Annotated in this window: 210 protein-coding genes, 5 tRNA genes, 1 pseudogene and 1 riboswitch (1 of these 217 only partly in view); of the genes and pseudogenes, 136 read left to right on the top strand and 80 right to left on the bottom strand. The window is 66.4% G+C overall.

The features are described 5' to 3' along the window. Positions 1 to 51: 51 nt before the first annotated feature. A complete protein-coding gene (locus tag SMAL_RS03025) occupies positions 52 to 804 on the bottom strand; it encodes an NRDE family protein (protein WP_012510045.1) in 753 nt (250 codons plus the stop codon). A 323-nt stretch (positions 805 to 1,127) separates the two neighbouring features. On the opposite strand from SMAL_RS03025, the gene mraZ reads away from it, so the two are divergent. From mraZ to lpxC, 15 genes and pseudogenes are all read left to right on the top strand, one after another. Further along, positions 1,128 to 1,574 (top strand): division/cell wall cluster transcriptional repressor MraZ, encoded by a 447-nt coding sequence (gene mraZ, locus SMAL_RS03030; RefSeq protein WP_004143635.1) that lies wholly within the window; start codon positions 1,128 to 1,130, stop codon positions 1,572 to 1,574. A 14-nt stretch (positions 1,575 to 1,588) separates the two neighbouring features. Continuing rightward, positions 1,589 to 2,557, top strand: coding sequence for a 16S rRNA (cytosine(1402)-N(4))-methyltransferase RsmH (rsmH, locus tag SMAL_RS03035; protein WP_012510046.1), 969 nt, complete (start codon positions 1,589 to 1,591; stop codon positions 2,555 to 2,557). After that, the gene (gene ftsL, locus SMAL_RS03040; RefSeq protein WP_005412242.1) at positions 2,554 to 2,817 is read left to right on the top strand and encodes a cell division protein FtsL; all 264 of its coding nucleotides are present in this window, start codon (positions 2,554 to 2,556) and stop codon (positions 2,815 to 2,817) included. The genes rsmH and ftsL overlap by 4 nt, the downstream gene beginning before the upstream one ends. Then, entirely contained in the window at positions 2,814 to 4,658 is a 1,845-nt protein-coding gene (locus SMAL_RS03045; RefSeq protein WP_004143647.1) for a peptidoglycan D,D-transpeptidase FtsI family protein, read from the top strand. The genes ftsL and SMAL_RS03045 overlap by 4 nt, the downstream gene beginning before the upstream one ends. Continuing rightward, complete coding sequence (locus SMAL_RS03050; protein ID WP_012510047.1) at positions 4,655 to 6,163, top strand: UDP-N-acetylmuramoyl-L-alanyl-D-glutamate--2,6-diaminopimelate ligase; 1,509 nt, start codon at positions 4,655 to 4,657, stop codon at positions 6,161 to 6,163. Before SMAL_RS03045 ends, SMAL_RS03050 begins: the two co-directional genes overlap by 4 nt. Beyond that, positions 6,160 to 7,554: a UDP-N-acetylmuramoyl-tripeptide--D-alanyl-D-alanine ligase gene (locus tag SMAL_RS03055; RefSeq protein ID WP_004143653.1), complete on the top strand. Its 1,395-nt coding sequence runs from the start codon at positions 6,160 to 6,162 to the stop codon at positions 7,552 to 7,554. The genes SMAL_RS03050 and SMAL_RS03055 overlap by 4 nt, the downstream gene beginning before the upstream one ends. After that, a complete protein-coding gene (gene mraY, locus SMAL_RS03060) occupies positions 7,544 to 8,629 on the top strand; it encodes a phospho-N-acetylmuramoyl-pentapeptide-transferase (RefSeq protein ID WP_004143659.1) in 1,086 nt (361 codons plus the stop codon). The genes SMAL_RS03055 and mraY overlap by 11 nt, the downstream gene beginning before the upstream one ends. 1 nt (position 8,630) lies before the next feature. Then, positions 8,631 to 9,956, top strand: coding sequence for a putative lipid II flippase FtsW (gene ftsW / locus SMAL_RS03065; RefSeq protein ID WP_004143661.1), 1,326 nt, complete (start codon positions 8,631 to 8,633; stop codon positions 9,954 to 9,956). Continuing rightward, positions 9,953 to 11,041, top strand: coding sequence for an undecaprenyldiphospho-muramoylpentapeptide beta-N-acetylglucosaminyltransferase (gene murG, locus SMAL_RS03070; RefSeq protein WP_004143663.1), 1,089 nt, complete (start codon positions 9,953 to 9,955; stop codon positions 11,039 to 11,041). The genes ftsW and murG overlap by 4 nt, the downstream gene beginning before the upstream one ends. A gap of 40 nt (positions 11,042 to 11,081) precedes the next feature. Beyond that, on the top strand, positions 11,082 to 12,518 hold the full coding sequence (gene murC, locus SMAL_RS03075; protein WP_012510048.1) for a UDP-N-acetylmuramate--L-alanine ligase: 1,437 nt from the start codon (positions 11,082 to 11,084) through the stop codon (positions 12,516 to 12,518). Next, complete coding sequence (locus SMAL_RS03080) at positions 12,515 to 13,477, top strand: D-alanine--D-alanine ligase (protein ID WP_012510049.1); 963 nt, start codon at positions 12,515 to 12,517, stop codon at positions 13,475 to 13,477. The genes murC and SMAL_RS03080 overlap by 4 nt, the downstream gene beginning before the upstream one ends. After that, positions 13,474 to 14,151 (top strand): annotated as a pseudogene (locus SMAL_RS03085) (cell division protein FtsQ/DivIB); the annotation flags it as partial. The gene SMAL_RS03080 and the pseudogene SMAL_RS03085, both read left to right, overlap by 4 nt. Before the next feature lie 68 nt (positions 14,152 to 14,219). Continuing rightward, positions 14,220 to 15,455, top strand: coding sequence for a cell division protein FtsA (ftsA, locus tag SMAL_RS03090; protein ID WP_005408083.1), 1,236 nt, complete (start codon positions 14,220 to 14,222; stop codon positions 15,453 to 15,455). A 170-nt stretch (positions 15,456 to 15,625) separates the two neighbouring features. After that, the gene (gene ftsZ, locus SMAL_RS03095) at positions 15,626 to 16,861 is read left to right on the top strand and encodes a cell division protein FtsZ (RefSeq protein ID WP_004143720.1); all 1,236 of its coding nucleotides are present in this window, start codon (positions 15,626 to 15,628) and stop codon (positions 16,859 to 16,861) included. 193 nt (positions 16,862 to 17,054) lie between these two features. Further along, entirely contained in the window at positions 17,055 to 17,966 is a 912-nt protein-coding gene (lpxC, locus tag SMAL_RS03100; protein WP_004143722.1) for a UDP-3-O-acyl-N-acetylglucosamine deacetylase, read from the top strand. A gap of 282 nt (positions 17,967 to 18,248) precedes the next feature. Here the strand turns inward: lpxC and SMAL_RS03105 are convergent, their stop codons facing one another. Continuing rightward, positions 18,249 to 18,698: a DciA family protein gene (locus SMAL_RS03105; protein WP_012510050.1), complete on the bottom strand. Its 450-nt coding sequence runs from the start codon at positions 18,696 to 18,698 to the stop codon at positions 18,249 to 18,251. A gap of 12 nt (positions 18,699 to 18,710) precedes the next feature. Here SMAL_RS03105 and SMAL_RS03110 point away from each other — a divergent pair, with 12 nt between their 5' ends. From SMAL_RS03110 to SMAL_RS03120, 3 genes are all read left to right on the top strand, one after another. After that, on the top strand, positions 18,711 to 19,667 hold the full coding sequence (locus SMAL_RS03110) for a M23 family metallopeptidase (RefSeq protein ID WP_012510051.1): 957 nt from the start codon (positions 18,711 to 18,713) through the stop codon (positions 19,665 to 19,667). Positions 19,668 to 19,965: 298 nt separating this feature from the next. Continuing rightward, complete coding sequence (gene secA, locus SMAL_RS03115) at positions 19,966 to 22,698, top strand: preprotein translocase subunit SecA (protein ID WP_012510052.1); 2,733 nt, start codon at positions 19,966 to 19,968, stop codon at positions 22,696 to 22,698. Positions 22,699 to 22,810: 112 nt separating this feature from the next. Continuing rightward, positions 22,811 to 23,767 (top strand): Nudix family hydrolase, encoded by a 957-nt coding sequence (locus SMAL_RS03120; protein WP_012510053.1) that lies wholly within the window; start codon positions 22,811 to 22,813, stop codon positions 23,765 to 23,767. A gap of 94 nt (positions 23,768 to 23,861) precedes the next feature. Here the strand turns inward: SMAL_RS03120 and SMAL_RS03125 are convergent, their stop codons facing one another. Next, the gene (locus SMAL_RS03125; RefSeq protein WP_012510054.1) at positions 23,862 to 24,443 is read right to left on the bottom strand and encodes a DUF4124 domain-containing protein; all 582 of its coding nucleotides are present in this window, start codon (positions 24,441 to 24,443) and stop codon (positions 23,862 to 23,864) included. A 40-nt stretch (positions 24,444 to 24,483) separates the two neighbouring features. Next, a complete protein-coding gene (gene metF, locus SMAL_RS03130) occupies positions 24,484 to 25,311 on the bottom strand; it encodes a methylenetetrahydrofolate reductase [NAD(P)H] (RefSeq protein WP_012510055.1) in 828 nt (275 codons plus the stop codon). 204 nt (positions 25,312 to 25,515) lie between these two features. Here metF and SMAL_RS03135 point away from each other — a divergent pair, with 204 nt between their 5' ends. The 3 genes from SMAL_RS03135 to SMAL_RS03145 are packed head-to-tail and all read left to right on the top strand — an operon-like array spanning position 25,516 to position 28,256. Continuing rightward, positions 25,516 to 26,442 (top strand): alpha/beta fold hydrolase, encoded by a 927-nt coding sequence (locus SMAL_RS03135; protein WP_012510056.1) that lies wholly within the window; start codon positions 25,516 to 25,518, stop codon positions 26,440 to 26,442. Positions 26,443 to 26,478: 36 nt separating this feature from the next. Further along, a complete protein-coding gene (locus SMAL_RS03140) occupies positions 26,479 to 27,528 on the top strand; it encodes a sensor histidine kinase (RefSeq protein ID WP_012510057.1) in 1,050 nt (349 codons plus the stop codon). Beyond that, positions 27,525 to 28,256, top strand: coding sequence for a LytR/AlgR family response regulator transcription factor (locus SMAL_RS03145; RefSeq protein WP_012510058.1), 732 nt, complete (start codon positions 27,525 to 27,527; stop codon positions 28,254 to 28,256). Before SMAL_RS03140 ends, SMAL_RS03145 begins: the two co-directional genes overlap by 4 nt. A 6-nt stretch (positions 28,257 to 28,262) precedes the next feature. Here SMAL_RS03145 and SMAL_RS03150 read toward each other — a convergent pair whose 3' ends face one another. Genes SMAL_RS03150 through SMAL_RS03165 form a run of 4 tightly spaced genes read right to left on the bottom strand, consistent with a single transcriptional unit; the run spans position 28,263 to position 32,852 of the window. Further along, entirely contained in the window at positions 28,263 to 29,753 is a 1,491-nt protein-coding gene (locus SMAL_RS03150) for an amidohydrolase family protein (RefSeq protein WP_012510059.1), read from the bottom strand. Then, the gene (locus SMAL_RS03155) at positions 29,741 to 31,033 is read right to left on the bottom strand and encodes a sensor histidine kinase (RefSeq protein WP_012510060.1); all 1,293 of its coding nucleotides are present in this window, start codon (positions 31,031 to 31,033) and stop codon (positions 29,741 to 29,743) included. Before SMAL_RS03155 ends, SMAL_RS03150 begins: the two co-directional genes overlap by 13 nt. Beyond that, on the bottom strand, positions 31,030 to 31,719 hold the full coding sequence (locus SMAL_RS03160; RefSeq protein ID WP_012510061.1) for a response regulator transcription factor: 690 nt from the start codon (positions 31,717 to 31,719) through the stop codon (positions 31,030 to 31,032). Before SMAL_RS03160 ends, SMAL_RS03155 begins: the two co-directional genes overlap by 4 nt. A 2-nt stretch (positions 31,720 to 31,721) precedes the next feature. Continuing rightward, complete coding sequence (locus SMAL_RS03165) at positions 31,722 to 32,852, bottom strand: type 1 glutamine amidotransferase domain-containing protein (protein ID WP_012510062.1); 1,131 nt, start codon at positions 32,850 to 32,852, stop codon at positions 31,722 to 31,724. Positions 32,853 to 32,957: 105 nt separating this feature from the next. On the opposite strand from SMAL_RS03165, the gene SMAL_RS03170 reads away from it, so the two are divergent. After that, positions 32,958 to 33,515 carry a DUF3228 family protein gene (locus tag SMAL_RS03170; RefSeq protein WP_012510063.1) on the top strand — a complete coding sequence of 186 codons (558 nt, stop codon included), beginning with the start codon at positions 32,958 to 32,960 and terminating at the stop codon, positions 33,513 to 33,515. A 127-nt stretch (positions 33,516 to 33,642) separates the two neighbouring features. Then, positions 33,643 to 34,260: an energy transducer TonB gene (locus SMAL_RS03175; RefSeq protein ID WP_232274008.1), complete on the top strand. Its 618-nt coding sequence runs from the start codon at positions 33,643 to 33,645 to the stop codon at positions 34,258 to 34,260. Positions 34,261 to 34,330: 70 nt separating this feature from the next. Here the strand turns inward: SMAL_RS03175 and SMAL_RS03180 are convergent, their stop codons facing one another. From SMAL_RS03180 to ahcY, 3 genes are all read right to left on the bottom strand, one after another. Then, on the bottom strand, positions 34,331 to 34,816 hold the full coding sequence (locus tag SMAL_RS03180) for a hypothetical protein (RefSeq protein WP_012510065.1): 486 nt from the start codon (positions 34,814 to 34,816) through the stop codon (positions 34,331 to 34,333). Further along, entirely contained in the window at positions 34,816 to 35,289 is a 474-nt protein-coding gene (ybaK, locus tag SMAL_RS03185) for a Cys-tRNA(Pro) deacylase (RefSeq protein WP_012510066.1), read from the bottom strand. The genes SMAL_RS03180 and ybaK overlap by 1 nt, the downstream gene beginning before the upstream one ends. A 249-nt stretch (positions 35,290 to 35,538) precedes the next feature. Further along, positions 35,539 to 36,984, bottom strand: coding sequence for an adenosylhomocysteinase (gene ahcY, locus SMAL_RS03190; RefSeq protein ID WP_012510067.1), 1,446 nt, complete (start codon positions 36,982 to 36,984; stop codon positions 35,539 to 35,541). A 36-nt stretch (positions 36,985 to 37,020) separates the two neighbouring features. After that, a riboswitch (S-adenosyl-L-homocysteine riboswitch) is annotated at positions 37,021 to 37,103 on the bottom strand. A 120-nt stretch (positions 37,104 to 37,223) separates the two neighbouring features. On the opposite strand from ahcY, the gene SMAL_RS03195 reads away from it, so the two are divergent. After that, the gene (locus SMAL_RS03195; RefSeq protein ID WP_004144050.1) at positions 37,224 to 39,746 is read left to right on the top strand and encodes a S9 family peptidase; all 2,523 of its coding nucleotides are present in this window, start codon (positions 37,224 to 37,226) and stop codon (positions 39,744 to 39,746) included. 172 nt (positions 39,747 to 39,918) lie between these two features. After that, positions 39,919 to 42,630, top strand: coding sequence for a phosphoenolpyruvate carboxylase (ppc, locus tag SMAL_RS03200; RefSeq protein WP_012510068.1), 2,712 nt, complete (start codon positions 39,919 to 39,921; stop codon positions 42,628 to 42,630). Positions 42,631 to 42,746: 116 nt separating this feature from the next. On the opposite strand, the gene SMAL_RS03205 is transcribed toward ppc, so the two are convergent. Together SMAL_RS03205 and metK are read right to left on the bottom strand one after the other, a co-directional pair. Further along, the gene (locus SMAL_RS03205) at positions 42,747 to 43,253 is read right to left on the bottom strand and encodes an acyl-CoA thioesterase (RefSeq protein WP_012510069.1); all 507 of its coding nucleotides are present in this window, start codon (positions 43,251 to 43,253) and stop codon (positions 42,747 to 42,749) included. Positions 43,254 to 43,436: 183 nt separating this feature from the next. Continuing rightward, on the bottom strand, positions 43,437 to 44,648 hold the full coding sequence (gene metK / locus SMAL_RS03210) for a methionine adenosyltransferase (protein ID WP_012510070.1): 1,212 nt from the start codon (positions 44,646 to 44,648) through the stop codon (positions 43,437 to 43,439). Between the two features lie 333 nt (positions 44,649 to 44,981). On the opposite strand from metK, the gene olsF reads away from it, so the two are divergent. The 3 genes from olsF (at position 44,982) to SMAL_RS03225 (ending at position 48,761) form a co-directional block, all read left to right on the top strand. Next, positions 44,982 to 46,697, top strand: coding sequence for a bifunctional ornithine lipid synthase OlsF (gene olsF / locus SMAL_RS03215; RefSeq protein ID WP_012510071.1), 1,716 nt, complete (start codon positions 44,982 to 44,984; stop codon positions 46,695 to 46,697). Beyond that, positions 46,694 to 47,494 (top strand): UDP-2,3-diacylglucosamine diphosphatase, encoded by an 801-nt coding sequence (locus SMAL_RS03220; protein ID WP_012510072.1) that lies wholly within the window; start codon positions 46,694 to 46,696, stop codon positions 47,492 to 47,494. The genes olsF and SMAL_RS03220 overlap by 4 nt, the downstream gene beginning before the upstream one ends. Positions 47,495 to 47,705: 211 nt before the next feature. Then, positions 47,706 to 48,761, top strand: coding sequence for a metal-dependent hydrolase (locus tag SMAL_RS03225; RefSeq protein ID WP_012510073.1), 1,056 nt, complete (start codon positions 47,706 to 47,708; stop codon positions 48,759 to 48,761). 58 nt (positions 48,762 to 48,819) lie between these two features. Here SMAL_RS03225 and SMAL_RS03230 read toward each other — a convergent pair whose 3' ends face one another. From SMAL_RS03230 to SMAL_RS03255, 6 genes are all read right to left on the bottom strand, one after another. Further along, on the bottom strand, positions 48,820 to 49,818 hold the full coding sequence (locus SMAL_RS03230) for a glycosyltransferase family 2 protein (RefSeq protein ID WP_012510074.1): 999 nt from the start codon (positions 49,816 to 49,818) through the stop codon (positions 48,820 to 48,822). Positions 49,819 to 49,826: 8 nt separating this feature from the next. Further along, on the bottom strand, positions 49,827 to 51,695 hold the full coding sequence (locus SMAL_RS03235) for a DUF7657 domain-containing protein (protein ID WP_229298178.1): 1,869 nt from the start codon (positions 51,693 to 51,695) through the stop codon (positions 49,827 to 49,829). A 294-nt stretch (positions 51,696 to 51,989) separates the two neighbouring features. After that, positions 51,990 to 52,817: a class I SAM-dependent methyltransferase gene (locus tag SMAL_RS03240; protein ID WP_012510076.1), complete on the bottom strand. Its 828-nt coding sequence runs from the start codon at positions 52,815 to 52,817 to the stop codon at positions 51,990 to 51,992. A gap of 114 nt (positions 52,818 to 52,931) precedes the next feature. Further along, positions 52,932 to 53,927, bottom strand: a complete 996-nt coding sequence (gene dusB, locus SMAL_RS03245) for a tRNA dihydrouridine synthase DusB (protein WP_004144283.1) — start codon at positions 53,925 to 53,927, stop codon at positions 52,932 to 52,934. Positions 53,928 to 54,085: 158 nt separating this feature from the next. Further along, positions 54,086 to 54,517: a hypothetical protein gene (locus SMAL_RS03250; protein WP_012510077.1), complete on the bottom strand. Its 432-nt coding sequence runs from the start codon at positions 54,515 to 54,517 to the stop codon at positions 54,086 to 54,088. 81 nt (positions 54,518 to 54,598) lie between these two features. After that, entirely contained in the window at positions 54,599 to 55,516 is a 918-nt protein-coding gene (locus SMAL_RS03255) for a LysR family transcriptional regulator (RefSeq protein ID WP_012510078.1), read from the bottom strand. 95 nt (positions 55,517 to 55,611) lie between these two features. On the opposite strand from SMAL_RS03255, the gene SMAL_RS03260 reads away from it, so the two are divergent. Further along, the gene (locus SMAL_RS03260) at positions 55,612 to 56,799 is read left to right on the top strand and encodes an MFS transporter (protein WP_012510079.1); all 1,188 of its coding nucleotides are present in this window, start codon (positions 55,612 to 55,614) and stop codon (positions 56,797 to 56,799) included. 53 nt (positions 56,800 to 56,852) lie between these two features. Here the strand turns inward: SMAL_RS03260 and SMAL_RS03265 are convergent, their stop codons facing one another. Together SMAL_RS03265 and SMAL_RS03270 are read right to left on the bottom strand one after the other, a co-directional pair. Continuing rightward, positions 56,853 to 57,818, bottom strand: coding sequence for a ribokinase (locus SMAL_RS03265; RefSeq protein WP_012510080.1), 966 nt, complete (start codon positions 57,816 to 57,818; stop codon positions 56,853 to 56,855). Positions 57,819 to 57,843: 25 nt separating this feature from the next. Beyond that, the gene (locus SMAL_RS03270) at positions 57,844 to 59,142 is read right to left on the bottom strand and encodes a NupC/NupG family nucleoside CNT transporter (protein ID WP_004144334.1); all 1,299 of its coding nucleotides are present in this window, start codon (positions 59,140 to 59,142) and stop codon (positions 57,844 to 57,846) included. A gap of 194 nt (positions 59,143 to 59,336) precedes the next feature. On the opposite strand from SMAL_RS03270, the gene SMAL_RS03275 reads away from it, so the two are divergent. From SMAL_RS03275 to SMAL_RS03295, 5 genes are all read left to right on the top strand, one after another. Continuing rightward, on the top strand, positions 59,337 to 60,308 hold the full coding sequence (locus SMAL_RS03275) for an aldo/keto reductase (protein ID WP_012510081.1): 972 nt from the start codon (positions 59,337 to 59,339) through the stop codon (positions 60,306 to 60,308). 246 nt (positions 60,309 to 60,554) lie between these two features. Beyond that, complete coding sequence (gene hemP / locus SMAL_RS03280; RefSeq protein WP_005412278.1) at positions 60,555 to 60,749, top strand: hemin uptake protein HemP; 195 nt, start codon at positions 60,555 to 60,557, stop codon at positions 60,747 to 60,749. A gap of 153 nt (positions 60,750 to 60,902) precedes the next feature. Then, positions 60,903 to 63,146: a TonB-dependent hemoglobin/transferrin/lactoferrin family receptor gene (locus SMAL_RS03285; RefSeq protein WP_428999158.1), complete on the top strand. Its 2,244-nt coding sequence runs from the start codon at positions 60,903 to 60,905 to the stop codon at positions 63,144 to 63,146. 4 nt (positions 63,147 to 63,150) lie between these two features. Then, entirely contained in the window at positions 63,151 to 63,750 is a 600-nt protein-coding gene (locus tag SMAL_RS03290) for a ChuX/HutX family heme-like substrate-binding protein (protein WP_012510083.1), read from the top strand. 73 nt (positions 63,751 to 63,823) lie between these two features. Continuing rightward, entirely contained in the window at positions 63,824 to 64,750 is a 927-nt protein-coding gene (locus SMAL_RS03295) for a DUF6607 family protein (RefSeq protein ID WP_012510084.1), read from the top strand. Between the two features lie 150 nt (positions 64,751 to 64,900). Here SMAL_RS03295 and SMAL_RS03300 read toward each other — a convergent pair whose 3' ends face one another. From SMAL_RS03300 to SMAL_RS03310, 3 genes are all read right to left on the bottom strand, one after another. Continuing rightward, positions 64,901 to 65,386, bottom strand: coding sequence for a hypothetical protein (locus tag SMAL_RS03300; protein ID WP_141650935.1), 486 nt, complete (start codon positions 65,384 to 65,386; stop codon positions 64,901 to 64,903). Positions 65,387 to 65,494: 108 nt separating this feature from the next. Further along, positions 65,495 to 68,011: an ABC transporter permease gene (locus SMAL_RS03305; RefSeq protein ID WP_012510086.1), complete on the bottom strand. Its 2,517-nt coding sequence runs from the start codon at positions 68,009 to 68,011 to the stop codon at positions 65,495 to 65,497. Then, positions 68,008 to 68,655, bottom strand: coding sequence for an ABC transporter ATP-binding protein (locus SMAL_RS03310; protein WP_012510087.1), 648 nt, complete (start codon positions 68,653 to 68,655; stop codon positions 68,008 to 68,010). Before SMAL_RS03310 ends, SMAL_RS03305 begins: the two co-directional genes overlap by 4 nt. Positions 68,656 to 68,730: 75 nt before the next feature. Here SMAL_RS03310 and SMAL_RS03315 point away from each other — a divergent pair, with 75 nt between their 5' ends. The 3 genes from SMAL_RS03315 (at position 68,731) to SMAL_RS03325 (ending at position 71,604) form a co-directional block, all read left to right on the top strand. Beyond that, positions 68,731 to 69,375 (top strand): arylesterase, encoded by a 645-nt coding sequence (locus SMAL_RS03315; protein ID WP_012510088.1) that lies wholly within the window; start codon positions 68,731 to 68,733, stop codon positions 69,373 to 69,375. A gap of 87 nt (positions 69,376 to 69,462) precedes the next feature. Beyond that, entirely contained in the window at positions 69,463 to 70,176 is a 714-nt protein-coding gene (locus SMAL_RS03320; RefSeq protein ID WP_002811889.1) for a response regulator transcription factor, read from the top strand. 156 nt (positions 70,177 to 70,332) lie between these two features. Beyond that, the gene (locus SMAL_RS03325) at positions 70,333 to 71,604 is read left to right on the top strand and encodes a sensor histidine kinase (protein WP_012510089.1); all 1,272 of its coding nucleotides are present in this window, start codon (positions 70,333 to 70,335) and stop codon (positions 71,602 to 71,604) included. Between the two features lie 159 nt (positions 71,605 to 71,763). Here SMAL_RS03325 and SMAL_RS03330 read toward each other — a convergent pair whose 3' ends face one another. Continuing rightward, positions 71,764 to 72,465 carry an SGNH/GDSL hydrolase family protein gene (locus SMAL_RS03330; RefSeq protein WP_012510090.1) on the bottom strand — a complete coding sequence of 234 codons (702 nt, stop codon included), beginning with the start codon at positions 72,463 to 72,465 and terminating at the stop codon, positions 71,764 to 71,766. A gap of 212 nt (positions 72,466 to 72,677) precedes the next feature. On the opposite strand from SMAL_RS03330, the gene SMAL_RS03335 reads away from it, so the two are divergent. From SMAL_RS03335 to SMAL_RS03380, 10 genes are all read left to right on the top strand, one after another. Continuing rightward, positions 72,678 to 73,073: a diacylglycerol kinase gene (locus SMAL_RS03335; protein ID WP_012510091.1), complete on the top strand. Its 396-nt coding sequence runs from the start codon at positions 72,678 to 72,680 to the stop codon at positions 73,071 to 73,073. A gap of 32 nt (positions 73,074 to 73,105) precedes the next feature. Then, positions 73,106 to 73,855 carry a TerC family protein gene (locus SMAL_RS03340; protein ID WP_012510092.1) on the top strand — a complete coding sequence of 250 codons (750 nt, stop codon included), beginning with the start codon at positions 73,106 to 73,108 and terminating at the stop codon, positions 73,853 to 73,855. Positions 73,856 to 74,119: 264 nt separating this feature from the next. Continuing rightward, the gene (locus SMAL_RS03345; protein ID WP_012510093.1) at positions 74,120 to 75,280 is read left to right on the top strand and encodes an MFS transporter; all 1,161 of its coding nucleotides are present in this window, start codon (positions 74,120 to 74,122) and stop codon (positions 75,278 to 75,280) included. Positions 75,281 to 75,828: 548 nt separating this feature from the next. Further along, entirely contained in the window at positions 75,829 to 76,449 is a 621-nt protein-coding gene (locus tag SMAL_RS03350) for a LemA family protein (protein ID WP_012510094.1), read from the top strand. A gap of 3 nt (positions 76,450 to 76,452) precedes the next feature. Continuing rightward, complete coding sequence (locus SMAL_RS03355; protein WP_012510095.1) at positions 76,453 to 77,340, top strand: TPM domain-containing protein; 888 nt, start codon at positions 76,453 to 76,455, stop codon at positions 77,338 to 77,340. After that, positions 77,340 to 77,834: a TPM domain-containing protein gene (locus tag SMAL_RS03360; protein ID WP_004144481.1), complete on the top strand. Its 495-nt coding sequence runs from the start codon at positions 77,340 to 77,342 to the stop codon at positions 77,832 to 77,834. Before SMAL_RS03355 ends, SMAL_RS03360 begins: the two co-directional genes overlap by 1 nt. 51 nt (positions 77,835 to 77,885) lie before the next feature. Then, positions 77,886 to 78,773: a prolipoprotein diacylglyceryl transferase gene (gene lgt, locus SMAL_RS03365; RefSeq protein ID WP_004144483.1), complete on the top strand. Its 888-nt coding sequence runs from the start codon at positions 77,886 to 77,888 to the stop codon at positions 78,771 to 78,773. Next, entirely contained in the window at positions 78,770 to 79,564 is a 795-nt protein-coding gene (locus SMAL_RS03370; RefSeq protein WP_012510096.1) for a thymidylate synthase, read from the top strand. Before lgt ends, SMAL_RS03370 begins: the two co-directional genes overlap by 4 nt. An 8-nt stretch (positions 79,565 to 79,572) precedes the next feature. Further along, entirely contained in the window at positions 79,573 to 80,124 is a 552-nt protein-coding gene (locus SMAL_RS03375) for a hypothetical protein (protein ID WP_012510097.1), read from the top strand. A 13-nt stretch (positions 80,125 to 80,137) separates the two neighbouring features. Then, positions 80,138 to 80,629, top strand: a complete 492-nt coding sequence (locus tag SMAL_RS03380; protein ID WP_012510098.1) for a dihydrofolate reductase — start codon at positions 80,138 to 80,140, stop codon at positions 80,627 to 80,629. A gap of 89 nt (positions 80,630 to 80,718) precedes the next feature. Here the strand turns inward: SMAL_RS03380 and SMAL_RS03385 are convergent, their stop codons facing one another. From SMAL_RS03385 to SMAL_RS03430, 10 genes are all read right to left on the bottom strand, one after another. Then, complete coding sequence (locus tag SMAL_RS03385; RefSeq protein WP_012510099.1) at positions 80,719 to 81,366, bottom strand: DUF1287 domain-containing protein; 648 nt, start codon at positions 81,364 to 81,366, stop codon at positions 80,719 to 80,721. Beyond that, positions 81,363 to 82,397: a symmetrical bis(5'-nucleosyl)-tetraphosphatase gene (locus SMAL_RS03390; RefSeq protein ID WP_012510100.1), complete on the bottom strand. Its 1,035-nt coding sequence runs from the start codon at positions 82,395 to 82,397 to the stop codon at positions 81,363 to 81,365. Before SMAL_RS03390 ends, SMAL_RS03385 begins: the two co-directional genes overlap by 4 nt. A 15-nt stretch (positions 82,398 to 82,412) precedes the next feature. Next, entirely contained in the window at positions 82,413 to 82,796 is a 384-nt protein-coding gene (gene apaG / locus SMAL_RS03395) for a Co2+/Mg2+ efflux protein ApaG (protein WP_032968744.1), read from the bottom strand. A gap of 13 nt (positions 82,797 to 82,809) precedes the next feature. After that, entirely contained in the window at positions 82,810 to 83,613 is an 804-nt protein-coding gene (gene rsmA, locus SMAL_RS03400) for a 16S rRNA (adenine(1518)-N(6)/adenine(1519)-N(6))-dimethyltransferase RsmA (RefSeq protein ID WP_012510102.1), read from the bottom strand. Beyond that, the gene (gene pdxA, locus SMAL_RS03405) at positions 83,610 to 84,590 is read right to left on the bottom strand and encodes a 4-hydroxythreonine-4-phosphate dehydrogenase PdxA (protein WP_012510103.1); all 981 of its coding nucleotides are present in this window, start codon (positions 84,588 to 84,590) and stop codon (positions 83,610 to 83,612) included. Before pdxA ends, rsmA begins: the two co-directional genes overlap by 4 nt. Before the next feature lie 3 nt (positions 84,591 to 84,593). After that, complete coding sequence (locus SMAL_RS03410; RefSeq protein WP_004144556.1) at positions 84,594 to 85,937, bottom strand: peptidylprolyl isomerase; 1,344 nt, start codon at positions 85,935 to 85,937, stop codon at positions 84,594 to 84,596. After that, a complete protein-coding gene (gene lptD / locus SMAL_RS03415) occupies positions 85,934 to 88,414 on the bottom strand; it encodes an LPS-assembly protein LptD (protein ID WP_012510104.1) in 2,481 nt (826 codons plus the stop codon). Before lptD ends, SMAL_RS03410 begins: the two co-directional genes overlap by 4 nt. An 89-nt stretch (positions 88,415 to 88,503) precedes the next feature. Then, entirely contained in the window at positions 88,504 to 89,442 is a 939-nt protein-coding gene (locus tag SMAL_RS03420; RefSeq protein WP_004144562.1) for a histone deacetylase family protein, read from the bottom strand. Positions 89,443 to 89,451: 9 nt separating this feature from the next. Then, a complete protein-coding gene (locus SMAL_RS03425) occupies positions 89,452 to 90,006 on the bottom strand; it encodes a cob(I)yrinic acid a,c-diamide adenosyltransferase (protein WP_004144563.1) in 555 nt (184 codons plus the stop codon). Positions 90,007 to 90,014: 8 nt separating this feature from the next. After that, positions 90,015 to 90,599, bottom strand: coding sequence for a hypothetical protein (locus SMAL_RS03430; protein ID WP_004144564.1), 585 nt, complete (start codon positions 90,597 to 90,599; stop codon positions 90,015 to 90,017). Between the two features lie 107 nt (positions 90,600 to 90,706). On the opposite strand from SMAL_RS03430, the gene ubiH reads away from it, so the two are divergent. Both ubiH and SMAL_RS03440 read left to right on the top strand, forming a co-directional pair. Continuing rightward, positions 90,707 to 91,915, top strand: coding sequence for a 2-octaprenyl-6-methoxyphenyl hydroxylase (gene ubiH / locus SMAL_RS03435; protein WP_012510105.1), 1,209 nt, complete (start codon positions 90,707 to 90,709; stop codon positions 91,913 to 91,915). Beyond that, positions 91,912 to 93,093, top strand: coding sequence for a UbiH/UbiF family hydroxylase (locus SMAL_RS03440; RefSeq protein ID WP_012510106.1), 1,182 nt, complete (start codon positions 91,912 to 91,914; stop codon positions 93,091 to 93,093). The genes ubiH and SMAL_RS03440 overlap by 4 nt, the downstream gene beginning before the upstream one ends. 68 nt (positions 93,094 to 93,161) lie before the next feature. Here the strand turns inward: SMAL_RS03440 and SMAL_RS03445 are convergent, their stop codons facing one another. The 6 genes from SMAL_RS03445 to SMAL_RS03470 all read right to left on the bottom strand — a co-directional run bounded on the left by SMAL_RS03445 (position 93,162) and on the right by SMAL_RS03470 (position 98,532). Beyond that, positions 93,162 to 93,557 (bottom strand): EF-hand domain-containing protein, encoded by a 396-nt coding sequence (locus SMAL_RS03445; RefSeq protein WP_012510107.1) that lies wholly within the window; start codon positions 93,555 to 93,557, stop codon positions 93,162 to 93,164. 49 nt (positions 93,558 to 93,606) lie between these two features. Then, positions 93,607 to 94,674: a 23S rRNA (cytidine(2498)-2'-O)-methyltransferase RlmM gene (gene rlmM / locus SMAL_RS03450; RefSeq protein WP_012510108.1), complete on the bottom strand. Its 1,068-nt coding sequence runs from the start codon at positions 94,672 to 94,674 to the stop codon at positions 93,607 to 93,609. Continuing rightward, positions 94,658 to 95,218, bottom strand: coding sequence for a nucleoside deaminase (locus SMAL_RS03455; RefSeq protein ID WP_012510109.1), 561 nt, complete (start codon positions 95,216 to 95,218; stop codon positions 94,658 to 94,660). Before SMAL_RS03455 ends, rlmM begins: the two co-directional genes overlap by 17 nt. Positions 95,219 to 95,315: 97 nt before the next feature. Next, the gene (locus tag SMAL_RS03460; RefSeq protein WP_012510110.1) at positions 95,316 to 96,038 is read right to left on the bottom strand and encodes a DUF6348 family protein; all 723 of its coding nucleotides are present in this window, start codon (positions 96,036 to 96,038) and stop codon (positions 95,316 to 95,318) included. Between the two features lie 48 nt (positions 96,039 to 96,086). Further along, on the bottom strand, positions 96,087 to 96,740 hold the full coding sequence (locus SMAL_RS03465; protein WP_012510111.1) for a membrane protein: 654 nt from the start codon (positions 96,738 to 96,740) through the stop codon (positions 96,087 to 96,089). Between the two features lie 43 nt (positions 96,741 to 96,783). Then, on the bottom strand, positions 96,784 to 98,532 hold the full coding sequence (locus tag SMAL_RS03470) for a glutamine--tRNA ligase/YqeY domain fusion protein (RefSeq protein WP_012510112.1): 1,749 nt from the start codon (positions 98,530 to 98,532) through the stop codon (positions 96,784 to 96,786). Between the two features lie 181 nt (positions 98,533 to 98,713). Between SMAL_RS03470 and SMAL_RS03475 the strand changes: the two genes are divergently transcribed. Continuing rightward, positions 98,714 to 98,977 carry a putative signal transducing protein gene (locus SMAL_RS03475; protein WP_012510113.1) on the top strand — a complete coding sequence of 88 codons (264 nt, stop codon included), beginning with the start codon at positions 98,714 to 98,716 and terminating at the stop codon, positions 98,975 to 98,977. A 30-nt stretch (positions 98,978 to 99,007) separates the two neighbouring features. Further along, positions 99,008 to 99,673 carry a peptide-methionine (S)-S-oxide reductase MsrA gene (gene msrA, locus SMAL_RS03480; RefSeq protein WP_041864627.1) on the top strand — a complete coding sequence of 222 codons (666 nt, stop codon included), beginning with the start codon at positions 99,008 to 99,010 and terminating at the stop codon, positions 99,671 to 99,673. 669 nt (positions 99,674 to 100,342) lie between these two features. Here the strand turns inward: msrA and SMAL_RS03485 are convergent. The 5 genes from SMAL_RS03485 to ahpC all read right to left on the bottom strand — a co-directional run bounded on the left by SMAL_RS03485 (position 100,343) and on the right by ahpC (position 105,308). Beyond that, on the bottom strand, positions 100,343 to 101,299 hold the full coding sequence (locus tag SMAL_RS03485) for a transaldolase (RefSeq protein ID WP_012510115.1): 957 nt from the start codon (positions 101,297 to 101,299) through the stop codon (positions 100,343 to 100,345). Between the two features lie 50 nt (positions 101,300 to 101,349). Beyond that, positions 101,350 to 101,754: a nucleoside diphosphate kinase regulator gene (gene rnk, locus SMAL_RS03490; RefSeq protein ID WP_004144805.1), complete on the bottom strand. Its 405-nt coding sequence runs from the start codon at positions 101,752 to 101,754 to the stop codon at positions 101,350 to 101,352. A gap of 123 nt (positions 101,755 to 101,877) precedes the next feature. Further along, on the bottom strand, positions 101,878 to 102,840 hold the full coding sequence (locus SMAL_RS03495; protein ID WP_012510116.1) for a LysR substrate-binding domain-containing protein: 963 nt from the start codon (positions 102,838 to 102,840) through the stop codon (positions 101,878 to 101,880). A gap of 85 nt (positions 102,841 to 102,925) precedes the next feature. Then, positions 102,926 to 104,518, bottom strand: a complete 1,593-nt coding sequence (gene ahpF, locus SMAL_RS03500) for an alkyl hydroperoxide reductase subunit F (protein ID WP_004144809.1) — start codon at positions 104,516 to 104,518, stop codon at positions 102,926 to 102,928. 226 nt (positions 104,519 to 104,744) lie between these two features. Beyond that, on the bottom strand, positions 104,745 to 105,308 hold the full coding sequence (gene ahpC / locus SMAL_RS03505; protein WP_004144811.1) for an alkyl hydroperoxide reductase subunit C: 564 nt from the start codon (positions 105,306 to 105,308) through the stop codon (positions 104,745 to 104,747). 350 nt (positions 105,309 to 105,658) lie between these two features. Between ahpC and prmC the strand changes: the two genes are divergently transcribed. Both prmC and pip read left to right on the top strand, forming a co-directional pair. Continuing rightward, positions 105,659 to 106,516, top strand: a complete 858-nt coding sequence (prmC, locus tag SMAL_RS03510; protein ID WP_012510117.1) for a peptide chain release factor N(5)-glutamine methyltransferase — start codon at positions 105,659 to 105,661, stop codon at positions 106,514 to 106,516. A gap of 48 nt (positions 106,517 to 106,564) precedes the next feature. Next, positions 106,565 to 107,506: a prolyl aminopeptidase gene (pip, locus tag SMAL_RS03515; protein WP_012510118.1), complete on the top strand. Its 942-nt coding sequence runs from the start codon at positions 106,565 to 106,567 to the stop codon at positions 107,504 to 107,506. Between the two features lie 167 nt (positions 107,507 to 107,673). Here pip and SMAL_RS03520 read toward each other — a convergent pair whose 3' ends face one another. Beyond that, positions 107,674 to 108,558, bottom strand: a complete 885-nt coding sequence (locus SMAL_RS03520) for a LysR family transcriptional regulator (protein ID WP_032968778.1) — start codon at positions 108,556 to 108,558, stop codon at positions 107,674 to 107,676. 105 nt (positions 108,559 to 108,663) lie between these two features. Here SMAL_RS03520 and SMAL_RS03525 point away from each other — a divergent pair, with 105 nt between their 5' ends. Beyond that, positions 108,664 to 110,082 carry an MFS transporter gene (locus SMAL_RS03525; protein ID WP_012510120.1) on the top strand — a complete coding sequence of 473 codons (1,419 nt, stop codon included), beginning with the start codon at positions 108,664 to 108,666 and terminating at the stop codon, positions 110,080 to 110,082. After that, entirely contained in the window at positions 110,079 to 110,750 is a 672-nt protein-coding gene (locus SMAL_RS03530; protein WP_012510121.1) for a DUF7716 domain-containing protein, read from the top strand. Before SMAL_RS03525 ends, SMAL_RS03530 begins: the two co-directional genes overlap by 4 nt. A gap of 314 nt (positions 110,751 to 111,064) precedes the next feature. On the opposite strand, the gene SMAL_RS03535 is transcribed toward SMAL_RS03530, so the two are convergent. From SMAL_RS03535 to SMAL_RS03550, 4 genes are read right to left on the bottom strand one after another with little or no spacing between them, the layout of a single operon-like run. Further along, positions 111,065 to 111,862, bottom strand: a complete 798-nt coding sequence (locus tag SMAL_RS03535; protein ID WP_012510122.1) for an N-formylglutamate amidohydrolase — start codon at positions 111,860 to 111,862, stop codon at positions 111,065 to 111,067. Continuing rightward, positions 111,855 to 112,409, bottom strand: a complete 555-nt coding sequence (locus SMAL_RS03540) for an NUDIX hydrolase (RefSeq protein WP_004144854.1) — start codon at positions 112,407 to 112,409, stop codon at positions 111,855 to 111,857. The genes SMAL_RS03535 and SMAL_RS03540 overlap by 8 nt, the downstream gene beginning before the upstream one ends. Then, entirely contained in the window at positions 112,406 to 113,356 is a 951-nt protein-coding gene (locus SMAL_RS03545; protein WP_012510123.1) for a 5'-3' exonuclease, read from the bottom strand. Before SMAL_RS03545 ends, SMAL_RS03540 begins: the two co-directional genes overlap by 4 nt. Further along, positions 113,353 to 113,934, bottom strand: a complete 582-nt coding sequence (locus SMAL_RS03550) for a nitroreductase family protein (protein ID WP_012510124.1) — start codon at positions 113,932 to 113,934, stop codon at positions 113,353 to 113,355. Before SMAL_RS03550 ends, SMAL_RS03545 begins: the two co-directional genes overlap by 4 nt. 331 nt (positions 113,935 to 114,265) lie before the next feature. Between SMAL_RS03550 and SMAL_RS03555 the strand changes: the two genes are divergently transcribed. Both SMAL_RS03555 and SMAL_RS03560 read left to right on the top strand, forming a co-directional pair. Then, a complete protein-coding gene (locus SMAL_RS03555; protein WP_012510125.1) occupies positions 114,266 to 116,587 on the top strand; it encodes a PacR family protein in 2,322 nt (773 codons plus the stop codon). Positions 116,588 to 116,639: 52 nt separating this feature from the next. Next, positions 116,640 to 117,719, top strand: coding sequence for an NAD(P) transhydrogenase subunit alpha (locus tag SMAL_RS03560; protein WP_012510126.1), 1,080 nt, complete (start codon positions 116,640 to 116,642; stop codon positions 117,717 to 117,719). Positions 117,720 to 117,796: 77 nt separating this feature from the next. Here the strand turns inward: SMAL_RS03560 and SMAL_RS03565 are convergent, their stop codons facing one another. The 3 genes from SMAL_RS03565 to SMAL_RS03575 are packed head-to-tail and all read right to left on the bottom strand — an operon-like array spanning position 117,797 to position 119,170. Continuing rightward, positions 117,797 to 118,258 (bottom strand): DUF3106 domain-containing protein, encoded by a 462-nt coding sequence (locus tag SMAL_RS03565; protein ID WP_012510127.1) that lies wholly within the window; start codon positions 118,256 to 118,258, stop codon positions 117,797 to 117,799. Positions 118,259 to 118,262: 4 nt separating this feature from the next. After that, positions 118,263 to 118,589, bottom strand: coding sequence for a membrane protein (locus SMAL_RS03570; RefSeq protein WP_012510128.1), 327 nt, complete (start codon positions 118,587 to 118,589; stop codon positions 118,263 to 118,265). Next, on the bottom strand, positions 118,586 to 119,170 hold the full coding sequence (locus SMAL_RS03575; RefSeq protein ID WP_012510129.1) for an RNA polymerase sigma factor: 585 nt from the start codon (positions 119,168 to 119,170) through the stop codon (positions 118,586 to 118,588). Before SMAL_RS03575 ends, SMAL_RS03570 begins: the two co-directional genes overlap by 4 nt. 98 nt (positions 119,171 to 119,268) lie before the next feature. On the opposite strand from SMAL_RS03575, the gene SMAL_RS03580 reads away from it, so the two are divergent. After that, on the top strand, positions 119,269 to 119,589 hold the full coding sequence (locus SMAL_RS03580; protein ID WP_004144903.1) for an NAD(P) transhydrogenase subunit alpha part 2: 321 nt from the start codon (positions 119,269 to 119,271) through the stop codon (positions 119,587 to 119,589). Continuing rightward, positions 119,586 to 121,046, top strand: a complete 1,461-nt coding sequence (locus tag SMAL_RS03585) for an NAD(P)(+) transhydrogenase (Re/Si-specific) subunit beta (protein WP_004144904.1) — start codon at positions 119,586 to 119,588, stop codon at positions 121,044 to 121,046. Before SMAL_RS03580 ends, SMAL_RS03585 begins: the two co-directional genes overlap by 4 nt. Positions 121,047 to 121,145: 99 nt before the next feature. Here the strand turns inward: SMAL_RS03585 and SMAL_RS03590 are convergent, their stop codons facing one another. After that, complete coding sequence (locus SMAL_RS03590) at positions 121,146 to 121,565, bottom strand: hypothetical protein (protein ID WP_004144909.1); 420 nt, start codon at positions 121,563 to 121,565, stop codon at positions 121,146 to 121,148. 122 nt (positions 121,566 to 121,687) lie between these two features. Here SMAL_RS03590 and sufT point away from each other — a divergent pair, with 122 nt between their 5' ends. From sufT to SMAL_RS03620, 6 genes are all read left to right on the top strand, one after another. Further along, positions 121,688 to 122,239: a putative Fe-S cluster assembly protein SufT gene (sufT, locus tag SMAL_RS03595; RefSeq protein WP_004144911.1), complete on the top strand. Its 552-nt coding sequence runs from the start codon at positions 121,688 to 121,690 to the stop codon at positions 122,237 to 122,239. 59 nt (positions 122,240 to 122,298) lie between these two features. Continuing rightward, entirely contained in the window at positions 122,299 to 123,393 is a 1,095-nt protein-coding gene (locus SMAL_RS03600; protein ID WP_012510130.1) for a branched-chain amino acid aminotransferase, read from the top strand. A 174-nt stretch (positions 123,394 to 123,567) separates the two neighbouring features. Then, on the top strand, positions 123,568 to 124,224 hold the full coding sequence (locus tag SMAL_RS03605; protein WP_004144915.1) for a hypothetical protein: 657 nt from the start codon (positions 123,568 to 123,570) through the stop codon (positions 124,222 to 124,224). Further along, positions 124,221 to 124,556 carry a transcriptional regulator gene (locus SMAL_RS03610; protein WP_012510131.1) on the top strand — a complete coding sequence of 112 codons (336 nt, stop codon included), beginning with the start codon at positions 124,221 to 124,223 and terminating at the stop codon, positions 124,554 to 124,556. Before SMAL_RS03605 ends, SMAL_RS03610 begins: the two co-directional genes overlap by 4 nt. A 1-nt stretch (position 124,557) precedes the next feature. Further along, positions 124,558 to 125,580 carry a M23 family metallopeptidase gene (locus SMAL_RS03615; protein WP_012510132.1) on the top strand — a complete coding sequence of 341 codons (1,023 nt, stop codon included), beginning with the start codon at positions 124,558 to 124,560 and terminating at the stop codon, positions 125,578 to 125,580. A 367-nt stretch (positions 125,581 to 125,947) separates the two neighbouring features. After that, positions 125,948 to 127,687, top strand: coding sequence for a S8 family peptidase (locus SMAL_RS03620; RefSeq protein WP_012510133.1), 1,740 nt, complete (start codon positions 125,948 to 125,950; stop codon positions 127,685 to 127,687). 88 nt (positions 127,688 to 127,775) lie between these two features. Here SMAL_RS03620 and SMAL_RS03625 read toward each other — a convergent pair whose 3' ends face one another. The 3 genes from SMAL_RS03625 to wrbA form a co-directional block, all read right to left on the bottom strand. Continuing rightward, positions 127,776 to 128,261: an asparaginase domain-containing protein gene (locus tag SMAL_RS03625; protein WP_041864473.1), complete on the bottom strand. Its 486-nt coding sequence runs from the start codon at positions 128,259 to 128,261 to the stop codon at positions 127,776 to 127,778. A 79-nt stretch (positions 128,262 to 128,340) separates the two neighbouring features. Beyond that, positions 128,341 to 128,676 carry a DUF2069 domain-containing protein gene (locus tag SMAL_RS03630; RefSeq protein WP_004144935.1) on the bottom strand — a complete coding sequence of 112 codons (336 nt, stop codon included), beginning with the start codon at positions 128,674 to 128,676 and terminating at the stop codon, positions 128,341 to 128,343. After that, a complete protein-coding gene (gene wrbA, locus SMAL_RS03635; protein WP_012510135.1) occupies positions 128,673 to 129,266 on the bottom strand; it encodes an NAD(P)H:quinone oxidoreductase in 594 nt (197 codons plus the stop codon). The genes SMAL_RS03630 and wrbA overlap by 4 nt, the downstream gene beginning before the upstream one ends. A gap of 77 nt (positions 129,267 to 129,343) precedes the next feature. Between wrbA and SMAL_RS03640 the strand changes: the two genes are divergently transcribed. Both SMAL_RS03640 and SMAL_RS03645 read left to right on the top strand, forming a co-directional pair. Next, entirely contained in the window at positions 129,344 to 130,618 is a 1,275-nt protein-coding gene (locus SMAL_RS03640; RefSeq protein ID WP_012510136.1) for a YihY family inner membrane protein, read from the top strand. Continuing rightward, the gene (locus SMAL_RS03645) at positions 130,615 to 131,190 is read left to right on the top strand and encodes a TlpA family protein disulfide reductase (protein WP_012510137.1); all 576 of its coding nucleotides are present in this window, start codon (positions 130,615 to 130,617) and stop codon (positions 131,188 to 131,190) included. The genes SMAL_RS03640 and SMAL_RS03645 overlap by 4 nt, the downstream gene beginning before the upstream one ends. A gap of 520 nt (positions 131,191 to 131,710) precedes the next feature. Here the strand turns inward: SMAL_RS03645 and ppk2 are convergent. Next, entirely contained in the window at positions 131,711 to 132,493 is a 783-nt protein-coding gene (gene ppk2, locus SMAL_RS03650; protein ID WP_004144943.1) for a polyphosphate kinase 2, read from the bottom strand. 227 nt (positions 132,494 to 132,720) lie between these two features. On the opposite strand from ppk2, the gene SMAL_RS03655 reads away from it, so the two are divergent. After that, positions 132,721 to 133,665 carry an IS481-like element ISStma3 family transposase gene (locus SMAL_RS03655; protein ID WP_012509873.1) on the top strand — a complete coding sequence of 315 codons (945 nt, stop codon included), beginning with the start codon at positions 132,721 to 132,723 and terminating at the stop codon, positions 133,663 to 133,665. Between the two features lie 9 nt (positions 133,666 to 133,674). On the opposite strand, the gene SMAL_RS03660 is transcribed toward SMAL_RS03655, so the two are convergent. Genes SMAL_RS03660 through hemA form a run of 3 tightly spaced genes read right to left on the bottom strand, consistent with a single transcriptional unit; the run spans position 133,675 to position 137,736 of the window. Further along, positions 133,675 to 135,387: an O-linked N-acetylglucosamine transferase, SPINDLY family protein gene (locus SMAL_RS03660; RefSeq protein ID WP_012510138.1), complete on the bottom strand. Its 1,713-nt coding sequence runs from the start codon at positions 135,385 to 135,387 to the stop codon at positions 133,675 to 133,677. A 5-nt stretch (positions 135,388 to 135,392) separates the two neighbouring features. Continuing rightward, the gene (gene prfA, locus SMAL_RS03665) at positions 135,393 to 136,475 is read right to left on the bottom strand and encodes a peptide chain release factor 1 (protein ID WP_012510139.1); all 1,083 of its coding nucleotides are present in this window, start codon (positions 136,473 to 136,475) and stop codon (positions 135,393 to 135,395) included. Next, positions 136,453 to 137,736, bottom strand: coding sequence for a glutamyl-tRNA reductase (gene hemA / locus SMAL_RS03670; RefSeq protein ID WP_012510140.1), 1,284 nt, complete (start codon positions 137,734 to 137,736; stop codon positions 136,453 to 136,455). The genes prfA and hemA overlap by 23 nt, the downstream gene beginning before the upstream one ends. A 63-nt stretch (positions 137,737 to 137,799) precedes the next feature. On the opposite strand from hemA, the gene SMAL_RS03675 reads away from it, so the two are divergent. The 8 genes from SMAL_RS03675 (at position 137,800) to ychF (ending at position 144,755) form a co-directional block, all read left to right on the top strand. After that, positions 137,800 to 139,485 (top strand): tetratricopeptide repeat protein, encoded by a 1,686-nt coding sequence (locus SMAL_RS03675; protein ID WP_198283151.1) that lies wholly within the window; start codon positions 137,800 to 137,802, stop codon positions 139,483 to 139,485. Continuing rightward, positions 139,482 to 140,141, top strand: a complete 660-nt coding sequence (gene lolB / locus SMAL_RS03680; protein ID WP_012510142.1) for a lipoprotein insertase outer membrane protein LolB — start codon at positions 139,482 to 139,484, stop codon at positions 140,139 to 140,141. Before SMAL_RS03675 ends, lolB begins: the two co-directional genes overlap by 4 nt. After that, complete coding sequence (gene ispE, locus SMAL_RS03685) at positions 140,138 to 141,007, top strand: 4-(cytidine 5'-diphospho)-2-C-methyl-D-erythritol kinase (RefSeq protein WP_004144966.1); 870 nt, start codon at positions 140,138 to 140,140, stop codon at positions 141,005 to 141,007. Before lolB ends, ispE begins: the two co-directional genes overlap by 4 nt. A gap of 11 nt (positions 141,008 to 141,018) precedes the next feature. Continuing rightward, positions 141,019 to 141,095, top strand: a tRNA-Gln gene (locus SMAL_RS03690). Between the two features lie 138 nt (positions 141,096 to 141,233). Next, on the top strand, positions 141,234 to 142,193 hold the full coding sequence (locus SMAL_RS03695) for a ribose-phosphate diphosphokinase (protein WP_005415400.1): 960 nt from the start codon (positions 141,234 to 141,236) through the stop codon (positions 142,191 to 142,193). Positions 142,194 to 142,299: 106 nt separating this feature from the next. Then, positions 142,300 to 142,920, top strand: a complete 621-nt coding sequence (locus SMAL_RS03700) for a 50S ribosomal protein L25/general stress protein Ctc (protein ID WP_012510143.1) — start codon at positions 142,300 to 142,302, stop codon at positions 142,918 to 142,920. Positions 142,921 to 142,979: 59 nt separating this feature from the next. Continuing rightward, positions 142,980 to 143,558, top strand: a complete 579-nt coding sequence (gene pth, locus SMAL_RS03705) for an aminoacyl-tRNA hydrolase (RefSeq protein WP_004144977.1) — start codon at positions 142,980 to 142,982, stop codon at positions 143,556 to 143,558. Between the two features lie 105 nt (positions 143,559 to 143,663). Then, the gene (ychF, locus tag SMAL_RS03710) at positions 143,664 to 144,755 is read left to right on the top strand and encodes a redox-regulated ATPase YchF (RefSeq protein WP_004144978.1); all 1,092 of its coding nucleotides are present in this window, start codon (positions 143,664 to 143,666) and stop codon (positions 144,753 to 144,755) included. Between the two features lie 489 nt (positions 144,756 to 145,244). Here ychF and SMAL_RS03715 read toward each other — a convergent pair whose 3' ends face one another. Beyond that, positions 145,245 to 145,427, bottom strand: coding sequence for a hypothetical protein (locus tag SMAL_RS03715; protein WP_012510144.1), 183 nt, complete (start codon positions 145,425 to 145,427; stop codon positions 145,245 to 145,247). A gap of 187 nt (positions 145,428 to 145,614) precedes the next feature. Between SMAL_RS03715 and SMAL_RS03720 the strand changes: the two genes are divergently transcribed. Next, complete coding sequence (locus SMAL_RS03720) at positions 145,615 to 146,016, top strand: VOC family protein (RefSeq protein ID WP_012510145.1); 402 nt, start codon at positions 145,615 to 145,617, stop codon at positions 146,014 to 146,016. Between the two features lie 59 nt (positions 146,017 to 146,075). Here SMAL_RS03720 and SMAL_RS03725 read toward each other — a convergent pair whose 3' ends face one another. From SMAL_RS03725 to SMAL_RS03755, 7 genes are all read right to left on the bottom strand, one after another. Beyond that, positions 146,076 to 146,603 carry a hypothetical protein gene (locus SMAL_RS03725; protein WP_004145014.1) on the bottom strand — a complete coding sequence of 176 codons (528 nt, stop codon included), beginning with the start codon at positions 146,601 to 146,603 and terminating at the stop codon, positions 146,076 to 146,078. 506 nt (positions 146,604 to 147,109) lie between these two features. Further along, a complete protein-coding gene (locus SMAL_RS03730; RefSeq protein WP_012510147.1) occupies positions 147,110 to 150,370 on the bottom strand; it encodes an autotransporter family protein in 3,261 nt (1,086 codons plus the stop codon). Positions 150,371 to 150,633: 263 nt separating this feature from the next. Beyond that, entirely contained in the window at positions 150,634 to 151,275 is a 642-nt protein-coding gene (locus tag SMAL_RS03735; RefSeq protein ID WP_004145080.1) for a response regulator, read from the bottom strand. After that, positions 151,272 to 154,496, bottom strand: coding sequence for a hybrid sensor histidine kinase/response regulator (locus tag SMAL_RS03740; protein WP_012510148.1), 3,225 nt, complete (start codon positions 154,494 to 154,496; stop codon positions 151,272 to 151,274). The genes SMAL_RS03735 and SMAL_RS03740 overlap by 4 nt, the downstream gene beginning before the upstream one ends. Before the next feature lie 125 nt (positions 154,497 to 154,621). Next, positions 154,622 to 155,842: an EAL domain-containing response regulator gene (locus SMAL_RS03745; protein WP_012510149.1), complete on the bottom strand. Its 1,221-nt coding sequence runs from the start codon at positions 155,840 to 155,842 to the stop codon at positions 154,622 to 154,624. Continuing rightward, positions 155,839 to 158,616, bottom strand: coding sequence for a response regulator (locus tag SMAL_RS03750; RefSeq protein ID WP_012510150.1), 2,778 nt, complete (start codon positions 158,614 to 158,616; stop codon positions 155,839 to 155,841). Before SMAL_RS03750 ends, SMAL_RS03745 begins: the two co-directional genes overlap by 4 nt. Positions 158,617 to 158,777: 161 nt before the next feature. Beyond that, positions 158,778 to 161,516: a TonB-dependent receptor plug domain-containing protein gene (locus SMAL_RS03755; protein ID WP_012510151.1), complete on the bottom strand. Its 2,739-nt coding sequence runs from the start codon at positions 161,514 to 161,516 to the stop codon at positions 158,778 to 158,780. Between the two features lie 170 nt (positions 161,517 to 161,686). Here SMAL_RS03755 and SMAL_RS03760 point away from each other — a divergent pair, with 170 nt between their 5' ends. The 47 genes from SMAL_RS03760 (at position 161,687) to SMAL_RS03990 (ending at position 198,391) form a co-directional block, all read left to right on the top strand. Further along, positions 161,687 to 162,706: a cyanophycinase gene (locus tag SMAL_RS03760; RefSeq protein WP_012510152.1), complete on the top strand. Its 1,020-nt coding sequence runs from the start codon at positions 161,687 to 161,689 to the stop codon at positions 162,704 to 162,706. A gap of 104 nt (positions 162,707 to 162,810) precedes the next feature. Beyond that, positions 162,811 to 163,827 (top strand): isoaspartyl peptidase/L-asparaginase family protein, encoded by a 1,017-nt coding sequence (locus SMAL_RS03765; protein WP_012510153.1) that lies wholly within the window; start codon positions 162,811 to 162,813, stop codon positions 163,825 to 163,827. 136 nt (positions 163,828 to 163,963) lie between these two features. After that, positions 163,964 to 164,049, top strand: a tRNA-Tyr gene (locus SMAL_RS03770). Positions 164,050 to 164,073: 24 nt separating this feature from the next. After that, a tRNA-Gly gene (locus SMAL_RS03775) sits at positions 164,074 to 164,147 on the top strand. Positions 164,148 to 164,196: 49 nt separating this feature from the next. Beyond that, a tRNA-Thr gene (locus SMAL_RS03780) sits at positions 164,197 to 164,272 on the top strand. Positions 164,273 to 164,313: 41 nt separating this feature from the next. After that, the gene (tuf, locus tag SMAL_RS03785; protein ID WP_012510154.1) at positions 164,314 to 165,504 is read left to right on the top strand and encodes an elongation factor Tu; all 1,191 of its coding nucleotides are present in this window, start codon (positions 164,314 to 164,316) and stop codon (positions 165,502 to 165,504) included. Between the two features lie 103 nt (positions 165,505 to 165,607). Beyond that, a tRNA-Trp gene (locus tag SMAL_RS03790) sits at positions 165,608 to 165,683 on the top strand. A gap of 49 nt (positions 165,684 to 165,732) precedes the next feature. After that, positions 165,733 to 166,146, top strand: a complete 414-nt coding sequence (secE, locus tag SMAL_RS03795) for a preprotein translocase subunit SecE (RefSeq protein ID WP_004145202.1) — start codon at positions 165,733 to 165,735, stop codon at positions 166,144 to 166,146. 10 nt (positions 166,147 to 166,156) lie between these two features. Continuing rightward, positions 166,157 to 166,717 (top strand): transcription termination/antitermination protein NusG, encoded by a 561-nt coding sequence (gene nusG, locus SMAL_RS03800; RefSeq protein WP_004145203.1) that lies wholly within the window; start codon positions 166,157 to 166,159, stop codon positions 166,715 to 166,717. Positions 166,718 to 167,014: 297 nt separating this feature from the next. Further along, positions 167,015 to 167,443 (top strand): 50S ribosomal protein L11, encoded by a 429-nt coding sequence (gene rplK / locus SMAL_RS03805; protein WP_004145248.1) that lies wholly within the window; start codon positions 167,015 to 167,017, stop codon positions 167,441 to 167,443. Between the two features lie 4 nt (positions 167,444 to 167,447). Further along, on the top strand, positions 167,448 to 168,146 hold the full coding sequence (gene rplA / locus SMAL_RS03810; RefSeq protein WP_004145250.1) for a 50S ribosomal protein L1: 699 nt from the start codon (positions 167,448 to 167,450) through the stop codon (positions 168,144 to 168,146). 383 nt (positions 168,147 to 168,529) lie between these two features. Further along, entirely contained in the window at positions 168,530 to 169,066 is a 537-nt protein-coding gene (gene rplJ / locus SMAL_RS03815; protein ID WP_004145252.1) for a 50S ribosomal protein L10, read from the top strand. A gap of 63 nt (positions 169,067 to 169,129) precedes the next feature. Continuing rightward, positions 169,130 to 169,498 (top strand): 50S ribosomal protein L7/L12, encoded by a 369-nt coding sequence (rplL, locus tag SMAL_RS03820; protein WP_004145253.1) that lies wholly within the window; start codon positions 169,130 to 169,132, stop codon positions 169,496 to 169,498. A gap of 364 nt (positions 169,499 to 169,862) precedes the next feature. Further along, positions 169,863 to 174,017, top strand: coding sequence for a DNA-directed RNA polymerase subunit beta (gene rpoB, locus SMAL_RS03825; protein WP_004145255.1), 4,155 nt, complete (start codon positions 169,863 to 169,865; stop codon positions 174,015 to 174,017). Between the two features lie 87 nt (positions 174,018 to 174,104). Beyond that, the gene (rpoC, locus tag SMAL_RS03830; protein ID WP_004145274.1) at positions 174,105 to 178,328 is read left to right on the top strand and encodes a DNA-directed RNA polymerase subunit beta'; all 4,224 of its coding nucleotides are present in this window, start codon (positions 174,105 to 174,107) and stop codon (positions 178,326 to 178,328) included. A 283-nt stretch (positions 178,329 to 178,611) separates the two neighbouring features. Further along, positions 178,612 to 178,986, top strand: a complete 375-nt coding sequence (gene rpsL, locus SMAL_RS03835; protein WP_004145320.1) for a 30S ribosomal protein S12 — start codon at positions 178,612 to 178,614, stop codon at positions 178,984 to 178,986. 12 nt (positions 178,987 to 178,998) lie between these two features. Continuing rightward, the gene (gene rpsG, locus SMAL_RS03840) at positions 178,999 to 179,472 is read left to right on the top strand and encodes a 30S ribosomal protein S7 (RefSeq protein ID WP_004145321.1); all 474 of its coding nucleotides are present in this window, start codon (positions 178,999 to 179,001) and stop codon (positions 179,470 to 179,472) included. Between the two features lie 138 nt (positions 179,473 to 179,610). Continuing rightward, positions 179,611 to 181,752 carry an elongation factor G gene (gene fusA, locus SMAL_RS03845; protein ID WP_012510155.1) on the top strand — a complete coding sequence of 714 codons (2,142 nt, stop codon included), beginning with the start codon at positions 179,611 to 179,613 and terminating at the stop codon, positions 181,750 to 181,752. Positions 181,753 to 181,803: 51 nt separating this feature from the next. Next, a complete protein-coding gene (gene tuf, locus SMAL_RS03850; protein WP_012510154.1) occupies positions 181,804 to 182,994 on the top strand; it encodes an elongation factor Tu in 1,191 nt (396 codons plus the stop codon). 333 nt (positions 182,995 to 183,327) lie between these two features. Continuing rightward, positions 183,328 to 183,639, top strand: coding sequence for a 30S ribosomal protein S10 (rpsJ, locus tag SMAL_RS03855; protein ID WP_005408208.1), 312 nt, complete (start codon positions 183,328 to 183,330; stop codon positions 183,637 to 183,639). Between the two features lie 11 nt (positions 183,640 to 183,650). Then, positions 183,651 to 184,301 carry a 50S ribosomal protein L3 gene (rplC, locus tag SMAL_RS03860; RefSeq protein ID WP_004145336.1) on the top strand — a complete coding sequence of 217 codons (651 nt, stop codon included), beginning with the start codon at positions 183,651 to 183,653 and terminating at the stop codon, positions 184,299 to 184,301. Between the two features lie 12 nt (positions 184,302 to 184,313). Next, positions 184,314 to 184,919 (top strand): 50S ribosomal protein L4, encoded by a 606-nt coding sequence (rplD, locus tag SMAL_RS03865; RefSeq protein ID WP_004145337.1) that lies wholly within the window; start codon positions 184,314 to 184,316, stop codon positions 184,917 to 184,919. After that, a complete protein-coding gene (rplW, locus tag SMAL_RS03870) occupies positions 184,916 to 185,215 on the top strand; it encodes a 50S ribosomal protein L23 (protein WP_004145338.1) in 300 nt (99 codons plus the stop codon). Before rplD ends, rplW begins: the two co-directional genes overlap by 4 nt. Positions 185,216 to 185,225: 10 nt before the next feature. Next, positions 185,226 to 186,053 carry a 50S ribosomal protein L2 gene (gene rplB / locus SMAL_RS03875; RefSeq protein ID WP_004145339.1) on the top strand — a complete coding sequence of 276 codons (828 nt, stop codon included), beginning with the start codon at positions 185,226 to 185,228 and terminating at the stop codon, positions 186,051 to 186,053. A gap of 6 nt (positions 186,054 to 186,059) precedes the next feature. Continuing rightward, positions 186,060 to 186,329: a 30S ribosomal protein S19 gene (gene rpsS, locus SMAL_RS03880; protein WP_004145340.1), complete on the top strand. Its 270-nt coding sequence runs from the start codon at positions 186,060 to 186,062 to the stop codon at positions 186,327 to 186,329. A gap of 12 nt (positions 186,330 to 186,341) precedes the next feature. Beyond that, positions 186,342 to 186,677: a 50S ribosomal protein L22 gene (rplV, locus tag SMAL_RS03885; RefSeq protein ID WP_004145348.1), complete on the top strand. Its 336-nt coding sequence runs from the start codon at positions 186,342 to 186,344 to the stop codon at positions 186,675 to 186,677. Positions 186,678 to 186,695: 18 nt separating this feature from the next. Beyond that, positions 186,696 to 187,430 (top strand): 30S ribosomal protein S3, encoded by a 735-nt coding sequence (gene rpsC, locus SMAL_RS03890; RefSeq protein WP_004145350.1) that lies wholly within the window; start codon positions 186,696 to 186,698, stop codon positions 187,428 to 187,430. 5 nt (positions 187,431 to 187,435) lie between these two features. Beyond that, the gene (gene rplP / locus SMAL_RS03895; protein WP_004145352.1) at positions 187,436 to 187,849 is read left to right on the top strand and encodes a 50S ribosomal protein L16; all 414 of its coding nucleotides are present in this window, start codon (positions 187,436 to 187,438) and stop codon (positions 187,847 to 187,849) included. Next, positions 187,849 to 188,034 (top strand): 50S ribosomal protein L29, encoded by a 186-nt coding sequence (gene rpmC / locus SMAL_RS03900; RefSeq protein WP_004145353.1) that lies wholly within the window; start codon positions 187,849 to 187,851, stop codon positions 188,032 to 188,034. Before rplP ends, rpmC begins: the two co-directional genes overlap by 1 nt. Positions 188,035 to 188,045: 11 nt before the next feature. After that, on the top strand, positions 188,046 to 188,315 hold the full coding sequence (gene rpsQ / locus SMAL_RS03905) for a 30S ribosomal protein S17 (RefSeq protein WP_004145355.1): 270 nt from the start codon (positions 188,046 to 188,048) through the stop codon (positions 188,313 to 188,315). A gap of 12 nt (positions 188,316 to 188,327) precedes the next feature. After that, entirely contained in the window at positions 188,328 to 188,696 is a 369-nt protein-coding gene (rplN, locus tag SMAL_RS03910; RefSeq protein WP_004145357.1) for a 50S ribosomal protein L14, read from the top strand. 16 nt (positions 188,697 to 188,712) lie between these two features. Further along, positions 188,713 to 189,030 carry a 50S ribosomal protein L24 gene (gene rplX / locus SMAL_RS03915; RefSeq protein WP_004145359.1) on the top strand — a complete coding sequence of 106 codons (318 nt, stop codon included), beginning with the start codon at positions 188,713 to 188,715 and terminating at the stop codon, positions 189,028 to 189,030. A gap of 11 nt (positions 189,031 to 189,041) precedes the next feature. Beyond that, positions 189,042 to 189,584 carry a 50S ribosomal protein L5 gene (gene rplE, locus SMAL_RS03920; RefSeq protein WP_004145361.1) on the top strand — a complete coding sequence of 181 codons (543 nt, stop codon included), beginning with the start codon at positions 189,042 to 189,044 and terminating at the stop codon, positions 189,582 to 189,584. 18 nt (positions 189,585 to 189,602) lie between these two features. Next, on the top strand, positions 189,603 to 189,908 hold the full coding sequence (rpsN, locus tag SMAL_RS03925) for a 30S ribosomal protein S14 (protein ID WP_004145363.1): 306 nt from the start codon (positions 189,603 to 189,605) through the stop codon (positions 189,906 to 189,908). A gap of 259 nt (positions 189,909 to 190,167) precedes the next feature. Further along, complete coding sequence (rpsH, locus tag SMAL_RS03930) at positions 190,168 to 190,566, top strand: 30S ribosomal protein S8 (protein ID WP_004145387.1); 399 nt, start codon at positions 190,168 to 190,170, stop codon at positions 190,564 to 190,566. An 18-nt stretch (positions 190,567 to 190,584) separates the two neighbouring features. After that, positions 190,585 to 191,109, top strand: a complete 525-nt coding sequence (rplF, locus tag SMAL_RS03935) for a 50S ribosomal protein L6 (RefSeq protein WP_004145389.1) — start codon at positions 190,585 to 190,587, stop codon at positions 191,107 to 191,109. Positions 191,110 to 191,189: 80 nt separating this feature from the next. Continuing rightward, positions 191,190 to 191,549, top strand: a complete 360-nt coding sequence (gene rplR / locus SMAL_RS03940; RefSeq protein WP_174238316.1) for a 50S ribosomal protein L18 — start codon at positions 191,190 to 191,192, stop codon at positions 191,547 to 191,549. Positions 191,550 to 191,710: 161 nt separating this feature from the next. Further along, positions 191,711 to 192,253, top strand: a complete 543-nt coding sequence (rpsE, locus tag SMAL_RS03945) for a 30S ribosomal protein S5 (protein ID WP_004145411.1) — start codon at positions 191,711 to 191,713, stop codon at positions 192,251 to 192,253. Further along, positions 192,246 to 192,437, top strand: a complete 192-nt coding sequence (gene rpmD, locus SMAL_RS03950) for a 50S ribosomal protein L30 (RefSeq protein ID WP_004145412.1) — start codon at positions 192,246 to 192,248, stop codon at positions 192,435 to 192,437. The genes rpsE and rpmD overlap by 8 nt, the downstream gene beginning before the upstream one ends. 6 nt (positions 192,438 to 192,443) lie before the next feature. Further along, entirely contained in the window at positions 192,444 to 192,887 is a 444-nt protein-coding gene (gene rplO / locus SMAL_RS03955) for a 50S ribosomal protein L15 (RefSeq protein ID WP_004154498.1), read from the top strand. A gap of 7 nt (positions 192,888 to 192,894) precedes the next feature. Further along, positions 192,895 to 194,262, top strand: coding sequence for a preprotein translocase subunit SecY (gene secY, locus SMAL_RS03960; protein ID WP_004145436.1), 1,368 nt, complete (start codon positions 192,895 to 192,897; stop codon positions 194,260 to 194,262). Between the two features lie 347 nt (positions 194,263 to 194,609). Then, positions 194,610 to 194,966 (top strand): 30S ribosomal protein S13, encoded by a 357-nt coding sequence (gene rpsM, locus SMAL_RS03965; RefSeq protein ID WP_004145437.1) that lies wholly within the window; start codon positions 194,610 to 194,612, stop codon positions 194,964 to 194,966. Between the two features lie 11 nt (positions 194,967 to 194,977). After that, positions 194,978 to 195,367, top strand: a complete 390-nt coding sequence (gene rpsK, locus SMAL_RS03970; protein WP_004145443.1) for a 30S ribosomal protein S11 — start codon at positions 194,978 to 194,980, stop codon at positions 195,365 to 195,367. Positions 195,368 to 195,382: 15 nt separating this feature from the next. Then, positions 195,383 to 196,012 carry a 30S ribosomal protein S4 gene (gene rpsD, locus SMAL_RS03975; RefSeq protein ID WP_004145446.1) on the top strand — a complete coding sequence of 210 codons (630 nt, stop codon included), beginning with the start codon at positions 195,383 to 195,385 and terminating at the stop codon, positions 196,010 to 196,012. Positions 196,013 to 196,067: 55 nt separating this feature from the next. After that, positions 196,068 to 197,066 (top strand): DNA-directed RNA polymerase subunit alpha, encoded by a 999-nt coding sequence (locus SMAL_RS03980; RefSeq protein WP_004145453.1) that lies wholly within the window; start codon positions 196,068 to 196,070, stop codon positions 197,064 to 197,066. A 197-nt stretch (positions 197,067 to 197,263) separates the two neighbouring features. Continuing rightward, the gene (gene rplQ, locus SMAL_RS03985) at positions 197,264 to 197,647 is read left to right on the top strand and encodes a 50S ribosomal protein L17 (RefSeq protein WP_004145464.1); all 384 of its coding nucleotides are present in this window, start codon (positions 197,264 to 197,266) and stop codon (positions 197,645 to 197,647) included. A 237-nt stretch (positions 197,648 to 197,884) separates the two neighbouring features. Next, entirely contained in the window at positions 197,885 to 198,391 is a 507-nt protein-coding gene (locus SMAL_RS03990; protein WP_004145477.1) for a disulfide bond formation protein B, read from the top strand. A gap of 105 nt (positions 198,392 to 198,496) precedes the next feature. On the opposite strand, the gene SMAL_RS03995 is transcribed toward SMAL_RS03990, so the two are convergent. Then, positions 198,497 to 200,623: a TonB-dependent receptor gene (locus SMAL_RS03995; RefSeq protein WP_012510157.1), complete on the bottom strand. Its 2,127-nt coding sequence runs from the start codon at positions 200,621 to 200,623 to the stop codon at positions 198,497 to 198,499. Positions 200,624 to 200,844: 221 nt separating this feature from the next. Between SMAL_RS03995 and SMAL_RS04000 the strand changes: the two genes are divergently transcribed. Both SMAL_RS04000 and SMAL_RS04005 read left to right on the top strand, forming a co-directional pair. After that, a complete protein-coding gene (locus SMAL_RS04000) occupies positions 200,845 to 202,236 on the top strand; it encodes a class II 3-deoxy-7-phosphoheptulonate synthase (protein WP_012510158.1) in 1,392 nt (463 codons plus the stop codon). Between the two features lie 772 nt (positions 202,237 to 203,008). Further along, entirely contained in the window at positions 203,009 to 204,196 is a 1,188-nt protein-coding gene (locus tag SMAL_RS04005; protein ID WP_012510159.1) for a mechanosensitive ion channel family protein, read from the top strand. Positions 204,197 to 204,272: 76 nt separating this feature from the next. Here SMAL_RS04005 and SMAL_RS04010 read toward each other — a convergent pair whose 3' ends face one another. From SMAL_RS04010 to typA, 3 genes are read right to left on the bottom strand one after another with little or no spacing between them, the layout of a single operon-like run. Then, on the bottom strand, positions 204,273 to 205,895 hold the full coding sequence (locus tag SMAL_RS04010) for an amidase (RefSeq protein WP_012510160.1): 1,623 nt from the start codon (positions 205,893 to 205,895) through the stop codon (positions 204,273 to 204,275). A 41-nt stretch (positions 205,896 to 205,936) separates the two neighbouring features. Further along, positions 205,937 to 206,404, bottom strand: a complete 468-nt coding sequence (locus SMAL_RS04015; RefSeq protein WP_012510161.1) for a DUF2127 domain-containing protein — start codon at positions 206,402 to 206,404, stop codon at positions 205,937 to 205,939. Positions 206,405 to 206,415: 11 nt separating this feature from the next. Then, positions 206,416 to 208,263: a translational GTPase TypA gene (gene typA, locus SMAL_RS04020; protein WP_012510162.1), complete on the bottom strand. Its 1,848-nt coding sequence runs from the start codon at positions 208,261 to 208,263 to the stop codon at positions 206,416 to 206,418. 239 nt (positions 208,264 to 208,502) lie between these two features. Here typA and SMAL_RS04025 point away from each other — a divergent pair, with 239 nt between their 5' ends. The 6 genes from SMAL_RS04025 to SMAL_RS04050 all read left to right on the top strand — a co-directional run bounded on the left by SMAL_RS04025 (position 208,503) and on the right by SMAL_RS04050 (position 215,224). Continuing rightward, entirely contained in the window at positions 208,503 to 208,994 is a 492-nt protein-coding gene (locus SMAL_RS04025) for a peptidylprolyl isomerase (protein WP_004145509.1), read from the top strand. Between the two features lie 118 nt (positions 208,995 to 209,112). Next, positions 209,113 to 210,099: a malate dehydrogenase gene (locus SMAL_RS04030; RefSeq protein ID WP_004145527.1), complete on the top strand. Its 987-nt coding sequence runs from the start codon at positions 209,113 to 209,115 to the stop codon at positions 210,097 to 210,099. Between the two features lie 122 nt (positions 210,100 to 210,221). Continuing rightward, positions 210,222 to 210,836 (top strand): RluA family pseudouridine synthase, encoded by a 615-nt coding sequence (locus tag SMAL_RS04035; RefSeq protein WP_012510163.1) that lies wholly within the window; start codon positions 210,222 to 210,224, stop codon positions 210,834 to 210,836. A 680-nt stretch (positions 210,837 to 211,516) separates the two neighbouring features. Continuing rightward, the gene (gene prpE / locus SMAL_RS04040; protein ID WP_012510164.1) at positions 211,517 to 213,397 is read left to right on the top strand and encodes a propionate--CoA ligase; all 1,881 of its coding nucleotides are present in this window, start codon (positions 211,517 to 211,519) and stop codon (positions 213,395 to 213,397) included. A gap of 222 nt (positions 213,398 to 213,619) precedes the next feature. Beyond that, positions 213,620 to 214,135 carry a hypothetical protein gene (locus tag SMAL_RS04045; protein ID WP_004145636.1) on the top strand — a complete coding sequence of 172 codons (516 nt, stop codon included), beginning with the start codon at positions 213,620 to 213,622 and terminating at the stop codon, positions 214,133 to 214,135. 33 nt (positions 214,136 to 214,168) lie between these two features. Then, on the top strand, positions 214,169 to 215,224 hold the full coding sequence (locus tag SMAL_RS04050; protein WP_012510165.1) for a suppressor of fused domain protein: 1,056 nt from the start codon (positions 214,169 to 214,171) through the stop codon (positions 215,222 to 215,224). Between the two features lie 78 nt (positions 215,225 to 215,302). On the opposite strand, the gene SMAL_RS04055 is transcribed toward SMAL_RS04050, so the two are convergent. The 5 genes from SMAL_RS04055 to SMAL_RS04075 all read right to left on the bottom strand — a co-directional run bounded on the left by SMAL_RS04055 (position 215,303) and on the right by SMAL_RS04075 (position 220,757). After that, positions 215,303 to 215,914: a glutathione S-transferase N-terminal domain-containing protein gene (locus SMAL_RS04055; protein ID WP_004145642.1), complete on the bottom strand. Its 612-nt coding sequence runs from the start codon at positions 215,912 to 215,914 to the stop codon at positions 215,303 to 215,305. A gap of 84 nt (positions 215,915 to 215,998) precedes the next feature. Next, positions 215,999 to 216,457, bottom strand: a complete 459-nt coding sequence (locus tag SMAL_RS04060) for a cell wall hydrolase (protein ID WP_004145661.1) — start codon at positions 216,455 to 216,457, stop codon at positions 215,999 to 216,001. 297 nt (positions 216,458 to 216,754) lie between these two features. Then, a complete protein-coding gene (locus SMAL_RS04065) occupies positions 216,755 to 218,785 on the bottom strand; it encodes an NADPH-dependent 2,4-dienoyl-CoA reductase (RefSeq protein ID WP_012510166.1) in 2,031 nt (676 codons plus the stop codon). 73 nt (positions 218,786 to 218,858) lie between these two features. Continuing rightward, positions 218,859 to 219,500 carry a membrane protein YczE gene (yczE, locus tag SMAL_RS04070; protein WP_012510167.1) on the bottom strand — a complete coding sequence of 214 codons (642 nt, stop codon included), beginning with the start codon at positions 219,498 to 219,500 and terminating at the stop codon, positions 218,859 to 218,861. A 237-nt stretch (positions 219,501 to 219,737) separates the two neighbouring features. Continuing rightward, the gene (locus tag SMAL_RS04075; RefSeq protein WP_004145718.1) at positions 219,738 to 220,757 is read right to left on the bottom strand and encodes a zinc-binding alcohol dehydrogenase family protein; all 1,020 of its coding nucleotides are present in this window, start codon (positions 220,755 to 220,757) and stop codon (positions 219,738 to 219,740) included. A 357-nt stretch (positions 220,758 to 221,114) separates the two neighbouring features. Between SMAL_RS04075 and SMAL_RS04080 the strand changes: the two genes are divergently transcribed. The 4 genes from SMAL_RS04080 to SMAL_RS04095 all read left to right on the top strand — a co-directional run bounded on the left by SMAL_RS04080 (position 221,115) and on the right by SMAL_RS04095 (position 224,186). Then, positions 221,115 to 222,203 (top strand): OmpA family protein, encoded by a 1,089-nt coding sequence (locus SMAL_RS04080; RefSeq protein ID WP_004145719.1) that lies wholly within the window; start codon positions 221,115 to 221,117, stop codon positions 222,201 to 222,203. 229 nt (positions 222,204 to 222,432) lie between these two features. Further along, on the top strand, positions 222,433 to 222,939 hold the full coding sequence (locus SMAL_RS04085) for a hypothetical protein (protein ID WP_012510168.1): 507 nt from the start codon (positions 222,433 to 222,435) through the stop codon (positions 222,937 to 222,939). A 20-nt stretch (positions 222,940 to 222,959) separates the two neighbouring features. Then, entirely contained in the window at positions 222,960 to 223,766 is an 807-nt protein-coding gene (locus tag SMAL_RS04090; protein ID WP_012510169.1) for a pseudouridine synthase, read from the top strand. Positions 223,767 to 223,850: 84 nt separating this feature from the next. Further along, a complete protein-coding gene (locus SMAL_RS04095; protein ID WP_012510170.1) occupies positions 223,851 to 224,186 on the top strand; it encodes a hypothetical protein in 336 nt (111 codons plus the stop codon). A 99-nt stretch (positions 224,187 to 224,285) separates the two neighbouring features. On the opposite strand, the gene kbl is transcribed toward SMAL_RS04095, so the two are convergent. Then, positions 224,286 to 225,304 carry the 3' portion of a glycine C-acetyltransferase gene (gene kbl, locus SMAL_RS04100; RefSeq protein WP_012510171.1) on the bottom strand. The gene runs 190 nt beyond the window's last position, so only the last 1,019 of its 1,209 coding nucleotides appear in the window; its start codon lies beyond the right edge, outside the window; it ends in the stop codon at positions 224,286 to 224,288.

Genomic DNA, 225,304 nt, shown 5'->3' on the forward strand with positions numbered 1-225,304 from the left:
CGGCACTACCCTGCTGGAAAGGAATTCCCGCCAGCGGCCGGCACGACCCGGTCAGAAAATGACGTGACTCTGTCCGTTGGCTGCGCCCTGTGGGCCGAAGCGGCGCTCGTGGATCTCGCCATGGCCGTCGGCGTCGATCAGCAGTACGGTGCTGGCACGGGTGCCGTAGTCGTCGCCGCGGATGAAGGCCGGGCTCAGCCAGCGCTCGCGTTCCAGGCCGATGCCGGTGTCGGGCAGGTCGCTGTCGGCAGGGCGGTGTTCGTCGGCCAGCGCGGCCCAGAGCGGGGCCAGCTCGTCGTCGCCGGACTGCAGCCACGCCGACAGCGCGGCCATCAGCCGCCGGGTCTTCGGCCAGGGCGCGTCCAGCGCACCGTTGGACATGCCATGCACGCCCGGGCCCAGGCTCTGCCGCTCGGCGGGGTGGTTGCCCAGGAACTCCAGGCTGTGGCCGTCGGCCAGCAACAGGTTGAACGGCGCGTAGGCGCCGGCCACCGTTCCCAATCGGTCGATATGCACGGCGGCCGGGTCGCGGCCGCGCAGGAAGTCGGCCACCAGCGCGCCCCGTGAAGGACCGGTCTGGGCGGCCAGCGGATCACGCACATTGGTGACCACCGCCATCCGGCCCGAGGCGCCGACGCCGGCCCAGCCGCCGCCGGAGCGCAGGTCGCGTCCGCCGATGACGGAGGTCTCATCTTGCCAGGCGGCCAGCGCCGCCGTGGGACGGGCGTGGAACTCATCACGGTTGCCGGTCATCACCAGCCGCCAGCGCGGGTGGTGCATCCAGCCGAGAGCGAGCAGGCACATGGCCTCATTGTGCACGGTTTGCGCAGTCTGGCGCCGCTTCCGACCCGTTTTGGATGAATGCGCGGCCGATGTTTCACGCGCCGTCCACAGCCCTGAACTTCCGTTCAATCTCAAAAAATGAGACGGATCAGCAACTTGTGGATAAGCCTTGAACAATTCTCTAAAGGTTGTTGCAAGCCATTGATGCGGCTGGCGATTTCCCCGCTGAAAAGTTGTTGACAACCTTCGGCCCGCTGCTAAGGTGGGCATCAGAGGGAAATCCGGGTGTTTTGTGGGTTTTCGTGGTTCAATGTTTCACCGGGCGAAGGATAGGTGCACGCGTCGTGTTCCAGGGCGAGACGGCCATCACAGTTGACGATAAAGGGCGCATGGCGGTTCCCACCGCTTACCGCGACCTCGTCGCGCGCGCCAGCAACAACCGTCTCGTGCTGACCTACAACCCGTTCGAAGCCGGCTGCCTGTGGCTGTACGCAGAGTCGGAATGGGAGCGGGTCCGCGACGATGTGATGTCCAAGCCCAACACCCAGCGCGTCGTGCGCCTGTTGCAGCAGAAGCTGGTCGGTTCGGCCGCCCATCTCGAGCTGGACGGCAACGGTCGCATCAGCATCCCCGCCAGCCACCGCGGTGCGGTGGGCATTGAGAAGAAGGCGGTATTGCTCGGTATGGGCGACAAGTTCGAATTGTGGAGCGAGCAGGCGCATCGGGCCCTGATCCAGCAGACGTTGTCTGACGAGGATCTGGGTGATGGGTTGCTCGACCTGAAGTTGTGAGCCGGGGTGCCCGGATGCGCCCAGAAGCGCAGGCCGGTCACCTTCCGGTGTCGCAGTCGCCGGCGGTGCATCTGCCGGTCCTGTACACCCAGGTCCTTGAAGGCCTGAGGGTGATCGAAAACGGACGTTATCTGGATGGCACGTTCGGTCGTGGCGGTCATGCACGTGGCGTGCTCACCCAGCTCGGTCCCGAGGGGCGCCTGCTGGTCATGGACAAGGATCCGGAAGCCATCGCCGTTGCCGAGCGCGATTTCGCGCCGGACCCGCGCGTGTCCATCTTCCGTGGCAGCTTCGCACAGCTGCTGCAGTGGGATGCGACGGCCGAAGGCCTGGACGGCGTGCTGTTCGACCTGGGCGTGTCGTCGCCGCAGCTGGACGTGGCCGAACGTGGCTTCAGCTTCGGCAAGGACGGCCCGCTGGACATGCGCATGGACCCGGACAGCGGTGAAAGTGCAGCGCAGTGGATCAACCGCGTCGAAGACCGCGAGATTGCCGACGTGCTGTGGACCTACGGCGAAGAGCGCCAGAGCCGCCGTATCGCCCGTGCCATCGTCGCCCGCCGCGAGAAGCAGCCGTTCTCCCGTACCGCCGAACTGGCCGAGTTGATCGCCTCGGTGATGCCGCGCGGAAAAGACAAGATCCACCCGGCCACGCGCAGCTTCCAGGCCATCCGCATCCACATCAACCGCGAGCTGGCCGACCTGGAAGCCGGGCTTGATGCGGCCGTGGAACGGCTCAAGCCCGGCGGCCGCCTGGCGATCATCAGCTTCCACTCGCTGGAAGACCGCATCGTCAAGCAGTACATGAACCGCCTGGCCAAGGCGCCGCCGGCCAACCGCCGCCTGCCCGAGGCGGAGGTGTTCGTACCGACGCTGGATCTGATCGGCGGTGCCATCAAGGCCACCGACGAAGAACTGGCGGCCAACCCGCGTGCCCGCAGCGCCGTGCTGCGCGTGGCCCAGAAGCGGGAGGCCGATGCATGAGCCGGCTGCTGCTGATCATCCTGTTGGCCTCGACCGTGGCCTCGGCGATCGGCGTCGTGTTCGTGCGTCACCGTCACCGGCAGACGTTCATCGAGCTGTCGCGCGCCGAGCGCAAGCGCGATGACATCAATCTGGAATTCGGTCGTCTGCAGCTGGAACAGGCAACGCTGGCCGAAGCCAACCGTGTGGATCGCATCGCCCGCGAGAAGCTCGGCATGAAGTTCCCCGAGGCCGCCGACATCGTGGTGGTGCGCCCATGAGCAAGACCGGCCGCAACCGCCCGCGCAACGCCTTCAACCTGCGCCAGCGCCTGCGCTGGGTGGCGTTGGCGCTCGGCCTGTGTTCGGTGTCGCTGGTGGGCCGTGCGGCCTACGTGCAGATCATCAACAGCGATTTCTACCAGCGCCAGGGCGAGGCCCGCTACCTGCGCGAGCTGCCGATCAAGACCTCGCGCGGCATGATCACCGACCGCAACGGCGAGCCGTTGGCGGTATCGACCCCGGTCGCCTCGATCTGGGTCAATCCGCAGGACCTGCTGCGTTCGCCCGAGCGCATCCCTGAGCTGGCCCAGGCAGTCGGCATGTCGGTGGACGAGCTGAGCAGCCGCCTGTCGCAGAAGTCGGACAAGGAATTCATGTACCTGCGTCGCCGGATCAATCCGGACGAGGCAGAGAAGGTGGTCGCGCTGAAGATTCCAGGCGTGGCCGCGCAGCGCGAGTTCCGTCGCTTCTACCCGCAGGGTGAGGCGATGGCGCACGTGCTGGGTTTCACCAACATCGACGACCGCGGCCAGGAAGGCCTGGAGTTGGCATTCGACGAATGGCTGCGTGGCAAGGCCGGCGCCAAGCGGGTGATCCGCAACCGCAAGGGCGAGACCGTCGAGAGCGATCTGCTGCGCGCCGCCGAACCGGGCAAGGACCTGACCCTCAGCATCGACCGCCGCATCCAGTACCTGGCGTTCAAGGAACTGCGCAACGCGCTGGTGGCCAACAAGGCGGCCGGCGGTTCGATGGTGATCATGGACGTGACCACCGGCGAGATCCTGGCCATGGTCAACCTGCCGACCTACAACCCGAATTCGGTGGGTGGCGCGGCCCCGGATACCCGCCGCAACCGCGCGGTGACCGACCTGGTCGAGCCGGGTTCGACGATGAAGCCGCTGACCATCGCCACCGCGCTGCAGGCCGGTGCGGTGACCAAGGACACCGTCATCGACACCAATCCGGGCTACATGCAGGTGGCCCGCTTCACCATCCGCGACGTGCCGCGCAACAACGGCGTGCTGAACGTGACCGGTGTGATCACCCGCAGTTCCAACATCGGTGCGGCCAAGGTGGCGGCGAAGATGCCGGACCAGGTGTTCTACGACGGCGTGCGCCGCTTCGGCTACGGCTCGGTGCCGCACAGCGGTTTCCCGGGTGAATCCGGTGGTGTGGTGCGACGCCCTGCGAACTGGGACGGTGCCACCAAGACCACCATGTCCTACGGCTATGGCCTGAACGTGACGCCGCTGCAGATCGCCACCGCCTATTCGGCGTTGGCCAACGGCGGCAAGCTGATCGCGCCGACCTTCGTCAAAGGCCAGCGCAACGAGGCGCATCAGATCATCGATGAGAGCGTCGCCAGGCAGGTTGTGGCGATGATGGAAACGGTGGTCACCCAGGGTGGTGCCAAGCAGGCAGCGGTGCTGGGCTACCGCGTGGCCGGCAAGACCGGTACCGCGCGCAAGACCGGTCCTGGCGGTTACGAGCGCGGCCACTACAACGCGCTGTTTGCCGGCGTGGTGCCGGCCACCAACCCGCGTTTTGCCACCGTCATCGTCATCAACGACCCGCAGGCCGGCAAGTTCTACGGTGGCCTGGTATCGGCGCCGGTCTACCACAACGTGATGGAAGGCACCCTGCGCCTGATGGACGTGCCGCTGGACGACCTGCAGTCGTGGCTGGCCGCACAGCAGTCCGGCAAGGTCGGCCATTCGGCCTCGATCCTGCCGGCGCCACCGGCCGAGGCCGCGCTGCCGGTCGATGCCGCCGCTGAATTCGATGCTGCGCTGCCCAGCGCGCATGCCCAGACGCCGCCCGCTACGGGAGGCACGCAATGAGTCCTTCGATGTTGCTTTCGCAGTTGCTTCCGGACGTTGCTCTTGCAGGGCACGACCCCGTTCTGACCGGCCTGGTGCTGGACAGCCGCGCCGTGCGCCCCGGCAATGCCTTCGTCGCCATCGCCGGTTTCGGCGCGCATGGCCTGGGCTTTGTCGAGCAGGCCCGTGCGGCGGGCGCCGGCGCCATCCTGTTCGAACCGCCGGCACCGGCCGAGCTGCCGGCACCGGTTGATGCAATCGCCGTGCCGGGCCTGCGCGCGCGCATGGGTGCGATGGCCGACCAGTTCCATGGCGCACCGTCGCGGGCGATGGCGATGGTCGGCGTGACCGGCACCAACGGCAAGACCTCCACCGTGCAGCTGCTGGCCCAGGCCTGGCACCTGCTCGGAACGCCCAGTGGCAGTATCGGCACGTTGGGCGCCGGACTTTATGGTGCGGTTGAACCGACCGGTTTCACCACGCCGCTGGTGCTGCAGATGCATGCGCTGCTGGCGCAGCTGCGTGACGCCGGCGCGCGCGCGGTGGCGATGGAAGTCAGCTCGCATGCGCTGGACCAGGGCCGCGTGGATGCGGTGCACTACGACGTGGCGGTGTTCACCAACCTCACCCGCGATCACCTGGACTACCACGGCGACATGGCCAGCTACGGCGCGGCCAAGGCGCGGTTGTTCCATCGTCCGGGCCTGAAGGCCGCTGTGATCAATCTTGACGACGCATTCGGTCGCCAGCTGTTCGCCGGCCTGCCGGCGGGCGTGCAGCCGATCGGCCTGAGCTCGCGCGGTGCCACCGATGCCATCGTGCGCGCCGAGGCGCTGCAACTGGACGGCCGTGGCATTGCCTTCGAACTGGCCATCGACGGCCAGCGCGCGGCGGTGCAGTCGCCTTTGCTGGGCCGCTTCAATGTGGACAACCTGCTGGCCGTGGCCGGTACCCTGCATGCGCAGGGCCAGCCGCTGGCGCGCATTGCCGAGGTGCTGTCGGCGCTGCAGCCGATCCGCGGCCGCATGAACCGCCTCGGTGGCGAGGATGGCCTGCCGACCGTGGTGGTGGATTACGCCCACACCCCGGACGCACTGGAACAGGCGCTGGACAGCCTGCATGGCCACCTGCAGGGCACGCTGTTCTGCGTGTTCGGCTGCGGTGGCGAGCGTGATACCGGCAAGCGCCCGCAGATGGCCGCGATCGCCGAGCGCCTGGCCAACCAGGTCATCGTTACCGACGACAATCCGCGTGGCGAAGATGGCGACGTGATCGTGGCCGACATCCTGGCCGGATTTACCGATGCCTCCGCCGTGACCGTGCAGCGCAGCCGCGCGCGTGCGATCGGCCTGGCGGTGAAGCGCGCCAATGCAGGCGACATCATCCTGATTGCCGGCAAGGGCCACGAGCCGTACCAGGAAGTGAATGGCGTGCGCCATGACTTCGATGACACCGAAGTGGCTGCGGCTGCACTGGCGGCCAAGGCCGGTGTGCTGGCGGCCCAGGCCGGGGAGGGCATCGCATGAAGCGCACCCTGCTTTCGCTGATCGCACACTGGGCCGGCGGCGAGATCCACGGCGATGACGTCGCCATCGATGCGGTCAGCAATGACACCCGCAATCTCGGCCCGGGCAGCCTGTATGTGGCGCTGCGCGGCGAGCGTTTCGATGGCCATGACTTTGCCGCCGACGCGCAGGCGCGCGGTGCCAGCGCGCTGCTGGTCGAGCGCCTGCTGCCGATCGAACTGCCGCAGGTGCTGGTGGCCGACAGCGAACTGGCGCTGGCGAAGATCGCCACCGGCATGCAGCGTGACCGTGATACCGAGGTGTTCGCGATCACCGGCAGCAACGGCAAGACCAGCGTGAAGAGCCTGCTGCTGTCGATCCTGCAGCAGGTGGCCCGTCATGCGCACAAGGTGGTCTACGCCAACCCGGGCAACCGCAACAACGAGATCGGCCTGCCGCTGGCGGTGATCGATGCCCCGGAAGATGCCGACTACGCTGTCTACGAGATGGGCGCGGGCAAGCCGGGTGACATCGCCTACCTGACCGATATCGCCCGCCCGCGTTATGCGCTGGTCAACAACATCGCCCCGGCACACCTGGAGCGGATGGGCAGCCTGCTCGGCGTCGCCGTCACCAAGGGCGCGATCTATGCCGCGCTGCCCGCCGATGGTGTAGCCGTGATCAACGTCGACGATGCCTACGGCCGCTGGTTCGAACAGCATTTCGTCGGCACCCCGGCGCGCTGCCGCGTACTGCGCTATGGGCTGGAGCACACCGCCGATGTCACCGCGCGTGATATCCGCGCCGGTGCGCAGGGCAGCCAGTTCACCCTGGTGTCGCCGATGGGCGAAGCCCGCGTGGTGCTGGGTCTGCCGGGCCGCCACAACGTCAGCAACGCGCTGGCCGCGGCCAGCCTGGCACTGGCCGCCGGTATCGAGCTGGCGCTGGTCGCAGCCGGCCTGGCCGATGCGCAGCCGGTGCCGGGCCGTCAGATCGCGCATCAGCTGCACAACGGTGCGGTGCTGGTGGACGACAGCTACAACGCCAACCCGGGTTCGCTGGCTGCGGCCATCGATGCCCTGGCGGCGGCTCCGGAAGAAGGCTGGCTGGTGCTTGGCGACATGCGCGAGCTGGGCCCGGATGCCGAAGCGCTGCATGCGCAGGCCGGCCTGCGCGCCCGCGCGGCTGGCCTGAAGCGCCTGTATGCGCTGGGTCCGCTCAGCGCCGCTGCCGCCACCGCCTTCGGCGAAGGCGGCCGTCATTTCGCCACCCATGACGCGCTGTCGCAGGCGCTGAAGGACGAGCTGCACGCTGGCGTGCGCTGCCTGGTCAAGGGTTCCCGTGGCAGCGCCATGGACACGATTGTCAAAGCGCTGCTGGCGCAAGGAGAGGAATCCCCGCATGTTGTATGAACTGGCTCGATGGTTGCAGCAGTTGGAGAGCCTGTTCGGGCTGTTCAACTACCAGACGTTCCGCGCCATCCTTGCCGCGTTGACGGCCCTGTTCCTGTCGCTGTGGCTCGGCCCGGCGATGATCCGCAAGCTTGCCCAGTTCAAGGGCGGCCAGCCGATCCGCAAGGACGGTCCGCAGACCCATTTCTCCAAGGCCGGTACGCCGACCATGGGCGGTTCGCTGATCCTGCTCACCATCACCCTGTCGGTGCTGATGTGGGCCGACCTGCGTAACCGCTACGTGTGGCTGGTGCTGGCGGTCATGCTGTGCTTCGGCGCCATCGGCTGGTACGACGACTGGATCAAGATCGTCCGCCGCGACCCGAACGGCCTGAAGTCGCGCTGGAAGTACCTGCTGCAGTCGATCTTCGGCCTGGCCGCTGGTCTGTTCCTGTTCTATACGGCCGATGTGCCGGCGGCGCTGACCTTCTATATCCCGATGTTCAAGTCGGTGGCGCTGCCGCTGGCCGGCATCGGCTTCGTGACCATCGCCTACTTCTGGATCGTCGGCTTCTCCAACGCGGTGAACCTGACCGACGGCCTGGACGGCCTGGCGATCATGCCGACGGTGCTGGTGGCCTGCGCGCTGGGCGTGTTCGCCTATGCCTCGGGCAACGTGGTGTTCGCCAACTACCTGCAGATCCCGCAGATCCCGGGCGCCGGTGAGCTGGTCATCATCTGCGCGGCCATCGCTGGCGCAGGCCTGGGCTTCCTGTGGTTCAACACCTATCCGGCGATGGTGTTCATGGGCGACATCGGCGCACTGGCGCTGGGTGCGGTGCTGGGCACGATCGCGGTGATCACCCGCCAGGAGCTGGTGCTGGTGATCATGGGCGGCGTGTTCGTCATCGAAACGCTGTCGGTGATGATCCAGGTCGCCTCGTTCAAGCTGACCGGCAAGCGCGTGTTCCGCATGGCGCCGATCCATCACCACTTCGAACTGAAGGGCTGGCCCGAGCCGCGCGTGATCGTGCGCTTCTGGATCATCTCCGTCGTGCTCGTGCTGATCGGCCTGGCCACGTTGAAGGTGCGCTGAGATGAACGACCTGTCCCGCCAGGCAACACGCCTTGAAGCCATCGAAGGCAGCTACGACAAGTGGCTGCTGGGCGCGATCATCGCGCTCACGGGCATCGGCGTGGTGATGGTGGCGTCCAGCTCGATCGCCCTGATGAGCAGCCCGTTCTACTACCTCAACCGCCACCTGATCTTCCTGGCGGTAGGCATCGTGCTGGCGGTCGTTGCCGCCCGCACCGAGCTGAAGTCCATCGAGCAGTACAACCAGATGCTGCTGCTGGGCTGCTTCGTGCTGCTGCTGGCGGTGTTCGCGCCGGGCCTGGGCAGCACCGTCAACGGCGCGCGCCGCTGGATCAACCTGGGCATCTCCAAGTTCCAGACGGTCGAAGCGGTGAAGGTGCTCTACATCGTCTGGCTGTCCAGCTACCTGGTGCGCTTCCGCGACGAGGTCAACGCGACCTGGCCGGCGATGCTCAAGCCGCTGGGCGTGGCCGGTGCGCTGGTGCTGTTGCTGCTGCTGCAGCCGGACTTCGGTTCGTCCACCCTGCTGCTGGCGATCACCGCCGGCATGCTGGTGCTGGGCGGGGTGAACATGCCGCGCATGTCGATGCCGGTGATCATCGGCCTGGTCGGCATGAGCGCGCTGGCGATCATCGAGCCGTACCGCATGCGCCGCATCACCTCCTTCCTCGACCCGTGGGCCGACCAGCAGGGCGACGGCTACCAGCTGTCCAACGCGCTGATGGCCGTGGGCCGCGGCGAGTGGACCGGCGTTGGCCTGGGCAACTCGGTGCAGAAGCTGTACTACCTGCCGGAAGCACATACCGACTTCATCTTCTCGGTCACCGCCGAGGAGTTCGGCTTCCTTGGCACCTGCGTGATCGTGGCCCTGTACGCGCTGCTGGTCGGCCGCACCTTCTGGCTGGGCATGCGCTGCGTGGAAATGAAGCGTCACTTCTCCGGCTACATTGCCTTCGGCATCGGCCTGTGGATCAGCATGCAGACCTTCGTCTCGATCGGCGTGAACCTGGGCATCCTGCCGACCAAGGGCCTGACCCTGCCGCTGATCTCCTCCGGCGGTTCGTCGGTGCTGATGACCTGCGTGGCGATGGGCCTGCTGCTGCGCGTGTCCTATGAACTCAAGCGTGCCGAGCGTCGCCAGGCCGTGCGTATCGGTGGTGGCGACGAGGCCGTGGCCGATGCGCCCGTGGACGCGCCGGCCGCACCGGCTGCGGCCAGCGTGCCGATGAGCGCCGAACCGGTGGCCGCCGCTGCCGGGCCGGCCGCCGCACGTGGCACCAGCCGCCTGCAGTCGCGCATCGAACCGACCTTCGGGAGGCTGTCATGAGCGCAGCCACCCATAGCGTGCGCCCGGTGATGATCCTGGCCGGTGGCACCGGCGGTCACATCTTCCCCGGCCTGGCCGTGGCCCGCGTGCTGCGCGAGCGTGGCGTGCCGGTCACCTGGATGGGCGCCGATGGTGCGATGGAAACCCGTCTGGTGCCGCAGCACGACATTCCGATCGACACCCTGGCCATCACCGGCCTGCGCGGCAAGGGCAAGCTGGCCCTGCTCGGTGCACCGTGGCGGTTGATGCGCGCGCTGCGCGCCGCCGGCATGATCATCCGCAAGCGCCAGCCGCGCGCGGTGATTGCCTTCGGTGGCTTTGCCTCCGGTCCGGGCGGCATGGCCACGCGCCTGCACGGGCTGCCGTTGATCGTGCATGAGCAGAACCGTGCGCCGGGCCTGACCAACCGCATCCTGTCGCGTTATGCGCGCCGCCTGTTGACCGGTTTCCCGGGCACCTTCGCCAAGCGCGAGGAGTTCATCGGCAACCCGGTGCGTGCCGAAATCGCCGCCATCGCACCGCCGGAACAGCGCTTCGCCGACCGCCAGGGTCCGCTGCGCGTGCTGGTGGTCGGTGGCAGCCAGGGCGCGCGTGCGCTCAACACCGGCGTGCCGCAGGCCATCGCTGCGCTGGGTGCCACGGTGCCGGTGCAGGTACGCCACCAGAGTGGCGAAAAAATGCATGCCGAAGCGGTCGAGGCATATGCCAAGGCCGGCGTGCAGGCTGAAATCACGCCGTTCATCGCCGACATGGCCGAGGCCTTTGCCTGGGCCGATCTGGTGGTGTGCCGTGCCGGCGCTTCCACTCTGGCCGAGCTGTGCGCGGTCGGTGTCGGCAGCGTGCTGGTGCCATTCCCGGCCGCCGTCGACGATCACCAGACCCGCAACGCGGAGTACCTGGTCGAGCGCGGCGCGGCGGTTTTGCTGAAGCAGGACGGAACGCTGGCTGACGGCATTGCCGCACTGCTGCGCGATCTGTCCGAAAATCCCGCCCGCCGCATGCAGATGGCGCAAGCCGCGCGTGCCCTGGCCAAGGTCGATGCCGCCGAGCGCATCGCCGATATCATTCTCGAGGAAGCTGTATGAAGAAGGCATGCCACCGCGCCTGCCCTGCGCGAGGCCGCGCATGATCCGTCGCCTGCACGACACCAACGACCTGGTGCGCGCGTTCCCGCGCGTGCATTTCGTCGGCATCGGCGGCACCGGCATGAGCGGTATCGCTGAAGTGATGCTGACGCTGGGCTATGAAGTGTCCGGCTCGGACAACGCCGACAACGTGGCGACCCGCCGCCTGGCCAGCCTGGGTGCGCGCATCATGCGCGGCCATTCCGCTGCCAACGTGCTGGGCACCGACTGCGTGGTGGTCTCCAGTGCCATCCGCGAAGACAACCCGGAACTGATGGAAGCGCGCAGCCAGCGCATTCCGATCATGCCGCGTGCGGCGATGCTGGCCGAGCTGATGCGCTTCCGCCGCGGCATCGCGGTGGCCGGTACCCATGGCAAGACCACCACCACCAGCCTCACCGCTGCGGTGCTGAGCGAAGGTGGGCTGGACCCGACCTTCGTGATCGGTGGCCAGCTGCTGGCCGCCGGTGCCAACGCCAAGCTGGGTGGTGGCCAGTGGCTGGTGGCCGAGGCCGACGAAAGCGATGGCAGCTTCCTGCGCCTGAATCCGCTGATGTCGATCATCACCAACATTGATGCGGATCATCTGGAAAACTACGGCAACGACTTCGCCCGCGTGCAGGCGGCGTTCGCCGAGTTCCTGCAGCGCCTGCCGTTCTACGGCCTGGCGGTGCTGTGCATCGATGATCCGGAAGTGGCGGCACTGGCCGCCAAGACCCCGCGCCACGTGATGAGCTACGGCATGAGCCCGCAGGCCGACGTACGCGCCGAGAACGTGGTGCAGGAAGGTTCGCGCATGCGCTTCACCCTGCGCCTGCCGCAGGGCACCAGCCAGGAAGTGGTGCTGGCGCTGCCGGGCAAGCACAACGTACTCAACGCGCTGGCCGCCGCTGCGGTGGGCTGGCAGCTGGGCGTGGCGCCGGACGCGATCGCGCGTGCGCTGGAAGGTTTCGCCGGTGTTGGCCGTCGCTTCAACGATCTGGGCGAAGTGACCACCGCCAGCGGTGCCAAGGTCCGCATCATCGACGACTACGGTCATCACCCGAGCGAGCTGGAGGCGGTGTTCGCCGCCGCCCGTGGTGGCTGGGCTGACAAGCGTCTGGTGGTGGCCTTCCAGCCGCACCGCTACAGCCGTACCCGCGACCAGTTCGACAAGTTCGCCGCGGTGCTGTCCAGCGTCGATGCACTGGTGCTGAGCGAGGTCTACCCGGCCGGCGAGGAACCGATTGCCGGTGCCGATTCGCATGCGCTGGCCCGCGCCATCCGCGCGCGCGGCCGCAGCGAACCGGTGGTGGTGGGCAAGGCCGCCGAGCTGGCCAGCGTGCTGCCGGACGTGCTGCAGGACGGTGACCTGCTGCTGATGATGGGCGCCGGCGACATCGGTGCCGTAGCCACCCATATCGCGGTGGAAGGCTTCAAGGGGGAGGGCGAGGCGTGAGCGCGCTGACCTTCCCGCCGCTGCGAGTGACCGACCCGGCCGTGTTCGGCCGCGTCGCCGTGCTGCTGGGCGGCAGCTCCAGCGAACGCGAGGTGTCGCTGGACTCCGGCCGCAACGTGCTCGAAGCCCTGCAGTCGCGTGGCGTCGATGCGTTCGCCGTGGACGGCATCCCGGCGCTGGCCAAGGCGCTCGCCGCCGGTGGCATCGATCGCGTGTTCAACATCCTGCACGGCCACAACGGTGGCGGTGAGGACGGCATCGTGCAGGGCCTGATGGACGCCTTCGGCGTGCCGTATACCGGCTCGAACGTGCTGGGTTCGGCGCTGAGCATGGACAAGATCCGCACCAAGCAGGTGTGGCTGTCGCTGGGCCTGCCGACCCCGCAGTACCGCAAGGTCACTGCCGAGGACGTGCACGCCAATGCCGCCGCGCTGGGCTTGCCGGTGGTGGTGAAGCCGGCCAACGAAGGCTCCAGCGTGGGCATCAGCCGGGTCACCGATGACGCCGGCCTGGACGAAGCGGTGGCCCTGGCCGCGCGCTACGACGGCCAGCTGCTGATGGAACAGATGGTGATCGGCGACGAACTGACCGTGGCCATCCTCGGCGATGTCGCGCTGCCGTCGATCCGCATCGTGCCCAAGGGCCAGTGGTACGACTACAACGCCAAGTACATCGCCGAAGACACCCAGTACCTGTGCCCGGGCCTGGACGGGGATGCCGAAGATGAAATCCGCCGCATTGCGCTGGCTGCATTCCGTGCTGCCGGCTGCCGTGGCTGGGGCCGCGTGGACGTGATGCGCGACCGCGACAGCGGCCGCTTCTTCCTGCTGGAAGTGAACACCGCGCCGGGCATGACCAGCCATTCGCTGGTGCCCAAGGCCGCACGCCAGGCCGGCATCGGTTTCGAGGAACTGGTGTGGCGCGTGCTGGAACAGACCCTGGAGGCATCGCACGCATGAACGCGCTGCTGCGCATCTTCGTCTGGCTGTTGGCCTTGTCGGTGGTTGCTCTGCCGGTGGTGGCCGTGGTCAATGGCTGGGTCGGCGCAGAGCGCTGGCCGCTGGCGAAGCTGCGCGTGCACGGTGAGTTCAAGCGGGTGCCGGCCGAGCAGTTGCAGCAGGTGCTGATGCCTTATGCGCGATCTGGTTTCTTCGCAGTCAAGCTGCAGGACGCGCAGGACGCGCTGGAAAAGCTGCCGTGGGTGGAAAGCGCGCGGGTGCGCAAGCAGTGGCCGGATGTGCTGGAAGTGACTCTGGTCGAGCACAAGCCGTTCGCGCGCTGGGGCAACGATCGCCTGGTTTCCGAGCAGGGCAAGCTGTTCCCCACGCCGAAGAAACTGGCCGACCTGGCGCTGCCCGAACTGGACGGCCCGGACAGCCAGACCGAAGAAGTGATGAAGCTGTACAGCGACTCGCGTGCATTGTTCGCACCGGCCGGCGTCGACGTGCGCCGGGTGACGATGGATGCGCGCGGCAGCTGGTCGCTGGTGCTCAGCAATGGCACCGAAGTGGTGGTCGGCCGCGATGACGCGCGCTCGCGCATGCAGCGCTTCGTCAAGGTGCTGCCGCAGCTCAATCGTCAGGACGCGCCGATCGAGCGCGCCGACCTCCGTTACACCAATGGTTTCACGCTGAGCTGGGGTACCCCGGCCACGTCGGCGAAAACGCCGGCGACCCCGGCCAGAAGCACGCAGGAAAGAACATGAATCGCAAGGGTGACAAATCGCTGATCGTTGGCCTGGACATCGGCACCTCCAAGGTGGTGGCGCTGGTGGGTGAGTATTCGCCGGGCAATCCGATCGAAGTGATCGGTATCGGCTCGCATGAATCGCGTGGGCTCAAGCGCGGCGTGGTGGTGGACATCGAATCGACCGTGCAGTCGATCCAGCGCGCGGTGGAAGAAGCCGAGCTGATGGCCGGCTGCGAGATCCGCTCGGTGTATGCCTCGATCTCCGGCAACCACGTGCAGTGCAAGAACTCGCCCGGCATCGTGCCGATCCGCGACGGCGAAGTGACCTGGGGCGACCTGGATCGCGTGCTCGATGCGGCCAAGGCGGTGGCGATCCCGGCCGACCAGAAGATCCTGCACGCGATTCCGCGCGAGTACGTGCTGGACGATTCGCAGGAAGGCATCCGCAACCCGGTCGGCATGACCGGCGTGCGCCTGGAAGTGCATGCACACCTGGTGGTGTGCGCGCAGTCGGCCGCGGCCAACATCAGCAAGTGCGTGCAGCGCTGCGGCCTGCAGGTGGACGACCTGGTGCTGTCCTCGCTGGCCTCCAGCGTGGCGGTGCTGACCGCCGACGAGCGCGAGCTGGGCGTGGTGCTGGTCGACATGGGCGCCGGCACCACCGACATCGCGGTGTTCGTGCAGGGTGCGATCTGCCATACCGCCTCGCTGCCGATCGCCGGCGACCACGTCACCAACGACATCGCGCACATGCTGCGCACGCCGACCCCGGAAGCCGAGCAGATCAAGGTGCGCTACGCCTGCGCCCTGGCCCAGCTGGCCACCGCCGAGGAAAGCATCCAGGTGCCGTCGGTGGGCGATCGTCCGCCGCGCCGCATGCCGCGCCACTCGCTGGCGCAGGCCGTGCAGGGCCGCTACGAGGAAATCTTCGAGATGGTGCAGGCCGAACTGCGCCGCTCCGGCTTCGAGGAACTGGTGCGCGCCGGCATGGTGCTGACCGGTGGTGCGTCGAAGATGGAAGGCGTGGTCGAGCTGGCCGAGGAAATGCTGCAGATGCCGGTGCGCGTGGGCATCCCGCAGCACGTCACCGGCCTCGGTGAAGTGGTCGGCAACCCGGTGCATGCCACCGGCGTGGGCCTGCTGCTGATGGGGAGCCAGATCGAGCACCCGCGCCGGCCGTCGCTGCCGACCGGGCGCGCGGGAAGCATGTTCAAGAAACTCAAGACGTGGTTCCGCGGCGAGTTCTGACGCGGAACCGGTAAACCCCGGCATCGCCCGGGCGCAACACCTGCAGTACCCGCAACACAACGCAGCACCTGCAACACACAACCCACACAGCCGCAACGCCGGCATGCAGCAGGAAGGCAGGACGCCCGAATGCCCATGCCAGCCGAAGCGGATACAACGAGGACACGGACATGGCGCATTTTGAACTGATCGAAAAGATGGCACCCAATGCGGTGATCAAGGTGGTTGGCGTGGGCGGCGGCGGCGGCAATGCCGTGGCGCACATGGTCAACTCGGCGGTGGATGGCGTGGAATTCATCACGGCCAACACCGACTCGCAGGCCATCAAGAATTGCGGTGCCAAGCTGCAGCTGCAGCTGGGTACCAACGTGACCAAGGGCCTGGGCGCAGGCGCGAACCCGGAAGTCGGCCGCCAGGCTGCTCTGGAAGATCGTGAGCGCATCATGGACGCGCTGCAGGGTGCGGACATGGTGTTCATCACCGCCGGCATGGGCGGCGGCACCGGCACCGGTGCGGCGCCGGTGGTGGCACAGCTGGCCAAGGAAATGGGCATCCTGACCGTGGCCGTGGTCACCAAGCCGTTCCCGTTCGAAGGCCGTCGCCGCATGCAGGTCGCGCTGAAGGGCATCGAAGAACTGAGCCAGCACTGCGACTCGCTGATCACCATCCCGAACGAGAAGCTGATCACCGTGCTGGGTCGCAACGCGACCATGATCCAGGCCTTCCGTGCCGCCAACGACGTGCTGCAGGGCGCCGTGCAGGGCATCGCCGACCTGATCGTGCGTCCGGGCCTGATCAACGTCGACTTTGCCGACGTGCGCACCGTCATGTCCGAAATGGGCCTGGCAATGATGGGTACCGGTACCGCCCGCGGCGATGACCGCGCGCAGGCCGCTGCCGAATCGGCGATCCAGAACCCGCTGCTGGACGACGTGAACCTGGCCGGTGCCAACGGCATCCTGGTCAACATCACCGCCGGCGCCGACTTCACCATGGCCGAGTTCGACGAGATCGGCCGCACCATCGACGGCTTCGCTTCCGAAGACGCCACCGTGGTGGTCGGTACCGTGCTCGACCCGGACATGCAGGATGAAGTGCGCGTGACCGTGGTCGCCACCGGCCTGAACCGCGTCTCGGCCAGCAAGTCCCAGCGTCCGGGCGAACGTGCGCCGATCAAGCTGGTCCGCAACGCCACCACCGGCCAGCCGGAGTTCGGCGAGTTCGACAATGGCGGCGACGCCGTGTCGAAGGCGGTGGGTGGCATGGGCCTGGGCCTGCGTCGCGCCAGCAGCGATACCGCGGCAGCCTCCGCTCCGTCGGCCCCGGCCGCTTCGGCCCCGGCTGCGGCGGAACTGCCGAACGATTACCTGGACATCCCGGCCTTCCTGCGCCGCCAGGCGGACTAAGCGGGGCGGCCCGGGGCTTGTCCTCCCCGGGTTGCGCCACCATGTCCTGAAAACGCGGGCGCCGGGCCAGGATGGGCCCGGCCGCCCTGCTTCACGCGCGTCCTACCGGCGCGCCGGTGTGTCCTGCCGGCGTTTCAGTCGGGGTAGGGGACCCTGCGTGTTAATCTAATGTGTCACTTCCGGTCCACCCCCCATGATCCAGCAACGCACCCTCAAGAACACGATCCGCGCCACCGGCGTTGGCCTGCACAGCGGTGACAAGGTCTACATGACCCTGCGCCCGGCACCGGTCAACCATGGAATCGTGTTCCGCCGCGTGGACCTGGACCCGGTGGTGGAAGTGCCGGCCAAGGCCGAACTGGTCACCGAAGTGACCCTGTGCACCGGCCTGACCTGCAACGACGCCAAGATCCAGACCGTCGAACACCTGATGTCGGCGTTGGCCGGCCTGGGTGTGGACAACATCATCGTCGAACTGTCTTCGGCCGAGCTGCCGATCATGGACGGTTCGGCCGGTCCCTTCGTGTTCCTGCTGCAGTCGGCAGGCATCGTGGAACAGGATGCGCCCAAGCGCTTCATCCGCGTGCTGAAGACCGTGGAAGTGACCGAAGGCGACAAGGTGGCCCGCTTCACCCCGTATGAGGGCTACAAGCTGGGCTTCACCATCCAGTTCGACCACCCGATGATCCCGGCCAAGCAGTCGCGCCAGGAAATCGAGTTCTCGACGCTGGCCTACACCAAGGAAATCTCCCGCGCGCGCACCTTCGGCTTCATGCGCGACCTGGAGTACATGCGCGAGCGCAACCTGGGCCTGGGCGGTTCGATGGACAACGCCATCGTGCTGGATGAGTTCCGCGTGCTCAACGAAGACGGCCTGCGCTATGCCGACGAATTCGTGCGCCACAAGATCCTCGATGCGATCGGCGACCTCTATCTGGCCGGTGGCCAGGTGCTGGGCGCCTACGAGGGCTTCAAGTCCGGCCACGCGCTCAACAACAAGCTGGTGCGGGCGCTGATGGCCGATGCCACCGCCTGGGAGTGGGTCAGCTTCGACTCGCCGGCCACCCCGGACCCGGTCGAGTATGCGACGCCGGCTTACGCCTGATTCGCATAAGTTTTTGAATTAAAAGAAAAAAGCGCCGCCTTCAAGGGCGGCGTTGTCGTTTCAGACGCATGCCGCGCATTCAGCGCGCTTGAGGCGCGTCAAGGCCGGTTCGAGGTCACGGTTTTGTGAACCTGTTGGATCGGAAGCCTGAATTTAACGCAGTTTTAACAACAATCTAACGACAGGGCTCCGGATGGCAGCTAGGATGCGACCCGGCCCCCGAAATGTTTCACGCCGTGGTGACACGCGCGACGGGGAGTGGAGCCGGATGCTCCGCTGTCATCAGGACCGCTTCTTCGGCTTCGAAGGAACGTCCTGCAGGCAAGCCAAGGCGTCGCGTAGCCCTTTGTGCGTGGCGGCTGAAACTGCGTGGGGTCCATTCCGGTTGTCGAGCGCTGGGGAGCGCGTGGGAGTGGAGGACGCAGTCTTGATGGTCACCTTGGTGGCCTTCAGCCCGATGGACCGGGCCGCGTCGAGCAACTGGGCTTCGGCAAGCCGCAACTTGGCATGCCAGACCGGGGATTCGACGAGAAAAACGAGGTGTTCCCCGTCCACATTGGCCAGCCGGCAACGGCTGCGCAGAGGTGGCGGCAACTGGGGGCGCAACTGACGGTCCAGCGCGTCGAGCCACAAGGCACGCCGCAGCGGGTTCCCGCTTTTGTCAGCCATCACCGCATCCAGCGCCGGTTTCGGCTTGGAGGCGGGGCGAACGCTGGATTTCGGCTCAGACATGAAAACTCACTGATGGCATTCAAAAAGATCGTAATCAAAACGCGTGAAGGACAGGCCAAATCGTCGCCCATCGCGCGTTTGCGGTTCTATTTCGAGGACCGCCCCCGTGCCCTGCTGGGCAGCGTGCTCGGGGTAGGCTGCATTATCGGCCTTGCTGGCGGCATTGGCGCCAGCGCGCTGAATGATTCCCGGCTGCAGGCCAAGGTCGAGCGCCAGGACGCGGAGCTGGCCAAGGTCCGGCGCGACGCGCAGACCCAGGTCAACGCGCTGGCAGCCCGCCTCGGCGAGCTGCAGGCCCAGGCCACCCGCCTCAACGCCCTCGGCGAACGGCTGACCCAGATGGGCAAGCTGGAAGACGGCGAGTTCGACTTCAACGAGACCCCCGGCCTCGGTGACGGCGATGCTGGTGGCCCGACCACCGACATCCCGGTCAAGGACGTCAACGCCGACTTACAGGTGCTGGAGCAGCGCTTCGCTGCTTCAGGCCGCCAGCTGTCGGTGATGGAATCGCTGATGTTCGACCACCAGCTGCAGCAGAACGCCGTGCCGTCGCGCATGCCGATCCGCAACAGCTACGTGACCTCCGGCTTCGGCACCCGTGCCGACCCGTTCGGCCGCGGTGCCGCCACCCACAAGGGCATGGACTTCCACGCCAGGGTCGGTGACCCGGTGATGGCCGTGGCCGAAGGCGTGGTCAGCTTCTCCGGTGTGAAGGGCGGCTACGGCAACGTCGTCGACGTCGACCACGGCAATGGCTATGTCACCCGCTACGCGCACAATTCGCGCCTGGTGGTGAAGGTCGGCGACCTGGTCCGTGCCGGCCAGGAAGTGGCCAAGGCCGGTTCCACCGGCCGTTCGACCGGTGCCCACGTGCACTTCGAGGTGTGGGAGAACGGCAACGTGGTCAACCCGCGCAAGTTCCTCGGCGACGGCGGCAACACGCCGGTCGGCCGCATCAGCCGCGGCTGATGCCCGGGTCGGATCCCTTCCGCGCCGCGGGAGGGCTCTGACCCGATGTGGTTGATCTGGTAGTGCCGGCCGCTGGCCGGCAATTCCTTGAGGTGGCCGAGCGAGGCTGCCGGCCAGCAGCCGGCACTACCGGGAACGTTCGGATGCCATTGCCGCCAAAGGGTTGAAACCCCTTGCGGCCGTCCCAAGCTACAATGGGTGTTGCCATCGACAGGGCGCCAGGCGCCCTGTTTCGTTTGCGACGGACGGATCCCAAGGGGGAGGCCGGGCGTCGTGTCCATCCAACCCGGTTCCTTCAATGATCAACAGCCTGCTTACCCGCGTATTTGGCAGTCGTAACGAACGACAGCTGCGCCAGCTCAACCGCATCGTCGCCAAGATCAATGCGCTGGAGCCGGAGATCGAGAAGCTTTCCGACGAGCAGCTTCAGGCCAAGACGCCGGAGTTCAAGCAGCGCATCGCCGATGGTGAAGCCCTGGACAAGGTGCTGCCGGAAGCGTTCGCGGTCTGCCGCGAAGCCGGTCGCCGCGTGCTGGGCATGCGCCACTACGACGTGCAGCTGATCGGCGGCATGGTGCTTCACCTGGGCAAGATCGCAGAAATGCGCACCGGTGAAGGCAAGACCCTGGTGGCGACCCTGCCGGTGTACCTCAACGCACTGGAAGGCAAGGGCGTGCACGTGGTCACCGTGAACGACTACCTGGCCCGCCGCGACGCCGCGCAGATGGGCAAGCTGTACAACTGGCTGGGCCTGAGCGTGGGCGTGGTGTACCCGGGCATGCCGCACAGCGACAAGCGCGAAGCCTACGCCTCGGACATCACCTACGGCACCAACAACGAATTCGGTTTCGACTACCTGCGCGACAACATGGCGCTGTCCAAGGCCGACCGCTACCAGCGCGGCCTGCACTACGCCATCGTCGACGAAGTCGACTCCATCCTGATCGACGAAGCGCGTACCCCGCTGATCATCTCCGGCCCGGCCGACGACTCCCCGGAGCTGTACATCCGGGTCAACCGCGTCGTGCCGAACCTGGTCAAGCAGGAAGCGGAAGACGGCGAAGGCGACTTCTGGGTCGACGAGAAGGGCAAGCAGGTGCACCTGTCCGAAGCGGGCATGGAGCACGCCGAGCAGCTGCTGGTCGAGGCCGGCATCCTCGACGGCGAGACCGAGGGCCTGTACGCGCCGCAGAACCTGACGGTGGTCCACCACCTCAACGCCGCGCTGCGCGCGCACGCGATCTACCAGCGTGACGTGGACTACATCGTGCGCGATGGCGAAGTGGTCATCGTCGATGAGTTCACCGGCCGCACCCTGTCCGGCCGTCGCTGGTCCGATGGCCTGCACCAGGCGGTGGAAGCGAAGGAAGGCGTGCCGGTCCAGCGCGAGAACCAGACGCTGGCCAGCATCACCTTCCAGAACCTGTTCCGCATGTACAAGAAGCTGTCCGGCATGACCGGTACGGCCGATACCGAAGCCTTCGAATTCCAGAGCATCTATGGCCTGGAAGTGGTGGTGATCCCGACCAACCGCCCGACCATCCGCAAGGACAGCCCGGACCAGGTGTTCCTCAACCGCAAGGGCAAGTTCAACGCGGTGCTGGCCGACATCGAAGAGTGCGCCAAGCGCGGCCAGCCGGTGCTGGTGGGTACCACCTCGATCGAAACCTCGGAAATGCTGTCCGAGCATCTGGCCAAGGCCGGCGTGAAGCACGAAGTGCTGAACGCCAAGCAGCATGACCGCGAAGCGACCATCGTCGCCAATGCCGGCCGTCCGGCCGCGGTCACCATCGCTACCAACATGGCCGGCCGTGGTACCGACATCGTGCTGGGCGGTTCACTGGAAGCGGAAATCCACGAACTGGGCGAGGATGCAACCGACGCGCAGAAGGCGGCGGTCAAGGCCGAATGGCAGCAGCGCCATGACGCAGTGAAGGCTGCCGGCGGCCTGCACATCGTCGGCACCGAGCGCCACGAATCGCGCCGTATCGACAACCAGCTGCGTGGCCGTTCGGGCCGCCAGGGTGACCCGGGTTCGTCCCGCTTCTACCTGTCGCTGGAAGACAACCTGATGCGCATCTTCGCCTCCGACTGGGTGCAGAAGGCCATGCGCATGATGGGCATGAAGGAAGATGACGTCATCGAGGACCGCCTGGTCAGCCGCCAGATCGAGAAGGCGCAGCGCAAGGTCGAGGCCCACAACTTCGACATCCGCAAGAACCTGCTGGACTTCGACGACGTCAACAACGACCAGCGCAAGGTGATCTACGCCCAGCGCGACGAGCTGCTGGACGCCGAGTCGGTGAAGGACAACGTCGATGGCATCCGCGACGACGTGATCTTCGACATCGTCGCCCGCTTCGTGCCGCCGAACTCCATCGACGAGCAGTGGGACCTGCGTGGCCTGGAAGCGACCCTGGAGTCGGACTTCGGCCTGCAGATGTCGCTGACCGGTCTGGTCAAGGAACACGAGGAGCTGGACGCCGAAGCCATCGCCGCCAAGGTGCAGGAGCGCGTCAACCAGCACTTCGCCGAGAAGGAAGCTGGTGTTGGCGAAGAGACCATGCGCGCGCTGGAGAAGCACGTGATGTTGACCGTGCTGGACCAGAGCTGGAAGGAGCACCTGGCCCGCATGGATTACCTGCGCCAGGGCATCTACCTGCGTGGTTATGCGCAGAAGCAGCCGAAGCAGGAGTACAAGAAGGAAGCCTTCGAGCTGTTCTCGGACATGCTGGAGAACGTCAAGCGCGAAGTGGTGACCCTGCTGTCGCGCGTGCGCATCCGCAGCGACGAGGAAGTGCAGGCCCTGGAAGCAGCCGAGCGCCAGCAGGTCGAAGCCCGCCTGAGCCAGTCGCAGTTCCAGCACCAGGACGTTGGCAGCTACAGCGCCGACGAGGAAGCCGCGCAGGTGCAGGCCGCCCAGCAGGGCATCGCACAGGTGCAGCGTGACGAGCCGAAGATCGGCCGCAACGATCCGTGCCCCTGCGGCAGTGGCAAGAAGTACAAGCACTGCCACGGCCAGCTGAGCTGACCCGAAGAGCCCCGCGAAAGCGGGGCTTTTCTTTCATGGCGGCTGTTTCGCTGGGCTGATCCGGCCGGATCCGAGATTGCGCGGCCCGCCCTGTTCTGGGCATGCTTCCCCCATGCCTTCCCCCACCCGATCGATCCACGTCGTGGCCGCCGTCATCACCGACGCCCGTGGCCGCGTGCTGCTCAACCGCCGTACCGAGAACCGCGACATGGCCGGCCTGTGGGAATTCCCCGGCGGCAAGCGCGAATCCGGCGAAACCTCCGAACAGGCGCTGGTGCGCGAGCTGCGCGAGGAACTGGGTATCGAGGCGGATGTCGGCGAGTGGCTGATGGACGTGCCACAGCGCTACCCGGACAAGCACCTGACCCTGGAAGTGCGCCATGTGCGCAGCTGGAAGGGTACCCCGCGCGGGCGCGAGGGCCAGGCCATCACCTGGGTGGCGCCGGACAAGCTGGGCCGCTACTCGATGCCGCCGGCCGACCTGCCGGTGGTGGCCGCCCTGCGCCAGCCCGACAGTTACCTGATCACGCCGGCGCCGGCCGACGATGACAGCGGCATACAGCACTGGCATGAGCAGCTGCAGCGCGCGGTAGGCGCGGGCCAGCAGCGCATCCAGTTGCGCCTGCCTCCGACGCATCCACAGCGGCAGGCGATGCTGGAACAGGCCCTGCGCACGCATCGGCGCAGCGGCGTGCAGTGGCTGCTCAACCGCGATATTGAACTGGCGCGCGCACTGGGCGTAGGCGTGCACCTGGGCAGCGAGCAGCTGCTGGAACTGGAGAAGCGCCCGCTGCCAGAGGGACAGCTGGTTGCCGCGTCCTGCCATGACCTGCGACAGCTGCAGGCTGCACAGCGGCTGGGCTGTGACTTCGCCGTGCTGGGCCCCGTGCAGGCCACGGCCAGCCATCCCGCTGCCACACCGATGGGCTGGGATGCCTTCGCCGCATTGCGCGCGCAGGTATCGCTGCCGATCTATGCACTGGGTGGCATGGGCAGCGGCCACATCGCCGAGGCGCGCCGCCATGGCGGGCAGGGCATCGCCGCCATCCGTGCGTTGTGGCCGGCGTGACAGGGTCGGATCCCCGCAACGCGGGGCTCTGACCCCATCGCTGGAATCCGGGGGCGGAGTCCTTTCCGCAGGAAAGGGATCCGACCCCCACCGATCACAGCGTGATCCAGAAGCACCCGTACTGTCGCCGCAACCCCAGCACCGTCGAAGCGCGCGACGCGCTGCCGGGCAGCGTCTGCTCCAGGCGCAGACCGATCGGATGCCGCGCGGCAGGAGACTCAGGGTCGGATCCCTGCGCAGCAGGGCTCTGACCCTCCTCCTGCGAGGACGCCAGCGCCTGTGACGGATACACCGGCACCACGTCGACCAACGGCCGCCGCGCCAATGATTCCAACTGGCCGAGGATGCGCTGTGCGCCTGCGTCGGAGACTGCGCTCCACAGGTACAGCGAGGACAGCCGGTTCACATCATTGCTGACGATGCCGGTGCGCAGCGCTTCCACCAGCTCACTCAACCGTCGCGGACAGCGCGCGCCGAGGGTGTCGCGCGGCATCGTGTTGCCGGTGGGCGCAGGCGGTGGCAACCGCGACCTCGCACCCAGGCTGTCGCAGGGCCGGTCGGTGTAGACACTCTGGCCCTGCGCATCGGTGCAGCGGTTCAGGCGCGTGGACTGCGCATGGGCAGCGCTCGTTGCTGACCACAGTGGCAACAGCAGCAGGAAGAAAAGCCGGTTCATCGACGCAGGGTAGCGCCGTTCAAGGCGACGTGGCGTGCTTTCAGCCCTGCAGCAGCTTCAGCACCGAGGTGGTCGGCTTGGCCAGATTCAGGGTGTAGAAGTGCAGGCCGGGCGCGCCGTCTTCGATCAGCCGTTGGCACAGCCGGGCCACCACTTCGGTGCCGAATGCACGCACCGATTCGGCGTCATCGCCATAGGCCTGCATCTTGCGGCTGATCCAGCGCGGAATCTCCGCACCGCACTGTTCGGAGAAGCGGCGCAGCTGGCTGAAGTTGGCAATCGGCATGATGCCGGGGGTGATCGGCACCTGCACGCCCAGCCGCCGCACTTCATCGACGAAATGGAAGTAGGCGTCAGGGTTGAAGAAGTACTGGGTGATCGCCGCATCGGCACCGGCGTCGATCTTGGCCTTGAAGTGCTTCAGGTCGGCCAGTGCGTCGGAAGCCTGCGGGTGCGTTTCCGGATAGGCGCCCACTTCGATGTGGAACGCATCGCCGTGCTCGGCACGGATGAAGTCGATCAGTTCGGCGGCATAGCGCATGTCGCCGGGGAAACCCATGCCCGAGGGCAGGTCGCCGCGCAGCGCGACCAGACGCCGGCAACCGATCGCGCGGTACAGCTTGAGCAGCTCGCGGATTTCCTGACGGGTGCCGCCGACGCAGGACAGATGTGGTGCGGCATCGAAGCCATGGTGCTGGTTGAGGTGGCGCACGGTCTCCGAGGTATAGCTCAGGGTCGAGCCACCGGCACCGAAGGTGCACGACACGTACTCGGGACCGTAGTCCTTCAGCTTGGCGGCGGCGCGGTCCAGCTGGCTGCGCTGTTCGTCGGTCTTGGGCGGATAGAACTCGAAGCTGATGGCGGTCATGGCACGGGCGGCAGCGGCGGGTGCGGATCAGTATATCGCTTCATCAAGATGGATGTGCATTGGATGTGTGAGGGCAGGCCGTCCGTCACTGGCGACCGTTCGCCCCGGCGCCCGGCCGTTGCTCCGGAATCGCAACCGGGCTGCTGCCGCTGGGGCCACGCTGACCCCAGACCCGGCAATACCCACCCGATGAAGGAGCAGACGATGAAGATCTTCCTGGCACTCTGGTACGCGATGAAGGCCCTGGCCCGGCTGGTGATGATCGGCATGGCGATGGCCGTGCTGGGTTCCGGTCCGGCCCATGCGGCCACTGCCATCACAGCCGGCAAGGTGCAGGTCGAGGTGGTCGGCAAGGGCCGCCCGCTGCTGATGATCCCCGGCCTCAACAGCAGCGCCGAGGTCTGGCGCGAGACCTGCCTGGCCCTGAAGGATGTGCAGTGCCACCTGGTGCAGCTGCCGGGCTTTGCAGGCGCGGCAGCTGCCGATCCGCGCCCGGTCGAATTCCTGCCGGCGATGCGCGGGCAGCTGCTGGCCTACCTGCATGACCAGCACCTGGGGCCGGTGGTTGTGGTCGGCCACAGCCTCGGTGGCCTGCTGGGCCTGCAGATGGCGCAAGCTGAGCCGAAGGCGGTCAGTGCTCTGGTGGTGGTCGATGCGTTGCCGTTCCTGCCGGCCGCGCGTGACCCGAACGCCTCGGCTGACAGCGTGCGGCCGATGGCCGGCCAGCTGCGCAAGGGCATGCTGGCTGCTGACGCCGCGCAATGGCAGGCGCAGTTGAAGGCGGGCCTGCCGGGGATGACCCGCGATCCGCAGCGCCAGGCCGAACTAGGCCGCTGGGGCGAAGGCAGCGACCGCCAGACCACGGCTGATGCCATGCATGCGGTGATGACCACCGACCTGCGCGACAGCATCGCCTCGATCAGCGCGCCGACACTGGTCCTGGGCAGCTGGGCCGGCTATCAGCCGATGGGCGCTACCGAGGACAGCACCCGGGCGGTGTTCCAGACCCAGTACGCGAAGCTGCACGGCGTGCAGATCGCGATGAGTGCGCAGGGCTTCCACTTCCTGATGTGGGATGATCCGCGCTGGTTGCAGGAGCAGGTGCAGCGTTTCCTCGCCGCACATCCCTGACCGTTGTCCGCCCTCCTGCCACCGCCGAGAGCCCGCATGGACGCCACCACCTCATCCCATCGTTTCTGGACACTCAACGCATTGGCGTGGGCCGGCTATGCGATGTACAGCCTTTGGGTCGGGATGCGGATCGGGGGCGGCGTACTGTTCAGCGGCGTGGCCTTGATCAGCGTCAGCATCGCGGTCTCGCTCTGGCTGTGCAGCGGTGCATTGCGTTCGGTCGCGCTGCGCCAGCGCTGGTGGGACGGCGGGCTGGGCCTGCTGGTGTTGAAGCTGGCTGCCGGCGTGATGATCGGCGCCAGCGTTGCACAGGCGGTGACGGCTGCACTTCTGCTGCCGTCGCTGGCACTGGACTGGGTGCGGTTGCCCGGAGGGCACGCCGACTACCAATGGTCCTCGCTGCTGGTGTACTGGATGAACACCGCGCTGTTCCTGCTGATGTGGACCGGCCTGTGGGCAGGCTTGCATGGCCTGCGCCGCGCACGCCACAGTGAGCTGGCCCGCCTGCGTGCCGAAGCCGAGCGCAGTGCGCTGGAACGCGATGCGCTGCGCGCACGGCTCAATCCGCACTTCATGTTCAACGCGTTGAACAACCTGCGTGCCTTGATCCTGGAAGATCCCGAGCGCGCACGCGACATGGTCACCCGCTTGTCGCGCACGCTGCGCCAGGCGCTGGCACACAACCGCAGCGAGCAGGTGACTCTGGCCGAGGAACTGGCAGTGGTCGACGACTATCTCGCCATCGAGGCGATCCACTTCGAACAGCGCCTGCAGGTGCAGCAGCACATCGATGCCGATGCCACCCAGGCACAGTTGCCGGCGATGGCGTTGCAGCTGCTGGTGGAGAACGCGATCAAGCACGGCATCGCCAGTCGCCCGGGTGGTGGTGACGTGCAGATCCGTGCCACGCTGGACAATGATGTGCTGCGCCTGCAGGTGGACAACCCACTGGGCAGCGTCAGCGAGCCCACGCATGGCCATGGCGTCGGCCTGGCCTATCTGCGTGCGCAGCTCGGTTCGCGTGGTCGTTTCATCCTGCAGCCGGTCGGTGACCGCATGCAGGCCCTGCTGGAGATTCCGCAATGAGTGGTGCGCTGCGCGTACTGATTGTCGATGACGCGCGGCTGGCGCGGCAGGAGCTGCGCACGCTGTTGTCGGCGCTGCCGTGGGTGCAGTGCGTGGGCGAAGCCGACGATGTGCCTGCCGCACGCGATGCGATCGCCACGCTGGCACCGGATCTGGTGCTGCTGGACGTGCAGATGCCCTCGGGCAGCGGCTTCGATGTGCTGGATGGTCTGGAGACGGTACCCGCCGTGGTGTTCGTCACCGCCTATGACACCTACGCAGTGCGCGCGTTCCAGGCCAATGCGCTGGATTACCTGGTGAAGCCGGTGGAAGCGCCGCGGCTGCTGGAGGCGCTGCAGCGGGCGCGTGAGCGGGAGGTCGTGGCGGCAGAAGTGCCGGAATCGCGCGGCACGCTGGGCGCGCAGGACCAGGTGTTCGTGCGCGAGGGTGAGCGCTGCTGGTTCGTGGCGGTCTCCGAGATCCGCCGGCTGGTGGTGGATGGCAACTACACGCGGTTGTGGTTCCGCGACCAGAACGCGCTGCTGACCCGCAGCCTGAGTGCGCTGGAAGCACGCCTGCCCACGGAGCTGTTCTTCCGTGCCAACCGCAACACGCTGGTCAACCTGCGGCGCATCCGTGGTGTGACGCCCAGCATCGGCGACGGCTACGACCTGGCACTGGATGACGGCAGCGAGGTGGAGGTTTCGCGGCGGCAGGCGCGTGAATTGCGCGAGCGGATGGCGTTGTAGCTGCCGCTACAGCTCGGCGCTGACCGGGCTGGTGATGAAGCCCCATAGCAGGCGCGCCATCACCGCCGGTGAACGTGCCTGCGCGCGGGCGTAGGCGAGCAGTGCATCCAGCCGCGGGCGGTTGTAGAGGTGCCCGGCCAGAAGCACCGCGTGCACACGACGGGTATTGGTGGTGTCCTGCAGCGGGTTGCCATCGAGCAATACCAGGTCGGCGGCTTTGCCGACCTCGACACTGCCATGCGATGCCTGCAGCTCCAGATGACGCGCCGCGTGCAGCGTTGCCGCGCGCAGCACGTCGGCCTGGCTCAAGCCGGCCTGCCGCAGCCACCGCAGTTCATCGTGGTAGCGGAAGCCGCCCAGCCCGGTATCGGTGCCGACCAGCACACTGACGCCGGCACGGTGCGCGGCACCGGTCAGGACCAGTCCATGCGCGAAGTACACCTTCAACGCGTCTTCGCCGCGCAGGCCAGGATAGCGTTCGGTGGTGGCCATCAGATCATCGCGCCATGCCCAGCGCGAAAGTGGATCGAGATAGGCCAGGCGTGGATCGTTGATGAAGGCGGGGTCGCGCGCACGCGCATCCTCTTCGCGGGTGACATGGGTGGGTACGAACGCGGCGCCGCTGGCCTGCATCAAGCCGAACGCCTCATTGCACACGGAAGGCTGGTAGCCGCCGACCATGCGTTCGGCCAGTGCGGTCGGGTCTTCGCCATCCAGCGTACCGCCGCGCCACGCGGCGGCGTTGTCGAAGCAATGACGCACGAACAGATGGGCGTGTTCGAAGCTGCGTTGGCCTGCCTGCACCGCGTCTTCCAGAGGCACGGCCCTGGGCAGGTGGCCGACCAGCGGACGGCGTAGCTGCTGCGCCTCGGTGGCCAGCCGCTGGTAGGTATCCGCACGCAGCCGGTTGTAGACCTTCAACGCGTCGACGCCGCGCGCGCTGTACGTGCGCGCACGCTGTGCCGCGGTGTCCGGCGCCAACGCTGGATCTTCGAAATAGAAGCTGGCGATCTGCACGAAGCGCGGTGCGACCTGCTGGCCGGCAACGGCCTGTGAGGTCCAGCGGCGCTTGTCGGCCACGCAGGCGATCAGCGGATCGGTAGCCTGCGGGCAGTCCATCATGTCGCGGGTACCGGTGATGCCGTTGGCCAGCATCAGCGGGAACTGCAGCTGCGGCGACAGCTGCAGGGCGTGGGTATGCATGTCCCAGAAGCCGGGCAGCAGCCAGCGGCCGCCGGCATCGAGCACTGGCAATGTGGTGTCCCGTGGCGTTTCGCCAATGGCGGTGATCGTGCCGCTGCGCACTGTCACTGTCGTGGGTTCGCTGACCTGGCCGCGCGCGACGTCCACCACCCGCGCGTTGACGATCACGCGGCTGTTGCCCGGCTCGGGCAACGGCGGTGCACGCAGCGGCCAGAGCAGGGCGGCGGTGAACAGCAATGGCGGCGCCAGCAGGACGACAGCCAGCACCTTCAGTAAGCGTTTCATGGGCCGCATTGCTGACCTCGAAGCTGCGCATGAACACCACCGTCATTGGCCTGTATGTCCAGATGCAGGCCGTGGTGGTCGCAAAGCCGGCGCATGATCTCCAGCCCCAATCCGCTGCCGCTGCTGTCTGCGCGCTTCTGGAAGGGGCGGGGCGTGGGCCAGCTGCCCAGCGACGGTGTGGAGGAAGCGGTGTTGTAGACCTGCAGAACGCCTGTTTCGAACGTGATCGATACCGTGCCCTGCGGCGTGTGCGCGAAGGCGTTGCCGATCAGATTGGCCAGCACCACCTGCAGCGCAGCCTCTGGCGCGCGCAGTGCTGCGCCGCGGGGCACAGAGAGTTGCACGTCCACCGGCCGCGAGGCCAACAGCGGTGACTGCTCGACGATCACTCTCTCAAGTAGCGGAACGAGTCTGACCGGCCCGCAACATGCGTCTGCAGGTTCTTCGCGAGCCAGCGCCAGCAATGCGGTCATGGCTTGCTGCAGCTGCAGCGCCGACAGGCGGATGTGCTGCAGATGCTGTTGCCCGCGTGCGGACAGTCCAGCCTCACCGAGCAACTGGCCGGCCGCGCTGGAGATGACGCTCAACGGCGTACGCAGCTCGTGGCTGGCATCACGGGTGAAGGCATGCTCCCGTTCGATGAACGCGGCAACCCGCTCCGACAAGCCATCCAGCGCGCGCGCAAGTACCCCGATTTCGTCATCGCCGAAACGGTCTGCCAGGTGAGTGCGCTGTCCAGACGGTGGTTGCAGCGCTTCAACCTCATGGACCAGCGCATACAGGGGGCGTGTGGCGCGGCGCGCCAGCCAAAGCCCGAGCAGGATCGCGACCAGGATCATGCCCAGCGCCGTACCGCCCAGCAGCAGCACTACTCTATCGCGGACCGGACGGACCACCAGCTGTTCGCTGACTTCATACACCAGCCACGCGGGAGGCATGGACGGGGAGGCCTGCAATCGCTTGACGTGGTAGTGGCGGCCCTGCTCGCCGCCGAACTCCGAGCGCCAGGGCTCCTCCGCGAACACGGTCCGCAGGTCGGCGGGAAATGTGGCAGGTGAGTCATGCAGCTGGACCGCTGCATCGGCGGGCAGGCCCCAGTGCCCCGTGCGGGCATGGTAGGCACGCTGCGCCTGCGCTTCACGGTCCAGCTGGGCGTTGAAGATGCTGTCCTCCACCGCATACATGAAGACCAGCGAATACACTCCGAAGACCGAGGCAATCAGCAGCGCGAAGACGGTGAACGCCACCACCAGGCGCCGGCGCAGGCGATGGACCGGGCGTGGCCTCATGGTGATGCTTCCAGACGGAAACCGACACCATGTACGGTACGCAGCATCTCGCTGTCGAAGGGTCGATCCAGTACCTGCCGCAACAGGTACAGATGCGAGCGTAGCGGGTCCGACGGTGGCGCTTCATCGCCCCACAAGCGCTGTACCAGTTCACTGCGGGTCACGGTGCACGGCCACGCTTCGGCCAGTTCGAGCAGGATGCGCTGAGCCAGCTGTGGCATCTCCAGCGCAACGCCATCACGCCACGCCTGGCCAGTGCGGCGATCGATGCACAGTGGGCCGATCTGCAACCGATGGGGCTGGTTGAGGCGATGGCGGCGCGCCAGCGCGAGACAGCGCGCCAGCAGCTCGGCATCGTCGAACGGCTTGATGAGGTAGTCATCTGCGCCGGCGGCGAAGCCCTGCAGTTTGTCGACCAGCGCGTCGCGTGCGGTCAGCATCAGCACAGGCACGTGGCGGTCGCAGCCATCGCGCAGGCGACGGCACACAGTGGTCCCATCGATTCCCGGAAGGCCCAGGTCGAGCAGCACGACGTCCGGCGGATTGGCCAGGGCCATCCGCAGGCCGAGCTCGCCGTCGGCGGCGAAATCCACCTGGTGGCCCTGCGCCTGCAGCATGTCGACGATGGCCGAGGCCAAGGGCAGGTTGTCTTCGATCAACAGCAGGCGCAGGCGTTCGGCGTTCATGGTCAAGGCTGCATGCGGGCCAGAAGTGCCTTAGCTTCTTCCAGTGCAGGTTGTTTTTCCAGCACGGCCTGCAGTTGCGTGCGGGCGTGCGTGGCATCGCCCAGACGCCAGTGCGCTTCGGCCATCGCCACGTCGAGGCGCGGTTCGTCCATGTGTGGACGGGCCAACTGCATGATCGCCAACGCATCGGCGATCGCTGCCGGCGTCTGTGCAGCCTGCAGCTGGTAGAAGCCAAGGATGCCGATCAGTTCGACGTGGTAATCCACGGGGTGCCGAGCCAGCTGCTGGACGGCCTGCTCGTCGCGCAGCTTCAGGTGCCGCTCCACCAGCGCCATGCTGCGCTCGTCGCGCCAGGGTTCACGGGCCACCGGTACCTGTCCGCTGGCACGCACGAAGGCCTCGGCCAGCACGGGAGTGGAATAAGGATTCTGTCCGGTTACGAGGCGTCCATCCACCACCACCTTTGGCATCATCAGTGGCGCTTCCTGCCAACGGGCCCCGAGTTCACGCATGCGTGGCTCCAGCTGGAAGGCAAATTCCTTCGCCCAGCGCTTGCCGAACAGTGCCTCCTCCTCCTCGCTGAAACCGGTCATGGAGCGGCCTTCCACCAGTGCGCGACCATTGCCAAGGCGGATGCCTGCCAGCGCCGCCGGACCATGACAGACCGCTGCGACTACGCCGCCTTGTTCCCATATGGTGGCAATCGTGCGCTGCAGCGCGCTGTCAGCCGGCAGATCGAACATGGCGCCCTTGCCGCCGATCACCAGCACGCCGCGATAGTCGCCTGCCCGCAGTTGCGCCGTTGGCAGCGTAGCGGCCAGTGCGCGGACGGCCAGGGGATCAGCCAGAACCGCAGCGTTGAAGGGTTCCGCGGCGTTGTACTTGTCGGCTTCCACGGCGCCGCCGCGTGGGCTGGCCACATCGATTTCGAAGCCGTTGCGCCGAAGTATCAGCCAGGCCTGGGCGAACTCGTCCATCTCGAAGCCTGGTCGGATACGGCCCTGATCGCGACCTTCGCTGCTGACGACCAGCAGCACGCGCGGTGGCTGTGTGGGATCGGCGGTTGAGGCGACCACGGGTCCGTGGAGGATGGCCATCACGCAGGCCAGCAGCAGGGGAGGGAAGCGGTTCATGCTCGGGTTTCCTGGGAATGTGCAGGCACTGTGCCGTGCAGATGTGAAGCAGACTTCAAGTCGCTTGGCCGGTACCCTGAACACTTGTTCCTGCACTGTGCCGCCATGTCCATCGTCCTCACCGATTTCGCCCGCCCCCGCCTGTTTCCACGCGTTCCGCGCGGCAACACCATCCAGGATTGCAGCGCAGAGCAGTTCGAGGCACACCTCAACGCGCACGCCCCGCTGAAGGTGCTCGATGGCTATGCGCCGTTCTGCAAGCTGTTCGTCTACGAGAACTGGACCAGCACGCGCTGCCTGACGGTGCCGGTCAGCGATGCCAACCGCCACCAGCTGCGCAGCGGCTACGAGGCACGCAACCGCGAGGAGCTGCCGGTGCTGGTGCGCTGGTTCGAGGGCGTGGAGTCGCCGCGTGCGAGCTACCTGGTGGTGATCCTGTACAGCGCCGAGCAGCTGGCGAAGGAAGGTTCACCGATCGAGGCTGACTGGGGCATCGTCGGCTGCATCTATACCGCCGAACCGGAAGAGGTGCCGATGGCGCCGATCACGATGATGCGCAATGCGCTGGGTGTGGAAGAGGGCGGTTCCGGCGTGCCGCTGGATCGTGAGGCCTACCGGCGTTCCGTCGAGTTCTGGGAGAACAACGCCAACTGGCGTCCCTGACTCGGATCCCCGTATCGCGGGGGCGCTGACCGGGTCATTCGACCCCACGCGCACGCGCCATGCCCAGCTGATCTATGATCGGGCCAGACCAACGCACGGAGGGCGGAGCATGGCTAGCTGGGCAAGGATGATCCTGATGGTGCTGGCTGGCCTGCTGCCGGCCATCACAGCACCGGCGGCAGCGCCGGTTGCAGAGACGGCCTGTTCGCCTTTGGCGGCGGTTCCGGGGCTGCGCGACAGGGGCGTGACCGCGTTGTCGATGCGGCCCGAGGGCGGTCGTTGCGTGGTCGAGGTGACCGCAGCCGACGGCAAGGCGCTGCTTCGGCAGCAGCAGATGCTGAGTGTATTGGCGCAGCACGCCTGTGCAGCGCCTGCGGAGGTGACTGTGGACGGCGCGCAGATGTCCCTAACGTTGCGCCTGCCGAAGCATTGCGCGGCGCGCGGCGCTCGGGACCTGTTCGCGGGCGAGGGCATCCCGTGGATGCAGCCACGCGGCGTATCGCCGCGCTACCCACCAGAGGCCATGCAACAGGGACTTTCCGGACGCAGCCAGCTGAAGGCGCTGATCGATGCACAAGGAGCCGTTGCCGCGGTGATCGTGGAGACCTCCAGCGGCTACGCGCTGCTGGATGAAGCGGCGGTGGAAGAACTGCGCGGCTGGCGTTTCGTCCGCGCCGACGCGGAGAGCACGGTGCCGGAGTTGACCATCGTGCGCGTGCCGATGCGCTACGAATTGGTGGAGTGATGGCAATCCACGCACGGCGTGAATCTGCGCGCTGCCGCAGTAGCGCCACCCCATGCGTGGCTGCATCCCGTCAGGCGGCCATCCACTCCCACCAAGGGTAGTGATACTCGCGGTCGATGGCCTGCCAGTGCCGGCCACACTGTGCGCAGGCAACCGCGTGGCACTCGCCCCAGCCACCTTCGGCTTCGCCCACCGAAAGCAGCCGCATCTGCCCCTGTTCAAGCAGGCGACGGGGATCGAAGAACGGGTAGCCGGGATTGAGCGCACACAGGCAACCCTCGCGCGCACGCCAGTAGCGCAACCGTTTCAGTGCGGCTTTCAGGTGCGCCTGATTGCTGATCAGCATGCCGCCGAGCGCGATGCCCTGGCAGCGCTGTTCGATCAGGTCCGCGTGCGTGGCCAGTGCTTCCAGCGAGGACGGGCTGAACAGCCATGCGACCGTGCGAGCAGCATCGGTGATGCGCGCGCCGTCGCGCGACAACAGGTCCTGCAGCACTACATCGGCCTGTGCATCCTCAAGCCGGGGCAGTGGTGCGGCAGACCACGGCCAGCGCATCATCGCGCCTTGCCGATGGCAGCGAAGTGGCCGGCGGTCAGGCGCAGCAGGTCGGCCGGCGCCAGTTCCACTTCCAGGCCGCGGCGACCGGCGCTGACATGCAGGCTCGGCAGTACCTGCGCACTGGCATCCAGGAACGTGCGCAGGCGCTTCTTCTGCCCGAGCGGGCTGATGCCACCGACCAGGTAGCCGGTCGCGCGCTGTGCAGAATCAGCGGCGGCCATCTCGCACTTCTTGCAGCCGGCCGCTTCGGCCAGCGCCTTCAGGTCGAGCTGGCCGGCCACCGGCACGATCGCCACCAGCAGTTCGTGGGTTTCAGTGCTGGCCAGCAGGGTCTTGAACACCTGGGCCGGGTCGAGGCCGAGCTTCTCGACGGCTTCGCCCCCATACGATTCGGCGTGGGCGTCGTGCACGTAGCTGCGCACGGTGTGGGCGATCTTCTCGCGCTTGAGCAGGTTGATGGCCGGAGTCATGGGGGAATCGTAGCGTGGCGTGGAGGCGTTGCCTTGACCGAGGCTATTGCCGCCATCCGGTAGCGCCGGGCCATGCCCGGCGGCGTGGAGATCAAATCGCCGGCGCGCTCGCCGTGCATGGCCCGGCGCTACCGGCATATCCAACGCAGAACGGGCGCCCGAAGGCGCCCGTTCTTTCTGCTTCCGTTGCTGGGGTCGTTGCTGGGGTCAGAGCCCTTTCCTTTGGAAAGGGATCCGACCCCGGCACGATCAGTAGCGGTAATGGTCCGGCTTGAACGGGCCTTCCACCGGCACGCCGATGTAGTCGGCCTGTTCCTGGCTCAGGGTGGTCAGCTTCACGCCGATCTTTTCCAGGTGCAGACGCGCCACTTCCTCGTCCAGCTTCTTCGGCAGCAGGTACACCTTGTTCTCGTAGCTGTCCTTGTTGGCCCACAGGTCGATCTGGGCCAGGGTCTGGTTGGCGAACGAGTTGGACATCACGAAGCTCGGGTGGCCGGTGGCGCAGCCCAGGTTGACCAGGCGGCCTTCGGCCAGCAGGAAGATCGCATTGCCGTTCGGGAAGATGTACTTGTCCACCTGCGGCTTGATGTTGACGTGCTGCACGCCCTTGAAGCCCACCAGCGCATCGACCTGGATCTCGTTGTCGAAGTGGCCGATGTTGCAGACGATGGCCTGGTCCTTCATCGCGCTCAGGTGCTCGATGCGGATGATGTCCTTGTTGCCGGTGGTGGTGACGTACAGGTCGGCACGGCCCAGGGTCGATTCGATGGTGTTGACTTCATAGCCTTCCATCGCCGCCTGCAGGGCGCAGATCGGGTCGATCTCGGTGACGATCACGCGCGCGCCGTAGGCACGCAGCGACGCGGCGCAGCCCTTGCCGACGTCACCGTAGCCGCAGACCACGGCCACCTTGCCGGCCAGCATCACGTCCATCGCGCGCTTCAGGCCGTCGGCCAGCGACTCGCGGCAGCCGTACAGGTTGTCGAACTTGCTCTTGGTGACCGAGTCGTTGACGTTGATCGCCGGGATCAGCAGGATGCCGGCCTGGGCCAGCTGGTACAGGCGGTGCACGCCGGTGGTGGTCTCTTCGGAGACGCCCTTCCAGTCCTTGACCACGCGGCCCCAGTAACCCGGGCGCTCGGTGGCGACGCGCTTGAGCAGGTTCTTGATGACCTGCTCTTCGTGCGATGCAGCCGGCTCGTTGACCCAGGTGCTGCCGTTTTCCAGTTCGTAGCCCTTGTGGATCAGCAGTGTGACGTCACCGCCGTCATCGACCACCAGCTCCGGACCGGTCAGGGTGCCGTCGGCCAAGGTGAAGGTCAGCGCGTCCAGGGTGCAGTCCCAGTACTCTTCCAGCGACTCGCCCTTCCAGGCGAACACCGGGGTGCCGGTAGCAGCGATGGCGGCAGCAGCGTGGTCCTGGGTGGAGAAGATGTTGCACGAGGCCCAGCGCACGTCGGCGCCGATGTCCTTCAGGGTCTCGATCAGCACCGCGGTCTGGATGGTCATGTGCAGCGAACCGGTCACGCGCACGCCCTTCAGCGGCAGGCTGGCGGCGTGCTTGCGGCGGATCGACATCAGGCCCGGCATCTCGTGCTCGGCGATGTCCAGTTCCTTGCGGCCCCAGTCGGCCAGGGTGATGTCGCGGATCTTGTAATCGCCTTCGGTGGAGAAGGTCTTGGCAACAGCATTCATGCAATAGCTCCGGTTGTGGACGAGCGGATGCTCGCTTCTGGCCGGGCGCCGTTGTTGCAGTACCACCTGGCCGAGCCTGGCCGGCCTCAAGGGATCCGGTCGCAGCGCCCCTCGGCAGGGGAGGACGGCCATTATATCGCGCCTCCGGTGTGACACGCCGATGACCCAACCATCGGCAGGTGGGCCGGCAGGCATGGCCTGTTAAGGTCGTTGTTTTCACGCATCACACAGGTGGAACGATGAGCATGCACCCGCGCCGCAACCGGCGCTTGACCGGCCTGGTCCTGTCGATGGCACTGCTGGCGGTGGCTCCGCTGGCGCTGGCCGCTGCGCCGAAGGCCGCTCAGGGCCAGACGCAGGCCCAGGGCGCCACCGGCTACGAGCTGCCCTCGGCGGCGCTGCAGGCGGTGGTGGACGCGCCGCGCGCGCCCTCGCTGTACCTGTCGCCACGCCGCGATGTCGCCGCGATGATGCAGATGCCGTCGCTGCCGTCGATCCAGGTAGTGGCGCAGCCGGAACTGAAGCTGGCCGGCCTGCGCATCAACCCGCGCACCTTCTCCGACAGCCGCTTCAGCTTCGGCGAGAAGCTGTGGCTGATGAACGTGGCCGACGGCAAGGAACGGCAAATCAGCGGCCTGCCGGCCAAGCTGTCGATCGCCAGCGTGATGTGGTCGCCGGACCAGAAGTGGCTGGCCTTCAACCAGGTCGACGCCGCCAGCGGCGCCAATGAGCTGTGGCTGGTGGACGTGGCCGGCGGCAGCGCCCGTCGTCTGGTCGCCGGCCTGAACACGGTGATCGGCAGTGGCTACCAGTGGCTGCCGGACAGCCGCGGCCTGGTGGTGTTCACGCGTCCGGCCAACCTTGGTGCGGCCCCGGCCGCCGATGGCATCCCGACCGGTCCGGCCGTGCAGCAGACCAGCCAGGGTGGCGGCGTGGTGTCGATCCGCACCTACCAGGATCTGCTGAAGAACGAGGCCGACGCGCGCCAGTTCGATTACTACGCGACCACCCAGCCGATGGAAGTCAGCCTGGATGGCAGTACCCGCGCGATTGGCACGGCCGGCATCTTCATGGGCTTCGCGGTGTCGCCGGATGGCCGCTTCGTGCTGCGCCAGCCGGTGCAGCGCCCGTACTCGTACGTGGTGCCGGTAAGCAGCTTCCCGCGCCGCATTGAAGTGATCGACCGTGCCAGCGGCAAGCTGGTGCACACCGTGGCTGTGCGTCCGCTGGTGGAAGGCCTGCCGACCGGCAACGATGCCGAAGTGACCGGCGTACGCGATATCAGCTGGCGAGGTGATGCCGATGCCACCCTGGTCTGGGCCGAGGCGCAGGACGGTGGTGACCCGAACAGGGACGCCAAGGTGCGTGACGCGGTGCTGATGCAGGCCGCGCCGTTCGACACGCCGCCGGTCACGTTGGCCCAGCTCGGCAGCCGCCTGGCCGGCATCAGCTGGGGCCGTGGCGACCTGGCCCTGCTGACCGAATCGTGGTGGAAGACGCGCAAGACCAAGACCTGGCTGATCGCCCCGGACAATGCCAGCGCCGAGCCGCGCCTGTTGTGGGATCGTGACGCGCAGGACCGTTATTCCGATCCGGGCCGGCCGCTGTTGTCCAGCGACGACCGCGGCCGCTCGCTGCTGCAGACCAGCGCCGATGGCAGCAGCCTGTATCTGGCCGGTGCCGGTGCATCGCCGGAAGGCGATCGTCCGTTCGTGGACCGCTTCGATGTCGCTACGGGCAAGGCCACCCGCCTGTTCCACTCGCAGGCGCCGAGCTACGCGCTGCCGGTGGCGCTGCTGGACAACCAGGCCAGCTCGCTGCTGCTGAGCCGCGAGAGCCCGGACGAGCCGGCCAACTTCTACGTGCAGTCGCTGTCTGACGCTGGTGCTGCGCCGCGTGCGTTGACCCACTTTGCGCATCCTCTGCCGCAGCTGAAGGGCGTGCAGAAGGAGCAGATCCGCTACAAGCGCAAGGACGGTGTGGATCTGACCGCGACCCTGCTGCTGCCGCCGGGCTACGACCCCAAGCGCGACGGTCCGCGCCCGCTGCTGATGTGGGCCTACCCGGGTGAGTTCAAGAGCGCGGCCGCGGCCAGCCAGGTCACCGATTCGCCGTACCGCTTCAATGCGGTCAGCTACTGGGGCCCGCAGGCGTTCCTGGCCAAGGGTTATGTGGTGCTGGCCAGCCCGTCGATGCCGATCATCGGCGAGGGCGACAAGGAGCCGAACGACACCTACATCGAACAGTTGGTGGCCAACGCGCAGGCAGCGGTGGATGAAGTCGTGCGTCGTGGCGTGACCGATCGCGATCACATCGCCATCGGTGGCCATTCCTATGGTGCGTTCATGACTGCCAACCTGTTGGCGCACACGCGCCTGTTCAAGGCCGGCATCGCCCGCAGCGGCGCCTACAACCGCACGCTCACCCCGTTCGGCTTCCAGGCCGAAGAGCGCAACTACTGGCAGGCGCAGGACGTCTACCAGAAGATGGCGCCGTTCAATTACGCCGACAAGATCAAGGATCCGATCCTCTTCATCCACGGTGTGGACGACAACAACTCCGGTACGTTCCCGATCCAGAGCGAGCGCATGTTCGCTGCGGTGAAGGGCCTGGGTGGCACCGCGCGCCTGGTGATGCTGCCGAACGAATCGCATGCCTACCGCGCACGCGAGTCGATCATGACCATGCTGGCCGAGAGCGAGCGTTGGCTGGAGCAGACCATCGGCCCGGCCGATCAGGGCAAGGCGAAGAAGAAGCGCTGACGTGACCCGGTAGTGCCGGTCGCTGGCCGGCAACCTCATGGACTCACGCGGCCTGAGGTTGCCGGCCAGCGGCCGGCACTACCAGATGAAACCATTTTTGCATCGCAGCACGATGCCCGTTCTGGTTTAGGCTTGGGGTCTGGATCCGTTGACCGAGGCCTGTGCGTCGCCGATGAACGAGTACCGCAGCAGCATCGAATTCGCTTCTCCCGATCTTCCGCTTCGCGATGATGTGCGCCGCCTTGGCGCGCTGGTCGGCGACCTGCTGGTTGAACAGGTATCCGCCGCGTTCCTCGACGATGTCGAGGACGTGCGCACCCGCGCCATCGCCCGCCGCGAGAACCAGGCGCCGCTGTCCGAGCTGGCCGATGGCCTGGCCGGGCGCGCGCCGCAACAGGCCGAGACCATGGTGCGGGCCTTCAGCACCTACTTCCAGGTGGTCAACATCGCCGAGCGCGTGCATCGCATCCGCCGTCGCCGTGACTACCAGCGCGCCGGTACCGCAGGTGCGCAGCCCGATGGCCTGCAGGATGCCCTGCAGCATCTGAAGGCGCAGGGCGTGGGCCTGGACGAGCTGGCGCAGTGGTTGCCACGCATCGACATCGAACCGGTGTTCACCGCACACCCGACCGAAGCGGTACGCCGCGCGCTGCTTGAAAAAGAGCAGCTGATGGTGGCCAGCCTGGTCGACAACCTCGACGGCCAGCGCACGCCGGGCGAAGCCGCTGCCGATGCTGCGCGCTTCCGCATGGCGCTGACTGCCTCATGGCAGACCACCGATTCCTCGCCGGTGCGGCCCACCGTCGATGACGAACGCGAGCACGTCGGCTTCTATCTGGTGCAGGTGCTCTACCGGGTGATTCCGGTGCTGTACGAATCGCTGCAGCAGGCGTTGCGCGATACCTATGGCGAAGAACTGCCATTGCCGCGACTGCTGCGCTTCGGCACCTGGGTGGGCGGCGACATGGATGGCAATCCGAACGTGGATGCCACCACCATCCGCAACACGCTGGATGCGCAGCGGCAGGCGGTACTGGGGCGTTACCAGAAGGAACTGTTGCAGCTGGCCAGCCTGCTCAGCCAGTCCACCGAGCGGGTGGGCGTGAGCAATGCGCTGCAGGCGCGCGTAGCGCATTACCAGCAGTTGCTGCCGCAGGTGCAGTCGCGCCCGCGCCATGCCGACATGCCGTACCGGTTGCTCAACGACCGCATGCGCGCGCGCCTGCAGGCCACGCTGGATGATGGTGCAGGCGCTTACGCTGGTCCGGACGAACTGATCGACGACCTGCAGCTGATCCTCGACAGCCTGCGCGCCAATCGTGGCGAACATGCTGGCGGTTTCGCGGTGCAGCGCCTGCTGTGGCGGGTGAAAACGTTCGGCTTCCATCTTGCGCGGTTGGACGTGCGCCAGGAATCGAGCGTGCACGCGCGCGCGTTGGCCGCGGTGCTGGGTGGCGACGCTGCGTGGGAGGGCCTGGATGTGTTGGGTCGCGCGCGCCTGCTGGCGCCGCATGCCGGTGGCGAGGTGCCTTTGCCGAAGGGCGAGGACGAAGGCAACCAGCGTTTGGATGCGGTGTTCGCGGCGTTGGCCGATGCACGTGCGCGCCATGGTGGTGATGCACTGGGCAGCTACATCATCTCGATGGCACACGACCGCAGCGACGTGCTGGCGGTGCTGGCACTGGCGCGCCGTGGTGGTCTGGTGGATGACAACGACGCGGTACCGCTGGATATCGCGCCCTTGTTCGAGACGGTCGATGACCTCAAGCGTGGCACCGCGACCCTGCGCGACCTGCTGGCCGACCCGGTGTACCGTGCGCATCTGCGTGCACGCGACGACGTGCAGATGGTGATGCTCGGTTATTCGGACAGCAGCAAGGACGGCGGCATCGCTGCATCGCGCTGGGGCCTGCAGCGTGCGCAGGTGGAACTGCTGGAGGTGGCCGCCGAGGCTGGCATCCGCCTGACCTTCTTCCATGGCCGTGGCGGTTCGATCAGCCGTGGTGGCGGCAAGACTACGCACGCGGTGGATGCTTCGCCGCGCGGCAGCATCGATGGCCGCTTGCGGGTGACCGAGCAGGGCGAGGTGATCCACCGCAAGTACGGCATCCGTGCATTGGCCCTGCGCTCGCTGGAACAGGCCACGGGTGCCGTGCTGCGCGCCAGCCTGCGCCCGCGTGCAGTGGAGCCGCGCGAGGATGACTGGCGACCGGTGATGGATGTGGTTGCTGGCTCCAGCAGCGAGGTGTACCGCGCCTTCGTCGGCCAGTCTGGTTTCATGGACTACTTCCGCACGGCGACCCCGATCGATGTGATCGAGCGGATGACGCTGGGGTCGCGGCCGTCGCGCCGGCTCGGCCAAGACGCGGCGTTGGGCAATCTGCGCGCGATTCCGTGGGTGTTCGCCTGGAGCCAGGCGCGTGCCGTCATTCCCGGCTGGTACGGCGTGGGCAGCGGCCTGCAGGCGGCGGTGGATGCTGGCCACGAACAGACGCTACGCGAGATGGCGCGTGACTGGCCGTTCTTCCGTACCTTCCTGGATGACATCGCGATGGTGCTGTCCAAGGGCGATATCACCATTGCCGAGCAGTTCTCGAAACTGTCCGGCGAGCTGCACGGGCGCTTCTTCCCGCAGGTGCAACGTGAGCTTGAACTCACCCGGCATTGGTTGCTGGCGCTGATGGGCCAGCGGACGCTGCTCGACCACGATGCGCGGCTGTCGCTTTCGATCCGCCTGCGCAATCCCTACGTTGATCCGATCAGCGTGCTGCAGGTGGACCTGCTGCAGCGCTGGCGGGCCAGCGGGGGCGAGGATGACGACCTGCTGCGCGCGCTGGTGGCCTGCGTGAACGGTGTTTCGCAGGGTGTTCAGAACACCGGTTGATCTGCATCCGCCGGGCATGGCCCGGCGAATTCGAAATGGTAGTGCCGGCCGCTGGCCGGCAACCTCATGATGTCTGGCAGCACGCGCGAGGTTGCCGGCCAGCGGCCGGCACTACCTCACTCTTCAGGCGACGGCGGGTTCGACGCCAGCAGTTCCAGATGGCGCTGCTCCATTTCCTGGCGCAGCTGGCGGCGGATCAACGCGGCGGCCTGCCGGCGCTTCTCATCGGACGTAGTCGGCTGCAGCGGCGGTACCGGTGTCGGCCGGCCTTCCTCATCCACCGCCACCATGGTGAAGAAACAGCTGTTGGCATGGCGCACGCTGCGCTTGAGGATGTCCTCGGCCACCACCTTGACGCCGATCTCCATCGACGAGGTGCCGGTGTGGTTCACCGAGGCCAGGAAGGTGACCAGTTCGCCCACCGCGATCGGCTGGCGGAACATCACCTGGTCCACCGACAGGGTGACCACGTAGCGGCCGGCGTAGCGGCTGGCGCAGGCGTAGGCGACCTGGTCGAGCAGGCGCAGGATGGCGCCGCCGTGGACCTTGCCGGAGAAATTGGCCATCTCCGGCGACATCAGCACGGTCATGGACAGCTGGTGGGTTTTCAGTTCGGTCGACATGGCCAGATTGTATCGGCAACCGGGTAGTGCCGGCCGCTGGCCGGCAACCACGCGATTGTTTCCGAAGGCCATGAAAAAGCCGGCCAGCGGCCGGCTCTACCAGAAAAGAGAAGGGCCGCTTGCGCGGCCCTTCTTCAGGGACAGCCGACTAACAGTCGGCTCTACAGCGGCCCTTCGTGTTTCTTACTTCAGCTTCGCATCGGCGCGCAGGGCGGCGGCGCGGTCGGTCTTCTCCCAGGAGAAGGCCGTGGCGTTGACGGTCTCGCCTTCGCCGTTGAGGTAGCTGAACTCCTTCGGCTTGCGGCCGAAGTGGCCGTAGGCCGCGGTCTGCTGGTACATCGGGTGCACCAGGTCCAGCATCTTGATGATGCCGTACGGGCGCAGATCGAAGTGCTTGCGGATCAGCTTCTCGATCTTGTCGTCGCTGATCTTGCCGGTGCCGAAGGTGGTGACCGAGATCGAGGTCGGCTCAGCCACGCCGATGGCGTAGGAGACCTGCACTTCGCAACGGTCGGCCAGGCCGGCGGCAACCACGTTCTTGGCCACGTAGCGGGCCGCGTAGGCCGCCGAACGGTCGACCTTGGACGGGTCCTTGCCGGAGAACGCGCCACCACCGTGACGGGCCCAGCCGCCGTAGGTGTCGACGATGATCTTGCGGCCGGTCAGGCCGCAGTCGCCCACCGGGCCGCCGATCTCGAACTTGCCGGTCGGGTTGATGTGGAACTTGGTGCCCTTGTGCAGCCACTTGGCCGGCAGCACCGGCTTGATGATCTCTTCGCGGACAGCCTCGATGAGGTCCTTCTGCTTGATGCCCGGGGCGTGCTGGGTCGACAGGACCACCGCGTCGATGGCCGAGACCACGCCGTTTTCATAGCGCAGGGTGACCTGGCTCTTGGCGTCCGGGCGCAGCCACGACAGCGGCGAGTTCTTCTTCTTGCGGATCTTGGCCTGCTGCTCGACCAGGCGGTGCGACAGGTGGATCGCGGCCGGCATGTAGCTGTCGGTCTCGTTGGTGGCATAGCCGAACATCAGGCCCTGGTCGCCAGCGCCCATTTCTTCCGGCTTCTTGCGATCCACGCCCTGGGCGATGTGCGGGGACTGCTTGCCGATCAGGTTCAGCACGCCGCAGGTGGCGCCGTCGAAGCCGACGTCGGAGCTGTCATAGCCGATGTCCACGATGACCTTGCGGGTCAGCGCTTCCAGGTCGATCCAGGCGCTGGTGGTGATTTCACCGGCCACGATGGCAACGCCGGTCTTGACCATGGTCTCGCAGGCCACGCGGGCGCGCTGGTCCTGGGTCAGGATCGCGTCCAGCACCGCATCGGAGATCTGGTCGGCAACCTTGTCCGGATGGCCTTCGGAGACCGACTCGGAGGTGAAGAGGTAGCTGGACATCAGGCTTAATATCCTTTGATTCGGATGGAAAGATGGGCGCGAATGATACACGGGGTGCGCCGCCTGTGCATTGTGAACCTGTACCGGTTGCCGGTGGTTAAGCCCATGTAGGCCCGCCGGGCCCGCTGCAGCGGGATTGAGGCCCAGCCTCGACGCCCAGTGTTCCACCAGCGTGACAACGGCGCGGGTCCTGCCTGGCCCCGGCCGCGCAGTCCGCGACCCCGCCCCGGGGCATCCGGCCGTCATCGTTCTGCCCCGAAACCGCCATCTGGTTGCCGCCTGCCGGGCGCAGGCTGTCGGCCAATCCGGCCGCCGGGCACGAGCGAACACGCCATGCAGGAACTCGAACAGCGTCTCCAGCAACGCTTCCCCGATTGGTTCCATGGCCGTCGTGGCCAACTGGCCCGGCCCTTGCTGCGCAGCGTCGGACGCTGGTCGCGCCTGGACCAGATCGAAGCCTTCCTGCAGCGCAGTGCAGGATTGCGCGGATTCGGCTTCGTCGCCGCCGGCCTGGAGTTCATCGACGGCCAGTACCAGGTGGATCCAGCCGCGCTGGCGAAGATTCCCGCCACCGGCCGCCTGCTGATCGTCGCCAATCACCCCTCCGGAGCGCTGGACGCGCTGGCCCTGCTGGACGCGGTCGGCCGCATCCGCCGCGACGTGCGGATCGTGGCCAACGACCTGTTGGGGGCGATCGCGCCACTGCAGGACCTGCTGCTGCCGGTGCGCATCCTCGGTGGCAAGGCCCAGCGCGGCAGTCTGCATGCGGTCGAAGAGGCGCTGGCCGCCGAGCAATGCGTCATCGTGTTCCCGGCCGGTGAGGTCTCGCGGTTGTCGCTGCGCGGCATCCGTGATGGCCGCTGGCAGCGCGGTTTCGTCCGCTTCGCCCGTGCCGCCGGTGCGCCGGTGCTGCCGGTGCGGGTGGAAGCGCGCAACTCGGCGCTGTTCTACGGCGCCTCGACCCTGTTCAAGCCGGCCGGCACCGCACTGTTGGCGCGCGAGATGTTCACCCGTCGTGGGCGCCCGCTGCGCCTGTGCATCGGCGAGCCGATGCAGCTGGGCAAGGGCGGTGACCCCGGCGCACAGCTGCTCGCGGTGCGTCGCGCGCTGTACGCGCTGGGCCGCAATGGCACGACCGCCGATGCCGCGGCTCATGGCGGCCCCGAGCCGCTGGCCGCGCCGGTCCCGCCCTCGCAGGTCGCCGCGGGTATCGCGGCCGCCACCCAGCTGGGCCAGACCGCCGACGGCAAGCAGATCCTGCTGGCGACCTGTACGGCCGATTCTCCGCTGCTGCTGGAACTGGGCCGTCTGCGCGAGCTGACCTTCCGCCGGGTCGGTGAGGGCACCGGCCGCAGCCGCGACCTGGACGCCTTCGATCCGCAGTACGAGCACATCGTGATCTGGGACGCGGCCGCGCAGCGCATCGCCGGCGCCTACCGCATCATGCGCGGTGCCCACGCGCTGGCCCGGCACGGCCTGTCTGGGCTCTACAGCGCATCGCTTTTCCGCTATTCCGACGACGCCATCACCCACATCGCCGAGGGCCTGGAACTGGGCCGCAGCTTCGTGGTGCCCGACTACTGGGGCAGCCGCAGCCTGGACTACCTGTGGCAGGGCATCGGTGCCTACCTGCAATGCCGGCCGGGTATCCGCTACCTGTTCGGCGCAGTGTCGATCAGCGCAGCACTGCCGCGTGATGCGCGCGAGCAGCTGGTGGCGTACTACCAGCGCTACTACAGCGGTACCGCCGGCCTGGCCGAATCGAACCGCCCCTTCCAGTACTTCGCCGCGCCGCCGAGTTTCGGCGAGCTGGATGCAGGTGCCGCGTTCGATGTGCTCAAGGCCAACCTGGCCGCACTGGGTACCGGCGTGCCGACGCTGTACCGCCAGTACACCGATCTGTGCGAACCCGGTGGCGCCCGTTTCCTTGCCTTCGGTGTCGACCCGGACTTCAGTGATTCGATCGACGGCCTGATTGAAGTGGACCTGTGTGCGATACGGCCCAACAAGCGCAAACGCTACCTGCGCGACGCGGGGACGCCGGCATGAGCGCGCTGGCGAACCTGTCGCCGCACCGGCGCGCAGTGTTCGTCTCCGACGTGCACCTGGGGTCACGTCACTGCCATGCCACTGAGCTGGCGCGGTTCCTCTCGCAGCTGCGCTGCGAACGGTTGTACCTGGTGGGCGACATCATCGACCTGTGGTGGATGGCGCATCGCCGCGCCAACTGGCGGCAGTCGCACAGTGAAGTCATCCAGGCCCTGCACGCGTTGCGCCGTGCCGGGACCGAGATCATCTACATTCCCGGCAATCACGACGCATCGTTGCGCCACGTATGTGGGCTGATGCTGCCGGCCATGCAGGTGCGCCGTCGCGCCATCCATGTGACCGCCGATGGCCGTCGCCTGCTGGTCGCGCACGGCGACGACTACGACGGTGTGACCCACTTCGGTGGCCTGCAGGAAAAGTTCGGCGACTGGTTGTACTACCGCATCCTCACCGGCAACCAGGCGCTGAACGCGGTGCGACGCCGGCTGGGGATGCGCTACTGGTCACTGTCGGAGTTCCTGAAGAAGCGCAGTGGTGCGGCCGAGCGCTATATCGAGCGCTTCGTGCAGGCCGGGCTGGACGACGTGCGCCGGCGCGGCCTGGATGGCATCGTCTGCGGCCACATCCACCGCGCTGCCTTGATTGAACGCGATGGCCTGGTCTATGCCAACGACGGCGACTGGGTGGAGAGCCTGACCGCACTGGCCGAAGACCATGATGGCGCGCTGCGCCTGCTCGACCACAACGGGCAGACCCTGGTGGAGCTGCCAGGGGCGCGTATCAAGCAGGCCGCCTGACCCGCTCTTGTAGAGTCGAGCCATGCTCGACTATCGCGCGCAGCGCAGAATGTGTGGTCCCCTTGTAGAGTCGAGCCATGCTCGACTGCCGTATGCGACGGGGTCGGACCGAAAAACAGTCGAGCATGGCTCGACTCTACAAAAAAGGCGCGAGCGGCACTCTTCAACAGGTGTGCCAGACGGCGCGCACGCAAGCCGCTAGCATCGGTCCATGGATTCCCTTACCCAGATCGTGCTCGGTGGCGCCGTCGCCGCTGTCATCGCTCCGCCCGGCCATCGCCGCGCGGCCCTGCTGGCTGGTGCCGCGCTCGGCACCCTGCCGGATCTCGATGCCCTGTGGCTGGGCTTCACTGCTGCCGATCCGGTGGCGAACATGATCGAACACCGCAGCTTCAGCCACTCGCTGCTGGTGCTGCCCTGGGTGGCGGCACTGATCTGGTGGTTGTTCAAGCGCTTCGGCAATGGCCGCGTCGCCCAGTCACCTGTGCGCTGGTTCTGGGCGATCCAGCTGGCGCTGGTCACCCATCCCATGCTGGATGCGTTCACCGTCTACGGCACTCAGCTGTGGTGGCCGTTGCGGCCACACCCGACCATGGGTTCCAGCGTCTTCATCATCGATCCCGGCTACACGGTGTGGCTGCTGCTGGGCTGCGTGCTGGCCTGGTTTGGCCGCGCCCGTCCCTGGGCGGGCAAGGTGCTGGGCGTGGCACTGCTGCTCAGCAGCGGCTACCTGGGCTGGGGCCTGATCGCCAAGGCGCAGGTCGACCGTGCCGCGCAGCAGAGCCTGGCTGCGATGGGGCTGGGCGATGCGCCGCGGTTCTCGGTGCCGATGCCGTTCAACACGCTGCTGTGGCGGGTGGTGGCGATGACCCCGAATGGCTACGTGGTGGGCGACCGTTCGCTGGTGGCCGACCATGGACCGATGCAGTTCGAAGGCCATCCCTCCAACGTGCAGGCATTGCGCGAAGCGGAGGGCATTCCGGCCGTTCAGCAGCTGCAGTGGTTCAACCGCGGTTTCATGCGTGCGCAGGTGGTCGACGGCCGGCTGGTGCTGAGTGATCTACGCATGGGCCTGGAGCCGGACTACACCTTCAACTTCGCCGTGGCCGAGCAGGTGGATGGGCAGTGGCGGGCGATCACGCCCGAGCAGCCGCGGGTGGACTACAGCAGCCCGGCCGCGCGTGCCGATGCCGGGCGCCGGCTGGCGGCGATGTGGCAGCGCATCTGGCATGCGCCCGCAGTACCTTCAGCCGGTGCCGCCGAGTAGAGCCACGCCACGCGTGGAAGGTGGGGTATTGGCGGCGGCAGCCACGCATGGCGTGGCTTTACTGCGGTGCGCGGTTGAGTTTGATCGATCGGTTCAATACCTGGCGCGGGACATTGGCGATATCGAAGCCGACGAATGCGAGCAGGAACTGCAGGCCCGAGATCAACGCGACCATGGTGATCATGATCGTGCCTACCGGTGTGGCGACATCGGCCTGCGCCGAGCGAATCCAGTGATACAGGCCGAACAGCCCACCGAAGGTGAGCAGGCTGCTGCCGGCGACCAGCTCCAGCGACGCGATGCTGAGATCGCGCAGGAAATAGTTGTAGGCAATGCGCTTGAGCGTGTTGCGCATGTGCTTGAAGGTGAATTCGCCGAGGATGCGGCCAATGCGGAGATTGCTGGTCTCGTCGCCGTAGTGGGCATCCATGGCCACGTCCTGGACAACCGCGCGTACGGTGTTCAGGCGGAACAGCATGTCCGTCTCGAAGAAGTAGCGGTCGCTGACAGCATCGAGCTTGAGGTGGCTGGCGACCCTGGCATGGATGGCGGTGTAGCCATTGGTCGGATCGAATACCTGCCAGTATCCGGACGATGCCTTGGTCATGAAGGACAGCAGCAGGTTGCCCAGGCGTCGCACGGGCGGCATGCGACGGATGTGGGTCAGATTCCAGAAACGATTGCCCTTGGTGTAGTCCGCGTGGCCTTCCGCGATGGGGGTGACGAAATCCATGAGTAGTGCCGGATCCATCTGTCCGTCGCCATCGACCTTGACCAGGATGTCCATGCCATCGGCAATGGCCGCGCGGTAGCCGGTCTTGATGGCGCCGCCGACGCCGCGATTGTGCTCATGGAACAGCACGGTGACGCGCGGGTCGCTGGCTTCGGCCTGGATGAGCCGGCCGCTGCCATCAGGGCAGGCATCATCCACGCAGTAGATTGCCGTCACCGTTGGGTCGATTGCGGCCAGCACCGCCAGCACGTGGCGGGTCACCCTGTAGCAGGGGATCACCACGGCGATCCGCGGGGTTGGCGTAGCAGGTTGCGCTGTACCCATCGTCGGACTCACGGTTGCGCCCCTGCGCGGCAATCCCGGGTTCCGGGCGTGGCGCAGGCCGGGGCCGCAAGCAGGATGTTGGCCGGCACTTCCACCAGATCACCCTGCAGCACGCGCGGCATATCGCTGTCGGCGGCCACGGTGATGTGGTGGTAGCGGTTGAAGGTGAAATTGAACGCTTCGTCCTGCATCGCCGGGAAGTACCGGCCGAAGTAATCCAGCTGTGGCAGGTACAGCACGTGGTTCACGGCTGCGATCCCGGCGCCGGGCAGAAGCGCCCCGAAGCCCCCCGGGGCGACCAGTACGCCTTCGGTGTTGTTGCGCGCGCCTCGCGCCTGCAGCGATTGCAGGACGGCAGTGCGGTCCATCGCGAAGATCGGACCGGCGGGTTGCACCGGATTGAACAGGCCGTTGCCCAGCAGGTTGGCCAGTGCGGCAGTGGCCAGCACCAGGCTGGCTGCATGCACCGAAAGCCTCGGGCGCTTTGCCGCAATGGCGAGCGCGGCCAGGCACAGGTACGGCAGTGCATCGGCGGTGCTGTGCAGGCGGCTGAGCTGACCCTCGCCGAACAGGAACTTGGCCAGGCTGCCTGCCACCAGCAGCGCGGCCAGCAGCAGCAGGCGCCAGCGCTCGAGGCGAACCCCGCATCGCACCAGGATCATGGCGCAGCCGATGTTGAGCAACAGGCCGAAGGCGAGCAGTGCGCGGGCGGGCGGCACCATCGACAGGCCCGTCAGCTTGCCGACCACGGCGGGAATGGGCAGGAAGATCCAGCAGGCGATCAACAGCAGGCCTGCTGCCAGGATCAACAGCGTGCTGCGATGGCTTCCCGCCCATGCGCGGAGCCGCGCACCATCGGCCAGTACCACGGTGAACAATGGCAGCAGGCTGCCCAGGACCGCGATTTCGCAATCGTTGGATGCCTTGAACAGTGGCAACGGTGCGAACCGGTAGGTCATCAGGTTCGGAAAGAGATGCGCCAGCAGGGTCGTCAGTCCGACACCACCACCGGCACTTTGCCGCTGGCCCGGATACACCGTGTTGCGCACGATCGGGATGATGTCGTGGAAGTAGCCGACGAATACGGCCAACGCGATCGCACCGGCAACTGCGGCGTCGAACAGCCGCCGCAGCGTGATGGCGTCGCGGCGGAAGGCCAGCACCAGAACCGCCATGGCCAGCAGCGAGGAAATGATGAACGGCGGGTAGGACACCGCAACCAGCCATGCCGCCAGTGCATAGGCACTGGCCGCGATACGCAAGCCACGATGGCCGATGCGCAGCCACGCCACCGCAGCCCAGGGCGCCAGCGCAAAGGCACCGGCGTTGCTGGTCCACCAGACCTGTACGAAAGGAGCGAAGAACAGCGTGACTGACACCAGCATCGCGGCCAGTGCCGGCAACCGCAATTGGCGCAGGAACAAGGCCCATCCGCACAGGAAGGCCATGGCCATGAACATGAAAAAGAACGAATAGGCGTTCGCGGCAGGTAGCAGGAAGAATGCCCAATGGTAGGGCTTGAACAGCAGGCCCCAGTCCAGAAGTGGCAGCGCCTGGAAGGTGCGCAGCGACTCGTGGTACGCCGAGTGCGCGTTGACCTGGCCGAAATCGTTGCCGACGGCGATCTGGATGTAAGGCGTGAACACCATCCATTCGTCGGTGCGGATGTAGCGCGCAGTGCCGAGCAGCGGTTGCTGCGGCGCCAGGCCCAGATACTCGTAGGCCAGCGCATAGGAAGATGGTGTCAGTGCGAACGCGACATAGAGGATGCACAACAGCGCGACGATCCCGGCGAACAGGCGTGCCTGGCTGGACCGAAGCCCACCCAGCAGGCTTGCGTCATGGGCAGGCAAAGGCGTTGGGGCGCTGTCACTCATCTCGTTCTCGAAGGTCGGGTCCATCCATGCGCGATGTGCCCGCGCACCGATGCCCGAGGGCAGCAGAGGGGGATCCTGGCACGCGCCTTTCTCGGCCGGGATTGGCGGATTCTAACGGGTTGCCGCCGCAGCTGCTGGTGGGACGAGGCCCGCTTCAGTACACCGCTGGCGCGGCCTTGCACGAGTGCGGCTTCGCATCAGAAGGTCCCCGCCATGCGTGGATGGCGGGGACATCGGCGGCTGCAGCCACGCAAGGCGTGGCACTACTGCATCAATCGGCCGTGCAGCGTCGGTTCAATACACCGTCGCGCGGCCCTGCACGAACGAGTAGAAGAACACCGCGTTCGGGTCGTTCTGCACCAGGCGGAACTCGCGGCGCATGCCCTCCACTGTCTCCTCGTCCACGCTGCCGGCCTGCAGCAGCGGGTCGGCCGCCGACAACAACAGCTGCTCCCAGAACGCGATCATGGTCTTGCGGCGTGCCGGCTCGCGGTTGTCCAGGTGGATGGTCTTGATCTCGGTATGCACATCGCGGAAGCCGCCGGCCAGCAGCAGGTTGCCCAGCTTGGCGCCGACGAACGGGTCGCCGCCGTGGTCGTACTGGAAGTCGTTGAAGGCCATCCAGTAGCGCCAGATGTGCGGCGAGTAAGGGTCGAGCAGGAACGAGGCGTTCATCACCTCGGTGATGTACACCGGCGAACCCGGGGCCAGCACCCGTCGCACTTCGCTCAGCACGCGCGCCGGTGACGGCACGTGTTCCAGCACCCAGCACAGGAACGCCGAATCAAAGCTGCGGGCCTCGAACGGCAGTTCGCCGGCATCGGCCTGCTGCAGGGTGTAACGGTCGCTGCACCACGGCGTGCGCGCCAGGTTCTCGCGCGCGGTCTGCAGTTGGGTCTCGCTCAGGTCCACGCCGGTCACGTGCAGCTCGGGGAAGCGGCGCAGCAGGATCTCGGTCTGTGCACCGACACCGCTGCCGACTTCCAGCAGACGGCGGGCGCCGCTGTAGTCGATCTGGCCGAAGATGCTCGATTCCAGCAGCCGAGCCTGGGTCATCAGGCGCTGCTGCTCGGTGCCGGAGAATCCGTGCAGGTAGGTCGGGGAAGAGATCGGCGGGGTCATGATGGGCTCTTGTAGCGTCGAGCTTGCTCGACTGCTCTGGAAATTCAGTCGAGCAAGCTCGACTCTACGGTTTGAGGAATCAAGCAAGCTCGACCCTACGGTGTAGCGGTTCGCTCAGGCAGCAGAAGACAACGCCGGTTCCCCGGCGATCAGGCTGTCGAAGTAATCGGTGGTCAGTGCGATCTGGCTGGCCGGATCCTCGGCACGGTTGACCACAGCACGGAACGCCGCGTTTTCCGGCCGGTCCTTGGCGTACCAACCCAGGTGCTTGCGCGCGATGCGCACGCCCTGCGGTTCGCCGTAGAACGCGTGTAGCGCGTGCAGATGGCCGAGCAGGATGTCGCGTACTTCGGCCAGCGACGGCGGCGGCAGTTCCTCGCCGGTGGCCAGGTAATGCGCCACCTCGCGGAAGATCCACGGCCGGCCCTGCGCCGAGCGGCCGATCATCACTGCATCCACGCCGGTCTGCTTCAACACGAAGGCAGCCTTCTGCGGCGAATCGATATCGCCATTGGCGATGACCGGGATGCGCAGCGCGGCCTTGATCTCGCCAATGGTGGCGTACTCGGCCTGGCCTGTGTAGTGCTGGTCGCGGGTGCGCCCGTGCACGGCCAGCGCAGCAATGCCGCTGTCCTCGGCAATGCGCGCGATCAGCGGGCCGTTGCGATGGTCGCAGTCCCAGCCGGTGCGGATCTTCAGGGTGACCGGTACGTCCACCGCGTTGACCACGGCTTCAAGGATGCGCGCCACCAGCTGCTCGTCGCGCATCAGCGCCGACCCCGCCCACGCATTGCACACCTTCTTGGCCGGGCAGCCCATGTTGATGTCGATGATCTGCGCGCCGTGGTCGACGTTGTAGCGTGCCGCCTCGGCCAGCTGCTGCGGCTCGGTGCCGGCGATCTGCACGCTGATCGGGGCCGGTTCGCCGTCGTGGTCCATGCGGTGGATCGACTTGCGCGTGTTCCAGAAGCGCGGGTCGCTGATGGTCATTTCCGAGGCGGCCAGGCCCGCACCCAGCCGTTTGCACAGCAGGCGGAAGGGCTTGTCGGTGACGCCGGCCATGGGCGCCAGCACGACGTTGGGAGCAATGGAGTACGGGCCGATCTGCATGCGCCCATTGTAGGGCGCAGGCACCCACTCGAACGTGCCCGGCACGGCCGGGTTCAGGCCTATCCGGACCGTTCTCATGCCGCACGGGCATCAGCAGATGCTTGACGGTTGCTTCCGCCGCCCCCAGGGGCAGGCGATGGTAGGCGGCTGGGCGGGGCCTAGCCCAAGGCCTGCCAGGCCTGGCGGGTGCCCAGCGCGAAGGCCAGGCCCAGTCCCAGGCAGGCCAGTGAACTGGTCACCCAGAATCGCGCGCCGTTGTAACCCGGCCGGATCAGTGCCAGCCCGAAGCCCATCCCCGCGCGCAGCAGCAACAGCAGGGCGATGCCCGACAGGATCTGGCGGCTGCCCGGCAGCGGCGAATGCCAGCCGGCGGCTGCCAGCGCGTACAGCGTCCAGATCACCAGCACGGCAGTGATGCCTGCGGTCATCAGCGGCGGCCACCAATGCCCGGCCTGGGCCAGCCGCACCACGCGCGAGCCAGCACCGAAACGCTGGTACCAGGCCGCGCCGAAGGCGATGCAGCCGATGTGCAGCAGCGCTGCGATGGCACTGCCAGCGGCTGCGACCAGCAGCCAGGGGAATCCGTCCATGTCCTGCCCGTGCAAGGAAGCTGCGCGGATGGTGGGCGAGGGCCGCGGTGCCGGCAATGCGACGGGCGGTCGCAGCAGGGATCAGTGCGGAGGGTCGATCCGCAATCCGGCGCCGAGACGGTCCAATGCCACATCCACGCGCGGCAGCCGTTGCCGGCCCTGCGGCCACAACAGCCGCAACGGCAGGCCACGGCAGTCCAGCGCCGGCAGGATCGACACCAGGCTGCCGCGCGCCAGCGCGTCATCGACCAGCCAGGTGGCCAGCTGGGCAATACCGAAGCCCGCCTCGACGGCCGCCACCTGTGCTTCGGCACTGCCGACCACCAGCCGTGCGCGGGCCTGCAGCGGTGCACTGCGCTGCCCGCCATCGGCCACCTGCCACGGGCCGATACTGCCGTCGGCACGGCCGAACAGCACGCCATCGTGGTCGGCCAGCTCCGCTCCGGAAGTCGGCAGGCCGTGCCGCTGCAGGTAGGCCGGCGATGCACAGAAGCGCAGGCATTCGTGGCCGAGCAGGCGGCTGCCGAGGGTGGCCGGCAACGGCTCCGGGCCACCGATGCGCACGGCCAGATCGACGCCGTCCTCGGCCAGATCGATGAAGCGGTCGCTGAAGGTCACTTGTGGTCGCAGCCGGGGAAACTCGGCGGCCAGCTGCAGCAGCAGCGGCCACACTTTCAATCGCCCGAAGGTGGCCGGAGCGTCCACCCGCAGGCGGCCCACCGGGGCATCGGCATGCGCGGCCAGCACCGATTCGGCATCGGCCAGTTCGCCAAGCACGCGCACGCACGTGCGGTAAAAGCCTTCACCGGCCTCGGTCAGGCGCAGGCGGCGAGTGCTGCGTTCGAACAACCGTGCCCCCAGGCGCGCTTCCAGTCGGGCAACGGTCTTGCCGACTGCCGAACTGGTCAGGTGCAGGCGCTCGGCGGCGGCGGTGAAGCTGCCGGCTTCGGCGGTGGCGACGAAGGCCTCGATGCCGCGCAGCCGCTCGTTGGGAAGCATGGGCGAATTTCTGTCCGGAATGGATGGAAAACATAGCAGCAATCGGAACAATGGGAGGAAATAGGCTGGGCGGCCCTTGTCCCTGGCGGTCCTGAATGTCTTCCCTCGATTGTTCCGTTGCCACCGGTCACCGTGCTGCCCGTGCCCGCGTGTCCGTTGCACTGTTGGCGGTCTCCGCGTTCGTCATCGTCACCACCGAATTCCTGATCGTCGGCTTGCTGCCGGCGCTGGCGCGCGATCTCGGCCTGGGCATCGCACGCGCCGGGCAGCTGGTCACCCTGTTCGCGTTCACCGTGATGCTGGCCGGACCACCACTGACCGCACTGCTGGCGCATCTCGACCGGCGTCGCCTGTTCGTGGCCATCCTGCTGCTGTTTGCGGCCTCCAACGCGCTCGCGGCGGTGGCCACGCTGCCGTGGTTGCTGGCCCTGGCGCGGGTGTTGCCCGCGTTGGCGCTGCCGGTGTTCTGGGGCACGGCCAGCGAGACTGCTGCGCAGCTGGCGCCGGCGGGGCAGGGCGGGCGTGCGGTGGCACGGGTCTATCTGGGCATCACCGCCGCGATGCTGTTCGGCATCCCGCTGGGTACGCTGGCCGCCGAGGCCATCGGTTGGCGCGGCAGCTTCTGGCTGCTGTCGGCGCTGTCACTGCTGATGGCGGGCGCACTCGCACTGTGGATGCCGGGCACCGCTGCAGAGCCACGGCGCGCGCTGGGCGAACAGGCGCGTGTGCTGCGGCAGCCGTGGCTGCTGGGCAACGTGCTGCTGTCGGTGCTGGTGTTCACTGCCATGTTCGCCGCCTACACCTATCTGGCCGACGTGCTCGAACGCCTGTTGCAGGTTCCCGCCGCGCAGGTGGGCTGGTGGCTGATGGGTTTCGGTGCGGTCGGGTTGTTTGGCAATGCACTGGGCGGGCGTTGGGTGGATCGTGCACCGCTGGGCGCGACGCTGGCGTTCTGCACGGTGCTGGCGCTCGGCGTGCTGGCCAGCGTCTGGCTGGCCGGGCAGGGAGGGTTGGTGGTCATCGCACTGGCGTTGTGGGGTGTTGCGCATACCGCGCTGTTCCCGCTGTGCCAGGTGCGGGTGATGCGCGCGGCGCCGCAGGCGCAGGCGCTGGCCGGCACCTTGAATGTGTCGGCGGCCAATGCTGGTATCGGCCTGGGCGCGCTGCTCGGTGGCGGTGCCATCGAACGTTGGGGCCTGGATTCGCTGGGCGTGGTGGCCGCTGCGGTGGCGCTGCTGGCAATCGCAGCCGGGCTGCTGCTGCGACGTGCGGAGGAACCATGAAAAAGCCCGGGCATCTGCATGCCCGGGCTCGTTCATCCACGCATGGCGTGGATCTACTTTGCTTCGGAATCAGCCGGGGTGAAGCGCGGCATCGCCGCAGCAGCGCCTTCCTTCTCGGTCGAGCGACCGGCGAACTGGTTGGCGAAGCGCACGTGGCGGGCGAACGGGGCATCGGCCACCTGCGCCAGCGACGCGGCCAGCGCGCCATTGAAGGCGTCACCGGCACCGGTGGTGTCGATCGCCTGCACCTGTTCGGCACCCACGCGGTAGTACGGCTGGGTATCGCCGCGCAGGTTCTCGTCGGCATGCGACACGAACACGCCCACCGAACCCAGGGTCACCACCACCGTACCGTTGCCGACCAGCTTGCGGCACAGCGCATGCAGGCTGGCGCCATCCAGCGCGGCGACGTCGTTGGCATCCACGCGCTCACCGACATGGCGGCCGAGCAGGGCGGCGAACTCGGTCTCGTTCGGGGTGATCACATCGGCCAGCTTGAGCAGGCCGATGGTCGAGGGAGCGTCGGCCGGTGCGGTGTTGAGCACCGTGGTGACGCCGGCTTCGCGGGCCGTGGCCAGCGCTGCTTCGATGGTCTGTACCGGCGATTCCAGCTGCACCAGCACCACCTTGGCGCCGGCCAGCAGCGCGTGCTGCTGTTGCAGGAAGTCGGTGCTCAGTGCGGCGTTGGCACCCGGGCCGATCACGATGGTGTTGCGGCCACGGGCATCCACGTAGATACCAGCGGTGCCAGTCGGTTCGCTGCTGGCTTCGGCGATCAGCCCGAAGCCATCCTGTGCGGCCAGCTCGCGGGCGGTGGCGCCACCGGCGTCATCGCCCAACGCGCACACGAAGTGCGTGTCGGCACCGGCGCGGCAGGCCGCCACGGCCTGGTTGAAGCCCTTGCCACCGGGGCCGGTGCTGTAGCGGCCGGCAATGGTCGCACCCGGTGCCGGCAGCGACTCGCACCGCCACACGTGATCGACATTGAAGGAACCGACGACAACGACACTGCTGCTCATAGGGAATCTTTTCTCAACCAAGGGTTCAACTGAAGTGCGTCAGCACGCCGGCGATGGTCGCCGTCATGAAGGTGGCAATGGTACCGCCCAGCACCGCGCGCAGGCCGAACTTGGCCAGATCGTGGCGACGTTCCGGGGCCAGGCCGCCGATGCCGCCGATCTGGATCGCGATCGAGCTGAAGTTGGCAAAGCCGCACAGCGCGTAGGTGGCGATCAGGCGACCTTCGTCGGACAGGCTCACGCCCGCCACCTGGCCGTTCACGATCTGCGACAGCTCTGTATAGGCGACGAATTCGTTGATCACGACCTTCTGGCCGATCAGCGAACCAACGGTGGTGGCGTCGGCCCACGGCGTGCCGATCACCCAGGCGATCGGGGCCAGCACGTAGCCGAAGATGGTCGACAGGTTGGTCGGCTTGCCGATCTGCGCGGCCAGTCCGGTCACTTCACCGATCCAGGTCAGCGGGGCGTTCAGCAGCGCGATCAGTGCGATGAAGGCCAGCAGCATCGCGCCGATGTTCAGCGCCAGCTTCAGGCCGTCACCGGCGCCAGCGGCTGCGGCATCGATGATGTTGCTGGAGGTCTTCTCCACTTCCATCTTCACCGTGCCGCGGGTGAGCGGGGTACCGGTTTCCGGAATCAGCAGCTTGGCCACGACCAGCGTGGCCGGCGCGGCCATGATGCTCGCCGCCAGCAGGTGCTTGGCGTAGAACGCCTGCTGTACCGGGTCGCCGCCGCCGAGCATGCCCACGTAGGCCGCCAGCACGCCGCCTGCGATGTGGGCCATGCCGCCGATCATCATGGTCAGCAGCTCGGACTGGGTCATCTTGGCGATGTACGGGCGCACCGTCAGCGGCGCCTCGGTCTGGCCGATGAAGACGCTGGCGCAGACGCTGGTGGTTTCCGCACCGGACACGCGCATCACCTTGGTGATCGACCAGGCCATCACGCGCACGATGCCCTGCATGACGTTGAGGTGGTACATCACCCCCATCAGCGCCGAGAAGAAGATGATGGTCGGCAGCACCTGGAAGGCGAAGATGAAGCCGTAGTTCTTGACGTCCATCAACGAGCCGAAGATGAACTTCGAACCTTCGTTGACGAAACTCAGCACCTTCACGAAGCCGTGGCCCAGCGCATCGAACACGTCGCGGCCGCCCGGCACCAGGATCACCAGCGCCGCGAACGCGATCTGCAGGGTGATACCGGTGGCAACCAGCTTCCAGTCAACCGCGCGCTTGTTGTTGGAAAACAACCAGGTGATGCCGATCAGCACCGCCAACCCGAACAGGCCGAAGCCGATCCTGCCCAAACCTTCGACCATGTGAGTGACTCCCCTGGGGCGTCGCGAAAAACGGGAAGCCTAGTGCAGGGCAGGGGCCGGGGCAAGGAAAAGCAGCGTGCGCGCGGCCATCGGTACCGATCAGGCCAGCAACGGCAAGGGGTTGCAGCCGGCAGGGGCAGGTAGAATGGCGGTTCGATCCCGGCCCGGATGCGGGCCCGCAGCAGGAGATTCGCATGCAATACCGTCGCCTGGGCTCCACCGGCCTGCCGATTTCCGCCCTGTCCTTCGGTGCCTGGGTGACCTTCGGCGACCAGATCCCGCGCGACGAGGCCCGCAACCTGGTGGCCGCCGCCTGGGATCATGGCGTCAACTTCTTCGATAATGCGGAGGGCTACGCCAACGGCCGCGCCGAACAGGTGATGGGCGATGTGATCACCGACCTGCGCCTGCCGCGCGATGGCTTCTGCGTGTCCAGCAAGGTGTTTTTCGGCAGCGCCAAAGACCCTCGGCCGACCCAGCGTGGGTTGTCACGCAAGCACGTGACCGACGCCTGCCACGCCGCGCTCAAGCGCCTGCGGGTGGATTACCTCGACCTTTATTACTGCCACCGCCCGGATCCGGACGCACCGATCGCCGAGACCGTGCACGCCATGGACACCCTGGTGCGGCAAGGCAAGATCCTCTACTGGGGTACCTCGGAGTGGTCGGCGGCGCAGATCCAGCAGGCGCTGGACATCGCCGAAGCGCACAACCTGCAGGGCCCGTCGATGGAGCAGCCGCAGTACAACCTGCTGCACCGCGAGCGGGTCGAGGTCGAGTACGCGCCGCTGTATGCCGGCGCCGGCCTGGGCACCACCATCTTCTCGCCGTTGGCGTCAGGCCTGTTGAGCGGCAAGTACGACCAGGGCATCCCGGCCGATGCACGGTTGGGCCGCGAGGGCATGGAATGGCTGCAGGACCTGGTGCTGGGTGCAGACGCCGAGGCACGGCTGGCCCAGGTGCGCCGTTTCAGCGAGGTCGCGCGCTCGCTCGGTCACGCCCCGGCGACGCTGGCGATTGCCTGGTGCCTGCGCAACCCGAACGTCTCCAGCGTGATCCTCGGCGCCAGCCGGGTCAGCCAGCTGCTGCAGAACCTGCAGGCACTGGACGTGCTGGAGCAGGTCGATGCCACCGGCTGGGCCCAGGTCGAAGCCGTCTTTGCCTGACAGCCCTCTGTAGAGTCGAGCCACGCTCGACTCCGCGCGCAGTGCGGGTTTCACCTGGCCGGGATCGAAGGGCAGTCGAGCAAGGCTCGACTCTACAAAAGCCGCCCGCCCCATCTTTCAATTGATGAAATCTATCGAATTTCAGAATTCGATCATTAATCTCATCAATGAAATTGAGAATGGTTGTTGATTGTCAACTGAGAATCATTATCATTTAACTCGTCCCTCGCACGAGTCCAGATGCTCATGAATGCTCAACCTGTACTGCTGCGCCCCGAAACGCTGACCCTCCGCGATCGTCCGGTCCGCGTCGTTCCGCCGGAAGAGGTCATCGACAGCGAAGCCCTGCTCAAGGGCCGTCGTGAAATCCTGATCCAGCACGGCGACCGCTTCTATCGCCTGCGTCACACCAGCAACGACAAGCTGATCCTGACCAAGTAATCGCGGCCTGGTCGCCCGCCTCCCTCGCTCCTGCCGGCAGCGCCGACAGGGTGGGCGACCCGTCCGCTCCCGCTCTCTCCCCCTCGGTCTACCGCGTGCACCTTCCGGGTGTGCCGGTAACCGGGGGTTCCCTTGCCTGACCGAATGAACCCGATGACCCGCCATACCGCCCTGTGTCTCGCCGTCTGGATGGCCTTGCCGCTGTCCGCCCACGCTGCTGCTGCCGCCGCGCCCGATGCGCGCGAATTCGACCGGGTGCAGGTCACCGCCACCCGCACCGAACGGGCCGTGAGCGACGTCGCGGCCACCGTCGACGTCATTGACCGCGAGCAGATGGACCGGCACCTGGTACAGGACATCAAGGATCTGGTGCGCTACGAGCCGGGCCTGTCGGTCACCCGCAGCGCCACCCGCTTCGGCCTGGATGGTTTCCGCATCCGTGGCCTGGATGGCAACCGCGTGCGCATCCAGACCGACGGTATCGTCATGCCGACCCGGTTCGATATCGGTTCGTTCGCCAGTTCCAACCGCAACTTCACCGATCTCGATACGCTCAAGCGCGTGGAGATCGTGCGCGGCCCGGCCAGTTCGCTGTACGGCTCCGACGCATTGGGCGGCGTGGTCGCGTTCGTCACCAAGGACCCGGCCGACTACCTCAAGGACGGCAAGAACAGCTACTTCGGCCTGAAGTTCGGCTACGACGGCGAGTGGAAGGGCCTGCTTGGCGGTGCCACCGCTGCTTTCGGTGGCGAGCACTGGAGCGGTCTGGTCAACGTCAACCACCACCAGGGCCAGGAAACGGACAACAAGGGCACGGTACGCAGCGACAACGACACCCGTACGGCGTCCAATCCGCAGGACCGCGACGGCCGCAGCCTGCTCAGCAAGCTGGTCTACGCACCGAGCGAAGACCAGCGCTTCCGCCTGACCGTGGAAGGCAACGAAGACACCACCGATACCAATGTGTTGTCGGCGATTGCCAGCGTTGCACCGCGCCCCGGCGCGATGGCTGCGGCCACTGGCATGAAGTCCCACGACACCCAGAAGCGCAACCGCGTGTCCTTTGCCCACGAAATGGATGCGCTGGACCAGCCGTTCGCCGACAGCCTGCATTGGCAGGTGTATGCGCAGAACAGCGAAACCCGGCAGCAGACCGACGAGACCCGCACCGACGGCAGTCGTCGCCACCGCGTGTTTTCCTTCGACCAGCATGCCTATGGCCTGCAGGCGCAGTTCAACAAGGCCTTCAGCACCGGTGCGGTCGAACATGCGTTGACCTACGGCTTCGAGGGCACGCGCACCGAGATCCGCCAGAAGCGCGACGGCTATCAGGTCAACCGTGCCGGTGTGGTCAGCAACACCGTTACCCCCGACACCTTCCCGGTGCGTGACTTCCCGATCAGCAAGACCACCGAGTTGGGCCTGTACGCGCAGGATGAAATGCGCCTGGCCGACGGCAAGCTGTCGCTGGTGCCGGGCGTACGCGTGGACCGTTACGAGCTGAAGCCGGAAGTGGACAGCATCTTCGCCGAAGACAATCCGACTACCGCCGTAGCGCAGCTGAAGAAGACCAGCGTGTCGCCGAAGCTGGGCATGGTCTGGCGCTTCACCGACGAATGGTCGCTGTTCGCCGGCTATGCGCGCGGCTTCCGGTCGCCGCCGTACAACGACGTCAACATCGGCCTGACCAACGTCGCCTTCGGATACACCGCCATCGCCAACCCGGACCTGAAGCCGGAAACCAGTGACGGCTACGAGCTGGGCCTGCGCTTCATCGCACCGGCTGCGTACGTCAGCGTCAGTGGCTACTACAACGATTACAAGGATTTCATCCAATCCAACGTCGATACCGGCAGGAACGCACAGGGATTGACCGTGTTCCAGTCGCAGAACATCGCCGACGCGCGCATCTATGGTGCGGAAATGAAGGCCGGTATCGAGTTCGGTGAACTCAGTCCGGCGCTGAAGGGCTGGGCGCTGCGCAGTGCGTTGGCCTGGTCGCGTGGTGACAACCGGACCGATGACGAACCGCTGGCCTCGGTCGATCCGTTGCGTGGCACGCTGGGCCTGATGTACGACACCGATACCTGGGGCGTCGAACTGGCCGGCACCTTCGTGCAGCGCAAGAAGCGCCTGCCGCCGCCGGCGGCGCAGACCAATCCGAACGCACCGGCGTCGTTCGTCTACCAGCCGGCCGGCTACGGCGTGCTGGACCTGATGGCGCACTGGAACTTCGCACCGGGTGCGACCTTCAATGTCGGCGTGTTCAACCTGGCCGACAAGCGCTACATCGAATGGTCGTCCATCACCCCGAGCCTGATCACCAATCGCGCACTGAGCGATCGTTTCAGCAGCCCGGGCCGCACCTTCTCCGCCAGCCTTGCCGTTTCCTGGTGACCTCATGAGCCGAGCACTGTCCGCACGCAGGAATGACTCCATCGCCGCTCCGTACAGCGCGGCCTGGCCGACCCCGGCACAGCTGGCCACGCTCGGCACCGTGCTGTGCCTGTACCACGCCGACGGCAACGAGCTGGGCGGCTGGCGCCAGGCCGTACGCGTGCATGCCTGCCAGGGCGTGGACAGCGAAGGCCTGCGCGAAAGCCTGTGCTTCCTCGATGGCCGCGGCCGCTGCGTGTGGCGCCTGTACCTGCTGCCGGACAGCGACTTCCTGGCCTGGGACCGGCTGGTCGCCGCGCTGCCGCCGGGCCCGGAACACGACAGCGATGCCAGCGTCGGCGAACGCCTGTGGCGGCGCCTGGCCGGCCATCTGGGGGGGCAGCGCTGGCGCCTGTGCGCGCTGCGCCTGCATGCCGCCGACGATGGCCGCACCCTGGCCGCCAGCCTGTCGACCCTGTCCTCGCTGGGCGCAGCCACCGCGCGCCGCATTGCACGGCTGGAAGGTGCCGAAGGCGAGCTGGCAATCGACGATTGCTGCTGTGCCGATGCCGCGCGGCGTCCGGCGCCACGGATTCCCGGCGACCTGCCGCTGATCCGCCTGTGACCCACTCCTGATGGAACGCCTGTCGGCCACGGACGGCCTCTCAACGCATCTGCAACCCCGAAGGAAGACCCCGATGAAGCTCCAGACAGCCAGCGTCATGCTGCTGCTCGCCGCCAGCGGCGTGGCCAGCGCGCAGCCCTCCGATATCGCCCGTGACCACGACAGCATCCTTGCCATGCAGGGTGAGTACACCGTGGACTTCGCCTTTGACGAGACCGTGCTGCTGAAGCCGGGCTACGAGCGCGCACCGGCGATGCGCAGTGGCGGCAACGAAGTGGTCATCGTGGTCGAAGACACCCCGAAGCGCATCGTGCTGCAGCACCTGCTGCTGGACGAGAAGAGCGGCCACATCACCAAACACTGGCGCCAGGACTGGGTCTACGAAGCGCCGAACCGTTTCGAGTTCAGTGCCGACCAGACCTGGAAGGTGCGCAGCATTCCGGCGGCGGTGAACCAGGGCGCCTGGACCCAGTGCGTGTACGAAGTGAGCGACGCACCGCGCTACTGCGGCACCGGCACGTGGACCTACACCAACAACGTGCCGAGCTGGAGCAGCGACCTGAGCTGGCGTCCGCTGCCGCGCCGTGAGTACACCAAGCGCAGCGACTACAACGCACTGGCCGTGATCAACCGCCACACGCTGACCCCGAACGGCTGGACCCACGAGCAGTTCAACACCAAGGTGCAGCGCAACGCCGACGGCAGCCAGGTGGAGATCGCACGCGAGTTCGGCTTCAACGACTACGTGAAGACCACCGAGGTCGATTTCACCCCGGCGCGCAACTACTGGAAGGCCACTGCCGGTTACTGGGCCAAGGTGCGCCAGCGCTGGGATGGCTTCCTCGGCCAGGCGCCGGGCGTGCACCTGAAGACCAAGATCGACGGCATGGCGATGATCATCCCGATGTTCACCCAGGCCGAAGAGATCCAGGCCGGCAAGAAGGTGAAGGACAAGCAGATCGACGACGTGTTCGCCAAGTACGTGGAAAAGGCCCAGTAAGTCGAGCCATGCTCGACTCCACGGCAGCATCCACGCGTGGTGTGGATGTGCTGTGCCGGATATCCGCTCCTGGTAGGTGCCGAGCTTGCTCGGCACGCTCTCCATCGGTGATCGCACACCGCATCCACGCCATGAGTGGATGCGATGCACTCAAGACGCCTTCTCGCCCAAGGTGGTCAGGTCCAGCCCGGCGTCCTGGAAGGCACGCAGGGTGGCCTGCAGGCTGGCCTCGTCATCGCGGGTGCGGACGCCCATGACAGCTTGGTGGCAACGCACTCGATCCGTGCTGCAGGCGCTCCGGTCCGGCAGCAGCAGCGCGGTCTGTGCGACGAGGATCGCCATGTGCGCCACTTCCTTTCTCGGTTTCGGTTGGCCCCGGTAGAACCGGTCGAACTCAGTACGCAGGTCGGCCACCACGTCGGCATCGCTGCGCGTGCGTGACACGCTGGCCGGAACCAGATAGGTCGGGTGGCCCTCGTGGAAGGCTTGCGCTTCATCGGCCAGCACCGTTTCCAGCACGAAAGCCTGCACCGCGTCAGGAACATAGCCCTCCGCCGCGCGGGCGCCTGCGGGTAGCACCGCGGTGAGCAGCGGGGAACTGGCGAGAAGGATGCGCAGACAGACGCCGTATTTCATTTTCATTCCTTGAACATCGGGAGCGCGGTGAACGAGGTTCCGCTTCCGGACGATCTGATCGGGTGGGGCGCGCAGCATAGCGCCCCACCCGAGCGTGTCACGATCGCGTCAGGCTTCGCGCAGGGCCAGTGCCGGTGGCGTATGCAGGATCGCGCGCGTGCCCCACCAGCCTGCCAGCAGGCTCAAGCCGATGCCGACCACGCCGCCGATCAGCAGGCCCGGCCACGGCGGCAGCAACGGCAGCTCGAACACCTTCTGCGAGACCGCCACACCGATCGCAGCGGCCGCGCCCACCGCCAGCAACGCGGCCAGCGTGCCCAGCGCACCGAATTCCACCAGTACCGCGCCACGCAGCTGGCGCCGGGTCGCGCCCAGCGTGCGCAGCACTGCGCTGTCGTAGCGCCGCTCGCCCGCCGTGGCCTGCAGTGCGGCCAGCAGCACCAGCACGCCGGCGAGCAGGCTGAACACCATCACCAGCTGCACCGCCTGCGCCACCCGTTCCATCACATCGCGCACCTGCGAGATCACCGCGTCCACGTCCAGCAGCGACAGGTTCGGCTGCGCGCGTACCAGCTCGCCCAGTCCGGCGGCCTTGCCGGCCGGTAGATGGAATGCCGACAGCAGGTTGTGTGGCGTATCGCCCACCGCGTTCGGGTTCAGCAGCACGAAGAAGTTCGGACGGAAGGTGTTCCAGTCCGCCTTGCGCACGCTGGTGACAGTGAACTCGCGCTCCTGCTCGCCCACCGCAATGGTGATGCGGTCGCCCGGATACACGCCGTAGCGCTTGGCCCAGCCGATTTCGACCGAGGCTTCGGCGGCGGTGCTGTCTGCCTTCCAGAACGTACCGTTGACCAGCGTGTTGGCTGGCGGGAAGCTGCTGCGCCAGCTGAAGTTCAACGGCCGGTTTTCGTCATCGTCATCGCGCTGGCCTTCGCCGGACGCCGGCTGCCCGCTCTGTTCCGGCGAGCGGTCCACGCGCAGCGGCGGCTTGCCGTTGATCGCGATCAGGCGGCCGGTGGCCATCGGTTCGATGCTGGCGTCGTTGGCGCCCAGTCCACGCAGCGCGGCCAGCACGTTGTCGCGCTGCTCGGGCTGGATGTTGATCAGGAAGTAGTTCGGCGTATCCGCGGGCAGTCGCTCGCGCCACTGCTGCAGCAGGCCGGGACCGGTCACCGCCAGCAGCAACAGCGCGCACAGCGACAGCGACAGCCCCACCAGCTGCATCACCGCCAGCATCCGGCGCCGGGTCAGCGCCGCCAGGCCCAGTCGCCAGTTGCCATGCAGACGGTGCTGCAGGCCGCGCAGCAGCTGCAGCAGCACGAAGCCGACCACGCCGGCCGCCACCGCCAGCGCGGCCAGGCCGCCCAGCACCCACAACGCCAGCTTGAGATCACCGGTGACCTGCACCGCCAGCAGCAGACTGGCCGCCAACGCCGCCACGTAGGCCAGCAGCGAAGCCGGCGGCAGGGCGGCGAAGGAACGGTTGAGCACCCGCATCGGCGGCACCCCGCGCAGGCGCAGCAGCGGCGGCAGGCCGAAGCCGAACAGCAGCAACAGCCCGATGCCGGCGCCGGTCAGCGCGGGCATCGCTTCCGGCAACGGCAGGCGCTGCGGCACCAGGCTGCCCAGCACCTGCACCAGGCCTTCCTGCGCAGCCATGCCGAGGGCAATGCCGAGTGCACAGGCCGGCACCGCCAGCATCAGCAGCTGCAGTGCCAGGCCGGACAGGATGTCGCGCTGGCGCGCACCCAGGCAGCGCAGGATCGCCACCTGGTCGATGCGGCGCAGGGCGAAGCGGTTGGCCGCCAGTGCCGTGGCCACGCCGGCCAACAGCACCGCCAGCAGCGCGCTCAGGCCGAGGAAGCGCCCGGCCAGGTCGAAGGCCTGGCGTACGCCACGCTGGGTGTCGTCCACGCTCAGCAGGCGCAGGCCCTTGATCTGCGGCAGTAGCCACTGGCGCAGCGCAGCAACCTGGTCGGCCGGCCCGGCGAACATCAGCCGGTAGTTGATGCGGCTGCCCGGACCGAGCAGGCCGGTGCCTTCCACATCGGCGCGGTTGACCAGCAGGGTGGGGGAAAGCGTAAGCAGGTCGCCGCCGGTATCCGGCTCGGCCTCGATGATGCCGGCGATGCGCAGCGTGCCAGCGCCGAATTCAAGGTCGTCACCGGCCTTCAGTCCCAGCCCCTGCAGCAGGCGTGGGTCGGCATAGGCCTGGCCCTTGGCCGGCATGCCGGCGTTGTCGATCAGGGCGCCCCCGGGCGTGGCTCGCACCCGCAGCGTGCCACGCAGCGGATAGCCCGCCTGCACCGCTTTGATGCTGGCCATCTGGCTGGCATCACCGTTGAACAGCACGCTGCCGAAGCTGGCGATGCGGGTATGCGCCAGACCGCGTCGCTGCGCCTCGTCGGCGAACGCCTGCGGCGGGTCATCGCGCCCGGCGATGCCGAGGTCGCCGCCAAGCATTTCCGCTGCGCTGCCGGTCAGTGCCAGGTTGACCCGGTTCACCAGCGTGCCGACCGCGGTCATCACCGCCACGCCCAGCACCAGCGCGGCGAACACTGTCAGCAGGTCGCCGGCCAGCGCCTCGCGGCGCAGCGCGCGCCACGCGTGCCGCAGCAGGTTCATGCCTGCGCCCCACGCTCGACCGGCAGCAGGCGGCCGTCGTCGATGCGGTGGATGTACTGGCAACGCTGGGCCAGGCGCAGGTCGTGAGTGACCAGCACCAGGGTGGTGCCGCTGCCGGCGTTGAGTTCGAACAGCAGGTCGCTGATGTGCTGGCCGGTGGCGTGGTCCAGCGAACCGGTCGGTTCGTCGGCGAACAGGATGCGCGGGCGGGTGACGAAGGCACGTGCCAGCGCCACGCGCTGCTGCTCGCCGCCCGACAACTGGCGTGGGTAGTGGCGGGCACGATGGCCCAGGCCGACCTGCGCCAGTACCTCGTCGACGCGTGCGCGGTCCTCGCGCCCGGCCAGCTCCAGCGGCAACGCGACGTTCTCGGCGGCGGTCAGCGCCGGCAGCAGGTGGAAGCTCTGGAACACGAAGCCGACCTCGCGTGCGCGCAGCTGGGCGCGGGCTTCCTCGTCCAGCGCCGCCAGATCCTGGCCGGCCAGCGCGATGCTGCCGCGGCTGGGCAGGTCAAGCCCGGCCAGCAGGCCGAGCAGGGTGGTCTTGCCGGAACCGGACGCGCCGACGATGGCCACGCTGGTGCCTTCATGGACGGTCAGGGTGATGTTGTCCAGTATGTGGACTTCACCCTCCGGGCCCTGCACGGATTTGCCGACCTGTTCGACGGCGATGGCGACGGGCGCGCTGCGGGGGGACAGGCTGTCGATGAGGAGACTCCAATGCGCAAGACGGGATGGAGCCGGCGAGCCGGCGCGATGATGGTGCTGTTGCTGGGGTTACTGCTGCTGCCCGGGCTGGCCTCTGCCAAAGGTCCGGCCGGCACGGTGCTGGTGCTCGGCGACAGCCTCAGTGCTGCCCACAATATCCCTGCCGACGCCGGCTGGGTCAGCCTGCTGCAGCAGCGGGTCAGGCAGCAGTCGAAAACCCCGGCGCGCATCGTCAATGCCAGCATGAGCGGTGAGACCACCGCCGGCGCTCTGACCCGCCTGCCGGGCCTGCTGGCCAAGGAGAAACCGACTGTGGTGGTGATTGCCCTCGGCGGCAATGACGCACTGCGCGGGCTGACCCCGGCGCAGGTGCAGGGCAACCTGGAAAAGATGGTGCAGGCCAGCCAGAAGGCTGGTGCCAAGGTGCTGCTGCTGGGCATCGATGTACCACCCAACTATGGGGCGGGTTATCGCCAGCGGCTGGCGGCGGCCTACAAGGCACTGGCCACGCAGTACAAGGTGCCGCTGCTGCCGTTCCTGCTGGAAGGTGTGGCACTGCAGCCCGGGCTGATGCAGGCTGATGGCCTGCACCCGACCGCGCAGGCGCAGCCGAAGGTGCTGGACAACGTCTGGCCATTGCTGCGGCCCCTGCTCTGAACGATTTACATCCCTCTTGACGGAACTTCACATCGCGTCCACCGTCGATCCGGCATGTTTCACAAAGCTGAAGTTAGAGGGAATCACATGCGTCAGACGAAGGAGACCTCCGGCTTGGTGCTGGTGGTCGAAGACAACCGCAACATCTCCGAGATGATCGGGGAATACCTGGAAGGTCGCGGCTTCGAAGTCGACTATGCACAGGACGGCCTGGATGGCTACCGCCTTGCGGCGGAGAACAGCTATGACGTCGTGGTGCTCGACTTGATGTTGCCGCGCCTGGATGGCATCGAAGTGTGCCGTCGCCTGCGCAACGATGCGCGCAAGTCCACCCCGGTGCTGATGCTCACGGCACGCGACACGCTGGATGACAAGCTCACCGGGCTCGGTTTCGGCGCCGATGACTATCTGACCAAGCCGTTCGCGATCCAGGAGCTGGAAGCACGCCTGCGCGCGCTGATCCGTCGCGAACGCCGTCAGGTCGGTTCGGAAGTGCTCAAGGTCGCCGACCTGGTGCTCGATCCGGTCAGCATGCGTGCCACCCGTGCCGGCACCGAGCTGCAGCTGTCGCCGATCGGCCTGCGCCTGCTGACCATCCTGATGCGCGAATCGCCGCGCGTGGTCACCCGCCAGGAGATCGAGCGCGAGATCTGGGGCAACGGGCTGCCGGATTCGGACACCCTGCGCAGCCATCTGTACAACCTGCGCAAGATCATCGACAAGCCGTTCGACCGCCCGCTGCTGCACACCGTACAGAGCGCCGGTTACCGCATTGCCGATATCGCCCAGCCGATGGCCTGAGCAGGGCCATCGCCGGTGCAGCAGCAAGCCCGGCCGGGCAACGGCCACGCACCAGGGCAGGGCATGACCGGCAGGCGGTACCGCCGGTCAGCGCCCATGCACGACTACGGCGCGGTGCGCTGCCTATAATCGCAGCGCTCCGACCGGGACCCCGCAATGCCGCACGGCCTGCCGCGCAAGATCCGTATCGCTTTCATCCTGCAGGCAGTGCTGGCCAGCCTGGGCATCCTGCTCGGTGCCTGGCTGGTATCGCTGGTGATCAAGCACAGCCTGGTCGGCGCCGCCCTGCGCGAGGAAGCGGCGTACTTCTGGACCCTGCACGAGGCCTCGCCGGTGCAGCCGCCACCCAACACCCAGAACATCCGTGGCTACCTGCTGGAAAGCGGGCAGTCGGCGTTGTCGTTGCCGGCCAACCTGCGCAATCTGGAGCCGGGCTTCCACGAACTGCGCAAGGACGACCAGCTGGTACTGGTCGATGTGCGCCCGGCCGGCCGCCTGTACCTGGTGTTCCTGCGTTCGCGCGCGGAAATGCTGGCGTTCTGGTTCGGCATCGTGCCGGTGCTGCTGACCCTGCTGGCGGTGTATGGCGCCAGCTGGGTGACCTATCGCGCCTCCAAGCGGCTGGTGTCGCCGGTGAACTGGCTGGCGCGCCGTGTCTCGCGCTGGGACCCGGGCCATCCCGAGGCGGCCGACCTGGAGCCGAACAAGCTGCCGGCGGACATGCAGGGCGAGACCCGGCAGCTGGCCGCCGCACTGCATTCACTGGCCAACCGGGTCAGCGCGCACGTGGCCCGTGAGCGCAACTTCACCCGCGATGCCAGCCATGAGCTGCGCACACCGCTGACCGTGATCCGCGTGGCCAGCGACATGGCGCTGGGCGATGACAGTCTGCAGCCGCGCCTGCGCCGCAGCCTCCAGCGTATCCAGCGCGCCGGGCGTGACATGGAGGCAGTGATCGATGCGTTCCTGATCCTGGCCCGCGAGGCCGATGTCGAGCCGCAGATCGAGCTGTTCGACGTCAACGACATCGTCCGCTACGAGGTGGACAACGCCAACGAGCTGCTGGGTACGCGTCCGGTATCGGTGCACCTGCACAGCGATGGTCCGGTGCAGCTGCATGCGCCGCCACGGGTGCTGCAGGTGGTGGTCAGCAATCTGGTGCGCAACGCCTGCAGCTATACCGACGAAGGGCGCATCGACGTGCACGTGCACAACGACCGGGTGGTGGTGCGCGACACCGGCATCGGCATGTCCGCCGAGGCGCTGTCGCGCGCGTTCGAGCCGTTCTACCGCGCCGAGCCGAGCCGCCCGCAGGGTACCGGCCTGGGCCTGTCGATCGTGCGTCGGCTGTGTGATCGCTTCGGCTGGAAGGTCAGCCTGGCCAGTGAGCCGGGCAAGGGCACCGAAGCCACGGTGATTTTCCGCTGACGCCACGCCGGGCATGGCCCGGCGCTACCACGGTGCTTGGCCGGGGTCGGATCCCGTTGCCACGCAACGGGCTCTGACCCCACGCCCGATCCCGGTAGATCCACGCCATGCGTGGATGGGCGGCGGTAGCGCCGGGCCATGCCCGGCGTCGGCAATGGCTCAGTTGCAGTTGACCTTCGGCGCCAGTGCCCTGGTCCAGATCGCATAGCCGGCCGGGGTCATGTGCAGCATGTCCTCGCGGAACAGCGACGCATCCGGCTGGCCGTCGGTGCCGAGCATCGGCGTGTAGACGTCGGTGAAGCCGGTGTTGGGCAGCTTGGCCAGGGCCGCCTTGATCAGCGTGTTGGCCTCGTTGATCGCCGGCAGCAGGTGCGCGCGCGACGGGCTTGGCTTAATCGACAGGTACTCCACCTTCGTCTTCGGCAGGTCGCGATGCACGCGCTGCACGAAGGCAACCACATCGTCGCGCACCTGCACGGCGCTGCGGCCGCTGTTGAGGTCGTTGTCACCGGCGTAGAAGAACACCTTGCACGGTGCATACGGCACCACGATCTGGCCGGCATACCAGGTGCTGTCGCGCACTTCCGAACCGCCGAAACCACGGTTGAACACCGGCTGGCCGGGGAAGTCGGCTGCCAGGCCTTCCCACATGCGGATCGAGGAGCTGCCGATGAACTCGATGCCGCCCCGTGGCGGTGGGCTGGTCTGGTCGGTGCTGGCGAAGTGGGCCATGTCGCCGGCCCAGGCCACGTTGGAGACCTGCTCGGGCACGCGCGGCGGCTTGGCCGGGCTCAGCGCCTGAGCCAGCGGTGCGGCGGTCAGCAGGCCCAGCATCAGCAGGCAGGTACGGCGACGGGACATCAGGCGCTCCAGCAGGGAAGGGGAAAGCCATCATAGAAGCTGGGCCGGGCCGGGGCTTGCCCCTGGCAGGCCATTGGCCAGGGCCGCCCGGCGTACGGCTGGCGGCCTTGTGGCAAAATGGCGGCCATCTGCCTATCCCTGTGCACCCATGATTCCCTGCCGTGCGTCTGAGCGGTCGCTGCGCCGCGCCCCTGTTGCTGGATGTTCCACCCGTGGCTGATCAGTTCGGCCATCTGCCCCGCGGCCCGCGCCGCATCTTCCAGGCCGCCCGCTGGTCCTGGCAGGGCCTGCGCGCCGCCTGGCTGCATGAGTCCTCGTTCCGGCTGGAGGTCTACCTGCTGATCCTGCTGACCCCGGTCGCGGTCTGGCTGGGCCAGACCCCGGTCGAGCGCGCGCTGCTGATCGGCTCGATGCTGCTGGTGCTGGCGATGGAACTGGCCAACTCGGCCATCGAGGCGGTGATCGAGCGCTACGGCAGCGAGATCCATGAGCTGGCCGGGCGCGCCAAGGACATGGGCTCGGCGGCGGTGTTCATGCTGATGATGAACGTGCTGCTGTGCTGGGGCCTGGTACTGGTGCCGCGCCTGTTCCCGGCCAGCGCCGGCTGATCCTTCTTCCTCCCCCTTGTTGAAGACTTCCCATGTCCCTTGAGTTTCTCGCCGATCCGAACGTCTGGTTGACCCTGTTCACCCTTAGTGCGCTGGAAATCGTGCTCGGCATCGACAACCTGGTGTTCATTTCCATCGCGGTCAGCAAGCTGCCCGAGCACCGCCGCCCGTTCGCACGCCGGCTCGGCATCGCCGTGGCCTGCATCACCCGTATCGGCCTGCTGGTGTCCCTGGCATACCTGGCGCACATGCAGGCGAACCTGTTCACCGTGGCCGGCATGGGCATTTCCATCCGCGACCTGGTGCTGATCGTCGGTGGCCTGTTCCTGATCATCAAGGGCTGGATGGAGATCAAGGAAATGATCACCGGTGGCGAGGATGAGGACCCGAGCACGACCAAGACCTCGGCTGTGTTCGGCTACGTGATCGCGCAGATCGCGATCATCGACATCGTGTTCTCGCTGGATTCGGTGATCACTGCCGTCGGCATCGCCGACCACGTGCCGGTGATGGTCGCCGCGATCCTGCTGTCGGTGGCGGTGATGCTGCTGGCCGCCAACCCGCTGGGCCGCTTCATCGATGCCAACCCGACCGTGAAGATGCTGGCCCTGGCCTTCATCCTGCTGATCGGTGCGGTGCTGATCCTGGATGGCCTGGACGTGCACGTGCCCAAGCCCTACATCTACGCGGCGATGGGCTTCTCGGTGCTGGTGGAGTGGCTGAACCTGCTGATGCGCCGCCGCGCACGCGAACACCACGTGCCGGGCGCCGGCGACTGGTAAGCGGCTCACAGGCAAGCGTGTCACCCCGAACCCCCGGCCCTGCCGGGGGTTCTTCGTTTCGGGGCCGCTGCGCCCGCCGGGCATGGCCCGGCGCTACCGTTCGTGGCGTGGTCTGGTAGCGCCGCGCCATGCCCGGCGGGGAGGTTCCCGCCAGCTGTGAATTGAGATCAACAGTGTTTTCCCGGGGCGAGGCTTAATCCGGGCCGGTAAAGCGCGCAGGCTACGCGCTCTTTCCCAGGACCTGCCCCCACGCAGGATGACCCCATGAACTCCAGAGCCGCCTTGTTGGCCCTCGCTGTTGGCGCTTTCGCCATCGGCACTACCGAATTCGCGCCGATGGGCCTGCTGCCGGTCATTGCCGACGGCGTAGGCGTGAACATCCCCACCGCCGGCATGTTGATCACGGCCTACGCCGTGGGCGTCATGCTGGGTGCACCTGTGATGACCCTGCTGATGGGACGCTTCGGCAAGCGCACTGCGCTGATGCTGCTGATGTCGATCTTCGTGGTCGGCAACCTGCTGTCGGCACTGGCCCCGAACTACGGCCTGCTGCTGTTGTCGCGCCTGGTCACCAGCCTCAATCACGGTGCCTTCTTCGGCATCGGTGCGGTGGTCGCCGCCAGCCTGGTACCGAAGGAAAAGCAGGCGGCCGCCGTGGCGACCATGTTCATGGGCCTCACCATCGCCAACATCGGCGGTGTGCCGCTGGCCACCTGGGTGGGGCAGCAGCTGGGCTGGCGCCTGTCCTTCGCCGGCACGGCGGTGCTGGGCCTGGTCGCGATCACCGCGCTGGGCCTGGCCCTGCCGGCATCCGCGCCCGATGCGCGTCCGGACGTGCGCCGCGAACTGAAGGCGATCCTGCAGCCGCAGGTGCTGCTGGCCATGGCCACCACAGTGCTCGGCGCCGGCGCGATGTTCACCCTCTACACCTACGTGGCGCCGGTGCTGACCGAGCTGACCGGCGCCTCCAACGCCTTCATCGCGATGTCGCTGGCCCTGATCGGCATCGGCTTCACCTTCGGCAATGGCATCGGCGGGCGCATGGCCGACTGGTCGCTGGATGGTGCCACCCGCATCCTGCTGGCGGTACTGGCCGTGTTGATGTTCGTGCTGCCGCTGGCCTTCATGAATCACGCCACGGCGGCGCTGGGCGTGCTGCTGTTCGGTGCCGCGACCTTCGCGATCGTGCCGCCGCTGCAGATCCGGGTGATGCAGGCGGCCAGCGAGGCGCCAGGCCTGGCGTCGTCGATCAACGTCGGTGCGTTCAATCTCGGCAATGCGCTCGGTGCAGCACTGGGTGGTGCGGTGATCAGTTCGGGCCTGGGCTACGCCGCGATTCCGGTGGCCGGTGGCCTGCTGGCGGCCTCAGGGTTGCTGCTGGCATGGCTGGGGCGTCCGCGCGCTGCGGTGGCTGAGGCCTGCTGAGGAGTGTTGGATTCCGGCAGGGCTTGCAGCCCTGCACCCGCTGCAATCAACGTCAACGGCAAAAGCCGGCGCTGGTTTTCTGAGGGTTGGGCGGGGTGGTGTGGGTTGGCAGGACACGCCGTGAACCCATCCATGGGGGCTCGATGGCGCCATCCATGGCGCCAACGGTCCTGCCAACCCACACCGCCCCACCTCCGACAGATTGCCGCGATCGGTCGGAAAGGCGTTCTGCTTTGGTAGGTGTCGACCTTGGTCGACACGAATGCCTGAAGAACCGGCTTTTGCTTTTATTTTTTTCTTTTGATCTTCCCGCGGTGCGCAGGAAACCGTATGAGGCCGGGCGGGTGGGCGTGGCGGGGGTGTCCGCGGCATGGATGCCGCGGCCAAGCCTCCAGGGACGGATTCACGGCGTCCCCCGCCATGCCCACCCGCCCGGACTATTCAGGCGATCCATGAGCATGGCCACCGCGGAGGGGGCGGCGCCCGATGGCCGGTCTTTCACCCGAACCATGGCATGCTCGGCGCCAAGCCCACCCGGAACCTTCGCCATGCGCCTGTTCACCCGCGTCCTGCCCTTGATGCTGCTGGCTTCACTGCTCTCCGGCTGTGGCTACAACGCCATCCAGCAGAAGGATGAAGCGGTCAAGGCCAGCTGGTCCGAAGTGCTCAACCAGTACAAGCGCCGTGCCGACCTGGTACCCAACCTGGTGCAGACCGTGAAAGGCTTTGCCAGCCAGGAAGAGCGCGTGCTGACCGAAGTCACCAACGCCCGCTCGCGGGTCGGTCAGATCAACGTCAACGCCGACGACGAAGCCTCGCTCAAGCAGTTCCAGCAGGCCCAGGGCGAACTCGGCAGCGCGTTGTCGCGGCTGCTGGTGGTCACCGAGAATTATCCGGTGCTCAAGTCCGACCAGAACTTCCGCGATCTGCAGGCGCAGCTGGAAGGTACCGAGAACCGCATCACCGTCGCCCGCGGTCGCTACATCCAGCAGGTGCAGGACTACAACACCTACATCCGCTCGTTCCCGCAGGTGATCACCGCCAAGATCTTCGGCTACAAGACCAAGCCGAACTTCACCGTGGACAACGAAGCGCAGATCTCCAACGCGCCGGCGGTGGATTTCGGCAGCGCGCCGCAGCAGCAGCCGGCTCCGCAGCCGGGCCATTGACCCATGCGCCTGGCCACTGCGCTGCTGGCCCTGCTGCTGTGGCTGCCGTTGGCGTCGCAGGCCCAGCAGCTGGCGCCGATTCCGGCGCTGGACTCGCCGGTGGTCGATACCACCGGAACGCTGGATGCCGCGCAGAAGCAGGCGCTGGTGCAGCAGGCACTGGACCTGCAGCAGCGCAAGGGTAGCCAGCTGCAGGTGCTGGTGGTGCCCAGCACCCAGCCTGAGGACATCGCGCAGTACACCACGCGGGTCTTCGACCAATGGCAGGTCGGCCGCAAGGGCGTGGATGACGGTGTGCTGCTGGTGGTGGCGAAGGACGACCGGCGCGTGCGCATCGAACCGGGCTACGGCCTGGAGGGCGCCATTCCCGATGCCATCGCCAACCGGGTCATCCAGGAATATCTGGTGCCGCGCTTCCGAGCCGGCGACTACGCCGGTGGCATCACCGATGCCACCGCGGTGCTGGTGAAGATCGTCGATGGCGAGGCACTGCCGGCGCCGGTCAGCGGCCAGCGGGGCCGCGAGCCCGACGGTGGCGGCGATACCTGGTTCCTGGCCCTGTTCATCGGTGTATTCGCCGGCAGCATCCTGCGCGGCGTGTTCTCGCGCGTGCCGCGACCGTTGCGTGGCCTGCTCGGCGGTGCCGGTGCCGCACTGGCGGCGTTCCTGTTCACCTCCACCCTGCTGGCCAGTGGCCTGGCGGGCATCGTCGGCCTGATCGTGGCCATGCTGTCCGGCCATCCCGGGCGCTTTGCCGGTGGTGGAGGCTGGGGCGGTGGCAGTTGGGGCGGCGGAGGCGGCTTCGGCGGGGGCGGTGGATTTGGTGGTGGCGGCGGCTGGGGCGGCGGCGGTGGCCGTTCCGGCGGCGGCGGTGCTTCGGGAGGCTGGTGATGATCCAACGTCTGTGTCGCCATGTATTTTCGCCGTCGGTGCGGCGTGCGTTCCCGCCGGCCACGCTGCAGGCGATCACCGAGGCCATCGCGGCCGGTGAGCAACGCCACGGTGGCCAGGTGATGTTCGCGGTCGAAGCCGACCTGCCGTGGGCCGCGTTGTGGCACAAAGTGACCCCGCGCCAGGCCGCCGAACACGCCTTCGCCCGCCTGCGTACCTGGGACACGGCCCACAACAACGGCGTGCTGATCTACCTGCTGCTGGCCGATCACGCGATCGAGATCGTCGCCGACCGCGGCCTGCACGGCCGGGTCAGCCCGGCGCAGTGGCAGCGGGTCTGCACCCACCTGCGCGAGGGCCTGCGTGGTTCCAATCCGGTGGAAGCGCTGCAGGATGCCATCGACGAGGTCTCCAGCCTGATCGAAGGGCACTTTCCAGCCTCGACGCGGTCGAACGATGACGCGTTGCCGAACTCGCCCCAGCTCCTTGGTTGAGCCGGGGCGGCACTGGCCCGAGAATAGGCGTTCAACCGCAAGGCACCTTCCATGATCTATTTCCACGACATCGACCCCATCGCCCTCTCGCTGGGGCCGATCAAGGTGCACTGGTACGGCATCATGTACCTGCTCGGCTTCACCGCAGCCTGGCTGCTGGGCCGCAAGCGCATCGCCGATGGGCGCCTGCCGGGCGTCGATGCCAACGGCTTCTCCGACCTGCTGTTCTACGCCATGCTCGGCGTGGTGCTGGGCGGGCGCATCGGCTACATGCTGTTCTACGCGCTGGGCGATTTCCTGCACAACCCGCTGCTGCTGTTCAAGGTGTGGGATGGCGGCATGAGTTTCCACGGCGGCCTGTTGGGCGTGATTGCCGCCTGCTGGTGGTGGTCGCGCAAGCACAAGCTGCATTTCTTCGACACCATGGATTTCATGGCGCCGCTGGTGCCGCTGGGCCTGGGCTTCGGCCGTATCGGCAATTTCATTGGTGCCGAGCTGTGGGGCAAGTACACCGACGGCAGCTGGGGCGTGGTGTTCCCGTCCGGCCTGCCGGCACCGCTGAACCAGCTCGACCACGCCACCCTGCAGGCGCAGTTCGCGACCGGCGCGTTGAACCAGTTCGCCCGCCATCCCTCGCAGCTGTATGAAGCGTTGCTGGAAGGCCTGGTGATGTTCGTGGTGCTGTGGGCGGTATCGGCCAAGCCACGCCACCGCTACCTGGTGGGTGGCCTGTTCGCGCTGATGTACGGTCTGTTCCGCTTCGCGGTGGAGTTCGTGCGCATGCCCGACAACGGCGTCTACGTGGCCTTCGACTGGCTGACCCGTGGCCAGATCCTCAGCCTGCCGCTGATCGCCTTCGGCCTGGTGCTGCTGGTGATGTCGCGCCGCGCGCCGGTACTGCAGCCGCAGCTGCCGGTGGCTGCCGAGGGCAAGGCATGAAGGCTTACCTGGACCTGCTCTCGCACGTGCTGGAACACGGTGCCGAGAAGAGCGACCGCACCGGTACCGGCACCCGCAGCGTGTTCGGCTGGCAGATGCGTTTCAACCTGGCCGACGGCTTCCCGCTGGTCACCACCAAGAAGCTGCACCTGCGCTCGATCATCCACGAGCTGTTGTGGTTCCTGAAGGGCGACACCAACATCGGCTACCTGAAGGACAACCAGGTGCGGATCTGGGACGAGTGGGCCGACGAGAACGGCGACCTCGGCCCGGTCTACGGCAAGCAGTGGCGCAGCTGGGCCACTGCCGATGGCGGTGAGATCGACCAGATGCAGTGGCTGGTGGACGAGATCAAGCGCAACCCCGATTCGCGGCGGCTGGTGGTCAGCGCCTGGAACGTGGGCGAGCTCTCGCAGATGGCGCTGATGCCGTGCCACAACCTGTTCCAGTTCTACGTGGTGGACGGCAAGCTCAGCTGCCAGCTGTACCAGCGCAGCGGCGACATTTTCCTCGGTGTGCCGTTCAACATCGCCAGTTACGCGCTGCTGACCCACATGGTGGCGCAGGCCACCGGCCTGGGCGTGGGTGACTTCGTGCACACGCTGGGCGATGCGCACCTGTATTCGAACCACTTCGAGCAGGCCCGCGAGCAGCTGTCGCGTGAGCCGCGCGCGCTGCCGAAGCTGTGGTTGAACCCGGAGGTAACCGACCTGTTCGGCTTCCAGTTCGACGACATCCGCATCGACGGCTACGATCCGCATCCGGCGATCAAGGCGCCGGTGGCGGTATGAGCGCGCGCATGCTTTCCCGCTGCCTGTTGGCGCTGTGTGCCGCGCTGCCTCTGGGCATGGCCCAGGCCGCACCGTCGGATACGCTGTCGCTGGCCAGGCAGGTCAATGAGCAGATCGTGCACAAGCACATGCGCGAGGAAGTGCAGGCGTTCGCCGGGGCATTCAACGGCAGCACGATGATGCCCCAGGATGTGCCGGAAGGCTGCCGGGCACAGATGAGTGAGGCGGTGACCGGCATGTACACGGCGATGACCGAGCACCTGAAGGCGGGCGTCGAGAACCCGGCGTATCAGCGTGAGCTTGAACAGGGTCTGGCCACCGTCTATTCCAACGACCAGCTGAAGGCGTTCCTGGCGCGCGGCGCCAGTGACGATATCGCTGCGCTGTCGGCAGAGATCCTGTCGGGACCGGGCCTGAAGGAGATCGAAGAGGCGCAGAAGCAGAAGATCCTCGCTGGCCTGGATGAGCAGACCACGTCCAGCCCTGCGCTGGCTGCGGCATTGCAGGCCGCCAGTGCCGCGAACGCTGCCTGCGAACGCCTGCAGATCGATGCCAGCTGAGGAGGTGGTAGCAATGAAGCTGTCGATGATCGTGGCGCTGGACCGCAATCGTGGCATCGGCCAGGGCAATGCCATGCCCTGGCACCTGCCGGATGATTTCAAGCATTTCAAGGCGCTCACCCTGGGCAAGCCGATCCTGATGGGGCGCAAGACCGCCGAGTCGATCGGCCGCGTGCTGCCGGGGCGGACCAACCTGGTGCTGACCCGCAGCGGCCAGGTGCCATTCGAGGGCATGCGCGCGGTGGCGTCACTGGACGAGGCGAAGGCGATTGCCGAAGGCGAGGGCGCCAGCGAACTGTGCATCATCGGCGGCGGCGAGATCTTCCACCAGCTGCTGGACCAGGCCAGCGACCTGTACCTGACCTGGGTCGATGCAGAAGTCCCCGCCGACACGCATTTCCCTGAGGTGGACGCGGATGACTGGCAGGAAGTGAGCAGCGAGCCGCACCCGGCCGATGAACGCCACGCCTACGCGTTCCGCTTCGTGCACTACGTGCGCCGCTGACCGCCGCGCATCTGTAGAGCCGAGCCATGCTCGGCTGCTTTCCGCGGACACCTCCCGTAGCCGAGCATGGCTCGGCTCTACAGGATTGCCTACGGCATCCGGTAATGCCCGATGATCGTGTGCTGGAACAACAGGTTCTCTTCCCGCGTGCCGCGCGCGATGTTGTGCAGCACCAGCGGCGTGCCATCGGCCAAGCGCCGGTCGGAGACGATGCCCACATGCAGCAGGCCGTTGCCGTTGAGTTTCCAGGCGACGATGTCGCCGGCTGCGTAGTCGGCGGCGGCGGTGCTGATCGGCTGCTGCCAGCGCTGTCGCTCGAACCAGCGCATCAGGTTCGGGACGCGACGATGATCGATGTTGCGGTCCGGCCGTGACAGGCCCCAGATCGCCGGATAGGCGTTGAAGTTGCCGCGCATGTCTTCGTGCACGCGGGCCTGCAGGTCCAGGCCCTGGCTGCGCAGGGCACGCACCACCACGTCAGTGCATACGCCGCGATCCAGTGGCACGTCGCCGCCGGGATAGGCCAGCACCTGGTAAGCAGGGTCGTAGCGGGTGGTGACGCCGATCTGCGCGCGTGCCGCAGCCACCAGCGGCGGTGAGGCGGCCTGCGCTTGCGTCGGTGCGCGTTCAGCGCTGTCCGCAGCCGTAGGAGCAGGCGGCGAGCCGGGCTGGCAGCCGCTGGCCAGAGCCAGCGTCAGCAGCAGCACCGTCCATGGTGCCCAGCCCTGTCGTGTCATGCCTGCGGTGGTGCGCCGTTGTTGTTGCCACCACCACCGTTGCCGCCAGCGCCACCACGACGGCGGCGACGACGCGGGCCGCGGTTGCCCGGGTTGGCAGCGGGCGTAGTGCCGCCGCCGTGTTCCTTGCCTTGTTCCTTGCCCGGCGCTGCGGCGGCAGGCCGCTCGTGCGCCGGGCGCGCTGGCGGGCGGGCGTTGGGCACGGGTGCCGGTACATCGCGGCCTGGCACCTGCACCACGCGCAGTTCATCGGTATCGAGCTGGATCGCGGTGAGCTTGCCGCCCCACACCGCACCGGTGTCGATGGCGTGCACGCCCTGGGTGATGGTCAGGCCCAGCGCCGACCAGTGGCCACAGACGACCTTGAGGTCACGCTCGACCCGGCCCGGCACTTCGAACCAGGGGTACAGCCCCTGTTCCTGCGTGCCCGGCGTGCCCTTGTCCTCGATGCCGATGCGCCCACGCGGGGTGCAGTAGCGCATGCGGGTGAGCACGTTGATGATCGCGCGCGAACGGTCGTAGCCGGACAGGTTCGGTGCCCAGCTCGGCTTGTCGCCGTACATGTTGCGGAACAGCTTGCGGTAGCCGGCGCCGTGCAGCTGCACTTCGACTTCAGCGGCATGCCGCTCGGCCATCTGCGTGGTCCACTTCGGCGCCAGGCCGGCGTGCACCATCATCCAGCCCAGCTCGCGGTCCACATGCACCAGCTTCTGCAGGCGCAGCCAGTCCAGCAGTTCGTCGCGATCCTCGGCCTGCACGATGCGCAGCAGGTCCGGATTGACCTTGCGCTGTTCCTCTTCGGTGCGCGCACCCACGGCCAGCAGCGAAAGGTCGTGGTTGCCCAGCACCACCACGCTGTGCTCGCGCAGCGAGTGCACCAGCCGCAGCGTTTCCAGCGACTGGCCGCCGCGGTTGACCAGGTCGCCACAGAACCACAGGGTGTCCTGCGCGGGGTCGAAGCGGATCTTCTCCAGCAATCGCTGGGTGACGTCATAGCAGCCCTGCAGGTCGCCGATCGCCCACACACTCATCGTTCGGCCTCCGTGTCAGTGCAGGGTGCGCGGGATGGCCAGCACGAAAGGTGCGACCGCCGCAGCGAATTCGGTGCCATCGTCGGCAACCATGTCGTAGTGCCCCTGCATGGTCCCGTGATCGGTCCCCAGCATGACACCGGAGGTGTAACGGAAGTCTTCACCGGGGCGCAGGCGTGGCTGCTCGCCGATCACGCCATCGCCATCGACGTGCTCGACACGGCCGTTGGCATCGGTGATGCGCCAATGGCGTGCGATCAGGCGCGCGGCGACCTGCCCCTGGTTGTGGATGCGGATCGTATAGGCGAACGCATAGCGGCCGTCTTCCGGCGCGGATTGATCGTCGAGGAAGCGCGGGGCGACTTCGACGGAGATGGCATAAACGTCAGCGTCTTCCATACCGGCAGTGTAATCAGGAGGCATTGGCCAAAGCGATGAATTCGGCCACGTCCAGCTGTTCGGCACGGGCATCGGGACGCACGCCGGCGGCAGCGAACTGCTCGGCGGACACCACGTTGTTCAGGGCATTGCGCAGCGTCTTGCGGCGCTGGCCGAAAGCGGCCTTGACCACTTCGGCAAAGCGCTTGTGATCGCGGATGTTGATCGTGGCCGGGTCGCGCGGTACCAGTCGCACCACGGCCGAATCGACCTTCGGCGGCGGCCGGAACGCGCCCGGCGGCACCACGAACAGCGAGGTCACCTCGCAGTACGCCTGCAGCATCACGCTGAGACGGCCGAACACCTTGCTGCCGGGGCCGGCGGCCATGCGGTCGACCACTTCCTTCTGCAGCATGAAGTGCATGTCGCGGATCACCGCGGCATGTTCCAGCGCATGGAACAGGATGGGCGAGGAGATGTTGTAGGGCAGGTTGCCGACCAGGCGGATCGGCTGGCCGTCGGCCAGTTCGGTGAAGTCCACGCGCAGCACATCGCGGTGGACGATGGTCAGCTCGCCCAACGGTTCGGCGGCCGCGGTCAGCGGCGCGATCAGGTCGCGGTCGAACTCGATCACCGTCAGCTTCGGGTGCACGCGCAGCAGCGGCAGGGTGATCGCACCCTGGCCCGGGCCGATCTCGACCAGGCGGTCACCGTCTTTCGGGTTGACTGCCATCACGATCTTGTCGATGTAGTGGCGGTCGGCCAGGAAATGCTGGCCAAGCTGCTTCTTGGCCGGTGCGGTGAACACCGGGCCGGAGGGGGAATGCGGGGAATTCATGCGCTCAGTGTACGTTGCCGCGCAAGCTGCGCACACAGCGTCGTTGCCGCCTGCAGGCTGGAGGGATCGGCGATGCCGCGGCCGGCAAGATCCAGCGCGGTGCCATGGTCCACGGCCACGCGCGGGTAGGGCAGGCCCAGGGTCAGGTTCACTGCCTGCTCGAAGCCTGAGTACTTCAGCACCGGCAGGCCCTGGTCGTGGTACATCGCCAGCACGGTGTCGAAGCCGGCCAGCTTGGCGGGCAGGAAGGCGGTGTCGGCCGGAAGCGGCCCGACCAGATCCATGCCCTCTGCGCGCAGGCGCTGCAGCAGGGGGATGACCAGGTCCAGCTCCTCGCGGCCCAGATGGCCGTCTTCGCCGGCATGCGGGTTCAGGCCGAGCACGGCGATGCGAGGCGCAGCCAGGCCGAACTCGCGGCGCAGCGCGGCATGCACGGTACGCAGGGTGTGCTCCAGGCCGGGAGCGGTGATCGCATCGGCGACGTCGCGCAGCGGCAGGTGGGTGGTGGCCAACGCCACGCGCACGATGTGGTTGGCCAGCATCATCACCACCTTTACCCCGGCCTGGTCGGCCAGCAGTTCGGTGGTGCCGCTGTAGGCGATGCCGCCCTCGTTGATGACCGCTTTGTGCACCGGGCCGGTGACCACCCCGTGCAGTTCGCCGGACAGACAGGCCTGGCCGGCACCGAGCAGGGCGCCGATGACCGCGCCGGCATTGGCCGGATCGGCGTGGCCGAAATGGCTGGGTACGGCGTTGGGGACGGCACGCACGCGCAGGTCACCAGGGACACGCGCTTCGGCGTCCTCGGGCAGCAGCTGCAGTGGCAGGTTCAGCGCGGCCGCGGCCGCGCGCAGGGTGTCCGGGTCGGCGAAGGCCAGCAGCCGGCAATCTTCACGCGGCTGCTGGACAAGGCGGACGCACAGCTCCGGGCCGATCCCGGCGGGCTCGCCCGGTACCAGAGCGAGCTCGGGGCGCATCGGTCAGGACTGCGGCGGGGTCGCGGTGTTTTCCGCGCGGTCACCGCTGCGGAAGCTGACGTAGGCTTCGCCACGCAGTTCCTGCAGGAAGCGGTTGTACTCGTCTTCCAGCTTGCGGCGGCCGATGGTCTCGCGGACCTGGGCACGCTGGTTGTCGTTGGTCACGTCGGTCTGGCGGGTGGCCACGCGCTGCAGGATGTGCCAACCGGCATCGGTGCGGAACGGCTGGCTGACGCCACCGTCCTGGATGCCGGCGACCTGCTGGCCAAAGGCCGGGCCGAATGCGTCAGCCGGGAACCAGCCGAGATCGCCGCCCTGGCCCTTGCTGTTGCTGTCCTCGGAGGACTCCTTGGCCACGGTCTGGAAGTCGGCACCGCCGGCGATACGAGCGCGCAGGGTATCGATCTTGGCCTTGGCGGCAGCGTCGGTCTGGTGGTCGTCCACCCGCACCAGGATGTGGCGGCCGTGATACTCGGTGACGGTGTTCGCGCCGGCTGCGGCACTGGCATCACGTACTTCCACCAGTTTCAGCAGCTGGAAGCCGCTGGGGCCACGGATCGGGCCGACCACTTCACCGGCCTTCATCTTTTCCATCATCTGCGCGAAAGCCTGAGGGATTTCATCCAGGCTGCGCCAGCCCAGGTCGCCGCCTTCCAGCGCGTTCGGGCTATCAGAATAGCGGACGGCAGCGGCATTGAAGTCCAGCTCGCCCTTGTCCAGCAGCGCCTTCACGCCATCGGCCTTCTTCTGGCCGGTAGCGATCTGGTCGGCGTTGGCACCATCGGGCACGGCGATCAGGATGTGTGCCAGGTGGTACTGGTTGCCAACCGTGGCCTGCTGCTTCAGGGCGGCATCGACTTCGCCCTCGCTGACGCTGATGCGGCTCTGCGCGAAGCTCTGGCGCAGGCGCTGCACGGTGATCTCATCACGCACCGAAGCGCGGAAATCGTTGAAATCGATGCCGTCATGGGCCAGGCGCTGGCGCAGGGCGTCCAGCGTCGAACCATTCTGCTGGGCGATGGCATTCATCGCCTGGTTCAGCTCCTGGTCGCCGACCCGGATGCCGCTGCCCTGGGCACGGGCCACCTGCAGCTTGACCAGCACCAGGCGCTCAAGCACCTGCCGGCTGAGCACGTCTTCCGGTGGCAGCTGGTTTTCACGGCCGACGTACTGCGCCTTGATGTTGGCGATCGCACGCTGGAGCTCGCTCTGCAGGATCACGTCCTCATCGACGACGGCGGCGATGCGGTCAAGCGGCTGCGCCTCCTGGGCAAGCACCTGCAGGGGGGCGGACACGCTGGACACCGCCAGCAGCGAGGCGAGAAGAACGGGGAAGCGCTTGGTCATGGGATCAGATTCGGATCGTAGTCATCGCGGGCCGCTCCGGTGTTGCTGGGCGGCACAAGATAGAGGTCGTCGCGGTTGTAGCCGAGGATAGCACGGCGCAGAGTGCGGTCCGTGTCCTGGCCGATGGAGCTCAAGCCCTTGAGTACGAACTCGAGCTGGAAGGCGTTGTTCATCTCACCTTCGCGGTTGCGGACGTAGCGGCGGGCGACCGCACGCACGGCCAGACAGCAGCTGTCCCACTGCACGCCGGCGATGATTTCCAGCGGCTCCTTGTCCTGCAGCGAGTAGTAATAGCGGCCAACCAGGCTCCACCGCGCATTCAGCGGGTACAGGAAGGACAGGTCGGCCTGCTCCAGCAGGGTCCGGTCATGCTTGTTGGCGCCCGGGGCCGCACCGGCATTGATGCGGTAGCGGTAGCTCAGGTTGACCACGCCGTCGTTCGGCATCAGGTAGCGGGCACGGACGCTGGCCAGATCCTCGCGCTTGTACTTCGGGTCCCACTGGTAGGTGGCGCCCAGTGTCCAGCGGTCGTTGATCATGTAGTTGCCGTCGGCGATCCAGGCCGACTTGCCCTTCTCCACCGGCGCGCCGCCCGGGGTGGTGCTGACCCGCGACTCGTCGAAGTACTGGATCTGGCCGATCGCGGCCGAGAACCGTTCCTTGCCGGTGGTCTGGTCGATGAAGCGGGTTCCCAGCGCCAGGGTCAACTGGTTGGCATCGTTCTGCCGGTCGGCGCCGGTATAGCGCGAGTCGCGGAACAGCTGGCCCCAGCTGAAGGTGAAGTCACGCGTATCGAAGATCGGCAGATCGTCCTGGTTGCGATAGGGCGTGCGCAGGTAGAACAGGCGCGGCTCCAGGGTCTGCAGGAACGACTTGCCACCGATGCGGGTCTCGCGATCGAAGAACAGGCCGGCGTCGATGCTGCCGATCGGCAGGCTGCGGCTGGGCGAAGTGTTGCCACGCAGCTGCTCGGGCGTGGCGGTGTTCGGGTCGATGCCCTGCGAGCGCAGGACGTTGGCGCGCACCTGGTCTGCCAGGCCGCGATCCAGCTCGTAACCGGTATAGCGGTAGGCCAGGGTCGGGGTGACATACCAGGCCGCGCCACTGATCGGGAACGACACGTAGGGCTTCACGTCCAGGCGCGAACCACCGTACATGCGCTGCACCTGACCCGTGCGGGTGTACTGCAGGTCAGGGCCAGCCTCGGCACCGTACTTGAGGTTGATGTCGTCGTGGGTGAAGCGCACCGCTTCGGTGTAGATGCCGGTTTCCAGCCACGGCAGGACCGGCTTGTCCCAGGTGAAGTACAGGCGCGGCTGCCGGTTGTAGGCCAGAGCGCTCTCGTTGAGGGTGTAGTCGGTCAGCTGCCAACGGTCGGCCATGATGCCCGCCGTCCAGTTCTGGCCGGTACCGTACAGGCCGACCGTGCTCTGCAGGTTGGAGGCGGTCACCCCCACCAGGCGGTTGGCGAAGTCCTCGACATAACGTTCGTCGCTGACCCAGGCCAGGTTGGCGCGGGCCTGCCAGTTGCTGTTCACGTTGTGATAACCGGTGAACATCACCCGGCCGCGATCACGATCGCGCAGCTTGTCGTTGGGCATGAAGGAGGTCAGCACCTCGCCGCGGCCGCCGTTGTAGAGATAGCGGAACTCGTTGTCGAGCAGCAGGCCGCGCCGGCTCATGTAGCGCGGGGTCAGGGTATCGTCGTAGTTCGGCGCCAGGTTGAAATAGATCGGCTGCGCATAATCGAAGCCATTGCGCCCGGACATGCCCAGCTGCGGGAACAGCAGGCCGGTCTTGCGGCGGTCATCGATCGGGAACTTGAAGTAGGGCGCCCACAGCACCGGCACCTTGCCGATGCGCAGCACGGCGTTGCGGGCCGTGCCGAAGCCTTCGTCGTTGTCCACTTCGATCTGCGGCGCCGACAGCTTCCACACCGGCTGCGACGGGTCGCAGGTGGTGTAGGTGGAGCGGTGCATCTGGCCGACCGCGCCCTGCAGGTCGACCGACTCGGCATCGCCATTGCCCCGGCGCGACACCAGCTGGTACTGGATGTCGGTGATCTTGTGGGTGTCGCTTTCCTGGTTGCCCTCGGCGCGCTTGGCGACCATCCGGATCGACCCGTCCTGGTAGCGGACATTGCCGTCGGCGATGTAGTTGCCGGTCTCGGTATCGAAGCTGAGCTTGTCGGTACCGACGAACTGGTCACCCCGGCGCAGCGCCACGTTGCCCTCGTACTGCGGCACGGTGGTGGTGCCCAGCAGCTGGTCGCCTTCGATGTCGGTCGGCTGCTGTTCGCGCGCGGCGGCGGCAGTGGCCTTGTCCTGGCCGGGGACCGGGGTCGGGGCGTCGGTGAACGCGGGAATGACGTCGGTGGCCGGGCACAGGCCCCAGTTGAGCGGCTTTTCATCGGCCATTGCCGGCAGGCAGATGGCGATGCTCAGAGGCAGGGGAAGCAGGCGGAGGGCTCGGCGCACGCGGTTCGGATTCGGGCGAAAACGGACGGTAGCTTGCCCCATCCCTTGCATAGGGGCAATGAAGGGGGGCCGATCCTGCCGGTTCGGGTTCATCCGGCGCCGTCACCGGTGGCCGCTGACATCAGGGCCTGGACATGGGCCACGCTGCACTCGGCCAGGGCCTGCAGGTCGTAGCCGCCCTCCAGCATCGAGACCACCCGGCCGGCCGCATGGCGGCGTGCCAGCGCGTGCAGTTCACGGGTGATCCAGGCGAAATCGTCGGTCTCCAGCATCAGATCGGCCTGCGGGTCGCGCAGGTGGGCGTCGAAGCCGGCGGAGATCAGCAGGAGTTGCGGACGGAAGTCGTCGATGGCCGGCAGCATCTCGTCGGCCCAGACATTGCGGAAGCGGAAACCGCCACTGCCGGGGGGCAGCAGGATGTTCATCAGGTTGCCGGCACCGCGATCACGGCGCAGGCCGGAATTGGGAAACAGCCCGGCCTGGTGGGTGCTGTAGTACGAGACCCGGGCGTCGTGCTGGAAGATGTCCTGGGTGCCATTGCCGTGGTGGACGTCGAAGTCGACCACCGCGATACGCTCCAGTCCGTGGCGGTCGCGGGCATAGGCGGCAGCGATGGCGATGTTGTTCAGCAGGCAGAAGCCCATCGCCGTGCTGCTGGTGGCGTGGTGGCCCGGCGGGCGTACCGCGCAGAAGGCCAGCGGGTCCTCGCCCAGCATCACCGCATCGACCGCGGCCACGCCGGCACCGGCGGCGTGCACGGCGGCGCTGGCCGAGCCGGGCGAGGTCCAGGTGTCCATGTCCAGCTGGCGCAACGGCGCGGTCTGCGGCTGCAGCACGAAGTCGAGCAGGGCGCTGTCGTGGACCCGGGTCAGTTCGCCGAACTTGGCCGGCGGCGCCTCGCGCCAGTCCAGCTGATCAGGGAAGGCGGCGTGCAGTGCGTCGAGTACGTACTGCAGGCGCTGCGGGCACTCCGGATGGCCGGGGCCGGGGTCATGCAGCAGGCAGGACGGATGGGAGTAGACCAGCATCGTGCCGACTCAGCGCTGGCGCTGCTGTGGCTGCCACAGCGCTTCGCCGTGGCCATCGGCACGGGCCAGCACCCGGGCCAGCACGAACAGCAGGTCCGACAAACGGTTGAGGTACTGCAGCGCCTCGCTGCGCACAGCCTCGTGGCGGGCCAGGGTGACCGTCTCGCGCTCGGCGCGGCGGACGATGGTGCGCGCCAGGTGGCAGCGTGCAGCGGCCTCGCCGCCGGCCGGCAGGATGAACTCCTTCAGCATTGGCAGGCCTGCGTTGTAGTGGTCCAGCTGCTGCTCCAGCGCGGAGACATCGGCGGCGTGGATCGCGGCGTGGCCGGGGATGCACAGCTCGGCGCCGAGGTCGAACAGCTGGTGTTGCAGATGCACGACCAGCGCGCGCACGTCCTCGGGCAACGGGGCCGCCAGCAGCAGGCCGAGTGCGGCATTGGCCTCGTCGACGGTGCCGTAGGAGGCGACCCGGGCGTCATCTTTGGCCACGCGCTGGCCGTCACCGAGGCCGGTGCTGCCGTCGTCGCCGGTGCGGGTGTAAATGCGCGAGAGGCGATGACCCATGGTGCGGCTCAGTGGCGGATGTCGCGGCGGGCCTGCTGCAGCTTCAGCACCTGCTCCACGGCCAGCTGCAGGGCGGCGGCCAGCGCCACGTAGATCGCCGTGGTGCGCAGGTACGGCCCGAACCACTGCGCGTAGTTCTGTGCCCAGCCGGCCAGGGTCGGCTCGGCCACGTTGCGGCTGCTCCAGTAGAAGCCGCCCTGTGCCAGCAGATGGCAGACCGCCACCGAGGCAACCAGCAGCAGCGCGCCCTTGGCCAGCACCGACCAGCGCGCGCTCTGGTAGTTGCGGCCCAGCAGCATGCCGCCAGCCCACAGCGAGAAGTACGCCGGCAGCAGCAGCCAGTAGCCCGGCGACACGCAGTAGTGCTGCCAGAAATCCAGGCCACTGCTGCGGATCACGATCCAGTCCACCAGCACCGCGAACACCATCAGCAGCGGGAACGCCCAGCGCGTCCAGCGCGCCAGGTAGAAGCCGCCGATGAAGAACACGGCCCAGGAGGCATCGGGGATCGCCGCGAAGTGGTTGACGCGGGTCGCCGCCAGCAGCAGTACGAGTACTGACAGGACGAAGGCGCGGTTGGCGGTGTCGGACATGGCGGCGGGCCCGGAGCGGATTCAGGTTTCATTCTAGCCCGCCGCGCGGGTTGGCGCAGGTGGGATGCATTGGGCTTGCAGTGGGGGCGAGCGCGTATCATGAGCCCATGAGTGAACGACATGACGTGCTGATCGTCGGTGGTGGCCTGGTCGGTGCCAGCCTGGCCATTGCCCTGGACCGCCTGGGCCGCGACGTGGGCCTGCTCGAGGCCAGTCCGGCCGGAGAGCTGCCGGCGGTGTTCGACCAGCGCAATCTCAGTTTCGCCGCTGCCACCGTCAATGCGCTGACCGCGCTGGGGGTGATGCAGAAGCTGGCGATGGTACCGGGCCCGATCCGGCGCATCCATGTCAGTCGTGCCGGCGATTTCGGCCGTGTGCAGCTCGAAGCGGCCGATTACGACCGGCCGTGGTTCGGCCAGGTGGTGGTCGCGCGTGATTTCGGCCAGGCGCTGGAATCGCGTCTGCAGGAGCTGCCACGACTGCGTCGCTACCGGCCGATGCGGTTCCTGGGGCTGGGCGAGGTGGTCGATGGCTACCGCCAGGTGCGGGTGGCCGATGAGGCCGGCGAACGCGTGCTGCTGGCACGGCTGGTGGTCGGTGCCGATGGCACCAGCAGCGGCGTGCGTGGCGCACTGGGCATCGAGGCCGACCGCCACGATTTCCAGCAGACCCTGTTCGTGGCCCGCGTGCGCAGCCAGCGCGCGCCGGATGGCACCGCCTGGGAGCGCTTCACCGATACCGGCCCGACTGCCCTGCTGCCGCGTGGCGATCGCCACTTCGGCACCGTGCACGGTGTCGCGCGCGACCAGGCCGATGCGGTGTTGGCGTTGGACGATGCGGCCTGGCTGCAACGCCTGCAGAGCGCGATCGGCTGGCGTGCCGGCCGCCTGCTTGAATCCGGCCCGCGTAGTGCCTACCCGCTCATCCAGGTGCTGGCGCGCGCGCTGGCCGGTGAGCGCACGGTGCTGCTCGGCAATGCCGCGCAGACCATCCATCCGCTGGGCGCGCAGGGCTTCAACCTGGGCCTGCGCGATGCGCTGACCCTGGCCGAACTGCTGGAGGATGCGCATGAGGATGCCGGCAGTGATGCATTGCTGCAGGCCTATGTCGCGCGCCGCGAGGAAGATCGCCGGCAGACGGTGGCGTTCTCCGGTGGCCTGGCGCGCCTGACCAGCAACCCGGCGCCGCTGATGCGGCCGCTGCGCAGCCTTGGCCTGGTCGCCGCACAGCGCGCGTCGGTGCAGTCGATGCTGGTCGGTGGCGCGATGGGCTTCCGTGGTGAAGTGCCGCGCCTGTGCCGCGGAGAAGCCGCATGAGCCGGCGCACGCGTCTTGATGTAGCCATCGTTGGTGGTGGCGTCGTCGGTGCCGCGTGTGCGCTGGCGCTGGCCGATGCCGGCCTGTCGGTTGCGCTGGTGGAAGGCCGCGAACCAGCACCGTGGCAGGCCGCACAGCCGGACCTGCGCGTGTTCGCCTTCGCCGCTGATAACGTACAACTGTTGAACCGCCTGGGCGTGTGGCCGGCGATCGCGCAGGCCCGCGCCTGCCCTTACCGGCGCATGCAGGTGTGGGATGCGGCCGGTGGCGAGGATCTGCTGTTCGACGCCGACCGCTTCGGTCGTCGCGAGCTGGGCTACATCGTCGAGAATGGCTTGTTGCAGGATCGCCTGTGGGCGGCACTGCCAGCGGCGGGCGTGCAGCTGCACTGCCCGGCACGGGTGGAAGCGCTGGAACAGGATGATGACGGTGTTCGCCTGCGCCTGGACGACGGTCGTCGTCTGGAAGCGGCGCTGGCAGTGGCGGCCGATGGCGCCGAGTCGACCTTGCGCCAGCTGGCCGGGATCGAGGTGGAGCGGCATGACTACCACCAGCGTGGCGTGGTGGCCTATGTGGACAGCGATCTTCCCAACCAGGCCACCGCATGGCAACGCTTCCTGCCGACCGGGCCGCTGGCGCTGCTGCCGGTGGCCGAGCGCCGCAGTTCGATCGTCTGGACCCTGCCCGAGGATGAAGCGGCTCGCGTGCTGGCCTTGGACGAGGACGCCTTCAACCGCGAACTGACGCGTGCGTTCGCCGCGCGCCTGGGCGAACTGCGGCTGGCATCACCGCGTGCGGCGTTCCCGCTGCGTCGGCAGCTGGCCCGTCACTACGTGGCCGGCCGCGTGCTGGCGTTGGGCGATGCCGCGCACGTAGTGCATCCACTGGCCGGGCAGGGCGTGAACCTGGGGCTGCGCGATGTCGCCGCCCTGCAGCAGTGGCTGGCGCCGTCGGCCGAACGCCGCGGCCAGCCGCGGCTGTCGCCGCAGCGCCTGCAGCGCTGGGCACGCGAACGGCGCAGCGACAACCACATCGCCGCTTACAGCTTCGATGCGATCAACCGCCTGTTCTCCAACGACGAGATGCACCTGACCCTGGCCCGCGGCCGCGCGCTGGGCTGCGTCGGCAAGTGGCCGCCGCTGGTGCAGGCATTCTGGAAGCGCGCCGCCGGGGTCTGATGCAAAAAGGGGACGGAGGGGATTAAGTCGTATGTGCACATACGACTTAATCCCCTCCGTCCCCTTTTTCAATCAACCAACCAACCGGCCAGGTCGGCACGATCCAGCTTGCCGCGGCGCTTCACGTCCAGCGCATTGAATTCATCGGCCAACGCCGGATTCGCCTGCGCTTCCTCGCGGCTGATGAAGCCATCACCGTTCACATCCAGCGCAGCGAAGTGGATGCGGTACTGGCCGACCACGCTGCTCGGTTCCAGCGAACGCACGGTCACCTGTGCCTCGCCGGCCGGCCGTGCAATCTCGACGCTGCCGCTGACCCGGCCGGCATCCAGCGGCTGCTGGCGGATCGCGCCGCCGGTCGGGCCCAACGGCTGGCTCTGCGCCGGCATGGGTGGCAACTGCTGTGCAATGGCCGGTGCGGCTGCCAGTACGGTGATCAGCAAGGCGAGCGGGTGGTATCGCATGGTTCCCTTCCTCGGTAGCGCCGGGCCATGCCCGGCGGGCGCGATGGCCTCAGCGCAGCGGCGAGGCCAGCACCGTGATCTCTTCACGGTCGTGATACAGCTGCTTGGCACGTACCACCAGCGGCTTGCCGGCCTGCTCCTGGAACAGGTCCAGGCACAAGCGGGTTTCGTCCCAGCGCTTCTTCATCGGCAGCTTCAGGTTGAAGATCGCGTGCCTGCACCAGCCTTCGCGGAACCAGGTGGCCATGCGTTCGGCCACGCGCCGCGGTTGCTCGACCATGTCGCAGACCATCCAGTCCAGCGGCTGTTCCGGGTGCCAGTGGAAGCCGTCGGCGCGCAGGTGCTCGACCAGGCCGGTGTCCAGCACGTGCTGGCGCAGCGGGCCGTTGTCGATGCTCAGCACGTGCATGTGCTGGCGGGTCAGCACCCAGGTCCAGCCGCCCGGTGCGGCGCCCAGGTCAGCCGCGCGCATGCCGGGCTTGGCCAGTGCCTCGCGTTCTTCCGGGGTCAGCAGGGTCAGCAGCGCTTCGTCCAGCTTCAGCGCCGAACGCGACGGCGCTTCCGGCAGCAGCTTCAGGCGCGGGATGCCCAGTGCCCACGGTGCGCTGTCGGCCGGGTCGGCCACGCAGACGAAGGCGTGGGTGCCGTCGACAAACACCACGTGCAGGCGCGGCAGGCGATTGTTTGGCTTGTCAGTGAGCTTGCCGGCCTTGCGCAGCGCCGGGCGCAGCGCATTGCCGAAGGCACGGGCCAGCCCGGACAGTGGCTTGCCGGCGTCCGAATCGGGATGCTCCACCCACAGGTCGCCGAAGCGCGGCGCATCGGCCAGCACCTCCAGCATCGGGGTGATGCGGTCAGCCGGGTCCAGCTGCGGCAGCTCGGCCAGCACCACCAGCTTCTGCCGCGCGAAGATCAGTTCGCGCCAGCGCAGCCGTGGTGCCAGCGCGGCGGCTTCGTCGCACATGAACAACACGTAGCCGTCATTGCGCTGGGTGCGCGCATAGCCGGCGAAACCGGCTTCACTGGCGCGGAACTGCAGCTCGCCGGCCAGCTCGGGCTCGAAGCCCTGCCGGCACAGGCACAGCAGGCCGATGCCGGTTTCAGTAACGGGCGCCATCGCTTTCCCCATAGGCACGCAGCACACTGCGTGCGGCGTCGCGGTTCAGGCCCTGCACCACTTCGATGCCGCGCTTGTTGAGTTCACCCACCCAGTCGGCCGGCAGCGGACCTTCATCGAACGGGGTCAGCTCTTCGACGTCGGCCGAGTTGGCACCGATCAGCAGGCGGTCGATGCCGGCCCACACGGTGGCGCCGTAGCACTGGCAGCACGGCTGCGAACTGGTGGCCAGGGTGACCGGTGACAGTACCGCGTTCAGACGCGGCGTCTGCAGGCGCTGCTGGGCCAGCATGTAGGCCATGTTCTCGGCATGCGCCAGCGAGGTCGAGTGCGGCATGACCCGGTTCACGCCGGCGGCGATGACCTTGTCTTCAGGGCCGAACACCACCGCGCCGAACGGGCCGCCACTGGCGTGCTCGACGTTCAACCGCGACAGCTCGATCGCCAGCGCGACCTTGGCCTCATCGCCCGGATATCGACGATCCAGGTCGATCTGGTCGTGAATCCAGGCGGGAAGGGTCAGGTGGACTTGCGCGTACAGCATCGCGGGGGTGCCTCTTAGGGAATGGAAGAAGGTGCGGTTGCTTTGGAAACCGGCGCGCAGTGTAGCTGCACCGGCCTGTATCGGGTGTGGCGGCGGGTCAGCCCGGCGAACCGGTGCGGATCACCACGTACTGCTTGCGGAACTCCAGCCCGGCCTGCGGCCAGCTGGCGGCGTAGGCGCGCAGCAGGGGCAGAGCGGCACCGAAGTCGTGGCCGTTGACCCGGCAATCGGCTTCGCACAGGCCGTCGGCATCGCGCGAGGCGAACAGGCGGATGGCGAGGAATTGGCGGGCTTTCAGCAGCTCATCGAAGGCCTCCATGCTGCGGGTGAACAGGCAGCATGGGCAGGAGCCGTGGTCGTCCTCGCTGCAGGTGGATGCATCCACCTCCTGCGCGCGGTAGTGCGCCAGCGGCCCCAGCACCACGGTGCGCTGGTGTTCCTCGCCGTCATCGCCGGCCGGATAGGTCAGGCCCATCATCGGCAGGCCCTGCGCGTCTTCGGCGCCGATCGCGGTCTGCAGCGTGGCCAGGTCCACCCGCACCCAGGTCTGGAAACCAGACAGCAGCGATGCCTGCTCATCGGCACCGTTGGCGTGCTGGTACTCGAACAGGCCATCGGCGAACAGCACCGGATGCTGGCTCTCGATGACGGTGGAGGTCTGCCAGCCGCCGTTGTCGCGCTCCTGCGCGGCCATCGCATGCGGGGTCAGGCGCAGGCCGCTGTCCAGCAGCAGCGCGCCACCGTCGGCGCGGCTGGCGATATCGGCGCCTTGCAGGACCTGCTGCAGCAGCGGGAGGAGGGCGGTAGAGGTCGTGGTCATGTCAGGCCTGTGGGTGGATGGGGGGGAACATCCAGGCAGGGCCTGGAACTAGCGCTCGAGCGCTTCGAGTTCGGCGCGGTATCGCTGCGCGTCGGGCTGCTGCTGCGGATCGTTGCCGTGGTCGCGCAGCCAGGTTTCCAGCTCGCGGCGATAGTCCGCGCGGAAATCGGCATTGCCCGGGCTGAAATGCAGCTTGCGTGCCGCCACCTCCACGCGCTCGCGCGCGCTGGCCCGGGCCTGGGCGATGCCGTGCGGTGATTCGTTGGTGAGGATGACGAAGTTGCGCGGGAAGCCCGGCGTGTACTTCACTACGAACGGCTGGTCGCGTGCAGGGATGCGGATGGCGTTTTCCAGCGGCCACAACGAAGCGGTATTGGTGTGGAACACCACCTCCACGTCGCGGCCCTCGGCGGTGCGAAGCACCGCTTCGTAGCGCCAGATGTACTGCTCGTTGAGCGTGGAGTTGGTTTCCTCGGCCTTGACGACCACCGCTTCACCACGCTCGCCCACCACGTTGAGGAAGGCGGCGTTGAGGAAGTGGCCGAGGAACATGTTGAGCATCGCCAGCGGGAACACCACGATGGCGTAGCCCGGAAAGCGCCGCCACCACGAGACCAGCCCGGCCAGCACCATCGCTGCAAAGAACGTCAGCAGCGGATGCTGCGAGATGAACCAGAGCAGGACGGAGAGGGCGGTGATCATCGTCGGATTCGTGCGGGCGCCTTCCCGGCGCCCGCGCAGGTCCTCAGGCCGACCAGGTGTCGCGCAGGGTCACGCTGCGGTTGAACACCGGCTTGGCATCGGTGTGGTCGCGGCGGTCGGCCACGAAGTAGCCGGTGCGTTCGAACTGGAACGACTGCTCCGGCGCAGCGCTGGCCGCGGCCGGCTCGACATAGCCGGTGACAGTGCGGCGCGATTCCGGGTTGAGATAATCGCGGTAGGTCTTGCCTTCCGACTCGTCGTCCGGGTTCGGCACCGAGAACAGGCGGTCGTACAGGCGGATCTCGGCCGGTACGCCATGCACGGCGCTGACCCAATGGATGGTGCCCTTTACCTTGCGGTTGGCGCCTTCCATGCCCGGACGCGATTCCGGATCCAGCCAGCCGCGCAGTTCGGTGATGGTGCCGTCGGCATCCTTGATCACTTCATCGCAGCGGATGATGCCGGCGCCGCGCAGGCGCACTTCGCCACCCGGGACCAGGCGCTTCCAGCCCTTCGGCGGCACTTCGGCGAAGTCCTCGCGGTCGATCCACACCTCGCGTGCGAACGGCACTTCGCGGCTGCCGAAGCTCTCGTCCTTCGGGTGGTTGCTGAAGGTGAGCTGCTCTTCGTGGCCTTCCGGCAGGTTGGTCAGCACCAGCTTGACCGGATCGACCACCGCCATGCGGCGCGGCGCGGCGCTGTCCAGGTCTTCGCGCAGTGCGCCTTCCAGCACGCTGAAGTCGATCAGCGAATTCTGCTTGCTGATGCCCACGCGCTCGGCGAACAGGCGCATCGCCGCCGGGGTATAGCCACGGCGGCGCAGGCCCTGCAGGGTCGGCATGCGCGGGTCTTCCCAGCCGTCTACCAGCTGTTCGGTGACCAGCGCCATCAGCTTGCGCTTGCTCATCACCGTGTAATTGATGTTCAGGCGCGAGAACTCGATCTGGCGCGGCTTGGCCGCTTCGCGCGGCAGGCCGGCATCGACCAGCGGCTGGGTCAGCGCGTCGTCATGGGCGAAATCGACGTTGTCCACGCACCAGTCGTACAGCGGGCGGTGGTCTTCAAATTCCAGCGTGCACAGCGAGTGGGTGATGCCTTCGATGGAATCGCCCAGTGCATGGGCGAAGTCGTACATCGGGTAGATCGGCCACGCGTTGCCGGTGTTCTGGTGCTCGACGTGCTTGATGCGGTACAGCGCCGGATCGCGCAGGTTGATGTTGCCGCTGGCCATGTCGATCTTGGCGCGCACGGTGCGCGCGCCATCGGGGAACTCACCGGCACGCATGCGGCGGAACAGGTCGAGGTTTTCCTCGACGCTGCGGTCGCGCCATGGCGACGGACGGCCCGGCTCGGTCAGGGTGCCGCGGTAGGCGCGCACTTCCTCGGCCGACAGGTCGCAGACATAGGCCTTGCCCTGTTCGATCAGCTTCTCGGCGGCCAGGTAGTAGGTCTGGAAATAGTCCGAGGCGTGGCGCAGCTCGTTCCACTCGAAGCCCAGCCAGCGCACGTCATCCTGGATCGCGGCCACGTATTCCGGATCTTCCTTGGCCGGGTTGGTGTCGTCGAAGCGCAGGTTGCAGACGCCGCTGAACTCGCCGGCGATGCCGAAGTTCAGGCAGATCGACTTGGCATGGCCGATGTGCAGGTAGCCGTTCGGTTCTGGCGGGAAGCGGGTCTTGATCGCCTGGTGCTTTCCGCTGGCCAGGTCCTCGCGCACGATCTGGCGGATGAAATCGCGCTTTTCGTGGCTGTCGGCGGGGGTCTCGGGGCTGGCGGGGGTGTGCTCGGACATGAGTCGGCGAAGAGAAAGGCAGAAAGACCAACAGTTTAGCGCGTAAGGGGCGGGGCTGCCCGGTCCGGGTCGGTAGCGCCGGGCCATGCCCGGCGAGCGCAGCGGTAATCCGCCGGGCATGGCCCGGCGCTACCGGGATGGGGCAGGCGTATGCTGGAGCTCTGCCCCGAGGAGCCGCCGCATGCACATCGTGTACAAGGCCGACAATCTGTTCGACGCCCACCTGGTCAAGCACGCGCTGGAGGATGCCGGCATCCCGGCCTTTGTGTTTGGCGAGTCGTTGCTGGGCGGCATGGGCGAGCTGCCGCTGTTCGGCGTGCTGCGGGTGGGCATCCCTGATGCGGCACGGCCGCAGGCCGAGGACATCGTGGCCGCGCTGGACTTGGGCCACGCGCCGGACGTCCCCATTTCAGATGCAGACGACGTAGCCGGCCTTCCGGCGTAGGAGCGCATCATGTTGGGAATTGGCCAGGGCATCCTCGGCATCGGCGCCTTCAAGCAGCGCCTGCCGCGCCCGGAAGAAGCTCTGCCGGGGCGTGACCAACCGCTGCCGCTGCACAGCAACCAGCACTTCGTGAACAGCCATCCGCTGAAGGACCGTTTTGCCGGCCTGCAGCAGATCCGTTTCGCGCTGGGCTGCTTCTGGGGCGCCGAGCGCAAGTTCTGGACCGAACCGGGCGTGTACAGCACCTCCGTGGGCTATGCCGGTGGCATCACCCCGAACCCGACCTACGAAGAGGTCTGCTCGGGCCTGACCGGCCACACCGAAGTGGTGCAGGTGGTGTTCGATCCGGCCGTGGTGAGCCTGGAGCGGCTACTGCAATTGTTCTGGGAAAGCCACGACCCGACCCAGGGCATGCGCCAGGGCAACGACACCGGCACCCAGTACCGTTCGGCGATCCACGCCACCGACGAGGCACAGTACGCCGCTGCGCTGGCCAGCCGCGAGGCCTACCAGGCCCAGCTGGATGCGGCGGGCTACGGCCCGATCACCACCGAGATCGTGTACCCGGCGCCGGAGTACTACTACGCCGAGGACTATCACCAGCAGTACCTGGCGAAGAATCCGAACGGCTACTGCGGCATCGGCGGCACCGGCGTGAGCTGCCCGATCGGGTTGGATGTGGAGGCGCCGCGCTGACGCGCGGTGGTCCGCCTGCGGCGGGCAGAATCTACGGCAGAAGCCAAAGCCAAAGCGGCTCTGCGTTTCTGCGGGTTGGGCGGGGCGGTGTGGGTTGGCAGGACACGCCGTAAACCCGTCCCTGGGGGCTCGATGGCGCCATCCATGGCGCCAACGGTCCTGCCAACCCACACCGCCCCACCCCCGACAGTTTCCCGGTGACGGTGGGCAAGAGCATGGGTTACTGACGAACTGAAAGAAAACAAAAAGGACGCGGCCTTCGCCGCGTCCTTTTTGTTTGATCCTGCAGTGCTTTCTGTAGAGCGGAGCCATGCTCGGCTCAGAGCAAGCGAAGCGCGCGACCCGCTTTGCTCTTCTTTCTTTCATCCGTGGCGGGCGGCCGCCGGAATCTGTCGAAGGCAGGGTGGGCAGGCTGTGCAGGGGCGTGAGCCGCATGGGCCCGAGGCATGCCTCGGGCGGGTTGGGCAGGACGCCCAACCCCGGTCTTGCCGTGTGCGCAGGACAGCGCACACGAGCAAGCGGCGGCCAAGCCTCCAGGGACGGATTCACGGCGTCTCCCGCGAACCCAACCCGCCCGACCCAGCGCGGCTTTTGCTTTAGCAGTCAGTCGAGCAAGCTCGACTCTACAAATCGATCCGCCACGAGGGGCTCAGCCGTTGGCCGAAATCCTCACAGTTCCGAGCGAATGCGCTCGCGCAGCGCCTGCAGATCCTTGGCAAATGCATCGATACCGGTTGCCAGCTTCTCGGTCGCCATCGGATCGGCCGCCAGATCCGCCGCGAACTTCGCCGCGTCGATCGGGGTCACGGCCACGCCGTCGGCCGCACCGGCCACCAGCTTGCGCGGCAGCTCGCCGTGGTCGGCGTCCAGCTTCTCCAGCAGGTCCGGCGAAATCGTCAGGCGGTCGCAGCCGGCCAGCGCTTCGATCTGCGCGGTCGAACGGAACGAGGCGCCCATCACCACCGTCGGCGAACCGCGGCGCTTGAATTCGGCGTACACGCCGCGCACGAACACGACGCCGGGGTCTTCATCGATGCTGGCCGGGGTCTGGCCGTTGGCAACGTACCAGTCCAGGATGCGGCCGACGAACGGCGAGATCAGGAACGCGCCGGCTTCGCTGCAGGCCAGGGCCTGGGTCGGGTTGAAGATCAGGGTCAGGTTGCAGTCGATGCCCTCGGCCTGCAGGATGCGCGCGGCTTCCACGCCTTCCCAGGTCGCGGCGATCTTGATCAGGATCTTCTCGCGCGGCACGCCGGCATCGGCGTACATCTGGATGAACTGGCGGGCCTTGGCCACGGTGGCAGCGGTGTCGTGGGCCTGGTCGGCGTCCACTTCGGTGGACACGCGGCCCGGCACCAGCGTGCTCAGCAGCGCGCCGACGCCGATGGTCAGGCGGTCGGCCACGGCGTGCACCACGGCTTCGCGGTCGCCCGTCTGCTGGCGGCCCCAGGCCAGTTCGCGTTCGATCAGCTCGGCGTACACCGGCAGGTCCAGCGCCTTCTTCACCAGGGTCGGGTTGGTGGTGCAGTCCACCGGCTGCAGGCGCTTGATTGCCTCGTAGTCACCGGTATCGGCAACGACCACGGACAGTTCGCGCAGCTGGGACAGTTTGGACGGGGTACTCATTACGGCTCCTGGTGCAGGGGGATCGAATCGCGCGCTGTGCGCAGCGGTAATCAGGGGCGGTCGTTGTGGACCGCGGTCACGCGCAGGCGCAGCTTGCGGCCGCCGGGCGCATTCCAGTCGATGCTCTGGCCGATGGAAAGGCCAAGCAGGGCACTGCCGACCGGGGCCAGCACGGAAACCTTGCCTTCATCGACGTTGGCTTCGCGGGGGAAGACCAGGGTCAGGACGTGCTTTTCGCCCGACACTTCATCTTCGCACTCCACGCGCGAATGCATCATGACGATGCCTTCGGGAATCTGGTCCGGTGCCAGCACGGTGGCACGGTTGAGTTCTTCAGCAAGCGTGAGCGCGGCAGGCGTCTGGCTCAGCGCAGGGGATTCGAGCATGGCGTCCAGGCGGTCCATGTCGAAGGTAGAAACGGTGATCGACGGCGGCAGGCCGCTGGCGGTGTTCATGGTGAAGCTCCTTGGTTGAAAGCCATGCAAAAGGCGGCACCTGCTGGCGCCGCCTGTCTGTATTGTGGGGACAAATGCGACCGGAATCGACTCCCACCGATTCCGGGCCGGTGCTGCGTAGGCTCAGCCGTTCAGCACGGGGCCGGGCAGGGTGCTGGCGTCGCCGCCGGCATTGACCGCCTCGAGGGTGAACAGTGCCTCCGGCAGGCGCTTGAACTGATCGGCCAACTCCGTCAGGAAATCGTTCATCGCCGAGCTGCGGCGCCAGATCATGGCGATGCGGCGGCTGGGACGGCCCTCGCCGGTGAAGTCGAGCAGGCGGATGTTGCTCGAGCGCGGCACCGGCGGTTGCACCGACAGGCTCGGCAGCAGGGTGATGCCGACGTCGGCGGCGACCATCTGCCGCAGCGTCTCCAGGCTGGTGGCGCGGAACTCGGACTTCTCGTTGGCGCCGAACAGCCGGCACACTTCCAGTGCCTGGTCGCGCAGGCAATGGCCGTCTTCCAGCAGCAGCAGCTTCTGCGTGGCCAGCTCCTGCACGTCCAGATGCTCGCGGCGGGCCAGCGGGTGGCGCCCGGATACGGCCAGCAGGAACGGCTCCTCGAACAGGAACTCGGCATGCAGCTGGTCGTCGATCACCGGCAGTGCCAGCAGCGCGGCGTCGAGCTTGCCTTCGCGCAGGCGGTCCAGCAGCACATCGCTCTTTTCCTCGACCAGCAGCAGCTCCAGTTCCGGGAAACGCTCGCGGATGCGCGGGATCACATGCGGCAGCAGGTACGGGCCGAGGGTCGGGAAGATCCCCAGGCGCACCGTACCGGCTTCCGGATCGCGGCTGCGTCGCGCCGCTTCCTTCAGTTGTTCCACTTCGGACACGATCACCCGTGCCCGTGCTGCTGCTTCCTGGCCGGCCGGGGTCAGCATCACCTTGCGCGGCGCGCGTTCCACCAGCGGCAGGCCCAGCTCTTCTTCCAGCTTGCGGATCTGCGTGGACAGCGTCGGCTGGCTGACGAAACAAGAGGCGGCAGCCCGGCCGAAATGCTTGTGGTCGGCCAGGGCTACCAGGTACTTCAGATCACGTAGGTTCATCCTTACACCCCAGGGGTAACGGACCGGCTGACGGCATGGTTACCCGACAGGCAGACAATGTTCCCGGTGATCTGGGAACGATGGATCAGGCAGCTTCAGCAACAGCACCACTGCTGCTGCTCACCGACGAGCGGATCAGGTGGTCGAACGCACTCAATGCGGCGGTCGAACCGGCACCCATGGCAATGATGATCTGCTTGTAGGGTACCGTCGTGCAATCGCCAGCAGCGAACACGCCCGGCAGGTTGGTCTGGCCGCGGTCATCGATGACGACCTCGCCACGCGGCGACAGCGCCACGGTGTCCTTCAGCCACTCGGTGTTGGGCAGCAGGCCGATCTGCACGAAGATGCCTTCCAGCTCGACGCGGTGGGCGTCGCCGCCGACACGGTCCTTGTAGACCAGGCCGGTGACACGGCTGCCGTCGCCCAGCACTTCGGTGGTCTGTGCGCTGGTCAGCACGGTGACGTTGGCCAGGCTGCGCAGCTTCTTCTGCAGCACTTCGTCGGCGCGCAGGCTGGAATCGAACTCCAGCAGGGTTACATGCGACACGATGCCGGCCAGATCGATGGCCGCTTCCACGCCGGAGTTGCCGCCGCCGATCACCGCCACGCGCTTGCCCTTGAACAGCGGACCATCGCAGTGCGGGCAGTAGGCCACGCCCTTGTTGCGGTACTGGTCTTCGCCCGGCACATTCATCTGCCGCCAGCGCGCGCCGGTGGACAGGATCACCGAGCGCGACTTCAGTACCGCGCCGTTCTCCAGCTGCACCTGCACCAGGCCGTCTTCACCGGCCGGCACCAGCGCGCTGGCGCGCTGCAGGTCCATGATGTCCACCTCGTACTCGCGCACGTGCTGTTCCAGCGCCGTGGCCAGCTTCGGGCCTTCGGTCTCCTTCACCGAAATGAAGTTCTCGATCGCCATCGTGTCCAGCACCTGGCCACCGAAACGCTCGGCGGCGATGCCGGTGCGGATACCCTTGCGTGCAGCGTAGATCGCTGCTGCCGCGCCGGCCGGGCCACCGCCCACCACCAGCACGTCGAAGGCGTCCTTGGCGGCGATCTTCTCGGCATCGCGCTTGCTGGCATTGGTATCCAGCTTGGCCACGATCTGCTCGAGGGTCATGCGGCCCTGGTCGAACACTTCACCGTTGAGGTACACGGTCGGCACCGACATGATCTCGCGCTTCTCGACTTCGTCCTGGAACAGGGCACCGTCGATGGCCACGTGCTGGATGCGCGGGTTGAGCACCGCGGCCAGGTTCAGCGCCTGCACCACGTCCGGGCAGTTCTGGCAGGAAAGCGAGAAGTAGGTTTCGAACTTGTATTCGCCTTCCAGGTTCTGCACCTGCTCGATCAGCTCGGCGGTGGCCTTGGACGGATGACCGCCCACCTGCAGTAGCGCCAGCACCAGCGAGGTGAACTCGTGGCCCATCGGCAGGCCGGCGAAGGTCAGGTGGATATCCTGGCCCGGGGTACCCAGGTCGAAGGACGGCACGCGGCCCTGGCCATCGCGCAGGACCTGCAGCGTGATCTTGTCCGACAGGCTGTCCAGGGTCTGCAGCAGTTCCAGCATTTCCTGCGACTTGGCGCCGTCGTCGGCGTGCGCGGTGATCTGGATCGGGCGGGTCACGCGCTCCAGATAGGTCTTCAGCTGCGACTGCAGGTTGGCGTCCAACATCGGGTCATCTCCTGGCTTCAGGCAAACAGGGGGCGTGGCACCGCTGTAGAAGGTAGCGGACCAACAGGGGGTAGGGGTGAACCCAAGACAGCGACCGTGGAAGGGGCTGGCTGGCCAAGGCGGGCGAGCGTTGGCTGTCTTGGGTTCACCCCCACGCCGGCGGGGGGGGCCGGCACGGGGATGAAGGGCGCGCCGTGGCGTGGGGCCACGGCAGGCCGGTACTGCTTTAGATCTTGCCGACCAGGTCCAGCGACGGGGTCAGGGTCTTCTCGCCTTCCTTCCACTTGGCCGGGCACACCTGGTTCGGGTTGGCGGCGGTGAACTGGGCAGCCTTCAGCTTGCGCAGGGTCTCGGAGACGTCACGGGCGATCTCGTTGGAGTGGATCTCCAGGGTCTTGATCACGCCTTCCGGGTTGATGATGAAGGTGCCGCGCAGGGCCAGGCCTTCTTCCGGAATGTGCACGCCGAAGGCGTTGGTCAGCTGGTGGGTCGGGTCGCCGACCAGCGGGAACTGGGCCTTGCCGACGGCCGGCGAGGTTTCGTGCCACACCTTGTGCGAGAAGTGGGTGTCGGTGGTGACGATATAGACCTCGGCGCCGGCCTTCTTGAACTCGGCGTAATGGTCAGCGGCGTCTTCGATCTCGGTCGGGCAGTTGAAGGTGAAGGCGGCCGGCATGAAGATCAGGACCGACCACTGGCCCTTCAGGGTGCTGTCGGAAACCTTGATGAACTCGCCATTCAGGTAAGCATTGGCTTCGAACGGCTGGATCTGGGTGTTGATCAGGGACATCGTTATTCCTCTGGGTGAAGGGGAGTGGGTGAATCGACAGGACCTAGATTACCGACTCGCTATCGATAAGAACAATCCATTGATTGCATCTATTTGATAGATGAAGTCTATCAAAATGTACTGAGCAGGCACTGAACCCGGACGCTTTCATCCTGCAACTGCCTGTGTGACAAGGAAAATCTTCCGGAACGGCTGAATAGGGCCAATAGTCCCTCCTTATCCCGTCGGGCAGAACCTGAACGGATTGCAGCCTTTTGTAGAGTCGAGCCATGCTCGAGTGCGGGCCTGTGGATGTGTAGCTCGACTGCGGCAGAAGCAGCCGAGCATGGGCTCGGCTCTACAATTGCGGCATGTATTTCCAAACCGAACCCACCCTGCGCCAGGTCGTGGCCGAGGCCAGTGCCCGCCTGGGCGGCGTCGAGGCTCGCCACGAGGCCGAACTGCTGTTGTTGCACGTGCTGGATTGCCCGCGCAGCTGGCTGTTCGCGCATGCCACCGATCCGCTGGACGCCAATGACCAGGCCGCCTTCGAGGCGTTGCTGGCCCGCCGCGTGGCCGGTGAGCCGGTCGCCTACCTGACCGGCCGCCGCGGTTTCTGGACGCTGGACCTGGAAGTCGATCCGGCCACGCTGATCCCGCGTCCGGAAACCGAGCTGCTGGTCGAGCTGGCATTGGAGCGCCTGCCACAGGACCGCGCGCTGCAGCTGGCCGACCTCGGCACTGGCAGCGGCGCGATCGCCTTGGCACTGGCCAGCGAACGGCCCCAAGCGCAGGTGCTGGCCACCGATGCCAGCCCGGGTGCACTGACCGTGGCTGCGCGCAATGCCGCCCGCCATGAACTGGGCAACGTCCGCTTCGCCGAGGGCGGGCACGACTGGTATGCGCCGCTGCAGGGTGCACGCTTCGACCTGATCGCCAGCAACCCGCCATACATCGCCAGCGACGACCCGCATCTGGAGCAGGGCGACCTGCGTTTTGAACCGGCTACCGCGCTGGCCTCCGGCGTGGATGGCCTGGACGACATCCGTCGCATCGTCGACGGCGGCCAGGCCCACCTGCTGCCCGGCGGTTGGCTGCTGATCGAGCACGGTTGGGACCAGGGCGCGGCGATCCGCGCGCTGTTCGACGCCGCCGGTTTTGCGGAGGTGCAGACCGTGCAGGACCTGGAGCAGCGCGACCGCATCACCCTGGGCCGGCGTCCGGCCTAGAATGGAGGTTCTCCTGCCCCGGCAGGGCATCACCCTGGAGCTGCAAGCATGCGTACGCTGTACCCCGCCATCACCCCCTACGACGTTGGCACCCTGAAGGTCGACGACCGCCACACGCTGTACTTCGAACAGTGCGGCAACCCGGATGGCAAGCCGGTGGTGATGCTGCACGGTGGCCCGGGCGGTGGTTGCAGCGACAAGATGCGCCAGTTCCACGACCCGTCCAAGTACCGCATCATCCTGTTCGACCAGCGCGGTGCCGGCCGTTCCACGCCGCACGCCGACCTGGTGGACAACACCACCTGGGACCTCGTCGCCGATATCGAGAAGCTGCGCGAGCACCTGAAGGTTGATCGCTGGCAGGTGTTCGGCGGCAGCTGGGGCTCTACCCTGGCACTGGCCTATGCCGAAACCCACCCGCAGCGCGTGACCGAACTGGTCCTGCGCGGCATCTTCATGCTGCGCCGCTGGGAGCTGGAGTGGTTCTACCAGGAAGGCGCCAACCGCCTGTTCCCGGATGCGTGGGAGCACTACCTGAAGCCGATCCCGTCGGTGGAGCGCCACGACCTGATCTCGGCCTTCCACCGCCGCCTGACCAGTGACGACGAAACCACCCGCCTGGACGCCGCCAAGGCCTGGGCGGTGTGGGAAGGCGCGACCAGCTTCCTGCACGTCGATGATGACTTCATCAACAGCCACGAAGACCCGCACTTCGCGCTGGCCTTCGCGCGCATCGAGAACCATTACTTCGTCAACGGCGGCTTCTTCGAGGTGGAAGACCAGCTGCTGCGCGACGCACATCGCATCGTCGATATCCCGGGCGTGATCGTGCACGGCCGCTACGACGTGGTCTGCCCGCTGGCCAACGCCTGGGACCTGACCAAGGTGTGGCCGAAGGCCAAGCTGGAAATCACGCCGGCCTCGGGGCATTCGGCGTTCGAAGCCGAGAACGTGGACGCGCTGGTGCGCGCGACGGATAGCTTCGCCTGATCGTTGATTGCCCAGGGGTCGGATCCCTTTCCTGCGGAAAGGGCTCTGACCCCGAGCGGCAACCCCATCCACGCACGGCGTGGATCTACCGCAGCCCGGTAGTGCCGGCCGCTGGCCGGCAACCCGGAAACGATTGCATCCACGCAGACGCCGGCCAGCGGCCGGCGCTACCAATCCCCGGCCAGCAACGCGTCGGCCAGCACCTGCAGCTTCGGCGAATGCTGGCGCGAAGGCGGATAGATCAACGACAGCGCGCGGCTGCGGCCTTCGAATGGCTGCAGCACGCGTTGCAGGCGGCCATCGGCCAGCGCGTCGGCCACCGCGAAATCCATCACCTGCACGATGCCGATGCCAGAAATTGCTGCCTCCACCAGCGGGTCGCCGCAGTCAAACACCATCCGCGCCGGCGGCGTGACCTCCCGCAGTTGCCCGTCCTGCAGGAACTGCCAGTCCACCAGCCGGCCACTGCGCAGGTTGCGCACCGCCAGGCAGGCATGATCCTGCAGCGCGGCCACATCGTCCGGTGTGCCACAGCGGTCCAGATATTCCGGGCTGGCCACCGTCACCCAGCGTAGTGGCTTCAACGGGCGCGCCACCATGCGCTGGTCAGCGATGGTGCCGGTGCGCAGCGCGGCATCGAAGCCTTCCTCGACCAGATCGACCAGACGGTCGCTGAGCACGGCTTCCACCTGCAGCTGCGGATGCTGCTGCAGCAACGGCCCAAGCAAAGGCACCAGCACCCTGCGCCCGAACATTGACGGCGCGCTGATCTTCAAGGTGCCCGAGGGCGTGCACGGACGGTCGGCTAACTGCCGCTCGGCATCGTCGAGGCCGGCCAGCAGCGGCGACACCTGTTCGACGAATTGGCGGCCGTCCGTCGTCAGCGCCACGTTGCGGGTGTTCCGCTGCAGCAGCTTTACACCGAGGGTGGCCTCCAGCCGTCCGATCGCGCGCGACAGGCCGGATTGGCTCAGGCCGAGCTGGCCGGCGGCCACGGTGAAACTGCGCGCTTCGGCCACCTGCACCAGCATGCGCACTGCATTGAGGTCCATCGAGGCTGCATTCATGCCGAAAATCATGACAGATATGGTTGGGGAGGGGTTTATTGATTGGCTCGCATCAATGAGACTGCGCTCCCCCACCGCGCCAGACCGCCGATGCCTCCCCTCAAATACCCGCGCTGGGCGCTGACCCTGCTGGCCACCGCCCAGCTGATCATCGCCCTGGATGCCACCATCATCTTCGTTGCCCTGCATGACATGGGCCGCGCGCTGCAGATCAACGCGCAGCAGCTGCAATGGGTGGTCAGTGCCTACACCGTGGCCTTCGGCGGCAGCCTGCTGCTGGGTGGCCGTGCCGCCGACCTGATCGGCCGCCGCCGCTTCTACCGGCTGGGCATGCTGCTGTTCGCGCTGGCCTCGCTGCTCGGTGCGCTGGCGCCGAATGCCACGCTGTTGATCATCGCGCGTGCGGCACAGGGCATCGGCGCGGCGTTGCTGTTCCCCGCCACGCTGGCGCTGATCAACACGCTGTACGCCGAAGGCCCGGTGCGCAACCGTGCGCTGGCGATCTGGAGCATGGCCAGCGCGGTGGGCCTGGCGCTGGGCACGCTGCTCGGTGGCGTGCTGACCCAGGCGTTCGGCTGGCCGGCGGTGCTGGCGGTGATCGTTCCGCTGGCCACGGCCTGCGCGGTCGCGGCCGGTGTGTGGTTGCCGGCCGATGGTCCACGCGTGCAGGGCCGTTCATTCGATCTGGCCGGTTGCCTCACCGTCACGGCTGGCGGCAGTCTGCTGGTCACCACCCTGGTGCAAGGGCCGGAGTGGGGCTGGACGGCGCCGGCCACGCTCATCTGCCTGCTGCTTTCCGCCGTACTGTTGACGGTGTTCGTACAGATCGAAAAGCGCAGCCGCGATCCGCTGATGCAGTTTTCGCTGCTGCGCCTGCCCGGCCTGCGCGCGGCGCTCGGCCTGACATTTGCCTTCATGAGCAGCTATGGCGTGCAGTACTACTTCCTGGCGCTCTACTTCCAGGATGGCTATGGCTGGAGTCCGCTGCAGGCGGGCATGGCCTTCCTGCTGCCGACATTGGTGTGTACCTTCGGCATCCGTATTGCCGAACGCATGCTGCGGCACCGTTCGCCACGGCAGGTACTGGCCTGGGGCTTCGCCGCCGGTGCCGTCGGCATCGCCGCGGTGGCGCTGGCGATGCCGCATGGCGCCAGCTACTGGCCGCTGTTGCCGGGCATCGTGGTGCTCAGCCTCGGCCAGGGCATGAGCTGGACGGCGATGTGGATCGTGGCCGGGCAGGGCGTGCCGGGTCCGCAGCAAGGCGTCGCGTCCGGCATGGCGGCCACCGCCCAGCAGATCGGCGGCGCCTTGGGATTGGCGGTACTGGTGATGGTCGCCAACGCCGCGCGCGGCACGCAGGCGGCAACCAGCCCTGATGCGCTGCAGGGCATGGTCAATGCACAGTACGGCGCCGCGCTGTTCGCCGCGCTCGGCGTGGTGATCGCGCTGGGCCTGCGCCGGGCGCCGGTAGACTCGGCAGCGACTGCCTGCCTGAGCACCGACGCATGATCGAACTGCTGGACCTGCAACAGACCCTGCATGCCTTCGCCGCCTGCAACGATGAGGATGCGGTGTATGCCTCCTTCGGTTGGGTGCACGCCACCGATGGCGATCTGCTGCAGGCGCGTTTCTGGTTGCCGGCCGATGAAGAAGCAGCGTTCGACGACGACAGCGATGTTCCTGCCCGCGCGCGCGCGCTGGGCCTGTCCAGCTATCTTGAACCGGCGACCTTCGCCGACGTGCTCGACGTGCAGAAGCGGCAACGCCCACTGTCCACACTGGCCGATTATGCGCAGGCGCTGGCGTACTACGCCGAGTACGACGCGTTCCAGCAGGTCGATGGCATCGACGAGGCCCTGGGCGAAGCGGGTGCTGAGGAACAGGCGGCTGCGCGCGAGGCAGGGGTGGGCGAAGGCATCTTCGCTTCGTTCGACCTGTGCATGGTGGCGTGCCCGGTAGACCAGCTGAAGGCCGCTGCGCAGCGCGTGGCGCACGTGCTGGAAATCCCGGTAGGCGAAGCATTGGCGCGCTGCCGCTCGTTGCCGTTGGCGCTCGGTGAAGGACTGGATCGCAACCGTGCGCAGGCGATCAAGGATGACTTCGACGCCATCGGTGCGACCGTGCAGGTGCACGGGTTCAAGCCGTTCCCGTGGATGGACGCGCCCGTATTGCGGTAGTGCCGGCCGCTGGCCGGCAACCCCAAGGTCCGTTGGATCATTGCAGTTGCCGGCCAGCGGCCGGCGCTACCAAGCCTGGGTAAATCACCCGGCGGCCAGCAACTGCGGTTGCAGCGCGCTGAAAATCCGCGCCAGCCGCTCCCAAGGATGACTTCGACGCCATCGGTGCGACCTTGCAGGTGCACGGGTTCAAGTCGTTCCCGTGGATGGATGCGCCCGTATTGCGGTAGTGCCGGCCGCTGGCCGGCAACCCCAAGGTCCGTTGGATCATTGCAGTTGCCGGCCAGCGGCCGGCACTACCAAGCCTGGGTAAATCACCCGGCGGCCAGCAACTGCGGCTGCAGCGCGCTGAAAATCCGCGCCAGCCGCTCCGCCCATGCCTGCTGCCCGGCGGCATCGGCGATCAGGTCCTGGCGGATTTCCAGTTCCACGTGCACCAGGCCGCGGCCTTCGCCGTGCACCGGCACCGCGTAGTCGCTGGTACTGCTGACCGAATACGGTTCGTTGTCGCCCACCACCAGGTCGCCTTCGTCGCGCAGTGCCTGCAGCAGTGCATGCGCAAAGCGCGTGTCCTGGTGGTACAGCACGCCGGCATGCCACGGCCGCTGCGCGCCGTTCATCGCCGGGGTGAAGCTGTGCATCATCACCAGCAGGGTGGGGCGACGGGCATCGCGGCGTGCGTCCAGTTCGGCGTCGATGCGTGCGTGGTACGGCGCATGGATCGCATCAATGCGCTGTTGCCGCTGCGCCGCCGACAGACCTGCATTGCCCGGCACCACGGTGTGGTCGCTCACTTCCGGAATCAGTGTGGGCGAGGCCAGCGGGCGGTTGCAGTCGATCAGCAGCCGCGAATAGGTCTGTTCGATTGCCCAGGCATCCAGCCGTTCGGCCAGTGCGCGGGTGGTGCCGGCAATGCCGATGTCCCAGCCGATGTGGCGGTCCAGTTCGGCCTGTGGCAAGCCCAGGCCGGCGAGGGCACGCGGCACGTGCTGGCCGGCGTGGTCGGCCAGCAGCAGGTACGGTGACGCGCCTTGAGCCCGGTGGATCGCGTAGATTGCCGGATCATCGGCGCAAAGCAGCGCCGGCAGTGCGTGCAGGTCGGCGTCAGCCACGCGGGCGCCCGTCCAGGTGATGCTCGATCATCCACAGTCCGGCCCACAGCTTGGCATCCAGCTCGTAGCCTTCGCCCATCTTCTGCACCAGCCACGCCGCCGCTTGTGCGCGCGGAATTTCGTGCACGGTGATGTCCTCGCTGTCGTCGCCGCCACCTTCGCCGATCCGGCGCAGGCCGGTGGCACGGACGAAGGCGATCTTCTCGGCGCTCGCGCCGGAGGAGGTCGGGCCGATCATCAGCACTTCGGCGTGATCGGCGGTCCAGCCGGTCTCTTCTTCCAGTTCGCGCACGGCCGAGACTTCGATCGACTCGCCGGCATCGATGTCGCCAACCAGGCCGGCCGGCATTTCGATGGTGGGGGCCTGCAGCGGCACGCGGAACTGTTCGACGAACAGCACCTTGTCCTCGGGGGTGACGGCGATGATGATCGCCGCCAGGCCGCCAGCATGGGTGCGTTCGCTGTATTCCCAGGTGCCGCGCACCAGCATGCGCTGGTACTTGCCTTCGTAGACGACACGCGGGGCTTCGGTGTTGCGCTGGCTCATGCGGGCTCGCCGGAATTGGAAAAAGATGGAGTGGGAACGGGGTCGGCCACGCCTGCGGCATCGAACAGCCGGCGGCGGGTCGTCGGACCAAAGCGCAGGGTCTGGCACAGGCCAGCGAGCAGCTCCGGGTCGGCCGACTGGCGCAGCAGGCCGGGTTGGCTGCCCTCCAGCGGCGCGTCCAGCGCGATGGTGGTCAGCTGGCGCCAGAGCAGGGCGTGCTCGCGCTGCTCGCGCAGGCGCACCGCCATCTGTGCGGCGCCGCGCAGGCGCAGGAACGGCACTTCGTCCAGACGTTCGTAGAGCACGTCCATGCTGCCGAAATGGGCCAGCAGCACCGCAGCGGACTTGCTGCCGACGCCGCTGACGCCGGGAATGTTGTCCACCGCATCGCCGCACAGCGCCAGGTAGTCGGCGATCTGGTGCGCGTGCACGCCGTGCCGTGCCTTCACGCCGGCCACGTCCCAGCGCTGGTTGCGGGCGTAGTCCCACTGTTCGTCGTGGTCGACCAGCAGCTGCGACAGGTCCTTGTCGGCGGAGATGATCACCCCGCGATGGCTGCCGCGGTGCACGTGCAGGGCGCTGCCGATCAGGTCGTCGGCCTCGTATTCGTGGTGGGCCAGCACGGCCAGGCCCAACGCCGCGCACAGCGCCTTGCAATGCACGAACTGGCGCTTCAGCGCTTCAGGAGCCGGATCACGGTTGGCCTTGTAGGCCGGATACAGCCGATGGCGGAAGCCGCTGTCGAGCGCTTCGTCGAAGGCGATGGCGATGTGCCGCGGGCGCTCGCGCTCCAGCAGATCGAGCAGGAAGCGGGCGAAGCCGTGCACGGCATTGGTCGGCCAGCCCTGGCTGTCCTGGAACTCGTCCGGCAGCGAATGCCAGGCGCGGAACACATAGATGCTGGCATCGACCAGGTACAGCGACGGCGGCGGAGCCGGCAGGGTCATGCCGGCGGCGTCCAGTCGCGCAGCAGGGCCGCCGGGTCGGGGCGCTCGCGCTCGGGAACATCGGCCTTGGGCGTACCAATGTGGATGAAACCGGCGATGCCCTCGCCCTCGACCAGGCCCAGATGGGCCTGCACGACCGGATCGAAGGCCATCCAGGCGGTCAGCCACTGCGCGCCGAAGCCCAGCGCCTGCGCGGCCTGCAGCAGGGCGAAGCAGACGCAGCCGGCGGTCATCAGCTGTTCCTGTTCGGGCACCTTCGGGTCCGGGCGCGGGCTGGCCACCACCACGATCACCAGCGGGGCGTGGCTGAAACGCTGGCGGTCCTTCTCGAATACCGCCTCGCCGGCATGCGGGTCGCGCTGGCGGCTGCGCTCGGCCAGAAAGTCGCCCAGAGTGTGACGTGCATCGCCGGCGATCTTTAGGAAGCGGAACGGCACGCGCTTGCCGTGATCGGGCACGCGTACTGCTGAAGCCAGCATCCGCTGCAGGGTGGCCGGATCTGGTCCGGGCTCGCCCAGTTGCCGCGAAGGCACTGAGCGGCGGGCATCCAGGGCAAGCAGGGCAGCGGGGTCGGGCATGGAGTATTAACCGGTCGTCACGGGTGTTTGATTATAGTCGGGGCGGCCAATGGCACCGTCTGTGTCGCGTCCGGACCCTGAATATCAAACTGTGATGAACATCATGCCACTGGCGGGAAACGGACGACCGCTTCCCCTCGCCTCATGGGCCTTGCACCGCTTACGATATCTGTCTTGCCGGGCCGCCGGTCATGAGGTTTGAAGTGAGGACTGTTTCACTGTCCGTGACGGGCTGGCCGGCCTACCATCGACGTACCGGTACATGGGGTGTACCGGTCGTCGTGATGTCCATGTTGTCTGTCGTACCAGAGAAGGTGGGGAGCCTTCCCGAATGATGAGCGCGCCCACACCGATGGGATCGCCGGGCCGTGACCCGGCACAGCTCCAGCGTGCCCGGGAGGTGGTCCTGCCTGCCCTGTGCCAGGCCTTCGGGGCCGCACTGGCGCGTTTCGACGATGCCCTGTTCGACCGCGCCGGCAATGCTGGCTCGTCGCAGCTGCTGTTCCTGGATGCGATGCGCGAGCTGCGCCGCCGCCGTGAGGACATCGCCGCCGCCTTCGCCGGCCACCTGCAGCGGGCCTGGGATGCGCTGGCCAGCGGGGAGCCGTTGTCGGCCGAGGCGACCCTGTCGGGCCCGGCCGAGGATGGTCTCAGCCTGCTGGATGAGCATGTACTGGAGTCGCGGCTGGCGGTGCGCAATTTCGCGACCGTGCTGCTGCGCGACTTCAAGCCGGTGCTGGCGCGGCTGGACCGCCGCCTGGGCCGCTTGATCGGCGGCGCCGAGCTGGATGCCGACCACAACCCGGTCAGCCCCGAACACCTGGGCGTGGCCATCCATGAGGCCTTTGCCGGTTGCGAGCTGGCGCCGGAAGTGCACCTGGTGCTGATCAAGCTGTGCGAGCGCGACCTGCGCGCGCCGGTCGGCCGTATCTACGAGAAGCTGGACGAACAACTGGCTGCCGCCGGGGTGATGTCGCAGATGGGGGCGCCGCGACGTCCGCTGTCGGCTGCGCCCGAGCCGCGGATGCCTTCGGGCCTGGACGACCTGGTCGAGCAGCGTCAGGGCGGGGGTTTCGATACTGAATCCGGCGACGACGAACAGGCCGCACCGGCCTGGGCGCAGCGCTTTGCCGCACGCTGGTCCGAGCGCCGCGGCCACATGCAGCAGCACCTGGATGGCGAAGACGGCGGCACCGGCGAGGCCTACACGGGCCAGCAGGGCATGCTGCTGGAGGCGCTGCACGAACTGCTGCAGCAGACCCGCCACGTGCGCGAGGACGCGACGTCGGCTGCACAGGTCGCTGTTGGCCAGCATCGCCCCTTGAGCCAGCGCGAGATGATGTCGGTGCTGTCGCTGCTGCAGGCCACGCCCAGCGCAACTCTGCGCGCAGCCATTGGCGAGGACGGCGAATCGCTGGCGCAGCGGCTGAAGAGCGAAGTGCTGTCCAGCGCCACCCGGCTTGGCGTCGACCCCGGCCAGAGCCGGCTGGATCCGCAGGACGAAGATGCGATCGACCTGGTCGGCATGTTGTTCGACGTGATGCTGGACGAACGCGAACTGGAAGGCCGCTCGCGCGAACTGATCGGTCGCCTGGTAGTGCCCTTCGTCAAGGTCGCCATGCTCGATCGCCGCATGTTCGTGCAGAAGACCCACCCGGCGCGCAAGCTGCTCAACTCACTAGCCGAGGCCTGCGAAGGCAACACCGGCGAGAGCCAGGCCGAGCGCATGCTGATGGCCAAGGTCGAGGAGATCATCGAGCGCCTGGTGGCCGAGTTCAACGAGAACCTGGCGATCTTCCTGACCCTGGAAGAAGAATTCCGCGAATTCCTGGTGCAGCATCGTCGCCGTGTGGAAATTGCCGAGCGTCGCGCCGCCGAAACGCAGCGCGGCCAGGAAAAGCTGGAAATGGCCCGCAGCCGTGCCGGCGCCGAACTGGACCGCCGCATCGGCGATGCCACCCTGCCGTCGGCCATTGCCGAGTTCCTGCGCCAGCCATGGCAGCACCACCTGACCCTGGCGCTGCTGCGCGAGGGCGAGGACGGGGCATCGGTGGCCGAAGCGTTGAGCTTGGGCGATGGCCTGCTGGAAGAAGTAGCCGAAGCGCGCCGCCAGATCGTCGGCAAGCCGTGGCTGCAGGCCTGGCAGCCGGTACTGGCCAAAGTATTCGCCAGCGTCGGCGTGCATGGCGATGCGGCCACCGCCGCCATCGATGCGCTGCATGACACCCTGCAGGGCATTGCTGAATCGCGGCCGGAACTGCAGCGCGCGCTGCCGGAGCTGCCGCAGGTCGCGCTGCCGACGCCGCCGGTGGCCGAGTCGCCGGCGGTGGAGTTGAGTGGCCAGATCAATGCTGATGATTTCGACAACGTCGACGCCGATCGCTTCCGTCGCATGGAGATCGGCAACTGGCTGGACTTCGTCGACAAGGATGGCAAGGTCCAGGCCGGCAAGCTGTCCTGGATCAGCCCGATTTCCTCGCGCCTGCTGTTCGTCAACCGCCGTGGCGTGCGTTTCTGCGTGGCTTCGCCGGAGGAACTGGCGGTGATGGTGCGGTTGGGCCGCCTGCGCGCCCATGTTGACGATGGCGCCTTCGACAGCGCCATGCAGGGCGTGATCGATCGGCTGGACCCGGGCAGCGCCACCCTGCACTGAGCAGTGGCGGCCTGCTAGGATCGGGAAAACACACCGATCAGCGGGGACCTGCATGGCCGTGGCGTTGCTGGGGATCAAGGAGACCGCGCCGGGCGAGCGGCGCGTGGCACTGACGCCGGAAACCGCGCGCAAGCTCGGTGCGCTGGGCGTCAGCGTCTGGTACGAAGCCGGTGCCGGCCTTGCCGCAGGCTTCACCGATGCTGCCTATGACGATGCCGGCGCGCGGGTCTTCGACGCCAGCCGCTGGGGCGAGATCGACATCCTGCTGTGCGTGCAGGCGCCGCCGGCGGCGGTGCTGGGGCAGCTCAAGCCCGCTGCCAGCGTGGTCGGCCTGCTGGCCCCGGCCAGCGACCCGGCCCTGGCCGCGTTGGCCAGTGACGACCGTCTGTACCTGTTCCCCCTGCAGCAGCTGCCACGCACCACCCGCGCGCAAGCGATGGACGTGCTCAGCTCGCAGGCCGGCATGGCCGGTTACAAGGCCGCGCTGATCGCGGCCGAGCGCGCACCGCGCTTCTTCCCGATGCTGACCACCGCCGCCGGAACCGTGCGTCCGGCCAAGGTGCTGGTAATCGGTGCCGGCGTGGCCGGCCTGCAGGCCATCGCCACCGCGCGCCGCCTTGGCGCGCAGGTGGAAGGTTTCGACGTGCGTCCGGAAACCCGCGAGCAGATCCAGTCGCTGGGCGCGCGCTTCCTCGACCTGGGCGTCAGCGCGGCCGGCGAAGGCGGCTATGCGCGTGCGTTGACCGATGAGGAACGCGCCGAGCAGCAGCGCCGGCTGGCCGACCACCTGCGCAGCGTGGACGTGGTGATCTGTACGGCGGCGGTACCGGGGCGCCCGGCACCGACGATCGTGACCGCGGCGATGGTGGAAGGCATGGCCACCGGCAGCGCGATCGTTGATCTGGCCGCCGAAAGTGGCGGCAACTGCGCGCTGACCCGGCCGGGCGAGTGCATCGAGCACCGGGGTGTGACCATCGATGGCCCGCTTGGCCTGGCCAGCCGCGGCGCGACCCAGGCCAGCGAGATGTACGCGCGCAACCTGCTCAACTTCGTCGCGCTGTTCGTGCGCGAGGGCCAGCTCGCCTTCGACTGGGACGACGAGCTGTTGGCGAAGACGCGCTGGCAGGCGTGAGCCGGTAGCGCCGGGCCATGCCCGGCGAGCGCAGCGGCAGGCATTGGATCCGCCGGGCATGGCCCGGCGCTACCGTGTTATCGCGGCTTTGCCGGCGGCGGATTTTCCCGCACCCAGTCCTTGCGCTGTTCCGGCGTCATCTGTGACCAGCGCTCGCGCAGGGCGTCGCGCTGTGCGGGTGGCAAGTCACGCATCTGACCGAACAGGGCACGTGCCTGCTCGCGCTGCTCCGGGCTCATGTGTTCGAAGCGGCGTAGCCCACGGCGGGCCTTGTCGCGTTCCTCCGGACTCATCGATTGCCAACGCTGGCCATGCGAGAGCATGCGTTGGCGCTGGCCAGCGTCGGCGCTGTTCCAGCGGTCGCGCAGCGGCGCCAGCAGGGATTCGCGCTGGGCGTCGCTCAGTTGTTCCCATGCCGGCAGCGGTGCGGTCGGCATGGGACGCGTGGCAGGGGCGGGTGCGGCGCTCTGTGCCAGCGCTGGGACGGCTGGTAACAGCGACAGGGCCAGCAAGAGTGGCAGGGTATGCAGTCGGGACATGGGTTCACTCCATCGCCAGGTCGTTGTCGCCCAGCCACAGGTACAGATCGGGATTCTCGTCGTACAGCGCGCTGTTGTCTTCCACTGCCGCAAGCACCGGTGCCGGCGCAGGGCCCGTCAGCGTGCCATGGCCGGTGAACTGCAGGCCGATACCCAGTGCCACCACCAGCGAACAGGCGCTGGCCAGCCACCAGCGCCAGCGCCCGCGATGGGCCGCGCCGGCGCCATGGCGGGCCTGGCGCAGCCGTGCCATCGTCGCCGGCGACAACGCCTGCAGCGACTGCGCGTGCAGGCTGCGCAGGGTGTCATCGGAGGGCAGGGAGCGGTTCACGGGTGGGTCTCCAGGTAGTCCTGCAGCGCCTGCCGGGCGCGTGCCAGATGGGTTTTTACCGCGCCTTCGCTGCAGCCCATGGCGCGGGCGGTGGTGGCTCCGTCCAGGTCCTGCAGCACGCGCAGGGTGAACGCCTCGCGCTGACGGGCGGGCAGGGTGCGCAGTGCCTGCACCAGCTGCTGGTACTGCTGATGCTGCTCATGCGCCTGCGACGGGTCGGGGCCGGGGTCGGCCCAGTCGATCTCGCCGCCGTCGGCGTCCTGGTTGTCACGCCAGAACGGCAGGCGGAAGCGACGCCGGCGCTGCAGGTCGATCACCCGCCGGCGCAGGATGCTCCAGAACAGCGGTGCCCATTCGACGGCCGGCTTGTCGGCGTAGTCCAGCATGCGCAGCAGGGCATCCTGCACCGCGTCCAGCGCATCCTCGCGCTGGCGCAGGCCGGCCTCGGCAAAGCGGAACGCACGCGGGCCGACGCTGGCCAGGAACGCCTCCAGCGATGCCGGCAGGGCATCGGTCTCGGCGCTCGGGGGGAGGGGGCTGCTCACCAGCACAGGGTACGGTTCCTCGCTCGGGGTCACCATCGACAACGCGTGAGCGCGGCTTTGGTTGACGCCGGGCGCGCGCCGGGTTCAGCCCATGGTTATGATGGGGCGACGAAGACAGAGCGGGAGCGTTGCCAGTGAGTGACGGGTTCGTAGCGCTGTACATCTTCATGCTGGCGGCCATTGCCGGCCACGTGATCATTTCGCGGGTGCCGGTGATCCTGCATACCCCGCTGATGTCGGGTTCCAACTTCATCCACGGCATCGTGCTGATCGGCGCGATGGTGGTGCTGGGTCACGCGCAGACGCCGTTGGAAAAGGCGCTGGGCTTCCTCGCCGTGGTGCTCGGTGCCGGCAATGCCGCCGGTGGCTACGTGGTCACCGCGCGCATGCTGGAAATGTTCAAGCCGAGTGCGCCCAAGCGCGGCAAGGACGAACCGAAGGAGCCGCAGGCTTGAACATCAGCACCGTCGAACTGCTCGATTGGCTGGTCAAGGCCAGCTACCTGGTCGCCGCCACGCTGTTCCTGCTCGGCCTGCAACGCATGGCCTCGCCGCTGACCGCACGCAGCGGCATCCGCTGGGCCGGGCTGGGCATGCTGCTGGCCACGGCGGCCACCTTCTTCCTGCCCGAACTGCACAACGTGCCGTTGATCCTGGTGGCGCTGCTGCTGGGTGCGGGCCTGGCGTGGTGGTCGGCCGGCAAGGTCGCGGTCACCGACATGCCGCAGATGGTGGCGCTGTACAACGGCATGGGCGGCGGCTCGGCCGCAGCCATCGGTGCAGTGGAACTGCTGCGCTACGCCTTCCTGGCCAACCGCGATACCACACACTGGAGCGCGCAGGCGCTGGCCGACCTCGCTGCACGCCAACCCTCGGGCACGGTGCTGCTGCTGGCGGTGGTCGGTGCGGCCATTGGTGCGGTGTCGCTGTCCGGCTCGGTGATTGCCTGGGCCAAGCTCGATGGCCGCCTCGACAAGCGGGTGACCTGGCCGGGCCAGCAGGTGATGAACCTGCTGGTGGCACTGGCGGTGGTAGTGCTGGCGATCATCGCGGCCAGCACGCTCAACACCTGGGCGATCGTCGCCTTCTTCGTGCTGGCGCTGGCGCTGGGCGTGCTGATGACGCTGCCGATCGGTGGTGCCGACATGCCGGTGGTGATCTCGCTGTACAACGCGTTCACCGGCCTGGCGGTGTCCTTCGAGGGCTATGTGCTCGGCAACGAGGCACTCATCATCGCCGGCATGATGGTCGGCGCCGCGGGCATCCTGCTGACCCGGTTGATGGCCAAGGCGATGAACAGGCCGATCCGCAATGTGCTGTTCTCCAATTTCGGCGGCGCTGCGGCGGGCGAGGCGCAGGCGATTTCAGGTTCGCAGAAGCCGATCGAAGCAGCTGACGTGGCGGCGATGATGGCCTTCGCCGAACGCGTGGTGATCGTGCCTGGCTACGGCATGGCCGTGGCCCAGGCCCAGCACAAGATCTGGGAGCTGGCACAGCGGCTGATCGCACGCGGGGTGAAGGTGAAGTTCGCGATCCACCCGGTGGCCGGACGCATGCCGGGGCACATGAACGTGCTGCTGGCCGAGGCCGGCGTGCCCTACGACCTGATCGCCGACATGGATGACATCAACCCGGAATTCGCCAACACCGACGTGGTGCTGGTGATCGGCGCCAACGACGTGGTCAATCCGGTCGCGCGTACCGACCCGGCCAGCCCCATCTACGGCATGCCGGTGCTGGACGTGGTCAACGCCCGCAACGTGGTGGTGATCAAGCGTGGCAAGGGCACTGGCTTCGCCGGCATCGAAAATGCGCTGTTCTACGCTGACAACACCCGCATGCTGTACGGCGATGGTGCCGAAGCTGCGGCCTCGCTGGTCAGTGAGCTGAAGGGGCTCGACGGCGGGCATTGATGCCGTACCGGTAGCGCCGGGCCATGCCCGGCGAGCGCGCAGCGCGGCTGTTCCAACAATCCGCCGGGCATGGCCCGGCGCTACCCACATCCGGTGCGCTCAGCGCGCCAGCCAGGCGCCCACAGTCACACCCACGGCCAGCCACAGCCATTCCATCGCGCCATTGGCGAGGGTGATCAGCGTCCAGGCCAGGTGCGGCCCCATCCGCGTGGTTGCATCCCACAGGTCCAGCCCGATCGAGCCGCCCATCCACGCGCTGGCGATGGTCCAGTTGGCCACCGCTGCCACCAGCAACGTGCCCAGCACCACCAGGGTGATGCGCAGCCGGCCCGGCCCCAGGGTGCCCATGCGCAGCATGAACACGAGTTCCAGTGCGGTCACCACGGCCATCCAGCCGACCTGCCGGCCGGTCATCAGGGCCAGCACCATCCAGGCGAGGGGAGCAACAAGCAGGCCCAGCAGCAGCATGAGGGGCCAGAGCCAGGTCACGGTCCTGGCACGCGCGGCATTGGAGGACATCGAAGCTCCCTGAAAGTCATCCACAGGATACTGTGGTTTGCGGCAGTGCACCGGCGAGGGTAGGGCGGCTGGGCTAGAATGCCGTCTTGCGTGGCCTTGGCCACGGCCCCATATCGGTCCCCATGTATTCCCGTAGCAGCGAACCTGTCCACTTCGAACGCGATTGCGAGGCCGTGATGGTCCCGCAGGGCGACACCGTGACCCTGCCCGCCGGCAGCTATGGGTACATCACCCAGGCGCTGGGCGGCAGCTATTCGGTATTCGTGGAAGGCAACCTGTTCCGTATCGCCGGCAAGGACGGTGACGCCATCGGCAAGGAGGCCCCGGCACCGCTGGAGCTGCCGGCCGATGCGACCGACGAGCAGGTGGAGCAGTTGGTGTGGCAGCAGCTGCGCACCTGCTTCGATCCGGAAATTCCGGTGAACATCGTCGAGCTGGGCCTGGTCTACGAGGTCGAGATCAAGCATCTGGACGAAGGACAGCGCGAGATCGACGTGAAGATGACGTTGACCGCGCCGGCCTGCGGCATGGGCGACATCCTGGTCGACGACGTACGCAGCAAGCTTGAAATGATCCCGACGGTGGCCGAGGCCGACGTCGAGCTGGTGTTCGACCCGCCGTGGAACCAGCACATGATGTCCGAGGCGGCCCGGCTCGAGACCGGCATGCTTTGACCCACGGCCCGCAGTGACGCGGGCCCGGTACTACCCGCAACCAGAACAGGAAATCTCCGGTGTCCCAGTCCATTCCCAGCTTCGCCGTCACCCGTTCGGACCACCCGCGCAGCGCTGAAGAGCGCGCCCAGATCCTGGAGAAGCCGGGCTTTGGCCTGCACTTCACCGACCACATGGTGGAAGTGCGTTGGGACAAGGACACTGGCTGGCACAACGCCAACGTGCGTGCCTACGGTCCGCTGCAGCTGGACCCGGCCGCCGCAGTGCTGCATTACGGCCAGGAAATCTTCGAAGGCATCAAGGCCTACCGCCACGCCGACGGTTCGATCTGGACCTTCCGCCCGGACGCCAACGGCCGTCGCCTGCAGCGTTCGGCGCAGCGCCTGGCGCTGCCGGAGCTGCCGGTGGAGATTTTCATTGAATCGCTGAAGCAGTTGATCGCCGTCGACAGCGCCTGGGTGCCGTCGGCCGATGAGTCGAGCCTGTACTTCCGTCCGTTCATGATCGGCGACGAAGCCTTCCTCGGCGTGCGCGGCGCGCACAAGGCCGGCTACTACGTCATCGCCAGCCCGGCCGGCCCGTACTTCGCCAAGGGTGTCGCCCCGGTGTCGATCTGGCTGTCGACCGAGTACGCACGTGCGGCCAAGGGTGGCACCGGTGCCGCCAAGTGCGGTGGCAACTACGCCGCCTCGCTGCTGCCGCAGCAGAAGGCGCAGGCGCAGGGCTGCTCGCAGGTGCTGTTCCTCGACCCGGTCGAAGGCAAGTACCTGGAAGAACTGGGCGGCATGAACGTGTTCCTGGTCTACAAGGACGGCACCCTGGTCACCCCGCAGCTCTCGGGCAGCATCCTCGAGGGCATCACCCGCGAGAGCATCCTGCAGCTGGCCCGCGACCGTGGCATGAAGGTGGAAGAGCGCAAGGTCACCATCGATGAGTGGAAGCAGGGTGTGACCTCGGGCGAGATCGCCGAAGTGTTCGCCTGCGGCACCGCCGCGGTGGTCACCCCGATCGGCCAGCTGAAGGGCGAGGGCTTCTCGGTCGGCGACATCAACGCCCCGGCCGGCGAAGTGACCATGTCGCTGCGCAAGGAGCTGACCGACATCCAGTACGGCCGCCTGCCGGACCGCCACAACTGGCTGGTCAAGCTGGGCTGATCGCCCGCGTTGAACCGTTAGCGCCGGGCCATGCCCGGCGGCTCTTCTTGAAAGCCCGTCCCAGTGACGGGCTTTCTGCGTTGTGGACCCGCCCGTCGATCGCAGCAGGCGGGTGCTTGACGCAAATAGGTTTGCACTGCAAACTAAATTCAAGCGACCCCGATGGAGCGTGTCATGCAGCAGCCGTCCGTCATTGATCCTTCCTCGCGCCTGCAGGCGCTGACCCGTGAATACTCGCGGTACTCGCGAAGTGCCGGGGGCCTGTCGGCCATGGCAGGCGGCATTGCCTGCCTGGCCTCGTTCCTTGCCGGCGCCCTGTTGCCGACCACCTTGGCGCTGCGCATCGTGCTGATTGCCGTGCCGGTGCTGTGGATCGTCGGCAAGCAATGGCTGGCACGCCGCTACTACCAGCGGCTGGGCCAGGTCGAGGAGCAGGTCACGCCGGCAGAACGCAACTTCCAGCGCTTCTTCATCGCCTTCACCGCGCTGGTGAGCGTGCTGGTGATCGGCAGCGTGCTGACCCGGCTGGCACCGATGGGCGAGCTGCCCTGGGACCTGCGCGCCATCGGTTATCTGGCCGTGGTGGCGCTGCTGCCCTGGGTGGTGTGGCGCTGGCTGCGTACGCCGCTGGAGTTCATCGTGGGCGTGTTCCTGCTGTGCCAGGCCGCGCTGGCCTTCACCGGGCAGGCGTATGGCTTCGGCCCGAGCACGGCGGTGTTCCCGCTGGCATCCATCGCACTGATCGTGGTCGGCTGGCGTGACCACCAGCGCTTCCAGCGGCTGCAGGTAGAGATGCGCGCGTTCATGGCGGCGCGGACGAACGTCGAATGACCCAGCTGCCTGACTCCAGAGCGCTGCTCCAGCTCGACCGCTTGATCCACGAGCCGGCACGCCTGCTGATCCTGTCGATCCTGGCAGGTGCCGAATCCGCCGAGTTCGGCTTTGTCGAACATCTCAGCGGGTTGAGCAAGGGCAACCTGTCCAGCCATCTGAGCAAGCTGGAGGCTGCTGGACTGGTCGCCATCGACAAGTCGTTCCGCGGCAAGCGCCCGCTGACCACCCTGCAGTTGACGCCGATGGGCCGCACTGCCCTGGCCGAGTACCGCACACAGCTGGCGGCGATCGTTGCCGGCATTCCCGATCCGGATCGAAAGGACGCCTGACATGACATTGCTCCCGCGCCTGTTTGCAGTTCTGGTTGTTTCCTTCTCTGCCCTCATCGGCGCGGCTGCGGCTGCAGATCCGCGCCAACAGGGAGCTGCGCTGACCACGCAGTTCTACGAAGGGCACATCGACGCACTGTGGGAACGGATGACGCCGCAGATGCAGGCGGGGCTGCAGTCCCCGCAGAACCTGGTGGCGCTGCGCGAGCAGGTGCTGGCGGGCTGGGGCGCAGAAACCGAGCTGGTCAGTGAGAAGGTCGAGAAGGTTGATGGATTCGACACCTATCTGCGGCAGGCGCGTTTCGCCAGGAGCCCGGCCATCATCCAGGTGCTGTGGGCCATCGACGCCGACGGGCGGATTGGCGGTTTCTACATCCGCCCGCTCCAGACCACGCCACCGCAGGCCGCCAGGAGCGGGTTCCTCGACTACCAGACCCGCACACGGCTGCAACTGCCGTTCAACGATGAGTACTACGTGTTCTGGGGCGGGCGTACCGTCGAACAGAACTACCATGCGGCCCATGCCGGCCAGCGCTTCGCGCTGGATCTGCTGGTGGTCCGCGATGGCCGCTCGCACCGTGGCGATGGCCTGCGCAACGATGACTACTACTGCTTCGGTCGCCCGATCCTCGCGCCCGCCGACGGCACGGTGGTGGAGGTGATCGAGGGTGTCGCCGACAACGTGCCGGGCCAGATGAATGCCGCCCAGCTCACCGGCAACCGCGTCATCCTCGACCACGGCAACGAGGAATACTCGGTGCTGGCGCACCTGCGCCAGGGCAGTGTGCGTGTGGCGCAGGGACAGGCTGTCCGCAGCGGCGCGCACCTCGGTGACTGTGGCAACAGCGGCAACTCCTCCGAGCCGCACCTGCACTACCAGCTGCAGGCCGGGCCCGTGTTCGGTGTCGGCGAAGCGTTGCCGGCACAGTTCTCCGATTACATCGCCGATGGCCAGCCGGTTGCACGCGGCGAGCCGGTCAAAGGGCAGCGCATCCGGCCAGCGGGCGTTCCGCGGGCCAAGTAGTCAGCGCGTCCGACGCGGCGGGCAGGTGCGCCGCGCGGTCGTCGGTGTGAGCCGTGGACGCCGATGTCGGCAAAGTCATCGCAGGACATGTGATGACCCAGTCAGGTGCGTGCAGGGCACGAGAAAGTTCCTTCACCTTCACAAACCCTCGACCCGAAAAGTCTCAGAACGAACATTTCATCTTGCTGAAAAGACGCTGAAAATCTTGTGGTGTTCGGTTTTGGTCATTAGCGTCATCTGCACGGCGGATCGTTAGGGGGATCCGCTGGCTCGCCGGACTTCGAACCTCGCCAACGCAAGCCAGCCCAGGGTTCGGGCCGGTGCTTCTGCCGATTCCGGCATTCACACCACAAGAAAGGGAAATACGATGTCCCAGGTAACGCAACCGCGTGTGCGTCGAGTGTGGGTGGTCCTTGGTGCGTCCGTTCTGTCATCGCTGCTGCTGGCCACGCCTGCGCTGGCCGGTGATGTCCAGCTCAGCGGCCTGCAGTCCGCACAGACCCACCAGCGTTTCATCGTGAAGTACCGCGACGGCAGCGCGCCGGTGGCCAACACCACCGCACTGGCCTCTTCTCTGAAGAGTGCCGCCGCCGGCCTGGCCAGCAGCCAGAGCCGCGCGCTGGGCCTGCAGCAGGTCCGCAAGCTGGCCGTCGGCCCCACCCTGGTCAAGACCGATCGTCCGCTCGACCAGGCCGAATCCGAGCAGCTGATGCGCAAGCTGGCCGCCGACCCGAACGTGGAATACGTTGAAGTCGACCAGATCATGCGTGCCACGCTGACCCCGAACGACACCCGCTTCAGCGAGCAATGGGGCTTCGGTACCTCCAATGCCGGCATCAACATCCGGCCGGCCTGGGACAAGGCCACCGGCACCGGCGTGGTCGTGGCGGTGATCGACACCGGCATCACCAACCACGCCGACCTCAATGCCAACATCCTGCCGGGCTACGACTTCATCAGTGATGCGGCGATGGCGCGCGACGGCAACGGCCGCGACAACAACCCGAACGATGAGGGTGACTGGTACGGCGACAACGAGTGCCAGGCAGGCTACCCGGGTTCCAACTCCAGCTGGCACGGTACCCACGTGGCCGGCACGGTGGCGGCGGTGACCAACAACAGCACCGGCGTGGCCGGTACCGCGTTCAACGCCAAGGTCGTGCCGGTGCGTGTGCTCGGCAAGTGCGGCGGTTACACCTCCGACATCGCCGACGCGATCGTGTGGGCGTCCGGCGGCAGCGTCAGCGGCGTGCCGGCCAATGCCAATCCGGCCGAGGTCATCAATCTCTCGCTCGGCGGTGGCGGCAGCTGCTCGAGCACCTACCAGAACGCGATCAATGGCGCTGTCGGGCGTGGCACCACCGTGGTGGTCGCTGCCGGCAACAGCAACACCAACGTGTCCTCGTCGGTTCCCGCCAACTGCCCGAACGTGATCGCAGTGGCGGCCACCACCTCGGCCGGTGCGCGTGCCAGCTTCTCCAACTATGGCAACGGCATCGACATCTCGGCACCGGGCCAGGGCATCCTGTCCACCCTCAACAGCGGCACCACCACCCCGGGCAGCGCCAGCTACGCTTCGTACAACGGCACCTCGATGGCGGCACCGCACGTGGCCGGCGTAGTCGCGCTGATGCAGTCCGTAGCCCCGAGCCCGCTGAGCCCGGCGCAGGTGGAGAGCATCATCAAGAGCACTGCACGTCCGCTGCCGGGCGCCTGCTCGGGCGGCTGCGGCGCCGGCATCATCGACGCCGACGCGGCCGTGGCTGCGGCGATCAACGGCGGTGGCCCGAACCCGGGCGGCAACGTGCTGCAGAACAACGTCCCGGTGACCGGCCTTGGCGCTGCCAGTGGCGCTTCATTGAGCTACACGGTCAACGTTCCGGCTGGCAGCACCCAGCTGCGCGTGGCGATCAGTGGCGGCAGCGGTGATGCCGACCTGTACGTTCGCCAGGGCAGTGCTCCGACTGATACCGCCTACACCTGCCGCCCGTACCTGAGCGGCAACAGCGAGACCTGCACCATCAACAGTCCGGCTGCCGGCACGTGGTATGTGCGGGTGAAGGCCTACAGCACCTTCTCGGGCCTGACCCTCAACGCCCAGTACTGAGCCCAAGCCCCTCTCCATGGGCACGCCCCGGCTCTGGCCGGGGCGTTTTTGTTTGGGTAGGTGCCGACCTTGGTCGGCACGCTGTTCCTCAGACCGATTCGAAGCGGTTCGCGGCCACGTTCTTGCGCACGTGCTGCGGGTCGAAAATCCGCCCGTTCATCGCGATGTACACGCCGCTCGGCAGCGACTGCACCGCACCGATCGCACAGCCGATGTTGAACTCGGCATCCGACCCGCGGAAACGTGCCGGGCTCAGCGCACCGGTCATCACGATGGTCTTTTCCGGGATCGTGGCCAGCACCTGGCCGGTCTGCACCATCGAATCGGTGCCGTGGGTCACCAGCACGTGGCGGGTCGGCTGCGCGGCGATGGTGGCGCGGATCAGCTCGCGGTCCTCATCGTTGATGTGCAGCGAATCCTTGCGCAGGATCGGAATCACGTTGAAGCGGAACGTCACGCCCAGCTCGCGCAGGATCATGCCGATCTGGGGGTCGCCGATCTGGTAGTCCGACTTGTCGTCGAAGTAGATCTTGTCGATCGTGCCACCGGTGGTGACGACCAGGAGCTCTTCCATCATGTGCATGCGCGAAACCAGGACAGGTACAGCGGCGCGGGGCCAGGAACACAGATGATACGGCCCGGCGGCCGCAGCGTCAGCGTCGCTTGCCGAAGCGGGCGCGCAGCCCCGGCAGGCTGGCGCTGAAGATCACCAGCAGGGCCAGCGCGATCTCGATCAGCGCCAGCCAGCGCGTCTCTGGGTGGCTCCAGGCGCTCATCACGCCGTGGCTGAACCAGCCCAAGGCCAGCACCGAGGCCCAGAAACCGGCCTTGCGCCAGCCCAGTCGCAGGGCAACGGCCAACGCCAGCGGCGGCGCGGTGAACACCAGCTGGGTGGCCAGCCAGTGCTTGTCATTGATGAACCAGCCGGCGAACAGCGCCGCCAGCCCCATCAGGGCCAGCAGCAGGACCGTGCGCGGCGGGCGGTTCATCGGGCCAACCGCTGTGCGATGTCGGCCACGCGGCGGCCCAGCGCGCGGGCCAGCACGGCCTCGTCGTCGGTCGGCTGCGGGTCATCGGCGGCACCGGCCACGTGGCTGGCGCCATAGGGCGTGCCGCCGCTGGTGGTATGGCTCAGCGCCGGTTCGGTGAACGGGATGCCGACGATCACGCAGCCGTGGTGCAGCAGCGGCACCTGCATCGACAGCAGGGTCGATTCCTGGCCACCATGCATCGAGGCGGTGGAGGTGAACACGCCGGCCGGCTTGCCGGACAGGGTGCCATTGACCCATTCGGCGCCCAGCCCATCCAGGAAGTGCTTCACCGGCGCGGCCATGTTGCCGAAGCGGGTCGGGCTGCCCAGCAGCAGGCCCTGGCATTCGACCAGGTCCTGCACGCTCACGTAGGGGGCGCCATCGTCGGGTACCGGCGGTTGTGCGGTCTGGGTCACGGCGGCCACCGGCGGCACTGTGCGCAGGCGCGCGGTCATGCCCGGCACTTCGCCGATGCCCCGCGCGATCTGGCGCGCCAGCCGTGCCACTGAACCGCCCCGGCTGTAGTACAGCACCAGAATCTCGCCCATCGTGACCGCTTCTCCTCGTCGTGTGGCCACCAGTATGGCTATCCTGCGAACATTCCGCATCGGGTACCCTTTCGCCGATGGAACCTTTGGATACGCTCAACCTGTGGATGGAGCGCGCGCGGGATCGCGCACGCGCCATCAGCTTCGGCCGCTTCCTGTGGCATCGCTTCCTCGACGACCGCCTGTTCCAGGCAGCGGCGGCGCTGGCGTACACCACGGTGTTCGCGTTGGTGCCGCTGGCGATCGTGGTGTTCGGCGTGCTCTCGGCCTTCCCCGTCTTCGACCGCTGGAGCGACCAGCTCAGCGATTACGTCTTCTCCAACTTCGTGCCCAACGCCGCGCGCGCCGCCGAGGGCTACCTGCGGCAGTTCTCGGCCAGTGCCGGTCAGCTCACCGCCGCCGGCTTCATCGCACTGGTGGTCTCGTTGCTGATCACCCTCAACAGCGTCGAAGAGACCTTCAACCAGATCTGGCGGGTCGGCTCGACCCGGCCCAAGCTGACCCGCTTCCTGGTCTACTGGACCGTACTGACCCTGGGCGCGATGCTTGCCGCGGCCTCGCTGGCAGTGTCGGCGCGGGTCTTTGCGATGCCATTGTTCGGCACCCAGGAGGGCCGTTGGCTGGCCGACCTGGCGCTGCGGCTGGCGCCGATCCTGATCGAATTCGTCTGCATCACGCTGATGTTCCGGGTGGTGCCGCACCACACGGTGAAATGGCGGCATGCGGTGCCCGGTGCGATCCTCGCCGCAGTCATCCTCGAACTGGTGAAGTGGGGCATTGGTGCTTACCTGGGCAGCTTCCAGTCCTATCAGAAGCTCTATGGCACGGTGGCCTTCGTGCCGATCCTGCTGCTGTGGATCTATCTGTGCTGGGTGGCGGTGCTGCTGGGCGCGTCGTTGTCCTCGTCGATGGCAGCGTTCCGGTACCAGCCGGTCGAGCTGCGCCTGCCGCAGGGCTACGAGTTCTACGGCCTGCTGCGCCTGCTGGGACGCTTCCACCATGCACGCGCGAAGGGCAAAGGCCTGGCCGACGACGAGATCCTGCGGCTGGAGCCGATGCTGACCGATTCGCTGCTGCAGGACCTGGCCTGCAACCTGCAGGAAATCGGCCTGCTGCGCCGTGATGAGCGCGGTGAATGGCTGCTCGCGCGCGATCTGGAGCAGGTCAGCCTGTCTGATCTGTACGAATGCACCCAGCTGCGCATTCCAGTGGCCGAGCAGCACCTGCCGTACCGCGACGACACCCTGGGCCGCGTCGCACTGGCGGCCCTGGACGACCTGCGACTGCCCCTGCGCGAGCGCCTCAAGCGCAAGGTCAGCGACATCTACACCGATTCTGGAGACACGCCATGACCCGCAAGACCCCGTTGCCGCTGCTGCTCCCGCTGGCCCTGCTGCTGGCGCTGTCGGCCTGCAAGCCGGCGCAGGAGCCGACCCCGGCCAGCAGCCAGCCACCGGCACAGGCACCGACGCCGACCACACCGGCACCGGTCGAAGAGACCCCGGCCGAGCGCACCACTGCCGAGTTCCCGACGCTGAGGATGAAGGCGGTGGATGGCAGCGACTACGACCTGGCCGCGCACCGCGGCAAGTGGGTGATCGTGAATTTCTGGGCGACCTGGTGTGCCCCGTGCCGCAAGGAGATGCCGGAGCTGTCGGCGCTGCATGCGATGCGCAGCAACATCGAGGTGGTTGGCCTGGCCTATGAGGATATCGAGGTGCCGGAGATGCAGTCGTTCCTGGCCAAGCACCCGGTGACCTATCCGATCGTGATCGTGGACCCGTTCGATCCGCCGGCGGACTTCGCCACGCCGCGAGGCCTGCCGTTGACGCATCTGCTGGACCCACAGGGCAAGCTGGCGCACAGCTTCCTCGGGCCGGTGACTGCCGCCGACATCGAAAAGCAGATCGCTGCTGCCAAGTAGTGGGTTGGTCGGCAGGGCCTGCGGCCCTGCACCTGCTGCGAGCTGGAGCAACAACAACAGCAACAGCAACAGCAGAAGCGGGTTTCCTGTGGGATGGCGGGGTGGGTCCGGTTGCGGGAGACGCCGTAAACCCGTCCATGGGGGCTTGGCCGCGGCATCCATGCCGCGGACACTCCCGCAACCGGACCCACCCCGCCTTCGACAGATTTCCGCGATCTGCCGGCATTTCTGTAGAGCCGAGCCATGCTCGGCTCAAATCATTCCGATATCGAAATATTCGATTCCGATGGGAATTCATCCACGCATGACGTGGATCCAACAGCCGCGGAGATCTGTCAGAGGTGGGGTGGTGTCGGAGTGCGGGGTGTCAGCCGCATGGATGCGGCTGCCAAGCCTACAGGGACGTACTTGCGGCGTCCCCGCACTCCGACACCGCCCCGCCATCCCACGAAATACCCGCTGTTGCCGTTGCTGCTGCTCTGGCTTCGGCAGGTGCAGGGCGCAGCCCTGCCGACCAACCCTATTCCTCGACCGGGAACTCCTCGATCGGCTTCAGCACATCGTAGTGCTCTCGATGCAGCTTGCCCTTCAGCTTCGGCAGTTCCGGCAACGGTGCATCCACCCGCGTGTCCGGCAACCGGTCCAGCAGGTTGCGCACCAGCGTCAACCGCCCCAGCCGCTGGTCGTTGAAATCCACCAGCGTCCACGGCGCATCCGCGCGATGGGTCGCGCGCAGCATCGCCTCGCGCGCTTCGGTGTACGCGCTGTATTTGCTGCGCGATTTCAGATCCACCGGCGACAGCTTCCAGCCCTTCAGTGGATCGACATGGCGCTCGGCGAAGCGCTTCTCCTGCTGCTCCTGGTCCACGCACAGCCAGTACTTGAACAGCAGGATGCCGTCATCCACCAGCAACTGTTCGAACACCGGTGCCTGGCGCAGGAATTGCTGGTACTCGGCCTCGCTGCAATACCCCATCACCCGTTCGACGCCAGCGCGGTTGTACCAGCTGCGGTCCATCAGCACGATCTCGCCGGCCGCCGGAAGATGCGAGGCATAACGCTGGAAGTACCACTGCGTGGCTTCGCGGTCGGTGGGTTTGGGTAGTGCCACGACGCGGCACTGGCGCGGGTTCAGGTGCTGGCTGATGGCCTGGATCGCGCCGCCCTTGCCGGCGGTGTCGCGGCCTTCGAACAACACCAGCAGGCGCTGACCGCTGTGCTGCACCCAGCGCGCCATCGCCGTCAGCTCCAGCTGCAGTGGCTGCAGCAGTTCGTCGTATTCCTTGCGCTTGAGCTTGGCCATCGTCACACCCTGCGGGAGAGAAATCCCAGCCTAGCGCAGGCTCGCGTCATGGTGTGTAGAGGCCGGGCGAGCGCCGACTGGGTAACGTTGACTGCTCTCGGCAGGAAACTGAAAACCCCGCGCTGCGCGCGTTAGTCGACTAACTGTGATCTCTCTGTAGGTTGTTCATCCGGGACATCTTTGGAAAATGGTGGTTACCACACCGTTCCAGTCCCCAAAGAGCCCGGATGAACAATCATAAAAATGCCCGTTTGACGCCGTTTAGTCGAGCGCTTCTGGTCCGCCGCATCCTCCACGAGGGCCTACGCCCGGAAGAAGCAGCTCAAGCGTGTGGCGTAAGTGTGCGTACGGCCTACAAGTGGCTGGCCCGATTCCGCCAGTTCGGGGCACCGGGCCTGGAAAACCGCAGCTCACGGCCTCACCAGACGCCGCATGCCACACCTGCTCCGGTAGTCGAGCAAATCAAGGAGCACCGCCGTAAGCGGCAGACCTACCTGACCATCTCCAAGGCGCTGGGGGTCGGCCACAGTACGATTTCAAGGCTGATGCGCGCCCACGGCCTCAATCGGTTGTGTCGGCTTGATCCGCCCAAGGAGGTCATCCGATACGAATACGATCAGCCCGGAGGGCTGCTGCATCTGGACATCAAGAAGCTGGGCAACTTCCAGCGGCCAGGGCACAGAACCGATGCCAAGCGCAGGGGAAACGCCGCCGGCGGTGGCTGGGGCTACGTCCACGTGGCCATCGACGATCACTCCCGGGTCGCCTTCAGCAGCGTCCACCCCAACGAACAGGGCGAAACCGCCTGTCAGGCGTTGCTGGGCGCTCTGGAGTACTACGCCAGCCTGGGAATCACCTTCAAGCGGATCCTGACCGACAACGGTGCCTGCTATCGCTCTACCGCCTTTGCCAAGCTGCTCAAATCCCTTGGGATCAAGCACATCAGAACCAAGCCCTACACGCCGCGGACCAATGGCAAAGCCGAGCGCTTCATCCAGACCAGCCTGCGCGAGTGGGCTTACGCCTGCGAGTACGCATCCTCGGACCAGCGCAATTCCGTGTTGAACCAATGGCTGCACCACTACAACTGGCACCGTCCCCATATGGCGATCGGCGGCCAGCCACCTATCTCAAGAGTACGGCTGAACAACGTAGTGGGTTTACACAACTAACAGTCGACTCTACCTCGCCAGCTCCGCTGTGCCCTGCCACCCATGTGCGCTCGCCAGCTTCTGCAGCAGCGCTGAAAGGTCGTGGGCAAACCCGGCCATGTCGAACAGGCCGCTGTGTTCGCGCGCCTGTGCCAGTTCGGCGCGCAACGCGGTCAGTGCCGCTGGATCGTTGCCCAGCACGCTGGCCGTGGCAATGAACGCTGCATCGTCGGCGGCGTTCATCCGTGCCAGGCCCAGGTGATGGTTGAGGCTGCCGGCCACGCGTGCGGCGAAGGTAGCGCCGGGGCAGGTCAGCACCGGGCAGCCGGCCCACAGTGCGTCCGATGCCGTGGTGTGGGCGTTGTACGGGTTGGTGTCGAGGAACAGGTCGGCCAGCTGATAACGTGCCAGGTACTGCGGATGCGGCAGCTTGGGCATGAACACCAGCCGCATCGGATCGAGGCCTGCAGACTGTGCGGCGGCACGCAGCCGCGCATCGGCCTGGCCGGGTCCGGACAGCAGCCACAGCACGCTGCCGGGTACCGCCTGCAGCACCGCGAAAGCGCGGCCCATGCTGCGCGGGTTGAGCTTGTAGCTGTTGTTGAAGCAGCAGAACACCACGCCGTGCTCGGGCAATCCACAGTCTGCACGCGTCGGCGCGGGCTCCAGCACGCGTGTGTTGTCCGAGGGCTGGAACGCACGCGGCAGGCGCAGCACGCGTTCGCTGTAATGCGGTTCCAGCGATGGCGGTAGCGCGAAGTCGTCGCCAATCACCGCATCCATCCACGGCGCACCGGATGTGCCGGGGTAGGCCAGCCAGTTCAGCTGCAGCGGAGCGGGGTGCATCGCCAGCACTTCGGGCGTGCCACCGCCGCCCCAGCCACGCAGGTCGAACAGCAGGTCGATGCCCTGCGCACGGATGCGGGTGGCGGTGTCGGCATGGCGCAGGCCGGCCACATCGTGCAGCTGGGTCGCCGCCTGCAGGCGTTGGCGGATGCGGCTGCCGTCGTCGCGGTTCAGTGCGAACAGATGCAGTTGCAGCGCCGGGTCAAGGCGCAACTGCTCGAACAGGGCTACGGTCAGCAGCCCGGTGGGATGCGCACCGAAGCCGTTGGAGAGGAAGCCAACCCGTAGTGGGCCACGCGTACGCAGCGCTGCCGAAGGCAACGGCCGCACCGAGGCGGTTACGGCAGATGCACGCGTGCGCGCGCAGGCCAGTTGTTCGGCGGCGTTGGCGTCTTCGCTGAGGAAGGCGAACGGTTCGACCACACCCTGTCCGGAGGCCAGGGCGCCGCGCACCTGTGCCGCCAGCGCATCCACGTCCTGCCAGTCGCACAGGCGGCGTTGCCAGGCCAGCCGCTGTGCGGCGATGTAGGGCTCGTCCGGCATCAGGGTGTGTGCGCGCCGATAGGCGGCCGACGCGCCCTCGGCGTCATCGGCATCTTCCAGTGCGTGACCCAGCCACAGCGCGATGCCCGGGTGCTGCGGTGCTAGCGCCGAGGCCTGGCCGAGCAGTTTTGCCGCATCACCATGCGCGCCGGCCATCCACGCCACGCGGCCCAACCGCGCCAACGCTTCGGGATGGTTCGGGCGCAGCTGCAGCGCCCGACGTGCCGCCTGCTCGCCAGCAGCGATGTCGCCGGCTTCCAGTTCCAGGTCGGCCAGCATCACCCAGGCGACGAAGTCGCCGGGCTGGCGAGCGATCGCCTGTTGCAGTTGTTGCCGCTGCTGCCAGGCGGTCATCGTGCTCAGCCCGCCGACAGCTGGGCCAGGGCGTCGACCTGGTGTTCGTGGCTGAGCCGCTGCAGCAGCGGATCGAGATCGCCGGCGAGGATGTTCGGCAGGTCATACAGGGTCAGGCCTTCCACGCGGTGGTCGGTGATCCGGCCCTGCGGGAAGTTGTAGGTGCGGATGCGCTGGCTGCGGTCGCCGCTGCCGACCTGCAGGCGACGCGACTCGGCCTGCGCGGCGTCCTGGCGCTGGCGCTCGGCGTCCAGCAGCTGCGCCTTCAGGCGCTTCATCGCCTTGTCGCGGTTGGCGTGTTGGCTGCGCTCGGTCTGGCATTCCACCACCACACCGGTTGGCACGTGGGTGATGCGGATGGCCGACTCGGTCTTGTTGACGTGCTGGCCACCGGCGCCGGACGAGCGGAACGTATCCACCCTCAGGTCGGCCGGATTGATGACGATGTCATCGACTTCATCGGCCTCGGGAATGATCGCCACGGTCGCCGCCGAGGTGTGGATGCGGCCCTGCGATTCGGTAGCCGGAACACGCTGTACGCGATGCGTGCCCGATTCGAATTTCAGGCGTGAGAACGCACCACGGCCGACCACGCGCGCCACCACTTCCTTGTAGCCGCCATGTTCGCCGGGGTTGTCCGATTCGATCTCGACCTTCCAGCCCTGGCGTTCGGCATAGCGGGCGTACATGCGGAACAGGTCGCCGGCGAAGATCGCTGCTTCGTCGCCACCGGTACCGGCACGCACTTCCAGGAACAGGTTGCCGTCGTCGCGTGGGTCGCGCGGCACCAGCAGCAATGCCAGTTCCTGCTCCAGCTCCTGCAGGCGCGCCTGCGCGGCCGCGATTTCCTCGTCGGCCAGCTCGCGCAGGTCGGGGTCGGCACGCATGCCTTCGGCCGCGGCCAGGTCGGCCTTGGCACGGGTTTCATCGGCCAGGGCGGTGGCGATCGGCTCAAGTTGGGCGAATTCGCGCGAAAGGTCGCGGAAACGGGTGTTGTCGGCGACCACATCGGGTTCGGCGAGCAGGCGTTCCAGTTCTTCGCGGCGCTCGGCCAGCGCTTCCAGCTTACGGCGCAGGGTCGGCGTCATCAGGTCTCACGGGTGGGTGGCGGTAACCCGGCGTGGCCGGGAACAGGCGCTCGGCGGCGCGGGTCAGGTCGGCGTCGCCGCTCAGCGCGGCCGCGCGCAGCGCAGCGGTCGGCGGATGCAGCAGGCGGTTGGTCAGGCCATGGGCAAGCAGTTCCAGTACTTCGTCAGCCGGCTTGCCGTTGGCCAGCTGCTGGCGTGCGCGCTCCAGCAGTTCGGTGCGGGTGGCTTCGCCAAACGCGCGCAGCTGCCGCAATGGCGCCTGGTGGGCGCTGGCCTGCTGCGTTTCGACGAAGCGCGACACCTGCAGGTCGATGATCGCCTCGGCCTCGGCGGCAGCCTCGCGGCGGCCACGGCGGTTGTCTTCCACCGCCCGCTCGAGATCGTCCACGGTGTACAGAAAGGCATCGTTGAGCGTGGCGACGTCGGCTTCGATGTCACGCGGCACGGCCAGGTCGAACAGCAGCATCGGCTTGTGCCGGCGCGTGCGCAGCGCCTTGGCCACCATCTCGCGATGGATCACCGGCTCGCGTGCGGCAGTGGCCGAGAACACCACGTCGGCCTCACCCAGGTGGCGGTCCAGTTCGGTCAGCGGCAGGGCCACGCCGCCGTGGCGGCTGGCCAGCTCCTGCGCATGGGCGAGGGTGCGGTTGGCGATCAGCAGCCGCCGCACCTTGCCCTCACTCAGGTGGCGTGCAGCCAGCTCGATGGTCTCGCCGGCGCCGACCAGCAGCACGGTGGAATCGTCCAGGCGCGCGAACGCGTTCTGTGCCAGCCGCACTGCGGCCGATGCCACCGACACCGGGTTGGCGCCGACCTGGGTATCGGTGCGTGCGCGCTTGGCCACCGAGAAGGTCTGCTGGAACAGCCGGTCCAGGCGCTGGCCAAGCAGGCCGTGGTCGCGCGCGGTCGACCAGGCATCCTTCACCTGGCCGAGGATCTGCGGTTCGCCCAGCACCATCGAGTCCAGCCCGGTGGCGACCCGGAACAGGTGGCGTACCGCTTCGGCATCGGCATGCTGGTACAGGTAGCCCTGCAGGTCGCCGGCCTGGGTATGCAGCCATTGGTCCAGCGCCTGTGCAGAGTCGGCCACCGCGTACAGCTCGGTGCGGTTGCAGGTGGACAGCAGCACCGCCTCGGCGATCTGCGGGGTATCGCGCAGCGAACCGAGCGCGCGCGGCAACGCCTCACCGGCGAAGGCTGCGCGTTCGCGCAGTTCCACCGGTGCGGTCTGGTGATTCAGTCCGAGCACCCACAGGGTCATTGTTCAGTTGCTTGCGATAAGCTGCTGGCCATTGGACGACATTTTAAGGCCCCGATGCCGACGATGCCCGCATTGATTCGCATCCCCAGTGTTCTGCTGCTGTCCCTGGCCTGCGGCCAGGCCCTGGCGGCGGTGCCGGCCAAGGCCCCCGTGCGGGCCCCGGCCACTGAGGAACTGGCACTGGAACCGGTGATGGCCGGTGAATTCGCGCTGCAGGCCGGCAAGCTGGCCGAGGCCGCGCGCTGGTACCTGCAGGCCGCCCAGCAGACCGACGGCGACGCCGGCCTGGCCGAGCGTGCGACCCGTATTTCCATGCTTGCCAACGATGATGCCAGCGCGGCAAAGGGCCTGGCCCTGTGGCAGCAGCGCGCCCCGCGTTCGTTGACCATGCGCAGTGCGGCCGGTGCGCTGGCCATGCGCCAGGGCGATGTGAAGGCGGCCCGCACCGAACTGCAGGGCCTGCTGGCCGACCCCGACGAGCGCGGCTGGAAGTTCGCCCTGGCCGCACTGATCGGTGGCGGCCGTGATCCGGCGGTGCCCGCGCAGGTGCTGGGTGAGCTGGTCGACGCCAATGCCATTCCGCCGAAGATCGAAGCCTGGCAGGAGTTTGGCCGCCTTGCCCTGCGCATGGAAAAGCCCGAGCTGGCCCGGCGCATGATCGATGAAGTGGTCAAGCGCTTCCCGGAAGAGCCACGTGTGGCGCTGCTGCGTGCCAGCCAGCTGCAGCAGGCGGGCGAGACCGGCAAGGCGTTGTCGCTGCTGCACGATGTGGAGCCGAAGACCCGCCAGGACCCGGAACTGCGCAATGCGGTGGCCATTGCCTACGACAGTCTCGGCCAGCCGTCCGCCGCCGAGCGCGTGCTGGCGTTCGGCCCGCAGGACGTGCAGACCTGGGGCATGCGCGCCTCGCTGCTGGCCAAGCAGGGCGACAAGGCCGCGCTTTCCAATCTCTACAACGAACTGTCGCGGCAGGCGGCCAAGCCGGACCCGGCGCAGCGCCTGCTGCTGGGCAAGATCGCCGAGTACCTGAAGCGTTATCCCGAGGCGGTGCAGTGGTACCACAGCGTGCCCGGTGGCGATGAGCTGAGCGAGGCGCGCCTGCGCGCGGCCAATGCCCAGGCCCTGGCCGGGCGTCTGCCACTGGCGCTGGACGAAGTGCATGCGATCCAGTCCGATGCGGTGGTCGACGACGACGTGCGCCGCGACGCCTACCTGCTGGAAGCCGAGCTGCGCCAGCGCGCCGACGACAGTGCCGGCGAGCTGGATGCGCTGGCCCGCGGCCTGGCGGCCTACCCGGATGACAACGGCCTGCTGTACGCCCGTGCGCTTACCTGGGAGCGTCGCGACGACATTCCGCGTGCCGAGGCCGATCTGCGCAAGATCCTGGTGACCGAGCCGGAGAACGTGCCGGCTTTGAACGCGCTGGGTTACACCCTGGCCGATCGCACCGGCCGCCTGCAGGAAGCACTGGAGCTGATCGACCGCGCCCGCGTGGCCGAACCGGACAACGCCGCCATCGTCGACAGCTACGGCTGGGTGCTGTATCGCCTGGGCCGCAAGGAAGAGGCACTGGTGCAGCTGCGCCGGGCCTGGACCCTGGCCAAGGACCCGGAGATCGCTTCGCACGTTGGCGAAGTGCTGTGGGTGCTGGGCAAGCACGATGAGGCCCGTCATTTCTTCGAGGAAGCGGCCAAGCTCGACCCTGAAAACCGCGCGCTGCTGCGCGCCCGCGAGAAATTCAATCCATGAGTGTTTCCCTGATCCGGCCGCTGCTGTTGGCGGCCGCGACCCTGGCGGTCACCGCCTGCACCACCGTGGGCACCCAGAAGACCCCGGCGCCGGCCGTGGTCGAGTTCGTGTCCGCCGAAGCCGCGCAGGCCGAGGCCGCGCGCGTGGCCGCGCTGCATGCGCAGCCGGACTGGGCCTTCCAGGGCCGGGTCGCGGTAAGCAAGGGCAAGGATGGCGGCAGCGGCCGCATCGACTGGAAGCAGGACGGCCGCCGCTACGTGGTCGAGTTGAGCGCACCGGTGACCCGGCAGAGCTGGAAGCTGACCGGCGATACCCATTCCGAGGCCGGCCGCCTGGAAGGGTTGGCCGGTGGCCCGCGTGACGGCGAGGACGCCCAGCAGCTGCTGCTGGAGGCTACCGGCTGGGATATCCCGGTCAACCAGCTGCCGGACTGGATCCGCGGCCTGGTGGCAGGCGACGCTGCCGGCCCCGAAAAGGTCGAGCGTGACGGCGAGGGCCGTCCGCGCCGCATGCTGCAGATGGGTTGGCAGGTGCAGTACCTGGACTGGTACCCGGCTGATGCCGGGCGCCCGGCCGTGCCGCGCCGGATCGAGGCCAGCAATGGCGACGCCAAGGTGCGCCTGCTGGTGGACCAGTGGGCGCAGGGCACGCCATGAGTGCCGGGCGCGACGACGCGGGCTGGTCCTGGTGGCCGGCCCCGGCCAAGCTGAACCTGTTCCTGCACATCACTGGCCGCCGTGCCGACGGTTACCACGAGCTGCAGACCGTGTTCCGCCTGCTGGACTGGGGCGACCGTATCGGCCTGCGCCTGCGTGAAGACGGTCAGGTGCGCCGTGAAGGCGAGGGCCTGGCCGGCGTGGCCGAGGCCGATGATCTGGCAGTGCGTGCCGCGCGCCTGCTAAAAGATGTGGCGAATGTCGCGCAAGGTGCGGACATCATCGTTGAAAAGCACGTTTCGGCGGGCGGTGGCTTTGGCGGCGGTTCGTCCGATGCCGCCACCGTGCTGGTGGTGCTGAACCGCCTGTGGCAGGCCGGTCTGGACGAGGACGCGCTTGCCGCGCTGGGCCTGCGCCTGGGTGCCGATGTGCCGGTGTTCGTGCGCGGGCGCAATGCCTGGGCCGAAGGGGTGGGCGAACGCCTGCAGCCGATCGAGCTGACGCCGGCCTGGTATGTCATCGCCGAACCCGGGGTTCATGTTCCCACCCCGGCCCTGTTTGCTGATCCGGATTTGACGCGCGACTGCCCACAGGCGAAAATAGACGACTTCGCTTCCGGCGCTCTGGTCGGGAACGTGTTCGAGCCGGTGCTGCGCCGCCGCGAGCCTGCCGTAGAGGCGGTGCTTGCCGCGTTGAGCGGTATTGGCCGGGCACGTTTGACCGGGTCCGGAAGTGGTTGTTTCGTCGAGTTCGATTCGCAGGCTGCCGCAGAGCAGGGGCGAGCGGAGTTGCCGAAGGAGTTGCGGGCAAGGGTGGCTGCGGGCGTTGCACGTTCGCCACTGCTGGATGCACTCGAGCAACACTGATTCATCAATGCAGGGGCGTCGCCAAGAGGCCCAAGGCACCAGGTTTTGATCCTGGCATTCGGAGGTTCGAATCCTCCCGCCCCTGCCAATGCGGCTGTGTCCGCGCCATCCAGCGCATCGACCGCGCGGGACGTGGAAACAACCGCGGTGTTGTCAGCAGCAGGGGCCGAAGCGGTCCTTGCCGCTACCGGATCCCCGCCACTCGTCCCCGCCCGAGACAATCATGATGCAAGAGTCCCCGAACCTGCTGGTCTTTTCCGGCAACGCCAACAAACGTCTGGCGCAGAACATCTGCAAGGAACTGGGAGTACGCCCGGGCAAGGCGCTGGTCTCGCACTTCTCCGATGGTGAAGTGCAGGTGGAAATCGAAGAGAACGTCCGCAAGCAGGACGTGTTCGTGATCCAGCCGACCTGTGCGCCGAGCGCGGAAAACCTGATGGAACTGCTGGTGCTGATCGACGCGCTGAAGCGCGCATCGGTGGCCAGCGTGACCGCCGTGGTGCCGTACTTCGGCTACTCGCGCCAGGATCGCCGCATGCGTTCCTCGCGCGTGCCGATCACCGCCAAGCTGGCGGCGAAGATGTTCAGCACCGCTGGCGCTGATCGCGTGCTGACCGTTGACCTGCACGCCGACCAGATCCAGGGCTTCTTCGATATCCCGGTGGACAACGTGTATGCGTCCCCGCTGCTGCTGGCCGACATCTGGCGTGCCTACGGCACCGAGAACCTGATCGTGGTGTCGCCGGACGTGGGCGGCGTGGTCCGTGCCCGTGCAGTGGCCAAGCGCCTCGACGATGCCGACCTGGCGATCATCGACAAGCGCCGCCCGCGCGCCAACGTCTCCACCGTGATGAACATCATCGGTGATGTCGAAGGCAAGACCTGCGTGATGGTCGATGACATCGTCGATACCGCCGGCACCCTGTGCGCCGCTGCCGCTGCCTTGAAGGCGCGCGGTGCGCTCAAGGTCGCCGCCTACTGCACCCACGCGGTGCTGTCGGGCCCGGCGGTGGACAACATCACCAATTCCCAGCTCGACGAGCTGGTGGTGACCGATACCATCCCGCTGAAGGACGCAGCGCGGGTGTGCAGCAAGATCCGCCAGCTGAGCGTGGCGGAAATGCTGGCCGAGACGATGCGCCGCATCGCCTTCGGTGAGTCGGTCAGCTCGCTGTACGTCGACTGATTTTTCGTCCCCGCCGGCAACGGCAGGGACACACCGGGCGCTTCTGGTCGCGGAAGTGCCTTCAACCGCCAAGCCGCAAGGCAAGGCAACAACTGAGTAGTCGAAAATGTCGAAGACCCATGAAATCAAGGTCACCAAGCGTGAACTGCAGCGTAAGGGTGCGAGCCGCCGCCTGCGTCACGCTGGTGTGATCCCGGCGATCGTGTACGGCGGCAACGCCGAGCCGGTCGCCGTCAGCCTGGACCACAACGAAATCTGGCTGGCCCAGCAGAACGAGTGGTTCTATGCCTCGATCCTGGACCTGAACCTGGACGGCCAGGTGCAGAAGGTGCTGCTGCGTGACATGCAGCGCCATCCGTACAAGCAGCTGATCATGCACCTGGACTTCCTGCGCGTGAACGAGAACGAGAAGCTGACCGCTTCGGTTCCGCTGCACTTCATCAACGAAGACACCTCGCCGGCTGGCAAGGCTGCCGACGTCGTGGTCGCCCACGAACTGAAGGAAGTGTCCATCAGCTGCCTGCCGAAGGACCTGCCGGAGTCGATCGAAGTCGACCTGGGCGAGCTGAAGGCTGGCGACATCGTGTACCTGTCGGACATCAAGCTGCCGAAGGGCGTGGAAATCCCGGCGCTGGCGCTGGGCAAGGACCACGACGACGCCATCGTCACTGCCAAGCACGGCAAGGGCGAAGCTGCCGACGCTGAAGAAGCAGCGGCTGCCGAGTAATGCCTTCGCGGCGCCTGCCTTCGGGCAGGCGCCGTACTGGCATGTACCAGGAAGATCCAATGGCAGGATTGCGACTGATCGTCGGTCTGGGCAACCCCGGATCGGAGCACGCCCGGACCCGGCACAATGCCGGGTTTCATTTCGTTGAGGCCTTGGCTGAAAAAGCCGGCGCGCGCTGGAACGTGGACAGCAAGCTGTTCGGGGAGACTGCCAAGGTCGAGATCGCCGGGCAGACGGTGTGGCTGCTCAAGCCCGCCACCTTCATGAACCTCAGTGGCAAGTCGGTCACCGCCGCACAGCGGTTCTGGAAGATCGAGCCGGAAGAAACCCTGCTGGCCCATGACGAACTGGACCTGGCGCCCGGCGTGGCGCGGCTGAAGTTCGACGGTGGCCACGGTGGCCAGAATGGCCTGCGCGACACCATCCGCCTTCTCGGCCACGGCAAGTTCCACCGCCTGCGCGTGGGCATCGGCCATCCCGGCCACAAGGACCGCGTGGTGGGCTGGGTGCTCGGCCGTCCCTCCAAAGACGACGAAGTGCTGATTTCGCGCGCCATCGACGATGCGATCGACGTGCTGCCGCTGGCGGTGCAGGGCGATTTCAGCGAAGCGATGAAGCGGCTGCACACCCCGAAATAATTGGCCCGGTAGGTACCGACCGTTGGTCGGTACGGAGAATGATTGGAAAAGCAGCGCCCATGTTGCTGCTTCCCCAATCACTTTCACCCCAGAGAGCTGTCACCCATGGGTATCAAATGCGGCATCGTCGGCCTGCCCAACGTCGGCAAGTCGACCCTGTTCAACGCGCTGACCAAGGCGGGCATCGCCGCGGCCAACTTCCCGTTCTGCACCATCGAGCCGAACGTCGGCATCGTGCCGGTGCCGGATCCGCGCCTGAACGAGCTGGCAGCGATCATCAACCCGCAGAAGGTCATCCCGACTGCGGTCGAGTTCGTCGACATCGCCGGCCTGGTCGCCGGTGCCGCTAGCGGTGAAGGCTTGGGCAACAAGTTCCTGGCGCACATCCGCGAAGTCGATGCGATCACCCACGTGGTGCGCTGCTTCGAGAACGCCGACGTCATCCACGTCAACAACAAGGTCGACCCGATCTCGGATATCGAAACCATCGATACCGAACTGGCGCTGGCCGACCTGGACAGCGTCGAGAAGGCACTGAACCGTGCCGAGCGCGCCGCCAAGGGGGGTGACAAGGACGCGGCGGCGCGCAAGCCGGTGCTGGCCAAGCTGCAGGCGGCGCTGTCCGACGGCAAGTCCGGTCGTTCGGTCGGCCTGGACGAGGAAGAGAAGGCGCTGGTGCGCGATCTGTTCCTGCTGACCCTGAAGCCGGTGATGTACATCGCCAACGTGCTGGAAGACGGTTTCGAGAACAACCCGCACCTGGATGCCGTGCGCGCGCATGCCGCCGCTGAAGGCGCGCAGGTGGTGCCGGTGTCGGCCGCGATCGAAGAAGAGCTGTCCCAGCTCGACGACGAAGACCGCGATACCTTCCTGGCCGACCTGGGCCTGAGCGAGCCGGGCCTGAACCGCGTGATCAACGCGGCCTACAGCCTGCTCGGCCTGCAGACCTACTTCACCGCTGGCGTGAAGGAAGTGCGTGCTTGGACCGTGCGCAAGGGCGCCACCGCCCCGCAGGCTGCCGCTGTCATCCACACCGACTTCGAGAAGGGCTTCATCCGCGCTGAAACCATCGCGTATGACGACTTCATCAAGTACAAGGGCGAAGCCGGCGCCAAGGAAGCCGGTCGCCTGCGCCTGGAAGGCAAGGAATACCGCGTGCAGGAAGGCGACATCCTGCACTTCCGCTTCAACGTCTGATCCAGCGGTAACGGATCGATCCCGGACGCCCCGCCTTGTGCGGGGCGTTCGCGTTTCTGGAGATGGACAAAAAAACACCACGTTGCGAAACGCTTGCGGTGTGATGTTCGCCGGCACTTGTCCACAGCAAACTCCCATCGCTTTCCACGTCGGATGTGGAAAACCGCGCGGCGGCCTGTAGAGCCGAGCCCACGCTCGGCTCAGGTTGGCATCAGCCGAGCATGGGCTCGGCTCTACAAGGCTTGCCCGTGTGGCGTGGACAAATTTTCACCACGCTCCGAAACGCCTGCAGCGCAACACTCGCGCCCACTTGTCCACATCAAGTTCCCATGGCTTTACACGTGCTGTGTGGAAAACCGCGGCAATGCCTGGACAAAAAAGCACCATGCCTTGAAACGATTGCCGTGCATGGCTCGCGCCCGCTTATCCACACCAAACCCCCATCGCTTTCCACGCGCGATGTGGAAAACCTGCGGAGCTACGCCTGGCTCAACGCCGGGTGGCGGGCGGAACGGTCGGCTGCGCGCTTGCCACGGCGTCTGCATTGACGGTGATTTGTACCCGCTCGGCATAGCGCGCCGAGGGGTGCGCAATGGAACGGCCCGACAGCAGCGAGCATCCAACAACGGACAGGCAGGTGGCCAGCAGCAGTACAGCGGTGATGAGCTTCATTGGATTCTTCCGGTGTGGAGGTCGTTGTAGGTTGCGCCGAATGTCCAGCCTCCACCGCAAGGTGGCGCCGGAACCGGGCGCATTGGGCGCGCGAATGGTTGCTCGCATGCGGCACTGTCGTACGATGGATCAACATCGCCTCGCAATACTCACGCGGCAACCGCGCAAGGATACTCGGCAGAATCCCATGTTCAGTCACATCACCGTCGGTACCAACGATCTTGATACAGCGGCCATCTTCTACGATGCCCTGCTGACTCCGCTCGGCATGCGCCGCCGTCCGGTCACGCCTGATGGTGGCCCGGCCGCGGCATGCTGGGTGACGGCGCACGCTGCGCTGCCGCGCTTCTACGTCTACGCGCCTTATGACCGTGAACCGGCAAGCCATGGAAACGGCAGCATGGTGGCGTTCCTCGCGCCCTCCGCGGACGCGGTGGATGCCGCCCATGCGGCAGGCCTCGCTGCCGGCGGCACCGACGAGGGCGCGCCAGGATTGCGGCCGCACTACGGTGCTGGCTACTACGGTGCGTATCTGCGCGATCCAGATGGCAACAAATGCCACATCGTCCATCGTGGAGACCTGGCCTAGAGCGCGCGCAGCACGGGTGCTGCGATGGCGGCACCCGTCACTGCCGGATTCCCGGCCAGTTACTGGATATCCCCGTACGAACAACCGACCGCGACCCAGCCGGGAGAGTAGCTGAGGTCCACCAGCACGCGGACGTTGCGGTTGTTGCTCAACGCTTTGCGGTAGTCCATGCCTTTCCAGCCGTATGTGGCTTCCATCGCCGCCTGGTCGGGGCGCGCGGACATGCCGCCGATGCGATCGACGATCTTCCTGCCGTGCGCCAGTTCTTCGCCGAGTGGAACACGGAATGCCAGGTGCATCTCGGTCGTGCTGGACATGTTGACCAGATCCGAGGTTTCGCCCCAGGCCCTGACGGGCGTCTCGCTGTTCCACAGGATGAGTGCGGAATCTCCGCCGACCTCACTGTGCACGAAGTCCTGCACCTGTTCGGCGTTGATCCGTTCTACAAAGCTGCTCACTTCCTCAGCGGAGAGCTTGCACTCGATCAGGCGCGACAGCGTGGATGCCGTGCTTTCCTGAGCCTGGGTGAGGGCAGGCGCAGACAGGGCCAGCAGTGCAGCGGCGATGGTTCCAATCCTGATGTTCATGGCATTCCTGGAGGTGTGGGTTCAAGAATCGGACGCTGTGGTAGAGCGGCCGTGCATCTGGCAACGGCGATGCGTACAGACAGTCGCAAAGCGATCAGCGCCCGGCCTCTCATCGAGGTGCGTTGCCGTCGGCAGCGCCCTCTGCCGGCGCAGAGGCTGCGCTGGGGGCGGCGACCGTCGCGGTCGCAACCGAAGGCAGGTATCCCTCGCGGCAGACGGGATTCACCACGCGCTCCCAACCGCCAGAGCCCGAACAGCTGAAGCACCCTGAGACGAAGGCCGGAAGCATGAGGCAGGCCAGAAGCCTTGCAAAGCATCTGATGCGCGGTCCTTGCATGTGCTGCTCCTGCGGGCTGCCTTGCGGTAAATGGCCAAAGAGCGCTGCCATCTGCAGGATTGTATGGGGGCTCTTTGCTGTGCACCAATCCGGACCGCTGTCCGGGCATCCCTGCCCGGTGCTTCCCTGTACCGCGTCCCTTCAACACCAGAGGCTGTGGTGCAACCCGCTACCAGCGATAGGACACGCCGAGCTGCGCGCCGATATCGCGGAAGCCCATGCCACCGCTCTGCCGGCTGATCTCGCCCCAGCCCCGCCAGCCACCGGAAAGATTCAGCTGCACACCGGCCTTGGCTTCGTAGATGTCGCGCGGCAGCTGCCGCTGCAACCGCTCGCCGTCCATCGCCAGGCCCGCACCGTTGCCTCCGGACCACCAGTTCACCGCAACGAACGGCTGCACCTGTCCTTCACCCTGTGTCAGTGAACGCGTGTACAGGCGCATGCCGACGCGCGTGGTGGTGCTGTCCTTGTCGCGGCCTTCAACGACCGTACCATTGGCTTCGACCACGGCGTCCGCATCGTAGCGGCTGTGCAGCACCTGCAGCTGTGGTTCCAGGTAGATGCCACGCGCTGCGCTGCGCTGCAGCGGCAGCACATAGCCGGCCTCGGCCGAGGCTGTCCAGCTGTGCGATCGGTAGCGTTCCTTCTGCAGGCCTTCGCCCTGCACGCTGTTGCGGAAGCGGCCGTACTGCAGCCAGCCATCCACATAGGCGCCGCCGTCCATGCGCGCATCCTGCAGCCACGTTGCATACAGGCCGATGCTGCTGCCAATGACCTCGCCCCGTGCTGTGTAGCCGGTTACCTGAGACCGGCTGTCATTGCGTGCCCGGCCCTGGCCCGCCATGACGCCCAGCTGCAGTTGGCCACCGGCATTGGCCTCGAAGCGGCGACCGACGCCCAGCAGGACGCTGCTCAGTCTGCTGTCCACATGCACCTGCTGGCCGCGGCCATGGCTGTCGGGTTGGCTGCTGCGCACCTGGGCCCATGCGATGGCGTTGCCGTCATCGTCGGCTGCAGTGGCGGGATCGCCGCTACGGTCATGCAGGCTGTGCCGGAACATGCCCTGCGCGGCGTTCTGGTTGGCCAGGTATGCAGCGGGTTCAGGGCGCTCCACGCGCGGTGGTTCAGGAGGCAGCGGCGGGTCGATCGGCGGCTGCACCGGCGGATCGATGGGGGGGCGCGGCGGATCCACTGGCGGATCGATTGGCGGGGTCGGCGGGTCGATCGGCGGATCGGGTGGCAACGGCGGGTCGACCGGCGGCACATATTCCGAGCGCAGGTACCAGTTGCCATCATCGGGGGTGGAGATGCCGCCCTTGAACAGGAAGTAGTCGTAGGCCCCCGCGACTGCACGCCCGTGCAGAGTGAACTGCGCATCGGACTGGCCGCTGACGCTGATCAGGCGGATGCCTTCGCGGGTGAGCGCGCCTGCACCGCCGGCGTTGCGTACGCTCACGGTGGCTGTGCCACGGCTGTCGCCCTCGATCACGAGCTGGTCGCCCAGCGATGCATCGTCACCCAGTGCGCGGTTGAACAGCCACTGCCCACCGTTGCCGACGTAGTCGCCGGTTACGGTCACGGTCTTGAAGCCGTCGGCCCCGGGTGCAACGAAGGCGATGGTGCCAGCGTGGTCCAGGGTGGCGACGCTGGAGTCGGCGCGCACGTCCCACTGGCTGCTGCCATCGATCGCCAGCTGCGCGACCTGGTAGCCCGATGCATTGCGCAGCGCGCCGCTGAACCGGGTGCCGTTGCGCAGCGTCATCCGCACGTTGGCGGTCGCGCTATCGACGACCACATCGCCGGTCAGGCGACTGTTGTCAGCGGTGAACAGAATGTCCGCGGTGGCGACCGAGCTTCCGTCGGTGAACACCGTATCGCTGACCCGCAGCAGGCGGCCATCGTCGAGTTCGCCTTGCTGGCGGGCGACGACATCGGTGTTGTTGAGTGTCAGTTCGTGGTTGCTGCCCTGCAGCCACAGCGCGGGGCCGTCCTCGGTCTGCAGCTGGCTGTTGTTGAATACCAGGCGGTTCCAGTACGGCCCGAACGCAGTGAGGTAGGAGCGGTAGGCTCCAGAGTTCGCGCCCTGCGCATGGATGCGCAGGCCATCGGCAGTGAGCTTTGCGGTGTTCATCTGCACGATGCCGAACGAGGAGGTGCCGCGCGTGGTGATCGAACCTCCCTGCAGTTCTGCATCCGCCGTGCTGCCACCCAGGAACACGCCACCGCCGCCGTTGCCGTACGTGGTGATGTCCAGGTCTTTGGCCCGGATCCGCGAATACGGTGTTGGCGGATTGCTGCCTGAAGCGCGCAGGCCGTACACGCCCGCGCCATGGGTGTCGATGCTGCCCCCGGTGATCGTCGCGGTTCCACCCCAGACGTCCACGCCATGGCCGTAGCCATTGTCACCGAAGGTGCTGATCACCGTATCGGTCATGTCGGCCAGCGAGTCGGCGCCCGACAGCCACACGCCGGAGTTGCCATCGCGCACGGTGAAGTGGGCGCCGTGGGTGGTCAGCTTGCCCCAGCTGTTGACGTTGACACCGTAACCGCCAACGGTCTCGAAGCGGCCGCCAGTGATGTCACCGCTGGAGTACACCCGGTTCGCACTGTTTCCCAGCAGACGGATGCTGCCGCCATTGGCAGTGGCACGGCCACCTTCAATCTGCAGCGTGCCGCCGTTGTAGATGTCGAAGTAGCCATTGCTCGTGTCCACGTCGCGCAGTGACAGCACGCTGCCGCTGCCGCTGGCCGACAGGCGGCCACTGGAACCGTTGCTGGCTTCGGCGAAGGTCATGGACAGCGCGTCCAGCGACAGCAATGCGCCGCCCTCGGCGTAGACACCACGGTTGGCACCATTGCTGATCGTGGTGCCCGACACGTGCAGCTCACTGCCGCGGCCACTGGAGTAAAGGGCATGCCCCTCGCTGCTCACGCTGCCGCCATTCAACCAGAGCTTGCCGCCGTTGGTGGCATTGACCGTGCCGTAGCCGGAGCTGTTGCGATAGGCATCGATGACCAGGTTGTTGGCCCGGATGACACTGCCTGCCCCACTTGCATTGAGTGCATAGCCAGCGTTGTCGGTGACATTGCCGAGCTGGATGTGGCCGCCTTCAATCAGCACGGTACCGCCCGCCATGGCCTGGATGCCACTGCCCCCGTGGGTGATGTCGATGCGGCTGCCATCGATCGTGGCAGTGCTGCCGGCTCCATTGACATCCAGTGCGAAGCCGCCACCCGAGTGCAGCAGGCGGTCGTCCGCACCCAGCTGCAGCGATTCGCCATTGACGACCTTCAGCGGGCCTTGCAGCTCCGCTGCCTGCACGGGCAACGCCGCCCACAACGCAGTGGCAAGCAGGCTGGGAATCAGGGGATGGCGCGCCACGCGCGCGCAGTCAGGCGCACGGCGCTGCCGTGTGGGGGAGGCATTCATGCTGATGGATTTCCTGTGGCAGGGCGCAGCGCGGCTGCGCGGACGGGCGCGGCGAAGCCGCGTCGCTGCGGAAGCCACACGTGACGGCGCCTGCAGGCGCCATCAGGCTTCCGCCCCCCACGGCGATGCAGCAACTGCCTGCGAGCGCACCGTGGCGGGATGTCTCCAGCCTAGAAATCGGCGCTGTCCGATGGAATCAGGCGTTTCCTAAAGCCATTGCAGGTCCCGGCCCAAGACCTGCAGGGTTCAGCCGGGAGCAGGCCTCAGGCGAACAGCGAGGCCTGCAGGCAGTACTCGATCAGCGCCTGGTCGCTGTCCACGCCGAGCTTGCGCATCGCGCTGATCTTCTGCGTGCTGACGGTCTTGGCGCTGCGCTGCAACTGCCGGGCGATGTCGCTGACGCTCATGCCGCCAGTGAACAGCCGGATTACTTCCAGTTCGCGCGGCGACAGCCGGGCCCGCAGGGTATCGGCATCGGCCGGATCGCCGGCCGCGATCGGCAGCAGGCCCGATGGCCGGTAGACGCGGTCGGCCAGTACCACCCGCAGTGCCCGCACCAGGCTGCCCAGGCCATGGCTCTTGAGCACCACGCCGCCGGCGCCAGCGGCATACATTGCCGCCACCAATGACGGGTTGGACACCATCGTCAGCACCAGCAGGCGGGTGTCCGGGAAGCTGCGCCGCAGGAACGAGATCAGCTTGATGCCGTCGCCGAAATGGTCAGCACCGGGCATGCTGTAGTCGGTGATCACCGCCTGCGGCCGGGTGCGTGTCATCAGGTCGATCAACGTGGCAGGGTCGGCGGCTTCGCCCACCACTTCCAGGTCCAGCTCGGCGGCAAGGACGTCGCGGATGCCGGCAAGCACGATCGGATGGTCGTCGGCGATGAGGATCCGTGTGGTCATGGCGAACTCGGGGTGTCAGGAGGGGAGGGAGAGGGGGTGCCCAGCAGGGGCTGCAGCAGCAGCTGCAGCCGCCGCTGGAACGCGGCCAGCGGTCCAGCCAGCTCTGCCAGGCCACTGCCCTGCGCGATGCGCTGTTCGATCAGCAGCCCGCTGTCCACCAGCGCAGGTGCGCCGACGATGACCAGCGCGCCACGGATGCGGTGCAGTACCTGCGCCACGCGTCCGGGATCGGCCTCGGTGATCGCCTGGCGCAGGCTGTCCAGATCGGCCTGCATGGTCTGCACGAACAGCACCTGCATCTTCGTGGGAACCTGCAGGGGAGGATCATCTTCGCCTGTCGTGGCCGGCGCAGGAGCGTCGATCGGCGATGGCTGCGTCTGTTCGGTCGTGATCCGGAGCAACAGGCGCTGCAGCGCTTCGAGGGTGATCGGTTTCACCAGTACGCCCTGCATGCCGGATTCCTGGCAGCGCTGGCGTTCGGCAGGGTCGGCATTGGCCGTGGCGCCGTAGATCGGCACATCGACATTACGGGTGCGAAGCGCGCGTGCCAGGCCATACCCATCCAGCCCGGGCATGTTCAGATCGGTCAGTACCAGCCCGAATGCCCCTTGCTGCCAGTAGCCCAGTGCTTCGTGGCCATCACTGGCGACCACGGCGCGGCAGCCGAGCCGTTCCAGCTGATCGCGCAGGATCGCCTGGTTGATGGGATTGTCCTCGGCCACCAGCACCTGCAGGTCGAAGCGCCGTGGTGCCGGCAGGCGGCCTTCGGCACTGGCCGCCAATGGCTGACCGCTGGCGGCCGCCAGTGCGATCACGATCGCATCGAACCGATGCAGGCCCACCTGCCATGCGCCGGCCAACAGCTGAGGTCGCACACTGCCTTCGCGGCAGGCGATCACATGTGGGCCACCGCCAGCGTCCGGCAAGGCTCCATCCAGTACCACATCGAGCAGGACGGAGGCCGATGCCTCACCAGCTGCACGCTCCTCCCGGTACACGTTCGCATGCGCGCCACGTTGCTGCAGGCGCTCGCACAGTGACTGCACCAGTTCGCGGACGCTGCCACGGACCTGCACCTGCAGGGTGGGGGGCAACTGGGGTGCGGGCGACTGCTGCGGATCCGGTGGCGCCGTCGGCAATGGCAGTTCCACACTGAAGCTGCTGCCCAGGCCGCTTTCGCTGACCACGCGCAGGTGACCATCCATCAGTTCGGCAAGATGGGCGCAGATGGCCAGGCCCAGGCCGGTCCCCCGCATGGCATCGGTGCCGGGATTGGCCTGGAAGAATGGCTCGAACAGATGCGACTGGTGTTCGCTGGCGATGCCGATACCGGTATCGGTCACCTGCCACTGCAGCCAGCAGCGCTGGTCCTGCCAACGCACCGATCCGCGTACAACGACGCGTCCACTGTCGGTGAACTTCAGTGCATTGCTGATCAGGTTGTTGAGTATCTGGCGGATCCGTGCGGCGTCCCCGCACACCGACGCTGGCACGTCGGCATCGATGCAGGCATAGAACTGCAGTCCCTTGTTCGCTGCCGCAGCGGCATAGGAGTCCAGTGCGTCCTCTGTCAGCCGTACCGGATCGAACGGGCTTGGCTCCAGGCTGAGTTGCCCGGCCTCGGCCTTGCTGACGTCGAGGATGTCGCTGATCAGCTGCATCAGGGTCGAAGACGAGCGCTGGATGGTGGCCAGATAGTGCTGCTGCCGCGCGTCCAACGGTGTCAACCCGAGCAGTTCGAGGGTGCCCAGCACGCCATACAGCGGGGTGCGGATCTCATGGCTCATCGTCGCCAGGAACTGGCTCTTGGCGCGGTTGGCCTGGTCGGCGGCGCGCCGCGCCTGCTGCAGCACCTGCTCGGCTTCATGCTGGCTGCTGAGATCGATGAACAGGCAGAGCACCGCCGGCTCACCGCGATAGCGCGCTGGTGTCGCTTTCACCAGCAGGTGACGGCCGTCGGGCGTGTTGTAGGCCAGGCCATCACCAAGCGTGGTGCCGCCGGCAGCCATCACGCTGCGTCGCCAGGGGCCATGCCACCCGCCGCCGAGGTGATCTTCACCCAGCCAGCTGCGGGCCAGCGCGTTGTCCAGCAGCACGTTGCCGTCGGCGCGCCGCAGCAGGCACAGCCCGATCGGTGCATTGTCCAGGATGGTGCGGCTGAAGGCCTCGCTTTCCAGCAGGCGCGCGTGGTTGCTGCGCAATGGCTCGATGACCGATCGGCGATATGCACGCAGTACCAGCGTGCCGCCCAGCGCCAGCAGCAGGGCGACCAGCACAGCCCCCAGCAACGGGCCCTGCGGATGCTGGAAGATCTGGCGCCAGCTTACGTGGTAGACCGCCAGCCAGCCGCGTTCGCTGCGCATGAGAAAGCGCAACCCATCCAGGCCCGCCTGCCAGGAGGTGCCGGCGTCGCTGATGTCAGCACCGTCCCCCAGCAGCCGCCGGCCGCTGGCATCGAACAGCGACAGTCGCTGGAATACCGGGACGCCCAGCACCTGCCGATAGTCGTCAACGCGCCCGGGGTCGAGCAGGCAGGCCAGCGCGGCCAGTGAGCCTTCCTCCGTCTGTCCCCACAGGCGTGCGTCCTGCGGGGCATGGGCGATGGCCAGCAGCCGGGTCTGCCGATCTCGCCAAGGCACCGCAACCCAGGCGATGCCGCCGCGCTGCAGGCTCGGTTGGGCACCCAGTACACGGTGGATGTCGGCAATTGCCGGGCGCAGGTGATGCGGGCTGTTCTGGCTTGCGTCTGCGCCGGTCATCTGTACCGGCGCCAGCAGCCCACGCGTACCCTGTCCATCGACCAGCAGGCACTGTGGCGGAGGGTAGTGCGAGGCCGACCAGAAGGATCCGTAGAAGCGCAGGAAGCGGTCGCCCAGCTCGGTGGGTGCCGGGGAGCGGGTGCCTTCGTCGCCGATCAGGGCGAAATCGGCGAACAGGGGCCCGCGTTGCAGCTCCACGCTGGCATCGGGTATCGGTTGCCCGCGTGCACCGACATCATGCAGCCGCCACTGGCGCAGGAAGCGTTCCTGTTCAAGCAGCGTGCCGTCGAGACGGCGGAAGTGGTACTCGATCTTGCTGCGCTCTTCGCGCAGCAGCTGCGTGCCGGTGGACAGCAGCAACCCGGCCTGCAGGGTGGCCAGCACCACCACGCCGATCAGCAGGGCATGGACACGCAGGGAACGGCGAGCGAGTCGGCGTACGGGAGCGGCCTCGGCCGGCATGGCAGGTCTCGGAGCAGTGGGCGGTCAGCGGCAACGCGAGGCGACGGGCGAGTGCCTGACGCTACTGCACAGACAGGATCATCAATGCCGCTTGATGGAATTGTGAAGCCGTTGTGGAGCAGGCTTCAACGCAGGACGGCCCGTGGCGTTTCATCCGCGTGCGGCGCATCGTCGTCCAGCAGCCGGGTGAACTCGTCCGAAGGCAGCGCCTGCGAAATCAGGAAGCCCTGCACCTGGCTGCAGCCGAGCCGACGCAGCACGGCCAGGTCGGCATCGCTTTCCACCCCCTCGGCCACAATGGTCAATCCCAGCTGGTTGGCCAGCGCGATGATCGTTGACAGGGTCAGGTGCAGGGCCGGATCGCGGGCGCAGCCGCTGACCAGCGCGCGGTCGATCTTGACCTCGGTAAAAGGCGTGTTGACCAGGTTGTGGACCGAACTCAAGCCCTGCCCGAAATCATCCTGGGCCAGGCCGAAGCCCTTCATGCGCAGGCGGCAGGCACCGGCATAGAAGTCACTGACGTGTCGCGTGGTGCTGTTCTCCATCAATTCGAAGCACAGTTCGCCCGGCGTGCCACCCAGTGCCAGGGTCAGCGCCAGCAGCTCATCGGGCAGATCGGACTGCTCGAGCAGATGGGGCGGCAGGTTGATGGAAACCGGCACCCGGAAGCCCTGCCTGCGCCAGCGCGCCTGCGCTTTGATACTGGCCGTGAGCATCATCCGCAACAGCTCGCCTTCCAGCCCATGGCGGCACATCGCTGGCAGGAAGCTGCCCGCTGCCAGCGTTCCCAACACGGGATGGCGCCAGCGCACCAGCGCCTCGGCAGCGACCACCCGCCCGGACTGCAGCGACTTCTTCGGTTGGAACCAGGCCGTGAGACTGCCATCGGCCATCGCCTGGCGCAGTTCCCGTGCGTCGGGTTCGGGCCGCACGGTTGCCTGCATGGATGAGGCATCCAGCGACGGTCGCGCCTGTGCCAGCGCTTCGAACAGGGTATCCACGTCGGCGGCTGCGACAGGCTTGGGCAGCAGGCCGATCACATCCAACCCCAGCGATTCGGCCATCAACCGTGCCGAAGTCATCATCCGCCGTGGTGCGGCGCTGACCACCGCAAGGCGGGGTGGGCGCGGCTGGGCCGCCAGTGCCTGGATGAACTGAATGCCGTCCTGGCCGGGCATCAGCAGGTCGCTCACCACCAGATCGTAGGGCTGGCACGCACACAGCGCGATGGCGGCGTCCACGTCTTCGCAGGCGTCGACCTGCACTCCCGCGCGGTTGCCGAACAGATTGGCAAGGAAGCCGCGTTGGAACGGCTGGTCCTCCAGGATCAGGACACGCTGGGTCATGCGGGGTCTCCTTGGCGCAGTGCGGTGAGTGCCTTGCGCAGGCGGGCGATGTCGATGGGTTTGCTCAGGTAGCCCTGCATGCCGCTGGCCAGGCAGCGCTCGCGTTCCTCGGCGGTGGCATTGGCGGTGGCGCCGATCACCGGCACTGGATTGCCGTCCTCACGCAGCTGGCGTGCAAGCGCATGGCCATCCATGCGCGGCATGTTGATGTCGGTCACCACCAGGTCGAAGGCCTGCTCGCGGCACAGCGACAACGCTTCCACGCCGTCCTGGGACAGCGCCACCGTGCATCCCAGGGTGCGCAGCTGCTCGGCCAGGATCACCCGGTTGATCGGATTGTCCTCGACCACGAGTACGCGCAGGTCCAGCGGGATCGGTAGTGTCGCGCGCTCGGCTTGCGGCAAGGCCGCACGCTGTTGCTGCAAGCGGGCGAGGGCATTGCCGATCGCAGTCATGCCATGCAGGGTCACCACCAGGCTGCCGTCGGCCGCTTCGCTGGGCTGTTCACCACCCTCGATCGACGCCACCACGCGAGGGCCCGTCCAGGCCAGTGGCATTGCGGCTTCGCCATCCATCAGGATCGCGCCGTCATGGTCGAGCAGGGTGGGGTCGCCCTGCAATGGCTGCGCATTGGCACCCCAGCGGCGCAGCCAGCCGCACGCGCTGTCGACCAGTTCGCGGTCGCGGCCGCGTACCAGCACCGGAGGCTCGGGGTTGAGTACGGGCCCGTCCTCTGCAGCGGCCAACACCGGCAACGGCAGGCGCACGCTGAAGCTGCTGCCCAACCCCGGCTCGCTGACCACCTGCAGTTCGCCACTCATCAGGCGTACCAGGCGGTCACTGATGGACAGCCCAAGGCCAGTGCCCTGTGCACTGGCCGCACCCCGCACCTGGCGGAATGGTTCGAACAGGCGCGCCTGCTCTTCCGCAGCGATGCCCACGCCGGTATCGGTGACCTGCCAGACCAGTACGCTCGATTCAGCTTCGCGCTGCACCTGGCGCACGCGCAGTACCACCCGGCCGTGCTCGGTGAACTTGATGGCGTTGCTGAGCAGGTTGCCGAGCACCTGGCGGATCCGATCGGCATCGCCGAGCACGCGTGTCGGCAGGCGGGGGTCGGTGCACACCAGGATCTGCAGCCCCTTGCAGGTGGCCGAGGCCGCGAAGCTGCGCAGCACGCTTTCAGTCAGTTCGCGCGGTGAGAACGCCGCCGGTTCCAGGCTGAGCTGGCCGGACTCGATCTTCGAAACATCCAGCACATCGCTGATCAGCTGCAGCAGCACCGACGACGAGCTTTCGATGGTGCGCAGGTACTGTGACTGGCGCGGATCCAGCGTGGTATGGCCGAGCAGCTCAAGCGTGCCGAGGACGCCGTACAACGGAGTGCGGATCTCATGGCTCATGGTGGCCAGGAAAGCGCTCTTGGCCTGGTTGGCTGCATCAGCGGCCTGGCGTGCGGAGGAGAGTGCGGCCTGCGCCTGGCGATGGCGTGAGATGTCGTGGAAGACGCACAGCAGTACGTCGTCGCCCTGGTAACGGCAGGCGGCGTGCAGCACCTGCAGCTGGCGGCCATCGCGGGCAGTGAATTCCAGGCCATGACCACGCTCACCGGCATGCCCGCGCCACGGTGCCTGCCAGTCGCTGTCTGCGCCTTCCTCGCCCAGCCAGTCGCGCAGCACCTGGTTGCAGAGCAGCAGATGGCGGTCGCTGCGACGGAGGACGCAGATACCGGCCGGCGCCATGTCGATCACCGTTGAACTGAAGTCCAGGTTCTCCAGCAGGCGACGGTGCTGCTGCAGCGCCGGCTGGATGAGCTGACGGTCGACCCGATGCCGCAGCAGGCGCAGGGCGACACCCGCAAGCAGCAGCAACAACGTGCAGACCAGCAGCGGCACCGCCAGGTCACCCAGCAGCAGTGGCGGCGGCAGATGGTAGACCAGCCGCCAGCCATCATTGCCAACGCTCTTCACCAGGGCCACGCCGCGCGGCAGCCCACCGCTCCATAGCGTGCCGAAGCTGTCGTCCTGGCGTTGCCGCAGTGTGTCCCAGCCTGCACTGTCCAGACGGGGCGCCTGGCTGGACAAGGCCGGAGACCCTTCCCGGTCGAGCAGTGCATAGCCACCGATGCCCTGGCCATCGATCATGCCTGCGGCGGCGGCATCGTCGAGCAGGAGCAGCAACCACTGCATCGGGCGCGGGCCCGCCTGTACCGGCTGGGCCAGCGCCACGCCGGTTTCGCCCGGGCGCATCCAGTACACGGGGTCTGCGCCGTCGAGGCTGCCGCCGCGGGCCTGCAACGCGCGCAGTGACGGCAGCTGGGCGAGCTCTACATCGATCGCTGCACCGGCCAACCCGTGAGCGCCGTCTGCATCGATCAGCAACAGCCGTGTCTGCAGCGCCTGCAGCGTGTTCTCCGCGCGTGCTGAAAGCAGCATGCATTGGCCCGGCTGGCCTCCAGGCCCATCCAACGGAATCCGGCGCACGCCTTCGCCTTCGCCTGCTGCCGTCTGCGCGGCCGGGGCGCCCTTCACTACGGAATCGCCGAGGTAGCGCAGCAGGGCTTCGCGCTGGTCGAAATAGATCTGCGCCTTGTAGGCGGCAGCGTTCATTTCACGGCGATGAGTCGAGATGTCCTCGGTGAACGCTGTAAGCAGATAGAAGCCCGCTGCAGCCGCCAGGCAGATGAACACGCACACGGTCAGGCAGCGCAGCAGCACGGATGCGGTGGTTGGCGGCGCAACGGGCGGCAGCGAAGGGCGGGGAATCCGGAACATGGACCGATGCTAGAGATCGCTGCCGAAGTGACGGAATCAGCTGTTTCCTAAAATCCCCAGCGGGCCGGCCCTGGCCGCGCTCCCGCGCTGGCTCCATTCAGGCAGCGCAAAAAAGAAACCCCGCCGAAGCGGGGATCTTCCGGAACGGTACCTGCGGCAGCTTACAGCGCACTGCCGCCGAACTTGTGCGTGTACTGCAGGTTGATCGTGCGGCCGATGCTGTCGAACCAGGACACGTCGTAGTACGGATACGCGGTGTACGAGGCGTCCTTCGGCGGCATTTTGTTGAACACGTTGACCACCGACAGCGACAGGCGCGAGTGGTCGTCGAAGCGGTACTGCAGCGACGCGTTGTAGCGGTAGGTTGCCTTGATGTACGGGCTGTCACCGCTGTCCCACTTGAACACCTGGTCGTAGCTGTCCGAGGTCGGCAGCTTGCCCAGGCGCGAACCGTAGACCGTGGCCGACCATGCAGCCTTCTCCCAGGTCACGCTCAGGCTGGTCTTGGTGCGCGGGATGTCGAAGTTGCTGTTGACCGCGAACTGGTCCTGGATCGGATCACCGGGGTAGCGCTGGAAGTCGTGCTTCTTCACCCAGGTGTGGGTGCCGTTGAGGATGAAGTCACCAATGCCGGTCTGCAGGCGGTAGCGCAGGCCGATGTCGATGCCGGAGGTCGATTCGCGGGCGACGTTGATCGGGGCGACGCGCACGCCGTACAGGCGGCCATCACTGGTGCGGGTGATGCGGTCGAGCGCGTCCACGCAGGTCGGCGAGTTGATGTCGGCACTGCCGAGGCGGCAGTTCGCTTCGCTGGCCAGGATCGTGCGCACGTCCATGTCCTGCACCTGCTTGCGCATGTCGATGTCGAACCAGTCCACCGACAGGTCCAGGCCGATCGCCGGCGACCAGACGAAGCCGGCACTCCATGAGGTGCTGGTTTCCGGGTCGAGCTGGCGGTTGCCGGTGCGGCTGCGGATCAGGTTGCGCTCGTAGTCCGAACAGTCGGTGGCGCCGTCGGCGCGGCAGCTGTACAGGTCCTCGGCGCTGGTCTCGTCATTGCCTGGGCCGGCGAAAACATAGTGCAGGTCCGGCGCGCGGAAGGCGGTGCCGTACGAACCACGCACCAGCAGGGTGTCGATCGGGCGCCATTCCAGGCCGCCGCTCCAGGTCGCCTTGCCGATGGTGTTGCCGGAATAGCGGTACTGGTCGTAGCGGCCGGCCACGCTCAGGTTGACCGTTTCGTGCAGCGGCATGCGCAGCTCGGCGGCGGTGGCCCAGCGGTTGCGTGAGCCCTTGCCGTCCGAATCCTTCCAGCTGTAGTAGTAGTACTGGGTGGCCAGCGGATCGGGGTTCAGCGAATACGCCTGCTGGCCCACTTCCACCGTCGCTGCGAAACCGGCATCGCCGCCCGGCAGGCCGAACAGCGCCGAGTTGGTCACGGTGAAGGCAGCTGTTTCGGTGCGCGATTTCGGCGAATAGGAGGTGCGTGCAGCGATCGAATCGTACTCGGCGCGGGTCAGCGGCCGGTAGAGGCGTGATGGGTCGGCGTTGTAGATCGGGAAGCCATCATCGTCCACGCCCAGCTGCGGGCCCAGGAACAGGTCATTGGCCTTGGCGGCGATGATCTGCGCCCAGCTGATCCGCGACTGGTACTGCGAGTGGCTCAGGGCCGCTTCGTAATCCCAGTTGCCGGTCAGATTGCCCTTGAAGCCGGTGGTCACGCTGAGGGTCTTCTGCGTGCTGCGCACCATCGCATTGCGCAGGCCGCCCATTTCTTCAGGCGAGAACTGGCGCTGCCAGAACTCGATCTCGCCGGTGGCCTGGTTGTTGAAGTAGCCCGACTCATCGCCATTGGCATCCATGCGGCCCCACTTGGTGACGTCGCGCATCAGCGACATCGTGTGGTAGCCCAGCTGCACATCGGCGAACCACTGCTGGCCGTTGTCGAAGTCGTAGCTCAGCGAGGCGTAGCCATTGGCGCCGCGGCGCTTGCTGAGGATGGTGCCGTAGCCGATCGAGCTGTCGCTGCCGCAGTAGTAACCGTACTTCGGCCGATAGGCACGGTAGGTGCTGCCCTGGTTCTGCCCGGCCAGCGCTTCGCAGGTGGCCGCGCCCGGATCCAGGTAGTCATCGTTGTAGTCGGTGCGCAGATACGCGCGGCGGGCGATGCGCGAGCCTTCGGTGGGGCCGTCCTGGGTCGAATCCTGGATGTCGCGCTCGTAGGCCCACAGCGGGGTCTGCGATTGCAGTTCAACGCTGTACACGGCATTGAAGTTGCCGTGGCTGAAGCCGCTGGCGATGCTCACGTCGAACGACTCGCCACCGCCTTCGCTGGTGGTGCCCATGCGCATGTCGACGGTGGTGCCGTCGGCCTTCTTCTTCAGGATGAAGTTGACCACGCCGGCGATCGCATCCGAGCCGTAGATGGCCGAGGCGCTGCCGGTCAGCACTTCGATGCGCTCGATCATGCCCAGCGGGATGTTGGAGACGTCGGTGAAGTTGCTCCGGCCCTTGAACGGCATCGGGAAATCGGCGATGCGGCGGCCGTTGACCAGCACCAGCGTGTGGTTCGGGCCCAGGCCGCGCAGGTCCACCTGCTGGGCGCCCGGCGAGAAGTCGGCGCCGCTGGACGACTGCTGGCTCTGCGTCTCGCCGCCGTTCTGGGTCATCGACCGCAGTACGTCGGGCACGGTGGTGAAGCCGCTGGAGCGGATCTGCTCGGCGCTGATCACCGTGATCGGGGCGGGGCCTTCAACCTGGGCGCGCGGAATGCGCGAACCGGTGACCTGCACCGCGTCCAGCTGTTGAACCGAAGAGGAAGCCGGAGCCTGGGCCGCCGCGGAAGCAGCCACGCCCATCAACGCCAGCTGGATCGACCACGCCATCGCCTTTCTACGCATGAGGAATTCTCAGAAATGAAGCCGGCCCGCAGAGGTGGGGCCCTATCCCCCATTCAGATTTCCGGAATGGGCGCGCGCATTTAACGCCTTTTTTATGTCCTTGACTACTGGGTTCCTATCTGGCAAAGAGTGAAAACGCTTGCAAGTCGATTTTGTTCAGGGAGATCAAGATGCGACGCCTCCACAGAACCCTGCACGGCCCCTTTGCCTGGCTGGCGCTGCTGGCCCTGGCCTGGCCGCTGGCGGCGCCTGCGCAGGACCTGCAGGGCCCCGGTTTCGCCTATTACGAAGTCGGTGATCTGGAAGCCCCCCGGCCTGGTCCGCGCGCGCCAGCGATGATGCTGATGGGGGGCGGCGAGTGGGTGCCCGAGGCCTTCCAGTGGTGGCTGAAGCAGGCCGGCAACGGCCGTGTGCTGATCCTGCGCGCGTCGGGCAGCGATGAGTTGCAGGACCGCCTGTACCGGGACATCGGCGGCACCACTGCCGTGCAGACCCTGGTCTTCGACAATCGCCGTGGCGCCGACGATCCGGCGGTACTGCGCGTGGTCGCGGCGGCCGACGCCATCTTCATTGCCGGCGGCGACCAGTCGCGCTACATCCGCTTCTGGAAAGGCACCGCGCTGAACCGTGCACTCAATGCCCACGTGCGTGCCGGCAAGCCGATTGCCGGCACCAGCGCCGGGCTGGCGATCCTGGGCGGCTATGCCTATGGCGCGTTGGACGGCGGCAGCATCAGCTCCGCCGGGGCGCTGGCCGACCCGATGGGCAGCGCGGTGACCATGGACAGCGGCTTCCTGCAGATGCCCTATCTGCAGCGCGTGGTCACCGACACCCACTTCGACAAGCGCGACCGCCTCGGCCGCCTGATCGTGTTCGTCGCCCGTGCCGTGCAGGACAGTGGCGATCCGGACATCGTCGGCATCGGCGTCGACGAGGACACCGCCCTGTGCGTGGAGCCGGATGGCCAGGCGCAGGTCTACAGCGCTGACGGCGAAGGCAAGGTCTGGGTGGTCAGCCCCGGCCGTGATGCCGATCGCCTGGTCGAAGGCGAGCCGCTGCGCTTCCACGCCGTGCCGGTGACCGTGGTCGCCAGCGGCAGCCGCATGCGCCTGGACGACTTCCAGGCCGAGGCCGATTACCAGGCCATGGCCGACGTCAGCGACGGCGAGATCGAAGTCGTGCGACGGTAGCGCCGGGCCATGCCCGGCGGCCTTGCCGCATCGCGGCCTTGCCGCATCGCTCTTTCCGCCGGGCATGGCCCGGCGCTACCGAACACTCCCTGGAGACGTACCCGATGAAACTGCGCCTGGCGCTGTCCACTCTGTTGTCCCTGCCCATGCTTGCCCAGGCCGCACCGGCAGCTTCACCGCTGTTGGTCATCCACGGCGGCGCCGGCGTCGAGCGCAAGGACCTGTCACCGGCTGAAGAGAAGGCCGCACGTGACGCATTGAGCGCCGCCCTGCGCAAGGGCCATGCGGAACTGGCCGCCGGTCGTCCGGCGCTGGCGGCGGTCACTGCGGCGATCACCGTGCTGGAGGACGATCCGACCTTCAACGCCGGCAAGGGCGCGGTGTTCACCCACGATGGCCGCAACGAGCTGGACGCGGCGGTGATGGATGGCGCGACCCAGGCCGCTGGTGCGGTGGCCGGCGTGCAGCGGGTGCGCAATCCGATCCTGCTGGCGCAGACGGTGATGCAGAAGTCCCGGCACGTGATGATGGTCGGGCAGGGCGCCGAGTCCTTCGCGGTGGAGCAGGGCATGACCCTGGTCGATCCCTCGTACTTCCGGACCGACAAGCGCTGGCAGCAGCTGCAGCGGGCACTGAAGGAAGAGGCCAGTGGCCAGGCGCATGCCGACCTGGAGACTGCCAAGCACTTTGGTACCGTCGGCGCGGTCGCGCTGGATGCTCAGGGCCATCTCGCCGCCGGCACCTCCACCGGTGGCATGACCAACAAGCGCTACGGCCGTGTCGGCGACTCGCCGATCATTGGTGCCGGTACCTGGGCCGATGCCCGCTGTGCGGTGTCCGGTACCGGTTGGGGCGAGTACTACATCCGTACCGCGGCCGCGCACGAGATCTGCGCGCGCATGCGCTACCAGGGGCAGACGCCGGAGCAGGCCGGCAAGGGCGTGATCAACGAGACGATCCCGCAGATGGGCGGTGACGGCGGTGCCATCGTGCTGGCCGCAGACGGGAAAATGGCCACGCCGTTCAACACCCAGGGCATGTACCGCGGCTGGATCGGGGCCGACGGAATTCCCCATGTGGCAATTTTCGCCAGCGAGCCCCTGCCGGTGCCCGGGCAATAGCCTTGCGTATCAATGGCTTTGCGACGCATGTGAAAAAAAGTGAAAAAAAGCGTTGACAGGTCCCCGCTTCATCTCCAGAATTGCGGGCTCACCACCACACACCGCAACGCTTCGGCGGCACGGAATGGGGTGGTAAGGAGGGATACCCAAGCGGCCAACGGGGGCAGACTGTAAATCTGCTGGCTTACGCCTTCGGTGGTTCGAATCCACCTCCCTCCACCAGTTTCACGTTGTGACATTCCCGGCGCGGGAGTAGTTCAATGGTAGAACCTCAGCCTTCCAAGCTGATGGTGCGGGTTCGATTCCCGTCTCCCGCTCCATTGAATGAACTTTGAATATTATCGAGTTCATGTCATAATGCAAAACTCGGCTCACGTAGCTCAGTCGGTAGAGCACTTCCTTGGTAAGGAAGAGGTCGAAGGTTCGATTCCTTTCGTGAGCACCATCTTAAGCATCACCTCTCAGACGAATTCGAGATAAGCAGCCATGGCCAAGGGTAAGTTCGAGCGCACCAAGCCGCACGTCAATGTCGGCACCATCGGTCACGTCGACCACGGCAAGACCACGCTGACCGCCGCACTGACCAAGATCGGTGCCGAGCGCTTCGGTGGCGAGTTCAAGGACTACTCCTCGATCGACGCCGCGCCGGAAGAAAAGGCTCGTGGTATCACGATCTCGACCGCGCACGTCGAATACGAATCCGAGAAGCGTCACTACGCCCACGTCGATTGCCCGGGCCACGCTGACTACGTCAAGAACATGATCACCGGTGCTGCCCAGATGGACGGCGCGATCCTGGTCTGCTCGGCCGCTGACGGCCCGATGCCGCAGACCCGCGAGCACATCCTGCTGTCGCGTCAGGTCGGCGTGCCGTACATCGTCGTGTTCCTGAACAAGGCCGACATGGTCGACGACGCCGAGCTGCTCGAGCTGGTCGAAATGGAAGTGCGTGAGCTGCTGAGCAAGTACGACTTCCCGGGCGACGACACCCCGATCATCGCCGGTTCGGCCCGTCTGGCGCTGGAAGGCGACCAGAGCGACATCGGCGTGCCGGCCATCCTGAAGCTGGTCGATGCCCTGGACAGCTGGATTCCGGAGCCGGAGCGTGCGATCGACAAGCCGTTCCTGATGCCGGTGGAAGACGTGTTCTCGATCTCGGGCCGCGGCACCGTGGTGACCGGTCGTATCGAGCGCGGCATCATCAAGGTCGGCGACGAAATCGAAATCGTCGGTATCCGTCCGGTGCAGAAGACCACCGTGACCGGCGTTGAAATGTTCCGCAAGCTGCTGGACCAGGGTCAGGCAGGCGACAACGCTGGCCTGCTGCTGCGCGGCACCAAGCGTGACGACGTCGAGCGTGGCCAGGTTCTGGCCAAGCCGGGTTCGATCAAGCCGCACACCAAGTTCGAAGGCGAAGTGTACGTGCTGTCGAAGGATGAGGGCGGCCGTCACACCCCGTTCTTCAACGGCTACCGCCCGCAGTTCTACTTCCGCACCACCGACATCACCGGTGCAGCCCAGCTGCCGGAAGGCGTCGAAATGGTGATGCCGGGTGACAACGTCAAGATGGTCGTCACCCTGATCAACCCGGTGGCAATGGACGAAGGCCTGCGCTTCGCCATCCGCGAAGGCGGCCGTACCGTCGGCGCCGGCGTGGTCTCGAAGATCATCGAGTAAGCCTGCAGTACCGGCGGTTGCATAGCGCCGCCGGTTACGCGAATGGCGGGCCGGGAACCTCGGTCCGCCTTCGCCGTCTAAGGGAAGGCAAGTTTTATCACGTACGCCAGTAGCTCAATTGGCAGAGCAGCGGTCTCCAAAACCGCAGGTTGGGGGTTCGAGTCCCTCCTGGCGTGCCATCTGCCCACCTTATCCAGCGGCCTGGGCCGCTAAAGCAGACACAGCCGGATGAATAGCAAGATCGAACATTCCAAAGACAACTCCGCCAACGGTGGGGATATCGTCAAGTACGTTGCCGCATCACTGCTGGTGCTGGCGGGTCTGTTCGTCTGGTTCTGGTTCTCTGCCGACTCCGGTCGCGCCGCCCAGCTGGGTGCGTGGGCGGGTCAGCTGCGTGCGTTGGCGGTTGTGGTCGGTCTGGTTGGCGGTATCGGCGTGTTCATGCTGACCGGCAAGGGGCGCGACACCCGCGAATTCCTCTCCGAGTCGCGCTTTGAACTGCGCAAGGTGGTCTGGCCGACGCGCCAGGAAGCCGTCCGCATGACCTGGGTCGTGATCGTCGTGGTGCTCATCCTCAGCCTGCTGCTGGGTGGCTTCGACTTCCTGATCCAGAAACTGACTCAGTGGTTCCTGAGCCGCTAAGGAGAATTGCATGAAGCGTTGGTACGTCGTTCACGCCTATTCGGGCTTCGAGAAGTCGGTGGCGCAGGCTCTGCGCGATCGCATCGTCCGTGACGGCATGGAAGAGCGCTTCGGCGACGTCCTGGTTCCGACCGAGGAAGTGATCGAGATGCGCGCCGGCCAGAAGCGCCGCTCCGAGCGCAAGTTCTTCCCGGGTTACGTGCTGGTCCAGATCGAGACCCACGAAGAAGCGGGCATTCCGCGCATCGATAACGAAAGCTGGCACCTGGTCAAGGAAACTCCGCGCGTCATGGGCTTCATTGGCGGTACCGCCGATCGTCCGCTGCCGATCGCTGATTCCGAGGCCGAAGCCATCCTGAACCGCGTTCAGGAAGGTGTCGAGAAGCCGCGTCCGAAGGTGCTGTTCGAGCCGGGCCAGATGGTCCGCGTTACCGACGGTCCGTTCAACGATTTCAATGGCGTCGTCGAAGAAGTCAATTACGAGAAGAGCCGTCTGCGCGTCTCGGTGCTGATCTTCGGTCGTGCCACTCCGGTCGAGCTCGAGTTCGGCCAGGTCGAAAAGGCCGTCTGATCCGGCTGTAGAGTCGAGCCGTGCTCGACTCCTGGCGCCGGATGGCGGTGCGGTCGAGCATGGCTCGACTCTACAAGGGGAACCGGGCTTGGCCCGGTTTCCTTCGTTTATGTGCTGCTTCAGGCATGTGAAGAAAAAACCTGATATAGTGCGCGGCTCCCCGCTGGGAAGCCAGCAGGACGAGGCCGCCGCAAGGTGGCCTTCAGCATGGTTTCAAAACGCGATGCCGGGACGCGTGATTCCCGGTCCGATGGGGAGCCTGTTGTCGCAAGGCGCTAGCACCCGGAGAGCATACTCATGGCAAAGAAAGTTGTCGGTTACATCAAGCTGCAGGTGAAGGCCGGTCAGGCCAACCCCTCGCCGCCGGTCGGTCCTGCGCTGGGTCAGCGCGGCCTGAACATCATGGAATTCTGCAAGGCGTTCAACGCTGCCACGCAGAAGCTCGAGCCGGGTCTGCCGGTTCCGGTGATCATCACGGCCTACTCGGACCGTACGTTCACCTTCATCACCAAGAGCACCCCGGCCACCACCCTGCTGAAGAAGGCCGCTGGCATCTCGTCGGGCTCCAAGCGCCCGAACACCGAGAAGGTCGGCAAGGTCACCCGTAAGCAGCTGGAAGAGATCGCCAAGGCGAAGGAACCGGATCTGACTGCCGCCGACCTGGACGCCGCCGTGCGTACCATCGCTGGCTCTGCCCGTTCCATGGGCCTCGTGGTGGAGGGTTAAGAAGATGGCACAGACCAAGCGTGAGAAGGCCATCAAGGCCGCCGTCGTTCCGGGCAAGGCATACGCCTTCGAGGACGCGATCAACATCCTGAAGACCGCCACCAAGGCCAAGTTCGTCGAGTCGATCGACGTGTCCGTGCGCCTGGGCGTCGATGCGAAGAAGTCCGACCAGCAGGTCCGCGGCTCCACCGTGCTGCCGGCCGGTACCGGCAAGTCGGTCCGCGTCGCCGTGTTCGCTCCGGCCGGTGCCAAGGCTGACGAAGCTCTGGCCGCTGGCGCCGAAGCCGTCGGTATGGACGATCTGGCCGAGAAGATGCAGGCCGGCGATCTGAACTACGACGTCGTCATCGCGACCCCGGACGCCATGCGCGTCGTCGGTAAGCTGGGCACCGTGCTGGGCCCGCGCGGCCTGATGCCGAACCCGAAGGTCGGCACCGTTTCCCCGAACCCGGGTGAAGCCGTGAAGAATGCCAAGTCGGGTCAGGTGCGCTACCGCACCGACAAGGCCGGCATCATCCACTGCACCATCGGCAAGGCCGACTTCGCCGAAGACGCGCTGAAGTCGAACCTGACCGCGCTGCTGCTGGACCTGATCAAGGCCAAGCCGGCCACCTCGAAGGGCACCTACCTGCAGAAGGTTTCGGTCAGCTCGACGATGGGCCCGGGCGTCACCGTCGACCAGTCGTCGCTGACCCTGAAGTAATTGTTTCAAGCGGTCACGGTGCCCTGGGTGCCGTGACCGTGACATTTGAAGGCATCGCCGGCAGTACATCGCCGGTGGTAGCCGTCAAAGACCGCAGGCGCGGTCATGGCAATACCGGCGACGGGCACGGAAGCTCGAACTGGCAGGGAGTCGCCGCCGGAGCAGTCATGAGCGCTTAATCGATTCCCCGGAATCACCCTGCGTAGATGGTGCCCTTCTGGAGTTTTCTGGTTCACGCATGTCTGGGATTTCCCTGATTGCCTCCAGGTCTGGAACGGCCCACCCCCCGGAACATCATTCCGATGTTCCCGGCGTCCAGGACGGATGCTGCACAGGACCGCACACGGCAGGAGCCGTAAGCGGAGTTCAATAGGAGGAGTGCAATGGCTCTCAATCTGTCCCAGAAGCAAGAAGTAGTCGCCGAGCTGGCAGACATCGCCGCCAAGGCCCACTCCTTGATCGCAGCCGAATACGCTGGCACCACGGTCGCCCAGATGACCGCGATGCGCAAGCAGGCTCGTGAAACCGGTGTTTTCTTGAAAGTTGTCAAGAACACCCTGGCTTCGCGCGCCGTTGAAGGCACCGAGTTCGCAGTCGCCCAGGACCAGATGGTTGGTCCGCTGCTGTACGCGTTCTCGCTTGAGGAGCCCGGCGCAGCCGGTCGCCTGATCAAGGAAGCTGCCAAGGGCAACGACAAGCTGAAGGCTAAGGTCGTCGCCATCGGTGGTGAAGTGTTCCCGGCAAGCCATGTCGACGTGCTGGCCTCGCTGCCGACCCGCGACCAGGCCCTGGCAATGCTGGCCCGCGTCCTGACCGAGCCGGTCACGATGTTCGCCCGCGCCATCAAGGCAATCGGCGACAAGCAGAATGGTGGCGACGTCGCCGCCGACGCTGCTGAGCCGGCCGCCGAGACCGCCTGAGTTTCGACTTACCGTGGTTCCTGACGGAACCTCAACCCAGAAAATCATCCAAAGGTATTTATCATGTCCCTTACCAACGAACAGATCGTCGACGCCATCGCCGAGAAGTCCCTGATGGAAGTGATGGAGCTGGTCAAGGCCATCGAAGAGAAGTTCGGCGTCTCCGCCGCTGCTCCGGTTGCCGTGGCTGCTGCCGCTGGCCCGGCCGCTGCTGTTGAAGAGCAGACCGAGTTCACCGTCACCCTGAAGTCGGCCGGCGACAAGAAGGTCGAAGTCATCAAGGCCGTCCGCGCCATCACCGGCCTGGGCCTGAAGGAAGCGAAGGACCTGGCCGAAGCCGGTGGCGTCCTGAAGGATGCCGCTTCGAAGGACGAAGCCGAGAAGATGAAGAAGGACCTGGAAGCTGCTGGCGCGACTGTCGAAGTCAAGTAAGCACTTCCTTTGCATCGTCATCGATTCACGGCGATGCAGCCAAGGCTGGGGGCGTAAGCCCCCGGCCTTTGGTCGTTGTTGCGGTACGGGTAGAGTCGACTGTTAGTCGACTGCTGTGAAAAAAGTCGACTAACAGTCGGCTCTACCGTTCCAGATGCAGAAAAAAGCCCAACACGGGCTGCAGTCAAACCCCGGCCGGCCAGCGCAGAGCGCGGCAGCAGGGGCGTGGTAGCAGACGAGTTGGCAGTTGGAAGTAGCGGGAGAAGGCGTGCTGGTGCCGGCAATACCAGCGACTTCCAACTGACAATTTCAAGTTCCCTTCGGATCGTGGGCGCACGATCCGCACAACAAGGTGGAAGACCTCATGACGTCCTATTCGTTCACCGAAAAAAAGCGTATCCGCAAGGATTTCGGCAAGCAGCGTTCGATTCTCGAAGTGCCGTTCCTGCTCGCCATCCAGGTGGATTCCTACCGTGAATTCCTGCAGGAAAACGTCGATCCGGCCAAGCGCACGGACCACGGCCTGCACGCTGCGCTGAAGTCGGTCTTCCCGATCGCCAGCTACAGCGGCAACGCTGCCCTGGAATACGTCGGCTACAAGCTGGGCGAACCGGTCTTCGACGAGCGTGAGTGCCGCCAGCGTGGCATGAGCTACGGCGCCCCTCTGCGCGTGACCGTGCGCCTGGTGATCTACGACCGTGAGTCGTCGACCAAGGCCATCAAGTACGTGAAGGAGCAGGAGGTCTATCTGGGCGAAATCCCGCTGATGACCGAGAACGGCACCTTCATCGTCAACGGCACCGAGCGCGTCATCGTCTCGCAGCTGCACCGTTCGCCGGGCGTGTTCTTCGACCACGACCGTGGCAAGACCCACAGCTCGGGCAAGCTTCTGTACAGCGCCCGCATCATTCCTTACCGCGGTTCCTGGCTGGACTTCGAGTTCGACCCGAAGGACGCGCTGTTCACCCGTATCGACCGTCGCCGCAAGCTGCCGGTGTCGATCCTGCTGCGCGCGCTTGGCTACAGCAACGAAGAGATGCTGGCCGAGTTCTTCGAGATCAACACCTTCCACATCAACCCGGATGAAGGCGTCCAGCTGGAGCTGGTGCCGGAGCGCCTGCGCGGCGAAACCCTGGGCTTTGACCTCGCCGACGGCGACAAGGTCATCGTGGAAGCCGGCAAGCGCATCACCGCGCGCCACATCAAGCAGCTGGAAGCCTCGGGCATCGCCGCCCTGGCCGTGCCGGACGACTACATCGTCGGCCGCATCCTGTCGCACGACGTGGTCGATGCTTCGACCGGCGAACTGCTGGCCCAGGCCAACGACGAGATCACCGACGAGCAGCTGCAGGCCTTCCGCAAGGCCGGCGTGGATGCCGTGGGCACCCTGTGGGTGAACGACCTGGATCGTGGCCCGTACCTGTCCAACACCCTGCGCATCGACCCGACCAAGACCCAGCTGGAAGCCCTGGTCGAGATCTACCGCATGATGCGTCCGGGCGAACCGCCGACCAAGGACGCCGCGCAGAACCTGTTCCACAACCTGTTCTTCACCTTCGAGCGCTACGACCTGTCCGCGGTCGGCCGCATGAAGTTCAACCGTCGCGTGGGCCGCAAGGAAACCACCGGCGAAGCCGTGCTGTACGACCGCAAGTACTACGGCGAGCGCAACGACGAAGAGTCCAAGCGCCTGGTTGCCGCCCATGGCGACAGCTCCGACATCCTGGACGTGATCAAGGTCCTGACCGAGATCCGCAACGGTCGTGGCGTGGTCGATGACATCGATCACCTGGGCAACCGTCGCGTGCGTTCGGTCGGCGAAATGGCCGAGAACGTGTTCCGCGTGGGCCTGGTCCGCGTCGAGCGCGCGGTCAAGGAGCGCCTGTCGATGGCCGAGTCCGAAGGCCTGACCCCGCAGGAGCTGATCAACGCCAAGCCGGTCGCCGCTGCCATCAAGGAGTTCTTCGGCTCCTCGCAGCTGTCGCAGTTCATGGACCAGAACAACCCGCTGTCGGAAGTGACCCACAAGCGTCGCGTCTCGGCCCTGGGCCCGGGCGGTCTGACCCGTGAGCGCGCCGGCTTCGAAGTGCGCGACGTGCACCCGACCCATTACGGCCGCGTCTGCACCATCGAAACCCCGGAAGGCCCGAACATCGGCCTGATCAACTCGCTGGCCGTGTACGCCCGCACCAACCAGTACGGTTTCCTCGAGACCCCGTACCGCAAGGTCGTGGACGGCAAGGTCTATGACGAAGTCGAGTTCCTGTCGGCGATCGAAGAAAACGAGTACGTCATTGCGCAGGCCAACGCGCTGACCAATGCCGACAGCGTGCTGACCGAACAGTTCGTTCCTTGCCGCTTCCAGGGCGAATCGCTGCTGAAGCCGCCGGCGGAAGTCCACTTCATGGACGTCTCGCCGATGCAGACCGTGTCGATCGCGGCCGCGCTGGTTCCGTTCCTGGAGCACGATGACGCCAACCGCGCACTGATGGGCGCCAACATGCAGCGTCAGGCCGTGCCGACCCTGCGTGCGCAGAAGCCGCTGGTCGGTACCGGCATCGAGCGTGCCGTGGCGCGTGACTCCGGTGTGACCGTGAATGCCCGTCGTGGTGGCGAGATCGTGCAGATCGATGCCGCCCGCATCGTGGTCAAGGTGGTCGAGGAAGAAATCGTCGGTGCCACCGACGCCGGCGTCGACATCTACAACCTGGTCAAGTACACCCGTTCGAACCAGAACACCTGCATCAACCAGCGTCCGCTGGTCCAGGTGGGTGACATCATCGCCCGCGGCGACGTGCTGGCCGACGGTCCGTCCACCGACATCGGCGAACTGGCCCTGGGCCAGAACATGCTGATCGCGTTCATGCCGTGGAACGGCTACAACTTCGAAGACTCCATCCTGCTTTCCGAGCGCGTGGTGGAAGAGGATCGCTACACCACGATCCACATCGAAGAGCTGACCTGCGTCGCGCGTGATACCAAGCTGGGGCCGGAGGAAATCTCCGCCGACATCCCGAACGTTTCCGAGCAGGCGCTGAACCGCCTGGACGAAAGCGGCGTGGTGTACATCGGTGCCGAAGTCCGCGCCGGCGACATCATGGTCGGCAAGGTCACCCCGAAGGGCGAAAGCCAGCTGACCCCGGAAGAGAAGCTGCTGCGCGCGATCTTCGGCGAGAAGGCGTCGGACGTGAAGGACAGCTCGCTGCGCGTGCCGCCGGGCATGGACGGCACCGTCATCGATGTGCAGGTCTTCACCCGCGACGGCATCGAGAAGGACAAGCGCGCCCGTCAGATCGAAGAGTCTGAAATCAAGCGCGTCAAAAAGGACTTCGACGACCAGTTCCGCATCCTGGAAGCGGCCATCTACATGCGTCTGCGCTCGCAGATCGTGGGCAAGGTGGTCAACGGTGGCGCTGGCCTGAAGAAGGGCGACGTCATCAGCGACGCGTTCCTGGACGGCCTGAAGAAGGCTGACTGGTTCGCCCTGCGCATGAAGGACGAGGACGCTTCGGAAGCCATCGAGCGCGCGCAGAAGCAGATCCAGGCGCACGAGAAGGAATTCGAGCGTCGCTTCGCCGACAAGCGCGGCAAGATCACCGCCGGCGATGACCTCGCCCCGGGCGTGCTGAAGATGGTCAAGGTGTTCCTGGCCGTGAAGCGCCGCATCCAGCCGGGCGACAAGATGGCAGGCCGCCACGGCAACAAGGGTGTGGTGTCCAACGTGGTGCCGGTCGAGGACATGCCGTACATGGCCTCGGGCGAGACCGTGGACATCGTGCTGAACCCGCTGGGCGTGCCGTCGCGTATGAACATCGGCCAGATCCTGGAAGTGCATCTGGGCTGGGCGGCCAAGGGCCTGGGCCGCAAGATCCAGGCGATGATGGAAGCCCAGGCGGCGGTTGCCGACCTGCGCAAGTTCCTGGACGACATCTACAACCACGATGACACCAACGTGGCCAACCGTGTCGACCTGTCGCAGTTCAGCGACGAGGAGCTGCTGCGTCTGGCGCGTAACCTCACCGACGGCGTGCCGATGGCCACCCCGGTGTTCGACGGCGCCACCGAAGCGGAAATCAAGCGCATGCTGGAACTGGCCGACCTGCCGAGCAGTGGCCAGACCCAGCTGTACGACGGCCGCACCGGTGAAGCGTTCGATCGCCACACCACCGTCGGTTACATGCACTACCTGAAGCTGAACCACCTGGTCGACGACAAGATGCACGCCCGTTCGACCGGTCCGTACTCGCTCGTCACCCAGCAGCCGCTGGGCGGCAAGGCGCAGTTCGGCGGCCAGCGCTTCGGTGAAATGGAAGTCTGGGCGCTGGAAGCCTACGGCGCGGCCTACACCCTGCAGGAAATGCTGACGGTGAAGTCCGATGACGTGCAGGGCCGCAACCAGATGTACAAGAACATCGTCGACGGTGAGCACGAGATGGTCGCGGGCATGCCGGAATCCTTCAACGTGCTCGTGAAGGAAATCCGCTCGCTGGCCATCAACATGGAACTGGAAGACAACTGATCCATGCCGGCGCGGCGGTCCGCCGCCGCGCCGCTGGCAGTCAACTGAAAGCCCATCGACACAGCATTCCTCCTTCTGGAGAACACCATGAAAGACCTGCTCAACCTCTTCAACCAGCAGCGCCAGACGCTGGACTTCGACGCGATCAAGATCGCGCTGGCTTCGCCGGACCTGATCCGTTCGTGGTCCTTCGGCGAAGTGAAGAAGCCGGAAACCATCAACTACCGTACCTTCAAGCCGGAACGTGACGGCCTGTTCTGCGCCGCCATCTTCGGCCCGGTGAAGGACTACGAGTGCCTGTGCGGCAAGTACAAGCGCATGAAGCACCGTGGTGTCGTGTGCGAGAAGTGCGGCACCGAAGTGACCCTGGCCAAGGTGCGCCGCGAGCGCATGGGCCACATCGACCTGGCTTCGCCGGTCGCGCACATCTGGTTCCTGAAGTCGCTGCCGTCGCGCATCGGCCTGATGCTGGACATGACCCTGCGCGACATCGAGCGCGTGCTGTACTTCGAAGCGTATGTGGTGACCGAGCCGGGCCTGACCGCCCTGGAGCGCCGCCAGCTGCTGACCGAAGAACAGTACCTGCAGGCCCGCCAGGAGCACGGTGACGACTTCGACGCCGCCATGGGCGCCGAGGCCGTGTACGAGCTGCTGCGCACCATCGACCTGCAGTCGGAAATGACCCGCCTGCGCGAAGAGATCGCCAGCACCGGTTCGGAAACCAAGCTCAAGCGCCTCACCAAGCGCATCAAGCTGATCGAAGCCTTCCTGGAATCGGGCAACCGTCCGGAGTGGATGGTCATGACCGTGCTGCCGGTGCTGCCGCCGGACCTGCGTCCGCTGGTGCCGCTGGATGGCGGCCGCTTCGCGACCTCCGACCTGAACGACCTGTACCGCCGCGTCATCAACCGCAACAACCGCCTGCGCCGCCTGCTCGAACTGAGCGCGCCGGACATCATCGTGCGCAATGAAAAGCGCATGCTGCAGGAATCGGTCGATGCGCTGCTGGACAACGGCCGTCGCGGCCGTGCCATCACCGGCACCAACAAGCGCCCGCTGAAGTCGCTGGCCGACATGATCAAGGGCAAGCAGGGTCGTTTCCGCCAGAACCTGCTCGGCAAGCGCGTCGACTACTCGGGCCGTTCGGTCATCGTGGTCGGTCCGTACCTGCGCCTGCACCAGTGCGGCCTGCCGAAGAAGATGGCGCTCGAACTGTTCAAGCCGTTCGTGTTCGCCAAGCTGCAGCGTCGTGGCCTGGCCACCACCATCAAGGCCGCCAAGAAGCTGGTCGAGCGCGAAGAAGCCGAAGTCTGGGACATCCTGGAAGAGGTCATCCGCGAGCATCCAGTGATGCTGAACCGTGCGCCGACCCTGCACCGTCTGGGCATCCAGGCGTTCGAGCCGGTGCTGATCGAAGGCAAGGCCATCCAGCTGCACCCGCTGGTCTGCACCGCGTTCAACGCCGACTTCGACGGTGACCAGATGGCCGTCCACGTGCCGCTCTCGCTGGAAGCCCAGCTGGAAGCGCGTGCGCTGATGATGTCGACCAACAACATCCTGTCGCCGGCCAACGGCGAGCCGATCATCGTGCCGTCGCAGGACGTCGTGCTGGGTCTGTACTACATGACCCGCTCGCTGGAAAACAAGAAGGGCGAGGGCATGGCCTTCGCCAACATCGCCGAAGTCAAGCGCGCCTACGACAACCGCGTGGTGGAACTGCACGCACGCGTCAAGGTCCGCATCACCGAGGTGGTGACCGACGAAGACGGCATCAAGCAGAACAAGACCTCGATCGTGGACACCACGATCGGTCGCGCCCTGCTGGCTGAAATCCTGCCGGAAGGCCTGCCGTTCGCGCTGGCCAACACCGAGCTGACCAAGAAGAACATCAGCCGCCTGATCAACTCCAGCTACCGCCAGCTGGGTCTGAAGGACACGGTCGTGTTCGCCGACAAGCTGATGTACACCGGCTTCGCCTACGCGACCCGCGCCGGCGTCTCGATCGGCATCGACGACATGCTGATCCCGGACGAGAAGAAGGGCATCCTCACCGAGGCCGAAGCCGAAGTGCTGGAAATCCAGGAGCAGTACCAGTCGGGCCTGGTCACCGCCGGCGAGCGCTACAACAAGGTGGTCGACATCTGGTCGCGCACCAATGAGCGCATCGCCAAGGCGATGATGGACACCATCGGTACCGAGAAGGTCGTCAATGCCAAGGGTGAGACCATCGACCAGAAGTCGATGAACTCGCTGTACATCATGGCCGACTCCGGTGCCCGTGGTAGCCAGGCGCAGATCCGTCAGCTGGCCGGTATGCGCGGCCTGATGGCGCGTCCGGATGGCTCGATCATCGAGACGCCCATCAAGGCGAACTTCCGCGAAGGCCTGAACGTGCAGGAGTACTTCAACTCCACCCACGGTGCCCGTAAGGGTTTGGCCGATACCGCGCTGAAGACCGCGAACTCGGGTTACCTGACCCGTCGTCTGGTCGACGTGGCGCAGGACGTGGTGATCACCGAGGTGGATTGCGGTACCACCGAAGGCCTGATCATGACCCCGATCGTTGAAGGCGGCGACGTGGTCGAGCCGTTGAAGGATCGCGTGCTGGGTCGCGTGGTTGCCGAGGACGTGTTCCTGCCGGGCAACGACGAAGATCCGATCGTCACCCGCAACACCCTGCTCGACGAAGCCTGGGTGGCCAAGCTGGAAGATGCCGGCGTGCAGACCATCAAGGTCCGCTCGACCATCTCCTGCGAATCGGCCTTCGGCGTCTGCGGTCGCTGCTACGGCCGCGATCTGGCCCGTGGCCACATCGTTAACATCGGTGAAGCGGTCGGCGTCATCGCCGCGCAGTCCATCGGTGAGCCGGGTACCCAGCTGACCATGCGTACGTTCCACATCGGTGGTGCGGCGTCGCGTGCGGCTGCGGTCGACAACATCACCGTCAAGACCACCGGCTCGGTCAAGTTCAGCAACCTCAAGTCGGTCGAGCATGCCAATGGCTCGCTGGTGGCAGTGTCGCGTTCGGGCGAAATCTCGGTGCTCGATGCTCACGGCCGTGAGCGTGAGCGCTACAAGCTGCCGTACGGCTCGATGATCGCCTCCAAGGATGGCGATGCAGTGAAGGCTGGCCAGACCGTGGCCAACTGGGATCCGCATAACCACCCGATCGTTTCGGAAGTGGCCGGTTTCATCCGCTTCATCGACTTCATCGACGGCGTCACCGTCATCGAGAAGACCGACGAGCTGACCGGCCTGGCCTCGCGCGAGATCACCGACCCGAAGCGCCGCGGCGCCCAGGCCAAGGATCTGCGCCCGATCGTCCGCATCGTCGACGCCAAGGGCAACGACCTGACCATCCCGGGTACCGATCTGCCGGCGCAGTACCTGCTGCCGCCGCGTTCGATCGTCAACCTGCAGGACGGCGCCGCTGTCGGCGTGGGCGACGTGGTCGCCAAGATCCCGCAGGAAGCGTCCAAGACCCGCGACATCACCGGTGGTCTGCCGCGCGTGGCCGATCTGTTCGAAGCGCGCAAGCCGAAGGATCCGGCAGTGCTGGCCGAGCGTTCGGGCATCATCAGCTTCGGCAAGGACACCAAGGGCAAGCAGCGCCTGATCATCAAGGACACCGATGGTTCGGAACACGAAGAGCTGATTCCGAAGTACCGCCAGGTGATCGTGTTCGAAGGTGAACACGTGACCAAGGGCGAAACCATCGTGGACGGCGAGCCGAGCCCGCAGGACATCCTGCGCCTGCTGGGTGTCGAGCCGCTGGCTGCCTACCTGGTCAAGGAAATCCAGGACGTGTACCGCCTGCAGGGCGTGAAGATCAACGACAAGCACATCGAGGTGATCACCCGCCAGATGCTGCGCAAGGTCGAGATCACCGATCAGGGCAGCAGCAAGTTCCTGAACGGCGAACAGGTCGAACGCCAGCGCGTTATCGAGGAGAATGCACGCCTCGGTGCCCGCAACGAGCTGATCGCCCGCTTCGATCCGGTGCTGCTGGGTATCACCAAGGCCTCGCTGGCGACCGAGTCGTTCATCTCGGCGGCCTCCTTCCAGGAGACCACCCGCGTGCTGACCGAAGCTGCCGTCCGCGGCACCAAGGACAACCTGCGCGGCCTGAAGGAAAACGTGATCGTCGGCCGCCTGATCCCGGCCGGTACCGGTCTGTCGTACCACAGCAATCGCCGTCGCGGCGCTTCCGGTCTCACCGAGTCGGAAATGCAGACCCTGTCCGGTACCCCGGCCGTGGTCGAGGCGCCGGCTGTCGAAGCCGAGACTGAACAGGCTTCGGGCGAAGAATGAGGTAACCGGTCCGGCCGCAAGGCCGGACCACCCCATCGGTCCATCGATGGGATTGGGAAAGGGCAGGGGAGATCGTCCGCGATCGACCTGGCCAACCTGAACGGGGTACATGGAGGCCCCCCAGTAACGTCCCGGGATCAGGGACGGGCTTGACAGGACGCGTTTGACTGCGTTCCTGGCAGGTTGCTACAATCGTCTGTCTCAGCAGGCCAGAATTTTGGCCTGCTTTAACATTTCCGCATCTCTGGCCGGATTTCCGGCCACCAATCAGAAGAACCTACTGATGGCGACGATCAACCAGCTGGTCCGCAAGCCGCGGCAAGCTACTACGTACAAGAGTGCCTCGCCGGCGCTCGACAAGTGCCCGCAGCGCCGTGGCGTCTGCACCCGCGTTTACACCACCACTCCGAAGAAGCCGAACTCGGCTCTGCGCAAGGTTGCCAAGGTCCGCCTGACCAACCAGGAAGAGGTGATCTCCTACATCGGTGGTGAAGGCCACAACCTGCAGGAGCACTCCGTGGTCCTGATCCGTGGCGGTCGCGTCAAGGATCTGCCGGGCGTGCGTTACCACACCGTCCGTGGTTCGCTCGACGCCGCCGGCGTTGCCAAGCGTCGCCAGGCCCGTTCCAAGTACGGCGCCAAGCGTCCGAAGGCATAAGGAGAGACCACTATGTCGCGTAAGGGTAATACTCCGCAGCGTTCCGTCCTGCCCGATCCGAAGCACGGAAGCGAAACCATCGCCCGCTTCATCAACATGGTCATGCAGAGCGGCAAGAAGTCCGTCGCCGAAAAGATCGTGTATGGCGCCATGGACGTGATCACCGAGAAGAACAGCAGCGCCAACGCCATTGAACTGGTGCAGAAGGCGCTGGACAACGTCGCTCCGGCGGTCGAAGTCAAGTCGCGCCGCGTCGGTGGTGCCACCTACCAGGTGCCGGTCGAAGTGCGTTCGTCGCGCAAGATGGCCCTGGCCATGCGCTGGCTGATCGACTCCGCGCGCAAGCGTGGTGAGAATACCATGCCGAAGAAGCTGGCTGCCGAACTGATCGACGCCTCGGAAAACCGTGGCGGCGCCATCAAGAAGCGCGAAGAAACCCACCGCATGGCCGAAGCCAACAAGGCATTCGCCCACTACCGCTGGTGAGTTTGACGGCCTTGTAAAACAGGCAGGGCAGCACCATTACGGTGCTGCCTCGCGGCCCCGGAAGGGCTGCGCCAATCCGAAGGCCGCCGCAAGGCGGCGTTCGGCCATCCGAAATCCAAGAAATCTGAGAGGCTCCCCGTGGCCCGTTCCACTCCCATCGAGCGTTACCGTAACTTCGGCATCATGGCCCACATCGATGCCGGCAAGACCACCACGTCCGAGCGCATCCTGTTCTACACCGGCAAGAGCCACAAGATCGGTGAAGTGCACGACGGCGCCGCCACCATGGACTGGATGGAGCAGGAGCAGGAGCGTGGCATCACGATCCAGTCCGCTGCGACCACCGCGTTCTGGAAGGGCATGGACAAGTCCCTGCCGGAGCACCGCTTCAACATCATCGACACCCCCGGGCACGTTGACTTCACCATCGAAGTCGAGCGTTCGCTGCGCGTGCTCGACGGTGCGGTGTTCGTGCTGTGTGCCGTCGGTGGCGTGCAGCCGCAGTCGGAAACCGTGTGGCGCCAGGCCAACCGTTACAAGGTGCCGCGCATCGCGTTCGTCAACAAGATGGACCGCACCGGTGCCAACTTCTACAAGGTCCGTGACCAGCTGAAGGCAAAGCTCGGCGCCGTCGCCGTGCCGATGCAGCTGCCGATCGGCGCTGAAGAAGGCTTCAAGGGCGTTGTCGACCTGCTGAAGATGAAGGCCATCCATTGGGATGAAGCCTCGCAGGGCATGAAGTTCGAGTACGGCGACATCCCGGCCGACCTGCAGGAAAAGGCTGAAGAAGCCCGTACCTTCATGATCGAAGCCGCGGCTGAAGCCAACGAAGAGCTGATGGAAAAGTACCTGGGCGGCGAAGAGCTGGCCGAGGCTGAAATCATCAACGCGCTGCGTACCCGTACCCTGGCCACCGAGATCGTGCCGATGTACTGCGGCTCGGCGTTCAAGAACAAGGGCGTGCAGGCCATGCTCGACGGCGTGATCCAGCTGCTGCCGTCGCCGGTCGACGTGCCGGACGTGACCGGTACCGACGTGGACGACGAAAACCTCGCCATGAGCCGCAAGTCGGACGACAAGGCTCCGTTCTCGTCGCTGGCCTTCAAGATCATCACCGATCCGTTCGTCGGCGCGCTGACCTTCTTCCGCGTCTACTCGGGCACCCTGAACGGTGGCGACACCGTGCTGAACTCGGTGAAGGGCAAGAAGGAGCGCATCGGCCGCATCCTGCAGATGCATTCGAACAACCGCGAAGAGATCAAGGAAGTTCTGGCCGGTGACATCGCCGCTGCCGTGGGCCTGAAGGACACCACCACCGGTGACACCCTGTGCTCGATCGACCAGCCGATCATCCTGGAGCGCATGACGTTCCCGGAGCCGGTGATCTCGATGGCTGTCGAGCCGAAGACCAAGTCGGACCAGGAAAAGATGGGTCTGGCTCTGGGTCGTCTGGCGCAGGAAGATCCGTCGTTCCGCGTCAAGACCGACGAAGAATCCGGCCAGACCATCATCTCGGGCATGGGTGAGCTGCACCTGGACATCATCGTCGACCGCCTGAAGCGCGAGTTCAACGTTGAAGCCAACGTCGGCGCGCCGCAGGTGGCCTACCGCGAAACCATCACCCTGGCCGACGTCAAGTCGGACTACAAGCACGCCAAGCAGTCCGGTGGTAAGGGTCAGTACGGTCACGTCGTGATCGAGCTGTCGCCGCTGACCGCTGCAGACCGTGCCGATGCCAAGCTGGCCCCGGCGATCAAGGACGACTTCCTGTTCGTCAATGACATCACCGGCGGCGTGATCCCGAAGGAATTCATTCCTTCGATCGAAAAGGGCCTGCGCGAAACCATCACCAGCGGTCCGCTGGCTGGCTTCCCGGTGGTGGATGTCAAGGTCAAGCTGGTGTTCGGCTCGTACCATGACGTCGACTCCTCGGAAATGGCGTTCAAGCTCGCTTCGTCGATGGCCTTCAAGCAGGGCTTCGCCAAGGCCAAGCCGGTTCTGCTGGAGCCGATCATGAAGGTCGAGATCGTGACCCCGGAGGATTACCAGGGTGACGTGATGGGCGACGTCAGCCGTCGTCGCGGCGTGCTGCAGGGTTCCGACACCACCGGTGACGGTTCGGCCAGCATCATCAACGCGATGATCCCGCTGGGTGAAATGTTCGGCTACGCCACTGCGCTGCGTTCGCAGACCCAGGGCCGTGCCACCTTCACCATGGAATTCGATCACTACGAGCCGGCGCCGAACAACATCGCCGAAGCCGTCATGAAGAAGGGCTGAGCCTCGCTCAGCCTCTCCTGAAAACCACTTACAAAATCAAGGTATACAACAATGGCAAAGGGTAAGTTCGAGCGCACCAAGCCGCACGTCAACGTCGGCACCATCGGTCACGTCGATCACGGCAAGACCACGCTGACCGCCGCACTGACCAAGATCGGTGCCGAGCGCTTCGGTGGCGAGTTCAAGGACTACTCCTCGATCGACGCCGCGCCGGAAGAAAAGGCTCGTGGTATCACGATCTCGACCGCGCACGTCGAATACGAATCCGAGAAGCGTCACTACGCCCACGTCGATTGCCCGGGCCACGCTGACTACGTCAAGAACATGATCACCGGTGCTGCCCAGATGGACGGCGCGATCCTGGTCTGCTCGGCCGCTGACGGCCCGATGCCGCAGACCCGCGAGCACATCCTGCTGTCGCGTCAGGTCGGCGTGCCGTACATCGTCGTGTTCCTGAACAAGGCCGACATGGTCGACGACGCCGAGCTGCTCGAGCTGGTCGAAATGGAAGTGCGTGAGCTGCTGAGCAAGTACGACTTCCCGGGCGACGACACCCCGATCATCGCCGGTTCGGCCCGTCTGGCGCTGGAAGGCGACCAGAGCGACATCGGCGTGCCGGCCATCCTGAAGCTGGTCGATGCCCTGGACAGCTGGATTCCGGAGCCGGAGCGTGCGATCGACAAGCCGTTCCTGATGCCGGTGGAAGACGTGTTCTCGATCTCGGGCCGCGGCACCGTGGTGACCGGTCGTATCGAGCGCGGCATCATCAAGGTCGGCGACGAAATCGAAATCGTCGGTATCCGTCCGGTGCAGAAGACCACCGTGACCGGCGTTGAAATGTTCCGCAAGCTGCTGGACCAGGGTCAGGCAGGCGACAACGCTGGCCTGCTGCTGCGCGGCACCAAGCGTGACGACGTCGAGCGTGGCCAGGTTCTGGCCAAGCCGGGTTCGATCAAGCCGCACACCAAGTTTGAAGGCGAAGTGTACGTGCTGTCGAAGGATGAGGGCGGCCGTCACACCCCGTTCTTCAACGGCTACCGCCCGCAGTTCTACTTCCGCACCACCGACATCACCGGTGCAGCCCAGCTGCCGGAAGGCGTCGAAATGGTGATGCCGGGTGACAACGTCAAGATGGTCGTCACCCTGATCAACCCGGTGGCAATGGACGAAGGCCTGCGCTTCGCCATCCGCGAAGGCGGCCGTACCGTCGGCGCCGGCGTGGTCTCGAAGATCATCGAGTAATCTGGTAGTATCTGCGCCCCGATGTTGCCTGGGTAGGGCATCGGGGCGTATCAAAATGGGAAAGCAGGCACAGGATGTGCCTTGTGTTCCCCGGACCAGGAAGGGTCAATGCCATTCAGGCGGCGTCAACAGGAGACTGTTGACAGCTGCCTTGCGTGCCATTATGCTTCTACGTCTGGGCAGACCGGGAAACGGGTCTGCCTACGTTTTTGAGGTCCATGGATTGACCTTGTCGGCCTGCAGGAGTGCGGGCCGTCTGTATTCAGGAATTTCATGGGACAAAGCAACCCAGAGGCTTTGTCTGTCGCTCTTTTAACGAAGGAACCTACCGCCATGGCGGACCAAAAGATCCGGATCCGGCTGAAAGCGTTCGATCATCGTCTGATCGACCGTTCGGCCAGCGAGATCGTTGAGACGGCCAAGCGGACCGGCGCGCAAGTGCGTGGCCCGATCCCGCTGCCGACCAAGATCGAGCGTTATACCGTTCTCGTCTCCCCGCACGTCGACAAGGACGCGCGTGACCAGTACGAGACCCGCACGCACAAGCGCGTGCTCGATATCGTTGACCCGAATGACAAGACCGTGGACGCGCTGATGAAGCTCGAACTGGCTGCCGGCGTCGACGTTCAGATCAAGCTGACCTGAGGACTACGACCATGACGAAGAAGTATTCGTTGGGCTTCGTGGGCCGCAAGGCTGGCATGAGCCGCGTGTTCACCGAAGATGGTCGTTCCATCCCGGTGACCCTGATCGAAGCAACCCCGAACCGCATCGCGCAGATCAAGACCGTCGAAACCGACGGCTACAGCGCCGTGCAGGTGACCGTCGGCGCGCGTCGCGCTGCCCTGGTCAACAAGCCGGAAGCCGGCCACTTCGCCAAGGCGAAGGTGGAAGCGGGTCGTGGCCTGTGGGAATTCCGCGTTGAAGACGCGCAGCTCGGCGATTTCGCCGTTGGCGGCGAAGTCAAGGCGGACATCTTCGAAGTCGGCCAGATCGTCGACGTCCAGGGTGTCACCAAGGGTAAGGGTTTCCAGGGCACCATCAAGCGCCACAACTTCCGTATGGGCGATGCAACCCACGGTAACTCGCTGTCGCATCGCGCGCCGGGTTCGCTGGGTCAGCGCCAGACCCCGGGTCGCGTTTTCCCGGGCAAGAAGATGTCGGGCCACATGGGCGCGGTGCAGCAGAGCACCCAGAACCTGGAAGTGGTCAAGGTCGACGTGGAGCGCGGTCTGATCGCGGTTCGCGGCGCCGTTCCGGGCGCGGCGGGTGGCGATGTAATCGTCCGTCCGGCGAGCAAGGCATAAGGAGAGATGACGATGGAACTCGTTATCACGGGTAGCAACAACAAGGTCTCGGTCTCCGACGCCGTGTTCGGTCGCGATTTCAGCGAAGATCTGGTCCACCAGGTCGTCGTTGCTTACCGCAACGCCGGTCGCGCCGGCACCAAGGCGCAGAAGACTCGCTCCGAAGTGGCAGGTACCACCAAGAAGTCGAAGAAGCAGAAGGGCGGCGGCGCGCGTCATGGCGCACTGACGGCTCCGATCTTCGTCGGCGGCGGTGTCACCTTCGCGGCAAAGCCGCGCAGCTTCGAGCAGAAGGTCAATCGTAAGCAGTACCGTGCCGCCATGTGCGCGATCCTGTCCGAGCTGAACCGTCAGGGCCGTCTGACCATCGTGGAGTCCTTCGATGTCGAAGTGACCAACACGAAGGGTCTGATCGCCAAGCTGGCCGGCCTGGAAGTGGGCAAGCGCCCGCTGATCGTCACTGAAGAAGCCTCCGAGCACCTGTACCTGTCCGCCCGCAATCTGCCGTACGTGCAGGTGCGTGACGTCCAGGGCCTGGATCCGGTGTCGCTGGTCGGTGCCGACACGGTCGTCATCACCGCTGACGCGGTCAAGAAGGTCGAGGAGTGGCTGGCATGAACAGCAACGAAAAAATCTTCAGCGTGCTGCGTGCCCCGCGTGTCTCCGAAAAGACCGCGCGCCTGCAGGAACTCTCCAACCAGTATGTCTTCGAAGTTTCGAACGAAGCCACCAAGGCCGATGTAAAGGCCGCGGTTGAGCAGCTGTTCGACGTCAAGGTCGAAGCAGTCAACGTGGTCAACGTCAAGGGCAAGAACAAGTCCTTCCGTAACCGTGCTGGCCGCCGCGGCGATTGGCGCAAGGCGTACGTTCGCCTGGCCGACGGCCAGTCGATCGATGTAACGGCCAAGGCCTGAGGTACATCCCATGCCATTGATGAAATTCAAGCCCACTTCCCCCGGCCGCCGTTCGGCCGTGCGCGTGGTCACTCCCGACCTGCACAAGGGTGCTCCGCACGCCGCGCTGGTCGAGTCGCAGAGCCGCTCGGGTGGTCGTAACCACCATGGCCGCATCACCGTGCGTCACGTCGGTGGTGGTGCCAAGCAGCACTACCGCATCATCGACTTCAAGCGCAACAAGCTGGGCATCCCGGCGCGCGTGGAACGCATCGAATACGATCCGAACCGCACCGCCCACATCGCCCTGCTGTGCTACGTCGACGGCGAGCGTCGCTACATCATCGCCCCGAAGGGTCTGAAGGCGGGTGATCAGGTGATCGCCGGTTCGGACGCCCCGATCAAGGCGGGCAACACCCTGCCGCTGCGCAACATCCCGGTTGGTACCACCATCCACTGCATCGAACTGAAGCCCGGCAAGGGCGCTCAGATCGCCCGCGCCGCGGGTGCGGCCGTGCAGCTGGTGGCTCGTGAAGGCATCTACGCCACCCTGCGCCTGCGCTCGGGTGAAATGCGCAAGGTTCCGGTCGAGTGCTGCGCAACCATCGGCGAAGTCGGCAACGACGAGCACAGCCTGGAAAAGCTGGGCAAGGCCGGTGCCAAGCGCTGGCGCGGCGTCCGCCCGACCGTTCGTGGTGCAGCCATGAACCCGGTTGACCACCCGCACGGTGGTGGTGAGGCGAAGGCCGGCCAGGGTAACCCGCATCCGGTCACCCCGTGGGGTGTCCCGACCAAGGGTTACAAGACGCGCCATAACAAGCGCACTCAGCAGTTCATCGTCCGCGATCGTAGGGGCTAATCGACCATGGCACGTTCACTCAAGAAGGGCCCGTTTGTCGATCACCACCTGGTTGCTAAGGTGGCTGCCGCTGCGGGTAGCAAGCGTCCGATCAAGACCTGGTCGCGTCGTTCGATGATCCTGCCTGACATGGTAGGCGTCACCATTGCCGTGCATAACGGCAAGAACCACATCCCGGTTCTCGTCAACGAGAACATGGTCGGCCACAAGCTCGGCGAATTTGCCATCACCCGGACCTTCAAGGGTCACGGTGGTGACAAGAAGTCGGGCAAGTAAGGAGAGATGACAATGGAAGCGAAAGCCATCCTGCGCACTGCGCGCATCTCCCCGCAGAAGGCTCGTCTGGTCGCTGACCAGGTGCGCGGTCTGCCGGCCGAGCGTGCGGTCAACCTGCTGAAGTTCTCTGACAAGAAGGCTGCCCACCTGATCAAGAAGGTGGTGGAGTCGGCTATTGCAAATGCCGAGAACAACCAGGGCGCCGACGTCGACGAGCTGAAGGTCCAGACCATCATGGTTGATGAAGGTCCGACCCTGAAGCGTTTCATGGCGCGGGCGAAAGGCCGCGGTACCCGCATCCTCAAGCGCACCAGCCACATCACTGTGGTTGTGGGCGCCGCCAAGTAAGCGGATAAGGAAAAGACCATGGGTCATAAAGTTCATCCGATTGGTATCCGCCTCGGCATTTCCAAGGACTGGAACTCCAAGTGGTACGCCAACAAGGCCGAGTTCGCTGGTTACCTGGCAGCCGACCTGAAAGTTCGCGAAATGCTGCGCAAGAAGCTGGCTCAGGCCGGCATCAGCAAGATCCTGATCGAGCGTCCGGCCAAGACCGCTCGCGTGACGATCCACACCGCCCGTCCGGGCGTGGTGATCGGCAAGCGCGGTGAGGACATCGAGAAGCTGCGCAAGGAAGTGAGCGAGATGATGGGCGTCCCGGCGCACATCAACGTCACCGAAGTGCGCAAGCCGGAGCTGGACGCACAGCTGGTTGCCGAATCGATCGCGCAGCAGCTGGAGCGTCGCATCATGTTCCGCCGCGCCATGAAGCGCTCGGTGGGCAACGCGATGCGCCTGGGTGCCCTGGGCATCAAGGTCAACGTCGGTGGCCGCCTCAACGGTGCAGAAATCGCCCGTTCCGAGTGGTACCGCGAAGGTCGCGTGCCGCTGCACACCCTGCGTGCCGACATCGACTATGGCTTCGCTGAAGCCAAGACGACCTACGGCATCATCGGCATCAAGGTCTGGATCTACAAGGGCGAAGTCTTCGATTTCTCTCAGGTTGGCCAGGAAAAGCAGGACGACACCCCGTCGCGCAACGATCGTCACGATCGCGGCGACCGTGGTGACCGTCAGCGCCCGGCCCGTGAAGCGAGGTAACGACAATGTTGCAACCCAAGCGAACCAAGTACCGCAAGGTACACAAGGGCCGTAACGAAGGCCTGAGCTGGAGCGCCAACGCTGTCAGCTTCGGCGAATACGGCCTGAAGGCAACCGCCCACGGTCAGCTGACCGCGCGTCAGATCGAAGCGGCCCGCCGCTCGATCAGCCGCTACGTGAAGCGCGGCGGCAAGATGTGGATCCGCGTGTTCCCCGACAAGCCCATCACCAAGAAGCCCATCGAAGTTCGAATGGGTTCGGGTAAGGGCAACGTGGAATACTGGGTGGCCCAGATCCAGCCCGGCCGCATGATCTATGAAATCGAGGGTGTTACCGAAGACGTGGCACGCGAGGCATTCCGCCTGGCCGCCGCCAAGCTCTCGGTCACCACCACTTTCGTGACCCGGACGGTGCGCTGATGGAACTCAAAACTCTCCGTGAAAAGTCGGCTGACGAACTCAAGGCCCACCTGATCGACCTGCGTAAGGAACAGTTCTCTGTCCGTATGCAGCAGGTCACCGGCCAGCTGCCGAAGACACACGACATCCGCCGGGTCCGTCGCGAGATTGCTCGCGTCAAGACCCTGCTCGGCAGCACGAAGTAAGGATGGCCGCTATGAGCGACAATACTGAAAACAAGGCGCTGCGCACGGTCGAAGGCCGTGTCGTCAGCAATAAGATGGACAAGACGGTTACCGTCCTGGTTGAGCGTCAGGTCAAGCACGCGCTGTACGGCAAGTACATCAAGCGCTCGACCAAGCTGCACGCCCACGATGCCGACAACGCCTGCAAGGAAGGCGATGTCGTCCGCGTGACCGAGATTGCTCCGATGTCCAAGACCAAGAACTGGCGCGTGGTGGAAGTCATCACGCGTGCGGCTGAATAAGGAGTCTGAATCATGATCCAGATGCAGAGCTACCTTGACGTCGCGGACAATTCGGGTGCCAAGCAGGTGATGTGCTTCAAGGTGCTGGGTGGTTCCAAGCGCCGTTACGCCGGTATCGGCGACATCATCAAGGTCACCGTGAAGGATGCAATTCCGCGCGGCAAGGTCAAGAAGGGTGAAGTGTATGACGCCGTCGTGGTGCGTACCCGCAAGGGTGTGCGTCGCGCCGATGGCTCGCTGATCCGCTTCGACGGCAACGCTGCCGTTCTGCTGAACAGCAAGCAGGAGCCGATCGGTACCCGTATCTTCGGGCCGGTGACGCGTGAACTTCGTTCGGAGAAGTTCATGAAGATCGTCTCGCTCGCTCCCGAAGTGCTGTGAGCGACAGGAGATAATCATGGCTAACCGTATCAAGAAGGGCGACCAGGTTGTCGTCAACGCCGGCAAGGACAAGGGCAAGCAGGGCGAAATCGTCCGCGTCGACGGCGACCGTGTGGTCGTCGCCAACGTGAACATCGTCAAGCGCCACACCAAGCCGAACCCGCAGGCAGGTGTTGCCGGCGGCGTGGTCGAGCGTGAAGCGTCGATCCATATCTCCAACGTGAATGTGCTGAACCCGGCTTCGGGCAAGGGCGAACGCGTTGGCTTCAAGGTGCTGGAGGATGGACGCAAACTGCGTGTGTTCCGCTCCAGCGGTGAGGCGCTCGACGCCTGAGGAATGTGAAGATGACTTCCCGTCTCGAAAAGTTTTACAAGGAAGAAGTGGTGCCGGCGCTGATGAAGCAGTTCGGCTACACCAATCCGATGGAAGTGCCGAAGCTGGTCAAGGTCACCCTGAACATGGGTGTCGGCGAAGCGGCCACCAACAAGAAGATCCTGGAAAACGCCGTCGGCGACATGACCAAGATTTCCGGCCAGAAGCCGGTTGTCACCAAGTCGCGTATCTCGGTTGCGTCGTTCAAGATTCGTGATGGTTGGCCGATCGGCTGCAAGACCACGCTGCGTCGCCACAAGATGTACGAGTTCCTGGACCGCCTGATCAACATCTCGCTGCCGCGCGTGCGCGACTTCCGTGGTGTTTCCGGTCGTTCCTTCGACGGTCGCGGCAACTTCAACATGGGTGTGAAGGAACAGATCATCTTCCCGGAAATCGACTTCGACGCTGTCGACGCGATCCGCGGCATGGATATCGCCATCACCACCACTGCGAAGACCGACGCGGAAGCGAAGGCGCTGCTGGCAGCGTTCAAGTTCCCGTTCCGTAACTGATCCGTCGAGGAAACCGAAATGGCAAAGACCTCCATGGTCAACCGCGACATCAAGCGGAAGAAGCTGGCTGAAAAGTACGCTGTCAAGCGTGCGGCTCTGAAGAAGATCGTGTCCTCGCAGGACGCGACCTACGAAGAGAAGATCGAGGCCGCCACCAAGCTGTCGAAGCTGCCGCGCGATTCGTCGCCGAGCCGCCACCGCAGCCGCTGCGAACTGTCTGGCCGCCCGCGTGGCGTGTACAGCAAGTTCGGCCTGGGTCGCAACAAGCTGCGCGAAGCCACCATGCGTGGCGACGTTCCGGGCCTGCGCAAGGCCAGCTGGTAATCCCAGCCGGCCCTGCGTTCAGGAGCCCCCTCCGGGGCTCCTGAACCGGGCAGGGGAGGCGTTCAGCTTTCCCTCTGCGAAAAAACCCGAAGAGCCCGACGCAAGTCGGGCTCTTTTGGCGTATACTCCCGCGTCTTGCCCTGTGCAAACGGGGATGTAGGAGTGGGCTTCCGGCTCACTGCATGAAGGGACCTGGCCCGTTTCCAGGAGACAACAGATTTTCGCGAAAGCGGATATCGGTGCACTCAAAGGTACTCATATGAGCATGACTGATCCCATCGCCGACCTGCTGGTCCGCATCAAGAATGCGGCCGCGGTTGGCAAGCAGACGGTGAAAGCCCCGTCGTCCAAGATCAAGGTTGCGATCGCCCAGGTCCTGAAGGACGAGGGTTACATCACCGACCTGCGCGTTACCGCGCTCGAGAACAACAAGTCCGAGCTGGAAATCGTGCTGAAGTATTTCGAAGGCAAGCCGGTCATCGCGACCCTGAAGCGCTTCTCGCGTTCGGGCCTGCGCCAGTACCGCGGCAAGAGCGAGCTGCCGAAGGTCATGAACGGCCTGGGTATCTCCATCATTTCCACCTCCAAGGGCATCATGACTGATGCGCAGGCGCGCCAGCTGGGCGTCGGCGGCGAAGTCCTGTGCTTCGTGGCCTAAGGCGAAAGGAGTAGAACTATGTCCCGCGTAGCCAAGAAGCCGATCGACCTGGGTAAGGTTGAACTGAACGTCCAGAACGACAACGTCACCGCCAAGGGCCCGAAGGGCACCCTGTCGCTGGCCAAGCCGGCTGGTATTGCCATCAACGTCGAGAACGGCGTTGCCACCCTGAGCACCGAAAGCGTCGATCTGATCCCGCTGACCGGTACCGTCCGCGCCATCCTGTCCAACATGGTCAAGGGTGTTTCCGAAGGCTTCGAGCGCAAGCTGGAGCTGGTCGGCGTGGGTTACCGTGCCGCCATGCAGGGCAAGGACCTCAGCCTGTCGCTGGGCTTCTCGCACCCGATCGTGTTCGTGGCGCCGGAAGGCATCACCATCACCACCCCGACCCAGACCGAAATCCTGGTGCAGGGCGCTGACAAGCAGGTCGTCGGTGAAGTCGCCGCCAAGATCCGTGCGTTCCGCAAGCCGGAACCGTACAAGGGCAAGGGCGTGAAGTACTCCGACGAAGTCATCATCCGTAAGGAAGCCAAGAAGGCGTAAGTGCGAGTCCCTCGCAAGAGCCCGCACATCCCTGTGCGGACTCCTCAGGGAAAAGCCCATCCTTCAGCTTTCAAGGAATAATCAAAATGAACAAGAACATCGCCCGCCTGCGTCGCGCCAAGTCGACCCGCGCCCACATCCGTGAGCTCGGTGTCGCCCGCCTGTCGGTGCTGCGCACCGGTCAGCACCTGTACGCCCAGGTCTTCACCGCCGACGGCTCCAAGGTGCTGGCTGCTGCCAACACCACCCAGGCCGACATCAAGGACGGCCTGAAGAACGGCAAGAACGCTGATGCTGCTGCCAAGGTTGGCCGTATCGTTGCCGAGCGCGCCAAGGCCGCCGGCGTCGAGAAGGTTGCCTTCGATCGTTCGGGCTACCGCTACCACGGCCGCATCAAGGCCCTGGCAGAAGCCGCCCGCGAAGCCGGCCTGCAGTTCTAAGGGACAAGGGCAGGGGACCTCTGGTCTCCTGCCCGCCTGCTCGCCAGCCTGAGTGAGGCTGGACGGCGCCGCTCTTCTGCAGCGGCCCACCGGGTCAACGCGTCACTCCACAACCATAAGCGGCCTCGAGCCGTACATACCCAAACAACCAAGGAATCAAGATGGCAGAAGAACGTCAGCAGCGGGGTCGCGATCGCGACCGTAACCGCGAAGAGAAAGTCGACGACGGCATGATCGAAAAGCTGGTCGCGGTCAACCGCGTCAGCAAGACCGTCAAGGGTGGCCGCCAGTTCACCTTCACCGCCCTGACTGTTGTCGGCGACGGCGAAGGCAAGGTCGGTTTCGGTTATGGCAAGGCCCGCGAAGTGCCGGTCGCCATCCAGAAGTCGATGGAACAGGCTCGCAAGAACCTGGTCAGCGTTGACCTGAACAACGGCACCCTGTGGCACACCATCAAGGATGGTCACGGCGCAGCCCGCGTGTTCATGCAGCCGGCTTCCGAAGGTACCGGCGTCATCGCCGGCGGTGCCATGCGCGCCGTGCTGGAAGCGGTTGGCGTGAAGAACGTGCTGGCCAAGGCCACCGGTTCGCGCAACCCGATCAACCTGGTGCGTGCCACCGTGAAGGGCCTGTCTGCTGCGCAGTCGCCGGCTCGCATCGCGGCCAAGCGCGGCAAGAAGGTGGAGGAACTCAACCATGGCTAATGAGTCCAACAAGACTGTGAAGGTGCGCCTGGTGCGTGGCCTGCGTGGTGCTCAGTCGCGTCACCGCCTGTCGGTGCGTGCTCTGGGCCTGAACAAGCTGAACGATGTGCGTGAACTGAAGGACAGCCCGCAGGTTCGCGGCCTGATCAACACCGTTCACTACCTCGTCAAGGTTGAGGAGTAATCGATCATGACTCTGCGTCTCAATGAACTGAGCCCGGCACCGGGCGCCCGCACCGAGCGCACCCGCGTCGGTCGCGGTATCGGCTCGGGCCTGGGCAAGACTGCCGGCCGCGGCCACAAGGGTTCGTTCGCCCGTAAGGGTGGCGGCAAGATCAAGGCTGGCTTCGAAGGCGGCCAGACCCCCATGCAGCGTCGTCTGCCGAAGATCGGCTTCCGTTCGCCGATCGCCAAGGACACCGCTGAAGTGCTGCTGTACGCGCTGGACAAGCTGCCGGCCGGTGAGATCGACTTCGCCGCCCTGCGTGCTGCCAAGCTGGTCCCGAGCACTGCAAAGAAGGCCAAGGTCGTCGTCAAGGGCGAAGTGACCAAGGCGTTCACCCTGAAGGGTATCGCTGCCACGGCTGGTGCCAAGGCTGCGATCGAAGCTGCCGGCGGCAGCGTAACGGAGTAAGAGAATCATGGCGCAAGCTGGCATCGGTAACCTCGCGGGCGGAATGGGCAAGTTCACTGAACTTCGCCAACGTTTGCTGTTCGTCGTCGGGGCTTTGATCGTCTATCGCATCGGCTGCTATGTGCCGGTGCCGGGCGTCAATCCCGATGCCATGCTTGCCATGATGCAACAGCAGGGCGGCGGCATCGTGGACATGTTCAACATGTTCTCGGGCGGCGCCCTGCACCGTTTCAGCATCTTCGCGCTGAACGTGATGCCGTACATCTCGGCATCGATCGTGATGCAGCTGGCCGTGCACATCTTCCCCGCCCTGAAGGCGATGCAGAAGGAAGGTGAGTCCGGTCGCCGCAAGATCACCCAGTATTCGCGCATCGGCGCCGTGCTGCTGGCAGTGGTGCAGGGCGGTTCGATCGCGCTGGCCCTGCAGGGCCAGGTCTCGCCGTCGGGCGCTCCGGTCGTGTACGCACCGGGCATGGGCTTCGTGCTCACCGCCGTGGTCGCGCTGACCGCCGGCACCATGTTCCTGATGTGGGTCGGTGAGCAGGTCACCGAGCGCGGCATCGGCAACGGCGTGTCGCTGATCATCTTCGCCGGTATCGTGGCCGGCCTCCCGGGTGCGGTCATCCACACCTTCGACGCCTACCGCGACGGCAATATCCAGTTCATCCAGCTGCTGCTGATCGCCATCGTCGTGCTGGCCTTCACCTTCTTCGTGGTGTTCGTCGAGCGTGGCCAGCGCCGGATCACGGTGAACTACGCGCGCCGCCAGGGCGGTCGCAACGCGTACATGAACCAGACCTCGTTCCTGCCGCTGAAGCTCAACATGGCCGGCGTCATCCCGGCGATCTTCGCCTCGAGCCTGCTGGCCTTCCCGGCCACCCTGGCGATGTGGTCCGGCCAGGCTGCGAACCAGAGCAGCACCGGCCAGATCCTGCAGAAGGTGGCCAACGCCCTCGGTCCGGGCGAGCCGCTGCACATGATCGTGTTCGCCGCGCTGATCACCGGTTTCGCGTTCTTCTACACCGCGCTGGTGTTCAACTCGCAGGAAACCGCCGACAACCTGAAGAAGTCGGGTGCGCTGATTCCGGGCATTCGTCCGGGCAAGGCCACTGCTGATTACATCGATGGCGTGCTGACCCGCCTGACCGCGGCCGGCTCGGCCTACCTGGTGATCGTCTGCCTGCTGCCGGAACTGATGCGCACGCAGCTGAACGCCTCGTTCTACTTCGGCGGTACTTCGCTGCTGATCGTGGTGGTGGTGGTGATGGACTTCATCGCCCAGGTGCAGGCGCACCTGATGTCGCACCAGTACGAGAGCCTGCTGAAGAAGGCCAACCTGAAGGGCGGCAACCGCGGCGGCTTTGCCCGCGGCTGATAGGCCTGTTATACTTTCGTCTTCCTGACGTGATGGTCCCTCCGCTTCGCGGACTCCGGCCACACAAACGAAGGGCGGCCCCCGCAGCGGTTCCGGGTGGGGGTGTGATGAGGTGGTCCCGCGCTGGAGTAGCGCGGGCGACCCCGGGGGAAACCCCAGGATCAACCCCATCCGGCGCCGGAGCCTGGGCACACTCCCCAGGCCGGGTTCATGAAACCAATGGTTTCACGGGCTTCCATGTAAACCGGAACCTTGTTAGTATCGCTAGTTCACTTTTTTGATCCATCCTGCCGGATTGGCGTGCCCGAGGCGCGCTGTCGGCCATCACTCAGCTGGAGAACCGCGTCATGGCGCGTATTGCAGGCGTCAACCTGCCAGCCCAGAAGCACGTCTGGGTCGGGTTGCAAAGCATTTACGGCATCGGCCGTACCCGTTCGAAGAAGGTCTGCGAAGTCGCAGGCGTTGCTTCGACCACCAAGATCCGCGACCTGTCGGAGCCGGAAATCGAGCGCCTGCGCGCCGAAGTCGGCAAGTACATCGTGGAAGGCGATCTGCGCCGTGAAATCGGCATCGCGATCAAGCGCCTGATGGACCTGGGCTGCTACCGCGGCCTGCGTCACCGTCGCGGCCTGCCGCTGCGTGGCCAGCGCACCCGTACCAACGCCCGCACCCGCAAGGGCCCGCGCAAGGCGATCAGGAAGTAAGGGACCTATAAATGGCTAAGCCCGCTGCTAAAACCAAGAAGAAGATCAAGCGCGTCGTCACCGACGGCGTCGCCCACGTCCACGCTTCGTTCAACAACACCATCGTGACCATCACCGACCGCCAGGGCAACGCTCTGTCGTGGGCGACCTCCGGTGGCGCTGGCTTCCGCGGTTCGCGCAAGTCGACCCCGTTCGCTGCCCAGGTGGCTGCCGAAAAGGCCGGTCGTGCTGCGCTGGACTACGGCGTGAAGTCGCTGGAAGTCCGCATCAAGGGTCCGGGTCCGGGCCGTGAGTCGGCCGTGCGTTCGTTGAACAACGTCGGCTACAAGATCACCAACATCATCGACGTGACGCCCATCCCGCACAACGGGTGCCGTCCGCCGAAGAAGCGTCGCGTCTAAAGGGAGCGATAAGAAATGGCTCGTTATATCGGTCCTACCTGTAAGCTCGCCCGTCGCGAAGGCGCCGACCTGTCCCTGAAGAGCCCGGCGCGTGCGCTGGACTCCAAGTGCAAGCTGGAGCAGAAGCCCGGCCAGCACGGCGCCACTGCCCGTAAGGGCAAGCTGTCCGACTACGCCACCCAGCTGCGTGAAAAGCAGAAGGTCAAGCGTATCTACGGCCTGCTGGAGCGTCAGTTCCGCAACTACTACAAGAAGGCCTCGACCAAGAAGGGCAACACCGGCGAGAACCTCCTGCAGCTGCTGGAAACCCGCCTGGACAACGTCGTCTACCGCATGGGCTTCGCCGTGACCCGTCCGGCTGCCCGTCAGCTGGTGTCGCACCGCGGCGTCACCGTGAATGGCAAGTCGGTCAACCTGGCTTCGTACCAGGTCAAGGCTGGCGACGCCATCGCCCTGTCTGAAAAGGCTGCCAAGCAGCTGCGCGTCCAGGAAGCCCTGACCGTCGCCGCCCAGCATGACCTGAGCCCGTCGTGGGTTGAAGTGGATTCCGGTAAGTTCACCGGCATCTTCAAGGCTGTTCCGGATCGTTCGGATCTGCCTGCGGACATCAACGAAGCGCTGATCGTCGAGCTGTATTCGAAGTAATTCACATTGGAGAGCCCCCGGCGACGGCCGGGGGTTCACTAGGAGAACCCGCAACATGACGGTTACCGCCAACCAGGTTCTGCGTCCTCGCGGTCCGCAGATCGAACGCCTTACCGACACCCGTGCAAAGGTCGTTATCGAACCTTTGGAGCGGGGTTACGGGCATACGCTGGGTAATGCCCTGCGTCGCGTGCTGCTGTCGTCCATCCCGGGCTTCGCCATCACGGAAGTCGAAATCGACGGCGTGTTGCATGAGTACACCACGGTCGAAGGTCTGCAGGAGGACGTGCTGGAAGTCCTGCTGAACCTGAAGGACGTGGCCATCCGTATGCACTCCGGCGACAGCGCCACCCTGTCCCTGTCCAAGCAGGGCCCGGGCGTTGTCACCGCTGCCGATATCAAGGTCGACCACAATGTGGAGATCCTGAACGGCGACCATGTCATCTGCCACCTGACCAAGGACACGGCAGTCAACATGCGTCTGAAGATCGAACGTGGTTTCGGCTACCAGCCGGCTGCCGCGCGTCGTCGTCCGGACGAAGAAACCCGTGCCATCGGCCGTCTGGTCCTGGATGCCTCGTTCTCGCCGGTCCGCCGCGTCGCCTATGCCGTGGAAGCGGCCCGCGTCGAGCAGCGTACCGACCTGGACAAGCTGGTCATCGATATCGAGACCAACGGCACCATCGATGCCGAGGAAGCCGTGCGCACCGCCGCCGACATCCTCAGCGACCAGCTGTCGGTGTTCGGTGACTTCACCCACCGCGACCGCGGTGCGGCCAAGCCGGCCAACAACGGCGTGGATCCGGTGCTGCTGCGCCCGATCGACGATCTGGAGCTGACCGTGCGTTCGGCGAACTGCCTGAAGGCCGAAAGCATCTACTACATCGGCGATCTGATCCAGAAGACCGAAGTGGAGCTGCTGAAGACCCCGAACCTGGGCAAGAAGTCGCTCACCGAGATCAAGGAAGTGCTGGCCCAGCGTGGCCTGTCACTCGGCATGAAGCTGGAGAACTGGCCGCCGGCCGGCGTCGCCAGCCACGGCATGCTGGGCTGATATCGCCTTTCTGCAAGACCGCATGGCCCCGTCGGCAACGGCGGGGCCATTGCACCCAGGCAACACCGCCACGACGAACGAAGGTTCGCGGGCAGGTCGTCCAGGATGGATGGCCAGGACCAACCGCAGTCCGCGCAGCAACGCCATGAAGGCGACAACGATCCGCACAGCCACATCATTAACCAAGGAATATCACCATGCGTCACCAGAAGTCTGGCCGTAAGTTCAGCCGCACCAGCGCCCACCGCGAAGCGATGTTCAAGAACATGGCCGCCTCGCTGTTCAAGCACGAGCTGATCAAGACCACCCTGCCGAAGGCCAAGGAACTGCGCCGCGTTGCCGAGCCGCTGATCACCCTGGCCAAGGTCGACTCCGTCGCCAACCGCCGTCTGGCCTTCGCCCGTCTGCGCGACAACGAAGCCGTGGGCAACCTGTTCACCATCCTGGGCCCGCGCTACGCGAACCGTCCGGGCGGCTACCTGCGCCTGCTGAAGTGCGGCTTCCGCGCCGGCGACAACGCGCCGATGGCCTACGTCGAGCTGGTTGACCGTCCGGTCGTGGCCGAGGCAGTGGCCGAGTAATCGGACCGCTCCAACGCGACACAGCGAAAGCCCGGCCTCTGCCGGGCTTTTGCGTTCTGGTAGCGCCGGGCCATGCCCGGCGTTTCCGTTTCCGTTTCCGCTGCGCTCGCCGGGCATGGCCCGGCGCTACCTGCAGCTGGCGCTGACCCACACCGTTCCGACAGGCGTCACCCGCAGCGGTTCGAATGGCGCGCACTCTCGGTTACGCTTGGCGCCTGATCCATTTGAGCGTTGACGATGAATCCACTGCGCTGGCCGTTCCGCGCCCAGTTCTTCCTGGGCTTCCTGATCTGCGCGGGCCTGCTTGGCTACGCGATCTTCCTGCAGCTGAAAATGGGCCTGGAGCCGTGTCCGTTGTGCATCTTCCAGCGCCTGGCGTTCGCCGCGCTCGGCCTGCTGTTCCTGATCGGTGCACTGCACGGGCCGTCCAACCGCCCGGGCCGGGCCACTTACGGTGTGCTTGCTTTCATTGCCGCAGCCGTGGGTGTTGGCATCGCCGCGCGCCACGTCTACGTGCAGATGCTGCCGCCGGAAATGGGCGCCACCTGTGGTCCGCCGCTGGCCTTCCTGAGCGAGACCATGGGGCCGCTGGAAGTGTTCCGCACGGTGCTGACCGGTACCGGCAACTGCGGCAACATCGACTGGACCTTCCTGGGCCTGACCATGCCGATGTGGTCGGGCGTGTGGTTCCTGCTGCTGGCGCTGTGGGCGCTGGTGGTGTCGTTGCGCAAGGTCAAGCGCTGAAAGCGAAATGGGGTCGGATCCCTTTGCATCGCAAAGGGCTCTGACCCCATTCCCGGTGCGGGGTCAGAGCCCTTTCCTGCGGAAAGGGATCCGACCCCTGTCTCCTCAGAAGTCCTGCTGCAGGCTCAGGTAAGCGCCGCGGCGCGGTCCCCACTGCGGTGCGAAGACGCCGACACCGCCGCCATCGCGCAGCTGGTAGCTGCGGTCCAGCGCGTTGATCACCGCCAGCTGTACGTGCAGCGGATGGCCGCTGTTGGCATTGAAGTCATGTCCTGCACTGAGGTTCACCTGCAGGTACGACGGCAGCTCTCCACCGTTGGGGACGCCCTCGACATCCGATCGCAACCCGCTGCCGAACACGTAGTTGGCCCCGATCCGGTTGTGGCCGGCGAAGGCGTAGCTGAAGCCGCCTGATGAGGTCAGCTTCTGGTCGTGGTCCAGGTGGATCCAGTGGTCGGCCACGTAGGCCAGCGCCTCGGGATCAAGGTTGTACTGGCCGGTGATGACGTCGGTGCCGATGGCCTTGTTCAGGGCGGCATTGACGTAGGCGCTGAACGGGCCGTTGCTGTAGTCGGCACTGAACTCCAGGCCACGGATGTGGCCGCGGCGGTAGTTGAACGTCGAATAGATGTACGCGGCGCCGAACTGGCCTTCGTCCTGCAGGCGTGAGACGCGGCGATCATAGGCATCCAGGCCCAGGGTCAGGTGCTCACCCAGCTGCTGCGAGACGCCGATGTCGTAGTAGTCGCTGCGTTCGGCCAGCGCTGTACTGTTGCCGGCGTTGGACTGCTGGTTGCTGGTGCCGTCGTACAGGGCGATGTCGCTGCTGGCGATCAGTTCGCTGGCCGGTGGCGTGAAGTAGCGTGAGTAGCCCGCGTGCACGGTAGTGCTGTCGCTGGCATTCCAGACCACGCCCACGCGCGGGCTGAGCTGGCCCTCGGTGTGGCCAAAGGCCTTGTAGCGGTCGCCACGCAGCCCGTAGTTCACGGTCCAGTCGTCGCCGATCTTCCATTCGTCCTGCACGTACAGCGCCAGCGTGCTGGCGTGGAACGCGCTGCGATCGGGAATCAGCTGTGGCGTGGTGCTGGACTGCTGGCCGTCGGCGCCGACCGGAAACACCCAGCTGTCGTTGCTGGCCTGCGCGTTCTCGTAGTTGCCGTACAGGCCGTAGCGCAGCGTGTGGTCGTTGCCCAGCGGCGTGGAGAAGTCTGCCTGCAGGGTGTTGGCGCGGTTGCTGCGCTGGACCTGGGAGGCGACGCCGCTGAACACCAGGTCGCCGATCACGTCGGGATTGAACGCCACATCGCTGTAGCGCTGCCCGGCCGAGAGCTGGTAGGCAGTGCTGCCCAGCGTGCCCTGCAGCACCAGCATGCCGAAGCGGGTGGTCTCGCGTTGGGTCTCATCCAGCTGGCTGGAGTCGAAGGTGGTGGTGTCCAGGTAGCCGAACTGTGGCGTCTGCCCGGAGTTGACCGGGATCTGGAAGCGGTTGTTGGCGAAGCCGGCGAACACGCTCAGGCGGGTGTTCTCGTTGACCAGGTAGGTGAGGTCGGCGAACGCCTTGCCCTGGTGGGTGTCGTCGTGGAGCGGCCTGCGTGAGTTGGTCGGGTTCTCCAGGCCGACCTCGTTCTGGTCGTAGTTGCCGGTCAGGAACCAGCTCCAGCGGCCCTGGTTGCCCCACCACGAGGCATTCGGATTGACCTTGCCGAATGAGCCGGCGGTCAGGCCAGCGCTGCCGCCGTTGCCGAGCTCGGCACCGCTGCGGGTGGTGATGTCGACCACCGCAGCAGTACGCTCACCAAACTGCGCCGGCAGCGCGCCGTCCATCAGGCGGATGCTCTTGATGGTGCGCGCGTCCAGGGTCTGGCCGAAGCCGGAGATCGATTCGGGCAGCAGCACGCCGTTGATGCGGTACTGCAGGTTGGCGTGGTCGCCGCGTACGTGCACGCCGCCGTAAGAGTCCTGGACCACGCCCGGCGCCTGCAGCAGCACCTGGCTGAGCGGCGCAGAGGCGCCCAGCGGCTGCTTCTGGATGTCATCGGCGGTGATCTGGTACTGGCTGCTGCCGATGTCCGGCGACAGCGCGTTGCGGGCCTGATCGAGCTGGGCACTGACGGTGACCGTATCCAGGTCCTTGACCGTGGTTCTGCCGTCATCGGTGGTGGCCGCGAAGGCGGGCAGGCTGGCCAGGGCCAGGGCGAAGGTGATGCCGGTAGCGAGGGGCGAGGGCTTCATGATGGGAAGAGTGATGGCAGGGCGTGGAAGGGGCCGTTCCGTGACGTGTGAGTGTTACTCCGTAACAAATCATGCGCCCGCCCCAGGCGGCTGACCATGCTGGATCTGGCCGCTCGCTTCGGCCTTTCCCTTCCGTTCAGCAGGGCGGCCCGGGAGCGCCGGCCCTTTGCGGCAGCGGCTGGCGATGCGACCATGACCGCCCCCCATCCCGGAAGTCTGCAATGAGCCTGTCCGCCGTTCCGCCCGTCCCCGAACCCGCTGCGACCGCCGCTGGCGCTGCCTGGTCGCCGGAGAGCTGGCGTGGCAAGACCGCGCTGCAGATGCCGACCTATCCCGATCCGGTGGCGCTGGACGCCGCCCTGCACGAGCTGAAGCGACTGCCGCCGCTGGTCACGTCGTGGGAAATCCTGGCGCTGAAGCAGCAGCTGGCCGAGGCCCAGGAAGGCAAGCGCTTCCTGCTACAGGGCGGTGACTGCGCGGAGAATTTCAGCGACTGCGAATCAGGCACCATTTCCAACCGGTTGAAAGTGCTGCTGCAGATGAGCCTGGTACTGGTGCACGGCCTGCGCCAGCCGGTGATCCGCGTTGGGCGCTTTGCCGGCCAGTACGCCAAGCCGCGTTCGGCCGATACCGAAACCCGTGACGGCGTAACCCTGCCCAGCTACCGCGGTGATGTCATCAACGCGCCGGCCTTCACCGAAGCGGCACGGCTGCCGGATCCGAAGCGGATGCTGCAGGCCCACGCGCACTCGGCGATGACCATGAACTTCGTGCGTGCGCTGATTGACGGTGGTTTCGCCGACCTGCACCACCCCGAGTACTGGAACCTGGAATGGGTGAGCCATTCGCCGTTGGCCGCCGACTACCAGAAGATGGTGGCCTCGATCGGCGATGCGGTGCATTTCATGGAGACCCTGGCCGGGGCCCGCGTGCACAACCTCAACCGCATCGATTTCTACACCTCGCATGAAGCGCTGCTGTTGCCCTACGAGCAGGCGTTGACCCGGCAGGTGCCGCGCCAGCAGGGCTGGTTGAACCTGAGCACGCACTACCCGTGGATCGGCATGCGCACGGCCGCGCTCGACGGCGCGCACGTGGAGTACCTGCGTGGCGTGCGCAACCCGATTGCGATCAAGGTCGGCCCGTCGGTGACGCCGGACCAGCTGCTGCGCCTGATCGATGTGCTCAATCCGCATGACGAGCCGGGCCGCCTGAGCTTCATCCATCGCATGGGTGCCGCGCAGATCGCCGAGAAGCTGCCGCCGCTGCTGGACGCGGTCAAGCGCGATGGCCGCCGCGTGCTGTGGGTGTGCGATGCGATGCATGGCAATACCGAAAGCACCGCCAATGGTTTCAAGACGCGCCGCTTCGACAACGTGCGTGGCGAAGTGGAGATGTCGTTCGATCTGCATGCGGCCGCAGGCACGCGCCTGGGCGGCGTGCACCTGGAACTGACCGGCGAAGACGTGACCGAGTGCACCGGTGGCGCGCGTGAGCTGACCGAACGTGACCTGGAGCGCGCCTACCGTTCGACGGTGGACCCGCGGTTGAACTACGAGCAGTCGCTGGAAATCGCGATGGCGATCGTGCGCAAGCAGGAACAGGTTCGGTAAGGGTTTTTCGGCAGGGCTTGCAGCCCTGCACCTGCGGTAGTGCCGGCCGCTGGCCGGCAACCTCAACAGCAACGGCAGAAGCGGGTATTCCGTGGGTTGGCGGGGCGGTGTCGGAGTGCGGCGACGCCGCAAGTACGTCCCTGTAGGCTCGGTCGCCGCTTGCTCGTGTGCGCTGTCCTGCGCACACGGCAAGACCAGGGTTGGGCATCCTGCCCAACCCGCCCGAGGCATGCCTCGGGCCCATGCGGCTGACACCCCGCACTCCGACACCGCCCCACCTTCGACAGTTCCCCGCCGCTGTAGGTGGGGGCCGACCGTTGGTCGGCACATCTGTCAGATATCGAATGAATTCATCCACGCATGGCGTGGATCTACTGGCAACTGCGGCTATCGGTACGTGTGGCTGTTGGTAGGTGTCGACCTTGGTCGACACGATTTTTCTGTCAGATATCGAATTTCATCAGGGGTCAGAGCCCGTTACGCATCAACGGGATCCGACCCTGTGCCGTACCGTCAGATCGCGGGAAACTGTCGAAGGCGGGGTGGGTCCGGTTGCGGGGGCGTGAGCCGCATGGATGCGGCGACCGAGCTTACATGGACGTACTTGCAGCGCCCCCCGCAACCGGACCCACCCCGCCATCCCACGGAATGCCCGCTTCTGCTGTTGCTGTTTAGATTGTCGGCCAGCGGCCGGCACTACAGCAGGTGCAGGGCTGCAAGCCCTGCCGACCAACACCCTTCTTACGAACGGCTGACGTGACGCTCATGCGCCATGCGCGAGGCTGTCCGTTCGGCTGTTCGAGTGGAGGTGGCAACGGTGCACTGGGAAAGCGCACAGGCGTACGCATGGCCGTTGGGAGTGGCAGCATTGGTGGGTGGCATCGGCGCGTGGTTGATCCTGTGGATCTACCATCGGCTGAAAGGGCGTGATCGCCGGCGTGCGCGCATCGGGCGTGTGCTGGGATTACCGCTGGCCACCGCATGGCCGTTGCTGCTGTTGATTCCTGCGCTGCAGGCCACGCCGCTGCAGGATCCGGCCCTGGGCAACCTGCAGCACATGCTGCACATCGCGCTGACCGCGTGTTTCATCTGGTTGCTGGTACGCGCGGTGGCGGCGGGCGAGCGCGCGATCCTGCGCAGCCATCCAATCGATGTCTCCGACAACCTGGAGGCGCGCCGCATCCAGACCCAGACCCGGGTGCTCAGCCGCGTACTGATGGGCGCCATCATCGTGCTGGGCGCGTCGCTGGTACTGCTGACGTTCCCGATGGTGCAGAAGATCGGTACCGCGCTGCTGGCATCGGCAGGCCTGATCGGCCTGGTGGCCGGTATCGCGGCCAAGCCGGTGTTCGGCAACCTGATCGCTGGCCTGCAGATTGCGGTGACGCAGCCGATCCGGCTGGATGACGTGGTGATCGTCGAAGGCGAGTGGGGCCGTATCGAGGAGATCGGCAGCAGCTACGTCGTGGTCCGCATCTGGGATGAGCGACGCATGGTGGTGCCGCTGACCTGGTTCATCGAGAACCCGTTCCAGAACTGGACGCGGCGCAGCGCCGATCTGCTCGGCACGGCGTTCCTGTGGCTGGACTACCGCGCCCCGATCACGGCGATCCGCACCGAGCTGGAGCGCATCTGCCGTGGTGAGGCGCTGTGGGATGGCCGGGTCTGCGTGACCCAGGTGACCGAAACCAGCGAACGCGCAATCCAGGTGCGCCTGCTGGTCAGCGCACGCAGTTCCGGTGATGCCTTCGACCTGCGCTGCCTGGTACGCGAGCGGATGCTGGATTTCCTGGCGCGCGAGCATCCGCAGTCGTTGCCGCAGGTGCGTGCGCGCGTGCAGCACGAAGACGAACTGGACATGCCGCGAGGACCTCGCGCGCGCACCGCGGATGTACGGTCGCCGGGTGCGGAGGATGGAGAGGCAGCGATCGTGCCGGTGGAGCCGGAACCCGAACGGTAGCGCCGGGCCATGCCCGGCGAGCGCAGCGGCGTCGCTCTATCCGCCGGGCATGGCCCGGCGCTACCTGGGGGGCCGATCAAGGTTCGCCAGCGTCGATCAGCGCATCGGTATCAAAGTGCGGCGGTCGTCGTGCGCGGGTGCGCTGTTCGTAGGCGTAGGCCATCTCGATCAGCTTCGGTTCGCTCCAGGCGGTGCCCATGAACAGCAGGCCGACCGGCAGGCCGTCGATCTGCCCCATTGGCACGCTGAGGCTGGGATAGCCGGCCACGGCGGCAACGCTGTAGCTCTCGCCGGGGAAGTCGTCGCCGTCACTGCGGATCGGCCAGGCTACACCCGTGGTCGGTGCCACCAGCGCATCAAGCTGATGGGCGGCGAGGGCGGCATCGATGCCTTCCGGGCCGGCCAGGCGGCGCGCATCGGTGCGCGCGCGGATGTAGGCGGGATCGGCCAGGCCGGCAGTCGCATCGGCCTCCACCAGCAGTTCCTGGCCGAACAGGCCCAGTTCCTGCTTGCTGTGTGCCTGGTTGAAGGCGATCAGTTCGGCCAGGCTGCGCAGCGGTGCGCGATGGGTGCTGAGGTAGCGCTCCAGGCCGGCCTTGAACTCGTACAGCAGCACGCTGCGTTCGGCCTCGGCCCAGACGCCCTGGTTGGGCAGTTCCACCGGCACCACCACCGCGCCGGCGCGGCGCAGCTCGGTGGCGGCCTGTTCGATCAGTGGCGGCATGCCGCGGTACTTCAGCAGGGGCGTCTGCAGCAGGCCGATGCGCTTGCCGCGCAGGCCCTGCGGGTCCAGGCGCGCGGTGTAGTCGTAGACCGCGCGGCCGGGCATGGTTGCGGTGGCTGGGTCGGCGTCATCGCGGCCGGCAATGGCGGTCAGCACGGCGGCGGCATCGGCGACGCTGCGCGTCATCGGCCCGGCGGTGTCCTGGCTGAAGGAAATCGGGATGATGCCGTCGCGGCTGACCAGGCCGACCGTCGGCTTCAGGCCGACCACGCCATTGACCGCGGCCGGGCAGACGATGCTGCCGTCGGTCTCGGTGCCGATCGCCACGCTGGCCAGGTTGGCGGCTACGGCGACTGCGCTGCCGCTGCTGGAGCCGCAGGGCGAATGGCTGAGGCGATAGGGATTGCGGGTCTGGCCGCCGCGCGCGCTCCATCCGGACACCGAATCATTGCCGCGGAAATTGGCCCATTCGCTGAGGTTGGTCTTGCCCAGCACCACGGCACCGGCCTCGCGCAGGCGGCGTACCAGGTAGGCGTCGTCCGGGCGGAAGCCCTGCAGCGCCAGCGAGCCGGCCGTGGTGGCCATCGGCGCGGCGTTGATGTTGTCCTTCAGCACGATCGGGATGCCGTGCAGCGGGCCACGCAGGCGGCCGTCACGACGTTCGCGGTCGCGCTCGGCGGCTTCCTTCAGTGCATCCGGGTTGAGTTCGATCACCGCGCGCAGGCGGGGACCGGCACGGTCCAGTGCGGCGATGCGCTGCAGGTAGGCCTGGGTCAGGGTGGTGCTGTCCAGTTCACCGGCGGTCATCCGCGCCTGCAGGTCGGCGACATCGGTTTCGGCGTAGGGGAACGGCACGTTGCGGCTGGCAGGTTCGGCGGCGTGGGCGCTGGGCGTGGCCGGGCTGCAGGCAGCGACAAGCAGCGCAGGCAGCGCAGCGAGCAGGCAGATCAGGAGGGGCGGCAAGGACGGGCGCATGGGGCGGCTTGGTCGGCTCCAATCCCCAGTGTAGCCGCTGCTCAGCGGCGGCGCTTGCGCAGGTCGCGGGCCAGCACGTAGACCACGATCAGGTTGATCGCCAGGATCGTCCACGAGGGCCAGCCAGGGTGGCGGATGATCGCGAAGATATCGAACGGCAGGTACAGCGAAGCGGTCAGGCAGCCCAGCCAGGAGGCCCAGGCCTTGGCACGCCACAGGCCCCAGGCTTCGACCAGGTGCAGCAGGCCGTAACCGATCATCCCCGCCGCGGCCAGGTGCACCGCGTCGGGGCTGATCATGTGCAGCAGCGAGGGCAGGGTGCCATGGTCCGGATCCAAGCTGAAGCGCCGGATCAGGGCCATGATGCCGTGCCGCAGCGGCTGCGGTCCGAGCACTTCCAGCCCGGTGGCGGCCAACAGCGCCAGCATCGCCTTGCTCGCTTCGAGCAAGGCGATGACGTGCAGACCCGGATGCCGGTGTGGATCCGGGTTGTAGCCGCTCTGGTTCACGGGGTGCTGGCTCAGCCGCCGCGCGAAGCCTTCTTGCGGTCGCTTTCGGTCAGGAACTTCTTGCGCAGGCGGATCTCCTTCGGGGTGATCTCGACCAGCTCGTCGTCTTCGATGAAGTCCAGGGCCTGCTCCAGCGAGTACTTGATCGCCGGGGTCAGCTGGATCGCATCGTCCTTGCCCGAAGCGCGCATGTTGGTCAGCGGCTTGGTCTTGATCGCGTTGACGGTCAGGTCGTTGTCCTTGGAGTGGATACCGACCAGCTGACCTTCATACACGTTGTCGCCTTCAGCAGCGAACAGCTTGCCGCGCTCCTGCAGCGGGCCCAGCGAGTAGGCCGGCGTGGCGCCCGGTGCATTGGCGATCATCACGCCGTTGATGCGCTTGGCGATCGCGCCCTGCTCCTTCGGACCGTAGTGGTCGAAGACATGGAACAGCAGGCCCGAACCCTGGGTGAGGGTCTTGAACTCGTTCTGGAAACCGATCAGGCCACGGGCCGGGATCTGGTACTCAAGGCGCACGCGGCCCTTGCCGTCCGATTCCATGTTCTTCAGCTGGCCCTTGCGGGTGCCCAGCTTTTCCATCACGCCGCCCTGGTGGATTTCTTCGATGTCCACCACCAGCTGCTCGATCGGCTCCATGGCCTGGCCGTCGATCTGCTTGATGATCACTTCCGGGCGCGACACGGCCAGCTCGTAGCCTTCACGACGCATGTTCTCGATCAGCACCGACAGGTGCAGCTCGCCACGGCCGGAGACCAGGAACTTGTCGGCGTCTTCCAGCTGTTCAACCTTCAACGCGACGTTGTGGACCTTTTCACGGTCCAGGCGGTCCTTGATCTGGCGGCTGGTCAGGAACTTGCCACCGGACAGGTCCTTGTTGCCGGCGAACGGCGAGTTGTTGACCTGGAAGGTCATCGAGATGGTCGGCTCGTCGACGGTCAGTGCCGGCAGCGCTTCCGGGGTGTCCGGGGCGCACAGGGTGTCGGAGATGGTCAGCTCCTGGATGCCCGAGATGGCGACGATGTCACCGGCCTCGGCCGAATCCTGCTCGATGCGCTCCAGGCCCAGGAAGCCCAGCACCTGCAGCACCTTGCCGTTGCGCTTCTTGCCTTCACGGTCGATGACCGCGACCTGCATGTTCTTCTTCAGGGTGCCGCGCTGGATGCGGCCGATGCCGATCACGCCCACGAAGTTGTTGTAGTCCAGCTGGCTGATGCGCATCTGGAACGGGCCTTCCGGATCGACTTCCGGCTTCGGCGCGTGCTGCATGATCGCTTCGTACAGCGGGGTCATGTCGCCGTCGCGCACGGTGTCTTCCAGGCCAGCGTAGCCGTTCAGGGCCGAGGCGTAGACGATCGGGAAGTCGAGCTGCTCATTGGTGGCGCCGAGCTTGTCGAACAGGTCGAACACCTGGTCGATCACCCACTCCGGACGCGAGCCCGGGCGGTCGACCTTGTTGACCACGACGATCGGCTTGAAGCCCATCGCGAAGGCCTTCTGGGTGACGAAGCGGGTCTGCGGCATGGGGCCGTCCATCGCGTCGACGAGGATCAGCACGGTGTCGACCATCGACAGCACGCGCTCGACCTCACCACCGAAGTCGGCGTGTCCGGGGGTGTCGACGATGTTGATCCGGTTCTTGATACCGGTCTTCTTGTCTTCCCAGGTGATGGCCGTGTTCTTGGCCAGGATGGTGATGCCGCGTTCCTTTTCCTGGTCGTTGCTGTCCATCACGCGCTCGGCGAGGACGGTACGCTCGGACAGGGTGCCGGACTGCTTCAGCAGCTGGTCGACCAGGGTGGTCTTGCCATGGTCGACGTGGGCGACGATGGCGATGTTGCGAAGATTTTCGATGGACATACGAAAGGGGGCCAGTCGGCGCCGGATTTGGAAAAAGAAGTCCAACATTATACGTCGAAGTTGACGATTGGCGAAAACCTCCATTTCACACCGCCCGGGTGCCCCGTTCAGCTACCCGTCCAGGGCCCACCGTCCGGGTGCTGAAGACCCCGCCTGCACCGATGGTCGAAGGCGCCCATACGGCAGGGGAGGTGTATCCTTATGGGGCTGATTACACACCCCGCATCCCAAGGATCTTCATGTCCCTCATCGCCACTTTCGACACCACCCAGGGCCCGATCAAGGTCGAGCTGTTCGCTGACAAGGCGCCGCTGACCGTGGCCAACTTCGTGAACCTGGTCAAGCACGGCTTCTATGACGGCCTGATCTTCCACCGCGTGATCGCCGACTTCATGATCCAGGGCGGCTGCCCCAAGGGTCAGGGCACCGGTGGCCCGGGCTACAAGTTCGAAGACGAGAAGAATGGTGTGAAGCACCAGGTCGGCTCGCTGTCGATGGCCAATGCCGGTCCGAACACCAACGGCAGCCAGTTCTTCATCACCCACATCAAGACCGATTGGCTGGATGGCAAGCACACCGTGTTCGGCCAGGTGCTGGACGGCCAGGCCATCGTCGATTCGGTCAAGCAGGGCGATGTGATCCATTCGATCACCCTGGAAGGCGATACCGACGCCGTGCTGGCCGCCCAGGCCGAGCGCGTGGCGGAGTGGAACAAGCTCCTCGCCGCCTGATTTCCCTTCGAAACGGCCACCCTCGGGTGGCCGTTTCCCTGTTCCCCGCCGCCCGCCCGGCCTGCGTGGCCACGCCCGCGGCGTCCCATCAAACGCTTGCAAGCAAGAGGAAACCCCCATGAAAGCACCCGTTCGTGTTGCCGTGACCGGCGCCGCCGGCCAGATCGGTTATGCCCTGCTGTTCCGCATCGCCTCCGGCGAAATGCTGGGCAAGGACCAGCCGGTCATCCTGCAGCTGCTGGAACTGCCGGTCGACAAGGCCCAGGCCGCCCTGAAGGGCGTGATGATGGAACTGGAAGACTGCGCCTTCCCGCTGCTGGCCGGCATGGTCGGCACCGACGACGCCGAAGTGGCCTTCAAGGACGCCGACATCGCCCTGCTGGTCGGCGCGCGTCCGCGCGGCCCGGGCATGGAGCGCAAGGACCTGCTGCTGGAAAACGCCAAGATCTTCACCGCTCAGGGCGCGGCGCTGAACAAGGTCGCCAGCCGTGACGTGAAGGTGCTGGTGGTCGGCAACCCGGCCAACACCAACGCCTACATCGCGATGAAGTCGGCCCCGGACCTGAAGCCGGAGAACTTCACCGCCATGCTGCGCCTGGACCACAACCGCGCCCTGAGCCAGCTGTCGGCCAAGCTCGGCAAGCCGGTCGGTGGCATGGAGAAGCTGGTCGTGTGGGGCAACCACAGCCCGACGATGTACCCGGACTACCGTTTCGCCACCGCCGATGGTGCGTCGATCGCCGATGCGATCAACGACCAGGAGTGGAACGCCAACACCTTCATCCCGACCGTCGGCAAGCGCGGCGCGGCGATCATCGAAGCCCGTGGCTCGTCCTCGGCGGCTTCGGCGGCCAACGCAGCCATCGACCACGTGCGTGACTGGGTGCTGGGCAGCAACGGCAAGTGGGTCACCATGGGCGTGCCGTCCGACGGTTCCTATGGCATTCCGGAAGGCGTGATCTTCGGCTTCGCGGTGACCACCGAGAACGGCAAGTACACCCTGGTCAAGGATCTGCCGGTCGACGACTTCAGCCAGAAGTACATCGACAAGACCCTGGCCGAGCTGGAAGAAGAGCGCTCCGGCGTCGCCCACCTGCTGGGTTGAGGCAGGCGGTACCGGCGCGAGCCGGTACGTCTTCCATCAAGGTAGGTACCGACCGCTGGTCGGTACGCAGAAAACGGGGAGGCTTCGGCTTCCCCGTTTTCATTTGGAGTTCCTGGAACCGCATGATCCACCTGCATTACATCGACGACGCGCTGCTGGTGGCCGAGAAGCCGGCCGGCCTGCTGTCCGTGCCCGGCCGCAGCGCCGAGAACCAGGACTGCGTGGTCGCGCGCCTGCAGGCGCGGTACCCGGATGCGTTGACCGTGCACCGCCTGGACCAGGTGACCTCGGGTCTGCTGCTGCATGCGCGTGGCAAGGACATGCAGGCAGCGTTGTCGATGCAGTTCGAGCAGCGCCAGGTTGGCAAGCGTTATGAAGCGATCGTGGAGGGGCTGCTTGAAGGCGATGCCGGCGAAGTGGATCTGCCGTTGATCGTGGACTGGCCGAACCGGCCGAAGCAGATGGTCGACCACGAACGCGGCAAGCCGGCGCTGACGCGCTGGCGCGTAATGGCGCGTGATGTTGAAGCGCAGCGCACGCGCGTGGCGTTGGAACCGATCACTGGCCGCAGCCATCAGCTGCGCCTGCACATGGCCAGTCTCGGCCATCCCATCGTTGGTGACGTGCTGTATGGCGCAGCACCGGCGCAGCGCGTGCACCTGCATGCGCGCAGCCTGCAGTTCACCCACCCGGTGACGGGCGAGGCGCTCGCGTTCGAGTCCGCGACTCCGTTTTAGGGGTTCGGCAGGGCTTGCAGCCCTGCACCTGCCGAAGCTTTCAAGCAACGGCAACGTCAAAAACCAAAGCGGCATTCCGTGGGATGGCGGGGCACTGTGGGTGTGCGGGGACGCCGTAAACCCGTCCATGGGGGCTTGGTCGCGGCATCCATGCCGCTCACACCCCGCAAACCCACAGTGCCCCGCCTCTGACAGATTCCCGCGGCTGTTGGTAACTGCGGCCGTTGTTCCGCGCGGCTGTTGGTAGGTGTCGACCTTGGTCGACACCATTTTTCTTTCAGATATCGAATGAATCATCCACGCATGGCGTGGATCTACCGTGTCGACCAAGGTCGACACCTACCAGAGCAGTCGACCAAGGTCGACACCCCTCAGGGCAATACGCCGTTCCGACAGATCGCGGCCAACTGTCGAAGGCGGGGTGGGTCCGGTTGCGGGAGTGTCCGCGGCATGGATGCCGCGGCCAAGCCCCCATGGATGGGTTTACGGCGTCTCCCGCAACCGGACCCACCCCGCCATCCCTCAGGAAACCAGCTTCTGCTGTTGCTTAGGCTTTGGCCTCTGCAGGTGCAGGGCTGCAAGCCCTGCAGAACAAACCCACCCCCTACCAAGGTAGGGCGGCCCGCGCGCCAGCGCCGGACTATCCTCGAACCCATGACTTTGTCTGGGAGGGCTGCGTCATGAACTACGAGGAAACCTACCGTCGCTCGATCGACGAGCCGGAGGCCTTCTGGGGCGAGGAAGCCAAGCGCATCCATTGGCACAAACCGCCGCAGCAGGTGCTCGACTACAGCAACCCGCCGTTCCGGCGCTGGTTCGTCGGCGGCGAAACCAATCTCTGCTACAACGCGGTCGACCGCCACCTGGCTGAGCGCGCCGACCAGCTGGCGTTGGTCGCCATCTCCACCGAAACCAACAGCACCCGCGAGATCACCTATCGCCAGCTGTATCGCGAAGTGAACGACTTCGCCGCCGTGCTCAAGCACCTCGGTGTCGGCCACGGTGACCGCGTGGTGATCTACATGCCGAACATGGCCGAAGCCGTGTTCGCGATGCTCGCCTGCGCGCGCATCGGTGCGGTGCACTCGGTGGTGTTCGGCGGCTTCGCCGCGCACAACCTGGCGCTGCGCATCGACGATGCCAAGCCCAAACTGCTGATCGCCGCCGATGCCGGCATGCGCGGCGGCAAGCTGATTCCGTACAAGGCGATGGTCGACGCGGCCTGCGCAGAGGCCAGTAATCCGCCGCCACATGTGTTGATCGTGTCGCGTGGGTTGGACCCGGCCGAGCCCCGTGTGGCGGGGCGCGATGTGGAATACGCCACCCTGCGTGCGCAGATCGGCGAAACCGATGTGCCGGTGCAGTGGCTGGAATCAAGCGAGCCGAGCTACCTGCTGTACACCTCCGGCACCACCGGCAAGCCGAAGGGCGTGCAACGCGATGTCGGCGGCTATGCGGTGGCGATGGCGCAGTCGATGGAGACCGTGTTCGACTGCCGGCCAGGGCAGGTGATGTTCTCCACCTCCGATGTCGGCTGGGCGGTCGGCCATTCCTACAACGTGTACGGCCCGCTGATCGGCGGCTGCACCTCGCTGCTCTACGAAGGGCTGCCGACCAACCCGGACCCGGGCATCTGGTGGGCGCTGTGCGAGCAGTACAACGTGCGCACGATGTTCTCGTCGCCCACCGCCATCCGCGTGCTGAAGAAGCACGACGCGGACTTCATCCATCGCCACGACCTGGGCGCGCTGAAGTACCTGTTCCTGGCCGGCGAGCCGCTGGACGAGCCGACCGCGCACTGGATCAGTGAAGCGCTCGGCAAGCCGATCATCGACAATTACTGGCAGACCGAAACCGGCTGGCCGGCGCTGACCCTGCTGCCGGGCCTGGAGATGAAGCCGGTGCGGTTCGGTTCGCCGGGCTTCCCCAACCTCGGTTACCGGATGAAGGTGATCGACGAGAACACCGGCGAGGAAGTCGCAGCGGGGCAGAAGGGCGTGCTGGTGATGACCCCTCCATTGCCGCCGGGCTGCATGAGCACGGTGTGGAACGACGACAGCCGTTTCCTGCAGAGCTACTTCAGCCACTTCAAGGAACTGCTGTACAGCTCGCTGGACTGGGCGATCCGCGACGATGATGGCTACACCTTCATCCTCGGTCGCACCGATGATGTGATCAACGTGGCCGGGCACCGCCTGGGTACGCGCGAGATTGAAGAAGCCATCTCCAGCCATCCGCGCGTGGCCGAGGCTGCCGTGATCGGGGTCAAGGATGAACTGAAGGGGCAGGTGCCGCTGGTGTTCGTCACCCTCAAGCAGGGGCTCGATGGCGAGGATCCGGCGCCGGTGGTGGCCGAGATGATGGCCACGGTGACCGCATCGCTCGGTGCGGTTGCGCGCCCGGCGCACGTGCACGTGGTCAACGCGTTGCCCAAGACCCGCTCGGGCAAGCTGCTGCGGCGTTCGCTGCAGGCGCTGGCCGAGCAGCGTGACCCGGGCGACCTGTCGACGCTGGATGATCCCAGCGCGCTGGAGGAGATCCGCCGCGCGCTGGGCCGCTGATCTGGTAGTGCCGGCCGCTGGCCGGCAACCTCGGGATTGATGGGATTGCCGGCCAGCGGCCGGCACTACCCTCTGTGTCCAGCACTTGCGCTAAGCTCGGCCTGTCATCGACCTGCAACACGCGGCGCGCGCCGGGGAAGGCGCGTGCCGTCCGGGGATGTCACACAGGGGAGCGTGCCCACCAGGGCGCGCAGGCATCGCGCATCGAGGGAAGGGGGAGCAATGGCATTGCTGCACGCCAAGACGGCCGCTGGCCGCCAGGAAATCGAGGACCGTGGCCGGCGCCTGCCGGCGGCACTGCGTTCGATCCTGCTGATGGTCGATGGCCATCGCGATGACACTGAATTGCGCGGCCTGTTCGAAGGCCTGCGTGCACCCCCCGATGCACTGGAGCAATTGTCAGCGCAGGGCCTGATCGAAGTGATCGGCGGAAGTGCAGAGGTGACACCGCTGAGTGGCATCAGTACCGGGCGCGAACAGGATCCGGCGCTGTACCAGCAGCTGTACGACGCGATGAGCGAGGCGGTACGCCGCCATCTGGGCCTGAAGGGCTATTTCATGCAGTTGAAGATCGAACGCTGCACCGATGCGCTGGCACTGGAGCGCCTGTGCCCGGAGCTGCTGGCGGCCGTCGGCAAGGCGCGCAGCCCGGCGCTTGCGCAGCGCTGGTGGCAGGAAACCCAGGCGGCACTGGCGAGTGGCAGCAGCGAGGTCGTACAGGCCTCAGCCACCGCGTAAAGTGATCGGTTTACTTCCCACAAGGAGTCTCCCGTGCAGGACGACCACGACGACACCGATACCCCCGGCTGGGACGCGATCAACGCCGCGCTTGCGCCGTTGCATGCCGGCCAGGAACCGCGCCATTACGGCACTGCATTGCCCTACACGCTGGGCGGTCAGGATCCCCTGGATGGCATCAGTGTGTACTGGGCGGATGCGCCGGTCCGGCACTGGCACTACATCACCTATGGCTTCTCCGAGCTGTACGCCAAGGAAAGCAGCGATGCCGCTACCAGCGGTTATGGCTTCGAACTGACGTTCCGCTTGGCTGCGAGCGCCGGCGAGAGCGCAGGCAGTGAGCCGCCGGTGTGGCCGATGAACCTGCTGCAGAACCTGGCGCGCTATGTGTTCGGCAGCGGCAACGTGTTCGAGGACGGTCACCACCTCAATGCCAATGGCCCGATCGCGCTGGAGACCGACACGCGGTTGTGCCACCTCGCCTTCATCGCCGACCCGCAGCTTCCCGCGCGTGATACCGCCAACGGTCATCTGCAGTTCCTGCAGCTGGTCGGGTTGACTGATGAAGAAGTGGAGGCGGTCAAACGCTGGTCGACGCGCGGCGTGCTGCAGGTGCTGCAGCCGGCGATGCCGCTGTGGATCAGCGACCTGCATCGCGGCAACCTGCTGGAGGATCCGGTACTGGCTGCACAGGTGCAGGCCGGCAGCGAGCGCGAAGGCTCCAGCACCGGCATGTTGTTCATCGAGACGCTGGACTGGCGCCAGGAGGCGGGCGTCACCACCCTGGTGCTCGGTGCGGGCCAGGTGGCCAGCGTGTGCGAGCTGCTGCCATTGCGCCTGCGCCACGGCAAATCGCTGGAACTGGTCAGCCGCGAGCGGCAGTGGGAGTTCATCCCAGCCGGGCGCGGTGAAGCCGGCGACGTGTCCGCCGACAGCGCGCGCTGGGCACTGGACGAGGCGGGACTGCAGGCCCTGGCGGGCGTGCGTGCCGAGCGCGGCATCTACCCGGTGGCGGCGGCGCTGCGCATCGAAGTGGTGCCGACCTACCTGCGCGATGCCAAGGGCGAGGTGATCCGCCAGATCGGCTGAGCGGATCGATGGGACTGATGGGGTCAGAGCCGCCTGCTGCGCAGACGGATCCGACCCCGACTCAAACCCGGGGGCAGGTCAGGCCAGGCCTTCGGCCTTCAGCGCGGCCTGCACGCCAGCGTCGGCGTCCATGCGCGCCTTGTAGGCGGCCAGGTTGTCCAGGCCGGACAGGTCGACCTTGGTGCCGGCGGCCCAGCGCAGGGTGATGTAGAAGTACGGATCGGCGAAGCTGCGGAAGCCGGCGAGCCAGGCCTTATCGGCCAGCTGTTTGTCGGCGGTCTCGAACAGGCCGCGCAGGCGCTTGTGTGCGGCGGCGCGGATCGCATCGAACTGGCTTTCGTCGGCAATGAACTTGCCCGGCGCGAACAGCGGCGAGAATGCCGGATGCACATCGGAATTGACGAAGGCCAGCCAGCGGGTGGCTTCGGCGCGCTGGCGCGGGCTGCCGTCGCCGCCAAGGCCGGCCTGCGGGAAGCTGTCGGCGATGTAGCCCATGATCGCGGCGTTCTGCAGCAGCACGAAGTCGCCATCGACCAGTGCGGGAACGGCACCGGCCGGATTGATCTTGAGGAATTCCGGGCCCTTCAGGGTGTCCTTGTTCAGCAGTTCAACCTCGAACGGCTGGCCGGTCCACTGCAGGGCGATGTGGTCGGCGGTGGAACAGGCACCGGGCTTGCTGTACAGCTTCATGGGAACTCCAGGTGATGCGGGCGGGAAACCCCCACTATCCCAGAGCTTGCTGGCGGGCGGCAACGCTGCCGCCAGCACGGATCGTTACGACTGCCGTGGCTTGAGGTTCTGCACCTTATAGAAGGTGTGATCGCCGATGGTGGCCACCTGGTAAGCGTTGCGCCAGTTCGGGCTGGCGATGGCCAGCGCGGCGAAGTGGCTGGCACCGGGCACGATCTCGCGGCGCTCGCCGGCCGGCAGCGCCCAGTTGCGCTCGGCGTCGAAGGCCACGTTCATCGCCTCGCTCCAGGCCGCGTCGTTGCCCAGCTGGGTGCCGGGGGAGACGATGGTCGGTGCGAACTGCTTGCGCGCGGTGACCACCTGGCACATCGAGTCACCCCACAGGCCGCTGTCGAGGCGGCGCAGGGCAACCTCGGCCACGGCCTGTTGGCCACGCAGGGTCTGGTCGCGGGCTTCCAGGTACACGGTGGTGCTCAAACACAATGAATCAGCGGCCGGCTGCGGCAACAACTGCGACAGCCAGAGAATCCAGGCCAGTTTCATATAACTCCTTGCTCCGTATGGGCCGCACGCTCCGGTTCCGGCCGCGGGGGCGACAGGAGGCGGGGTACGACTTGGCGTCATGGGGAGGCGGCCATCGGGGCCGCCCCGTGGGCAGCCCCAAAAGAACGATCAGTACCGATCGAGGGGGCCGCGCCGGCTCACCGGAAACTGGCTGGTGAGCGGAAAGATGGCGCAAGGTAGGGGGGGATAGCCGAACGCATCGTGAATCGCCCGGCTTGACATTCAGGTTCGGCAGGGGTGACGGAAATCACATTCCGCCCCCCATTCAGGTGCTCATCAAAGCGCAGCGGCGATCCGGCTGCCCTGGTCGATGGCCCGCTTCGCATCCAGTTCGGCGGCCACATCGGCGCCGCCGATCAACTGCGCGTTGATGCCGGCGGCCTGCAGTTCGGCCTGCAGCGTGCGGTTCGGCTCCTGGCCGGCGCAGATCACCACGTGATCGACCGGCAGCAGCTGTTCGCTGCCTTCAACGCGGATGCGCAGGCCTTCGTCGTCCACGCCCAGGTACTCGACGCCGCCGAGCATGCGTACGCCCTTGGCCTTCAGTGTGGCTCGGTGAATCCAGCCGGTGGTCTTGCCCAACCGCGCGCCGGGCTTGCCTGGGCTGCGCTGCAGCAGCCACAACCGGCGCGGCGACGCCTCGGCCTGCGGCCGCGCCAGCGAGCCGCGGGCCTCGAAGGTGGCGTCTACGCCCCATTCGGCCATCCAGCGCTGCGGGTCCAGCGACGGCGACTCGCCCGAATGGCTGAGGAACTCGCCCACGTCGAAGCCGATGCCGCCGGCGCCGATGATCGCTGCATTGGCGCCGACTTCGACACGGCCCAGCAGCACGTCCAGGTAGTTCACCACCTTGGCGTGGTCGGCACCGGGGAAGTCGACCTTGCGCGGGGTGATTCCCGTGGCCAGCACCACCTCGTCGAAGCCGGCCAGATTGGCGGCATCGGCGCGGGTGCCGAGGCGCAGCTGCACGCCGGTCTCGGCCAGCGTGTGGCGGAAGTAGCGCAGGGTCTCGTGGAATTCTTCCTTGCCCGGGATGCGCTTGGCCACGTTGAACTGGCCGCCGATCTCGTCGTTGGCATCGAACAGGGTCACCTGGTGGCCACGCTGGGCAGCGACGGTGGCGCAGGCCAGGCCGGCCGGGCCGGCGCCGACCACGGCGATCTTCTTCGGCGCGGCGGTGGGGTGGTAGACCAGCTCGGTCTCGTGTGCGGCACGCGGGTTGACCAGGCAGCTGGCCAGCTTGTTCTCGAACACATGGTCCAGGCAGGCCTGGTTGCAGGCGATACAGGTGTTGATCGCCTCGGCACGGCCGGCGCGGGCCTTGTTCGGCCATTGCGGGTCGGCCAGCAGCGGCCGCGCCAGCGACACCATGTCGGCGCCGCCGCCGGCCAGGATGCGCTCGGCCACGTCGGGCATGTTGATGCGGTTGGTCGCCACCAGCGGCACCTTGACGTGCGGCTTGAGCTTGGAGGTAACCCCGGCAAAGGCCGCGCGCGGTACCGAGGTGGCGATGGTCGGAATGCGCGCTTCATGCCAGCCGATGCCCGAGTTGATGATGGTCGCGCCGGCAGCCTCGATGGCCTGCGCCTGCTGCACGATCTCCTCCCAGTTGCTGCCGTCTTCCACCAGGTCGACCAGCGACAGGCGGTAGATGATGATGAAGTCCGGACCGCAGGCCTCGCGGATGCGGCGCACGATCTCCACTGCGAAGCGCATGCGCTGGCGGGCGTCGCCGCCCCATTGGTCAGCGCGCTTGTTGGTGCGTGGTGCGATGAACTCGTTGATGAGGTAACCCTCCGAGCCCATCACTTCGACGCCGTCGTAGCCGGCCTCGCGGGCCAGCTTCGCGCTGCGTGCGTAGTCGGCGATATGACGTTCGACGCCACCGGCCGACAGCGCGCGCGGGGTGAACGGGTTGATCGGCGCCTTCAGCTTCGACGGCGCCACCGACAGCGGGTGGTAGGCATAGCGGCCGGCATGCAGCAGCTGCAGGCAGATCTTCGCGCCGTGCTGGTGCGCGGCGGCGGTCAGCTGTCGATGCGGGCGCACCTCCCATGGCCAGGACAGCTTGCCGCCGAACGGCTTCAGCCAGCCGACCACGTTCGGGGCGAAGCCACCGGTCACGATCAGGCCGACACCGCCCTCGGCGCGCTCGGCGAAGTAGGCGGCCAGGCGCGGGAAGTCGCGGGCGCGATCTTCCAGGCCGGTGTGCATCGAGCCCATCAATACGCGGTTGCGCAGCTGGGTGAAGCCCAGGTCCAGCGGGGCGAACAGGTGGGGATAGGCGCTTTCGTTGGCTGGCGACATGGTCGATACGCTTGCGTACGGAAGCGCGAAGCGTGCCGCGAAATGGCGGCCGGGGCAAGGGCTGGCGAATCGGCTACCCCTGGCCGCGCTGCGCGCTCGCCGGGCGTGGCCGGGCGCTACCCACCGCGGGACGACCAATCCCGAACCAGCCCAGCGTCACGCCGCACAGCGGGCCGATCAGCAGGGCGAAGGCCAGCGTGCCCAGGCCGACATCACCGCCCAGCCACCAGCCCAGCAGCAGCACGCTGCCTTCGATCAGGCTGCGCACCTTCCAGATCGGCCAGCCCGTACGGGCGTGCAGTCCGGTCATCAGGCCATCGCGCGGGCCCGGGCCGAGCCTGGCGCCGATGTACAGGCCGGTGGCCAGCGCGACCAGCAGCATGCCGGCGCAGAACATCGCCAGCTGCCAGCCGAGGCCGACTGCTGGCGGCAGCAGCCACAGGCCGAACTGCGCGGACGGGCCGATCAGCATCACGTTGAGCACGGTTCCCGCGCCTGGCTTCTGTCGCAATGGCCACCACAGCAGCAGCACCAGTGCGCCGATCACGTTGGTGGCCAGGCCGAAGGACAGCGGCGTCTGCGCGGCGATGCCCTGCGACAGCACATCCCACGGCGCCACGCCGATGGCGGCACGGATCATCAGCGAGGCACCGAAGCCATAGAGGAACAGGCCGACGATCAGTTGCAGCAGGCGCAGGGGCAGGGCGGTGGGCATGGGAGGCTCGGGGGAGGAGAGTCTGTTTCCACCGTAATCCCGGATCAGCAACTTCCATAGATACAGATGCAGGTCAATCCGCCGCCACAGGTAGCGTCGAGCCTGCATGTGGGGCTGTTCTGTAGAGCCGAGCCTGCGCTCGGCTGCTTTTGCCTGGCACCCGCCAGCCGAGCATGGGCTCGGCTCTACATCAGCATTCGAGCCCAGCCGAGTGTGGACGCGTTTCTACCCGACCGCTCACTCGCCCCAGCCGGCCAGCGCCAGCTTGCCAAGCGTGCGTCCGCTGGCCAGACGCTGATGCGCGATGTCCAGATTCGCCGCATTGATCGTGCCCAGCGTTTCGCTCAGGGTGCCGCGCAACTGGCCGGCATCGATCATGCTGGCCGCACGACTGAGGATACGGTGCTGCTCGATGCGGTCGGCCGTGGCGAAACGCGAGCGCGCGAACATGAATTCCCAGTGGATGCCGATGCACTTGGCCTTGTAGGGATCGCCGATGCGCAGCGGGCCACGTGGTTCGACGATCAGGCCGACATGTCCCTGCGGCGCCAGCAGCAGACCCAATTCGTCCCAGTAGTGGTCGGTGTCGGCCAGGTTGAGTGCGACCTGCACCGCATCGATGCCCAGCGATTGCAGTTGTGGCAGCAGCGGATGCCGGTGGTCGATCACGTGCTGGGCGCCCATGCGCCTGCACCAGTCGATCGAGGCCTCGCGGGATGCGGTGGCGATTACCTCGAAGCCGGCGTGACGGGCCAGCTGGATCGCCATCGAGCCGACGCCCCCTGCGCCGCCGATCACCAGCAGGTGCTGGCCGGACTGGCGACGGTCATCCAGCCGCAGGGGCATCCGCTCGAACAGCAGTTCCCACGCAGTAAGGGTGGTCAATGGCAACGCAGCGGCCTCGGCGAAGTCGAGGGTGGTCGGTTTGCGTGCCACCAGGCGCTCGTCCACCAGCTGATACTGCGCGTTGCAGCCTGGGCGGGTGACATCGCCGGCGTAGTAGACCTCATCACCAGAGGCGAACAGGCTGGCCTCGTCGCCGATCGCCTCGACCACGCCAGCGGCGTCCCAGCCGAGTACGCGGGGGGCGTCGAGCGTGGCCGGATCGGTGGCGGCGCGCTGTTTGCTGTCGACGGGGTTGACCGAGATCGCCTCGACCCGGATCAGCAGGTCGCGGCCGCCCGGAGGCAGCGGTGGAGGCAGATGGATATCGTGCAGGGCAGGGGCGGATTCACGACTCAGGGCGACGGCTTTCATCTCGGCTCCGGCTGGGTTCGTGTCTGCATCATAAGGTTCCTCACCTTTCCGCGAACGCGCTGAATCGCGTGATGCAATGTGTGGCGAAGAATGTCGCTTTTCGCACTTAAACCCCGTCAAACCCTTGCAGCGCGAGGGTCTTGCGGATTTTCATCATCCTGTATAGGGTTTCAACGTCGGACCGGTGGAGGGTCGGGCACAACACTTCACATGTTACGGGACTGTTAACATGACCTTCACCCGCCTGAGCATAATGTTCGCGGCGGTGGCGTGCTGAATCGGCTGTCGAGCTTCGACGCAGTAGTGCTGGCCCATGCCTCTACCGGTTTCATACCCCCGAAATAGGAGCTGTACTCAATGAACAAGAAGATCCTTACTGCCGCGCTGCTGGGTGGTCTGGCTTTTGCCCAGGCTGCTTCCGCGCAGGAGTTCGATGACCGCTGGTACCTGACCGGTTCGGCCGGCTTCAACTTCCAGGACAGCGACCGTCTGACCAATGACGCTCCGTTCGTGACCCTGGGTCTGGGCAAGTTCATCAGCCCGAACTGGTCGCTGGACGGTGAGCTGAACTATCAGAACCCGAACTTCGATTCGAACAAGGACAAGAACTGGTCGCAGTACGGCGTCTCGCTGGATCTGCGTCGCCACTTCATCAAGGAAGGCCGCGGCTGGAACCCGTACATCGTCGGTGGCCTGGGCTACCAGAAGTCGGAAGAAGAGTACAACCCGATCGGCGGTGGCCTGGCTGACCGCAAGGACGGCAACGTTGCCGCCAAGCTCGGCGTCGGCCTGCAGACCACCTTCGAGAAGCGCGTTGCTGTGCGCGCCGAAGTGGCCTACCGCGCTGACTTCGACGACCAGAGCGTCGCTGCCAAGGACGAAAGCTGGTTCGGCGACGTGCTGGCTTCGGTCGGCGTCGTGATCCCGCTGGGCCCGGCTCCGGTCGCGGCTGCTCCGGCTCCGGCTCCGGTTGCCCCGAGCTGCGCCGACCTGGATGACGACGGTGACGGCGTCAACAACTGCGACGACAAGTGCCCGAACTCGCAGCCGGGTCAGACCATCGGTCCGGACGGTTGCCCGGTGCCGGTCTCCATCGACCTGAAGGGCGTCAACTTCGACTTCGACAAGTCGAACCTGCGTCCGGACGCCGTGGCGATCCTGAGCGAAGCCACCGAGATCCTGAAGCGTTACCCGGATCTGCGCGTTGAAGTTGCCGGTCACACCGACTCGAAGGGTACCGACGCTTACAACCAGAAGCTGTCGGAGCGTCGCGCTACCGCCGTGTACAACTACCTGACCAAGAACGGCGTTGACGCCGGTCGTCTGGTCGGCCCGATCGGCTACGGTGAGAGCCGTCCGATTGCTCCGAACACCAACCCGGATGGTTCGGACAACCCGGAAGGTCGCGCCAAGAACCGTCGTACCGAGCTGAACGTCCAGAACTAAGTTCTGACGCTCTGCCAGTAGGACACAGCAGGACCCGGCTTCGGCCGGGTCTTGTTGTTTCTGCGGCCCGGAATGTCCAGAACCCCCGGAATCGCCCGTCAGTGGTCGACCGTTCGTCGGTAATTTTCTTATAAAACCAATGAGTTGCCGTATTCATTGAAAGTGGCGCTTGAAAGCTGTCGCGGCATTGCTAAACTCGCCGCGTTACTTCCTTTCCTGGATGCCCTTCATGCTGCGCTCTGCATCGGCCGCCGTCCTGGCCCTGGCCCTGGTTCCCGCCGCCCACGCTGCGGTCGATTGCTCGGTCAATACCAGCGCCTCGCCGCTGCCGTTGCCGGCCACGACCATTGCACCGGTGGCTGACGAGCTGTACATCCGCGGCAACCAGCTGGGCATGCCGGCCGGCGTGCTGAGCGGCAATTACGACCCGTCGCAGTCGTTGGACCAGGTGCTGCAGCGACTGCGCATCGATGGCTGCCAGAACATCGCCAAGGCCATTCCCAGTGCACCGGCGGTGAAGCCGAACGATCCGGCGGCCTACAAGCCGCAGACCGAATTCGACAACACGCCCTGGCGCTTCGACATGAGCCAGAACGGCAAGCGCATGACCGCCGAGGAGTTCGACGCCTGGATGAAGGCGCGTGGCGTGCGCGTGGTCAAGGCGCGTCCGGCTCCGGCCGCCACTCCGGCCCCAGCCGAAGCACCGGCTGAGACCAAGCCGGTCGACAAGAAGTAAGCGACGCGGGGAGCAGAGGCTTGCGCACGCGCCGCCCACCTGCCGCCCCCGCCGCCCGCTCCCACGCCCCGCGTGGGCGTGCGAACCCGAACGCCTCCAGTGGTGTGCGCCATGGCCTGGCGCGCGTGCTGTCCAAGGCCGGCGTGTGCTCGCGCAGCGAGGCCGCGCGCTGGATCGCCGAAGGGCGCGTACGCGTCTCTGGTCGCATCGTCCGTGATCCTGAATTTCCAATTGCCAGCCCGGCACCGCCGATCGAGGTCGACGGCCAGCCGATGGCTGCGCCGCAGCGCCTGTACCTGATGCTCAACAAACCGCGCGGGGTGGTCACTACTGCTCAGGACGAGCGTGGACGTGACACGGTTTACCGTTGTTTCGATGGTGCCGGCCTGCCGTGGATCGCACCGGTCGGGCGCCTGGACAAGGCCAGTGAAGGCCTGCTGTTGTTCAGCAATGATCCGCAGTGGGCCGCGCATCTGACCGATCCGGAGACCGGGCCGCAGAAGACCTATCACGTGCAGGTGGACCGCCTGCCCGACGAGGACACCCTGGCCGCGCTGCGCGCCGGTGTCGAAGACGAGGGCGAATTCCTGGTCGCCCTGGCCGTGCGCGTGCTGCGCAGCGGCGACAAGACCGCGTGGCTGGAGGTGGTCCTCGACGAGGGTCGCAACCGCCATATCCGTCGCCTGTTGGCGGCCTTCGACCTGCAGGTGCTGCGCCTGGTCCGGGTTGCGATCGGCGAGCTCACGCTCGGCGATCTCGGCAAGGGCCAGTGGCGGGTGCTTGAGGTCAGCGACCAGCAGCGGCTGGGGGCCGCTGCAACAGGCTGATCATCGCCTGCGGCCGGCAACTGCCGGCCACCGTTCCAGGCGTAGGGGGCGCCTGGTTGTTGAATTTCCCGAACGGAGCCTGCCATGTACCACCCGACCCTCAACAAAACCCTGCGCTGCGCAGGCCTGCTGCTGCCGATGGTGCTGCTCACGGCCTGTGGCGGCCACAAGAAAGTGGCCAAGGCGGAAAGGCCGGCCGAGACCCCGGTGGTGGAAGTGAAGACCCCGGAACTGGATGGTCGCGGCAGCTACCGCTTCCTGATGAGCAACGGCGACAAGAAGATGACCGCCGACGAATTCGATGCCTGGATGAAGGCCAACGGCATCCGCGTTGCCAAGGGCAACGGCCAGGACTCTGCTGCCAAGCCGGTGGTGGTGGCCAGCAAGGACGAACCGAAGGGCAAGAAGAAAAAGAAATGACGCGCAGAGCGCGTCATTTCGGTAGCGCCGGGCCATGCCCGGCGAGCGCGCAGCGCGGATATCAGGAAGCCGCCGGGCATGGCCCGGCGCTACCGTTGTTCAACCCTTGATCACGCCCAGCTCGACACCGATGCGGGTGAATGCATCGATGGCGCGGTCCAGGTGCGCACGCGTATGCGCGGCGCTGATCTGGGTGCGGATGCGGGCCTGGCCCTTGGGCACCACCGGGAAGAAGAAGCCGATCGCATAGATGCCTTCCTCAAGCAGGCGCTCGGCGAACTTCTGCGCCAGCGGTGCGTCGTACAGCATCACCGGGCTGATCGGGTGCACACCCGGCTTCACGTCGAAACCGGCGGCGGTCATCTTCTCGCGGAAGTAGGTGGTGTTCTCGGCAAGGGTGCTGCGCAGGTCGTCAGCGGCAGCCAGCATCTCGAAGGCCTTGATGCCGGCAGCAACCACGTGCGGCGGCAGCGAGTTGGAGAACAGGTAGGGGCGCGAGCGCTGGCGCAGCAGTTCGATCACTTCGGCGCTGGCGCAGGTGAAGCCGCCCAGCGCACCGCCCATCGCCTTGCCCAGGGTGCCGGTGATGATGTCGATCTTTTCCAGCACGCCCTTCACCTCGGCCGAACCGCGGCCGGTGGCGCCAAGGAAGCCGGTGGCATGGCACTCGTCGATGTGCACCAGCGCGTTGTACTTCTTCGCCAGCGCGGTGATCTCGTCCAGCGGGGCGATGAAGCCGTCCATCGAGAACACGCCGTCGGTGGTGATCAGCTTGGTCTTGCAGCCGGCGGCATCGGCGGCCTGCAGCTGCGCTTCCAGGTCGGCCATGTCGCAGTTGGCATAGCGGAAGCGCTTGGCCTTGCACAGGCGCACGCCGTCGATGATCGAGGCATGGTTCAGCGCGTCGGAAATGATCGCGTCGTTCTCGCCGAGCAGCGGCTCGAACAGGCCGCCGTTGGCGTCGAAGCAGGCCGCGTACAGGATGGTGTCCTGCTTGCCGAAGAAGCTGGCGATCTGGGCTTCCAGCTGCTTGTGCAGGTCCTGGGTGCCGCAGATGAAGCGCACCGAGGCCATGCCGAAGCCATGGCTGTCCAGTGCGTCCTTGGCCGCCTGGATCA

It is taken from the genome of Stenotrophomonas maltophilia R551-3 (genome assembly GCF_000020665.1).
GTDB lineage: Bacteria > Pseudomonadota > Gammaproteobacteria > Xanthomonadales > Xanthomonadaceae > Stenotrophomonas > Stenotrophomonas maltophilia_L.

Coding starts and splice junctions, on each gene's coding strand:
- SMAL_RS03025 (WP_012510045.1), bottom strand. CDS start 804: ATGTGCCTGCTCGCTCTCGGCTGGATGCACCACCCGCGCTGGCGGCTG.
- rsmH (WP_012510046.1), top strand. CDS start 1,589: ATGCGCCCAGAAGCGCAGGCCGGTCACCTTCCGGTGTCGCAGTCGCCG.
- ftsL (WP_005412242.1), top strand. CDS start 2,554: ATGAGCCGGCTGCTGCTGATCATCCTGTTGGCCTCGACCGTGGCCTCG.
- SMAL_RS03045 (WP_004143647.1), top strand. CDS start 2,814: ATGAGCAAGACCGGCCGCAACCGCCCGCGCAACGCCTTCAACCTGCGC.
- SMAL_RS03050 (WP_012510047.1), top strand. CDS start 4,655: ATGAGTCCTTCGATGTTGCTTTCGCAGTTGCTTCCGGACGTTGCTCTT.
- SMAL_RS03055 (WP_004143653.1), top strand. CDS start 6,160: ATGAAGCGCACCCTGCTTTCGCTGATCGCACACTGGGCCGGCGGCGAG.
- mraY (WP_004143659.1), top strand. CDS start 7,544: ATGTTGTATGAACTGGCTCGATGGTTGCAGCAGTTGGAGAGCCTGTTC.
- ftsW (WP_004143661.1), top strand. CDS start 8,631: ATGAACGACCTGTCCCGCCAGGCAACACGCCTTGAAGCCATCGAAGGC.
- murG (WP_004143663.1), top strand. CDS start 9,953: ATGAGCGCAGCCACCCATAGCGTGCGCCCGGTGATGATCCTGGCCGGT.
- murC (WP_012510048.1), top strand. CDS start 11,082: ATGATCCGTCGCCTGCACGACACCAACGACCTGGTGCGCGCGTTCCCG.
- ftsA (WP_005408083.1), top strand. CDS start 14,220: ATGAATCGCAAGGGTGACAAATCGCTGATCGTTGGCCTGGACATCGGC.
- ftsZ (WP_004143720.1), top strand. CDS start 15,626: ATGGCGCATTTTGAACTGATCGAAAAGATGGCACCCAATGCGGTGATC.
- lpxC (WP_004143722.1), top strand. CDS start 17,055: ATGATCCAGCAACGCACCCTCAAGAACACGATCCGCGCCACCGGCGTT.
- SMAL_RS03105 (WP_012510050.1), bottom strand. CDS start 18,698: ATGTCTGAGCCGAAATCCAGCGTTCGCCCCGCCTCCAAGCCGAAACCG.
- SMAL_RS03110 (WP_012510051.1), top strand. CDS start 18,711: ATGGCATTCAAAAAGATCGTAATCAAAACGCGTGAAGGACAGGCCAAA.
- secA (WP_012510052.1), top strand. CDS start 19,966: ATGATCAACAGCCTGCTTACCCGCGTATTTGGCAGTCGTAACGAACGA.
- SMAL_RS03120 (WP_012510053.1), top strand. CDS start 22,811: ATGCCTTCCCCCACCCGATCGATCCACGTCGTGGCCGCCGTCATCACC.
- SMAL_RS03125 (WP_012510054.1), bottom strand. CDS start 24,443: ATGAACCGGCTTTTCTTCCTGCTGCTGTTGCCACTGTGGTCAGCAACG.
- metF (WP_012510055.1), bottom strand. CDS start 25,311: ATGACCGCCATCAGCTTCGAGTTCTATCCGCCCAAGACCGACGAACAG.
- SMAL_RS03135 (WP_012510056.1), top strand. CDS start 25,516: ATGAAGATCTTCCTGGCACTCTGGTACGCGATGAAGGCCCTGGCCCGG.
- SMAL_RS03140 (WP_012510057.1), top strand. CDS start 26,479: ATGGACGCCACCACCTCATCCCATCGTTTCTGGACACTCAACGCATTG.
- SMAL_RS03145 (WP_012510058.1), top strand. CDS start 27,525: ATGAGTGGTGCGCTGCGCGTACTGATTGTCGATGACGCGCGGCTGGCG.
- SMAL_RS03150 (WP_012510059.1), bottom strand. CDS start 29,753: ATGCGGCCCATGAAACGCTTACTGAAGGTGCTGGCTGTCGTCCTGCTG.
- SMAL_RS03155 (WP_012510060.1), bottom strand. CDS start 31,033: ATGAGGCCACGCCCGGTCCATCGCCTGCGCCGGCGCCTGGTGGTGGCG.
- SMAL_RS03160 (WP_012510061.1), bottom strand. CDS start 31,719: ATGAACGCCGAACGCCTGCGCCTGCTGTTGATCGAAGACAACCTGCCC.
- SMAL_RS03165 (WP_012510062.1), bottom strand. CDS start 32,852: ATGAACCGCTTCCCTCCCCTGCTGCTGGCCTGCGTGATGGCCATCCTC.
- SMAL_RS03170 (WP_012510063.1), top strand. CDS start 32,958: ATGTCCATCGTCCTCACCGATTTCGCCCGCCCCCGCCTGTTTCCACGC.
- SMAL_RS03175 (WP_232274008.1), top strand. CDS start 33,643: ATGATCCTGATGGTGCTGGCTGGCCTGCTGCCGGCCATCACAGCACCG.
- SMAL_RS03180 (WP_012510065.1), bottom strand. CDS start 34,816: ATGCGCTGGCCGTGGTCTGCCGCACCACTGCCCCGGCTTGAGGATGCA.
- ybaK (WP_012510066.1), bottom strand. CDS start 35,289: ATGACTCCGGCCATCAACCTGCTCAAGCGCGAGAAGATCGCCCACACC.
- ahcY (WP_012510067.1), bottom strand. CDS start 36,984: ATGAATGCTGTTGCCAAGACCTTCTCCACCGAAGGCGATTACAAGATC.
- SMAL_RS03195 (WP_004144050.1), top strand. CDS start 37,224: ATGAGCATGCACCCGCGCCGCAACCGGCGCTTGACCGGCCTGGTCCTG.
- ppc (WP_012510068.1), top strand. CDS start 39,919: ATGAACGAGTACCGCAGCAGCATCGAATTCGCTTCTCCCGATCTTCCG.
- SMAL_RS03205 (WP_012510069.1), bottom strand. CDS start 43,253: ATGTCGACCGAACTGAAAACCCACCAGCTGTCCATGACCGTGCTGATG.
- metK (WP_012510070.1), bottom strand. CDS start 44,648: ATGTCCAGCTACCTCTTCACCTCCGAGTCGGTCTCCGAAGGCCATCCG.
- olsF (WP_012510071.1), top strand. CDS start 44,982: ATGCAGGAACTCGAACAGCGTCTCCAGCAACGCTTCCCCGATTGGTTC.
- SMAL_RS03220 (WP_012510072.1), top strand. CDS start 46,694: ATGAGCGCGCTGGCGAACCTGTCGCCGCACCGGCGCGCAGTGTTCGTC.
- SMAL_RS03225 (WP_012510073.1), top strand. CDS start 47,706: ATGGATTCCCTTACCCAGATCGTGCTCGGTGGCGCCGTCGCCGCTGTC.
- SMAL_RS03230 (WP_012510074.1), bottom strand. CDS start 49,818: ATGGGTACAGCGCAACCTGCTACGCCAACCCCGCGGATCGCCGTGGTG.
- SMAL_RS03235 (WP_229298178.1), bottom strand. CDS start 51,695: ATGAGTGACAGCGCCCCAACGCCTTTGCCTGCCCATGACGCAAGCCTG.
- SMAL_RS03240 (WP_012510076.1), bottom strand. CDS start 52,817: ATGACCCCGCCGATCTCTTCCCCGACCTACCTGCACGGATTCTCCGGC.
- dusB (WP_004144283.1), bottom strand. CDS start 53,927: ATGCAGATCGGCCCGTACTCCATTGCTCCCAACGTCGTGCTGGCGCCC.
- SMAL_RS03250 (WP_012510077.1), bottom strand. CDS start 54,517: ATGGACGGATTCCCCTGGCTGCTGGTCGCAGCCGCTGGCAGTGCCATC.
- SMAL_RS03255 (WP_012510078.1), bottom strand. CDS start 55,516: ATGCTTCCCAACGAGCGGCTGCGCGGCATCGAGGCCTTCGTCGCCACC.
- SMAL_RS03260 (WP_012510079.1), top strand. CDS start 55,612: ATGTCTTCCCTCGATTGTTCCGTTGCCACCGGTCACCGTGCTGCCCGT.
- SMAL_RS03265 (WP_012510080.1), bottom strand. CDS start 57,818: ATGAGCAGCAGTGTCGTTGTCGTCGGTTCCTTCAATGTCGATCACGTG.
- SMAL_RS03270 (WP_004144334.1), bottom strand. CDS start 59,142: ATGGTCGAAGGTTTGGGCAGGATCGGCTTCGGCCTGTTCGGGTTGGCG.
- SMAL_RS03275 (WP_012510081.1), top strand. CDS start 59,337: ATGCAATACCGTCGCCTGGGCTCCACCGGCCTGCCGATTTCCGCCCTG.
- hemP (WP_005412278.1), top strand. CDS start 60,555: ATGAATGCTCAACCTGTACTGCTGCGCCCCGAAACGCTGACCCTCCGC.
- SMAL_RS03285 (WP_428999158.1), top strand. CDS start 60,903: ATGACCCGCCATACCGCCCTGTGTCTCGCCGTCTGGATGGCCTTGCCG.
- SMAL_RS03290 (WP_012510083.1), top strand. CDS start 63,151: ATGAGCCGAGCACTGTCCGCACGCAGGAATGACTCCATCGCCGCTCCG.
- SMAL_RS03295 (WP_012510084.1), top strand. CDS start 63,824: ATGAAGCTCCAGACAGCCAGCGTCATGCTGCTGCTCGCCGCCAGCGGC.
- SMAL_RS03300 (WP_141650935.1), bottom strand. CDS start 65,386: ATGAAATACGGCGTCTGTCTGCGCATCCTTCTCGCCAGTTCCCCGCTG.
- SMAL_RS03305 (WP_012510086.1), bottom strand. CDS start 68,011: ATGAACCTGCTGCGGCACGCGTGGCGCGCGCTGCGCCGCGAGGCGCTG.
- SMAL_RS03315 (WP_012510088.1), top strand. CDS start 68,731: ATGCGCAAGACGGGATGGAGCCGGCGAGCCGGCGCGATGATGGTGCTG.
- SMAL_RS03320 (WP_002811889.1), top strand. CDS start 69,463: ATGCGTCAGACGAAGGAGACCTCCGGCTTGGTGCTGGTGGTCGAAGAC.
- SMAL_RS03325 (WP_012510089.1), top strand. CDS start 70,333: ATGCCGCACGGCCTGCCGCGCAAGATCCGTATCGCTTTCATCCTGCAG.
- SMAL_RS03330 (WP_012510090.1), bottom strand. CDS start 72,465: ATGTCCCGTCGCCGTACCTGCCTGCTGATGCTGGGCCTGCTGACCGCC.
- SMAL_RS03340 (WP_012510092.1), top strand. CDS start 73,106: ATGTCCCTTGAGTTTCTCGCCGATCCGAACGTCTGGTTGACCCTGTTC.
- SMAL_RS03345 (WP_012510093.1), top strand. CDS start 74,120: ATGAACTCCAGAGCCGCCTTGTTGGCCCTCGCTGTTGGCGCTTTCGCC.
- SMAL_RS03350 (WP_012510094.1), top strand. CDS start 75,829: ATGCGCCTGTTCACCCGCGTCCTGCCCTTGATGCTGCTGGCTTCACTG.
- SMAL_RS03355 (WP_012510095.1), top strand. CDS start 76,453: ATGCGCCTGGCCACTGCGCTGCTGGCCCTGCTGCTGTGGCTGCCGTTG.
- SMAL_RS03360 (WP_004144481.1), top strand. CDS start 77,340: ATGATCCAACGTCTGTGTCGCCATGTATTTTCGCCGTCGGTGCGGCGT.
- lgt (WP_004144483.1), top strand. CDS start 77,886: ATGATCTATTTCCACGACATCGACCCCATCGCCCTCTCGCTGGGGCCG.
- SMAL_RS03370 (WP_012510096.1), top strand. CDS start 78,770: ATGAAGGCTTACCTGGACCTGCTCTCGCACGTGCTGGAACACGGTGCC.
- SMAL_RS03375 (WP_012510097.1), top strand. CDS start 79,573: ATGCTTTCCCGCTGCCTGTTGGCGCTGTGTGCCGCGCTGCCTCTGGGC.
- SMAL_RS03380 (WP_012510098.1), top strand. CDS start 80,138: ATGAAGCTGTCGATGATCGTGGCGCTGGACCGCAATCGTGGCATCGGC.
- SMAL_RS03385 (WP_012510099.1), bottom strand. CDS start 81,366: ATGACACGACAGGGCTGGGCACCATGGACGGTGCTGCTGCTGACGCTG.
- SMAL_RS03390 (WP_012510100.1), bottom strand. CDS start 82,397: ATGAGTGTGTGGGCGATCGGCGACCTGCAGGGCTGCTATGACGTCACC.
- apaG (WP_032968744.1), bottom strand. CDS start 82,796: ATGGAAGACGCTGACGTTTATGCCATCTCCGTCGAAGTCGCCCCGCGC.
- rsmA (WP_012510102.1), bottom strand. CDS start 83,613: ATGAATTCCCCGCATTCCCCCTCCGGCCCGGTGTTCACCGCACCGGCC.
- pdxA (WP_012510103.1), bottom strand. CDS start 84,590: ATGCGCCCCGAGCTCGCTCTGGTACCGGGCGAGCCCGCCGGGATCGGC.
- SMAL_RS03410 (WP_004144556.1), bottom strand. CDS start 85,937: ATGACCAAGCGCTTCCCCGTTCTTCTCGCCTCGCTGCTGGCGGTGTCC.
- SMAL_RS03420 (WP_004144562.1), bottom strand. CDS start 89,442: ATGCTGGTCTACTCCCATCCGTCCTGCCTGCTGCATGACCCCGGCCCC.
- SMAL_RS03425 (WP_004144563.1), bottom strand. CDS start 90,006: ATGGGTCATCGCCTCTCGCGCATTTACACCCGCACCGGCGACGACGGC.
- SMAL_RS03430 (WP_004144564.1), bottom strand. CDS start 90,599: ATGTCCGACACCGCCAACCGCGCCTTCGTCCTGTCAGTACTCGTACTG.
- ubiH (WP_012510105.1), top strand. CDS start 90,707: ATGAGTGAACGACATGACGTGCTGATCGTCGGTGGTGGCCTGGTCGGT.
- SMAL_RS03440 (WP_012510106.1), top strand. CDS start 91,912: ATGAGCCGGCGCACGCGTCTTGATGTAGCCATCGTTGGTGGTGGCGTC.
- SMAL_RS03445 (WP_012510107.1), bottom strand. CDS start 93,557: ATGCGATACCACCCGCTCGCCTTGCTGATCACCGTACTGGCAGCCGCA.
- rlmM (WP_012510108.1), bottom strand. CDS start 94,674: ATGGCGCCCGTTACTGAAACCGGCATCGGCCTGCTGTGCCTGTGCCGG.
- SMAL_RS03455 (WP_012510109.1), bottom strand. CDS start 95,218: ATGCTGTACGCGCAAGTCCACCTGACCCTTCCCGCCTGGATTCACGAC.
- SMAL_RS03460 (WP_012510110.1), bottom strand. CDS start 96,038: ATGACCACGACCTCTACCGCCCTCCTCCCGCTGCTGCAGCAGGTCCTG.
- SMAL_RS03465 (WP_012510111.1), bottom strand. CDS start 96,740: ATGATCACCGCCCTCTCCGTCCTGCTCTGGTTCATCTCGCAGCATCCG.
- SMAL_RS03470 (WP_012510112.1), bottom strand. CDS start 98,532: ATGTCCGAGCACACCCCCGCCAGCCCCGAGACCCCCGCCGACAGCCAC.
- SMAL_RS03475 (WP_012510113.1), top strand. CDS start 98,714: ATGCACATCGTGTACAAGGCCGACAATCTGTTCGACGCCCACCTGGTC.
- SMAL_RS03485 (WP_012510115.1), bottom strand. CDS start 101,299: ATGAGTACCCCGTCCAAACTGTCCCAGCTGCGCGAACTGTCCGTGGTC.
- rnk (WP_004144805.1), bottom strand. CDS start 101,754: ATGAACACCGCCAGCGGCCTGCCGCCGTCGATCACCGTTTCTACCTTC.
- SMAL_RS03495 (WP_012510116.1), bottom strand. CDS start 102,840: ATGAACCTACGTGATCTGAAGTACCTGGTAGCCCTGGCCGACCACAAG.
- ahpF (WP_004144809.1), bottom strand. CDS start 104,518: ATGTTGGACGCCAACCTGCAGTCGCAGCTGAAGACCTATCTGGAGCGC.
- ahpC (WP_004144811.1), bottom strand. CDS start 105,308: ATGTCCCTGATCAACACCCAGATCCAGCCGTTCGAAGCCAATGCTTAC.
- prmC (WP_012510117.1), top strand. CDS start 105,659: ATGTATTTCCAAACCGAACCCACCCTGCGCCAGGTCGTGGCCGAGGCC.
- pip (WP_012510118.1), top strand. CDS start 106,565: ATGCGTACGCTGTACCCCGCCATCACCCCCTACGACGTTGGCACCCTG.
- SMAL_RS03520 (WP_032968778.1), bottom strand. CDS start 108,558: ATGGACCTCAATGCAGTGCGCATGCTGGTGCAGGTGGCCGAAGCGCGC.
- SMAL_RS03525 (WP_012510120.1), top strand. CDS start 108,664: ATGCCTCCCCTCAAATACCCGCGCTGGGCGCTGACCCTGCTGGCCACC.
- SMAL_RS03530 (WP_012510121.1), top strand. CDS start 110,079: ATGATCGAACTGCTGGACCTGCAACAGACCCTGCATGCCTTCGCCGCC.
- SMAL_RS03540 (WP_004144854.1), bottom strand. CDS start 112,409: ATGAGCCAGCGCAACACCGAAGCCCCGCGTGTCGTCTACGAAGGCAAG.
- SMAL_RS03545 (WP_012510123.1), bottom strand. CDS start 113,356: ATGACCCTGCCGGCTCCGCCGCCGTCGCTGTACCTGGTCGATGCCAGC.
- SMAL_RS03550 (WP_012510124.1), bottom strand. CDS start 113,934: ATGCCCGACCCCGCTGCCCTGCTTGCCCTGGATGCCCGCCGCTCAGTG.
- SMAL_RS03555 (WP_012510125.1), top strand. CDS start 114,266: ATGATGAGCGCGCCCACACCGATGGGATCGCCGGGCCGTGACCCGGCA.
- SMAL_RS03560 (WP_012510126.1), top strand. CDS start 116,640: ATGGCCGTGGCGTTGCTGGGGATCAAGGAGACCGCGCCGGGCGAGCGG.
- SMAL_RS03565 (WP_012510127.1), bottom strand. CDS start 118,258: ATGTCCCGACTGCATACCCTGCCACTCTTGCTGGCCCTGTCGCTGTTA.
- SMAL_RS03575 (WP_012510129.1), bottom strand. CDS start 119,170: ATGGTGACCCCGAGCGAGGAACCGTACCCTGTGCTGGTGAGCAGCCCC.
- SMAL_RS03590 (WP_004144909.1), bottom strand. CDS start 121,565: ATGTCCTCCAATGCCGCGCGTGCCAGGACCGTGACCTGGCTCTGGCCC.
- sufT (WP_004144911.1), top strand. CDS start 121,688: ATGTATTCCCGTAGCAGCGAACCTGTCCACTTCGAACGCGATTGCGAG.
- SMAL_RS03605 (WP_004144915.1), top strand. CDS start 123,568: ATGCAGCAGCCGTCCGTCATTGATCCTTCCTCGCGCCTGCAGGCGCTG.
- SMAL_RS03610 (WP_012510131.1), top strand. CDS start 124,221: ATGACCCAGCTGCCTGACTCCAGAGCGCTGCTCCAGCTCGACCGCTTG.
- SMAL_RS03615 (WP_012510132.1), top strand. CDS start 124,558: ATGACATTGCTCCCGCGCCTGTTTGCAGTTCTGGTTGTTTCCTTCTCT.
- SMAL_RS03620 (WP_012510133.1), top strand. CDS start 125,948: ATGTCCCAGGTAACGCAACCGCGTGTGCGTCGAGTGTGGGTGGTCCTT.
- SMAL_RS03625 (WP_041864473.1), bottom strand. CDS start 128,261: ATGGAAGAGCTCCTGGTCGTCACCACCGGTGGCACGATCGACAAGATC.
- SMAL_RS03630 (WP_004144935.1), bottom strand. CDS start 128,676: ATGAACCGCCCGCCGCGCACGGTCCTGCTGCTGGCCCTGATGGGGCTG.
- wrbA (WP_012510135.1), bottom strand. CDS start 129,266: ATGGGCGAGATTCTGGTGCTGTACTACAGCCGGGGCGGTTCAGTGGCA.
- SMAL_RS03640 (WP_012510136.1), top strand. CDS start 129,344: ATGGAACCTTTGGATACGCTCAACCTGTGGATGGAGCGCGCGCGGGAT.
- SMAL_RS03645 (WP_012510137.1), top strand. CDS start 130,615: ATGACCCGCAAGACCCCGTTGCCGCTGCTGCTCCCGCTGGCCCTGCTG.
- ppk2 (WP_004144943.1), bottom strand. CDS start 132,493: ATGGCCAAGCTCAAGCGCAAGGAATACGACGAACTGCTGCAGCCACTG.
- SMAL_RS03655 (WP_012509873.1), top strand. CDS start 132,721: ATGAACAATCATAAAAATGCCCGTTTGACGCCGTTTAGTCGAGCGCTT.
- SMAL_RS03660 (WP_012510138.1), bottom strand. CDS start 135,387: ATGACCGCCTGGCAGCAGCGGCAACAACTGCAACAGGCGATCGCTCGC.
- prfA (WP_012510139.1), bottom strand. CDS start 136,475: ATGACGCCGACCCTGCGCCGTAAGCTGGAAGCGCTGGCCGAGCGCCGC.
- hemA (WP_012510140.1), bottom strand. CDS start 137,736: ATGACCCTGTGGGTGCTCGGACTGAATCACCAGACCGCACCGGTGGAA.
- SMAL_RS03675 (WP_198283151.1), top strand. CDS start 137,800: ATGCCCGCATTGATTCGCATCCCCAGTGTTCTGCTGCTGTCCCTGGCC.
- lolB (WP_012510142.1), top strand. CDS start 139,482: ATGAGTGTTTCCCTGATCCGGCCGCTGCTGTTGGCGGCCGCGACCCTG.
- ispE (WP_004144966.1), top strand. CDS start 140,138: ATGAGTGCCGGGCGCGACGACGCGGGCTGGTCCTGGTGGCCGGCCCCG.
- SMAL_RS03695 (WP_005415400.1), top strand. CDS start 141,234: ATGCAAGAGTCCCCGAACCTGCTGGTCTTTTCCGGCAACGCCAACAAA.
- SMAL_RS03700 (WP_012510143.1), top strand. CDS start 142,300: ATGTCGAAGACCCATGAAATCAAGGTCACCAAGCGTGAACTGCAGCGT.
- pth (WP_004144977.1), top strand. CDS start 142,980: ATGGCAGGATTGCGACTGATCGTCGGTCTGGGCAACCCCGGATCGGAG.
- ychF (WP_004144978.1), top strand. CDS start 143,664: ATGGGTATCAAATGCGGCATCGTCGGCCTGCCCAACGTCGGCAAGTCG.
- SMAL_RS03715 (WP_012510144.1), bottom strand. CDS start 145,427: ATGAAGCTCATCACCGCTGTACTGCTGCTGGCCACCTGCCTGTCCGTT.
- SMAL_RS03720 (WP_012510145.1), top strand. CDS start 145,615: ATGTTCAGTCACATCACCGTCGGTACCAACGATCTTGATACAGCGGCC.
- SMAL_RS03725 (WP_004145014.1), bottom strand. CDS start 146,603: ATGAACATCAGGATTGGAACCATCGCCGCTGCACTGCTGGCCCTGTCT.
- SMAL_RS03730 (WP_012510147.1), bottom strand. CDS start 150,370: ATGAATGCCTCCCCCACACGGCAGCGCCGTGCGCCTGACTGCGCGCGC.
- SMAL_RS03735 (WP_004145080.1), bottom strand. CDS start 151,275: ATGACCACACGGATCCTCATCGCCGACGACCATCCGATCGTGCTTGCC.
- SMAL_RS03740 (WP_012510148.1), bottom strand. CDS start 154,496: ATGCCGGCCGAGGCCGCTCCCGTACGCCGACTCGCTCGCCGTTCCCTG.
- SMAL_RS03745 (WP_012510149.1), bottom strand. CDS start 155,842: ATGACCCAGCGTGTCCTGATCCTGGAGGACCAGCCGTTCCAACGCGGC.
- SMAL_RS03750 (WP_012510150.1), bottom strand. CDS start 158,616: ATGTTCCGGATTCCCCGCCCTTCGCTGCCGCCCGTTGCGCCGCCAACC.
- SMAL_RS03755 (WP_012510151.1), bottom strand. CDS start 161,516: ATGCGTAGAAAGGCGATGGCGTGGTCGATCCAGCTGGCGTTGATGGGC.
- SMAL_RS03760 (WP_012510152.1), top strand. CDS start 161,687: ATGCGACGCCTCCACAGAACCCTGCACGGCCCCTTTGCCTGGCTGGCG.
- SMAL_RS03765 (WP_012510153.1), top strand. CDS start 162,811: ATGAAACTGCGCCTGGCGCTGTCCACTCTGTTGTCCCTGCCCATGCTT.
- tuf (WP_012510154.1), top strand. CDS start 164,314: ATGGCCAAGGGTAAGTTCGAGCGCACCAAGCCGCACGTCAATGTCGGC.
- secE (WP_004145202.1), top strand. CDS start 165,733: ATGAATAGCAAGATCGAACATTCCAAAGACAACTCCGCCAACGGTGGG.
- nusG (WP_004145203.1), top strand. CDS start 166,157: ATGAAGCGTTGGTACGTCGTTCACGCCTATTCGGGCTTCGAGAAGTCG.
- rplK (WP_004145248.1), top strand. CDS start 167,015: ATGGCAAAGAAAGTTGTCGGTTACATCAAGCTGCAGGTGAAGGCCGGT.
- rplA (WP_004145250.1), top strand. CDS start 167,448: ATGGCACAGACCAAGCGTGAGAAGGCCATCAAGGCCGCCGTCGTTCCG.
- rplJ (WP_004145252.1), top strand. CDS start 168,530: ATGGCTCTCAATCTGTCCCAGAAGCAAGAAGTAGTCGCCGAGCTGGCA.
- rplL (WP_004145253.1), top strand. CDS start 169,130: ATGTCCCTTACCAACGAACAGATCGTCGACGCCATCGCCGAGAAGTCC.
- rpoB (WP_004145255.1), top strand. CDS start 169,863: ATGACGTCCTATTCGTTCACCGAAAAAAAGCGTATCCGCAAGGATTTC.
- rpoC (WP_004145274.1), top strand. CDS start 174,105: ATGAAAGACCTGCTCAACCTCTTCAACCAGCAGCGCCAGACGCTGGAC.
- rpsL (WP_004145320.1), top strand. CDS start 178,612: ATGGCGACGATCAACCAGCTGGTCCGCAAGCCGCGGCAAGCTACTACG.
- rpsG (WP_004145321.1), top strand. CDS start 178,999: ATGTCGCGTAAGGGTAATACTCCGCAGCGTTCCGTCCTGCCCGATCCG.
- tuf (WP_012510154.1), top strand. CDS start 181,804: ATGGCAAAGGGTAAGTTCGAGCGCACCAAGCCGCACGTCAACGTCGGC.
- rpsJ (WP_005408208.1), top strand. CDS start 183,328: ATGGCGGACCAAAAGATCCGGATCCGGCTGAAAGCGTTCGATCATCGT.
- rplC (WP_004145336.1), top strand. CDS start 183,651: ATGACGAAGAAGTATTCGTTGGGCTTCGTGGGCCGCAAGGCTGGCATG.
- rplD (WP_004145337.1), top strand. CDS start 184,314: ATGGAACTCGTTATCACGGGTAGCAACAACAAGGTCTCGGTCTCCGAC.
- rplW (WP_004145338.1), top strand. CDS start 184,916: ATGAACAGCAACGAAAAAATCTTCAGCGTGCTGCGTGCCCCGCGTGTC.
- rplB (WP_004145339.1), top strand. CDS start 185,226: ATGCCATTGATGAAATTCAAGCCCACTTCCCCCGGCCGCCGTTCGGCC.
- rpsS (WP_004145340.1), top strand. CDS start 186,060: ATGGCACGTTCACTCAAGAAGGGCCCGTTTGTCGATCACCACCTGGTT.
- rplV (WP_004145348.1), top strand. CDS start 186,342: ATGGAAGCGAAAGCCATCCTGCGCACTGCGCGCATCTCCCCGCAGAAG.
- rpsC (WP_004145350.1), top strand. CDS start 186,696: ATGGGTCATAAAGTTCATCCGATTGGTATCCGCCTCGGCATTTCCAAG.
- rplP (WP_004145352.1), top strand. CDS start 187,436: ATGTTGCAACCCAAGCGAACCAAGTACCGCAAGGTACACAAGGGCCGT.
- rpmC (WP_004145353.1), top strand. CDS start 187,849: ATGGAACTCAAAACTCTCCGTGAAAAGTCGGCTGACGAACTCAAGGCC.
- rpsQ (WP_004145355.1), top strand. CDS start 188,046: ATGAGCGACAATACTGAAAACAAGGCGCTGCGCACGGTCGAAGGCCGT.
- rplN (WP_004145357.1), top strand. CDS start 188,328: ATGATCCAGATGCAGAGCTACCTTGACGTCGCGGACAATTCGGGTGCC.
- rplX (WP_004145359.1), top strand. CDS start 188,713: ATGGCTAACCGTATCAAGAAGGGCGACCAGGTTGTCGTCAACGCCGGC.
- rplE (WP_004145361.1), top strand. CDS start 189,042: ATGACTTCCCGTCTCGAAAAGTTTTACAAGGAAGAAGTGGTGCCGGCG.
- rpsN (WP_004145363.1), top strand. CDS start 189,603: ATGGCAAAGACCTCCATGGTCAACCGCGACATCAAGCGGAAGAAGCTG.
- rpsH (WP_004145387.1), top strand. CDS start 190,168: ATGAGCATGACTGATCCCATCGCCGACCTGCTGGTCCGCATCAAGAAT.
- rplF (WP_004145389.1), top strand. CDS start 190,585: ATGTCCCGCGTAGCCAAGAAGCCGATCGACCTGGGTAAGGTTGAACTG.
- rpsE (WP_004145411.1), top strand. CDS start 191,711: ATGGCAGAAGAACGTCAGCAGCGGGGTCGCGATCGCGACCGTAACCGC.
- rpmD (WP_004145412.1), top strand. CDS start 192,246: ATGGCTAATGAGTCCAACAAGACTGTGAAGGTGCGCCTGGTGCGTGGC.
- rplO (WP_004154498.1), top strand. CDS start 192,444: ATGACTCTGCGTCTCAATGAACTGAGCCCGGCACCGGGCGCCCGCACC.
- secY (WP_004145436.1), top strand. CDS start 192,895: ATGGCGCAAGCTGGCATCGGTAACCTCGCGGGCGGAATGGGCAAGTTC.
- rpsM (WP_004145437.1), top strand. CDS start 194,610: ATGGCGCGTATTGCAGGCGTCAACCTGCCAGCCCAGAAGCACGTCTGG.
- rpsK (WP_004145443.1), top strand. CDS start 194,978: ATGGCTAAGCCCGCTGCTAAAACCAAGAAGAAGATCAAGCGCGTCGTC.
- rpsD (WP_004145446.1), top strand. CDS start 195,383: ATGGCTCGTTATATCGGTCCTACCTGTAAGCTCGCCCGTCGCGAAGGC.
- SMAL_RS03980 (WP_004145453.1), top strand. CDS start 196,068: ATGACGGTTACCGCCAACCAGGTTCTGCGTCCTCGCGGTCCGCAGATC.
- rplQ (WP_004145464.1), top strand. CDS start 197,264: ATGCGTCACCAGAAGTCTGGCCGTAAGTTCAGCCGCACCAGCGCCCAC.
- SMAL_RS03990 (WP_004145477.1), top strand. CDS start 197,885: ATGAATCCACTGCGCTGGCCGTTCCGCGCCCAGTTCTTCCTGGGCTTC.
- SMAL_RS03995 (WP_012510157.1), bottom strand. CDS start 200,623: ATGAAGCCCTCGCCCCTCGCTACCGGCATCACCTTCGCCCTGGCCCTG.
- SMAL_RS04000 (WP_012510158.1), top strand. CDS start 200,845: ATGAGCCTGTCCGCCGTTCCGCCCGTCCCCGAACCCGCTGCGACCGCC.
- SMAL_RS04005 (WP_012510159.1), top strand. CDS start 203,009: ATGCGCGAGGCTGTCCGTTCGGCTGTTCGAGTGGAGGTGGCAACGGTG.
- SMAL_RS04010 (WP_012510160.1), bottom strand. CDS start 205,895: ATGCGCCCGTCCTTGCCGCCCCTCCTGATCTGCCTGCTCGCTGCGCTG.
- typA (WP_012510162.1), bottom strand. CDS start 208,263: ATGTCCATCGAAAATCTTCGCAACATCGCCATCGTCGCCCACGTCGAC.
- SMAL_RS04025 (WP_004145509.1), top strand. CDS start 208,503: ATGTCCCTCATCGCCACTTTCGACACCACCCAGGGCCCGATCAAGGTC.
- SMAL_RS04030 (WP_004145527.1), top strand. CDS start 209,113: ATGAAAGCACCCGTTCGTGTTGCCGTGACCGGCGCCGCCGGCCAGATC.
- SMAL_RS04035 (WP_012510163.1), top strand. CDS start 210,222: ATGATCCACCTGCATTACATCGACGACGCGCTGCTGGTGGCCGAGAAG.
- prpE (WP_012510164.1), top strand. CDS start 211,517: ATGAACTACGAGGAAACCTACCGTCGCTCGATCGACGAGCCGGAGGCC.
- SMAL_RS04045 (WP_004145636.1), top strand. CDS start 213,620: ATGGCATTGCTGCACGCCAAGACGGCCGCTGGCCGCCAGGAAATCGAG.
- SMAL_RS04055 (WP_004145642.1), bottom strand. CDS start 215,914: ATGAAGCTGTACAGCAAGCCCGGTGCCTGTTCCACCGCCGACCACATC.
- SMAL_RS04060 (WP_004145661.1), bottom strand. CDS start 216,457: ATGAAACTGGCCTGGATTCTCTGGCTGTCGCAGTTGTTGCCGCAGCCG.
- SMAL_RS04065 (WP_012510166.1), bottom strand. CDS start 218,785: ATGTCGCCAGCCAACGAAAGCGCCTATCCCCACCTGTTCGCCCCGCTG.
- yczE (WP_012510167.1), bottom strand. CDS start 219,500: ATGCCCACCGCCCTGCCCCTGCGCCTGCTGCAACTGATCGTCGGCCTG.
- SMAL_RS04075 (WP_004145718.1), bottom strand. CDS start 220,757: ATGAAAGCCGTCGCCCTGAGTCGTGAATCCGCCCCTGCCCTGCACGAT.
- SMAL_RS04080 (WP_004145719.1), top strand. CDS start 221,115: ATGAACAAGAAGATCCTTACTGCCGCGCTGCTGGGTGGTCTGGCTTTT.
- SMAL_RS04085 (WP_012510168.1), top strand. CDS start 222,433: ATGCTGCGCTCTGCATCGGCCGCCGTCCTGGCCCTGGCCCTGGTTCCC.
- SMAL_RS04095 (WP_012510170.1), top strand. CDS start 223,851: ATGTACCACCCGACCCTCAACAAAACCCTGCGCTGCGCAGGCCTGCTG.